Here is a 192,344-nt window from a genome sequence, read left to right as displayed (position 1 = left end):
AGGTGGGTCAATTTTAAATCGGCGTTAGTGGGTCATTTTTACATCGGCGCTGACATGAACTAAATCAGCTTGTAAATGGTGAGTTTAAACGTAGATTTAACAAGCGTTATTACCGCTATAGAACAAGCCCAACAGAAGTACAATGGTTGGTTGAGCCATTTCATGGGAAGGTTAAAAACAAGCTCTTCCACCAGCATTTGTTGAATATTAGTGGAAGCAAAAGAGCTGCTGACAAAAACAAGCAAACCTCAATTTACATTAGCCCTCTTAGATTCAACAATGACGATATTAGGTCAGTAGAAGAGTTGGAATCTGAGTACAAGATACAATCCAAAAGCGACCATGACCTTACCAGTGCAGGTCTTACAGAAGAAGTTAAAAGCATTACCTACAAGCTCTTGCCACTGGAATATTAAAGGCAGCCACTAAGCTCTAGGACTATCAGGTTTTTTCTTTTTGTCAGATAGTTTAACTTCTACACACCATGCAAAGGTCTTCACATTTAGCCATTCAATCAGCATGGAAGCTCTAGGCATAGATAATTAGCACCAAAGTTCAGCTTTGTGCTCCGAGCCGGCTTAGCCTTTGCACTCACGGAATAACCCTCGACACTGATTCTGCGTCTGCTATCGTTGAATGAAAACTGCTGTCAGAAGGAATCTATATGGCAAGGATAAAAAAACGCATTGTAGATGAGTTTTATGGTGATGTACCTAAACGGTTGGCTTCCGAGTTCAGGACTCATAACAAAAGTTTGAGTGAAATGATTGAATCTAGCCACGGGAGGCAGGTGTACTTAAAGTCTACTTTGCTAGGTGTCGCTCATGATAACGCCTCTGTGAGCGCTGAAATGACGTTTCTTATGGGTAGGTATCTAGAAGATAGAAATAACATTTTCATATCTGCGGATGTACTCCAAATAATCAAAAAAGCAAAGCTGGATAATATGCCAGACGCAAGGATTCAACTCCCATTCAAAACCTTTAAACTTAGGTTTCCAGTAGGCTCAGTGGTTGATTCAGCAATAGTTACACTATCCCGCGGAAGCCTAGAGAAGTACCTTAATGAGGGCGGGGTTTTGGACAATCAAGAGCCTCGAGTTGTAGTGTGTGCGTCAAAATCATCTGAAGTAATCTGCGGCTCCACACTCATGAACAACATTATGAACTTAGCTCAGGAAAGTGAATTTCATAATATAATTATAAAGTTTTGCGTTCTATACAGCACAGGCCAAATCACCATGGATGAAGGGCATCCATTACCAACCAAATACAGCAAACCCAAACAAGGTGGCAAAAGCTGGTCATTTGGATTCAATAAACAAGAGTTTGATACCGAGATTTTTGTTAGACCTCACTTTAGAAATCTACGTGACGCAAGGTACTACAAAAATCCACCTTATGACTCTTGGGATATTGGCAGTAGGTGGACGTTTGTTACTGGCTCAACAAAGAATGCAGCGAGCTACCAATCGTAAAGACAAGTAATGCTCTAATGGGTGTATTAGCCCACTCAATCAGAGTAACCAACACCCCCAAAGTTACTACTATACTGATTCAGTATTTTTGTTTCGCATTTTGTAGGTTAGCCCTTCCATTAGGAGGGGCTTTTTACGTCCGTATGATTTCAAACAAGCCCACATAGTGTGCTTTTATTAAGCATACATCCCAGTAGGATTGAAGTTTAATCCAACAGCATGAAACTCTTTAAGTAATCTAGTTTGCCAATCAAGCTCTGCGCCAATATAAACAACACCTTGAATGTCATTTTGTATTTCAACACCCTGCTTAACAATAGCGGCTACATTATCTCGCCCAAGCCTAGCAATGAAATATCCATGCTCGAAGACAACATTTTGACGTGCTCTACCCTTTAACTCTGTAGCATCCTTATGCCTACCAACATCACATGGTGTATAGAGAACAATGGCAAAGTCAGCATTACCATATTTTTCAATCTTCTCAATGATAGTGCTACTGCCACTTGCTTGGTCCATCAGAATCACTGGCTCTAAGCCAATCTTTCTAATGAAGTTTTCCACTTCAAGTCTAAGCACGTCATCATGACCATGAACAATAAAGACTCTTTGTTTTGTATTCATATTCAATGGTGCCTTTGGGGCTGGAGCTGGTGTCCAAGCTTGTTTTGTTTGTTGTGTTTCAACTGGCTCAGTAGGTAGCGCAAAAATACTCTCTAGCTGAGCTTGGCTTGGTTTAGCTACTGGAACTGGCTTACGCACTGGCTGAGCAAGTCTGGCACCAAGCTTTGCATCTGCATTATAAGTGCCGTTTACAAGTTCATTGCCTATTCTCAGGCAGTTAGTTCTAAGTTCATCATTATGGTTTTTATCACCATGAAAATGGGAGGTTCTGTAGTCATCATGGTGCTCTATCAAACCAAGTATAACTCTACCTACTAACTGGTCATCTGATAGCTCCCAGAAGCCTCTGAGCCTGTTGGCTTTTGAGCTAGACGAATACCCTTCACTATACTGTTGCTCGTCTATATCTATATCGAAATCGACAAAGAACTCGTAGAACGTCTTGTTTGAAAAATCGAGGACGTAACCACCTAGCATTTGAAAATACTTCTCTAAAGCACCCTTGTCTTTTCTGGATATGTTTGCCATAAAATCTCCTTATAACAATATTTTACCATAAGGTTAATAAGGTACTGAAAAGAATATTTAATCTCGTCATCAGGTCTGTAACTGACGCATCTAATAGAGGGTAATGACAGACTCGACAAGCAGAAAGGCAGGATGGTTACGTTGATTAATTTAATCGAGATAGCAATGAGTCAGAATGAAATAACTCTTCAGAAAGAAATTTAGTTAGTGATTAAGACAGCGAAGCTGTCTGCAAGCTCTGCTTGCATATGTATTACTTATACTTCACTAATTGAGTAGATATCTACACTGAACCATTCTGCTAGTATGGCACTAATGAAGTAGATGACATTCTGACTTAATAACATTGGTTCAGTTAAAAGAATGTGCTTTGCACATTCCAACAGTCTTTGCTGCGCAAAGCCTGAGCATTCTGTATTTTATGTTACTTACTCGCACTCCTTTATAGGTTCCTTAATAGAGGTGTGAGTTAGTAACGCTTTTCCTGCTTATAGATGCGCCAGTTACGTTAAGCTTCTTTCAAAACATTAAACTCAAAATCCTTTGGTACACGTTTCATTGCATTGGCTTTGTATAATCTAAGCATGTGTATTGGCTCATTGATATCAGGGGTAAATCCATTTGCTTTAACAAACTTGTCCACCAGCCTCTTAGCTTTTGGCTTTGTCGCATATTTCTCGACCAGTGATTTAATTACTGGGCATCCTTTTCCCTTATTGCCCTTATTGCCTTTAGCATTTTTATTGCCAAATCGAGCACCACCACCTTTATCCTCTTTGAGCATAACTGCTTGTGAAGCATCAATTACCGCATTAGGTAACTTCTTCATAAGCCAATTAGCAGCTCTCATATCAGGAACAAAGAACTTACATGGTCTATTGTCGTCTGGCACTCGAATAGCAGTTCTAGTCACAGCTTGATAAACCACATCCAGAACATTTTGATTCACATAAGCATCGGTTAGATAATTCTTGTCATAGCCAAGAGCCTCTGAACACTTTTCCATGAATGGAATTTGGTAAGGGTTTGGATTAGCAGAGTAGATAACAGCAGCTTCAGTCTTATGCCTATAGGCATTCAACCCATGTGCTTTTGTTGGGATTAACTCAAGAGGCTCTTTCAATGCTTTTTCACGCTCCTTGTTTGTTATGGTAATAATATTCTGCTCTGTATTTCTCTGAACAATATCGACCATCTCATCAAAGTTAGCTTCCAAAACCTCTCGACTGATGAAGTCACGGTCTGAATCAGCAAACACTACTAATGGACAAATTGTGACGTGATTAGACATTTCATTGCCACGTACACTGAATTCACTATCACAACTGACACCTGCTTGATAATCACATAGTTTTGTAAAGTACATGAAAGGCATTGTGTCTTTGACTGTTGCAGCCATTAAATGAATTTGCTCAAAGTTTTCAAACTTCTTTGGGTCTGTATAGTAAGCATAGTGAAAACCATACTTGTCTTTACCTTGTTGCTCTTCAATTGCAAACTCTGAAGACAAAGCAGCCTCAAGCATTTCAGCTTTATCATCTGACAGTTCAGAGCTACCTTGCTTGTGTTCACGTAGTCGCTTTTTAACTTGCTCTTCACTGCTCATGATAAGCCTGAGCATTGCAGCATCCTCCATGCTAGTCCAAATGCTTTTGAACTGAAGAACCTCAAGTGGTAGTTCATCAATAATTAGAGTTCTTTCACCAAAGAAATCAGCATAGCGAAGCAATGTAGCGTGTGTAGTCAGAATCACTCTAGCATCTGCCACTTCCTGAGAGTTATTAGCTAGATATTCAGCAATTGTTTGTCCTCTTGGTGGGGTTTCACCAGTGATTACAAAGCAGTTGTCTAGCTTCTGCTCAATCTCATAGATTAACTTCAGTGTTGGCGCTGCAAATACAACTCTACATTCACTATCAACGATAGCTTTTACCATGGAGTGGGTTTTACCTGAACCAGGTGGGTACTCATGAATGAATAATTTGTTTGTTTTCATTATCTTTCCTTAGATGTGCGCAATCGAACCTACTGAAGTAGATTTATCTGGAAAGTATTCGTATTGGGGAATTACTTAATGCTTTGAGGTGCCGATTGCCGTCGGTTTATAAAAATAGAGATGCTCACTACTCGGCAAAGTGAGTGAGCTAAGCATTAAGCTGATGCTAGTAAGCATCTCTATTTTTACATCTGTATTTAGTGCGGAAGTGCTAGAAAGTAAACAAGTAAACTTTCTGTTGTATGCACTATTTTAACGTGGATTTTGAGCGCAATAAACAAACTGAAATTTTACACATACAACCTTTGGCTTCACGAAAACCCTTGTTTGTGTCAAAATGCACCACCTGTATAAAAGCCCAGTAAAAGTAATGACCAATACCGCAGAGCAGCTAATGCAAAGACCGTCTGAAGTTCTTCAAATTCAAGTGGACACCATCCGAGAGACTGCCAATAAGCTTCTAGATGAAAGCACTAGAGGTCAAAAGGGCCAGTTCATGACGCCTAACGCTGTTGCAAGACTGCTAGCTCAGCAATTCACTAACCTTGATGGCAACCTTTCAATTCTAGATGCAGGTGCAGGTGTAGGCTCACTAACTACTGCCTTGATTGCTCGTAGTATTGATGAATTCGCACCAACGGCTATTAGCTCTCACACTTGGGAGTTAGAGCCAGTTCTTGTAGAAAACTTAGAGCACTCTCTAAACTTAAACCAAGAATTCTGCGCCTCTAATGATATTAGGCTTGAGCACAACATTAATAGCGTTGATTTTATTGAGCACGCTGTTCAGCTGCTTAATGCACGTCAAAATGGAGAGCAAACTCCTACCTTCAATAAGGCAATCTTAAACCCTCCATATCTTAAAGTTGCTAAGACTAGCGCTGAACGTAGATTACTAAGAAGCGTTGGAGTAGAGACTGGCAATTTATATTCCTGTTTTGTTGCTCTTGCTTTGATGCTATTGGAAGATGGTGGGGAGCTGGTGGCTATTACACCTCGCAGTTTCTGTAACGGTCCTTACTTCAACGACTTTCGCAGAGTGCTGCTAGACAATAATTCTCTCTGTAAACTTCATATATTTGAAAGTAGAACTCGCGCATTTAGAGGCGATAAAGTTCTTCAAGAGAATGTGATTTTCCATATCACAAAAGGTCAAGCTCAAGGTCAAGTTGAAATAACGTCAAGCACTTGTGCCGATGACCCTGCACCACATCTTCGTACTTCGGAATTTAATGAAGTAGTCTGCCCGACAAACCCAGATAGATTCATTCATATCGTTACTAATGACCTTCAAGCTCAAATAGCACAGCGCATTGGTGGTATGCCTTGCTCTCTAGAGGACCTCGGCATTAATGCCAGTACTGGTAAAGTAGTAGACTTCAGAACCAGACCCAACCTTAGAGAGCAGCCTGAAGAAGGCGCAGTGCCTTTAATATTCCCTGTTCATTTCACTGATGGCAACATTGAATGGCCGCAAGACAATATTAAAAAACCAAACGCATTAGCTCAAAATGAAGAGACAGAAAGACAGTTAGTACCAAACGGTCATTATGTATTAACCAAAAGGTTATCGGCCAAGGAAGAGCCGAGAAGAATCTCAGCGGCACTATATACGCCAGAAATCACAGATAGCGATATGGTTGGCTTTGAGAATAAAACAAATTACTTTCATAGCAATGGACAACCATTAGAAGAAACTTTTGCTAAAGGGCTATGCGCTTATCTAAACAGCACAATAGTAGACCAGTATTTTAGGCAATTTAACGGCCACACTCAGGTGAATGCTACTGACTTGCGAGTTCTGCGCTACCCTGATGCTGAATCACTAGTAAGATTAGGAGAAGCTGTTGAGGGGTACAATCAAAACCACATAGATGAGATTGTACAAATAATCATTGAAGGTTAACCTTTTTAGCTATCTAAAGAAGCACTAAAAAAGGCAGGGTAATTACCCTGCCTTTTTTTAAAAATCGAAAATATAGATTTTAGACTTCCAAATAGTCACATCACAACCATGACTTTCTTTCTGCCTAGTAGGCTGAACACGCCCAGTCTTTTCAATATACCCTTTATTTTTTGCAGAGCTCATCACAGGACCTAGCCATCTAGCTTCCATCGGCTTTTCTAACCCTGCATCCCAAATATCATCAGGCGTAAACTCCTCGTTTAACTCAGCGACTTTTTTAACAGTCTCATGAGCTTTTCTAAGCCAAGTTACTTTATCCATTTGTCACTCCTATAGCCTACTGTTTTATATGTATATTCCGAGATGCATCTTCCTGAATCCACATGTAGGTATCATCAGCAAGATTTTTTAGTTGGGATTGACGCTCAGCAGTCTTCTTCCATGTTGGGTATGTAGTGGTAAACCCAACTCCTGACTTCCCGTTGCGTTTAGCAAACTCAGTTAAACTAGACTTCTTATGGTTATCAACTTCCCCATCACTAGTAACTGCCTCGATAACCCAAAGCATATCTGTTTCTGGATGCCAAAGAAGAACATCAGGCATTGCATCATCCAATCGAATTGATAAGCCCGCTTTAGCTAGTACGCTTCGTTGTTCATCAGTAATACGGTCTCCGTCACCATCATCTATATACACCAATTCATAACCTTTAAGGAATCGCTTGGCGTAAACAGTATGGGAAGCTGTTATTAGAATGCTATGGGCGCTTTCAACACTTTTTTTAGCTTCTTCAGCTTGGTCAGCTTGAAACTTCAGCCGTTCTCTCAGTACATCCTCTTGAATCCAAGCCTCTGCCATGTCCTGCCATTCCCTTTCAGGTGCCTCAAGAATGGCTATGAATTCATTAGATAAGCGGTATGCTGAGTTTGGTGATTTAGCTTTAGGGTGACCAGGCAGGAATGTAGAGTCCTTGGAATTGAAATAAGCTTTTTCTATTGCGCCAATTTCCCACAATGGCTTTAACCAATAATCTCGACCTTCTCTATCCAGCTTATCTCTATTGCCACGCTGAAGAATACCAACATGAGTGCCAATATGAGCAGTTGTTGCGCCATCTCTGAATTGATAACCTTTGCTAGCTGCTTTCTTAAACCAATTTGGCTCAGTACTCATCAATGCAAACACACCCTCAATCATGTTGTTGGTGCACCTATCAACCTTGGTAAGAACTCTTCTTATTTTTTCGACTGTAACGCCGTTATAGTCACTTGGAAGAACATTCACACCATCAGAAACACACTTATTTCTACGTGCAATCGCATCATCAACAATACCCATAACATCCTCACAACAACTGTATATACATACATGCTACGAAAGAAATGGAATCTAATCCAGTAAAAATTGTAGAAATTTTAATCCTTACTTAATTTATGGGTAATGCGCTGGATTTATACTTGTATCTTGATGACATGAAGCTAGAGCATTTTTTGAAATTCACGCTCGGTAAGTCTGATTTGATGGTAGCTGAGTTATAACCCAGCAACCTCTTTGTTTTATACAGACGAGTAGCTAGACCTCTGTATCTTGCCAATCTTCAAGCTCATCAATACCACTGGTGAGCTTATCTAACTCTTCTTTAAACTTCTTGGTATTAGTTTCTTGAACAATTTCCCAATTACCAAAGCCGTGATACTGATTAACTACAAAGCTTTGATGATGGTTATTGCGTTGATTTACTTTGATACGCCATCTACTACTAGTCTTCTTATCCACCAGCCCTAGATAATGCAGTTCAATGCTATCAACTACACGTTTCAACATGGCATTTTGCTCAGCAGTATCTTCAATATCGAATACATTCTTATAGTTAAAGTCGATTGGTTTTTGCTCTTGTGCTTCATCCTCGACCTTAGCTTGCTGTAGCTTTTGCTCTAACTGGTTCATAGTCGTATAGAGATTAGTAAGAGCATCAACTTGACCTAGTTCTAACAACCTATCTTGTGTTTCTTTCAGTGTTTCAATCTGCTTCTGAATCTCACTTACCTTACTCACATGATGATGCACTGAATCAATATACGTCATATCTTTTAATGCTGTAGTTAGGATTACATCAGGCTCTCGAATCAATCTATTCTGGTCACATCGACCTTCCAAGGAAGCAATGCACCTTCTATAAATCATCTTCTTTTCTTTATACATAGAAGTGCGCTGAACCATGCCACCACCACATTTTCCACATTTCAAAATCTGGCTAAATGGCGTTTTAGTACTTCTACGCCCTCTATGTTTCTGAGTAGTTTGAACAGCATCGAAATCAGCTTTGGTAACGATAGGTGGTAGCTTATCCTCAACCACCTTATCCAAAGTCATCTTTCTAGCATTATCAGTGATGAAGTAAGCTTTTGCACCATAGATAGCATGGTTGGAACAAACCATTCGGATAGCACTGGCATTCCATTCTCCACCAGTAGCAGATTTGATTTTTTGGGCGTTTAAAAATCTTGCTGTAGCTTGATTGCTCTTGCCACTCTTCTTTAGCTCTATGATAAGTCGAACAGTATCAGCTTTCTCAGAATCTAAGATGATTTGGTCATTTTTTCTAATCAGCCAAAAAGGCAGCTTTCCAGTAAGTGTTTCATTGTCTCTACGCGCTTGGCGAGCAGCTCGAATCAACTCAGATTTTCGCAAACTTTCTTTATACGCTCGGTCTGCGTTAACCATCATAACGATGTTTTGACCCAAATCTTCAATGTTCGATGAGTCATAAACTGTACCGGAGTCAACTACAACTAGCTTTACACCCAAATCTATAACCATTTCTCGAATTAGGGACATTGTATCAAACCAACGTAATCGGCTTAATCTATCCCCGCTCTCCACCAGCACATAACTATCTCTAGCAATTTTTCCAATTTTGATAGTTTCTATAAGGTCGGCTAATCCAGGACGTTTGCCACCTTCTTTAAAAGCAGAAACACCAAGGTCTTCAAATGTTAAATCACTGAGTTCAATATCATGTGTTTTACACCATACTTTAGCTGCGTCTTCCTGACGTCTTACTGAATCACCTTGCTCTTGCTGTTTGCTACTAAATCGAATGTACAGATATGCTTTCATACGTCACCAACTAATCAGATTAAACATAGTATATCAGCACTTTCCAAACCGTAGAGACGAAAAAAGCGAGCCAAAAGCTCGCTTTTCAAGATATCTCTTTGTTTATTATAAAGAATAAACTTATTAGATTCGCCAAAGCACTTTCACCACATGCCAGCCAAACTTAGTCTTCACCAAGTGTGGTACTAATGTTTCGCCCGTGAAGCAAACCTTATCAAATTGAGGTACCATTTGGCCTTTACGGAACTCGCCTAAGTCGCCACCTTTTTTGCCTGATGGGCAAGTGGAATACTTTTTCGCAAGTGTTTGGAACTTAGCACCTTTCTTCAGCTGTTTGATAATATCTTCAGCTTGCTCTTTGTGTTTAACCAAAATGTGAAGTGCTGCCGCAGTTCTCGCCATGGGTTGCCTCGATCTTTATTCGACTATGGGATGATAAGTGGCGCTGAGTGTAATTCAAAATGAGATTCAAATCACGTTTACTTTTCGCGCAACTAAAGTTTTTCGAGCAACTGCCGCATTAACATTTGCTAGGAAAGTTTATAAAATCAATCTATTGGCAAATAGAGAAAGCAATATAATGAAAGCAACCATCAGTAAGGCAAATCAATCACAGGGCATGTTATTGTTTACCCTCAACATGCAAAAGCAGCGTTTTGCCATCGGTACACTCAAGGTACGTGAGATCGTTCCTTTCATGCCGACGACACAGATCCCTTACTCACACCAACATGTGGTAGGTACAGTGAGTATTCGCGGCCTGACTGTGCCCGTTATTGATATGGCAGCCGCTATCGGTTTTCGCCCTATTGCGCCAGAAGAGTACAACAACACTTACCTTGTTGTGACCGACTGTCTACGCACCGTCGTCGCTTTCATGGTACGAGAGATAGACAAAATCATAGAGTGTGATTGGAAATCGATTGAACCCGCACCAGAAAGTAGCGGCAAAAATGTGTTTGTCACTGGCGTGACACGTTTTAATGATCAAATCGTCCAATTGCTGGATGTCGAACTATTGCTATCTAAGATTTACCCACAATACGCCGATACCAAAATTCCTATGCTCACCGATGTGCAGAGGGAGCGAATTAAAGCACTCAACATCTTGCTGGTTGATGACTCTTCTATTGCCCGGAAGCAGCTTGGCGATGCACTTAACCAAATTAATATTCCGTTCGATATTTGCAAAGACGGCAACAGCGCGCTCACCTTTATGCGCAATAAAGCTGAGCAAAACGATGCTATCGACATTCTTGTGAGCGATATTGAAATGCCAGGGTTAGATGGCTATGAGTTAGCATTTGAAGTACAAAATGACCCCAAATTGGGACATGCATATCGCATACTGCATACGTCGTTATCTAGTGAAATGTGTACCGAACGTGCTCATCAGGTGGGTGCTCATGAAGCATTAGTGAAATTTAACGCGGGCGAACTGATTGAAGCGATGTTGCGCGGTGCTGAGCAGCTTACTGCTCACTAATCCTTTTTTTTTTGATACCGACGCCGCTTTCCCATTGCACTTTGCCATTAGAGAAATGCGGCGCCGTTGATCAACGTTTAACTAGTTAGCGTCGTAATTGTTGTTTGGGGCAAACGAGAAGCCCTGACCGCCAATAGATGCTTCATACATTAGACCGCCCTTGGTCATAGTAAACACCGCCATCCCATTAATGTAAGTCGCCTGACTTTGCTTATCGCCCGCTTGTGCTCCAGCACCAGTAGAACCCGCTTGCGCACTCGCGCCTAATGTCAGAGCCACAGCGGAAGCTTGCGCGCCAAATTCAAAGCTGCCGCTGGTGAATGCGTAGTAATCCGCCTTGCTCTCAAAGAAAATAATTTCGCTGTAAGCCTGGGCTCCAAGTTGCAATCCAATACTTAGCTGCGCCAATGTTGAATCGCCCACATGCATACCTTGTTGGTACACTTGCCCTTCACCATAGGAACCGCCAATACCGAAGCCGCCCTTGCCGACAGTCGGGAATACCGCGTAGCCGTAAGCGTTTTCAAAAAATGGTAAGGTTGCTGGGGCTTGTTTGAACTTATTGAGTGTCGCCTCATATTTGCTACTTGATTCAGCACCCTTTGAATTGCTGTCATGACTTGTATCTTGTGCTTTTTCCTCTGAGGTCGTTTCTTCTGCTGCAAATGCGTTAGGGGAGAGTGCCAAACAGGCGGCAAGAAAATAGGGTGTGGCCTTTACTAACATATGATTTCCTTGTTTAAGGTCGGTATTACGTCAAAGCTAAACTGAGTTTTTAGACGACATGCCTTGCGGTTAGTTCAACTCGGCACCACAAATTGAAGCCGCTCTTTTGCACCCAACAAGAATCAGCTCTACACTAAGCAATAGCCTAGACAATTCATAACATAATGAAAACTATGATAAAGAAGCTATTAGTCAATATCACCTGCATTCTGCTTGGCGTACCGCTGCTATTGGTGATCTTCTTTAAGTTCATAAACCCACCTATTTGGGGATGGAAGATTGCCCGTACTGTGTCACCACCGGAGGGTTACCCCGCTCAAGTCCATCAAACATGGACGCCACTAGAAAACATCTCATCGAATATGCCTAAAGCGGTGATAGCATCCGAAGACCAACGATTTCCCGATCACAACGGTATCGATGTTGTTGCACTGTGGAATGTCATATCTAACAGCGGTGCGGCAGGTCCGAGTCGTGGGGCAAGTACCATTACCCAACAAACGGCCAAAAACGTATTCCTGTTTCCGAGTCAAACGTATATCCGAAAAGCCTATGAACTGTATATCGCGCTACTGTTAGAAGTGATTTGGGGCAAGCAGCGCATTATGGAGGTGTATCTTAATGTCATTGAATTCGGCCCTGGGATCTATGGCGTGGAGGCCGCTAGTCAGCAATTTTTCAAAGTACCGTCTTCTCAATTAACCGCGATTCAGGCAGCACAGCTTGCTGTTGTACTGCCAAACCCTTATCGAATTCGCCCTACCCCTATGTCTGATTACGTGAACAAACGAACGCACTGGGTAGTAACGCAAATGAACAATTTAGGCCCGCTTTCGCTTTAATGGTTCAATGACAGGTTTGAGCAAAGACCACAAATCTCTGCGACATCGAAGCTCTGTGACATAGAAGCTCTGTAACCTAGAGGCTCACTGGCAAAGCTAGTTGTCTAAGGGTGTAACGCTGCGTCCAAAACGTCGAACCTGGCTCATCAGCAATACTACCGCCATTAGTAACGCAGACATTAGATAGAAACGTCCCAATGCCACCTGATTGGTCACCCAATACTCCACTAAAAATCCACCAAGCACGCCTGCAACAACCATTTGTATCGATCCTGAAAGTGCCGAAACCGAACCCGCCTGAGTCTTATGTGGGCCTAGTAACAGAGCAATAGAGATTGGAAACGACAATCCTTGAGCAATTGTCAACACAGTGAATGATAGCAGTAGATTGAATACGGTCATCTCTACCATTAGCAGCCAAAGCCCAGCCATTGCGGACAAGGCAATCGCTAGAAATAAGATCCAGCTGTTTGAAAAGTAACGGTTCAGAATATTGAGCGAGACACTTCCCATCATTAAGCCTGCCGATGGGATAATCATGATCGACCCATATTCCGCTGCAGTCAGACCCAGTTCGTGCTGCATTAAAAACGGAAACAGGCTGAGTGATACCACGGCAGTAAGGTAGCTGATCCAGTTATAGCTCGCACTTCCAATGACTTGAGGGTTTACAATCAATTTAGCGTACGTCTGCATGACTTGTTTAGGTTTAAAGGCACGCGGTGCATAAGGTAAGGTTTCTGGCAGGATAAACCAGCCCAAACTAAAGATTGCCACCAAGTACACCAACACAAAGACAAACACCGCTTCCCAATCTAAATGAAATGCGATCCAACCGCCAAACATTGGGGCAATAATAGGCATCACCGACGCCGTTACTGAGATGTAAGACAAAGCTTTGGTGAGCTGCTTTCCGTCATAACTATCACGCAGCACACTCCGCCCTAGCACCGAGGCACTGCCTGCACCTAAGCCTTGCAACAGCCTACCAAACTCAAGCACAGCGAAGTGATCACTGAAGACGATACACAGCAAGGTACCCAGCAAATAAACACCTTGCCCCAGAATGAAGACTGGGCGTCGGCCGATAGCATCTGACAAAGGCCCATAGAAGAGTTGTGACAGACCAAACCCGACCAAAAACAAGGTCACCAGCATTTGAACGTCGGCATGACCCACCGCAAGTGACTCACTAATGAGAGGCAGTGAAGGCAGATAAATACTGACACCAACTTGCCCCGTTGCAATGATCATCATCGCAAGCAGCATTGGTGTTTTATTGAATGATTTTGGCTTTGTTTTATTCATACACACATTCTATATTGCGTATGAATCATTGATAATACACCATAAAGGAAACAGAATACGTCCTGTTAGGAAATAATAAGAGGCTGAATATGGATTGGATTTCGTGTATCAACACTTACATTCGAGTAGTCGAAGAAGGAAGCTTCAACGGCGCAGCTCGCCGTCTCAATACCACCAGCTCAGCCATCAGCAAGCGGGTCCACTGGCTTGAAGAACGCATTGGGGTACAGCTTCTCAAACGCACTACTCGCTCAGTGACCCAAACCGAAGCGGGTGCCCTTTTCTACCAGCGCGCCAAGGACTCGCTTGACCGATTTCAGTCCATTATCGATGAAACTCGATCCGTCAATGAGACGCCAGCAGGACTTCTAAAAATCGGCGCAACCATTGCCGTTGGATCTAAATTCCTAGTTCAATATCTCAACGATTTTCTTATCCAATATCCAGACATTCGGATCCAGCTCACCACTACGGTTCCTGGTGCGATGCCTGACAGCAACCTGGATGTATTCATCAGCCGAGAGCTCGACACCCTCAATACTCTCAGTATTAAACAAACCCCACTGTTTGAGCAAAGAATTGGCTTTTACGCCGCCCCTTCCTACATTGCTAAGTTTGGTGAGCCACAAACGGTGGAATCACTCAAGCAGCACAACATTTTGATTTGGGGAGAGCGCCCGCAACGAGAATACAAAATTTCCAAGAACCAGCGCATCATGCTTTCTGGAAACTTTGCGACCACCAATCCAGAAGCGCTGTTTTACGCGGCCAAAAGCGGCATGGGTGTGCTCATTAGCAATGACATCATGATCAAAGAAGATGTCAAATCTGGCGCCTTGATTCGCGTACTGCCAGAGATCCAAGCCATGGACTCGACAGTCTACGCCTACTACCCCAAACTCGACTACGACCACACGCGAACCAAACTGTTTCTCGATTACATTAAAATGCGTCTCGCGCAATCGAACGAGGAGTCGTAATCCATTCCATCAAAGCGCTTCTAACAGACGTACCACACAGCATCGTTGCCCTAAAATGGTCACACTGCACGGGTGAAGTGCATCTTCACCTTGGTAAGGAATGACTCAATGCTATAGATCGCGACAAACAAACATGAGAAAAACCAGAGTACGTGCATCATGATCACGAACCATGCGTTTTTCCATTCAGATGCCGTAATTACAATAGCTTGCATACCAAAAAAGTAGATCATCACTCCTAGAATTAAAGCTAGGCTCAAAGAAATCACGGTAATAAGTGGAAACCATTTCGTCATGGGAACCTCCAAAAAGTTGAATTAAGTTACAAATGCTATGTGTAACCGAGCACAAATAGTGCCACTTTTTGTATGGGCATAGATGTGTTCAAATTTTTCGAACTAGATGCTCAAACAAACCGCCTTATACAACATCACCCCTGTGTCTAAACTGACCCCATAGATTGAGAAGCAGATGTTGCTTCTGATAGAGAGGATAACCCCATGTCGAATACACTTGTTTTAAAATCCAGCATTCTTGGCGACTATTCACAGTCTAATCAAATCATTGCACAAGCAATCGAAGGTAAGCCAAACGTAACAACACGCGATCTTGCTGCTGAGCCAGTGCCGGTTTTGGACATGGCAGTAGCAACAGCCCTTCGCAGCGCCGGTGACGATCTATCAGACGAGCTAAAACAGATCGTTGAACTGTCTGATTCATTGATTACTGAGCTTAAGCAGGCAGATACCGTCGTGATTGCTGCGCCAATGTATAACTTCATGATCCCAACGCAGCTTAAGAATTACTTCGATCTTATTGCTCGTGCAGGCGTCACCTTTAAATACACAGAGACAGGCCCTGTTGGTCTTATCGACAACAAAAAAGTCGTTGTTTTGACTACTCGCGGTGGCATTCACAAAGATACGCAAAGAGATAGCATGCATGATTACTTAGCGACGATTCTTGGCTTCTTGGGTATGACAGACGTAGAGTTTGTCTATGCGGAAGCGCTGAACATGGGTGATGAACCAGCGGCTGAAAATAGAGCCTCTGCATTGGAAGCGCTTAGCCAGTTGGTGTAACTCGCCTTTCAGGTTGCATCAAGCGTAGTTCGGAGAAGTGGTGGGTTGGCCTAGCGTCACTCACCACTTTTTGTTGACGGTAACAAATATCAAAGGGTAGCGGCTTTCTGTAGCTGCATTTTCCGTTTGAGATCACGAGCAAACTCTCGAAGCTGCCGCGCGTTATCAGCATACTGCTCATCGCCGCAAACTCTACCGTTATTGGTTATATCAGGGCTCGAATAAATCGACAGCAGTTCTGATTCGTAACTCATAATAGTACCTGCACCGCCGCACCGATAACCTCTCGCATAAGGTTTGAGCCTATCTTTGTTCATTTCCGAAGTATGCTGCTCTAACGTTTCATCAAGAACTTTGAACCATGAGCGATCGTCATGCCAAGCCCAAGAAAGATGGCCTAATTCATGCTCTAACGTGTATTCATCGGCATACTCAGACAGCATAAAGAATTGACTATTTTCATCCGGGTTGGTGGTACCAATAGTGTCATATTCAAAATAGCCATCCTCATCGGCGAGGATCACGCCATAAAACTGATTAGGAAGCCGTTCAATGTTGCGTACCTTTTCTTCACCAACGCGCTTCGTCAGTTGGCGTCTTATTTGGTCGATATCAAACAACGACGCCGAGATAAAATCGACGGTTTCTACCGTCGCCAATGTTCGCTTCATGGGAATGCACGAGTTTTTCATTATCACATTGCTTTTACGAACTGACTTATCTAACTCAGCGTTGACCTCTTCAAGGCCATATTTATCCACGACCGTTTTGGAAACAAAGAAGAAAATGGGAGTTTCGATCACCTCTTCCATCGTGCAGTCTGGGATCTTCATTCCTGGCACATCGACTTTGTAGAATAACGGGATCAAAGTAAGCGATAAGCAGCCAGCAATAATGGCGCTTTGAATTGAAATCAGTTTTTTCATCATTATGCACATCCATTGATATCACTCTATCCTACCCGACTGAGTACGATATGGCGTTTAAGCTTCGTGAAAACCCAAACTAGCTCATGATTTTACATTGATTTACTGATGCTGACGTAAGGTTACATTGCAAGGAGTAGAGTTAAAGCTCAACAGGAGCGTTATGATGAAAAACTCTATTTAATGGTGCTCACCCTCGTACTGGCTGTCACCTTGATATGGCTTCAAGCCGAACCCTCATTGTTTACTTATGAGACCTTTATGCCATGGCGCAGCGCTCTACTGCAACTGACCGGCATTCTATCCGTATTGCTATTAACGATAACCATGCTTCTCGCGATGAGGTTACCACTGTTTGAGTGGCTCACCCGCGGCTTGGATAAGTCTTATCGTTTGCATAAATGGACGGCCATTTATGGTGTCGTCATTGGTGCCATTCATTGGTTACTTGCCATCATCCCTAAACAGCTGGTGAGTGCAGGCTTTATGGAACGCCCACAACGTGGAGCGGGCATGCCGATCGACCCAGATTCGCTTTACGCAATCATTCAGCCACTTAGAAGCGGCGCAGAAAGCCTAGGAGAGTGGACGCTGTATCTGTTTATCGCCCTGACAGTGTTAGCGCTCCTTGTTCCAGTGAAGTACAAGCTATTTAAGTGGACACACAAGCTGATGGCATTCGCTTTTGTTGCGATTGGCTACCACTCTTTGGTACTACTCAAACACGCATATTGGGACAACTTAATCACACCCGTCACGGTAATCCTTGTTGTCGCTGGTATTATCTCGGCCGTTTGGAGTCTGGTCGGCAAGATAGGTCATCGCCGCAAGCACACAGGCGTAGTGACTAGTGTTGAATACAACAAAGAAAACCAGACAACCAGACAACCAAAGTTGTGGCTGAGCTTCCAAATTGGCGCGGGCACAAAGCGGGGCAGTTTGCTTTTCTTAAACTTGGCGATGAAGAACCTCATCCGTTCACTATTGCCTCGTACGACGACCATAGTCACCAAGTTAGCTTTCTTATCAAAGCACTTGGGGATTTTACTGCCGATATCCAAAACCGCGTGGCAGTAGGTCAGGCCGTGGAAGTAGAAGGTCCATATGGTCAATTCGATTTCGAGGATAACAAGAAACAAGTGTGGATAGCCGGAGTTATTGGTTGTGCAGCGTTTAAGGCCAGACTGGAGCAGTTAGCAAAACAACCAAGAGATCAAAAAGTGGTGTTTTATTACTGTACTCAAGCGCCGCCGCCGTTACTCATACAGGAAATGAAGCTAGCCGCACTAAGCGCAAACATAGAGTTTCACCTTATCGATAATAGGATTAAACCGTTCTTATCGATTGATCAAATCTTGCAGCAACACCCAGATCTGTCAGAACACAGTATCTGGTTTTGTGGGCCTGTTGGATTCAAAAATGCTCTAAAACGTCAATTGAAAGCACTCAACATGAAAACAACGGCTTTCCATGCCGAGCTGTTTAACTTTCGATAATGGTTAGCGAATCTAAAGCGGATATAAGAATACAAAAGACGCACACCGCGCCTTTTTGGTATCTCGTCTTTTCATCACGCCTAAAGCGAGCGAGTATCGGATATCTTTCCCGCTTTTTAATTTTCAGTGTTGTGATGCAGTATCGATATTGCTAATGTTATGAGAAATAACAAAAACAATGGGTTCCACGTGAACGCAGTACAATTTAACGACGTCAATAAGTGGTTTGGAGACTTTCAAGCTCTGAACTCTATCCAGTTAGAAGTCAAACAAGGCGAAATCGTCGTGATTTGCGGTCCTTCTGGCTCAGGTAAATCTACGTTGATCCGTTGTATCAACGGTTTAGAAGCCTACAACTCCGGTGATATCCAAGTACTTGGTCATGATGTGAACTCAAAGAGTATTCAACCCGGTCAAGTCGGCATGGTATTTCAACACTTCAACCTTTTCCCACACCTTACTGTGCTTGAAAACCTGACACTTTCGCCAATACGCACGCTTAAACTTTCAAAACAGCAAGCGGAATCTCGCGCTATGGAGATGCTTGAACGAGTGAAAATTGCTGAGCAAGCCGGGAAGTATCCTTCTCAACTTTCTGGCGGCCAGCAACAGCGCGTTGCCATTGCGCGCTCTCTGTGCATGAAACCCGATATTCTACTTTTCGACGAACCAACGTCAGCGCTCGATCCTGAGATGATCAGCGAAGTGCTCAACGTTATGGTTGAGCTGGCTGAAGAAGGCATGACCATGCTATGCGTCACCCACGAAATGGGCTTTGCCAAGCGAGTGGCACACAATGTAATTTTCATGGATGAAGGGCAAATTTTAGAATCGGCACCGCCGAGCCAAATATTCGACGCCCCGCAACACCCACGTACTAAGGCATTTTTGGACAAGATCTTAAATCACTGATGATATTCAAGATTATTAAGCCCGTACTATCAGCAATCCTACAAATCGCGCTGGTTGCGATCGCATTAGCTTGGCTACTTAACAATGGTGCTGAGGCCATGGGCTATCGCTGGCAATGGGAGCGAGTGCCGGACTATCTAGCATTCTATGAAGATGGTGAGTGGTGGCCAGCAGAGCTTTTAGAAGGCCTGATTGTCACCATCAAACTGAGCGCGTTGGCGTTACTGTTTACCTTACTGTTCGGCCTCATTACCGCGCTGTTAAAAACCTCTAATTCGGTAGTAGGCCGCGCTATCGCCCATTGCTATGTGGAAGGCATACGAAATACGCCACTATTGGTACAAATCTATCTTCTGTATTTTGTCTTTGGCCCCATCATCGGTTTAGACCGATTCTCCACTGCTGTATTTGCCTTAGCACTATTCCAAGGCGCCTACACGGCGGAAATTCTCCGAGCAGGCCTGAACAGCGTTCCAAAGGGTCAATTCGAAGCCTGTCGCTCTGTAGGTCTATCTCGTTTTTCTACCTACTATGATGTGATATTGCCGCAAGTGGTGCGACGCACACTACCGCCGCTGACCAACGAAGTCGTCTCGTTAATTAAAAACTCATCCATCGTCAGTGTGATGGCAATTTTCGACCTCACTACCGAGGGGCGTAACATCGTGGCTGAAACCGCGATGCCATTTGAAATTTGGTTTACTGTTGCCGCGATTTACCTCGTGTTAACGCTCACCCTGTCTGGTTTCTCTGCCTGGCTTGAATATCGTTTAAGTCAAGAGAAGCGGTCATAATTCTCTATGCTAACCATGATTTACTAACAAGGAGTCACCCCATGAAAAGGACACTCAAACATCTAGTAAAAGCAGCCAGTACCGTCGCAATTGGCCTTGCGGTCTCTTTTGGCGCCGCGGCCAGCGAGACACCTAACCTCGATAAAATCAACGAACGCGGTACATTGCGTGTTGGCATGTCAACGTTCGTGCCTTGGGCTATGCGTGACCAGCAAGGCGAACTTATTGGCTTTGAAATCGATGTAGCGAAACGACTCGCAGAAGATTCAGGTTGGAAAGTTGAGTTTGTTCCTACTGCGTGGGATGGCATCATCCCTGCTCTGCTTTCTCAAAAATTCGACGTTATTATCGGCGGTATGTCTGTCACGCCAGAGCGCTCAAAGAGCGTGTTGTTTACCACACCTTACTCACACTCAGGTGTTCAAGTAGCGGCAAGCAAAGCATTGGCTGGCGATTTTTCTAAGATTGAAGACTTTGACTCACGCCGCGTAAAAATCGCAGCTCGCCGCGGCGCCTTCACCGTGCAAGTGGCTCGTGAAACCTTCCCTAAAGCGAAAGTTCTACAGTTTGACGACGACGCACAAGCGTTCCAAGAAGTCCTTAACGGTAACGCCCACGCAGTGATTGCCTCTAGTCCGAAACCCGAACATGAAGCGGTTAAACATGCAGATGCGTTATTTATTCCGTTTAGCGAGCGTCTCTCTAAAGGAAACGAAGCGTTCGCTGTGCGTCTAGGTGAAGAAGACAAAAAAGCCTTCTTCGATAAGTGGATCCAAGCAAGAACCGATGATGGTTGGCTAAAAGAGCGCTATGAATACTGGTTCTCTACCCTAGATTGGCAAGACCAAATCGCTGGCGGACAATAATTACAATGAGCAATACCAACTCAATCAAATTGAATTCCGATAAGAAACACCCATCACCAGCAAAGCGATGGCGTCCTACCCTGCTCGATGGCGTATTACTGCTCGCGGTGGTGGGGCTTGTTGCCTGGCTGGCGTACCGTTCATCCATTGGAATCAACTATCACTGGCGCTGGAGTCAGGCGTTTGAGTTGGTGTTTAACCCGACCGCAAACGGAGGGTTGCCCTATTTTGTCCAAGGCATTATTGCCACACTGAGACTCAGCGTGTGGGGCATGCTGCTAGCCGTAACGTTAGGCACCTTACTTGGCCTAGCGAAACACTCAGCGTTGGCCGTGTTTAGCATCCCCGCTAATCTATTTATCCAGTTGGTTCGAAATATTCCACCCCTAGTGTTTATCTTCATTTTTTACTTTTTCATTTCGAATCAGTTGATCCCATTACTAGGGCTCAGTGATGTGCTTCGTGGCTATAGCGGTGAGATCTCGGGTTGGCAGGCGTTTTTGTTTGGACCTAGCTCATTATGGGAAAACCTACTTTCAGGCGTTATCTGTATCGGACTTCTGTCGTCGGCTTATGTGGCGGAAATCATTCGCGCAGGCCTGGCTTCTATCCCAAAAGGACAATGGGAGGCGGGTCAGTCGTTGGGCTTGTCGACCTGGCACCAATATAGAGATGTCATAGCGCCACAAGTGCTTACAGCGGTCGCTCCCGCACTGGCAGGACAAGCGATTTCTCTCGTTAAAGATACCTCTATCGTCTCGCTAATCTCTATACAGGAAATGACGTTTGTCGGTACAGAAATTGCTAACTCTTCAGGGCTTATATTTGAAATCTGGCTCATTGTTGGCTTGTGCTACTTCTTACTTTGCCTAGCGCTATCCCTGCTGTTTCGACGCCTTGAAAGCCAGCAGAGATAGGCTTTGCTAATTAACGGTAGATCGTTAATGATTAGACTGGCATGTAATGGTCAACAAGCAGTAGAACAAACAGCACCATCAAATGAATGATAGAGAACTTAAAGGTCTCCATTGCAGTTTTCTCTGTTGCGGCGACTTTAAGCTTCCACGCATAGTAGATAAACCCAGCACTCAAAAAGGTTGAACCAGCCAAATAGACCAATCCCGTCATCCCAACCAGAGCGGGCATCAAGCACACTAACGCCAATAGAATTGTGTACAGCAAGATAGACGTTTTCGTGTACTCCACCCCATGTGTTACTGGCAGCATTGGAATGTCAGCCTTGGCATAGTCGTCTTTTCGATGTATCGCTAGTGCCCAAAAATGTGGCGGAGTCCAGATGAAGATGATCATAACCAAAAGCCACGCATTGGCATGTAGTTCTCCCGTCACTGCCGTCCAGCCCAATAGCGGCGGCATGGCACCAGCAATCCCGGCAATAACGATATTTTGCGGCGTTGCACGTTTCAAATACAAGGTATACACCACCGCATAGCCAAGCAAACTTGCAAATGTTAACCAAGCCGTTAGCCAGTTTACGCCAAGTGCTAACACGGCAAAGCCTGCTATACCTATGCCACTGGCAAACGCCATTACCTTGCCAGCACTTAGGTCACCAGACGGTAAAGGGCGTTTGTGGGTACGCGCCATAATGGCGTCGATACGGCGATCAATCAGGTGGTTAAATGCGGCTGCCGAGCCCGCCATCAGCGCAATACCGATTAAACCCAGGATACTGGCTTGCACAGGCAGTGCTCCCGGCACCGCAAGGCACATCCCTACTAGGGCGGTTAGAATCATTAACGCAACCACTTTAGGCTTGGTTAACGTGAGATAAACGCGCCAGTTGATTGCGGGTTTGGAGGCTGAGCTCACCTCGCGATTGCTAATAATCGTCGTTTTACTCATAGAGAACTCTCCTTGTCTCCAGACACTTTGAGGGCAGCAACTTGGCTGTTGGCTTCAACAATGGTCAATGTTGGTTTTTCGATTCGCACATAGCGCGCGCTATGCAATACGTAGTTAGTGTGAATAAGCGATAGCAGTAAAAAGGCCGCGCCAAGATTGTGCAGTACAGCTACAGGCAGCGGAAGGTGGAATACAACGTTGCTAAGCCCTAACAGCAGTTGGAGTGTCAAAAGCGCGGCTAAGGTAACCCCCACTTTACGTATCGCTGGATGTGGATAGCGCCATAACCTAAATGCCAACAGACCGACCACAAGCGCAACGACAATCGCGCCGATTCGATGAGTCACGTGAATAGTCATCCTTGCAGGATACTCAAGCACACCAAATTCGTAGTCATCAAATCCGAAGTGAACCGGAGTAAAGGCGGTTTTGAAATCCAAGAACTGCGTCCAATTCCCTTCACAGATAGGCAATGCGGTACACACCACCGCAGCATAATTCGACGATGTCCATCCACCCAACATGATCTGCAACACCGTTACAAACAGCGCGACCAACGCGAGTATTTTCAGACGTGAACTAACCAGCGTCGGCAATGTTTGTGTTGCGGGCTTATCGACGACTTTAGGCTCAAATGCCTTGTCAGCGTTGCAGGCTTCATCGGCACTGTTAGCACGGCGAACCTCAACCTTTGGCCTTAACTTTAAGTAGGTGAAAAGCAGCAAAGAGAACATGGTAAAGCCACCGAGCAGGTGACCCATCACTACGATCGGCATGAGTTTGAGCGTCACGGTCCACATACCCAGTGCCGCTTGAAACACTATCACTAATGACAGAGAGATTGGCAGCGCGATGCCTAGTTCCCTTCGCTTCTTAGATAAACCAATAGTGGTGATCGCAAACACCATTAGCCCTAGGCCGCCCGCTAAATATCGATGAATCATCTCTAGCCACGCTTTGTTGGGCTCAACAGCTCTCTCTGGATACAGCGTGTTCGCGACTTCCACGGCTACCTTGGAGCTGGGCACGGTCAATTGTCCATAGCAGCCAGGCCAGTCCGGACAACCTAATCCCGCATCGGCCAATCGTGTATAAGCGCCCATGGCAATCACGATGACCGTAAACACCAATGAAGCTCTGACTAAGTTGATCAATCCCATAGCGACTCCTTGCTGTGACTATCGACTTACTGCATATCGATTTACTACCTATCTATTTGCAAACATTGCGCACCTTTCATGCGTCTAACCGACTCGTGATAACTTCAATAGCTTTCTGAGATCCGAAAGCAGCCCCTTACTGTGCGCAACTTGCTTATCTTCTGTAGTTGGTGGAAAGAACATCACCAGTTGACCTAGGGTATCGGCAATCAAATATCCCTGCTCCGGCACTACGTCGGCAAAAGCCGCATTGACCGTCACTACGCTGAGAGATTCAGGTAACTCCGGCAGCACTTGGTCTGGCATTACGTAGACCACAGGGGCGACTCGTTCTTTGTATTTACCTAAGGCTAAATAGGTTTGCCCCATGATATAGAGGCGGTTGATACACGCATCATTGCAATCCGCGGGTAACATAAAGCCGAGTTGCCAGCTCTTCGCTTGCAGTGGATTCACCACATCGAGAAACTCAAACGTCACTCTTGGCTCAACGAGCATGCCATGGTTAGTCACACCGGATTCATACCAATGATTACTCAAGATGGCCTTTGCAATAATGAAAGGCAGTGCAAAAAACACGATGAGCGCCATTAATGTTAGGCGACCGCGTCTCACTGAAGACGCAGTCGGCGTAGCGTCTGATGATACTGTTCTTGTTGTCTCTAATTTACTGCTCATCATCTAACCTCGTTTATTCGTCAGACTTGGTATGTTTTTCACGCTTTGAAGCCAACTTTCTCTTCGGCTGCAAATTTTTCTTTGGTTGAAAACAGCTACGCCAGAATGCGATTAAGACAACGACTGCAAACACCGCTGCCATAGTGAACCATTGAAATGAATAGCCGAAATGTTTGGCTGAATTCATTGATACCGGTTTCCAAGGGTGAGGGTAGGCCGTCAACGTATCCGTTGGTTGAACCACCCAAGCCGACAGCTCAGCACCCACAAGCTCACTAATCTGCGCTGTATTCAGGTGTTGGATTCGATATTGCTGTGTTGACGCTGAGTCAAAACGCTCGGTGTAAAGCTCTGATCCCAAGGGACTGTCCATTTTCTTGTATAAGCGCCCACTAAACGTCATCGGCTCCAATAAAGCAGAAAGGCTTGGCAGAGTTTGACGATCTAAACCGCCAGCCACAAAACCGAGTTCGACTAGATAGCTCTGCTGCGTTTTCTCAATGTCGCGCATCAGTTGCAGCACTAAGTAACCGACTTTGCCATCAAAGGTTTGGTTATCAAGAAAGAACAAAATCGGCTCAGGTGTTAAGTGAGCGCTCACTGGTACCGCAATCCAACGTTGATAGTTATGGTCACCGTGGTGAGCCAGCGGCAAGTCTAGAGAGGATAAAGCGACCGGAGGCTGCTCAGTTCGTAAGGCAAGCGACTGTTCTAAAGTCACTTTTTCATTGCCACGCTGCTTTTGCCACAGTCCTAATTTGACCAATGATGAAAACACAACCACAGTTAATACCAACCCCACCCAAAACTTAGTGGTTTGGTAAAAACGAACATGAGGAGTATCCATGTCACCCACACTGTTGTTTAAGATTGCTTTAGTACTGCTGTTACTCTTCATTATCTTTAACTTAGCGCTTGCCCTAATTCGAATGGTGCGCGACGACCCTTCTTCTGAAAAACCAATGAGTTATTATCTTGGCCGCCGTGTTCTGTTCTCCGCGATCGTCATTATTCTTCTCATCATCGCGCTTCAAAGTGGTTTTTTAACGCCTAACCCCCGACCTTATTAGTGAGTAATTACTACCCCAGCGCTTTTGGCAGCTGGGGCTCATGCCTTTACAATACGTAGACAAATACAAACAAACACAGCCATACCACATCCACGAAGTGCCAATACCAACTCCCCGCTTGGAAACCAAAATGATCTTTCGGTGTGAAATGGTCTTTTGCTATTCGGAACAGCAATACAATCAAGAACACGGTTCCGATAAACACGTGTAGTCCGTGAAAGCCGGTGAGCATGAAGAAGGTGTTGCCGTAGATACCGGACTGAAGTGTTAGCCCCATGTCTTGATAGGCATGAGCATACTCAACGGCTTGGAAATACAAGAAAAACACAGCAAGCACTATGGTTAGCTCAAGCCAAACGATGAGCGCTGTACGGTGGTTTTTCTCTAGGCTGACATGAGCCATATGAAGCGTGATAGAAGACAACAACAAAATCACGGTGTTTTGCAGTGGCAGACCTTGCCAAGGCATTGCTTGAGTTGTTGTCCCATCTGGCGTTAGTGTTAAAGGCCAAATCGCTTCAAAAGCTGGCCATAACACCTCATGAGTCATCACATTATTATCGGCACCAGCAAGCCACGGAACTGAAATCATTCGCGCGTAAAACAGAGCTCCAAAAAACGCGCCAAAGAACATCACCTCAGAGAAGATAAACCAGCTCATCCCTTGCTTGAATGAGCGTGAGAGTTGGTCTGAATAGAGTCCAGACATAGACTCAGAGATCACATTGCTCATCCATCCATAAAACATATAAATCAGCACCGCAACACCAAGCGCTAGCACAACGCCACCAATGACACTGCCTGCCCCACCGCTATCAAGATTTTGGACGGTTAGTCCCGCGCCGACGGCGACAAGAAACAGCGCCACAGCCCCAACAATGGGCCAACTACTCTGCGCCGGAACATAATAAGTTTGAGCTTTACTCATAGCTTATCTCCGATGTTGGAAATTCGAGTGCGCGACGACTGCTACTACCGACCTGTGCACGAGAGATCTCTAGAACGGCACCGTCGGTAGCGGCGCTGCTCGTGATGTTATACAAAGTGTAAGAAAGGGTCAGGGTGTGGATTGAATCTGGAATGTCAGGCTCAATGTAGAAGATCAGCGGCATTTCCGCCTTACCCTTACCTTCTAATGGTTGATGGTTAAAACAGAAACATTCAATTTTATTAAAATAGGTTGCCCCAGTGCCCGGAGACACTGACGGTACCGCCTGACCAATAAGTGATTGGTTAGATTGATTGTGCGCAAAGTAGGCTGTCTGAATCACTTCGCCCGGGTGAACATCTAACGACATTTTCTCTGGTTTAAAAGCCCAAGGCATGTCCGGATTAACGTGCGCCATAAACTCAACCCTTATAGTGCGAGTTATGTCCGCCCGCATACCTATGGGTTGTACCGCTGACTCGGTATTGGTTTTGCCATTAATGCCTAACGCTTCACACATAATGTCGTAAAGAGGCACCAAAGCGAAACCAAAACCAAACATCGCCACAACGGCCACGCCTAGCCACCCCACGAGTTTTCGGTTTGATTTTCTGGTTTCGCTATCCATAGCAACCTTCCTTTAGTCGATCTTAGGTGGTGTGGTGAAGGTATGGTGTGGAGCTGGGCTTGGTACTGTCCACTCTAAGCCTTCTGCGCGCTCCCAAGGTTTAGCCTCGGCTTTGTCGCCTCCTTTGATGCATTTAATCACCAACCAAAGGAAAATGAGCTGGGATAATCCAAACGCAAAGCCACCGATAGAGACAATTTGGTTCACGTCGGCAAACTGAATCGCGTAGTCCGGAATACGGCGCGGCATCCCCGCGAGACCCAAGAAGTGCATTGGGAAGAACAGCACATTAACCGAAATGACCGAACACCAGAAATGCCACAGACTTAGCTTGTGGTCATACATATTGCCGGTCCATTTCGGTAACCAGTAATAGGCCGCCGCCATAATCGAGAACACGGCGCCCGACACCAGTACATAGTGGAAGTGCGCGACCACGAAGTAGGTATCGTGGTACTGGAAGTCCGCTGGCACAATCGCCAACATAAGCCCTGAGAATCCGCCTATCGTGAACAGCACAATGAAGGCGATGGCAAACAACATGGGCGTTTCAAACGTGAGCGCACCGCGCCACATGGTCGCCACCCAGTTAAACACTTTCACCCCTGTCGGCACCGCTATCAGCATGGTGCAGTACATAAAGAACAGTTCCGCAAACACCGGCATGCCTGTGGTAAACATATGGTGTGCCCACACAAGGAACGACAGCAATGCGATACTACAGGTCGCGTAAACCATGGAATGGTAGCCAAATAGCTTTTTGCCGCTAAACGCCGGGACAATGGCAGAGATAATACCGAAGGATGGCAAAATCATGATGTACACTTCTGGGTGCCCAAAGAACCAGAAAATATGCTGGAACATCACAGGATCACCACCACCCGCCGCATCAAAGAAGCTGGTTCCAAAGTACTTATCCGTCAATACCATGGTCACCGCCCCCGCCAACACCGGCATGACGGCAATAAGTAGGAACGCAGTAATGAGCCAAGTCCAAACAAACAAAGGCATTTTCATCAGCGTCATGCCTGGCGCGCGCATGTTGAAAATAGTTACGATGACATTGATTGCCCCCATAATCGAGCTGATACCCATGATGTGTACCGAGAATACGAAAAGCGCGGTGCTGTCTGGGGCATAGGTTGTGGACAACGGTGCGTAGAAAGTCCAACCGAAGTTCGGACCACCACCGGGCATGAATAGTGACGCAATTAAGATCAGAAACGCGAACGGTAAGATCCAGAAACTTAAGTTATTCATTCGTGGCAAAGCCATATCTGGCGCGCCAATCATCAAAGGTACCATCCAGTTTGCCAATCCGGTAAATGCCGGCATAACCGCACCGAACACCATGATCAAACCATGAACTGTAGTCATTTGGTTGAAAAAATTTGGTTCAACCAATTGGAGACCTGGCTGGAACAGCTCAGCACGGATGACCATGGCCATCGCCCCGCCTGTCAGGAACATGATAAAGCTAAACCACAAATATAGGGTGCCGATGTCTTTGTGACTGGTGGAGTATACCCAGCGCTGCCAACCTGATGGCGCGTGATCATGATGATGATCGTCTTCGATGACTGCCGTGCTGTTTGCTCGGCTCATGTCCGCATCAGTCACCGCCGATGCTTTCACTTTTTCCATTGGATCCGTTTTCATCATAACTCCTTGGAGCTTGGCTCCGCTTCCTGAGTTTTGTAGCTGTTGATATCCGATGCCTGAACCACATCGCCGGTATTGTTACCCCAAGCATTGCGTTGGTAAGTAATCACTGCGGCGATTTCTTTATCGGTTAACTGATTGGCGAACGACTGCATGGCTGTCCCTGCCACACCATCAACGATTTTGCTAATGTGAGTATCAATAGGTCCCGACGTCGCCACTTCCGCCCCTGCAATCGCTGGGAAAGCGCCAGGCAATCCTTGACCGTTGGCCTGATGACACACTGCGCATCGGGAGGCATAGACGCGCTCGCCCGTGGTCAATAGCTCTTCAATCGATAACGTTGCATCCAATGCTTTGGCCGCTTCTGCTTTAGCGAGCGCCATCTCTTCTTTCTTACCTGTCAGCCAAACGTCGTAGTCATCTTGAGCCATGGCTTGAACCACTATCGGCATGAAGCCATGTGCTTTGCCGCAAAGCTCCGCACATTGACCACGATAGACACCGGGCTCATCGATTTTTGTCCACGCTTCGTTGATAAAGCCCGGAATAGTATCTTTTTTTACCGCAAAAGCCGGTACCCACCATGAGTGAATCACGTCATCGGAGGTCATTAAGAAACGGATCTTTTTACCGATTGGCACAACAAGCGGGTTATCGACTTCTAGAAGATAATGGGCACCTTTTTCTTCAACACCATCAATCTGCTGTTGCGACGTGGACATTAGTGAGAAGAATTCAACATCTTCGCCAAAGTAGGCGTAGTGCCATTTCCACTGTGAGCCAGTAATTTTGATGGTAATTTCTGATTGGGACGTATCTTCCATCGCAACCAAAGTCTTGGTTGCGGGAATCGCCATCAATATGAGGATAATGACGGGGATAACAGTCCAAACCACTTCCACCTTGGTGCTTTCGTGGAAGTTAGCGGCTACCGCGCCTTTGGACTTACGATGCTTGAAAATAGAGTAAAACATCACCCCAAATACAACTGCTGCGATGGCACAACAGATGTAGAAAATGAGCATATGTAGGTCATACACTTGGTTACTGATATCAGTAACCCCGCGAGTCAAATTATACTTGCTCGACTCCGCGAAGAGAGGTTGGCTGACGAGCGTAGTCGCCAAACCAGTTCCAGTGTGAACGGTCAGCAATCTCTTCAAAAGATTTCTCCTTTGCCTAGCCACGTCTATCCTGACGTGGTTCCCCTATGACTTGTACCAAGCACGTCTGAAAAGTGATCAAACTCTCCAGGATGGTACAAGTCCGTAATCAAAACCCAACAAGCTGTGATTCGACGACGATAAGCGAAGACCAACTAGGTTTTTCGACTCTTTCATGAGTCCAAAAAGTAAAGCCAAACTACACAAGTAAACGGTCAAAACTGCTCACTGACCACTTACTTATTGAGTCCGGTATCAGTTAAATACAACTAGAAACAATTTGTTATATTTTTGTTAACTAAATGCTAGTAACGGATTTCCAGATCCGCAAGAAGAAAAATAATCAGCGAATTTTTGTGAGGGAAGCGGAGACGACGAGGATGAAAATTTTGACAAATTGCGGTTTTGGATTCTACGTAATCCATAGATAAACTAGAGATAGAAAGCGATCTATCTCCAGTGGCGTTATTTTCCAACATGTGAAGCTCGTTGACGGTTAAGCAGCCACCCACTCAACTTCAATGATCGCTTTCCCTTGGTGCTTGATACGGCCAAGGAATCGGTCGCCAGCGACAATTTCGCCCACGCCTTGTGGTGTACCTGTCATGACGATGTCGCCGTCTTCAAGGTGGGTATAGGTGTTGAGCTCACTCAGAATAACGTCAGGTTTATAAAGCATCTGTGTTGTTGAGCCAAGCTGCATTCGCATGCTGTTGATAAACAGCTCAACTTCAAGATCATCGATATTCATATCGTCTAGCGGCACAAATCGGCTGAACTTTGCAGAATGATTAAACGCTTTGGCGCGTTCCCAAGGTAAGCCTTTTGATTTTAACGTCGACTGCAAACCACGCTTGGTTAGATCAAGTCCAAAGCCAACGGCATAGAGCTGTTTGTCGCGGACTAGAAAACAGATTTCTGCTTCATAATGCAGTGGTTCGTCAAGGAAAGAATGCAGATCGGTCGCTATGCTCGAGTTAGGTTTGTTGAACACCACCATATTTTCGGGAACTTCATTGCCTAGTTCACGGATATGCTCAACGTAGTTTCGGCCAACGCATAGAATTTTCGAGGGATAAAACGTTTCATCACCAACTACAACCGATTTCATTACTCTTCCTTGCCCCATTCCTTTGTAAACGAACTGGCCATTTTACCCGAAGTTAAGTGACGGACTGATGATTTAACAGAGAAAATATCAAACTTGAGGTCAAGATCTGCTTTTGCTCTAAGTGGAACCAAACAGGCTCAAACCCGCAAAAACAGTGATAAATGATGTGATGCCTTGCATTTTCATGCAAATTCAATGACCATTTGTATATTCAAATAAATGGATTTAGACATTGATGTCCCAAGAGCCGCTATATATTCAGATCAAACAGTATATTGAAGACCGAATAGACCAAGGCGTATGGTCGGTTGGTGAGCGAATTTCGACCGAAATGGAGCTTACAAAACAGTTTGCTGTGAGCCGCATGACCGTCAATAAGGCGATTCGCGATCTCGTCGGTGAAGGGAAACTCGAGCGTCGCCCTCGACTAGGTACTTTTGTAACAAGCCCAGCAGAAAAAGCCCAGTCGCCTCTTCTCGATACTCGCAACATCGCCAAAGAAGTGGCCGCTCGCGGTAAACAGTATTCCAGTGAGGTGGTTCGACATGAAGCAACCAAAGCGGATCAGCTGATTGCGACTAAGCTCGGTGTGATGCTTGGCAGTGCCGTCTACTACAGCGAAATTCTCCATAAAGAAAACGACAAGCCAATCCAACTAGAATGTCGCTGGGTTAACGCCAAATACGCACCTAAATACCACCGGCAGGATTTTACTCAAACCACACCCAACGAGTATTTAACCGCAAACTGCCCAATGACGGCCGTTGAGCATACCGTTGAGGCCATTACGTGTGGTGAACACATCGCCCGCTTACTTGAGATGGCCTCCACTGAGCCATGCCTGCTGTTGCACCGTCGAACCTGGAGTGAAGACAAGCTCATCAGTACCGCACTGTTGTATCATCCGGGTAGTCGATATCAGCTCAGTTCAAAAGTAGAATTATAACCTCTCTACTTTCATCTTTTAAAACGACCGTACTAATTGACGAGCCGTCTTGGATCGTCATTCTTGTACCAGCTAATCACGCTTTCCTATTTAAGTAACACGCACCTCCTCAGGTCTATCCTGATCACATTTCAACCACTCGCACTTGATCAATTGTATATATTCAACTATTTATTTGTATATACAATAAAACAGAGCGAAGTTATGAATCTGATCCTTACTAACGCCCGCCTCGTGACTATGGAGCCGGGCGCACTTGGTTATCTGCCCTCTAAGCCTTGCACTGTAGTCATTCGAGGTGGCTACGTTAAGGCGATCCTTAGCGACATCCACTCATTAGATACCCTACACCATGACATCACCGACGATGTGCCGACCTTGGATTGCAAAGGTAAAGTCGTCACTCCGGGATTAATTGACCCTCACACTCATTTGATCTTCGCAGGAAGTCGAGCTGAAGAATTTGAAAATCGTCTAAATGGCATGTCGTATGAAGCGATAGCTCAGAGTGGTGGCGGTATCAACAGTACGGTTAGAGCAACACGGGAAGCGACGATTGAAGAACTTGTTGAACTGGCTCTTCCAAGGCTTGATAGTCTTATTCGCAGTGGCTGCACGACTATCGAAGTTAAGTCAGGGTACGGGTTGACTCTCGATGATGAAGTGAAGATGCTGCTTGCAGCAAAAGCGCTGGAGAATCATCGCCGAGTCAATATCACCACAACCCTTCTTGCCGCACACACAGTACCGCCGGAGTATCGCGACCGCGCCGATGATTATATTGATTACGTCACAGAGACCATCATCCCTCATGTCGCAAAGCATCAACTCGCTGACGCTGTTGATGTTTTTTGTGAATCCGTCGGTTTCAATCTCCAGCAGACGAAACGTGTTTTTCTGGCTGCAAAACAAAACGGTCTCGCGATTAAAGGGCATACCGAACAGCTAAGTAACCTAGGTGGCAGTGCACTAGCGGCTGAGTTTAATGCGCTATCCGTTGATCATATCGAATACTTGGATGACGCCGGCGTCGATGCGTTATCCAACAGTGGAACAATCGCCACCTTATTGCCGGGCGCGTTCTATTTCTTGCGAGAAACAAAACAGCCGCCAATCGACAGTCTACGAGCGGCAAAGGTGCCCATGGCCATAGGTAGCGACCTTAATCCCGGAACCTCACCCTTTGCCAACCTGCAACTGACGATGAATATGGCTTGCACTTTATTCCGCCTAACACCAGAAGAAAGCCTGCGAGGCGTTACGTGCCATGCAGCACAGGCCATTGGTCAAGGCCGCAACATCGGTCAAATCAAACCCGGTTTTCGCGCCGATCTTGCTATTTGGGACATCGAGCACCCGAGCGAGCTTAGCTACCAATTCGGCATGAGTGGGCTGAGCAAGCGAATCATTGCGGGGAGCGTCGAAGATGTCCGCTAACAACCAACATCCTTTCAATTGGACTGGTCGTGACGACAGAGAAGACGGTGATAAACGCCATCGCGTGCATCATAAAGTGGTTCAACGTTCTCAAAGCCGCAGCCCACAGCTTCAACTCATGGGTTTTTGCACCGATGAAGGAGTAAAGCGAAACAAGGGACGAGTTGGTGCCAAGCAAGGGCCAGATGCCATTCGCACAGCACTTGCAAACCTCGCTTGGCACCAAGATAACGTCATCCTTGATGTAGGTGATGTTGTAGCCGAGTCCTATGACCTAGAACTTCATCAGAAACAGGCCGCAGAAACAATCACTAAACATCTGTCCAATGGACCAATGGTGGTGTTAGGTGGCGGTCATGAGATTGCTTGGTCTTCTTTTAAGGGACTATCCGACTTCGTCTCTCAATCCAGTGATAAACCAAATATCGGCATCATCAACTTCGATGCTCACTTCGATCTTCGAGAATATCAATCCAATGACAATGCACCAACGGACATCGACCTCAAACCCAGCTCAGGAACGCCATTTGCTCAAATCGCCGATCATTGCCATGCCACTGGGCAGCACTTCCATTATTTCTGCTTGGGTGTGAGCGAGACAAGCAACACTCAGGCTCTGTTTGATAAAGCCGATAGCTTGCGGGTTCAATACATCACAGATACCGAGCTGTTCGATAGTCCCATGCACGCGCATATTGCTCAGTTACAAAGCTTCGTCAATAAAGTCGACATCTTGTATTTCACTATCGACCTTGATGTTTTCAACGCCAGCTTAGCGCCCGGTGTGAGCGCACCTGCCTCATTTGGCATGAACCTAGAACAGTTCATTCCCATGCTCAACACCATCGTTGCCAGTGACAAGTTAATGCTTGCTGACATCGCAGAATATAACCCGAATTACGACATAGACAACCGCACCGCTAAACTCGCCGCAAGAGTGTGTTGGCAGATTTTGGTTGCCATGTCCAAACAGCTACCAAAAACCGATAACGAATAACATAAACACCCTCTGCCAGAAACCATGACCATTAACCATGACAAGGGCGCTATAAAAGAATAAAAGCTCCGAGCAAGGCAGAGTTCAAAAGGAAATGACAATGACTGATAAACAACCCTTACATTCAAATAACTCAAGACTCGACACCACTCGCTCCATCAAAGCGCCACGTGGTACCGAGCTCAACGCGAAATCTTGGCTCACTGAAGCACCGCTTCGCATGCTTATGAATAACTTGGATGATGAAGTGGCTGAACATCCGCAATCACTGGTGGTCTATGGTGGTATCGGGCGCGCAGCTCGTGACTGGGCTTGCTACGACAAAATTGTCGAAGTGCTAAAACGTCTTGAAGACGATCAAACCTTATTGGTTCAGTCTGGAAAACCCGTCGGTGTCTTCCCTACTCACAAAGATGCACCACGCGTGTTGATCGCCAACTCCAACCTTGTCCCTCATTGGGCAAACTGGGAGCACTTTAATGAGCTCGATAAACAAGGCCTGATGATGTACGGTCAAATGACCGCTGGCTCATGGATCTATATTGGTTCTCAGGGCATAGTGCAAGGCACTTACGAGACCTTTGTCGCCATCGCTAAACAACACTTTAAGGGCGACCCAGCGAATAAATGGATCCTAACAGGTGGCCTAGGCGGTATGGGCGGTGCGCAACCTCTTGCTGCGACCATGGCCGGTTTTTCTATGTTAGCGGTAGAATGTGATGAATCGCGTATCGACTACCGACTTAATACTCGCTATGTCGACACTAAAGCACACTCTCTGGATGAGGCGCTGTCCATCATCAAAAGTAGCGATAAACCGATCTCTGTCGGCCTGCTAGGTAATGCCGCTAATGTTTATGCTGAGCTTGTCGAAAGAGGCATCACGCCTGACGTCGTCACTGATCAAACTTCCGCTCACGATCCACTTAATGGATACCTGCCTCAAGGCTGGACGATGGATTTTGCCAAGCAGCAGCGCGAAAGTGATCCTGAAGCGGTCGTCAAAGCAGCAAAAGCGTCTATGGCAGTACAAGTTCAAGCCATCTTAGATATGCAGGAAAAAGGCGCGGTCGCCACTGACTATGGCAATAACATTCGCCAAATGGCACTAGAAGAAGGTGTTGAAAACGCGTTTGATTTCCCGGGTTTTGTTCCAGCTTATATTCGACCTTTATTCTGCGAAGGCGTGGGACCGTTCCGCTGGGCAGCGCTATCAGGCGATCCTGAGGATATCTACAAAACCGACCAAAAAGTGAAAGAGCTAATACCGGACAACCCTCATCTGCACAACTGGCTTGATATGGCACGCGAGCGCATTCAGTTCCAAGGACTGCCAGCACGAATTTGCTGGGTTGGCCTGAAAGATCGTGAACGTCTAGGCCAAGCCTTCAATGAAATGGTCAAAAATGGCGAGCTCAAAGCTCCTATTGTGATTGGACGTGACCACCTAGATTCAGGCTCTGTCGCGAGCCCGAACCGCGAAACTGAAGGCATGATGGATGGTTCTGATGCGGTATCCGACTGGCCATTGCTCAATGCACTACTGAACACCTCTGGCGGTGCGACTTGGGTCTCGCTACACCATGGTGGCGGTGTAGGTATGGGATTCTCCCAGCATAGCGGTATGGTGATTTGTTGTGATGGTACTGATGATGCCGCGCGCCGCATAGGCCGCGTTCTTCACAACGATCCTGCGACAGGTGTTATGCGTCATGCCGATGCCGGCTATGACATTGCCAAGCAATGCGCTCGCGAACAAGGCCTTGACCTGCCGATGATGGAAAGTAATGAATCTAACCATCAAGACAGCAGCCATGGATAAGGAGCAGAATATGTTGAAGTTAGAACTACTCCCAGGGCAGCTTACATTAGCTCAGTTACGTCAAATTAGTCGCTCGCCTCTGCATCTGTCATTGAGTCCTCTAGCACTGGATGACATTGAAGCCAGCACACAGATTGTTGAGCAAGTTATCGCCGAAGATCGCACCGTCTATGGCATCAATACGGGCTTTGGTTTGCTGGCCAACACTCGAATTGAGCCTGACGACCTTGAAGTGCTGCAAAAGAGTATCGTGCTGTCGCACGCCGCGGGTATTGGCAAGCTGATGAGTGATGAAACCGTCAGACTGATGATGGTGCTGAAGATCAACAGCCTAGCTCGTGGTTTCTCCGGTATTCGCCTTAAAGTCATTAATGCATTGATTGAATTGGTTAACTCACAGGTGTATCCGTGTGTCCCACAAAAAGGCTCCGTCGGTGCATCTGGGGATCTCGCCCCACTTGCCCACATGAGTACGATATTACTCGGTGAAGGTGAAGCGCGTCACAATGGCAAAATCATTAGCGGGCTCGAAGCACTGCAAATTGCCGGACTTGAGCCAATTACCCTCGCCCCTAAAGAAGGACTGGCGCTACTCAACGGCACCCAAGCTTCTACCGCCTTTGCTTTAGAAGGACTGTTCTTGGCTGAAGATTTGTTTGCGTCAGCCACATTGTGCGGCGCAATGTCAGTAGAGGCCGCGCTGGGTAGTCGTCGACCATTCGATCCGCGCATTCATCGCGTACGCGGTCATCGCTCACAAATGGACGCTGCCCACGCTTATCGTCACCTTCTTGGCAATAGCAGTGACATTGGCAACTCCCACCAAGGCTGCGAAAAGGTTCAAGATCCCTACTCGCTTCGCTGCCAACCACAAGTCATGGGAGCATGTTTACAGCAAATCCGCAATGCCGCTGATAGCCTGCAAGTGGAAGCTAACTCGGTATCAGACAACCCGTTAGTCTTTGCTGACGATGGCGATATCATCTCTGGTGGTAATTTCCATGCTGAGCCAGTCGCGATGGCGGCCGATGGTTTAGCACTGGCTATCGCAGAGATTGGTAGCTTGTCCGAGCGACGAATGGCGCTACTTATCGACAGTGCGCTAAGCAAACTACCGCCATTTTTGGTCGACAACGGCGGAGTAAACTCAGGCTTTATGATTGCTCAAGTTACCTCTGCCGCACTGGCGAGTGAGAACAAAACCTTGGCACACCCTGCTTCTGTAGATAGCTTGCCTACCTCGGCTAACCAAGAAGATCATGTGTCGATGGCGACGTTTGCTGCGAGAAGACTGAAAGACATGGCGGAGAATACCCGAGGGATCCTTGCTGTTGAGTATCTCGCAGCCGCGCAAGGGCTCGACTTTAGGGCACCACTGACCTCGGCTCCCCTTGTTGAGCAGGGTAAACAAATCCTACGAGAAGTGGTGCCATTTTATGATAAAGACCGCTACTTTGCTCCAGACATTGCTAAAGCTGACGAGATCATAAAGTTGTCGCTCCACAATGCGCTGATGCCAGCTAACTTACTGCCAAGTATCTAACAGTATCACACCACTAAATTCACTTGCCTAAATAACGTACTTAATTTGGGTAAGTGAATTTCTCACCCAATGATAAAATCAACATTAAATGCGACATTAGCTCAACATGTCAGAACATTCGTCCAAAAAATGTTATTTTGATGCAAATTACACTAATTTGTAGAAGTGCCTTCCAGAAACCACCAAAGCTAACGACTCACCAGTGTAATGTCCCTGAACGTGAAGGCTACCAAGTGATCTTAGCTTATTGGGATGTGGGTGATACTGCAGCGGCGTTTTACAACGTGATTGATGTGCAGTTTGAAGGCACCACGCCAGGCATTCCAGGCTGGACGCAAGCAGGTACAATCAACCCAACAATGGATCTGAAAGTGGGTGATTCGGTTTATACCCGTGTGTTTGATGCTAACGGTGAACTGCCAAACCTATCCACCAGCATTACCATTAGTTCAAACGAACAAGGTGCTGCTACCCAATGGTCGCATGCATTAGCAAGCGCCATTAACTCAAGCACGACGGATATCAAAGCCGGTCAAGCAGACAGCAGCGGCAACATCGCTCCAGTATTTGGTGCTAACACTATCTACGTGGCTGATAATAGCGGATTGGATCGCGTTGAAATTGGCTATGACATCGTAACGCCGCCTCCTGCATCAGGTGCTGACGTAACAGGACTTGAAACGCAATACGTTATTGGCACCACACCAACGGAACTTGCTCTAACTATTACGGCAGTCGGCCGAGTAGATGTTTCAATGAGTGTCTACAACCACGGCCAAGAAACACTTGCTGGCAGTGAGCTTGCGTTAAACGATGGTGATAGCAAAAATGTTGTCTTAGCTCTTTCTAAATCTGAGCCAGGTCATCACATGCTGGTTACCCGTGTTCGTGACGAAAAAGGCAACCTGCTTGATCAAACCACGCAAGATTTCATGCTCGTCGACCAAACTGCACCAACTGACTACGACTTTGTGTTCCCAACAGGTGTGGAAAGCTACACAGAAGGCACCAAAGTACTGGCAAGTGACGGCGCTATTTACCAATGTAAGCCGTTCCCACACTCTGGTTACTGCAAGCAGTGGTCTCCGGTAGCCACTCAATTTGAACCAGGTACTGGCAGTCACTGGGATTCAGCTTGGAATAAACTTAACTAACCATTTCTAGCGCTAAGGCTCCAACTTGTTTGGAGCCTTTTTATTTATGCGTTTACGATTACGCAGCCCTTCCCATTACAACCAAGATACAACCTAAACATTTCCATAACCTTCTGATATATTGAACTTGTTCGATTCATAAAAATGATGTCAGTTAATCAATAGTAAGGTGATAGAAATGGATCTTCGTCATCTGGTCGCGCTAGGCGGCCTTGCATGTGCGGTAACCTCCCCAACTCTAGCTGGTCAATTTCATATGGCCGGTGGCGCGTTTTTTTCCCAAGCAGATACCTCTATCGGTGTTACCAATCCGCAAACAGACACTCGTTTTGATTTAGATTTTGAGTCTGATTTGAGCCTAAAAGAGCGTTCGACCCTACCTTATCTTTTGGTCGGCTACGACTTTAATGAACGTCATGGTATTTTTTTGGATTGGCGCAGCCTACACCGTAAAGCGAGTAATGTCGCAGTTACCAAACCTTTCCAGATACCTGAGTCGGACAAAGAAGTGCAAGCAGGAGCGCGAATAGATTCAACCCTCAATATCGATATACTTCGCTTTGGCTACAACTATAAATTTTATGATGGTGAAGATTGGGATTGGAAAGCCTCTATTGGTCTTCACATCATGAATTTCAATGTCGGCTTTGGAGGCGAACTTGGTTACCGTATTGACCAAGATGACCCAACCCTCATCCCTGTCAAAGACGAAGAGTTCACCGATCTCACTGCACCGCTGCCCAATATTGGTTTAATCACTGACTATCGGATTACTGACAGTTGGCACTTATTAGGACACGCGCAAGTTTTTGCCCTTAGCATCGAGGATATCTCAGGTCTGCTTCTCGACTTAGGTGCTGGCATCGAATACAAGTTCACCGAAGATTTTGGTCTAGCCGCTACTTACAGCTATTACGAAATTAATGTTGACTACGGCCGTGAATTTGCCGATCTCGATGCCAAGTTTAAGTTCTATGGTCCAATGGCAACGCTGACCTACGCTTTTTAACTAAAAAACTTCTAGTTCAAGATCATAAAGATACAAAAAAGCCCATCATAATCCGATGGACTTTTTACCGTCTAAAGAGACTTACGCTTCAGCTGGTTGCTCGACAAGATCTTCAACCATCGCAATGGCAAGCGCCTCTGCAACTTTGATACCGTCAATACCAGCAGAAAGAATACCGCCTGCATAACCCGCACCTTCACCCGCTGGGTAGAAGCCTTTTAAGTTAACGCTTTGATAATCTTTACCACGCTTGATGCATATTGGTGAAGAAGTACGAGTTTCAACACCGGTCAATAGGCCATCTGCACCAGAGAAACCTTTGATCTTCTTATCGAATGCAGGGATTGCTTCACGAATGGCTTCAACAGCGAAATCCGGTAGCGCTTTCGACAAGTCAGTCAGCTTGATACCTGGAGTGAATGACGGCTCGACATCACCTAATGCACTTGGGTCGTTACCTTTTAGGAAGTCACCAATTTTCTGTGCTGGCGCATCGTAGTTTTCACCGCCAAGGATGTAAGCGTTGCTTTCTAGTTCACGTTGGAAGCGAATACCAGCTAGTGGGTCACCTGGGTAGTCTTGCTCTGGAGAGATGCCCACTACAATCGCACTGTTGGCATTGCGCTCGGCACGAGAATACTGGCTCATACCATTGGTCACCACGCGACCTTCTTCCGACGTCGCGGCAACAACAGTGCCACCTGGGCACATACAGAAGCTGTATACCGTGCGACCATTCTTACAGTGATGAACCAATTTGTAGTCAGCCGCTCCCAAGATTGGGTTACCTGCATTTGGACCAAAGCGCGCTTCATCAATCACTGACTGTTTGTGCTCAACACGGAAGCCAACAGAGAAAGGTTTCGCTTCCATGTACACGCCGCGGTCATGCAGCATTTCAAACGTATCACGAGCACTGTGGCCGACGGCTAGCACTACATAGCGAGTATTGATCTCTTCACCATTCGATAAAGTAAGACCCGTAATTTGGTCGTTTTCCATGTGAATGTCATCAACACGCGTACTAAAGCGGATCTCACCGCCAAGCTCTAGAATGGTTGCGCGCATCTTTTCAATCATGGTCACCAATTTAAAGGTACCAATATGAGGCTTACTCACATAAAGGATCTCTTCAGGTGCACCCGCAGCCACGAATTCTTCAATAACTTTACGGCCATAGTGTTTTGGATCTTTCACTTGGCTGTAGAGCTTACCGTCAGAGAACGTACCTGCGCCGCCTTCACCAAACTGCACGTTAGATTCCGGATTAAGTGTACGCTTACGCCAGAAACCAAAGGTATCTTTAGTACGCTCGCGAACCTCTTTGCCACGTTCAACAATAATTGGTTTAAAGCCCATTTGTGCCAAAATCAGTCCTGCAAACAAGCCACATGGACCAAAACCGATGACGACTGGTCGCTCAGTTTGGTTGACAGGTGCTTTTGCTACAAACTTGTACTCCATATCTGGAGTCACTTTGACGTGTGGGTCATCAGCAAACTTCTCTAGCAGAGCCGCTTCATTCTTCACTTCAACATCTAGGGTGTAGATGAGCAAGATGCGGGTTTTCTTTCGCGCGTCATAGCCACGCTTAAACACATTGAATGAGGTAACTTGGTCTGAAGAAATACCGAGTTTAATTAGGATGGCTTGAGAAATTTCGCCTTCCTCGTGATCAAGAGGAAGTTTGATTTCAGTTAAACGTATCATGGAGGGTCTCACGTCGTTGGTGTCTTAGCTTACAAACCCGTTCTTTAAACGAATAGCTTAAACGGATGGTTTAAACTTAAGGCTTGCTCGCTCACAATGGCGCGCATTTTACGTTAACTTGATTTGTCTGTCATACTTAATTGCGACTTAGACGGGTAACAAAGAGATCAAGTAGCGCCAAGATATTGAATTTTGCGCTCGGATCAGTATTATCGCCCCTCCACAAATTTGGCTAATAAGAGTTCACCATCATGGCATTTGTCGTTACCGATAACTGTATTCAATGTAAATATACCGACTGTGTCGCGGTATGCCCTGCTGACGCCTTTCACGAAGGCCCAAATTTCATGGTGATCAACCCAATCGAATGCATTGACTGTGGCCTATGCGTACCAGAATGTGACGCTCAAGCCATTTTCCAAGAAGATGAGCTCACCGATGACCAACATGTGTTTATCGAACTCAACGCAGAACTTTCTGAAGTGTGGCCAGTTCAAACTGAGGTCAAACCAGCAATGGATGAAGCAGAAAAGTGGAACGGCGTACCTAACAAGCTGGGTATGTTGGAGAAGTAATCGCTACTGCTGACTCCAAATACCGACTATAAAAAAGGCATCGCTCATCAATGAGTGACGCCTTTTTTTGAATCTATATTAGCTTCGTATACCAATCAACCGTGTTCGATCAACTGTGCTGACGACGATAGTTATCCATGATGATACCAGTCGCCATAGCAACATTTAACGATTCTGCGCCGCCGAACGCCGGAATAGTGATTTTATCCGAAACATATTGCTCAGCTTCGGCGCGCACACCGTGCGACTCACTGCCCATCAATAAGATGCCTTGCTGAGAAAAGTTTGTCGTATGAACGCTCTCCCCTTCTAAGAACGCTCCATATACCGGTATTTTTGCTTCGTTAAGATAACGAGGTAAGTCGAGTAACGTTACCTGTACACGACCAAAGCTGCCCATCGTCGCACGAATGGTTTTAGGGTTGTAAGGGTCCGCACAATCGGTACTGGCGACAATGTGTTTAATGCCGTACCAATCAGCAATACGAATAATCGTGCCCAAGTTGCCAGGATCTGAAACACCATCTAGAGCGATCATCATCCCTTTTGCTTCTGGTGCATCTGTCTGAGGGATCTCAACCACTGCAACCGCTGCATTGTTACTAACAAGCGAGCTCGCTTTTGTCAGTTCATCTAAGGTAGCTTCAATGCATTCATAAGCACGAAGCTCACTCGCATGCTTAGCTAAAAACTCTGCCGTGGCAAAGACTTGCTTTACGTTCAATGAAGTCGCGACAAGCTCAAGCACATTCTTTTCGCCTTCAACCAAAAATAGGCCGTGTGCTTTACGCTGTTTTTTCTGCCCAAGGGCTCTCAGCAGTTTTAGTTGGTTTTTTGAAATCATTGTCTTACCTCAGATAAAAGCGGGCGCATTATATACTTAATTGGCAAAACTATGCGAGCGGGAATACGAGTGCGGATGCGCGCAACGATACCAGAGACTATAGTCGTCATCTAAACCTATGCTTTTAACGTCATATTGCTGTTTTTCAATCAAACCAAGAAAAATCACACATCAATATCTGAACGCAAACGTTTATCTGGTTTGATAGAAAATAAATCAGCAATATATTTATTAGATTGGCTTTCATTAACCTTATGATTCATAGGCACTAATAAAAGCACACCTAAAAAACACCGCAACTTTTGAAGAATTCAGCGCTTGACTCTGTGATTTACATCACCATAATACGCGCCGTTTGCCTGAAATACAGGTAAACGTACGAAAAAACAGATTTAATGAATTGTGAGGTATCAGATGTCTGCGGATAACAACTACAGTTTAGGGCCAGTTCCGGCAACGGCCAGGAAGGGAGTCGCTTCATTAACCATGGTAATGCTTGGTTTGACTTTCTTCTCCGCAAGTATGTGGACCGGAGGCTCCCTCGGTACTGGACTTGCTTTCAATGATTTCTTCCTCGCTGTTCTCATCGGTAACCTCATCCTCGGTATTTACACTTCTTTCCTCGGTTACATCGGCGCTTCTACTGGTCTCTCCACTCACCTTCTTGCTCGTTTCTCTTTCGGTTCTAAAGGCTCTTGGCTTCCTTCTGTACTCCTTGGTGGCACTCAAGTCGGTTGGTTTGGTGTTGGCGTAGCTATGTTCGCGATCCCGGTACAAAAAGCGACGGGGATTGATACCAACATTCTAATTTTGGTAAGTGGCCTTCTAATGACGGCTACAGTTTACTTTGGCATCTCTGCTTTGATGGTGCTGTCGGCAGTCGCGGTTCCTGCAATTGCACTATTGGGTGGTTACTCAGTACTAACGGCGGTAGATAGTGCAGGTGGTGTTGCCGAACTACAAAAAATCCAACCCGCTGAACCGTTGGATTTCTCTGTTGCTCTTGCAATGGTAGTGGGCTCGTTTGTCAGTGCGGGTACGCTTACCGCTGACTTCGTGCGCTTCGGTAAAAAACCAATGGGCGCGGTATTCATTACCATGGTAGCGTTCTTTATTGGTAACTCGTTGATGTTCATCTTTGGCGCTGCTGGTGCATCGGTAACAGGTCAATCAGACATTTCTGAAGTGATGATCGCTCAAGGCCTGTTACTTCCGGCTATCATCGTACTGGGTCTGAACATCTGGACCACCAACGACAACGCGCTTTACGCTTCTGGCCTTGGTTTCTCAAACGTCACCGGTTTACCAAGTAAATACTTGTCGATGGCGAACGGTGTTGTAGGTACTTTGTGTGCACTTTGGCTATACAACAACTTTGTTGGTTGGCTTACGTTCCTATCTTTGGCTATTCCACCGATTGGCGGCGTGATCATCGCAGACTTCTTGATCAACCGTAAGCGTTACGCAAATTTTGAAACAGCAAAATTCCAAACGGTAAACTGGGCAGGTATCATTGCCGTCGCACTAGGCGTCGCTGCTGGTAACTTCTTACCAGGCGTTGTGCCACTGAATGCCGTACTGGGTGGCGCTCTAAGCTATCTTGTACTAAACCGTCTTCTTAATGCAAAAACCGCTCAGCTAGAAAACGCTGACGCTTAATTACTAGGAATTTGATGCCATGTCATCTTTGCTTATTCAGAACGCAACCATCAATGGTCAACAAGGCCAGTTCGACATTCTTATCGAAGAAGGTGTGTTCAAAGCGATTGAAACAGCAGGAACCACATCGTTCGCTGCTGAACGTGTGATTGACGCAACGGGCCAAATGGCAACTGCGCCATTTTGTGAGCCGCACATCCACCTCGACACCACGCAAACTGCGGGCGAACCGAGCTGGAACATTTCTGGTACGCTGTTTGAAGGTATCGAGCGCTGGGCTGAGCGCAAGGCTATGCTTTCTATTGAAGATGTAAAAACCCGTGCTAAACAAACATTGAAATGGCAAATTGCTCACGGCGTTCAACACGTGCGTACCCACGTCGATGTATCTGACCCAACGCTTACTGCGCTCAAAGCTATGGTTGAAGTGCGCGAAGAGATGAAGCAATGGGTAGACATCCAAATCGTGGCATTCCCGCAAGAGGGCATTTTGTCTTACCCAAATGGCAAAGAGCTACTTGAAGAAGCCGTAAAACTGGGTGCGGACGTCATTGGCGCTATCCCACACTTCGAGTTCACTCGTGAGTACGGTGTGGAATCTCTACACTACGTGTTTGAATTGGCGCGTAAGTACGACTGCTTGATTGATGTTCACTGTGACGAGATCGATGACGAGCAATCGCGCTTTGTAGAAACACTTGCAGCCTTGGCACACAAGTTCGACATGGGCGATCGCGTAACGGCGAGCCACACAACGGCAATGGGCTCGTACAATGGCGCCTACGCGTCACGACTGTTTAGATTGCTGAAAATGTCGGGCATTAGCTTTGTAGCGAACCCATTAGTGAACATTCACCTGCAAGGCCGCTTCGACGACTATCCAAAGCGTCGCGGCGTAACGCGCGTCAAAGAAATGCTAGCAGCTAACATCAATGTCTGTTTCGGCCACGACGATGTGTTTGACCCTTGGTACCCGCTAGGCACAGCGAATATGCTGCAAGTTCTGCATATGGGACTGCATGTTTGCCAAGTGATGGGATACGACCAAATCAACCAATCATTGGATATGATCAGCCACAACTCGGCTAAGGCACTAAACATTCATCACAACTATGGAATTGAAACTGGTAAGCCTGGCAGCCTGCTGTTGCTACCTGCAGCAAATGGCTTCGATGCCGTTCGCCGTCAAGTTCCAGTTGGCTACTCTATCCGCAAAGGTGAAGTCATTGCCCACACTAAACCGGCAGAAACCTCAATTCACCTAGACACTGAAGAAAGCGTCACATTCCAACGTTAACAGTCTTCAACTGCGAGGTTAGCCTCAAAACACAAGTGCAAGCAACAAAATCGTTTGCACTTTTTTTACGATTTAACAAGAAATTCATTTAAACCCTCGATAGGTGGTGGTACACTGCTCCTGCTCTGGTGTTCAGAGAGTTATTTAAAGTAAGAGTAAAAAGAGTACGATAAGTTTTGTCAGATGTTTCCCCCTTTGGGTATTTGTCATTCGTTTTATCCATTTACAGCTTGATTAAATAAACAGAACCACAAAGCGAGACCGCCGAAAGGCAAAAATTTTAATCTGAAAAGTAAGGGACATAATATGTCTAGCACAAATACTGGCACTGTAAAATGGTTTAACGAAGAGAAAGGCTACGGCTTCATCGCACAAGAGAACGGTCCAGACGTATTCGTTCACTTCCGCGCTATCTCTGGTGACGGTTTCAAAACTCTAAAAGAAGGCCAAGCGGTTTCTTTTGGTGTTGAGCAAGGCCAAAAAGGCCCACAAGCTGTTAACGTTATCCCAGCTTAATAACGCAGCTTCGTAAGAATGCTAAAAGGCCTCGAGAAATCGAGGCCTTTTTCTTTTCCGAACCAACACTTACTGTTAGACGAAGAATTGCTAGGCAACCGCTTTTAGAAAAAACCTAACGGACTCGTTGAGTAACTAACCAACAAGTTTTTGGTGTTTTGGTAATGACCCAGAGCCAACTTATGCGTTTCACGACCGATGCCTGATTTCTTATAGCCACCAAACGCAGCATGTGCTGGATAGGCGTGATAGCAGTTCACCCACACTCGGCCTGCCTGAATTTCTCTACCCATACGATACGCCAAGTTGCCATTTCGCGTCCAAACTCCAGCGCCCAAGCCGTAGTCTGTATCATTGGCAATCGCCAACGCTTCCGCCTCATCTTTGAATGTTGTAATCGCAATGACTGGCCCAAAAATCTCTTCTTGGAACACACGCATTTTGTTGTTACCGGCAAGCATGGTTGGCTGAATGTAATAACCTTGCTCTAAATCGCCCTCTTGCTTACTCATGTCTCCACCAATGATCACTTTCGCGCCCTCTTGGCGACCAATCTCAAGGTAGCTCATAATCTTATCAAACTGTTCTTGTGAAGCTTGAGCACCAACTTGCGTGGTGACATCGAGTGGGTTGCCTTGTTTGATGCCGCGAGAACGTTCTTCAAGCTTAGCAATGAACTTATCGTAAATAGACTCTTGCACTAACACGCGCGATGGACAGGTACACACCTCACCTTGGTTAAAGAACGCAAGCAAGGTGCCTTCAATACACTTATCCAAGTAATCGTCGTCATGATCGAAAATGTCTTCAAAATACACATTTGGAGATTTACCACCCAACTCGACTGTCGATGGAATCAAACTCTCTGCCGCACATTTCAAGATATGGTGACCAATTTCAGTAGAACCAGTGAAGGCTAATTTGTTGATACGATCACTCGTCGCCAAGGCCTGACCTGCTTCTGCGCCGTAACCGTTAACAATGTTCACCACACCTGGTGGTAGCAAGTGACCAATTTTCTCCATCAGCATCAAAATAGACGCTGGCGTTTGCTCTGCTGGTTTAAGAACCACACAGCAACCCGCTGCAAGTGCTGGTGCTAATTTCCATGCGGCCATGAGCATAGGGAAGTTCCAAGGGATGATTTGCCCAACAACACCAACAGGTTCAGGGAAGTGATAGCTCGCCGTTGTCGCATCAATATCGGCCGCTGTGCCCTCTTGTGCTCGGATACAACCCGCAAAATAGCGGAAGTGATCCACAGCTAAAGGAAGATCCGCAGCTAACGTTTCACGAACGGGTTTGCCATTCTCCCATGTCTCCGCAACAGCGAGCTCTTCAAGATTTTGCTCAATCGCATCGGCGATCTTAAGCAAAATATTAGCGCGCTGTTCAACACTGGTTTTCCCCCAAGCCTCTCTAGCAGCGTGTGCCGCATCCAACGCTAGATTAATGTCAGCTTCATTTGAACGAGGAACCTCACAAAACGGTTTGCCATTCACTGGTGACACGTTATCAAAATACTGACCATTTACCGGCGCTACCCACTCACCTCCGATGTAGTTTTCGTAACGGCTTTTGTAACTGACGACGGCGTTTTCTGTTCCTGGTTGAGCGTAAATCATGTTTATTCCTTTTTTCTATTTTTCAGACTGTTGGCAGCACTTTCGCAACAAGAAAAACGAGCTGTTGCAAAAACGTACAGTGATAAAGGCAACATTTACGCCAAGCCAAACACCTTAAATGTTATAATTATGTAAATTTATGATTAATATATTTTTATTGTACTGTCTTTGGGTGACACTGATTTAGACCGTCAAACCCACAGTGTCACAAGATGTCACAGTGTGTGACACCGCCTTGTTACAAGTTGGCACAGTAGTTTCTGGTCACTGCACAGTAGAAAGGACAGTCGGTCTTATCGGCAAGGAAACGGGAACACTCACATTCGGGAACGTTATGTTAGTTACACAGAGACAAAACAACAAAACCTGGTTAAAAGACTCTTGGCGACGCAGCGTGCAAGCAGGTTTAAGCAGTCGAAAACAACCTGATGACCGACGTATCGATGGCAAAGAGATCAAGTCACGTACAGAGCAACACGAGTCACTTCTCCAAGTGGTTGAGCAGCATGCCTACCCCTTGTTTTGTCAAATATTCTCCCGCACCGACAGCCGTCTGATCCTCGCCGATACTCAAGGCGCCATTATCAAAACATGGGGACAAAAACGCTTTCGCGAAAAACTCACCGAAATTGCACTCGACCAAGGGGTGGTTTGGGATGAAAAGCTCAAAGGTACCAATGCCATTGGTACTGCATTAATCGAAAAACGCCCTATTTCAGTCATCGGCGGCGAACATTTCATTCGTTACCACCAATTTATCAGTTGTACCGCCAGCCCCATTTTTGCTCCCGATGGCAGTTTGCTTGCCGTGCTTGATGTCACTAGCGAGTATCAAACTCATAACGATGCGACTCAAGTACTCATTCAATCTATGGTGCAGAAAGTCGAGAGTGAGCTACTCAATCACATTCCTGACGCCGCTCTGCGTATTCGTATCGGTCATGACCGATCTGTACTAGACAGCGGCTGGCAAGGTATTGTCGTCACTGATAAAAATGGCCAAGTACTGGCGCAAAACGCCATCGCATCAAGTGTTCTTGCCAATCAAATCCAACCGGGAGATGCCATCGATAGTGTCATCGGATCGCTGACCATGAACCAAATTAGCAAAACTGCTCAGTTTTACTATCAGGTTGAAGCGGTGCGCGGCAAAGCACAGATCCCATTAAACAGCACCGTAAGCTCTCTGAATAAACCGCGTCCGTGTCCACTTCACTTCGGAGACAGCAATATTGAGCAGTTATGGACACAAGCGACGAAAGTCATGGACAAGCGAATTAGCTTAATCATTGGCGGTGAGACTGGCTGCGGAAAAAATGAACTCGTTAAAGCACTGCATCGGCGAAGTGACTTGGCAGACAAGCCCCTTGTCTCTATCAACTGCGGTGCCCTACCCAAGGACTTAATTGAATCCGAACTGTTTGGTTACGCGCCCGGTGCCTTTACCGGGGCCAATAATAAAGGCTTTGACGGCAAGTTCCGCCAAGCCAATGGCGGCATACTGTTCCTAGATGAAATTGGCGATCTGCCATTGTCTGCGCAATCTCGTCTGTTACATGTTCTGCAAGATAAAGTGGTCTCTCCCGTTGGATCTCCGAAAACCTACCCTGTTGATGTTTACGTGATTGCCGCTACGCATGCTAACTTACAGCAACAAGTCGCCAGCGGCGAGTTTCGTGAAGATCTCTGGTATCGACTTGAAGGCTTAACCATTACCTTGCCACCAGCAAGAGAACGTGACGATCTAGAAGCACTTATCTGCCAACTATTTCACCGTGAAGCGCCAAAACAAACTCTCTCTCCTTCCCTTCTGGATGCCATGACCCACTATCAATGGCCTGGGAACATTCGAGAAATCGTCTCCGCGTGTCGTCTGCTTGCAGCACTCTGTGATGAAGAGATAATCACACCCACTTCTATCCCCACTAGCCTGCATCAAAAATGGTTTGCGTTACAAACAACGGATGACACCAACAAACAAAACTTGCGCTCGACACTGGATCAAACACTGATCGCGACCTTTAATAAAACCAAAGGTAACGTCAGCCAAACGTCACGAATACTCGGTATCAGTCGCAACACCATCTATCGAAAGCTGAAAAAACTCGGCTACAACCAACCGCAATCGTAATGACAAATATCTTTTGTTAGACATAAAGCGTGATTTATCCGTTAATGCGCACGAATCTTGAGTACGCGCTCCACAACAAAGAGTGCTCAAGATCCTGTTCGTGAGCATCATGGAAGATCATCACGGGGTTTGATTTTTCAGGTAAATGCTTCTTCTCAATCATCAAATCGAGCAACAATTCGAACCATATACCCTAATCAAGTATAGAGATGAGCGACAGCCTGAACACATGATAAGTGAGACATGCTGTGACAACGACTTCAAAACTTGACCGCGTGCGCGCGGACTACAACGTCCAATACTGGAGCCAGAATTTCTTCGGAATCAATGACGAAGGGGATGTCATTGTTTCTCCTCATAAAAATGGCCAGCACCAAGTACCACTCACCAAAATTGCTAAAGCTCTGGAAGATAAAGGGCTGACGCTACCGGCATTGGTACGCTTTCCACAAATCATTCATCAACGCGTTCATGGTATCTGTGATGCTTTCAACCAAGCTATTCAAGATTACGGCTACCAGAACCAATACTTGTTGGTCTACCCAATTAAAGTAAACCAACAAAAAGATGTGGTTGAGCAAATCCTGGAGAGCCAAGCGGAAGCGGAAACCAAACAGCTTGGTCTAGAAGCGGGTAGTAAACCAGAGTTGATGGCCGTCCTTGCAATGGCACAACGCGCCAGCTCTGTGATTGTTTGCAACGGCTACAAAGACCGTGAATATGTTCGTCTTGCGCTGATTGGCGAAAAGTTGGGTCATAAGGTTTTCATCGTACTCGAGAAGCTCTCTGAACTTGATATCGTACTAAAAGAAGCAGCTGCGCTTAACGTAAAACCGCGCGTGGGTCTACGCATTCGTCTCGCCTCTCAAGGTGCGGGCAAATGGCAATCAAGTGGTGGTGACAAATCTAAATTCGGTTTGTCTGCCTCTCAAGTACTGCAAGTTGTTGACCGCCTTAAAGCGCAAAATCAATTGGACATGCTACAACTTGTGCATTTCCATTTGGGCTCGCAAATGGCCAACATTCGCGATGTGCGAAATGGGGTAAACGAGGCAGCACGCTTCTACTGTGAACTTCGCAAGATGTCTGTGCCTATCTCCTATTTCGATGTAGGCGGTGGTCTAGCGGTCGATTATGACGGTACACGCAGTCAGTCGAGCAGTTCTATGAACTATGGACTTGCGGAGTATGCACGTAACATCGTGAGTACAGTTGGCGACGTCTGTGCACTCTATGAAGAAACCGCACCCGTTATTATTTCTGAGTCTGGTCGCTCGCTAACGGCGCACCACGCGGTACTGATCACCAATGTGATTGGCACAGAAAGCTATAATGTTCAGTCTGTTGACGCTCCAGCAGAAGAGGCTCACCCTCTGCTTCAGAATATGTGGCAAAACTGGCAGAGCCTAAAAGGTGGTACCGATGCTCGCGCTGTCATCGAGATTTACAACGATACACAGAGCGATCTAGCAGAAGCGCATACCTTGTTTGCATCTGGTGTGGTTGATTTGCATCAGCGTGCTTGGGTGGAACAGCTCAGCCTAAGTATTTATGGTGAATTGCATCGTCAAATGGACAACAAGAATCGCTTCCACAGACCGATTCTTGATGAGCTTAACGAGCGATTAGCGGACAAGTTCTTTGTGAACTTCTCTCTATTCCAGTCGATGCCAGACGCTTGGGGTATTGAACAGGTATTCCCAGTATTGCCACTATCGGGTCTCGGTGGTGAAGAGCAAACGCGCGCGATCATGCTGGATATTACCTGCGACTCTGATGGTACCGTTAAGCAATATGTTGATGGTCAAGGCATTGAATCTACCTTGCCAGTACCCGCATGGAACAAAGATGAACCCTACCTAATGGGCTTTTTCCTTGTTGGCGCGTATCAAGAGATCCTTGGTGACATGCACAACCTGTTCGGCGACACACACAGTGCCGTGGTTAACGTTACTGATGAAGGCGAGTTTGAGTTTACCGCCATCGACGTGGGTGACACTGTCGAAGATATGATGCGCTACGTTCATATTGACGTAGACGCGATTAAACAAAACTACAAAGAGCTTGTAGAGCGTCACATCGACATTGACGAACAAGCGCTTATTTTAGAAGAACTAGAGTACGGCTTAACTGGCTACACCTATTTAGAGGATTTTTAAATGAATGATTTGTTTACTAAAACTGATTATTCACTGTATTCGAACGCAATGACCTTTTTGCGTCGACCTTACGTGAAAAACCCAGTATCTGCGGATGCAGACGTGGTGGTTTTTGGTGTACCTCTAGACATAGCGACTTCCGGTCGCCCTGGCGCTCGCATGGGGCCAGACGCGATTCGCCGCGCTTCGGTTAACCTAGCTTGGGAAGGTAAGAAATTCCCATGGGATTTCAACGTATTCGACAAAACCAAAGTAATCGACTCTGGTGACCTAGTGTTTGATGCCGGTGATGCTGAAGACTTCACGTACCGTTTGGAAGCAGCGACTAGCGAGATTCTAAAAAACGGTAAAACCATGCTCGCGCTCGGTGGTGATCACTTCATCACTCTGCCTATTTTGCGCGCTTACGCTAAACATCATGGTGAGATGGCATTGATTCACTTCGATGCTCACACAGACACGTACGCAAACGGCAGTAACTACGACCACGGTACTATGTTTTACCATGCACCAAAAGAAGGTCTTATTTCTGCTAAGCACTCCGTGCAAATTGGCATTCGTACTGAATACAACTACGACGACCACGGCTTTAACGTAATCAACGCCATGCAAGCGAACGATCAAAGCGCAGAAGAAATTGTGGCTCAGATCCGCAGCATCATTGGTGATAAGCCCGTGTATATCACCTTTGATATTGACTGTTTAGATCCCGCGTTTGCTCCAGGCACGGGGACTCCGGTTTGTGGCGGCTTGAACTCGGACAAAGTTCTGAAAATTATCCGCGGCCTAGCAGGTATCAACGTCGTGGGTATGGATGTGGTAGAAGTGTCACCTCCTTACGACCAAAGCGATCTTACTGCACTAGCAGGAGCAACCATCGCACTTGAACTACTTTATGTATGGGCAAGTAAGGAAAACAAGGAATAGAAACTAACACAGTGGGGCATTCAGCCTCACTGCTTTTTAACACTGCGCCCTTGTTGATTCACCTTAAGCAAATTGATGTCAGCCTACAGTCGTCTTGCTCGTAAACTAGTGGTAAGCTCCACGGTTCTGTGGCTCGTGTGCCTTCTCTGTTATTGCATCAGGACTCCTACTGTATGTCTAAATCTGACCCTGCTAATGAAATCATCGATAACTTTGTGGCACCAAAATGTCAGACTAATGTAGAAATCCTCTATCAAGATGATGATGTTTTACTCATCAATAAACCGAGCGGGTTGTTAAGTTTATCCGGTAAAAATCCACTTAATTGGGATTCGGTGCACTATCGACTAGTAAATGGTCAAAGCGCAACCCAAACTCAAAATGAAACCCCTGCTTTTACAGAGGCAAAGTTACCACATCGGCTCGATTTTGGAACTTCAGGTGTCATGGTGGTCGGGCTCAATAGCGCAGCATCTAAATCTCTCAACCAACAGTTTCAAGCTCAAACTGTACAAAAGCGCTACCTCGCGATGCTAGCGGGATGGGTTGAAGCAGACAGCGGCCAAATATCCGCTCCGATAGCTAAAGATAAAGCTCTATTTCCTCGCGTCAAAATTTGCCACCATACAGGAAAACAAGCCCTCAGTGACTACCAGATCATTCGCCGCCTAGACAACCCACTCAGAACGTTAGTGCAATACTCTCCCATCACCGGTCGCACACATCAATTGCGGATCCATAGCCTTGAGTTCGGCCACCCTATTCTAGGATGCGATCTTTATAACAACCAGCAGCTAAATAACGGCTCACAGCGCTTAATGCTACATGCCAGCGACATTTACTTTAACCACCCATCCACTGGCGAGCGCATCCACGGTCATAGTCCTAATCCTTTTTAGATAAAGGTTCTTGCACCTAAAGCTTATCCTTCGCCTAAATATTGTCTCGATAGTCCTCAGTCAACAACGCATCAATATCTTGTGTTGATGTGCTGAAGTCATTGGCCAATTGACGAGTATAGGCATCATTTGCCGTCTCAGGCCAAGAATCAGGCCTCCACAATCCGCTACGAATAAACGCCTTACCACAGTGGAAGAAACACTCCTCTACCGACACTATGGTACATAACTGAGGCGGTTTACCTGTTCCTTCAAATTGCGCCAATAGTTGTGGGTCACAGCTTATTTCAGCCCTACCATTGATACGCAAGCATTCATTGGTATTAGGTATCACGATAGTTAACCCGATGGTGCCTGTCTGACAAATATTACCAAAGCCATAAGCCAGTTTATTACCAACGCTATCTGGAATTATCAAGGTACGTTCGTTCATCACTTTCACAAAACCTGGCTCCCCTCCTTTTGGCGAGCCATCACAATGATGATTGGCGTCCGTGGTACTTACCCAAACTAACGGAGACTGCTCAACAAACTCTTTGCTGAATGAGTCCAAATAATCTAACTTATGATCAAGCATGAAATCGATCGGTTGACCGATGATCTCTCGGACTTGTTCCAGACTAGTCACACGGTATTCGGGACGAACGGTAAAACCATCGAACAATGTTGGATTTTCAACCGCAGCCCCCGTGTATACCGCACCTAACTCATTACCTGAGCTGTCTAGGTAACGAGCTACAACATTCATGCCCTCAGCTTGAACCTGCCAAGTAGCTTCTGAACTTGAGAGTGCTGGAATAATTTTGACTGGACACAATGAGGTTTTGACTTTGATAGGCCAAGGCTGCAGTTCAAAAGATTGCGGCTCACACCCTGCAAGGTTATTAGCTAGTACCTGACTAGCTTTTACTAATGGCGCGAGATAGTTAAAGACCCTACCGCTAAATTGTGCACAATCGCCCAAGGCATACACATGTTCTGAAGAGGTCCTTAGATTGCTGTCTACCACAATGCCTTTGTCTACAGTTAAGCCGCAGTGCTTGGCGAGCTGTACATTGGGAGTCACACCAATGGCACATACCACCACATCCACCACCACCGTGGAGTTATCACTGAGAGTCACTTTTACACCATTGGTGTGGTGCTCAACTCGTTGAGCTACGCAGCCAAACTTAGGTTGAATGCCCGCTTGCTCGAACGCTTGCTGCAGAGCCAGTGATGCTTCCTTTGGCAGTAGAGAAGCCATTAGACGTGATTGCGGTTCAACCATTGTTACTTGTGCGCCAGAAAGGCTGAGTGTATTTGCCAACTCACAGCCGATTAAACCCCCACCCATAATCAGTACTCGCTGCCCTCTATTTAGCGATACGCGAAGCTTGGCATAATCTGTAAGATTATTGATGTTTACCACTCGATTAACAGCGTCTCCGGTGAGCGATGCTGATATGCTTTCACTACCCGTCGCCAATACCAATGATTGATAACTAAGCAGCTTGCCATCTGCCGTCACGGTTTGGGCAACCGGATCAATGTCTGTTACTGGACAGAAAATCTGCACATCGATACTGAGTTCATGAGCCATGCTCTCTGCACTTGCTGTCACTAACTGGTCGGCACTAAGGTTTTGAGCTATGCCGACAGAGAGTTTTGGTTTCTGATAGTAACGACCATCATCACCCGTCAGAAGTATTAAAGGAGTCGTCACGTCTTTTGTACGAAAGTCTCGAGCAAACTGATAACCCGCGTGACCAGAGCCAATAACAATCACAGGCGTTAAAGTGTGGTCCACGCTAGGCAATGGTTGTGCATTTGGAGCTTGCTTCTCCTTCATGGTAAACGCCGCTTTCCCTAATCCACAATCAGGGCAGAGCCAATCATCGGAAATCTCCTCCCAAGCTGTGCCAGCGGGAATACCATCGCTGGGTAGCCCCTTGCTTTCATCATAGATAAAACCACACGTTATGCATTCCCACACTCTACTGTTCATTGTTTCCTCAGAATCTAAAGACGATTAATAGTGAAATGATAGCAAAGGCTTCACAAATTAATGCATTCATTTAGAGTCATCATTTCTTGTAATACTAAGCAAACATTTACTTAATAATGCCGATTGTATAAACTATGCACAAAGTAATTAGCATTCATTTCCAATCAAATGGTACTTCATTGATATCTTCCTTCAGTAACCAACGAATGCATCCAAGCTCTAACCTAGTACGAAGTACTTTAGTTAAACACCTGATCGAGGTGTTAGAGCAAAATGAGATTGATGTAGCTTCTATCCTGACTCACCATCAACTAAGCGAAGTTCAGTTAAAGAAAGGTGGCTTTATGCTGCCTTTTTCAAAGTTCTGTCAGATTATCGAGGATGGAGTATCTCAATCTAGGTTAGAACATCTAGGCCTCATCTGTGGCTCCCAATACACCATGTTTGATTCTAGTGCCCTGACCTACCTGATGCTGTTTGCCCAAGACTTAAAACAGGCGTTTTACTCTTTGGTTCAGTACTGGCCTTTAGACGGCCCTTATCAAGGCAAGCTCCATTTAGGGGACATGAGTTATTTCGAATTTTTCAACGATGCTCGTTATAGTGACATCGCTAACCGCTACCACGCGGAAGAAATTTTTATCTGTATGTATCAAATCGGACAAGGAGGTTATCGGACGAATAACCTGTGTCGTCAGGTGTGCTTCACTTTTCCAGAACCAGAAAACATCGCACTGTATCAAGATATGTTTAACTGTGACGTATTGTTCAACCAACCGTACAACAGACTTTACTTTTCTGAGAACGCCATTGACTGGACGCTCGCAACTAGTAATCCAGAGCTATTCGCTGTGGCCAAAAAACAGTGTGACGAACAGCTATCCGCCATCCAAAACCAGCACAAAACAACGGGTGATATTTATCGCATTCTTTCTACTTCGGGAATGAATCAACCCAGTATTGAGCAAGTCGCCAAGCAATTTTTTGTGAGTACCGCGACCCTAAGAAGACGCCTCTCAGCCGAACACACTACCTACAAAGAGATAGTGAAAACGTTTCGAATTAACCAAGCCTGTCGCTACCTAAAGTCAACGGAGTTAAGCATTGAACAGATCGCACTTAACACCGGATATAGTAGTACTGCTAATTTTTGTAGAGCATTCAAGACAGAGCTGAAAGTTACACCTATGGCATACAGAGATACAAGCCTAGAGAAGCGCTAATGTTTGTTTGAATCGTAAACAAGCTAAACACTTACGCAAACTTCCCCTTATATTAACGGCTATCACGTCGATAAATGGAACCCAAAAGCGCAACCAGACAAACTAGTACTAACGGTAGATTGATAAGCCCTCCGGGTGCATCACCAAGTGTGACAACGGGTTTCCAGCTACCAACCACAAACCTTCCAGCATACTCTGCGATGGCGATAATAAACATCATTGGAACAAGGCTTTTATATCGAACAGCCACCAACAGATATATAAAGGCAAGTAACAGCTGTGAAAGCCCCCACAAAGCAAATATACCAACGATGGTTGACGCGGCACCCGAACTAAATGAGTCTAATGGAATGGTTGCAATACTTTGTGCGCCGCCATCAGCGGCCAATAAATGGTGCTGGCTACGCCATAACGTCATAGCAGTAAGGCAATAGAAGAAATATTGGCTCAGCTTTGCCCCTTGATAGTTGTTATCTATCACCTTAGGGAGTATAGATTTAAAGTCAAAATACATGATAAGTGATCCTTATTTGGTGTTTTCGGGTATCTGGTTCAACGTTTGTTCCAGTTTATTTACCCATCCTCTAAGTATGCTTTTAATTTCCTCTTCTGGCTCCAAGATATTATCTAGGCTTTTTTCACCCGCAGTGATGTCAATCGCAGAGAAGAGTGGCTCTTTAGTTTGACTATCAGAGATTAAGACTTCGATCCTCGCCGTCGTCACATTAGTGTGCTCCCCTGTCGTCAGCAAAGACGCATAAGAGATAGCGAGCCCTACTGGAAGCACTGAACTCGTAGTTGCAAGTATCGAATTCGGCGTAGCAACGTTGCTGAGCGCGAACTGGACGGTCAGGCCATTTTCTTTAGGAGAAGACGCCGGCGTTTTATAGTTGGCCAGCGTCGTTTGAGCTTCAAACTCAAGGTAGTTGGCAAAATCTCTCAACTCCTGTTCGGAAAACTCAGAGTCTTGAACCTCCAATCGTGTTGGCTCGATATAAAAATTGGAATACGTGGAGAACTTCTCTTTGAGTAATGTTTGATCAGAATACTCTGCCGGCAACCACACATATCGCCAAGAGTCTGTGTTTGTATTAACTTGATAAGTGAAATCATTGTGCTTAGAGCGTTCAGAAACAGCGCTGCACGCCGTGAGTGTCGCAATCAAGCCCATAATAATGAGTGTACGCATCCTACTTCCAATGTTTGATATTCAAAGAGCTTGCTACTCTAACGCAGTCAAACTATTGAGTGAGTTTGTAGAGAATGAATGGGTACTAAACCGGTATGAACTGTCCGCATTAGAACAAGTCATTGAGGGTTACCCCAATGCCAAGACGTGTCTGACTATGGTTATAATCGATTAAACTATCCCCATAACCATGAAATACTTTGATATAGCCACGCAACTTGCCATAAAGCGGGGTAGTCACATTGAGCGTCATCGCACCTTTGCCTGTCTTGACATTTCCTCGCCCGAAAATCGACACTTTGTACTTGTCGAGATCGTAACCCAATCCAATTTCACCATGACCAAAGTAATCTTCAATATCTGGGTTATCATCACCGCGAGCATCATTGATATCCGCTTTCGGATCTTCCGGTAGTCGATACCATGGGCGAATATAGGCCACGACTCGGTCACGTTCATAAGCGAGATTCAGATAGATACGATTCCACGAACGCGACTGAACGCCGGCACGACCATTGGATTGATGCTCAATACCTACCATCATTCCGGTATTGCCGCCTAAGGGATGCCAGTCAAGTGGCATCGCGTAGAACACCTCTGGCCGATAGTTAGTTTCTCGAAAAGGACTGGAAATATCTTTAGCATACACCTGCCACCAAGCCTCAAGCGTAAATGCTCCATAAATTTTATCCCCTGGTACGAAGAGTGAGTCAAACGTTAGAGGAAATTTCAAGCTTATTTGAAATTGCGTTTCGACGGTTTTGAGACCCTGATAAACTTCGCTCGAACTTTGGTTTTCAAGCGGGGTCAAACTCGACGTTGTATAAACTGGCAATATGTAGTTCATTCTATGAGGCGTAAGAACAAAGGCTCCACTTTCGGCCTCTCTTTCCTGATTCAAACGCTGACTGATCGCCCCTGATTGGGATTTATTTGGCGCTGCTATGGATGGCGTCGAGCCGGTTTCATTGCAATAGCGCCTAACCTCACCTAATGTTGTGTCATCGTCTAACAAATGGAATCGTTCAAGTTGGCAGTCTGCGGTCTTTCCGCCATGAGCGTTATTCGCAAGACTCAGGGCAAAAAGCGTAATCAAAGTCCGTTTCATGAGGAGCGTATCCTATTGATATTATTTTAATATCAAACTACCGCTCTCTTTACTTTAACGCGACAAACTAGGGCACCAACGGGCACAAAATGGGGGTCAATGGGTCATTTTCCCCCATTCCCCTCTAAATCAAGCACGTATCAGTACAACCCAGTTACTCGATGCGCGTCCAAATCATGGTTTTTTTGAAAAAACCTGCCTTAACTTCAACCTCTAAAGTATCTTCCATGACCTTAATATCAGCATCGTAATACTTAGCTTTTTTAAGTGCGTACAGCTTACCTTTATAGCCGTCAGGCTGTTTTACGATTGAAGATAGAATCTGCTGCCCTTTCATTTCTGGCTTCATAGGAGAGTGAGTCACAACGCCCAGCCACACTCCCGGCTCTACTTGGTTAAGCATAATTTCTGTGGATTTGTTTTCCGCCAACCACTTACCTTCAATCATTCCGGTGTTAGCGAAAGTCATCACCGACCAAGAAATAGAGATAAATAGCATTAAAAATTTCATTTATATCACCTTTAAACTCATCAAAAAGCATAGTTCATACCAACAGATACGATATATGACGACTTATCATAAAACGTGATGTTGGAATTACTTTGGCTATAACCGGCAAGAGAGATAAACGACCAGTCCTTCAGATTCAAAAATTGCTGGTACTTATATGCAAGGAATACGTTCATTGTATTGTCGGAACGATTCACCCCATCAAATAGCTGACTGCTGGTTTTATGGGTTCGATTTTCATACCCAAGCGTCAAAGCGAGAGAGTGCTTATTAAACTTCTGAAAGTAAGTCAATTCTGTACCCCACTGGTCGTAAGAGGCCGCTTCTCCATTAGCATCATTCTTAATATAAGTCACCGATGGCACTATGAAAGCCGTTCTGCTTAAAAACATTCGATAGCTTGGTTTTAGATATATCACGTTTGAATCGCGTTGCAGTTCACTGTCTGTCGTATCATTATCCAGAGTTTTAATGGCATAGGCACTATCTATCGAAAACTGAGAACCGGCTATATTCCTGAGCTGAAAACGATACGCGTAACCTGTTTCATCGGTTGTGGTTCTATCGCTACCAAGCTGATAGGGATTTGACCATTTTTCCTCTGGTATTAAGGTAGGAAGGAACGAAGCCTGAACAACCGTGCCTGATTGCAGCTCTTGCTTGTAAGCAAGTTCAATGACTACTTGCCCCACGGCAACATCCTCACGTGCGGTACCGAAATACACCTGCTTATCAAGATTCTGACCAAAGGTATAAGCTACATTACCTAACGGGAAAACAGTCGTCTTATTGCTACTGCTCGCCGCTTGATCAGTGCTTACTAATGACGGGTCATTGTCAGTATTCAGGTTCGACGTTTCTCCACTTACGCCTACATTGAATCCAATCTCGCCACTAAAACCTGATTGACTAGAGAGCTGAGCAAAAGCAGGGGCTGCGGTAAGGGCGACAACGGCGATGACGTAGTTGTTTTTCATTGGTAATGGTGTCCTTTTTAATCCATCAATTTAGGAAACCAATAATTTGGCTTCCTACTTTGGGCTACTCTAGCCTAACCTTATTTTTGGGTAAGCGTTCAGAGAATGAATGGGTATAAATCAGGTATGAAATGTCCATTCAAAGCATTCCATTAAGTGTCACCGCACCTTGTCAGTTTTGACATTTCCACTTCCCCTTAGTCCTTTCTCCAACTAAAAGTAGGATTAAACCTCTACTCGATATAAGACGCTATACAGTACAGGTACAAATATCAGCGTCAGCACAGTAGAGAAAATCAGACCCGCGACAATGGCAATCGCCATCGTCTGCCACATCGCTCCACCTGTAATCAGTAGCGGTATCATGCCCAGTACGGTCGTCAAAGTGGTGAGAAGAATAGGTTTCATTCGCCTCTTACCCGCTGCGATCAGTGCATCAATAGCACGCTTGCCAGAGGCAATCTCAATGTCCACTTGTTCTAGTAAAACGATGGCGTTGTTAATCACGATACCCGCCAGCGATATCACGCCTAAGAACGTCATGAAACCAAAGAAGCTATTACCAATAAGTAGACCTGCAACTACCCCAACAAACGCGATCGGAATCGTTGATAGGATGATGATGGGCTTTCTAAATGAGTTAAACTGCGCCACCAGCAAACCAATAATCACAAACAGCGCCAACGGTAAGTTCTCACTGATACTACCCGTCGACTTTTCCGACTTCTCAAATTCACCACCAAGCTCAAAAAACACGCCGCTTGGCCAATTTCTAGACTCTGCCTCTAGCCAAGGTAAAATCGCATTCAACCCTTCGCTTGCGGTATAGCCTGGCTCTAGCTGGGCGCCAATGGTGACGGATTTATAACTATTACGACGATAAATTTTGGCGTTTTGCCATACGATATCAACGTCAGCAATGTGCGCGAGAGTCACATCTCCCGCAGGAGTATAGATAGGCAGCGCCAAAATTTGCTCGACATTGAGTTCCTCTCGCTCTTCATTGGAGAGCACGATAGGAATACTCAAGATACCGTCACGAAACTCACTCAAGGTCTTACCCACCAAAGAGGTCTGCAAACTCAGCGCGATATCTCTGTTACTCACACCTGCGAGCGCCGCTTTTTGTTGATCAATGACAATACGAATCGTCTTGGTTTTTTGCCCCCAGTCATCACTGATGTCTTTAAGGCCATCAATGCTCGCGAGTTTCGCCTTGATTTCTTGAGTAATCGCAAACACCTTGTCCTGATCCAATCCATTTAATCGGATTTCAACCGGGTTTAAAATTGCCGCACCATTTTCGATAAGCCTTGTGGTGGCAATGGCATCTGGGTGATGCTCATTGACGTAAGACTCTATGCGTTGCATCAATTCTGGGTTATCACGATAGTCATGCGTGTTAATGATCCAGAATGAGTACTCTGGGCTCGACGTTCGAGAACTGTGCGGCAAAATATAACGTGGGCCACCATAACCAACGTATACAGACCAGTTTTTAATTCCTTGGTTTTTGATACCTAGCGTGTCGCTACCTTCATCATTCACATCGCTCACAGTGATGCTAGGTTTACCATCCGAAGCGTCCTTAGCTTTTAGGGTTAGTAAGTACTGCTCGATGTCAGCAACCATGGCTTGGTTGTGCTCAATGGAGGTGCCCATTGGCATCGTCACTTCCATCTTGAAAAAAGCTCGCTCCGATGGTGGGAAGAAGATATTCGGTAACCACTTCATCGCATGAAAAGCGAACACCGTAGCCACCAGCATCGCCACAACCGTCAACCAGCGAAAGCGGATAAGCTTTGTCAGTAGATTGGCATACCAAGCAAGTTGAGTAGGCGATTGTTGCTTCACCTGTTTGGTTGGTTTTAGAAGCAGCACACAAAGCAATGGGATCATCACCAAGCTTAATAGCCAAGAGGCCAATAACGTAATCGTCACGACCACAAACAGTGCTCCCGTATACTCACCCATGGTCGACTTTGCCAAGAAGATCGGCAAGAAAGCGGCGGACGTAGTTAAGGAAGACGTCAACAAAGGAAGCTTAAGCTCATTGGCGCTCTCAATCGCAGCCACTTTTTTACTCACCCCTTGGTTAATGCGAACTAATATGTTCTCTGACATCACAATGCCGTTATCGACCAACATACCGAGTGCAATAATCAGCGCGGCAAGAGAGATTTGGTCTAACCCTATCCCGATGTGAGACATCACTAAAATGGTCAGTAGCATGCTAACTGGCACCAACAACGAGACAATTAAACCTGTACGCCAGCCTAAGAAAATAAACATGACTAAGCCAACGACCGTCATCGACTGCACTAGACTCGATACAAATTGATTGACCTTGTCTTCTACTTCCTTAGGCGCAAAATTGACCTTGCTGATCTCAAGACCAATCGGTAACTGACGAGTGAACTGCTCTACATAAGCGTCGACTTGTTCGCCCAAACGCACATTATTACCGGTTTCAACCATTGCAATCGCAACGTTAACAGAAGGTTTTCCATTGAAATAAACGGGATTATTGATAGGAAACTCGTAACCAGATTCCAGGGTGACTAAACTGTCTAACCTTACCGTTTTACCGCTTGATGGTAGCGTCACTAAGGTACCTTTGACCTCATCGGGTGTGTTGTAGTTACCACTAGGTTCTATTGGCAAGCGTTCTTGCCCAAAGACGACACTCCCCCCACTCAAGACGATATTCTGTTTTGACAAAATATCCGCGAGCTGATTAGGCGTTAAATCATAGGCAGTCAGCGCATTAGCATCGAATTTGAGTTTGATTTGCTCTTGCTGCACACCATGAAGGTCAACCTTAGCCACATCGTCGAGTAAAAACAGCCCACTACGAAGATCTTCCGCCGTTTGCTTGAGCTCACGATAAGAAAAGCCTTCACCGTGAATCGCAAGAACAATGCCGTAGACATCGCCAAATTCATCGTTGACTACAGGCGCTCCAACCCCTTCAGGTAGCGTACTCGCAGCACGTTCGATCTTACGACGTAATTTATCCCAAATTGGCTGAAGGTCAGAGTAGTCCTCTTTGATAGCAACGGTGAGTATCGACACACCATTTTTCGATTGGCTTTTAACATAGTCCAGTTCAGCAAGCTCTAACACCGCTTTTTCAAGAGGATCGGTGACCAGATCTTCAACCCGTTTTGGACTGGCACCTGGAAACTGGGTGATGACCTGAGCATTTCGAATTGTAAAGCCAGGGTCGTACGCTTCTGGGATGGTGTTGTAGGCTTGGATACCCAAAAACGTCAACACCGCAATAATGAGCAGCGTGATACGGCTGTTGTTTAGAGAAAAGGCAGTCATCGACATTACTTCGCCTCCACTCTTACCTGTTGCCCGTCCTGAACTTGGCTCACTCCGGCAATCACGACGCGCTCGCCGTTCGATAGCCCTTCGACAATATTGATGCCCTGCTCACTGACGCCGTCAACGCGCACAATACGCTTCTCTAACACGTTGGTTGTTGGATGTACCACAAACACATAATGCTCGTCGCCATCGCTAAGCACAGTATGACTAGGTAGTACCATTCCATTGCTGAGACCAAACGCTTCGGCTTTCACTTTGACTGACGTCCCAGTAAACAATCGGCGCTCAGACGGTGGCTGCATCACTAAGGTAACGTGTAGCTGCTGGCTACTTTGCTGACTTACACTGAGCTCATCGACTTTGAGTGGGAATGACTGTGCGAACCCTTCTATCTCTGCACTGAGTTTAACGGCGTCGGCTGTTTGAGTTTGCACAAACTGTGATTGTGGCACCGTGATGGTGATTTTGTATTGTTCAACATCCTGCAACGTAAGGATTTTGGTCGACGAAGTGACTTTAGAGAAGTTATCAATATAACGATGACTCACCACACCAGAAAAAGGAGCAAGTAAAGAGGTGTACTCAACATCTTTTACACTTTGCTCAAAAGCGGCTTGGGCCGAAATATATTGCGACTCCAACGCATCTAAATTCGCTTGGCTGATTGCCTTTTTATTAATAAGTGACAGTGCTCGTTCGTACTCTGCTTTCGCTTGTTTTAAAGAGGCCTCTCTCGATTTTTTGTTAATCAGCTGTTGGCTACTATCTAGTTGCGCCAATAACTGCCCTTTTTCTACTTTTTGACCAGATTTGATAGGAAGGTCTGTTAACTCACCTTGGATTCGAAAGTTCATATCGATGGTTTTGTTCGCCTCGAGAATCCCAGTAAAGTACCTCACCTGTTGCTGTTGTTGATTTACAACCAACGTTTTCACCGGTTTGATTGGCGCAGAGGTGGCTTCCGGCACTTCATCTTTGCTACACCCAAATAGGCTTAGCGCGACTATCAAGGTAGTCAGTCCGTTTTTATAAGTTTGTGGCGTTCTCATTTCATTCAACCATTACAACGACATTTACGAGCCATAGTAATCGGCTGGGCTTATCGCAAAATGGTAAAATGTACGATTGGGTCTATTTCGGTCATGAGCGGGTCAACAGACAACGTCGTTTCACTTATACTGTCAGCACCTTATTCCTAGAGTGCCTATGTTGAAACCTCCAATCCTAAAGTCTTTGTTCTCAAAATCACTGTTATCCAAGTTGTCGTTCTCACGACAGGACTTGCTGTTGCTGGTCGTATGGCCACTCATCAACTCTGTGATTATCTACTCTTCACTGTACTACGTTATGATTGCGTTGGATGAGCCTCTGACCTTGAACATGGTCTTTCGTGCCCTCACAGGCATATTTTCAATATGCGCACTATTTTGGCTATTGCGACGACTATTTGATGCCAAATTTGGTGCTCTCTATCGCCACAAGCTGCCATATCAAATCTTGATCAACTTGGTTTTAGCTTCATTAGCTATCGCCTTTACCTCCGGCGGTCTCCCGGCGCCGCAGACTTTTGACACCGTAACCGTCTTTCAACTCGTCCGGCTAAAGCTGCTTACTCATTTGAACCTATTACTTCAAGTGACCATTTACACTATGGTCGTTCACAGTTGGCAGCTTAAACAAAAGGCGTTGGAGCTGGAGATGTCATTAAAAGAGTCTGAGATTTCTCTACTGCGCATTCAAACCAATCCGCACTTTCTGTTCAACACGCTAAACCTGCTACACAGCGAGATCCCAGAACGTCCCGAACTCGCTCAGGAGCTTATTTTCGAACTCAGTGACTTACTCAGAGGCACGATTGCAATCTCCGACAAGAAGCGAATATTACTCAGTGATGAGATAGAGCTGATTGAGCACTATTTAGCGATCCAAAAAGCTCGCTTTACCGAGCGATTGCATTTCTCCATAGATGTAAGTGAAGAGAGTCAAGCGCTGCAAGTCCCGCCAATGCTGATCATGCCATTGGTAGAAAACGTCATTAAGCATGCAATGAGTAAGACCATCAACCCCATTCATCTTGAAGTCAAAACCCGCTATGCAGATGGGGAGCTTTGCATAGCTGTTAGCAACAGTTGGCCAGAAACCACAACGCCTAAATTTGAAGCCGGCAGTGGTCACCGTAATATTGTTGACACCCTAAATTTAGAATACGACGACGCCAATTTTTCAATGGATTTTTCCAACGATACTAGCTGCGCACAAATCACCATTCGTCATGATTTTTAAGGAGAAACCTGTGTACCGAGTCTTATTAATAGATGATGAGCCCGCAGCGACTCAAGCTTTAGCACGTAGCCTTGCGGCATTTGAAGAGATTGACGTAGTTGGTAGCTACAACGATCCTCAAAAAGGGATTGAGGCAATTTGCCAGCAGACACCAGACATTGTGTTTATGGACATAGAAATGCCAGAACTGGATGGGTTTATGGTCGCCAAAGCAACGGAACATGTGCCTTATCACTTGGTTTATGTGACCGCGTATTCAGAGCATGCGCTAACGGCGTTTGAAACCAAAGTTGTGGACTATCTATTAAAACCCGTTCGCCAGACCAGACTTGAGCGCTGCCTCGAAAAGATTAAAGCCCTCCCACCTCTGGTATCTCCTGCTGTGGAACATGAAATTCTAGTCAATGATGGCAAGACAACCTATCGGCTCACCGAGAGTGATATCAGCTATATAGAGAGTATCGGCCGCTACCAACAAGTTAACCTAACAGCATCGGGACACAGAAAGTTTCAGCTACAGACGATAGTCACAGAAGAAACCATGACCAACTTTGAAAATGAGTTGAGCACAGAGCAATTTTTTCGGGTACATCGCAGTTTTATCATCAATGTGGGTTTGATAACCCAAGTCCAACGCGAGGCTAGAAATACTCTGCTGTCATTGAGTGGAGTGAGTCAGGCGATACCGGTCGCTAGAGCAAAGGTGGCTGTGGTGAATGAGTACTTGAAGTAATCGACTTTTAAACAACAAAAAGCCCAATACAATGATTGGGCTTTAACGTAACGCTTGAGTATTACCACATCAGATCATCTGGCACCACATATTGCGCGTATGGGTCATCCTCTTCAACGACTTCTTCTTTAACGTCGTTTTCGATAACTGTCTCTTGGTCACGCTCGGCGATTTTCTTCGCAACGATGGTTGGGATCACCGCGTAGCCTTCTTCTAGACGTGCAATAGACAACTGACCTTTACTTAGCTGGTCACGCACTTCTTGAGTAACATATAACGACTTAACCAAAGTACCATCAGTGAAGTTGTATTTAATGTCACCGTTGCCATGTTCAATAGTGTTAAGAGTAATCAGTTGCTTCACTTGAGCTTTGATTTCTTTGCTCAGTTTTTCTTCATCACGCTGCTTGTTCAACGCTTGATCGCGCTCTTTTTGTGCCGCTTTACTCTCTTCAACGGCCGCTTTTGCTTCACGCGCTTGAACACGTGATTTTTTCGAACCTTTCTTGGCTTTTTTCAGTTTTTTCTCGTTGACCAGACCCGCTTTTAGCATCTGCTCTTGAAGGCTTAGTTTCGACATTGAATGCAATCCTAATTTGTTCTCACAATTGTGGGCATGATCCCAAGAAAGCCCGACAAGAGCAAGCCCAAACAAAGAGAATATCGACGATTTAGCTCTCAAATACCCACCGAGAGACATCAACAGATGATGACTCTGAGATCACGCTTCGGAATGCTTGTTTTGAGAATGAGTTAGGTTTGAGCTATGTTGGCTATCACTCCCCATCTCATTGATTTTACCGATTATGCTGCTTGACCTATCACAGATTGCTTTACTGTTTATTGCTGGTGTCTTCGGCGGTGTACTCAATTCTGTGGCCGGTGGCGGCAGCTTTATTACCTTTCCGACGCTGCTGTTGGTCGGTATCCCGCCAATTGTCGCTAATGCAACCAACACGTTCGCAGCCTGTGCCGGTTATTTGAGTGGCACCTATGCATTTCGCCGAGAAGTGCTTAAGGACCGCAGTAATTTACTTAAAGTGGTGCTACTCAGTATCGCTGGAGGCATCAGTGGCAGCTACTTACTGATTATTGTGTCGGAGCAACAGTTTGTCAGCACAATACCTTGGCTATTACTGTTCGCCACCGTGCTGTTCATTTTTGGCGATCGCATCAATGCTCGACTGAAAGCGGTAAGTAGCCATCGTAACCTTGGTGGGTTAGTCGCGTTTGGATTAGCGCTGTTTTTGTTCCTTGTGGGTGTATTTGGTGGCTTTTTTAACGCTGGACTTGGAGTGATTGGCCTAAGCTACCTCGCGGTTGCTGGTTACAAAGACATTAATTTGATGAACGGCTTGAAACTCCTTATCTCAACCTGCGCGTCGGCGATTGCCATCGTGCTATTTGTATTTAATGGCCTCATCGATTGGTATTCAGGCATCGCTGTGATGCTCGGAACACTCACTGGCGGTTATGTTGCGGCTAACCTTTCACGACAGCTACCACAGATCTACGTGCGACGCTTTGTCACATTAAGCTCCATCGCTATTACCTGTTATTTCTTCTACGACACTTACTTATAACGCGCAACTATCGACAGAGCCTGCCACATCAGGCTCTGACCAAGTGATAACAAAGCCATGACCGAACAGTTAAACAAGCATCAAGTGGATATGTTACTGATAGCACCTACTCTTATTTGTATCCATGACACACCGTTTAGAGGCTTTTATGTCATTTCGTATCGCGTTGATCGCTACGCTTGTTTCGTGCTCGGTAACAGCGCAGCCTGATCCGTTTCCTACTGCACCAAACGACACCGGCAAGTCCTTTATGGTCAGTGCCACCAACCCTTATGTGACTAGCACGGGCTACTCCATTCTCAAACAAGGCGGTAACGCGATCGATGCGATGGTCGCTATGCAGTTTGTGATGTCAGTAGTAGAGCCTGATATGACCGGTATTGGCGGCGGCACCTTTGCTCTCTACTACGACAACAAAGCCAAATCCTTTACCGCGTACGATGGCCGTGATGAAGCGCCTTCCAGTTCGACGCCAGATATGTTTTTGAACGAGAACGGTAAAGCAATAAGTCGCGATGATATTCTAGGTCCTCGCTCCGTGGCGATTCCAGGTACGCTTAAGCTTCTTCAGCACACTCACCAAAAGCACGGCAAACTGGATTGGAAACAGCTTGTACAGCCAGCCATCGATTATGCTGAAAACGGCTACTCGATGAACAGCTACACCTATGACATCGTCGTGCGTGAGCAAACCAGGCTTATCCATGATCCAGAAATCAAAGCGCTTTACTGGGAGGGTGATACCATCCGCCCAACGGGCACTAACATGACCAATCCTAAAATGGCGACAACGCTTAAAGCCATCGCCGAACAAGGTGCTGATTACCTATACCAAGGAGAGCTTGCAAAGCACATTGTCGAAACGGTTAACGCTCGCCTCAAAAAAGACCAAGCGAAACTCTCTCTCACTGACTTTGCTAACTATCGCGTGAAGACGCGCGACATCGTTAAGTCGACCTACCGCGGCAATGACATTGTTTCATTCGGTTACCCCGCTTCTGGTGGTGTTTTGGTCTCCCAGTCACTCGACATGCTTGAAAAATACGATATCGCTTCAATGCCAATCACCACAGCAGAGCCTTGGCGACTGATGGTTGAAGCGATGCGCCTTGCCAAAGAAGACCGCATTGCCTACGCCGGTGACCCAAGCTATGTAGATACACCCGTTGAAGCCTTGCTCGATAAAGACTATATCGATGATCGCTTTGATATGATCCCAGAAAAAGGCGCGGGCGATAGCAAGAACATCAAGCCAGGGTTGCCCGAGGTAGCGACACCTGCTGCACACGAAGGCTTTGAAAGCCAAGATACTGGACACATTTCTATTGTCGATAGCGAGGGCAATGCCATTGCAATGACCAGTACCGTCGGTACGGGCATGGGCTCTGGCGTTATGGTAGATGGCGTGCTGCTGAATGCTCAAATGGCCAACTTCTCTTCGATTCCAAGCTTAAACGGTAAACCAGTACAAAACGCCATTGAAGCAGGCAAACGTCCACGCTCTGCCATTACCCCGCTGATGGTGTTCGATAAAAACGATAATCTGCGTCTCGTCGTTGGCAGCCCAGGTAGTTCGCAAATTCCGGGCTATGTGCTGAAAACCATTGTCGGTATTGTTGATTGGAACCTATCCGCTCAAGCTGCGATTGATCTGCCAAACATCCAATACGGCACCAAGATTGACCGCACTAAGCCATACAACCCGACTGGCCTATTAGTAGAGAAGCGCACCTTCGCCGAATCTATGGTGCCTAGCTTTGCTGAAATGGGCTACAAGGTTCACGTTATTCCTGTGGTCAGCGGCCTCAATGCCATTGAGGTTAAAGATGGTTTGTTGCATGGCGCGACGGATCGCCGTAGGGCGTCTACATCACTAGGGGATTAATATGGAGAGGCTAAAAGCGGGTGCTTTTAGCCTTTCTTGTATAGTGAGCAGATAAGTTGTTAGCGGCGTACATTATTGTGCAGATAAACTTAACGCCAACTGTGGTAAAGTGCACGCCGCTTCTCAACTAGAACAAGAAAGGTTAAGACCAACACTATGCCGTTTTCTCAATTCTCTCTAAGCCAAAAACTTGTGGCAGCACTGCCTGACAAATTTCGCTCTGCAACGGAAATTCAGTCACTCGCTATTCCTGCGATTTTGAATGAACAGGATGTATTGGCTATCGCTAAGACAGGAAGTGGTAAAACACTAGCATATGGCTTGCCTCTCTTAGAGCAGCTTCTAAAGGCACAATCTAAAGCTCTCATCCTTGTCCCCACTCGCGAGCTCGCTTCACAAGTTAATGAGACGCTATCGATGGCATCTCAAGGGACCCATCTCAATTCTATTTGCCTTGTCGGAGGCACAGATAAAGAGATGCAAAAAACCGAACTCGCCAAGAGCTATAACGTGATTGTTGCAACGCCAGGCCGTCTTCTCGAGCTACTCACTGACAACGCCCTAGAAGCAAACAACATCAGTAAACTGGTTCTTGATGAAGCCGATCGCCTACTAGAGATGGGATTTTGGACAGATGTTCAACGCATCATCGAGATGTTGCCAGCAAAGCGTCAAACACTGCTATTCTCTGCTACTTTCCCGGAGCTACTTGAAAACAAGGCCAAAGAACTGCTCTACTCTCCCGCGTTTATTGAAGTAAAGAAAGAGCAAGATGCAGAACAGGCAATAAAAGAGACGATCTATTTAGTCAATAAAGGCAGTAAAACCAAAGCGCTGATTGATCAAATCAGCCGTCACAACTGGCGTCAGGTTCTCGTCTTTATTGGAGCCAAAGATAACGCTGATGCGCTGTGTAAGAAGCTAAACAAAGCCGGGCTGCATGCTGCAGCTCTGCATGGCAACAAAGATCAGGCAGAGCGGGAAGCCACTCTCGAGCAATTCAAGCAGCAAAAAGTCAATGTACTGATCGCAACAGACATACTTGCGCGCGGTATCCATGTCGAGCAATTACCCGTAGTCATCAACTTTGAATTGCCGTCAAATGCCGAAACCTATGTACACCGCATCGGCCGCACGGCCAGAGCCGGGCAAAAAGGCATCGCAGTATCATTGATATGTCATGGCGAGACAGAGTATCTGACCGCAATTAGAAAAGTAACGCAACGTGAGCTTGCATTGCAGGAACTCGAAGGTTTTCCTGTCACTGATAAACCTTCTACTGGCGAGAGCAAGCGCGCCCCGCGTGATAAGCAAGCTAATCGCAGAACCAACAAGAAAAAGAGCATTAAGCAGTTTCAGGGTAGAACTAAGCGCTCTTAAATGGGTTTGGAGCGAAGGTGTGCCAGAGTTTAAGCTAGCAACCTTCTGGACTTTGGCCTCTTGTTTTAACGCGAATACCAGCTCACCGTTAATTCGTCATCTTCACAAAAGTGAGGATCTCCTAAAGCACTTAGCTAACTAAACAGTTACGTTAGTTACATTCAGAGCGCGCTGTACTGAGGTTCCCTTTTCCAAGGGAATAATGACGCTTTTGGGGAGCGTTGACGCTCGGCGTGGGGCAAGATGCCATTTTTAGAGCTTATCGAAAAATACCAATTAATCCACTTCACGCCACTCTAGGATTTCGTAACCTAGCCCTTTCGCATTGACTTTCTCAGGCTCTGTCATGGGTACCGAGTAGTCGCCAACCGGACAAGCTGACACTGCCACCAAAATGTCCATATCAGCAACAAATTCAACGTAGTCGCCTGGGTTGCTTTGGCTTGGCATGCTATCACCGCTGCCATCCATCTGAATGAAGCTTGGTTGGAATACCATGAAGTTATCATGGATGATATCTTGCTCGCCCATACCAAACTCAGCGACGGCCTGAATGCCATTGTCGTGACAGCTGTTATGCCCTTTAACGCCACTTAACATCTCCCACTGCGCTTGAGTACAGTGGCCGCCTAACGCGACGTGATTGTGAAAGTTCTCTGGCAGTGTTGGGGTCCCAGAGTGCTCCACCAGCATTGTTGCCATTGGTCGAACATTCGGCATACATGACCACAGTTGACTGTACTGTGCTAAGTACGCACCTTCATACAAGAACGTCGTGTGTCCCATAAAGTGCTCTGTGCGGTCATGCTGGTTGAACACCCAAACATCACCAATTTGCGGGCCATCAGATTGAATAATTCGAAACACTTGGCCTTTGTTTACTTTAAAGGCTTTGCCACTGTGACGCTCAATGTACCCTTTAGAGACAGAGTGCAATTGGTCACGTTTCTCTGTCATTTGAAGATATTGCTGAGCAACAGGTGTGCCCATTAGCATGCCACTTTGTTTCGTTACTGTATTAGTCATGATTCGCTCCTACCATTCAATTCGTTGACGATCTGTGAAGAAACCGGCTGTTGGTCCTTCTTCTGTCAGGGTTGCTAACCACACAGAGGTGTCCGCCCCCTCTCTCACGGTCTTAGGTCTTGCTTGCGAGTCGCCATAGTCTGGCAGGTCATCAAGGTTCATGTCTGTCTCTACCCAGCCCGGACAGCAGCTATTTACTTTTCCTGCAAACGGCTCCAAGGCTTTAGCGAACAACACCGTATTAGCGTTAACACCAATCTTACTCATTTGATAGGCCGAACAAATATCGTCTTTCAGCGGTGAGTCCATATCACTTAACTGCGCGAGCTGTGCCACCTGCGTCGAAAGGTTCACAATACGCGGTGCTGGCGATTTCTTGAGTAATGGAATCAATTTTTGAGTTAATAGGAACGGGCCAATTTGGTTAATTTCTAACACCTCACGAAGCATTTCTTCCTGAAGTTCATTAGGGCCAATGCCAAAATCTTTCAAAATAGCGGCGTTGTTGATGAGTGCATCTAAATGACCATAGGCTTCCTCAATGGTTTGATACACCGCTGAAAACGTATTTGTGTCAGCAAGGTTGAGCACAACCGACGTCACCTCGTAGCCCTGCTCTCTATATGTTTTTGCTTTTTCAGAGCAGTCTTGGATGTCTGCCATCACAACCGCGTAACCTTGCTCCATAAGTAGCTCACATGTCGCTAAGCCAATTCCTTGATAAGCGCCTGTAACCATTGCAACTTTCATAATTATCTCCTGTGGTCATCTCGATTTCTGTAGTCACTATACTTGACAAAAATCGAGTATAATTGTCCTTATAGCTCAAGATTACTTTTAGGTTGCCATGGATATTATCAGTGCGGTTGGGCCTCTCGTTGCCCCTTATGATTACAATCAAGACACGCTAAAAAACCTGCGGACGCTGTTCAGGCGATACCAAGAGGTAAACACAGTATCGATTAAAGTTGAGCAACTGCTTATCTCCCAACAGCGTGTCGATATTGCTACTCTCGTCGCGCTACAAAAGGAGTCCATCGAATCTTTGTGGCGAGCTGGGCATTACCATGCTGGCTTTGCTTTAGGAGAGTTGTTCTCGGTGGAAAGTTTTGGGCGTTTCAATATCGCTCTACAAAGCGCGCCAGACTTAGCCAGTGCCGTGCGCTTGATCTCGCTCTATGCACCGCAATTTGAGGCTATTCTTCAAATTAGATTCTGTGAAGACTCCGGAAGACTATATGTGGAGTTTGAAGATGAACGAAACACCGTCGCTTGGCAATTTGAAGATGCACTGATGGCTTGCTGGCAGCTTCTTACTCAGTTAACACAAACTCAGTTACAAGCAACCAGAGTGTGTTTACAAGCGCCTGAACAAGGTAATAGCCAAGGCCTCAACGACCTGTTTGGCACCAACATTGAGTATTGTGCCCCCTGTACTTACATCGAACTGCCGGCTTCAGATTGGTCAAGAGCTATGGGGGCATCATCTCCCATGATCACGACACTATTTAACTCTTGGTCTGAGCAAGAAGGTAATGATGAAAACCGTTTCCTAGCAGAGATTTACCACTCGATTTACGATCAAATCGCACAGCGCAGCACAGAAGTAACCTTACCTGAACTCGCCACACAGCATCACTGCAGTGTTGCAACGATGAAGCGACGCCTTGCTAAGTACAATAAAAGCCTAACGACGATGAAAGATGAGGTACACATGCTAGTGTGCTATCACTATGTGACAATGACGGCATTACCGTTAGCGACGGTTGCCGACTGGCTTGGTTTTAGCGACAGTGCAAACTTCTGCCGAGCTTGTAAGCGTTGGTTTTCCATGCCCCCTAGTCAACTTAGACATCTGAATACTAAGAAAAATATCCAGTAAATTAAAACAAAGGGTAGGTACTTTTCAGTAACCTACCCTACGTTATTGAGTTGCGTTAACTAACGATCACTCCCAACCATCGTTAGCTCAGCACTTATAAAACAGGCGCTGGTAATGCAGGAAGGCTAGATTCAATCGCTTTCGCAACCGCTAGCACCTCTTCATCTTTCCATGGGCGTCCAATAATTTGAATGCCAATCGGCAATCCATCTTCGCTCATTGCGACTGGAATGGTTGCAACCGGCCAACCTGTTAGGTTGTAGGCTTGCATCATCGATGAGTCCGCCGTGCCATCGGCTGAGTTGTGCTTAAATGCGACAACTGGCGCTACTGGTGCAATCAACACATCTGCATTTTCAAATACTTGAATCATTGAATTGCGCAGCTTCGCTAAGCGTGCATTGGCCTTTTGCGCGTCTTCAACGGTCGCATCAGTACCTAAAGACAACCAGCCTTTAAGCTCTTCACCCATTAACTCTGGGTTGTTGGCATTAACAAAGTTTCTTAAGTGCTCGCTGCCATCATATAAGAAGTGTTCCACCAGTATTTCACCACCAAATTGGACTTGCTCTGGTAGTTGGTGCGACGTCTCACAACCCGATTTTTTAAGCGCTTCCACAGCGTTATTAACCGCGTTTTTGTACATTTCTGGTACGGTGACCAAACCATCATCGGTATAGAAGCCGATGCGCAGTTCATTGACTTTTACATCGCTGCTAGCGGCCAAAGGAACGTCTTGTGCAAACGGGTCTTTCCAATCTGGACCGTTTAGCACTTCTAACAATAGCTCCAAATCATCCACACTTCGCGCCATTGGACCAGCATGGTTAAATTGAGAAAAAGCGTCGCCGTAGCTCGGGATGTGCCCTGTGGTTGGAATGCGGCCATGAGTCGGTTTTAAAGCACAAATACCACAAAAATGCGCTGGCAGACGTACACTACCACCAATGTCGCTACCAATATCAAATGGTATCATTCTTGCCGCAATGGCTGCCGCAGCGCCACCAGAGCTACCACCTGGCGTTCTAGTTAGGTCATAAGGGTTGTTGGTTCGACCATAAACAGGACTGTTACACTCGTCTGAAAGTGCGAGTTCAGGTGTATTCGACTTACCTAGCAAAATAGCGCCTGCCGCTTTTAGTCTTTTAACCAGCGTCGCATCTTGCTCTGGGACATTGTCTTTGAACATATTACTACCCGCAGTGGTAATAACCCCTTTAGTCTCAAACAAGTCTTTAAGTGTAAATGGAATACCGTGCAGTGGCCCTATCGCCTCACCGGCTTTCAAGGCTAAGTCCGCTTTTCTCGCTTGTGCAATCGCTTCTTGCTTTTGAATTTGGAACACCGCATTGAGCTTTGGATTTTGAGTTTCAATTTGAGTTAAACATGCCAATACGAGCTGCTCTGACGTCACTTCTTTAGCAAGTAGCTTGGCTCTCATCTCAGTGGCCGTCATGTTATGGATACTCTCGATACTCATTGTCTCTCCTGACTTAGTCGCAAATGAAGGAGAAGTCATAGTGGCTGCGGACAACGCCATGGCAGACTTTAGGAAGCTTCGACGATTCAGTGGCATGATTTTCCCCTTCAAAATAATATGATTAGCTCAACTATAGCGACTGCGATTGACAGAGGTAAGTATATGTAACGGTAACTTACCTCAATTCAATAATAGTTTTAACAAGCGATTTTATTGGGCTTTCTTACTAGAGGGAACATTCTGAATTATCAATAAGAGATCAAAAAAAGCCGAGCTTTCGCTCGGCTAGATATATCATCGCTTGGGAAGAGTGATGAGATATTCGGTTGTTCGCGGTCGATTAAACGATGCGTAGGCCACCTTGAGCAATCGCGAAGCGACGTGCACGAGTGAACGATAGTGCGTTAGTGATACCTTCGCCTGTTGGACCTGCGATTGTGAACGTAGACGTACCTTCTGCGTTGTAACCCACACCAGATAGTGTTGGACCATTGTGCGCGAAGATAGTGGTGTTGATGCGACCACCAAACTTAGTCACGTTTTCGATGTTACCAGAGTAGATACATGCAGAGTGCTTGTTACCACGCTCAGCCGCTACTGCACACTCGATTGCTTCGTCGATATCTTTACAGATAACCACTGGTAGTACTGGCATCATTTGCTCTACGTGTACTAGTGGGTGGTCGTTTTCTACCAACATTACTGCTAGACGAGTGTCTGATTTAACGCCGATAGACTTCAGGATTTCACCTGCATCTTGACCAACGAACTGTTTAACTGGGTGCCACACACGTGCAATGTCATGTGCAGTACATGGTTTTGCACCTTCAAATTCGTCTAGAGTTAGGATCTTGTCAGTCAGTTTTTCTGCTTCTTTCGCAGACATAACGTAAGCGCCAACTTCTTCTAGTTTGTCTAGGAATGCATCCGCTACTGCTTCTTCAACGAATACTTCTTTCTCACCGATACAAAGTAGGTTGTTATCGAATGAAGCACCGCCGTATACGCCAGCCGCTGCTAGGTCTAGGTTTGCAGAAGCGTCAACGATAACTGGTGGGTTACCAGCGCCTGCGCCTACACCTTTCTTACCAGATTGAAGGATAGCTTTAACTAGACCAGGACCACCTGTACCAACTAGCATGTTGATAAGTGGAGATTTAGCGATTTCGTTAAGAGTTTCTAGCGTTGGCTCTTTAACCATAGTCACTAGGTTTTCTGGACCACCTGCTTCAACGATAGTTTCGTTAAGAAGGTCAATCATCATTGCAGAAACAACTTTTGAAGATGGGTGAACGTTAAATGTCACCGCGTTACCACCCGCTAGCATTGAGATAGCGTTGTTAACGATAGTTTCTGTTGGGTTAGTTACTGGAGTAACTGCGCCAATCACACCGTAAGGTGCACGCTCGCCTAGAGAGATGCCGTTATCGCCAGACCATACTTGAGTTTCTAAGATCTCAGTGCCCGGAGTCTTAGCAGCCGTAAGTTGGTGCTTAGCAATCTTGTCTTCTACACGACCAAGTTTCGTCTCTTCACGAACCATTTTTGCGAAGTCTTCTGCACGCGCTAATACTGCACCGCGGATAGCAGTGATGATGGCTTCGCGACCTTCTTTAGTACAGTTAACATAGTACTCGTATTGAGCTTTGTGAGTTGCTTCAATCGCAGCGTCCACTGTCGCGAAAACACCTTTAGCGTTGTTGATATCAAAAGACATAGTGATTACCTCGTGAGATTTGGTGCTTTAAGAGCTGGGCATTGGTGCCAGCCTCAAGATGGTGATAATTTACCCCAAACATTCATCGAAACTATGTCACTCAGCGTCAACTAAGTTGACCAAGATACCTATTATTGACAAGTAAGTTACTTGACTGTTTCAAGCTGAAAATAAAACGCTACAAAGCACTACGCAAGATCAAGCTCTTAGCGCTAAAGCTCAAGATAATCAGGCTGTTGTACGGAGCTGTACGTGTTACTTAGACGAGACTATAAAGTAACGGTAACTCATCACTTATTCACCAGCGCTATGTATTAACTACTTGTTTGACATCTAGTTATAGGATGCAATTTCGATACGTGATTTGGGGTGAAATCACGGTTATCAATGCGAATGACTTCATCGCATTGCATAATTCAAAAAAGCCGAGCTTACGCTCGGCTAAAAGATCTCATCGCTTGGGAAGGGTCGATGATTTGTCTGCTTAAACTTCACCGTTCATTAGACGATGCGCAGACCACCTTGTGCGATCGCAAAACGACGTGCACGAGTGAACGAGTACGCGTTTGTGATACCTTCACCAGTTGGACCAGCGATTGTGAACGTTGAAGTACCTTCAGCGTTGTAACCTACACCAGATAGTGTTGGACCGTTGTGAGCAAAGATAGTTGTGTTGATAGCACGACCGAACTTAGTGACGTTCTCGATGTTACCAGAGTAGATACATGCAGAGTGCTTGTTACCACGCTCAGCAGCCACTGCGCGCTCGATAGCTTCGTCGATGTTCGCACAACGAACAACTGGAAGTACTGGCATCATTTGCTCTACGTGTACTAGTGGGTGATCGTTCTCAACAACCATAACCGCTAGACGAGTCTCAGACTCAACACCGATAGACTTAAGGATCTCACCAGCGTCTTGACCAACGTGTTGCTTAACTGGGTGCCATACGCGTGCGATTTCTTGTGCAGTACAAGGCTTAGCACCGTCGATTTCGTCCATAGTTAGGATTTGTGCAGTTAGCTTCTCAGCTTCTTCTGCAGAAAGAACGTAAGCGCCAGTTGCTTCTAGCTTAGCTAGGAACTCGTCTGCTACAGAATCTTCAACAAATACTTCTTTCTCACCGATACATAGTAGGTTGTTATCGAAAGATGCACCGCCGTAAACGCCAGCCGCAGCTAGGTCTAGGTTAGCAGAAGCGTCAACGATGACAGGTGGGTTACCAGCGCCAGCGCCTACACCTTTCTTACCAGATTGTAGGATTGCTTTAACTAGACCAGGACCACCAGTACCTACTAGCATGTTAACGAGTGGAGATTTAGCGATTTCGTTTAGTGTTTCTAGAGTTGGCTCTTTAACCATAGTAACTAGGTTAGCTGGGCCGCCTGCTTCAACGATAGTTTTGTTGATCATGTCGATCATCATCGCAGAAACTACTTTAGAAGATGGGTGAACGTTGAACGTTACCGCGTTACCAGACGCTAGCATAGAGATAGCGTTGTTAACGATAGTTTCAGTTGGGTTAGTAACAGGAGTAACCGCACCGATAACACCGTAAGGTGCACGCTCTTCTAGTGAGATACCGTTGTCGCCAGACCATACTTTAGTTTCTAGAACTTCAGTACCTGGAGTCTTAGCAGCAGTTAGCTGGTGCTTAGCGATCTTGTCTTCAACACGACCTAGGTTAGTTTCTTCACGAACCAACTTCGCGAAGTCTTCTGCTTTAGCTAGAACTGCACCACGGATAGCAGTAAGGATTGCTTCGCGGCCTTCTTTTGTAGACGTTGCATAGAACTCAACTTGTGCTTTATGAGTTGCTTCAATCGCAGCGTCCACTGTTGCGAATACACCTTTAGCTTTATTAATATCAAAAGACATAATGATTACCTCGTGAAGAATGAGTGTTCTGTATTAAGACAGAACGCTTGTTGTGCTTACTGTTTAATAACGGCGAGCTATATTTGCTTTATCACCGAATGAAGTGACTGACTCGCCGTCATCGAATGGCTATAAATTAGCCACAAGGCTTCAAATTGTAACGTCACTGAGAGTCAATATTATTGAACGACAACATCAAATAATGACGTTTTTTACCCATACCGTTACTTGACTTGTTGTAAACCCAACTCATTTACTCACAAAATGTTAACCAAGCTCACAAAACTACGTGCATGCCCGAATAGAACTGACCCACCAAGCGGCTTAAATGATACTGGAGTGTATCTGTAACCCCTAAGTAACTTACTTAGTTCGGCAATCTGATGTTAACGTATCATTCACAGTCAAAATATGTGACCAGCAATGCATTAGACGCCAGTGTAAGTTTTTTTGACTCTGGGTGACGTGTTGTTTTTTCAACCACCGACTACACTTTGTATCAACAAATCAAATCATGACTTTTCAACGATTTCGTGAGGAACGAATATGAAATATCAAGCGCGTTTAGAAGACTCAGTAAAGCAACTAAGTTCTGTACTAGAAGAGCAAAAGCAACTTCTTGCTGAACACAAAGCAAACCAAAACTACGCTGAGCGTCTACAAAACATCCTAACGCCAACTGACGAGCTAGCAACGAAAGGCGACGACCTATACATCGGCGGCTGCAAAGCTTCTGATCTGGTTGAGCAATACGGTAGCCCGCTATTTGTTCTTAGCGAAGACACACTGCGTGGTAACCTACGTCGCGTTAAAGCCGCATTCGGTTCAAACTGGCCAAAGCCTGTGAACGTAATGTTCGCTATCAAATCAAACACCAACTTCGCTGTTCGCGCTATTTGTAACGAAGAAGGCGTTGGTGGTGACTGTTTTGGCCCTGGCGAAGTTGAAGCAACTCGCATCGGCGGCGCAGATCCAAAGACTATCGCACTTAACGGTACAGTTAAGCCTGAGCTTGCTATCCGTAAAGCAATTGAGTACGGCTACGCAATTCACCTAGACTCTTTCGAAGAGATCGAAATCGTTGAACGTATCGCTCGCGAAGTGAAGCCAAAAGAAAAAGTACGCATCGCAGTACGTCTGAAAGTTATCCCAGAAGAGTTCTTCGATAACTTTGAACCAGATTGCTACCCATTCCCTGATTTCAAAGGCGCGATGAAGTGGATCAAATTCGGTCTTCTAAAAGAAGAAGCGAAGAAAATCGTTAACCGCGTTAAAGAAGTCGATGTATTCGAATTCTATGGTTTCCACACTCACCTAGGCCGCTTCTCTAAAGATCCAGCGGGTTGGGACGCGCTTTACCGTGAATACGCTCGCAACGTAATCGAGATCTCTCGTGAGTGTGGCGTTCAACCATTCCAAATCGACCTTGGCGGCGGTTGGCCACGTGAGCGTGAGCCAGAAGCACGTAGCGTTGAAAACCTAATGAACCCGAACACGATTGAAGACTACGCAAAAGTGGTTTGTGCGGGCATGCTAGAAGAGTTCAACAAAGAAGGCTTCGAGATCCCTCAACTATGGCTAGAGCCGGGTCGCTACATTGCGGGTAACATTGGTACACTGCTGACTTCTGTATATGTAGTGAAAGAAGACCAAGAGATGGACTACAGCTACACAATGGTTGATGCGTCTACTTACTTAGCGGTACTGGTCGAGTCTCAAGAGTCTAAGAACCCAGTTCTGCCAGCAACTAAGATGACACAGCCTCTTCAGCAGAAGACAACTGAGATCGCAGGCCCAATCTGTATCCCATCAATCTGGGAAAGCGGTGCACGTATGCCTGAGCTAGTGCCTAACGATATCCTAGCTATCATGGATGTGGGTCACTACGCAGAGTCTCAAGCGAGCCAGTTCAACTCTCTACCACGTCCAGCAACGGTACTCGTTAAAGGCGGTGAAGCTGAACTAATTAAGCGTGCGGAAACAGTTGAAGATGTATTCGCAACTCAGATTCTTCCAGAGCGTCTTCAGCAAAAGAAGAAAAAACCAGCAGCGAAGAAGCCAACAACTAAGCGTGCTGTAGCAAGAACGCCTAGCTACGCTAAGAACACTAAAAAAGCGGCATCTACAAAAGCATAATCAAACTCTGATTTCGCTAGTCAAAAGCTCCCATTGGGAGCTTTTGTTGTTTTAGGACTCCAGGACTTTTCGAAAAGTTAAATTTATCCTTGGCGCTACAGCTCGCTTAGTCTTCGGTATGGTGTGTTGCCAGTGATGCTGAGTTTCACCAGCCATGATCAGTAGAGAACCGGAAGCTAGGGTGAACTCCAACTTTTCACCGGTCAGTTTGTGCCTGAGCAAAAATCGCCGCTCACCACCAAAACTGAGTGAGGCAATCACTGGGTTAATGCCCAACTCGGGCTCATTGTCGCTATGCCAGCCATTAGAATCCTGGCCGTCACGATATAAATTGGCAAGTACCGTATTAAACCTATGCTGCGCGTACTGTTCACACAGAATTTTTAGCTCAGCGAGCTTGGGAGACCAGGTCTGAGCCTCTAACTCTACATTAGAGTAGCGATAACTGGCATCCCCATACCAAGCTTGAAGTCTCGGGATAGAATGTACTTTTCCAAACAAGCGAATGTTATCTTGTCGCCAATTAAGCGCGCTTTGTAACTCATTAAACACCACCTCAGCAGAGTCATGGTCAAACAGTTTTTCAATGTAAAGCAGACGACCATTTTCGATCTCCTGCCATTCATATTGATGTTCTTGCACGTTCTACCTCATTATGTCTGTCTTAAAACTTGAGTGCTTCACCATCCTCCGGAATCGATACTTTGCCAACTGAGCCATGAGCGTTCAAGAAAAAGAGTAGATACCGAGTCTTAATTGTCATCGAAACCGGCGTATTTTCGCCATTCAGGGATGTCGCGAGGGTCACCAAACTGGCGGAAGAATCGCACTGAACTCTGCCGCGCCTTACAATCAAACTCATTATTGATTTCAGGCTGTGATATACAGAACCTCAAAAATAATCGATGATGATAACAAAACGCCATCCCAATCGATCTAAAATTCCTCTCAGCTAGTGATTTTATAAATACAATAAATTGTGACCGGCTTTGATGTATTCCCTCTTTGGCAAAAACGAAAGTTGTGCGGTTGGACTCAATATTGACATCTAGGTCAATATTTTGACTCCTGGATTCTTGTTTTTGATTGCACTTTGATAATCGAAACCCTAGAATTTTGTGAACACGGTTCAAAATAAAACGCGTGTGACTCAAAGCGATTAATATAAAAATATCCAAGATAAAGCTTTGAGTGTAGGAAAGAAAACGTCAGGAATTATCAGGCAGTGACGCAACAGCAAAAATCCAATCCCCCATCACGAACGACGCAAACGCTCAATAGCACCGATGCTCTCGCCATGATAGAGCATGGTGGCGACGTGACATTGACGGTTAATACACCTGTCGGCACTTCCTTTCGCTGTGCGACCCAATTTATTGGTGCTCATTCTGAGCATCGTATTTTGCTGGAAACGCCTAAGATCGATGAAAGTGATCTCAAGTACTTCTTTCAGGAGGGGTTTTGGCTAACAGTAAGAGCGATTTCTCAACGTGGTGAAGGAGGAATTGTTCAATTCCGCGCACAACTTCTGAATATTGTTGAAGAGCCACTGCCCATTCTTATCCTGTCTATCCCGCAGTCAATGCAAGTGACCAACCTTAGGAAAGAACCAAGGTATGAAGTGAACCTTGAGGCGATGCTAAGCACCGGGCACAGTCAAACGCGCTGTGAGCTAAGAGATATGTCAAGAAGCGGCTGTCGATTTATTTTGCCTGCGCTTGGCAAGAGCTTGGTGGTTGGCCAAGAAGTGGCATTAAATGTCGCAGCAGGCACGCAAAAAGGGCGTTACTTCCCTCCGCTATCTGGACTTATCTGCAACCAGCAAAAATCCAGTCATTACACCGCTTACGGTATCAAATTTGATGAAAAAGGTGAGGCGAATGCCAAAGAGCTGCTGTCTCATCTTAAGTTTGATGGCACAAAGCTCAAACTTCGTGCTTAATCGATAGCACCCTAAGAGCGCAATTATAGAAACGTTTAAAAGCCAAGCATTCGCTTGGCTTTTAGTTACTTACGTAGTGCGTTGAGTCTCGCTTGGGCGATACCAAATATGGTATCAATGGGGTAACTGCCCTCTAGCGAAGCGGTGCCCGCCTCTTTGCCGGTAAACAGTTCAATAGCCTCGGTCACATGATCGATTGCCCAAATATGGAACTCATCTTTATCGACAGCCTTAACGATGTCTGCACGTAACATCAAGTTATGAGCGTTAGAGCGCGGAATGATGACCCCTTGCTCCGAGTTGCGACCCTTGATGGTACAAACATCGAAGAAGCCTTCGATCTTCTCGTTGACGCCGCCAATCGGCTGCGACTCACCAAACTGGTTCATTGAGCCGGTAATCGCAATATCTTGTCGGTTTGGTTGACCAGAGAACGCAGAAACCACCGCACAGAACTCCGCCATACTGGCGCTATCACCGTCGACTCCGCCGTAAGACTGCTCAAAAGTGATTGTTGTAGTAAGAGGCACTTTCGCCGTTTTACCAAACACCGATGAGAGATAAGCGGTCAGGATCATTACGCCTTTTGAGTGAATACTACCGCCGAGATCCACGCTTCGCTCAATATCAATCACATCGCCATCACCGTAAGACGTGGTGGCCGTGATTCGGTTTGGCGCGCCAAACATGTGATCGCTGGTCGTTAACACCGAAAGCGCATTCACTTGACCAATCGCTGAACCTTCAGTGTGGATTAACGTCGTGCCGTTCACGAAACCTTCCATCACACTGTCTTGCAATCGATTGACTCGCATCTGTTGATACTCTAAGGCTTGATCAACGTGCCCCATGCGGATCAGATTGGATTTCGCATTCCGCGCCACATAGTTCGACTCTCGTAGCAAATTGGCAATGTGCGCAGAGTGAAGCGACAGTTTGTTTTGATCGCCCGATAGACGCGAGCTGTGCTCAATGATGCGAGCAATGGCTTTGCGGTCACAATGCAGCATATTGTTGTCGTGAACGATGCTGGAAATGAAACGCGCGTAATGCAGCTCAGAGTCCGCTGTGCGCGGCATTTCATCTTCAAAATCAGCGGTGACTTTGAACAGCTCACTGAACTCTGGGTCGTAGTGTTGCAGTAGTTGATAAGTTCGGTAATCACCAAACAAAATGATTTTCACATCCAATGGAATAGGCTGTGGATCAAGTGATACTGTTCCGGTCAGCGTCACCTCTTTTTCAAGAGAGGTAAAGCTTAACTGACGTGCACGCAGCGCTCGTTTTAGACCATCCCAGACATAAGGTTGCTCTAACACCTTAATCGCATCCATCAGCAGCACGCCACCGTTCGCTCGATGTAAACTTCCTGAACGAATTAAAGAGAAATCTGTGAAGACTGTGCCTTTGTAGGTCGCGGTTTCAATGTAACCAAATAGAGAGTGATAGTTTGGGTTTTCCTCTACAATGATCGGAAAATCACTGCAAGACTGCTTCACAATCAAGTTCACTTTGTAGCGGCGTGGGAATTTTTTATCGAGGGAAGCGGTAGCGATCTCCCCCTGCTCATTCCCCTCCTCAAGGAAGATATCCACGTTCTCGCAAATATCCTGCTGAAGCGCGCTCAGGTACTTTTTGATCTCTGTGTAGCCGTTGTATTCTTTTTTCAGCTTTTTAATCAGGTGACTGATCACCCCAAGGGTCACTTCTTCATTGAGCTTTTGAATGTTATCGGTGAAGGTCTCTTCCCAATCGGTCAGCTCTCTCGCCATTCCACGCAGACTCACTTCAAGCTCATCAATGGTGGTACCAAAGCGTTCTTGCTCTTCTGGTGGCAGTTCAGAAAAGCTTTCATCGGTATGTAAGTCTTCACCATTTAGGGCGACAAACTGGTAATCCCCCTGCGGCGTAATAGTTAGGCTGATGCCCTTCTCTTTCGCTTCTTCGCTGAGCTTTTGCAATTCAACTTGCTGCTTGCGAGACAAGTCGTTTTTGAGTTTATCCGCTCGGCCAAAATAGAGCTCGTTGTCAAAAGCCATTGGAATGGCTTTCACAAGTTTCGAAATCAGCTTTTCAACATCTTTCTTCAGTTTCTCACCCATACCACATGGCAGCTTTAATACCTGAGGCGTACGAGTATCGGCAAAATTGGCCACATAACACCAATCATAGAGTGCTTGAGTATCGTGAGGATGGCGACTTAAGTAGCGCAATATCATAGTACGCTTACCTAGGCCATTTTGGCCTATCGCGTAAATGTTGTAACCCTTTTCCTTAATAGACATTGCGAACTCAACCGCTTTTTGAGCACGCTCTTGACCGACAATTTCATCAATCGGATCCAGTTCTTTGGTCGACTTGCATGGCAGCTTTTTCAGCTCTGCGGCATGGTATAGCTTGTTAGCTTCGAGTCTTTGAATCGCCATCACCAGCTCCTACTTTTTTCCCTTGTTGATTTCAGTTTAGCTGAATTGGCTTTACATTTTAGTGACTTACTAGGTAAATACGTTCAACTGGTGACTTTTTGCACAATCTCGCATTTCTCATCGCACGCCTCATCACGTTTGCTCTCATCTCGTTTACTAAGCCGATCAGTTTGGTTATGGTTAGTGCTGGACGTTTCAATTTCAAACCAATGTACTGAAGTAGATTGGCTTTGACACAAGGAGTGATATGGAAAAGATTGTTGCCGCCAGCAGAGTGCTACTTGCCATTGCTATTTTGGCTCTGGCTTGGTCTATCTATACTTTCACCCTCGAAGCCAAACAAGTCAGGGTCGAACTGCCCACCCTACTGACGCAAATCGACCAAACGGCGCAGCGCATTACGCCAGTGGTGGAAGAAGTACAAAAAATCCAAGCTATCATCCCAAGCATTCTTGAGCAGAGTGAGAAATACCAGCAAGCCATTCCAGAAGTGCTAGCAAGAGTTGACGATATTAACCGTCAAATCCCGGTTATTCTAAATGAAGTTCAATCCGTCACAGCAGCGATTCCTCCGATTCTTGAACAATCAAATCAATGGCATAGTTCTTTACCTAGCCTTCTAGAGCAAGTTGAACAAACCAATAAAACGATCAGAGCCACCAACCAGCAAATCGCTGCCACCAACAAACAAGTCCCTGCCATACTGGCCGAGAGTGAAGCACTGCGCGTCGCGATGCCAGAAGTGATTCGCCAAGCAGAATCTTTAGTAGAGCAAGCAGAACAAGCAGGACGTGAAGCCAGTAAAGGGGCGGTCACAGGAGTGATTGGCGGCATATTGTCATCGCCGTTTCAGCTTGTAGATTCGCTCACGTCACAAACCTTCGGGGTCGAAGATAAAAGCTTCTCCGACAAAGACCAACAACTCCACAAGCAAGCGGTAGAAAGCCTCCTCCGTAACCCAAGCGCTGGACAAACCATTCCATGGAAAAATACCAATAGTGGTAATTCAGGTACCGTAAGTATCCAATCAACGACTCAAAATGGCAGCTCTACCTGCTATAGCATTTTAAGCCGACTCACCATAGCGAAAGGAACTGACAAAGGCACTCACAGCATCGTCACAGAGCGTTGCGTGGTAAGCCAATAGCACTATGAAAATACACTATATTGAAGATAGCTCCGTATCCGAAGAGCTAAACCAAGGGCTGATCACTATCCTTAGTAGCTGCTTTACTAAGCCTAGTGATAGTCGTTTTAAAACCCAGCGCTTTTACAACGAGATGCCTCAGCATCGTTGGTATATAACCGGCGATCATGCTCATCATGTTATTGCTCATCTCGCCGTTCACGAGAAGACCATCACTGCAGCAGGAAAAACAATCCCAATTGCGGGTGTTGCCGAGGTTTGTGTCCACCCAGACTATCGCAATCAAGGCTTAGCGAAAGCCTTAATTGGGGAAGCCCACCGATGGATGGAGCAACAGCCGTTTCATTGCTCAGTGTTGTTTGGTCGTGACGAAGTCTACACCTCAAGTGGTTACAAACGAGTCACCAACCTTTCGCTGCTTCCCGATGAGCCTTTGGCTCAGCCTACCCCGGTTTCAGTGATGGTCAAAGCGCTGAACCAGCACAACTGGCCAAAGCGAACCGTACTACTTCCCGGTCTTACTTTCTGATGTTTTTCAAGCTGGCGGTGTAAACATAATTTGTTAGGTGCCGTCAGTGATCGATAGCGATACCTCACCGTAACAGACGTCTGCGAATACAAACAAACAAGGGATCGCAGATATGAAGACTTTACTAACACGTTCGTTTGCAGCAATAGCCGCGCTACTTCTATCCTTCTCAGCACTCGCTGATCATCATGGAATGAAAAAAGACATTGTTGATGTTGCCGCTGAAAACGGCTCTTTCACAACATTAGTGGCAGCAGTACAAGCAGCCGGACTGGTTGACACATTAAAAAGTGACGGCCCATTTACTGTGTTTGCACCTACCGATGACGCTTTCGCTAAACTGCCTGAAGGTACGGTCGAATCTCTGCTCAAACCAGAGAACAAAGATAAGCTGGTAGCGATTTTGACCTACCATGTAGTGCCAGGAAAAGTGATGGCGGCGGATGTGATGGGGCTTGATAAAGCAACGACAGTGCAAGGCTCAGACATCATGATTACCAAAAGTGACGGCAAAGTCATGGTCGACAACGCGACCGTCGTGGCGACTGACGTCAAAGCGAAAAACGGTGTGATTCATGTCATCGATACGGTCATGATGCCAAAATAAATACTAAGCAATTTTGACCCATTGCAGCTTGTCCCATTGCAGCATAGTAAGACCGGAGCCTGATGCTTCGGTCTTTACTATTTAAGGACTTCGTGGGTTAACGAGAAGGTAAATCGTCCAGCATAGCGCCAATTAAGTTCTTAAGCTCTTCACGCTCTTCTGAATCATTGATTCGGTTTTCAGTCGGACCCTGAGCTAAAGCTCGCCACCTTGGAAATGCGCCTACTGAATCAAACACTGCGATGTACAAGCTGCCCTTCTCACTTTTCTGACCGGTCGAGTCAAACTGCACCCCAGTCTTAATTTGGGTGCTAGCAAATATTTGCTCATCATCCATTGCCGTTTCCGTTGCAATACCAAAATCAAGGTGCATCGTCGCAGCATGACCATCTTGAACAGCAATATAGCCCTTGGATGTCAGCACTTCATCGATTTGCGATTTTATGACAGAAAGGTAATGTTCGGCATCAAAGTCTTCAGAAACTCTCGCCACAGGCAAATTAGCGCGCCACGAATAGGTCACCAACCCCGACTGTGGTAAAAAACCAAAGTCCCCGGTTTTAGCGACACCATAAGAAAAGTTAAGGGGGGCAGCCGGTTTGGTGGTCGTCGTACACCCCACCAAAGCCAAACTTGTGAGAACCAAGGTCATCACTGCATATTTCATAGACTGGAGCTCTATAGGCAGATGTTTCATAAACAAGTGTCCTGTGCGATTAAAGTCGGTTGCATAAAGACAATAATGCACGAAAAAACAACAAGTTCAAATTTAACTCATCGCTTGATGACTAACGATAGACAGCCCGATAGGCGATCCCTTCCAATCGGCGGCGTAGGTTCTGCGCTTGGCCTGATTGATGATCGTAGTTGGTGAGCACCTTATCGACAGAAAAGTCGTCACCATACAAGGCATTGTTCAACTTGTCGTCTAATGTCATGTTGAAGGTGTCTATGCTACCACCAAAGTAAAGTCCTTTGTTTTGCGATACCATCATAGCGCTAATGCCGTTGGTTCCACCGACAACTTTACCGCTGACACCATTTCCAATCGTCACGTCGGCTGTGCCGCCTATTTTGGTTGAACCAGACTGCAATTGCTCGACCACATCATCAGAAAGAATCACGCCCACACCGTTAATTTTTTGCGCGCCCGCTAATAAGCCAAACATCGCACTGCGGAATGTCACAAATACAGGCTCACTCCAGTGGTGTGCATCTCTGGTGAGCAAAATACCCTTGCCCCACTGCGCACCTAATAGAAGACCCGCCTGGCCTCCAGATGGAAAGATCACGATGGCTTTGGCAACGCCAGTGACATTCTTCACAGATTCCCAATGCGATAAAGAGTCGAACTCATCAAGGTTTTGCGCTGCTTTGTCTAAAATGGCGTTCGCTTGCTCAATCATTTCTCGGTCATCAGAATAAGCGTGACCACTAATAAGCAATAGGGACGCGAAACATGAACAAATCCAGTGCTTTGATTTTAGAAACATAATCAACCCATCCAAAAAATTAGCCTGTTAGCATAACAAAAAAAGGTGGTACCAAAGGCACCACCTATTCGGATATCCGGTAATTAGTTTTGAGTTCTACGTTACTTGCGACCCACACCCATCAACACTTTTTGCGGACCTTTCGCTGATTCAATTTCAAAAGCAATAGAGACATCGACTTTTTCGAATCCAGCATTGAGGAGTACTTGTTTAGCTCGTTTCTCCGTCATACCAAATCCTGCATCGTCACTTTCAACCGCCCAGTCCCAATGAACAAACATGCCGAACTCATCCAGCAAGGTGTAGATCACATTAACGGTATCTTGAAGATTATCAACAAACCCACAAACAGAAGACGCAACGACAAGATCAAACTGATTACGAAACGCAGGGTGTTGGGCAACAAGACCACGTGTTAGTAGGTCTACAACGGGCTCGACATTATCTAAGCCTTTTTTGTCTAGCTCTTCAATCATGGCTTCAGAGCCATCCAGCGCGACAATATCTTTGGTCGTTGGTGACATTAATTGGCTCAAAAGGCCAGTACCACAACCAAAATCTAAAACTGATTTACCTTTCAACGAGGTCATTTCTGAAAGCGCGTCATAGCATGACTGAGCAAAGACCGCCGTCGCCTCGTTATTTTCCCATGTCGCGGCGTACTCATCCCACTCGTTAGACATAGTTTACTCCATTGTTTTGCTAGTGCTGAACATTATACAAGCACTTCATTTTAATCCTTGATGACTAGGCATAGATTAAACCAGAACGCCAAGCAATTCCTAGTGTTATCTTCGTATTCTTTGGCACACGTGCTATGATTTTTGTTCCCTTGATTTACTGGCGTTTTGCGATCAATGTCTATCAATCTTTCTCAAATAGAAGCCTTCTGTGCCGTGGTTAGCGCAGGCTCCGTGTCCGAGGCGGCGCGAGTGCTGGACTGCAACCGAACGAAACTTAGCATGGCTATCAAAGCACTAGAGAAAGACCTCGACACCGTTCTTTTTCTCCGTACAGGTAATAATGTTACTTTGTCAGAAACAGGGAAGGCGATTTATAAAGACTGCGAGAACCTGCTTGTCACCTCGGCTCGCATTCGACAAACCTGTGCTCAAGTATCTGGCGACTTCGCCACCGAACTGCGCATTGCTCATGATGACAGCCTACCAGACCAAGTTTGGCAAGATCTTACATTGGAACTTAACCAGCGTTACCCGGCTCTATCACTCAACATTGTGCTGGCCTCATCTGGTGATTTGGCCGACATCGTTGAAAAGAAACAGGTCGATTTCGCCTTTGGTGTTGATTTTGAACGAGAGGATGACCCAAGGCTCACCTACCAACCTCTTGGAAAAATTCGCATGATGTCGGTGTGCCGAGCCGACCACAAGTTGTCGAAACTGCCCCGTGTCTCTGATGAAGTGTTACGTGATGAGATGCAAGTGTCGCTCGCGTATCTCAACTTGCGTGACAACCCTGAGCTACTGCCTTTCTCATTGAAGTACATTGGTTTTTCAAGCTTTGAATTCATGCTAAAAACCATCCTTTCCGAAGGTGCTTGGGGCGTTCTGCCCGAGCCACTTATCCGTCAGCTCCTACGTGAGCAAACGTTGTCTGTCATCAAACATACTTATGGTCTAACCCAAGAAGACTTCTGTATGTTGACCTCATCGGGTATGTCCGAACATCCCGCGATGACTTGGCTTGCCGACCAAGTCAGTGATTACTTGTTTACCTTCTAGACTCTCGTTCATTGAGGCAACGGACATCAGTGGGCGCCATTAATCCTGACAGCAAAAACCACACCCTAAGCCAATGATTTTAAAAACATTCATAATTTTCTCCATGCCCAATCCCGCTCAGCGATACAGTTAATGTTTGAATGTTAATCACCTCGGCGAAATAATGCCCTTAGTTCAAACAAAAGGTAAATCCCATGTCTTCGCTAACGCAACACAACGAATCATCAGTCTTGAGAGTATCAGCCATTATTGCTACTGGCTTCGCTGTCGCAGGCCTAGTGGTTGGAGTGTTGATGGGCTCGCTGGTCATCGCCTTTGACGGTGTTTATTCTCTAGTCAGCTTACTGTTAACTTTATTGTCACTGGCTGCTGCGCAGCAACTAAAAAATCCAAACAGTCAGGCCTCAAAATACGGCCGTCAAACTGTTGAATCTATGGTCATTGCTATTAAAGCCGCGGTCATCTTAGTGATTGTATTGGCATCGCTGTACTCTGCAGTCAGCTCGATGTTTACGGGAGGTCGCCCAGTCGACACCACAGTCGCCACGTTATTCGGACTATTTAATGTGATGGGTTGTGCCTATGCTTGGTGGTACATTGCTCGTAAAAACAAACAGATGAACGCTAATCTGATTGCAGCGGAAACCAAACAATGGCAAATGGACACGCTACTTAGCGTAGCGGTTATGGCAGGCTTTATCTCAGCATGGGCAATGGTACTCACCCCGTGGGCACACCTGAGTGTTTACGCGGATCCTATGATGATGATCCTGATGTCGGTGTATTTTATCAAAGTGCCTACACAAATGCTGATTGAGGCTTGTAAGTCACTGTCACGCGCCAACAATGTCACTTTGGCAAATAACTCATAAGCCATTGCCGCAAACATTAAACGTTTGCGGCTTCCTTCTGCGATGTAGGTTCGCGCGTTGCCCAAGCACACAACAACGAGCCTAACGTGACCAAGGCGACCCCTTTCCAAAACGACTGCGTCAACGCAACGGACAAATAGAGCGAAGAAAACACCGTAGAAAATACAGGCGTAAAATAGGAAAACGTTGCAATGAGCACCATGTTGCCGCCGATAATGGCTTGATTCCACAACGCATACCCAGCGCCCATGATAATACCAGCGAGCAGTAGCGTCGAAACTGAAGAGAACGTAAACACCATCTGACTTTCTTCACTCAATGCGTACTGTATCCACAGCGTGATCGAGGTCATCGCAAAAAACAGCACTATGGCATTTTTCCCGCCGCTCATCTTGGGGGTAATGTTGCAATACAGTGCCCAAATAAATGCCGCCGCAAATGCCATGGAATAGGTCAGCGGGTTCGTCGCCACATTATTTTTAACACCTTCGATAGAGAAAGACGCATCCCCCGAAATACACCAGACGACCCCAACAAAGGCCAGCACCACACTAGGGTAAACAAGAAGGTTTACTCGACGACCGCTCATCGCCACTGCGAGCAATACGGTTAGCGCCGGCCACAAGTAGTTAATCACCGCCATTTCCATCGCTTGCTGACGATCATTTGCCATCCCCAACGCAAGGGCAAGACAGATCTCATAACTGACAAACAGTCCACCACCAAGCAGCACGTAGCTAAGTCGATACTCGCCAATCTTTGGCCTACCCATCACCAACATCAGAGCTAGTGTACTCACGCTATACATTAACGCCGCGCCGCCAATCGGGCCAAATAACTCGGCAATATCCCTTGTTAGCGCAATCACACAGCTCCAAAGCAAAATGGCCATAATGCCAAACAAGGTATATTTATTGGTGCCTAAACCTGCCATCAGTACTCCTAATATCCGGCAACTAAAAACGAGCAAGATTCGTTATAAGTAATTGTTATGCAACCTAGTCGATTTCAATTAGGCTATACTTAATTGCTATGAAATTTATCAGTAAAAACGCCAGCGACCCAGTGCAAATTCTATGATGAACCGTTACACTCTCGCTGCATTTCTAGAACTCAATCGAATACCAGCACTTTAACTATGCCCAACATTTTGTCTATCAAAAATTTTTTCGCTCTCTTGCTCATCGTCACTTTGAGCGGATGTGTCTCTTCCAGCATTGACCCTAGCCGGTACGAAAAACAATCTTCCTACACCATCATCAATGATGAGCCAACCAAACTCGACTTGTATTTCGCAAGAGAAGTGGCCTCCCATTCTCTGATTGATGAAACCGGGTTTCACCCTCTGGATAAGGGTCACGATGCGCTACTCGCTCGGCTGGCGATCATCGAAACCGCTCAATCCAGCATTGACGTACAGTACTATATTTTCCGAGACGACGAAGCGGGAAACCTGATCGCGTGGCGACTATTCGAAGCCGCTGAGCGTGGCGTGCGCGTACGCCTTTTGCTCGACGACATGCAAAAATACGACGACAACGATCTGCTGCGCTTTAGTAGCCACCCCAATATCGAAGTGCGCATGTTCAACCCGCATCACCTTCGCTCTGCGCGCGGCATAGCAATGCTCAGTGACTTTGAGCGACTAAACCACAGAATGCACAATAAGTCGCTGACTGTAGATGGTGTCGTATCCATCATTGGCGGACGAAACGTTGGTAATGAATACTATTCCATTGAATCTACCGTAGAGTTTTCCGATCTAGATTTGATGATGGTGGGTAAAGCCGTGCGTCAAGTAAATCGCCAGTTCGACCTTTATTGGAACAGTGATTACAGTGTGCCAATCGAGTGGATTGCACCAAATCAAGATCTTCGCTATACCGATGCTGACGTCGAAGCTTGGGTCAACGAGCTCGGTCTTGAAGCGAAATTCTCTGGTGGTCAATATGATTTCGCTAAGCTCCCGCTCTACAACGATTTAGTCAATGGTACGGTCGAACTGTATTGGGGCATCGGTGATCTGCTCTATGATTTACCCAATAAACCGGACAGTAAGCAAAGTACCCTTATCGACAGCTTGAGCGTTGTGCTCGACGACTCGAAAACATCGCTCGTATTTATCTCACCCTACTTTGTGCCAACCGAGCAAGGCACCAAAGATCTCATTAATGCCGTTGAACAAGGTCTTGAAGTCATCATTATTACTAACTCACTGGCGTCGAATGATGTCTTTGCCGTGCACGGTTGGTACGCTAAATATCGTGAAGATTTGGTCAAAGGCGGTGTAGAACTGTGGGAAGTGAAGTCCAATGCTGAAATCAAAAAGAACTGGAGCTTAACAGGGAGCAGCCGCTCAAGTCTTCATACCAAAGCGATGGTCATTGATAAGCGTAAAGTGTTCGTTGGTTCAATGAACCTCGACCCTCGTTCAGCCCATCTTAATACCGAAATGGGCGTTGTTATCGAGCAACCTGAGTATGCAAATAAGGTCTATGACGCTATCGGCAAAGAAATCTCAAAGACCGCTTACGAGTTAAAAATAGTCGATGGGGACTTGATATGGTTTGACCACGCGACAGGGGAAACCTTGACGTCTGAGCCAGACGCCAGTATTTGGCGCCGCATGGGCGCTTGGTTCAGTGGTATCTTACCGATTGAGGAGCAGTTGTAACCTTACCCTCGCAAAGCGCTCTGAGGTAACAATACTTCAGAGCACTCAAGTCTAGCATCTTAAACATTGTCACCAAGTGCAGTAACCCGCTCGTCAAATACTCGAAAAACCTCATCTAGAGCGGCTGTCGCATCATCAAAATATTCAACTGCGGTAACGCTCGGGACAAGCACGAGCACTTTATTCTCTATAGTCCCGAGAAGCTTCTTAACGGTAGGAAAATCCGAATGACGTTGCGCGGTGACAAAACGGCGAATCGACTGGTGCAGATACTTCAATCGAATTCGCTCAACGCTACTGCACGTCGCTTTGGCCGCCACACCAGTACCGAGAGCTCTAGCCTGTCCGACACATTCAGCGACCCTCAATAAATCATTCCAAAGCAGTGCGATGGACTCGCCTTCTCTCTGTGGCAGCTCTGTCAAACGGTAATATTGGGCACACTCCTCCACTGATTCAAGCAACGAAGCCAGCAGTTGATTGTGAGTGGCAAGATTTTGCTCTGCCGACCACTGCTTAAACTGAACACGAACCCTTGGCCAGTTTTCTTCAACACTTCGCCAACTGCTAGTATTGCGGACACCCTCATCCAAGTGAGTCAGTGTCTGCAGATGATTATTAATGTCGCTTTGTAGCGTTGGAAGGCGAGATTGCAATTTGTCGTCTCCACACAGCACACCATTGGTGATTCCTCTGTGTTGTTGAATCGCCGCCAGAAGCTGTCTAAGTGTGGTTAAGTACTGCAATCCCGAGCGCTTTGCTTGCTGGCTCTTACTCAGCGCAAGTTTCCTTTTCCACACAAAAACAACCATGCTCAAACAGGCAAAAAGCATTACAACCGTTGCTTGAAGATTGGCCATTACAAACTCCATCATCATTCACTCCCTATGCAGTCAGCTTTTCAAGATGCTCAGCCACCTGAGCGTTGTCAGCGGCAGTCTCGGCGTTGTGTTTTGCCGTTAGCGCGACCTGCTCCATATTGCTCGATATTTCCTGAATGGCGATCGCTTGTTGTTCAGACGCGGCAGATACGCCAGCTACTTGATCGGTAATCGATGCCATGGATATGCCCATCTCCTCCAACGTGTTTTGAGCTACCTGAGCCTGCTCAGTGCAGCGCGCGTTACCTTCGCGAACTTGCTCTATCATCGTTGTTACATCACTCATACTCGCAGTTACCTGCTCGACATGAGAAGTAATGGCATTAGCGGACTCATGACTTCGCTTGGCGAGGCGGCCAACTTCTTCGGCAACCACACTGAACCCGCGACCATGTTCACCAGCTCGCGCCGCTTCAATCGCAGCGTTGAGAGCCAGTAGATTGGTTTGCTCGGCAATCTCGCGAATAAACTGGGACATCTCCGAGACCGTGGACAAATTGCTCTCAAGCGTGACTATGCTTTTCGCCGTAGAGCCCACTTGAGATTCCACTCTCTCAACACTACTTCGAACGCTCACAAGCGCCTGATTGCCCTGGCCACAAAGAACATTACCTTGCTCAATGGCCTGTAAGGTCTGCTCAATGCGATTAGATACATCTTCAATACTCTGTGAAATTTCCGTTGCCGCTGATGCAGAAGAAAGCGTCGACTCCGCCTGCATATCACTGTCCTTGGCCGCATCGGAGGCATTGCTTGCCAATTCTTGAGCGCAAAACGCCATTTCTGACCGCACCGCCTCCGCTTTACGCTGTTTTCGTAGCAGCAACTGATGAACATCATCAATAGCGCGGAAGCTTGAATAGAGCAGGCCAAATGATGGAGGCACGGAAGACACCTCACCAGACTTTAGCTGCTGAAAGTACTCATTGAGTACTCGTATTTCGCAATTCAATGTTAGCAGCATCAGCCATGCCATCGTCGTAATGAATAGCAATACCAAATACCCGGCTAACATGGCACCCAGCGCAAACAGCACCACCGAAGACAGCAGCACGAGTAGAATGAGCAAATTAAGCATGTTTAAAGGCGTTGTGCGCAAGATAAGCATCATCTTTCCCCTCCTTGGCTAAAGACCCACTTTCTTTATATCTATGATTGAATTGCAACTTTCATTCCAGGCAGAAGTTGAAAAACAAAATTATGTTGATACTGAGTACTGCTAAGGCTTGTATGAAAACCGGTGGTTGCACACTCAATACGCACAGCAGGTCTAATGAAGGGCATTGCACAGTGAAGGTGCAAAATATTGATAAAATTAGGAGCAAAAGAAAATGGCGACCCTAGGGTCGCCATTTACAAAGAAAGAACTCAGCGTCAAAGATTACGCTTTTTGTAGGTCTTTTGCTGGATAAGTTAGAGTCATGCCGTCTACTTCTACACGTACGTAAAAGCCGCCAGCGCTCAAACCAGTCACGACCATCTTACCTAGATCGATCCCTTTAGTTGCAACGACAACATCTTCAATAGCAAACATTTTAAACCCTTAATTGGAAATAAGATTAACAGCAATCTTTCGGGCGCTATTGAAGCAAAGTTGATTAACTATCACTAATCTGATTTTTTGTCGTTTGCATCAATTTTTGTTATCTAGCAGACATAAAAAACCACCGCAAAAAGCAGTGGTTTTTTAAATCAGTGCAGTAAGATTACAGCGATACAGAACCAAATGCTTGGTGCCATACCGTATGACGGTTTTCGCCGCCGTTTTCTTTCTTACGCTCTTCTGCTAGCCAGCAAAGTAGTTCCCAACCAAAGCCAGCCGCAATGATGCCGTCTTTATCTGTTGGGTCAGTATCTGGCGTGTACTCAGCTACGTCAGCACCAACAAGACGAACTTTACCCGATGCCTTCACTTTACGAATGATGTCGTAAACCTGAAGGTGTGTCAGACCGAATGGATCTGGGCTTGAGTTTGAACGACAGAACGCAGTATCTAGTGCATCTAGGTCGAATGTGAAGTATACAGGACCGCCATCGCCACAAAGTTCGATGATCTTGTCTGCTACTGCATCAACGCCTTGTTCGTAAACTTCGTTAGTCGTGAAGCCAGTAGTACCAAATGCGATGTGGTTGCCTTTAACAAGCGCCGTTTGACGACCACGCATACCAATTTGAACTGTGCGCTCTGGATCCGCTAGACCTTCAGAGTACAGTTTTGGTAACCAGTGACCTGACGTGTATGGGTAGTCAAAGTCAGCACGAGTAGATAGGTCATAGTGCGCATCGAAGTGGATAACGCGAAGAGGACCATATTTCTCACCTAGAGCACGCATTGTTGGGTATGGGATTGTGTGGTCACCACCAAATACTAGCGGTGTACAATCTTTTTCAACAACCATGTGGTGAAGAAGCTCAGTCAGCTGCTCAACTTCTGCTTTAAGCTCGAATTGGCCTAGGCTATCCCAGTTACCGTAGTCAGAAATACGACACCATTCGAATGGGATTTCACCGTTGTCACCAACCGTACCCATACCCATTTTACTTAGGTGGCGTAGACGCTGTGGAGCGAACTTGTGTGAAGAACCAGTAGGAGAACATTTTTCGATGCCCATACCGTAGATAACAACATCGGTGTTATCTAAATCTTGTGAGAATGGCGCTTGATAGAAACCTAGGTAATCTTTGTTGATGAAGCTCATTTGCTCGATACCCTTGCCGCCGCCTTGCTCTTTAACGCGAGCTAGGTATGCCGCAACTTCTGGGTCTAGGTTGTCTGCTGCAGAAACGTTTTCCCAGATGTGCTTATATTTCGCTACTTTTTCTGGGTCGATTGCAGGCCACTTTTTGATGTTAGACATGATATTGCCTCTCTACTTGGTTGATGGCTCAATATTAGCCGAACCATTTAGATGCAAACAGTAACAGTAGGTACACTTTACGTTATCTAAAACGTAAATTATTCAGATTACCTCATGGCAATTAAAGGCATTATCGATGATATAAAGTAATAAAAATGGGGACTACTTGAAAGCGCTAGTCTGTAACATTCGCTAAGTGTAATCTGGCATGCTCTAACGTCGCACGAAGAGAGTCATCAAGTATCATGACATCAAGTTGCTGAGCAGCGATGGCATTGATATCTGCCACGCTTTGTTTAGCCTCGTTCCAATACTGCCTAGCCGTTGTTTCTCGACCTGCAACCTGATAGATCAAAGCAAGTAGAGTAGTTTGCAGCACATTTCCTTCTACATAGAACAAATCCAGACTTTGCAGCGCGGCTTCATTGTCCTGTTGACGAATGGCGTTCAACGCTTGGCTTAGCTTGAGCCAGATTGGGAAATAATCATCCTTGCCCAACAGATTAGTTAAAATCTTGACCCCATAATCAAAATTACCCGATAAGCACACTAACCAACCCACTGCGCCAATCGTGTAGTGAGAGTTAGGATTAAGCTGAATAATACGCTCAGCACAGCCGCTGACTTTCTGCGGATTGTTTGTCAGCAAAGCCCACCAGGCTTGAGCCAACATCACTTCACCATCACGCGGGGCATAATCCAACGCTTTCGAAACCAACTTTTCACAGCGCTCAATTACCTCGTCGTAGTTCATCATGCCAAAGAGTAAGGCGTCACAATAAAGCTGAGCTAACGTAGCCAAGGTTCTCGCATCATTGGCGTATCGACCAGCGACCAACTGTTGATAGAGCGTGATCATATCTTGTAGGCGCTCCTGACTCATTTTGGTCAGGTACTCCAAATAATAGAGACGCGCTTGATAGTCGTTGAGTGAGACAAACTCTTGCTGCTTAACACGCTGAAATTCATGCATCGATATCACGCCATAGGAAGACGCCATTTTTGTCGCTATGCGTTGAATCACCGTAAGCTGGTCGCCAAGCATATCCTCGCTAGCCACAGACAAAACAAATCGCTCACTCCAAATTTGCAGACCGTGCTCTGTTTCATTCAGTGCGACAGTCACGCGCAGGGACTCACCGGCACGGCGCACTGATCCCGACACAACGTAGCGTGCACCTAGCTTGTCGCGAAACTCACTCAACGAAAGTGAGCCTCCCGCCATTTCTTTCACTCGTAACGATGAAATCACCGCGAGCTGCTCAAATAAACCCAATGCGTGACTGAGTTCTTCTTGCAGCGACAATGCTACTTCATCACAAATCAGGTCTTGCAAGGTCATCGCAAAAGGCTGAACCACAAGTGTAGGATAATTAATACTAGGGATAAGTGGCGAAGGCTCAGCGCTCTCTTTTACAGCAAACGCAGGCATGTAACTGCGCTTTGGCAGAGAAATGACGATAAGCTCGCTGTCGTTGTTGCTTTCATAAAAAGCCGCCAGCTGCTTGCGCAATTTCGTTGCCAGCATACGAACCATTGGATCGGAGGAAGGATTAAAGCTCGCTGGCTTTTCAAACAGATCTGTCGCGATTGAATATTGAGTAAGCTGACCACCTTGGTCTGCCAACGTTTGCTCCACAATGTAGCGTAAAAACGCCACCAGTTTGGGCGACGAATAGAACGGCGGGAAGACAACGATCTTCTCTAAAGTGCTCTGAATTTGCTGCTCCGTAATGGGCTTTGGCATGGGCATAGGCTCGTTGCTTAGCATAGTTACTCGAACTGAAGTGCTTTGTTTTTACTAGTTTATCACCTAGCGAGGTGTTTCCAAATCTAACTGTTTTTAATGCAGTATTTACCTATCACCAATTGAAGCAAACTGACGTTCAAAAAGGAGCCTATCGGCTCCCATATCGGTTTAGAAGCATTAACTATTAAAGTAAAGGCAGACCTTGCGCCCATCGACCTCACGAATATCAAACGGGATCTCGTAAATGGCTTCCATAGTCTCCTGCTGAACCACTTCATCGACTTTGCCGGATTTGATGACCTTACCTTTCTTCATCGCTACGATGTTGTCTGAGTAGCAAGACGCAAAGTTAATGTCGTGAATCACAATCACCACAGCCTTATTAAAATCGTGCGCGAGACGGCGAAGGGTGTGCATGATTTCGACTGAATGTTTGATATCAAGGTTGTTTAAAGGCTCATCCAAAAACACATAGTCGGTATCTTGTGCCACCACCATAGCGATGAACGCCATTTGACGCTGACCGCCACTGAGTTGGTCAAGGTACTTATTTTGGATCTCTTCAATCCCTAAATGACCGAGCGCCTGATCGATGATCTCATTGTCTTCTGCCGTTAGACGCCCACCAGAATGTGGAAAGCGACCAAAAGACACCAACTCACGAATGGTAAAACGCATGTTGATGTTATTGGATTGACGAAGCACGGCGAGGTGTTTTGCCAGCTCTTTAGTATCCCACTGAGCAAGCAGCTTATCGCCAATCACAACTTCACCCGCATCGCTCTCTGTCAGGCGACTTGCCATCGACAACAGCGTACTTTTGCCAGCACCGTTCGGGCCAATAATCGAAGTCACTTCTCCTTTCGGGAAAAGCGCATCTGCATCTTGTACAACGAAGGTTTTGCCGTACTTTTTACTTAGACCTGTTAACTTAATCACTGTTATACCTCTTAATTAATTCTGTTTCTTAGCAATAAGAACAGGAAGTAGGAGCCACCAACGAGATTGATGATCACGCTGATCGTCGTTTGGAACGCCAGTACTTTTTCAACAAACCACTGACCTGTAACCAGCAAAAATACCGCCAGTAAACTGCTCGCAATAATGAGAAAACGGTGCTGATAGTGCCTAAAGATTTCACGAGTTAAACTCACCGTGATCAAGCCAAAAAACAGCACAGGCCCCACCAAGGCTGTAGAAATCGCAATCATGATAGTGATGAGGATCATCACACGTTGAGTGAGTTGCTGAGTATTGACACCAAGGCTTGTCGCGTTGTCTGTCCCTAGCCAAAGCACATCCAGCTTTGGAGCGTAGTAGAACAGAATCGCTAAGCAGAGTGAGAGTGGGATCAGGCTCCAGTAGACCAGTTTGGCATTCACGTTATTAAAGCTCGCGAACATAGAGTTTTGAATACTCGCGAATTCATTGGGGTCGACCAACATGGTCAAAAAGCCAGTCACGCTGCTAAACAAACTGCCGCAGACAATACCAATCAACAATAGCGTGAAAACATTGCTGTCCTTACGCTTGAAGTAAAAATGAAACAGCAGCAGTGAGAAGCCAATCATGACACACGTAGAAAGCAAAAAGTTGCTCATCGCGTGAATCACCCAAAAACTGGTGCTGCCAAGAATGACCACCATCAGGACTTGCACCATCAGATACAAACTATCGAAGCCCAATATCGATGGCGTTAGGATGCGGTTGTTAGTGATGGTTTGAAACACCAAAGAAGACGCAGAGATCGCAACGGCGGCCAGCACAATTGCCAGTACCTTAGGAATACGGCGCGATAGGAAAAATTGGTAGTTGTCGGCCGTCAATCCCTGCCCCACAAACCAAGTGATAATCGCCACACATCCCGCGATGAGTAAGGAAATTTTCAGTGAATCACGCATTGCGCTTCTCTCTCAACACCAGATAAATAAACACTGCACCACCGAAAATACTGATGATCATCGAGATAGGCATTTCATAAGGGAAAATAATCAAGCGACCTAAAATGTCACAAGCAAGGACGAGAATGACGCCCCAGTAAGCTGTCCAAGGCAAGATCCGCTTCATGTTATCGCCCATAAACAGCGACACGATATTCGGCACGATAAGACCAAGGAATGGGATAACGCCAACGATCATCACGACTGTAGAGGAGCTAACTGCAACTAAAATTACGCCAATAAAGACAATCTTCTGATAGTCGAGGCCGATGTTCTTAGCGAAGCTTTCACCCACGCTCGCGGCACTGAACTGTCGAGCATAGAAATAGGCCAAAAGACATGCAGGTACTGCTAAATATAAGATCTCGTAGTTACCTTGCAGCACGCTGGCAAAATTAGCCACTGTCCACGAAGACATGGTTTGCACCAAGTCGTACTTGTAGGCAATGAAGGTAGTGAGCGCAGAAATCACGTTGCCATACATGATACCGATAAGCGGCACGAGAACTGCGTTCTTAAATTGCAGCCTTTGCAAGAAGCGCACGAATATCAACGTACCTGCAACGGCGAAAAAGAAGATGGCGCCCAAGTGTACCCATTGGCTAGCACCGCCAAGGAAAATTAGCCCAACAACGTAGCCAAGCAGCGCACAGTCAATAGTGCCCGTCGTCGATGGTGACGCAAAACGGTTCTGCACGATTTGCTGCATGATGAGACCTGCGACACTTAAACCAGCACCGGCAAGAATGATGGCAAGCAATCTAGGAACGCGGCTGACGACATAGATGGAGTAGGCATGCTCATCACCACGAAACAAGTCGGCTAGTGAAACAGAAGCAGCGCCAAGAACTAGAGAGCAGACGGCCAATACAATAAGCAGAGCAGTCGCCAAAATGGTTTTATGAATGGTCATTACAACGATGGGCTAAAAAGATACTTAACGAGAAAAGTCTCTGCTAATTAGCAGAGACTTTTAATGGAGAACAAATTAGTTCAATGCTTTGTCGATATCACTGATCATGGTTTGCGTTGCGGTTACACCGCCACCTGAGATATACCAAGCGTTTGGATCGATATAAACAATCTTGTTGTTTTTCGCCGCAGGCGTTGAATCCACTAACGGGTTGTTAAACAGCTCTTTCGCCTTACCTGCACTGCGGCCAATCGCTTGTTCGCGGTCTAGAATGAAGATCACTTCTGGCTGAGCATCGGCAACATATTCGAACGAAATAAGGTTACCGTGCGAGCCTTCAATTGGCGCTACGTTTGTGCTGTTAGACTCTGCAAAACCAAAATCATCAAATACAATTGAGAAACGGCTACCCTTGTTAAACATCGCGACGTTGCTGCCGTTGTTCATGAGCATTAGCGCATTTAGGTTTTGCTTCGCAACTTTAGATGATGCGCTGTCAAGTTGCTGCTGAGTTTCTGCAATAAGTGATTCCACTTCATCTTGTTTGTCAAACAGCTTACCCAGCATACGCCAGTTTGCTTGCGTGTCTTGCCAGTACTGACCGTTGTCAACATAGAACATGACGGTCGGTGCAATCTGGTTAAGATCATCGTAGACGCGAAGCATGCGATTTTCTGCGATGATGACATCAGGCTTTAAGGTAAAGATGGCTTCAAAATCCGGCTCACCTACAGAGCCTGTATTGCCTGTCGTTTGTTTGTAGTCAGCTAGATATTCTGGAAGTAGCGAATGAGGCGCGCCTACAGGTTTCACACCAATACGATCTAGTACGTCTAGACTACCATTGCCCAGCACAACGACACGCTTTGGTGTGCCATCAAACTCACTAGTGCCTTTAAAATGCTGAATAGTAACGGCACTGGCTTGAGCGGCCAAAGCTAGAGTTGCGGTAAGGGTTAGCGCCAAACGCTTGACGAAACCAAAGGACTGACTCATTCTGATTTCCTTATATTCTTTATGGTTATAGTTAACCTACTCATTATCACTCGCATTGAAATAGGAATCAATATCGTTTTCATAATCAATATTAATTTTATTGTCCTAGCTCAATTTTTCGCCCTTACCTCAATAACGATTGCCTGCTAGCTCTTATGAGCCACTACGCAGATCTCACCAATTATCCGTCAAATCACCGCTATTGTTTTTACTCCTGGGCGTTTTGTCATACTATGTCGAAAATCATCGACTTATAGACAGCGCGACACTATGACCACCAAAGCGAAATATTCCGATATCTACCAATCGATCAAGCAGCGCATTTTGAGTGGGCAATACTCCACAACACAAAAACTGCCTGGCGGTAGTGAGCTGGCCGCAGAGTTCGGCTGTAGTGAGCTGACGATAAAAAAGGCGCTGGATATATTGGTTACAGAGGGCTTGGTGGTTCGAAAACGAGGTTCTGGGTCGTTTGTTAAAAGACCGCTGGGGAACGCGAGCTACGCGCACTTACATGGCACCAAAGCCAATGTCCTCGCAAACGGTCAATCCGTTGAGACTAAAGTGCTCGAATTTCAGGTAGTGCCGGCCGATGAGCATATAGCCAAGCGCCTTAACTGTGATATAGAAGACATGCTCTATAACACCACCCGACTGCGCATTATTGATGGCGTCCCGTCTTCACTAGAAGAAACCTATATGCCAATCAGTATCATTTTAGGTCTAAAGCGTGAGCACGCAGAGGACTCCATCTATAGCTTCATCACCAATAAGCTTGGCCTAAAGATACACAGCTCAACGATGGAAATTACCGTGGTCAAAGCGAGTCAGTTTTACGCTAAAGAGTTTGGTATTTCTGAAGGAGAGCCTCTCGTCAACGTTGAGCAGGTGGTGTACCTCGATGACGGCGAAATTTTTGAGTACTCGAATGTGAAACATCGCTGGGAGAGCTATAAGTTCGCTACTAACTTCTTTAAAGTTTAACGCCCCTAGTCCTCCACATACACGCTGAAATAAGGCCTTATTTCAGCGTCGATAATCCTGATTTTAGCTAGCAAAATTTGCGCACGTTGACGATAAGTATTCTTTGTCGTCAAGGTCATTTTTTTTCGTTTTACTCACCTCCCTTAAAGCCTCATAGTCGCGGCGAAAACTTCATCAAATCTTACATTTTTTTGATTTCCCACGACTAGATTTGGAGGCACCGCGAGTGGAAAACACAACTGATTTCGCAGTAAAAACGGGCTTTAAAGTTCCTGTTATTGCGCTATCACTCTATGCTGTGGCATCAGGCTACCTAATGAGCTTGATCCCGTTGATGCTCAATCAATATGGCATAGATGCAAGCAACGCAAGTTGGCTCGCTAGTGTGTTTTATGCGGGTCTATTAGTTGGCGCTGTGATTATTGAACCAGCGGTAAAGCACGTCGGTCATCGCATCGCTTTTATTGCTTGCTTGGTGCTGTTTATTGCTACCATCGTTGTACTGCCGCTTGTCCCTATCGCTTGGGCATGGCTTGTAGCACGTTTTATTGCAGGTATTGCGGTAGCAGGCGTGTTCGTCATTGTCGAGTCATGGTTGCTCGTGGGTGATGAGTCAAGCCGCGCAAAACGCTTAGGCCTATACATGGGCTCACTATACGGTGGTTCTGCTTTGGGTCAGCTTGGCATCGGTTTCATTGGAATCGAAGGTAGCGTGCCGTTTGTGGTGATTCTATCTATGTTGAGTGCTGCGATTCTAGTGCTGATGTTTGTCCCTACTCAGCAGCCACAAAGTGCACACTCAGCAACACTGTCACTTAAACAAGTAGCGAAGCTGAATCATGCTGCGATCATTGGCTGTATCGTATCGGGTCTAACACTTGGCTCTATCTACGGTTTGATGCCTGTAGAGCTTACGCATCGTAATGTGTCACAAACCAACCTAAGCGCGTTAATGGCATTGGTCATCCTTGGTGGTATGGCGGTACAAACTATTGTCCCTGCATTGATTAAAGTGGCAGGACGTACACCGCTTATGGGCCCATTCTGCTTACTGGGTGTGTTTGGCGTGGGTTTAGTGATCTTGAGCGATGACTTGAGCGTACTTGCGATCAGCTTATTCTTGATTGGCATGGCCACTTTCGCGCTCTACCCAATCGCGATTAACCTTGGCTGTGACAAGCTTGATGAAAGCTTTATTGTGTCGGCGACACAAGTGATGCTTTTCTGCTACAGCATTGGCTCAGTAGCAGGGCCAGTAATTGCAGACTGGTTTATGAATGGCACACAAGGTTTGATGGCCTACTTGCTCGCCACTATGATGGCGACTGCGATCTATATGTTTATCGCAAGCATTCGCACCAAAAACCACTTGGTGGCGGGAGAATAGAAATAGAAAGGGTCACGATCGTGACCCTTTTTTATTGCACACATTTATCAGCAAACAGAGCATTCGGATATTTAACCTAGCTCAATGGTTCTATCGATAGCCAAACGTCCAACGAACCCTTCATCATGACTAACAAGGATCACTGTGCCTTGGTAGCCATTAATTGCTCCAATCAACTGCTGTTTAGCCTCCAAATCAAGATGGTTGTCGGGCTCATCCAGCAGCAAAATTGAAGAGTGTGATTGGTGTGAGGCGATCAACATCGCTAGCTTCATCTTCTCCCCACCGCTAAGCGCTGATACGCTTTGATGCACCGATTCACGTCGAAAACCAATACCAGCCAACAGCGTTCGTGCCTTGGTTATGTTCAAGGCCTAGATAGGCAGCAATCGAGCATTCAAGATCATCGAAAGGTGCCTCTTGGAAATAAACACCCACAGACTTTATGTCGCTTCCCCACTCAACACTGCCGCTTGTCGGTTGAGATTGCTTGGTCAATATTGAGGCTAAGTGGCTTTTGCCACGGCCATTTTTTCCCACTAGGGCGGTAACACCACATGGAATCGTGAACGAGAGATCGTTAAACAGATCTTGTCCGTCTGAAAAATGTTTTGATAGTGAAATAGCATGAATAGCAGTCATACATCCTCCTTGGCAGAGCATGAGACGCTTGGCAGCACAAACGACAATGTCGTGATAGGTAGAGATGTCTCGATCATTGACAATGCCCTGATCAGTAGACAAAAATATAGAACGAGCCAACGCCCACTAACTCTGCGATTTCAAAAGTTACTTGTATAAAACGTTCGAAATTGAGTTAGTTGTTCATGTAGGCGTGCGCTCCTAGGGAAGTGATGGGAAGGATTATACACAATTGAGCGAAAGTGGCAGCCTCAAAATCCGAGACTGCCAGCGAGATCGCAAAATACAGTGCTAGTACTCACTAACCAAGTAAACCATCTAGCGCCCGTGGCTCAGGTGCTCCTGGAAAAACTTGCGTCAAAGCAGTGTTATCTGCTCCCATATGCTGCTTTAACACGGCCTTAATCACCGTGCGAGTATCAGTGGTTGGCGCCAAATCGCGCCCTTGATAGCGCTGCGCTTCAGAGAGTCCGGGCCACTCCACAATAACGTCAGATTTGCTCAATGCACCACCAAGAACAAACATCGCATTGGCTGTGCCGTGATCGGTGCCTTTGGTACCGTTTTCCGCCACGGTGCGACCAAACTCACTGGCCGCGATGATAACAGTTGATGACCACTGCTCGCCCAGTGCCTCTTTGAGGGCTACAAGCCCTTTGTCCAGCTTGGTCAATTGACTGCTAAGTCTGCCTTTGACCGTACCTTGCGCAGAGTGCGTATCCCATCCCCCTAGCTCTAGTACCGCAATATTAGGGCCATTCGGCGTGCGCATGAAATCTCCAGCTTGACGCATTAAGCTTGCAAATTGTTTGCTTTGACTGCCGCCGGAGGTCATGGATTCAAGTTTCATCGCATCTTCAAAGTTGGCTGATAATACTTCATCATTTTGAAATAGCTCAGCGAGCAGATCCGCTTGCTGCTGTTTGGCTTTCAGTTTATGTGGAAACCAACTACTGACCTTCACATCGCCGCGGACAATGAGTGGCATACCTGCATCGATAGCAATCGCTTGTTGTGACGTTGCTTGAGAGTGTTGCGTTGCTAAATATCGATTCATCCAGCCAATGGGATCAAACGGGTCGGATGTGCCATTCTCTAACACTTTTTGACCATCAAAGTGAGAACGCTGCCGATAGTTTGTCGCACATGCATGAATGAAGGCAGCATGTCCTTGTTGATACCACTGATGAACGTTGACTAATGATGGATGTAAGCCAAAGCCTTTATCGAGGGGCTTGAGATCGGTTTTTGCCATCGCAATGTTGGGACGCAGCGCATAGTAGTCATCATCAAAAGTTGGCACCACAACGTTCAATCCATCCATAGCGCCACGCAGCGTTATCCAAACCAGTTTGTTTGGAGACTGAGTAGCAGCGAACGATAAGTTGGGTAGCAAACTAACCAGAGATGCCGCGCCAACGCCTTTAATAAAATCTCGTCTTGTCGTCATCGTCTTTACCTATATTGAAACTGCGGGCTCATCCAAAGCACAACAAGCTTGGAGGTAGGATCTTGCGCTTTATCAATCGCTGTAAGAACATGCTCATCAACTTCACTGCCATACAGCCTTTGAATCATCTGAATCAATTTGTCATCGACATTTTGTTGACTGCGCTCCATGTGCCTCACCACAAGTTTGGCGGTTTGATCCGCGACTTGCCAACGCTGCTTAAGCGCCGATGAAGAATTGTAATCCGCATCGCTGTCGGGCCAACCAGCGGGTGAACCTGACATAAAAGGCTGCTGCCCTAACAGTCTAAGGTGTTGAGTCATTTGCCTTGGATTCGGTTCAAAATCGGCACTGCGAAGCACAGCAAAATACCACTCCTGGGGAGTGCGAAAGCGGAGTTGCTCAGAAATGTTTTTTAGTGGTGAGTTAATTAATGTGAGGTATACAGGGATCAGCATCCCTTGATTGTCGAGCCAAACTTTAGATAGCTCATCGATTAAAGAAGCGTGTCCAGGACCATAAAAATGCTCCACCAGCTTGCGACACAAATGCCTGGCGGTATTTTCATGGTTCGCAAGGTCGCGCAAACAGGCGGCTGCTTGCTCCTCACCGGATTGGTCATAAACCTGCCCAAGTACATTGATAGCACCCGGCTCATGCATAGCCTCAACAAACTGATAGCCGGGACGCTCTGCTTTGAAGCTGACACTCCAACCCGTAAGGCCTTGTGCTAACTCAATCACATCGTTTTGCGAGTAACCGCCATCGACACCTAAAGTATGCAACTCTAAAATCTCTCGCGCGAGATTCTCATTCAGTCCTTTATTGCGTTTCTGTCCGGCTTTGGAGCCGGGACCAATCGAGCGATGATTGTCCAAATAGATCAGCATGGTTGGATGCTGACACACCGCAAGCAACATAGATGGAAAGTCGATACTCCATAGCTCACGTATCACCTCATTTTCGATACCAGCAGCAATAGGTCGAACGCGACGGTTATCCGCCGATACCGCAAAATGGTTGCTCCAAAATTGGATAAGGCGCTCTTGGAAACCGAGGGGAGTCGTTAAGATTTGTAGATTGCGAGCCGTGGCCAATGCTTGATAGCTTTCTTGGAAGAATGCATTGCTGGATTTGGTGAACAGCTTTTTCTCTTCTTCCGTCATAGACGCTTTACGACGGCGATTAAGATCTCCCATATGCGCAAGCAGCTCATCGGTGGTAGGCAAAGACGTAATTGCCTTGTTCACATAAGGCTGGGCCTTGAGTTGGTCATTGAGTGAAGGGGCGAGTTTTGCATCTCCCACCCTTGGGCCAAAACCAAAACGCTGAGAGACAATGTATTGTGCGGATTGTGATTTCTCCATGACAACCTCAATGAAGGGAGCTTACAAAAAGCATTGCACATTCGCGCCAAATTGCCCAATCACAAACAGCAAAAACAACAGCGGCGCTCAAAATTGAGCGCCGCTGTTGTTTCATCAATTAACGATTACGAACGTTTTGGCTGACGGTAAGTTTTACCCGCTGTTTTGTAAGTATCGCTTTGTTTGATTTCAAACATCACATCAAAGAACCATGCGACAAACTTAATCACGTCATCGCCTTCGTTCATGATGTGCTCAGCGTACTCTTGCTCTTCACCGTTGTCGTCTACGTCGTTAAACACGTGATAGATGCGCTCTTCACCATCCACTGTTGCCAGTGCGAACTGACCAGTAAGGCTTTCTGCTGCTTCTTTGACTTCTGGGTTTTCAGAGCTTTTCAGCTTGTTCAATGCGTCTGGGAGTGTTTTCAACTCACATAGCTGCATGACCAGCAGCTGAAATTCTAATTGTTGCATGCGTTATACCATCGTTATTTGGCGACCATAAATTGGCGATTATAAACTCGCCAGTTTGGTCTCTTGTTTCTCAAGCATGGCATCTAGTTCATCTCGACGCGCTATAAACTGCTTGAGCTCGTTTTTCGGGACAGAGTCTGCCATAGGAATGTTAGCTCGCATAGCATTTACTGGCCTACCACGAGAAATCAACTCGTAATGCAGATGTGGCCCCGTAACTCGACCCGTTGCGCCAGATAAACCGATTCGAGTTCCACGGGTCACTTTCTGCCCTTTCTTCACTAGGATTTTACTTAAGTGAAGATAACGTGTTTTGTATGGACCACCGTGATCAACCACAACATATTTACCCGCATATGGGTGGTTGCGAACCATGGCGACGACACCGTCACCAGTCGTATAAACATTGGTACCAGTGCGAACGCCAAAGTCCGTACCATTATGCGGAGAAACGCGCCCAGTCACCGGGTGACGACGATTTGGATTGAATCCCGAAGTAATGCGGTGGTTTTTCACTGGATAACGCATAAAGGCACGCTGCAAGCTGTCACCCTTGGCATCGTAGTACTGACCGTTACTATGCAGATACGCTGAATACATAGCACCACGGTTGAAGATCTTAATGGCTTGGATCTCCGAGTTCCCTGTAGACGTGCCATCAACAAACTGGCTATTTTTCACCACTTCAAAGCGATCCCCTGCACGCAAGTCACGCGTGAAGCTGATCTTATCTTTTAGTAAGGTCACGACTTGGTCGATTTCGCGTGGATTGAGGCCGAGTTTGTTCGCAGAGGCAGAAAAGCTGCCGTTAATGCTGCCAACCATGGCAACACTTTCCCAGTCGCCCGGAATCGAAATGTCTTTGAACTCGTAGCTTCCATCATCTAAACGAGCGTAGACGGCTTTTTCAGCCACGTTGCGGCTGACTTCAAGTTTGCTTAGTGTACCGGTCGCTTCGTTTTGCCAAAAGCGCAGTCTGTCACCCGGTCTTAAGGTGTCGAGTACAAGGAAGTTCAAATCGGTTTCCATTACAGACATCATGTCACTGTATGGAAAACCCAGTTGATCAAAGATCTGGCTGAGGCTATCGCCAGATTTTACTTTGTATGCGTATTTAGGGGGTAGTTCGGCTTTTGGCGGTTCTTCAGAAAGCACAGCAACGGCCGGAGAGTCATTGAGATTAAGCTCAATGGTACCTTTCATAGTTGAGTCAGGTAAGCTTTGAAGAAAAACAAACGCTGCCATGAAAGGCAGTCCAAAAGCGATGCTTGTTTTGAGTTTTCGCGACGGACGCTTAGCCGTGGTCGATCCGTCCGCTAGTTGATTCGATTGCACAATGGTTCCGATGCATGTCGTAAATTGAGGCAATAGAGTAATCGTTTCCTATTTTAAATGCACCCAAATGTCGGGAAAAGTAAGGTAAAACATGTGATGAGAGTGTAAAAAAGCGACGTTTGTCATCTATTCAACTTCGGCCATTTTTTAGTCATTACTTCCAAGGTTATCTAACTGCTTGAATTTACTTGAACAGTGTCGAATAGTGTCAAAATTGTGTTTTAACGGCCGATAAAGTGATGATTCAGGCCACTTCTATTATCGCCTTACAGCGGAATTGGTGGCATATCAATGCCTTTAATTACACTTTCTATTCATAACCATCCCCATATGATCACCTAGATATGATAGAATTGTCAGTTCAGGATTAGATGTAAAACGGATAATTTCATCATAAACCTCTGATTAAAAATAACTTTAATCGAAGGCATTTCGAATTCTAATCAGTAATTCATTAAACATGGAGTTGGTCTTTATATTCGTCAACGCGAATATGTAAACCTATAACTATGAGTTTCAAATCTCAAAAATACAGTATCGATTCAACCGATTATCAAGTCGGCCAAGACAACATCACCAAATGGGGCATGGATGTCCACAACACAGTATTTACCGCGTCAGCGGGTCTATCCATCCTCTTCATCGTCACTCTTCTTGTTCTTTCGCCAGCAGATGCTAAGGCAGCTATCGACGCGGTGAAAGCCGTCGTCCTCTCGAAGTTTGATTTTGTGTTTATGTGGGGAGCGAACATCCTACTGATATTCGCAGTACTCATTGCGTTTTCTCCACTTGGAAAAATTCGCTTAGGTGGCGATGACGCCACAACGGACTATTCAACTTTATCCTGGATCTCAATGCTGTTTGCAGCAGGTATGGGTATTGGCCTTATTTTCTGGGGTGTGGCAGAGCCAACGGCATTCTTTACCAACTGGTTCGGTACACCACTCAATGCAGAGCCTTTCACACCAGAAGGTCGTGAAGCCGCATTGGGAGCCACTGTATTCCACTGGGGCCTACACGCTTGGGCGATCTATGGCATGGCCGCACTGTCACTGGCCTATTTCGTGTATAACAAAGGCCTACCACTTTCTATGCGCTCGGTGTTCTACCCACTGCTGGGGGACAGAGTTTGGGGACGCATCGGTGATGTTATCGACGTGATGGCTGTACTGGTTATCCTATTTGGTCTTGCGACGTCTCTAGGACTAGGGGGCTCTCAAGCAGCCAGTGGTATCAGTCATGTGTTTGGCCTCGAAAACAGCCTAATGCTGCAGATTGCTATCATCCTTACCATCATGGGTCTGGCTATTGTTTCTGTGGTTCGTGGCATGGATGGCGGCGTTAAGGTCTTAAGTAACCTTAACATGATCATCGCCTTCATATTCCTTGGCTTTATGGGCGTTTTAAACTTCACCACAGTGTTCGATTCACTCACGACTTCACTGGTTGGCTACGTGAAAAACATCATTCCGCTAAGCCAAACGGCTGGCCGCGAAGATACGACATGGTTACATGGTTGGACTGTGTTCTACTGGGCTTGGTGGGTAGCGTATGCACCATTTTTCGGTATGTTTGTTGCTCGCATTTCAAAAGGTAGAACCATCCGTGAGTTCCTATTCTGCGTGTTGATCATTCCAACCCTGGTTACCACAGCTTGGATGTCTTTCTTTGGTGGTATCGCTATTCAGCAAATCATCGACAAAGTTGGCTTACTTGGCATGGAACAAGGGATCTCTGATGTATCACTCAGCCTGTTCTACATGCTTGATGCGTATCCTATCGGCAATATCCTTTCTATTATTGCGGTTGCATTGATTGTGGTGTTCTTCGTTACCACACTCGACTCTGGCTCTATTGTGGTTGATAGCATGACAGCAGGTGGCAAACTGGAGCTCCCGATCAAGCAGAAAGTGGTTTGGGCGGTGATCTCAGCGGTAATTGCGACAGTGATGCTGTGGATTGGCGGTACTCAGTCCATTCAAGCACTGCAATCCATTACGATTATTGCGGCGCTGCCGTTTACGGTTATTTTGATTTTAGGCTGTGTGAGCCTAGTCAAAGGCCTGTTAACCGAGGTTGATAAGCCTAAAGTCACTGACAAACAAGCGCAATAAGACCTTAGAAGCTAACTGTACAATTCGTTGGCAATGTAAAAAGGGGCTCACAGTATCACTGTGAGCCCCTTTTATTCATATCAGTTTGTATCGCTGTTGATTACCTAAATAAACCAAAGCGCGATGCAATTAAGCTTGTGCAGTATTCACGATACAATTGTCGGCACCAAAGCCGTTCGGTACATATTGATCCGCTTGCGCGTCGTTCACCCACTCACTTTCATTAACTAGGTAACGAAACTCAAACTGAGCGTCTCTTGGTAGTCGAGTTTTGTATTTAAACGACTTTGTCTTTGCGACTTTCTTCATTGGTACGGGTTGCCAATCAAGAAAATCCGCCATCAGTACAGCACTTTGCACATCGGTCGCATCCAACTCGAATGTGACTTCAACTTCATCTTTAGTTTTAAAAAAACGCTTATTAATCATTGCAAGCTCCATTTGTCTAAAATAACAACATCAAAACGCCATGTTATGTAATTAATGTCACATTCTCAAGCAGGCATTTGCAACCAATGATTTATCAAACCAATAAAAGTTCTTAAACCCATTATGAGATCACTCAACAAACGCTCTTGTACAACCGCTCCAGCTAAAGTCCTTCACTTCACAGATTAGACTATCTACTTCCGCTGGCACTTCAGCCATCGACTGCGCTTGACCGTGCTTGTTGAAGCGGAGCATCATGGTATCGTTACTACGTTGCAGTTCTATGATATCAATGCGATCTCCCGCTAGCTTGGCATCAGACAAAATCACTCGCTGGCGAGCCAAATCCCATTTGAACAGCCCCAGGTAATAGAAAACGCCAGAACCTTGATTACTGACAGCAAATGGAATCACCACAGCAGATAACGATTTATCGTTATAGACAGCCTGCTGATACGCATACAACAAATAGACGCTGCCGCGCTCCATGCCATCATCGTAGCTTCCTGCCGCAACTCGAGTATCTGGGTCAATGTCTGTCAGTAAGGAGAACGCGCTGGTCTCAGGCACTTGAATTGTCCAAGGGTTCGGTATTTGAAGACCCAATATTGCTTCAACAACAGGGTCTGCTTGTAAGTTTTGCTGCGAAGGGAATTTGGCAAGAATCTCCTCATCAGACAGGGAAAACCGATAGATACCCGCCACAATAACAACGGCGAGTAAACAAAGAGGGATCAACAGAATCAGGGGAATTGGGAGCTTCTTCCTAGGCATTGTTTTAATTCTCAATAGCTTATTCAATCATTACAGTTTAGCGCGTTCTTGAAAACGCCGAAAGCATCAATCCCCACTATACTTTGTGCATACTCATACCAACACTCACCATACATTCTATTGCGTATTATTGGTTGCTATAGAACCATATAGTGAATAATTACCCTTTAATGATGAATAGTATTGCCAGCATTCAAAAAAAAGAGTAATCTTGCGCTCAATGCACAAATATGGATGTTTAGTGAATAAATAGGCGCAGGACGTCGTCATTATTAACTAGTTGTAACACGAGAGAAAAATGCAAAATAGTGCTCAATCTGTGCCGCAAAGCGGCAAAAAAGGCAACTTCTGGATGTTCTTCATCCCGTCGTTAATCGGTCTATTCCTGTTTATGGCGCCCATCAGCTTCGATGGCGGCCTCACTATCCCAGTCGCGGTACTTGCTAAAGCACTACAAGCGGCTGTGGGTGACTTCATTGTTCCTTTGGTCACGGCAATCATCGCTGTAATGGCAGCAGCTTCCGTTTTATCACGCATTTTTAAGCCTGCTTTCATTACTAACAATGAATTTTTAAACGGTCTATTTAACCCAACACCAATGTGGCTTGCGGTTCGCGTTATCGGTGGTATGGCGGTACTAATGACCTACTTCCAAGTGGGTCCAGAAGCCATCTGGGAAGAAAACACTGGCGGTCTAGTATTGGAAGGCCTTCTGCCGACACTATTTGCCGTGTTCATTTTTGCTGGTCTTCTTCTGCCACTACTTTTGAACTTTGGCCTACTTGAGCTGTTTGGTGCGCTACTCAGCAAAATCATGCGCCCTGTGTTCAACTTACCGGGTCGCGGCGCTATCGACTGTATGGCTTCTTGGCTGGGTGACGGCAGCGTGGGTATCCTTTTAACGAGCAAGCAGTACGAAAGCAAATTCTACACCATGCGAGAAGCCGCAGTGATTGGTACGACATTCTCAGCGGTATCGATTACCTTTAGCTTGGTCGTCATTGCACAAGTTGAACTTGAGCACCTATTCTTACCTTTCTATGGCGCGATTTGTTTGGCGGGTATCGTAGCGGCAATCATTATCCCTCGTTTACCACCACTGCGTAACAAGAAAGACCTGTTTATCGATGGAACTAAACCATCAAAAGACGCAGAAGTAACACCAAAAGGCCACACAACCTTCTCTTGGGGTTTGGATCTAGCGCTACAACGTGCTGGTACAGTGACATCGGCTAAGTCTGTATTTGGTGAAGGCGTGAAGAACGCTGTCGACATGGTATTCGGCGTATTGCCTGTTGTAATGGGTCTGGGTACAGTCGCGCTTGTTATCGCGGAGTACACAACGGTGTTTGAGATTCTAGGCACGCCGTTTATTCCTTACCTAGAGTTGCTTGGCGTACCTGAAGCCGTAGCAGCTTCAAAAACCATGGTTGTTGGCTTTGCTGATATGTTCATTCCATCGATTCTAGCAGCATCAATTGATAACGAAATGACGCGTTTTGTGATTGCAGCTATGTCGGTAACTCAGCTTATCTACATGTCGGAAGTCGGTGCCCTGCTACTTGGTAGCCGCATCCCAGTGAATATTTTTGAGCTGTTCGCTATCTTTATTCTGCGTACGCTTATCACATTGCCTGTGATTGCTGGTGTCGCGCATTTGATCTTCTAAATCGCCAACCACTTTTTCTCTTGATGAGGCTCACCTTTTTAGGTGGGCCTTTTTTTTATTCCATAAAAACAAAATGATATGCCATTTGCTTTATATGAAAATCAATTATCATTTGCTCGGCTGTGAAGAACTCACAGCAATGCAGTGGCGTGCTCTTTGCAAAACTCCTGCAAGGAAGTACGTAAAGATAAGACTCATCGGATAATGAGTACTAATGCGAATGAATCGCAGGACATAATAATGAAAAACATCACTAAAGTGGCCGCCATCGTCTTGGCAGCAACCACTCCAACTATATCGAATGCAGCTAACAATATGATCGAAGCGCGCGGCGCCGCCATAGGTAACACTGGTGTAGCCTCAGCTGATTATTTAACGGCAGGCCTATACAATCCAGCGCTAACGGCTTCATACAAGGATAACGACGATGTCGGCCTTCTATTGCCTACCTTTGGCGCTAGCGGTCGCGATGCTGACGAAAGTATTTCTACGCTTGACGATCTACAATCGTTGATCGACGAGTACGAGAAAAACCCGTCAGGCGAACAAGCAAAGCTAATCGAAATCAACCGCCTACTTGATCAACTCGAAGGCAACAAGCCAACAACCGTAAGTGCCAACTTAGGTTTTGCGGTAGCGATTCCATCGAGCCTAGTATCTAGTAATCTCTACGCTCGTGGCTACGCAGAAGCGATTGCAGCGCCTTTAATTGAACCTAACCAAGGTGATACTCCTACAGATATTCAAAATCGCTACGAGAACTCTGAAGTTCAAATGCAAGCTTTTGCTAGTGCAGAGTTTGGCTTAGCACTAGGTAAGAACTTCACTCTAGCCAATCAAGACGTCTCGTTTGGTATCACACCTAAGTTCCAAAAGCTGCGTACGTACGCGCTCATCGCCAGCGTGCAAGACTTCGATGCTGACAATGCAGAAGATAGTATGGTGGAAAAGAGCGCTTTTAACTTCGATTTGGGCGCAGCGTAGCACTATAACAACTGGCGCCTTGGCCTATCGGTACGTGACCTCATTCAACAGGAGATTGATGTACAAACCTACGAAGGTACCAAGGTTGATACTTACAAGCTAAATCCAATGGCAACCATTGGTTCTGCATACAATGGCGAGTTCGTGACCGTTGCGGTCGACATTGAACTTACTAAGCAAGAGCGCTTTGCTAGCCTTAACGATGAAACTCAGTACCTACGTTTTGGTATCGAGGGCAATGCTTGGGACTGGGCACAGCTTCGCGCAGGTTATGAGATCGACATGCAAGACAACGCCGACAGTGCCATCACTGCAGGTATTGGTTTGAGTCCGTTTGATGTGGTAAGTCTTGATATTGCGGGCAACTACGCAGGTAGCAATCAATTGGGCGCATCTGCGAACTTAGCATTTATGTTTTAATTGCTAAGCAAATAGAAAAAACGGAGCGATGATCGCTCCGTTTATGTATTTGGCAGTTCTGTTCTAAACGGTTTGTCGATTAGAAGAAGTACTTGAAGCGTACACGAACGCCTGTGTCAGCGTTTTCTTCAAACACATCTTTAGTCACAGTTTGGTCATCAACCTTAGTATGGTAAGCACCTAGATAGATAGAGAAGTCATCAACTTCTAGAACGTCAGCAAATTCGTAAGATGCGTAAACTGTATCAACTTTCGCTTTACCTTCTGCGTAAGTCGTAATTTTCTTGTTTTCGTATTCGTTCGCTGCGTGAATGTAGCCAAGGCCAAAACCTTTGTATAGTGCGTTCACACCAACAGTCATGTTGTCTTCATCAACTGCATCCATGTAAGCGAAGTTCGCAATAAGGTTCCAGTCTGCTGTTGAGTAGTTTGCGGTCACGCCGTAACCTTTACGGTCAGAGATATCTACACCGTTTTCAGTAATAACTGCATCTTTAACTAGGTTTGCTTCCATGGAAGCTGCGATGCCGAAGTTACCTGCTTGATAGGCTACAACTGGACGCAGTAGCACAGAGTCTTTGTTGTTAACTACTTTTTCACCATGGTAAGTCACATCACCGTTGAACGCATTCTGACCAAACAGAACAGAACGGTCACCGATCATTGAAGATACTTCTAGGTAGACGTTACCAAAATTTTGGCTGTACATTAGCTGACCGTCTGAGCCACGACCACGACCTTCTTTCATTTGGTAGACGTACGCTGCGCCGTCCATGTAAAGGTCGTTAGCCGTATCACCTGAGTACTCAAGGAAAGTATCTTGACCTACAGGGAACATATCGAACGCTTCGAAACGACCCATACGCAGATTCCAGCCATCTTGTGCACCGAATGCGAACCATGCATCATCAAGGTTTACTTGACCATCGCTACCCATCAGAGGTTGCACGTTTACCTGAAATACGTGACCAGACTCAGTGTAACGCTCACCAGAAAACTCAAGTAGGATACGACCAGTTTGGTTGAACTCGTTAGAAGTTTCTGAAGAACCAGGAATAACCGAGCCGTTAGCATCACGCTTGTGGTTTTCGATGTTCTCAAAGTTGAAGTCAAACTCAACGTCACCACCGATAGAGAAGTTACCCGTCTCGTTATCTACGATGTTGATGCCAGCGTTTGCACCCATAGCAGTAGAAACCAAAACTGCAGCTAGCGATAGCTTGAATGTATTTTTCATTATTAACCCCAGGGATTGTAATTAACTATTTTTTTATATTTAAAAGCTTTCTGTTTGTAGCGAATGAGAAGGGATGAACCCAGCACCTCATTCACACGTCACATCAAACAAAAACTTGAAATCATTTATCGAATGAACGAGGGCAATTTTGGGCAAAATCATTCACACCATCAATCCTAATAAGTTAAAAATGCCTATCTAAATCACGTTTTTAGAAAAATATAAATATCACTATTAATCAATAACTTATATATAAATAAACATCCATTTACCTTTTAAAACATTTATTGATTCAATTTATATGAACTTTAATTGAATTAACGGTCTTACAGTGATGCCTGTCACAATTACAGATTAATAAAAGTATTAATTAGCTGTTTAAATTACAGACAAAAGATGTAGTAAGAATGTAACGCTTATTCGACATGTCTGAATGACTACGGGTAAGTAACAAGTTGTATAGATGTTCATCCACCAATAAGAACTCGCAACCACACCTCATGATGTAATCCTCTCGACCATGTCGTGGTCAGAGGAGGCGTATCAAACCGCAAATAAACTTGCTATTAGGCGCATATGGTCTAGGATAACAATATAAAAGTAATTGAGGAGTGAGTCGCATGAATCAAACGTTGGAGAAGGACATTGTTGACGCCATTCATCATTTAGATACTAACCAGCTTAGAGACGTCAAATTGTTTGTTGAACGCTTATCGAGCGAGAAACAGATTGAAGACTTGGTCACTGAAGAAGAGCTGGATATGCTCCTCAAAGTCAGCGCGAGTAAGCAGCGCTGTTAGACATAGTGTTTTACCGCTCTCCAAATTGTAGATAAAACAAAGGCCAGCAGTGCTGGCCTTTGTTTTTTGTGACAATGTCACAAATATAATACGTCGTAGATAACCTGAGTTTGGTTTGGTACGTTTAGCGCATAGAAAGTGATTGCCGTGCGTTTTAGTCCATACGACACAAACGTCTCCGGTTATGAATGTGAGCAGGGATACTCATCTTGCTTTTATAGTCCTTATTAGACAGCGTCTTTTGCAAGCAATCAAACGTCTTCGCCGCCAACTGTTGGCAATCTTGTTCGATAGAGTCGATTTTCAGTGGCAAGCAATCGAGAACGGAATAGTTATCAAAGGTGGCGAGTCGCAACGGCTGCCGAGCAGCTTCCGTCATAAGATCATGCTCATTTAAATACCTAAGTACACCTTCTAATAAAGAGTAGGATCCTGTAAACAGTGCTGCCGGAAGCCGACCTAGATGTTCAACACAGCTTCGCATCATCTCATAACCACTTTGAGGCTGATAATCTTGATTGAAGACGAGTTCAGGTTGCAACATCAGTCCAGCGTCTTCAACAGCGTCAACGAAGCCTTGATAACGCTCTCTGCTAGGAGACAAAGAGATCTGCCCGCCGATAAACGCACATTCAGACACATCTTTAACCAATGCAGACACAATAATTTTGGTAGAGTCATAGGCATCCGTCGTGATCTCACTATAGCGCTCAGACTCCAGCTCCCGGTCAAAAAATACTACAGGGGTATCTTTGATATGACTTTGATAATAGTCATCGCTATCTAAGCATGAGGCCACCATCATGCCATCGACTTGGCGTCCAACAAGATTCGCCACCGCCTTTTTCTCCTGCAAAGGGTCGTCATCGGTAGAAGCAATTAAAAGCTGATAACCCGCGTTTAAGCACAACTGTTCCAGTGCTTTCGCAATCGTAGCGAAACCCATATTGGTAAAGTCTGGAATCACCAAGCCAAACGTTTGAGTCTTTTTCGACTTGAGCGCTCTGGCATAAACACTGGGCGAATAGTTATGCTCCTCGACGACACGCAGCACGCGTGCCACCGTCTCTTTATTAATGCGGTGTTTTTCTGCATGCCCATTCAGCACAAAACTGACGGTCGATTTAGAGACCTCTGCCAATTGTGCGATATCGGCCAATTTTAGCTTTTTGCTCATCGCGTTCTACTTATGCTTCCTGCTTGTTGCGTCTTATTAAAGTGAAGATCTTCAGTGCGGATCGCGATCGTGCTTGAGATCACAATTTTTAGCGCCGCTATCGTGGTGTCTATTAAAACACATTCTCTTTGCTAAATCGATTTAGTAAACTAAAAACAAATCGAATAGTACAGGAAATTTGTTATGAGTAAGGTTTGGGTAACTGGCGATGCCGTTGTAGATTTGATTCCTGATACGGACACGACGTATCTAAAATGTCCCGGCGGCGCTCCTGCAAACGTCGCTGTTGCGATCGCTCGACTCGGTGGTGAGACCGGCTTTTTTGGTCGTGTTGGCCAAGATCCACTTGGTCGCTTCATGAAGCAAACACTTAGTGCAGAGAAAGTGAATACTGACTTTATGCTATTGGATGATGCCCAGCGCACGTCAACGGTTATCGTTGATCTTGATGAATCAGGCGAGCGCAGCTTCACCTTTATGGTTAAGCCTAGTGCCGACCAATTTATGCAAGTAAGCGACATTCCTGAGTTTAGCGCAGGCGAGTGGCTGCACGTTTGCTCTATCGCTCTTGCTAATGAGCCAAGCCGCAGCGCGACGCTAGAAGCGATGAAACGCATTAAGCAAGCAGGCGGCTTTGTCAGTTTCGATCCAAACCTTCGCGATGAAGTATGGGGCGACCAAAGCCTTATCAAGCCTGTGTGTCAGCAAGCAATTGCCCTGGCCGATGTGGTTAAGTTCTCAGACGATGAACTGATGTTCCTAACTGAAACCGACAACCTTGACGCCGGCATTGCAGCGCTTGGTAAATACAACAATACGCTTGTGCTCATTACTCAAGGTGCAAAAGGTGTATTGGTTATTCGTGACAATGAGCAACAGCTCATTGCCGGCACGCCAGTCAAGCCGGTTGATACCACAGGTGCAGGCGATGCTTTTGTGGGCGGCCTGCTAACTCGCTTATCTAAAACCGCAGATTGGATCAATGATGAAACAATCGTTGATGCAGTTCGCTGGGCAAACGGCTGCGGCGCTTTAGCGACAACGCAAAAAGGCGCGATGACCGCACTACCAAGTGAACAAGCCCTTTTCGATTACATTCAGTAATTTTATGCCCCTTGCTGCGGTAAGGGGCGACTTCTTGCCTGTTATACCCTACCCCTTCTCGACCAAGCGTTATCGTCACGATAAACAACCTAAATTGAAGCATGCTATCTATTTCTTTATAAAGCGCCCTCCCTGTTTCTAACAACGATGGTGCATCATGCAAACACTGATCGACAATCTGACCCAACATGGCTATTACATTTGGGATGACTTTCTCTCTGCCGAGCAAGTTTCAGCTCTCAAAGAGTGCTTACCTGAAGAGTGGAACAAAGCGCGTATTGGTCGTAATGATGATGTGATGCGTGAAAGTGCCATTCGCAGTGACAAGATCTGTTGGCTTTCACCTGATTTTGGCGATCCGGTAGGGCAATTTCTTAGCAAGATGGAAATCATTCGCCAAACCGCTAACCAACACTTTTTCTTGGGGCTATTTGAGTATGAAGCACATTTCGCCAAATATGAGAAAGGCGATTTCTACCAAAAGCATCTTGATTGCTTCCGTGGCAACGAGAACCGCCGCCTGACGACCGTGTTTTACATGAATGATGAGTGGACAGACGAAGACGGCGGCGACTTAGTGGTTTACGATCTTGATGACAATGAAATCACTCGCATCAAGCCTAAATCCGGCCGTTTGTTTGTGTTCTTCTCAGAAATGTTCCCTCACGAAGTTCTGCCTACACAACGCGAGCGCTTTAGTATCGCTGGTTGGTTTCGAATTAATGGTGTGAAAGACAACGTTCTTGATATTGCCCGCTAATATCGATAGCGACGACTAGATTAATAGGCCAGCGTCAATAGCTGGCTTTCATTAATCCGCGTTAGGCCGAACTGTAAACTCAAGGACTTTCGGCACACAAACATCAATGCAGCGCCCGCAACTAATACAGTCCTGACTCATCACTCGCTTATCACCCGACTTTAGTGGCTGTCTAAGTACATCCGGTTCAGGACAAACATGGTAACAATCCATACACTTGGTGCACGCTTCGCGGCGGGTTGCTTTGATACGAATCGGGCTCTTACGGCCAATAACGCCATAAGTTGCTCCCAGCGGACACAGATGACCACACCAGCCATGTTCAACCAGCACTAAGTCCAGTAAAAACACCAACGCAATAAGGATCCAACCGGCACCTATCCCAAATACCAATCCACGATGCAATGTCGCGACAGGATCCACCCAAGCCCAAAGCAGCGATCCCGATACCGCACTCCCTATCAAGATCACGGGGATCAACCAATAACGTATTGTTGGAGACCACTTAAAGCTGGTTTTGAGATTCAGCTTACGGCGCAGCCACGCCGCCATATCCGTGACAATATTTAATGGACACACCCAAGCACAAAACGCACGAGGCGCGAGCAACGCATAAAAAACCACAACGAGAGTGACACCAATTAAAGCATTCACCTCTGGCCAACGTCCGGTAGCCAAGGTTTGTAGAACCAATAGAGGGTCACTCAGCGGGACAGTACCTAACAGCATGCTAGACGACAAGTTGCCCTGTAAAATGCCCCACGTAGGCCCCATCATAAACAGACCAACGATGGAGAGCTGACACAACCTACGTAGAATCAGAAATCGATGAGAACGCCACCAGCCAAGTTCACGGATAGCGTCATTACCAGCATCTTTAGCGAGATTCTTAGCCATTATTTTCTCCCATCATTGATGCGGATATGTTCCGTTGGCGCAATTTCCGGTGTTTTAGGGAAGTTCCCGTCACGCAGCTCAACCTGCTCTTCCCAGCCAAGCTGATAATGATTCCCCATGTAACCCTTAGCAAGTTCAATCGGAACCACTTTGATAACAGGTACCTCAGTCACGCAGGCTTGCTCACATTTACCACAACCCGTGCAAGCATCAGAATGAACGGTAGGTATGAACATCGCATGATAACCGGTGCGCTGGTTACGGATTGGCTCAAGCGTGATCGCTTTGTCAATAAGAGGACAAACGCGATAACACACATCGCAGCGAAGCCCTTGCCAGTTGAGGCACTCCTCATGGTCAATCAGCACCGCAAGTCCCATACGCGAGTCATCAATATTGGTCAGTGCATGGTCTAATGCGCCACTTGGGCAAGCTACGACGCAGGGGATGTCCTCACACATTTCGCAAGGAATATCGCGAGCGGTAAAATATGGCGTTCCAGAAGCAACTGGGGAGAGCAATGTGGCGAGTTTCAGTGTGTCATAAGGACAAGCCTGAACACACAGGCCGCACCGTAAACACGCTTGGTCAAACTGATTGCCTTCCAATGCACCGGGCGGGCGAATAGGCACGCCACCACTGGTTTTGGCTTGTCCTTGTTTGGATTGAAGTCCTAATACGGTCGCGGCTGCGCCGACACCGACCGCGGTTCGAGCGGCGTCCCGAAGAAATCGACGTCGACTCTGTGAAGTTCTCTCTCGTGACATATACTCCGCCTTATCAGTGATGAATAAATGGCATAAGGCTACCCCATAAAATTAATGGGAATTCTGTCATTTGGAATAGTGCTTTATGGTTATACCCAAGCTCGCTTGATTTTAGTCAAGAAAGAACGGTTACTCAGATCACATTACGGCATTTTAGGCCCGCCTAGCGATCGCACCAACACAAAGTGACAGTGTCACTTTGTGGGGTAGCGCTGACATCCTACATCCAAGTATAGCGTATGCGGTATGACGGAAAGGTCGTTAAAAAAGGTGGAGTTTGCGCCTCGAAAAGACTCGAGACGCTTTAAGGGTATCGAAGAGGTTAAGCCGTTTTTACCGCTTTAGCGGCTGGCTTTGATGCTGCTTGGAGTGACTCTTTCGACGTATTAGACGGAGCTTTCACTTCTTTTCTGGCTTGATCTGTCAAAGTCACCACTTCTTTCTCTGGAAGCTCAGCCGTTTCTCCGAAGAACTTGCCACCCGGTTCGATGCTTAAATGATTGCTCCACACTTTACCCTTTACACGGCCATTCGCCAGAATTTGGATTTGCTCCGCGTGGCAGTCACCCTCGAGTATGCCGTTAACAATCAGTTGTTTCGCATATACTTCGCCTTTGACTCGACCGGACTCAGCCACCACCATGACACCCTCAATGTGCAACTGGCCTTCGACAATACCATCGACTTGTATGTCGTTTTCTAGTTTGAGTTTTCCGCTAATAACACAGCCTTTGGCGATGAGAGTTGAAGCTGCTGAGCGACTCTTTGTTCCACTGTTTTTACTAAAGATTCCCATCGTATTGCTCGCTCCTTTTTAAAGATATCTTCGAAATCGTTTACGCCCCACTCCACGAACGGCTTAGGGTCAAGTGCTCGCCCAACAAAGCGAACTTCATAATGCAAATGTGGACCCGATGACAGGCCACTGTTACCAGAAATGGCAATGAGCTCTCCCTTACGGACGAACTGTCCCGGGCGAACTTTAAAGCCCTTTAAGTGGGAGTATGAACTGGAGAAACCGAACGAATGCTGCAACCTAAGAAAGTTACCCGACCCTTTCTTACTGCGTCTTGTCACTTCAACCACGCCATCCGCTGGCGCGTAAATTTTTGTGCCAGTATTGACCACAAAGTCCATACCTCGGTGCATTTTTAGTTTGCCCGTCACCGGGTGCTTTCGCTTACCAAACTGTGACGAGATGCGCTCTTTACCCACCGGTGAACCACTTGGGATCTGGTTGAGCATCGTCATACGCACGTTAGAGTGAATCGCCGCTACATCAAGTCTTGAATCTAAGTCGATATTCTCTGGTGAGTCGGCTACGCCCAATACCTTTTCCAAATCTGCTAGGCGCTCTGACACTAGGCTAATTCGCTCTTCACGCTCAGAGAGATCTTGTTGCAATGTCTGCTTAAGATCTTGCAGGTTGGCCAACTCGTCCCCAAGCGTTTGTGATTCACTGGCAAGCTCCGCCTGCTTTAACTCCGCGTAATCCACCACCTGATACAAGTGCTGAATAAGTAGCACGGCCCCTAGCACTAACACCAGCCCGATCCCCGCCAAGCTCTTTAAGCTGCGACGCATCGATTTACTTAGCTGCCAGTGGGAGGAGCCATTAATCGTTGAAATTGAGATTGTGAGTTGATCTTTCATGATAGTGCAGTGTTCCATAACGCGGTGGCAGCCTTTGCCGTGTTCCTAATTGATAATCTACGAAATCCCTATATCAGGTACTAGTCAGAAGCGGCAAAAGAGTGTCAATACGTGATGTGGTTTCAGACAATTTAGAAAAAACTATATTACGTTTAACAACCAGTTAAAAACATCCGCAACAAATTCTTCTGCCTATGTCGTAGTAAAATTCACAATCGCTGGCGTTGTGATCATAATGGCAGTGTAGATTATCGAAAATACAATCAATATTCTGGACTCACGATATAGACACTGTTAACACGCTCGCTCTGCAGTATCGCATAGCAAGATAAGTACAAAATTAATCGAAAGAAATCTATCCAGTCACCGAATCGCTAAAAAGCGACTTGACTTCATAACTTGATGAAATTCAGCTAGAAAATAGCCAACACCCTTCTAATATTGATAGTAGATCTCCATAGAAGGGTTGGGTATGAAACGTTCACTGCTAATCATTATTCCACTAGTCTTAGCTCTCCTTGGCTGCCAAAACGATGACAACGGCAAGGCATTAGGCACACTGGAAAGAGATCGTATTTCTTTTTCTTCCACAGCTAATGAGATCATTCGTGAGCTCCCCGTAAGAGAGGGAACCCGTGTCAAAACTGGTGATGTACTTGTCCGCCTTGATACTAAACGCCAAGAAGCCGTGCTAGCGCATGCCATCGCCGAAGAGGCTAAAGCTAGCGCTTACTTACTGCGTCTAACCAATGGTGAAAGACCGGAAGACATTGCTGCCGCCAAAGCGCAAGTCGATATGGCAGAAGCAAAACTCACCGAAGCTCAGAAAAACTATTCCCGCGCCTCTGAGCTAGTACGAAAAAAACTCGCCAGCCAATCGCAAAAAGACCAAGCGGTCGCCAGCCGTGATACTGCCAGAGCCGAGTTAAACTCTGCCAATGAGGAATTTTCCAAACTCACCGCAGGCTCTAGACCCGAAGATATTACTCAAGCAGAAGCCGCGCTTGCCGCCGCTAAAGCCGATGTTGCTTTACAAACTCAACAGCTTGATGAGTTAACTATTACTGCCACTCGAGATGGCATCTTAGATAGCCTGCCGTATAACCTAGGCGAACGTGTTTCCGTTGGGGCGTTTGTTGCAGTGGTGCTCGCAGATCGTATCCCTTATGCCCGAGTCTATGTTCCTTCTTCTGTGCGCGTAAAGTTCGTTCCTGGACTGCAAGTTGATGTACACGTTGACGGTCTCGATGAGGTGTTAACTGGCAGCGTGCGCTGGGTGGCTGCCGACCCTTCGTTCACGCCTTACTATGCCCTCACAGAAGACGAACGCTCTCGACTTATGTATTTGGCCGAAATTGACCTTCCTGCAAGTGCAGAAAGCCTGCCGACTGGCGTCCCTGCTCAAGTCGACTTGCAAGGACTCAAATAGATGACAGACATTGCAGTAACAGCGACCAACTTGGTCAAAAAGTTTGGTGACTTTACCGCCATCAACGGAATTAACCTCTCTGTGCCTAAAGGCAGTATCTACGGGTTTTTAGGGCCAAACGGATGCGGTAAATCCACGACAATTCGCATGCTCACAGGTTTGCTAAAACCCACCGAAGGTGAGGTCAATGTGCTCGGCTTACAGATCCCCGAACAATCTGAAGCACTCAGGCTTAAAATTGGCTACATGACGCAAAAATTCTCTCTCTATGATGATTTGACCGTTCTTGAAAACCTTCAGTTCATAGGCCAGATATTTGGCTTAGATAGGGCTTTGCTGAAACAGCGAATCGCCGAGCAGATGACCATCTATGGGCTCACTAACCTCCAAAAGCAGCGAGTCGGCGGCATGAGCGGAGGACAAAAGCAGCGACTTTCTCTCGCTTGTGCCACCATGCATCGCCCCGAGTTGTTGTTTTTAGATGAGCCCACATCCGCCGTTGATCCTGAGAATCGTCGCGACTTTTGGGAACAGCTGTTTGATCTAAGTGATCAAGGCACCACGATACTGGTCACCACTCACTACATGGATGAAGCCGAGCGCTGTCATCGCTTAGCCATTATGGAATCCGGTGAGATGCGCGCCGATGGCGAACCAGAAACCCTAATGAACAACATGGGTGTCAACATCATTGAAGTAAAAGCCTCGAATCTTAGAGCGTTAAAAGAACGCCTCATTGCATGCCCAGAAGTACGCTCTGCCGCTCAGCTTGGTATTCGACTGCGTGTACTCATCTACCAGCAAGTTACCGATCCCATTAAGTGGCTCATTAACACATTTCCCGAGCTAGAAAATTGCGAACTCACACCAGCAAGAGCTAGCCTCGAAGATGTCTTTGTCTCTGTCACAGGAGAAGGCCGACAATGAAAAGTTTCACTCGTATGAGCGCCATTATGGTGAAAGAGATCCGCCAGCTTTCACGCGATCGCATCACCTTTGGCATGGTGATTATGATCCCACTCATTCAGCTTATTCTGTTTGGCTTTGCCATGAACACGGACGTCCGCAATATACCGGTTGCTATCGTGGATAAAAGTGAGTCAGCGCCTGGTCGGGTGATTGTAGAAGCCGTCAAAGTCACTCAAGTGGTGAATGTCAAAGCTCAATACGCCACCGTAAAGGAAGCAGAAACGGCGATTAGAGAAGGCGTCGTGCGCGCCGCATTAATATTACCAACCAACCTAACCCAGCGTATCACGCACCAAGAAACACTTGGGCAGTGGCTTGTGGATGGTTCTGATACCATGGTAAGTGCAGCCTTACTCTCACTGCAAACTATGCCGATAGCGGAGTTTGCTATCGCAGGGTATCAGCCCAACCAAACCAAAACTTTTGAAGCAACCTTGCTGTATAATCCCAGCCAGCGCTCTGCGGTCAACATCGTGCCTGGTCTGCTTGGGGTGATATTGACCATGACCATGATCCTGTTTACCAGCGCGGCCATCGTGCGCGAACGAGAGCGGGGCAACTTAGAGCTACTTATCACCACGCCGATCCATTCGCTTGAATTGATGATTGGCAAAATCGTGCCCTATATCTTCATCGGTCTTATCCAAATTTTCATTATTTTAGGCTTGGGCTACCTCATTTTCAGCGTTCCCATTAATGGGCAAATCAGCCAGATACTACTCGGTAGCTTACTGTTTATTGCCGCTAGCCTCACCTTAGGGCTGGTGATTTCAACCATCGCTCAGACCCAGCTACAAGCGATGCAAATGACCGTGTTTATTCTGCTTCCCTCCATTCTACTCTCTGGCTTTATGTTCCCCTACGAAGCCATGCCCACTGCCGCTCAGTGGATTGCAGAAGCTTTACCGGCCACTCACTTTATGCGCATGATTCGAGGGATTATTTTACGCGGTGCTGATTTAGCAGACGTATGGCGAGATACACTTTGGCTGGCTGGATTTACCTTCATCGGTATTGTTGTGGCTGCGCTAAGATTTAAGAAGAACTTGGACTAATGACTCTCAACAGAGCTAACGCAAGGAAGCGAGATGACAACAAGTAATCAAAGTGGAAAAGCTAACGGGAAAAAGTTTGACCTCAACTTGCTACGGGTCTTTGTCTCTACTTTCGAAACCCAATCGGTGACCAAGTCTGCTGAGCAATTAGATCTCACTCAATCATCGGTAAGCAATGCGCTAGCTCGACTAAAAGAATCAGTGGGAAGTGAACTGTTTACTCGCACAGGCCGAGGAATTAAACCCACCCGTTTTGCAGTAGAACTATACGAGCACGTTCAAGAGCACATCTTGGGTATCGACAAAGTGCTTGAGGGACTAGCAAATTTCGACCCAAATTCTAGCCGACGCCGTTTTGTTATCTATTGTCATGAAGCCGCATTGCTCCGGCTGCACAAGAATATGCATGCACTCGACAGTTACCCCAACATCAGTCTTGTGCTCAAAGAACTCCCTCCAAATGACGCACGCATATACGAAGACCTGCGGATGGAGAAGGTCGACTTAGTGATTGATGTCGCTCCGTCAGACCGCCGTGTGTTCCAGTCTAAACTCCTTCACAGTGACGGATTAGTTTGCATTACTAGCGCCGATCACCCGAGATTGGAAAACGGAAAGATGACCAAACAACACTACATGGATGAGAGCCACGTACTTCTCAATATCCGCCGTGATAACCTTACATTCGTAGAATGGTTGGTGAGCGACATACTTCCTCCCAGACGTATATTTAGCCAACATTCGTCACTACTGGGCATGCTACCTTCCGTATCGCAATCCCAAGCGTTGGCGGTTGTGCCGGAAACGCTGTTCCTTCAATACGGGGATATGTTTAAACTTCAATCGCACCCGTTTCCTTTTGAAACAAAAAACCTTCGACTCTTACATGGTGTGGCCAACTAAAATGGCGCGTAACTCAGCGCTCATTTGGTTGAGAGAGTTCCTGGAAGCTCAGCTCAAGAGCTCAAAATAGATTAAGGCCGTTTTTCAACGGCCTTTTGTAAGCGAATATCCAGAGACTTACTCCATCGTCGGCATCGAAAACGCGCCGCGGTGCTGTTCTAAACGAACACTAGCAGGCCAGCGACTGGTGACGGTTTTCATTTTGGTATAAAAACGAACGCCATCTTTGCCGTGAACATTGAGTGGGCCGAAGACTGAGCGTTTCCAACCACCAAAGCTATGGAACGCCATAGGTACCGGAATAGGTACATTGATGCCAACCATACCCGCTTGCACATCTTCGCTAAACTGGCGCGCTGTTTCACCATCGCGAGTGAAGATAGCGGTGCCGTTGCCAAACTCATGTTGGTTGATAAGCTCCAGGGCAGTGTCGTAATCACTAACCCGAACAACGGCCAAGACAGGTCCAAAAATTTCTTCTTGGTAAACGGTCATCTCTGGCGTCACGTTGTCGATAAGTGTTGGGCCGACAAAATAGCCCGTCTCATAACCAGACACTGAAAAGTCTCGACCATCTATCACAATGTTAGCCCCTTGCTCCTGTCCGCTCGCGATATAATCACAGATTTTCTGCTTATGCTGGGCGGAGATCACTGGCCCCATGTCGTTTTCTTGGCCTTCAACTAAGCCTGATCCCACACGCATCTGGGCGATCTTGGTTGTAAGCGCATCGACAAGTTTATCCGCGATATCATCTCCAACCGCGACAGCGACGGACAGCGCCATGCAGCGTTCACCCGCCGCTCCAAAAGCAGCACCCATTATCGCATTCACCGCCATATCAAGATCGGTATCAGGCATTAACACGCAGTGATTTTTAGCACCGCCCAAAGCTTGGCAGCGCTTGCCATGGGCTGAAGCCGTAGCATAGATGTACTCTGCTATTGGCGTTGATCCTACAAAGCTCACTGCATCTACCGCTGGCGAAGTAAGCAAGGTGTCTACCACCGTTTTATCACCGTTGATCACGTTGAACACGCCATCAGGCAACCCAGCTTCTTTTAAGAGCTGCGCAAGCAGAAGGGCTGTGGAAGGATCTTTTTCTGACGGTTTCAAAATAAATGTATTTCCCGTCGCTAAGGCTATTGGAAACATCCACATCGGCACCATAGCGGGAAAGTTAAACGGAGTAATGCCAACGCATACACCAACAGGCTGCATTAACGAGTGGCTATCTACGCCAGTACCCACGTTGGCTGAATGCTCCCCTTTTTGTAGGTGAGGAATACCGCACGCAAACTCAACCACCTCTAAGCCACGCGTTACCTCGCCTACCGCATCTGAATAGACTTTCCCGTGCTCCGTTGAAATCAATCGTGCTAGCTTATCCATATTGCTCTCAAGGAGAGACTTAAACTGAAACATCACTCTCGCTCGTTTCAAAGGGGAGGTTTTTGACCATGTGGAGAATGCTCGTTTGGCAACGTTGATAGCCTCATTTGCTTCTTGCGGCGTACTCAATACAACCTGTTTAATCTGTTCTCCAGTCGCAGGGTTGTAGACAGGCGCAAAGCGCTCACTGTCACTTGAAACGATTTGACCTGCGATATAGTTTTGAACGGTTTCCATATGTACTCCAAATTCTCTTTAAGTTAAGCCGTGTGCTTCCAAGCTGAAACGAGCGTGTGATAGCGTTGCTTGATTTCTGTTTTAAAGGCTTCATTAGTAATAAGTTCAGCTAACCACTGCTTAGATGCTTCGCCGAATATGGTTCGACCGACAGCAAATCCTTTGACCAGCGAACAGCCTTGAGCCTGAGCAAAACCGTCGATTAGTTCATCCTGAGGCGCATCTAATCCCAATAACACCACACCATGACAATGTGGGTCTTGATGATTAACCACCCGCTCCAACTGTTCCCACATCGGTGTCTTCAAAGGTGGCAGTTTCCACCAGTCTGGCTTGATACCGATGTCGTAGAGGCGCTGAATTGCGTCAATATAGTGGACTTGGTCTTGCGACAAAGATTTAGGAAGAATGACTTCAAGCAGCAATTCATGACCAAACTGACAGCACGCTTGATAGACCTCTGACAGCGTACTTTCTTGTTGAGTCTTTAAATCTTGCTCATCATCTGGGTGATAGAACACCAGACACTTTACAATGTGCTCTTGCGGCCACGTCGCAAGTTGCCCACCGATGTTGCCGTGCTCCAGTTCCAATGGCCTTGAACCCGGCTGTTCAATTGGTCGCCCTATCCACCACCCTTTGCCTGTCGCTTGGTTAAGTGCAGCTTGACCATAAGTGCTATCGCATAGCAGTCCAGCTTGCCCCTGCAGCTCGAGTTCGTTAACGGATTCTTGATAAGCTTCTAGAATCAATTGTTTCAGCACTGATACTCGGGATACATCAGTACCGAGGTCCTGCGCCATCTGCTCAAATTGACTTCGATGATCAAAGGCCAAAATACAGAGATCACCCCAAGACCTATCTCTTGTGGTAACTCGATGTAAATGGTTTAGCTTGGGGTCGAGATCAGGGCGAGGGACTGACTCTGCGCGAGATAAGTAATCATCCAGCTCCTCCTTACTTGGCATCGCCGGCGCGCAGCCATGACGGGAAACAACAAGGGCACCACACGAATTCGCGTAGTCACACGCTTGCTGCCAACCCTCATCATTGAGATATCCGCGCAATAATCCCGACATAAAAGCATCACCCGCGCCCAGTACATTAAGCACGTCAACTCGAACGCCAGTTGCGTTAATGGCGCCGTCAAGGTCGCTCGGAATTTGTGAGTCATAGACCGAACACCCTAAAGCGCCACGCTTACAAACAAGGGCTGCATCCGTTACTTTACGAACACCGTTGAGGGCTTGTAACGTATCAGTTGAACCACCAGCAATATGGAACTCTTCTTCAGTGCCAACGATCAAATCAAACAAACCGAGCACTTCCTGCATTTGCTCTGTCACTGCACCCGATTCGATAAAACGTGTTTCACCATCTCCCAAAGAGGTTAATCCCCACAATACCGGTCGATAATCGATGTCTAACGCGGTTCTTACTCCATGTTTTCGTGCATAGTGAAGTGCCGTTAGTACTGCGTCTCGGGTTTGCGGATTCGATAGGTGTGTCCCTGTAATCGCAAGGCAACGTGCAGAAGCAATGTAATCTTCATCGACATCTTCTGCGGTAATGGCCATATCGGCGCAGTTATCACGATAGAAAATCAGAGGGAAGGTCTCCTCGTCTTTAATACCGAGAATCACCATCGCTGTTAGCCGCTCTTTATCGGTAATAAGATAACTGGTATCGACCCCTAGTCTCTGTAGCTCTTCTCGAAGAAATCGCCCCATATGCTCATCACCTACTCGAGCTAGCATCGAAGACTTTAGGCCTTGCCTAGCCGTACCATAGGCAACGTTTCCCGAGGAACCGCCAAGATACTTAGCGAAACTGGTCATATCTTCAAGACGAGCACCGATTTGCTGACCATAGAAGTCAACGGCTACCCTACCCATACAGATCACATCAAACATCTTTTGCAGCTGCCTCATTACGTTATCTCCTCCAAGAATGGAATGAAACATTTATTTCATTTAATTATAAAGTGAAATTAGAATGAAAAACCGTGACCTGTGGCTACTTTTCATACTAACCTTCACATAAATGCCGACAAAAACGCCATTTTCGATAATTATTTTTCATATACCTTAATTCTTTTTTCAGTTAAACACGATCTTCAAGGCTCTTCTAATTACTTTTTTAAAACACCCATTTCAAAACATTAAAAACGAATAAAAACAAATACTTAACTGCCAAATTAAAAATAACCCCAAATTCCAAGTGAGATCAGAGTAACACTTTTAACAATTACGCCACATTTGCAGTGGTGATAATTTAAACATCGAATTATAGTTGACCACCAACAGGTTTTAGAAAATATTTTTCAAACTATTTTTGAGCTACTGTTCATTAAAAATCAGATCGAATACTGAATAAATGCTCTATAGATTTCATCAAATAACGAAATGAAACGTTCATATTTATCGACAGATAGGTGTGATGGATACCAAGGAGGCATTTATGCCAACGAAGAAACAAGGGATTACTATGTTGCTGGATAGATTGTTAATACTCGCGTCAAACACAAAAGCACTGCTTAAAGGAACACTATTAGTTCTTGGGCTTATTGTTCTTACCGCGTGTGGTCAAGAAGAGAAAAAAGAAGATGTAACTCGTATTGGTGTCGCCATTCCTAACTTTGACGATACTTTCTTGGTCTACATGAAAGATGCGATGGACACCTACGCGAAACAGTTTGACGGCAAAGTCGAACTTACTTTTGTTGACGCTAAGGAAGACGCTGCCAAACAGTTAGGGCAAGTCGAAAACTTCATCGTGCAACAAATGGACGCCATTATTTTGGTACCAGTCAATACAGATGCGACCCAACCACTGACTGACCGAATCATTAAAGCCGGTATTGAGTTAGTTTACCTCAACCGTCGCCCAGATTACCTGCCTGATAGTGTCTACTACGTGGGCTCAGAGGAGCTTAAGTTTGGTGAAACACAGGCTCAATACATTGTTGATTCTGTCGATGGTGGCAACGTCGCAATCCTAATGGGTATGCTGACGCATGAAGCAGCCATCATGCGTACCAAAGGTGTGGAAGACTTCCTATCAGACAACCCAAATTTCAACGTGGTTAGAAAGCAAACCGGTTTATGGCAGCGCTCACAAGGCATGACGGTAATGGAGAACTGGCTAAATTCAGGTGACAAATTGGATGTCATCGTAGCAAACAATGACGATATGGCACTTGGCGCGATTCAAGCACTGCGTGCCGCAGGCAAGCTTGACGATATCGTTGTAGTGGGTGTCGATGCAACACCTGATGGTTTGGTCGCAGTGAAAGATGGCGCATTGAGCGCGACAGTGTTCCAAGATGGTGGCAGCCAAGCGCGTGGAGCCATTGATGCAGCCGTCGATGCAGTTAACGGCAAACAACACCAACAAGTCACATGGATACCTGCAGAGCTTGTAACTCAAAGCAACCTCGAAGCGTTTAAAGCGAAGCAAGAAGGTTAACCACCCTCGCTCCGTATTCTCCCCCTCTAACGAATACGGAGCTTTTTTGGAGTAGTAATAGTATGAGCCAAGTCCTACTAGAAATGCGTGGTATCACCAAAACCTTTCCTGGTGTAAAAGCGCTCGACAACGTGCAGCTCACTTTAAAACAAGGCCGAGTAATGGCGTTGATGGGTGAAAATGGCGCGGGTAAATCGACATTAATGAAAGTGATGTTTGGTATCTATCAAAGAGACAGCGGTACCATTCGTTACAAAGGAGAGAACGTTGAATTTCAAGGAGCAAAAGCAGCCTTAGAAGCCGGAATTTCAATGATCCATCAGGAGCTTTCTCCAATTTTGCATCGCAGTATTGCCGAGAACATTTGGCTAGGAAGAGAACCTGTAAAAGGTCCATTACGCCTTATTGATCACGCAAAAATGTATCACGACACCACCGAGCTATTGAGTAAGTTGGATCTCAAACTGGATCCTAGAACTCCGATGAGCGAGCTCACCGTAGCGACCATGCAAATGGTGGAAATAGCCAAAGCTATCTCGTATCAATCAGAGATCATCATCATGGACGAACCCACTTCTGCCCTAACCGACAAAGAAGTGGATCACCTATTTGAAATCATTGAAATGCTCAAGTCTCGTGGCTGTGCCATCGTGTATATCAGCCACAAGATGGATGAGATTTTCAAAATCTGCGACGACATCACTGTCTTTCGTGATGGCTGCTTTGTGGGTGAACGCGAGGCCAAACTCACCAACAATGAAGAGTTAGTGCAGATGATGGTCGGCCGAGATCTCGGAGATGTCTTCCCACCAGCTACCGCAAAACCAGGCAAGACTCGACTAGAAGTTGAAAACCTCAGTGTTGAAGGTGCATTTAACAACATCAACTTTAAGCTGCACGAAGGTGAGATTTTAGGTATTGCCGGTCTTGTTGGTGCTGGGCGAACAGAATTAATCGAAACCCTGTTTGGCGTTCGACAAAAAGACACTGGGACTATCCGCATTAATGGGGATACGGTCGAAATCAACTCGCCGCAAGATGCGATAAGCCACAAGATGGCATTTTTAACCGAAGATCGACGTCACTCAGGGCTCTACCTTATGCTGGATATCTTCGCCAATACTTCTATCGCTCATTTGGACGCTTACCGAAACAAAGTCGTGAATGTTCTCGATGTCCGCAAGATGAAGCAAGACAGCCAAACACATTGCGAAAAGTTGAAAGTCAAAACGCCAGGTATGTACGAAATGATCGACAACCTCAGTGGAGGCAATCAACAAAAAGTGTTACTTGCTCGATGGATGCTCACGAAACCGGACATTCTATTCCTCGATGAACCGACGCGCGGAATCGATGTGGGTGCGAAATCAGAAATATACAAACTCATGCGCCTACTGACGGGCATGGGCAAAAGTTTGGTCATGATCTCCTCCGAACTCCCCGAAGTCATGGGCATGAGTGACCGCATCTTGGTGATGCACGAAGGCAAGCTAAAAGGCCATATCGAAGGGTCGGACGCCACACAACAGAAAATTATGTCGATGGCGCTCAATTGACCATAGGGCTTTTCTAACTTTAGAGCTCAATTGAACAAAGACCCCCCAACATTTTAAACCACCTCGAGTCTAGAAAATCCAGGCTTGTGGCTGAGTAGTAACTCAAGGAATGCAGTTATGATTGCTAAACTGATCAAAGCGACCTCCGCGGAAGGTCAAGCTCCAACCAATTTCAAACGAATGATTTCCAAGTATGCGATATACGTGGTGTTTGTCGTGATGTGTATTGTCATGTCCATCCTATCACCCGTATTCCTTTCGGTCGCTAACCTATTGAATGTGATGACACAAATGGCCAGTATCGGCCTTCTTGCACTGGGTGTGACCATCATCATTATTACCCGAGGCATTGATTTATCATCAGGATCCGTGCTGGCTGTTGCCGCGGTGGTCTCAGCCAGTATGGCGCAAACTATCGATTGGTCGATGCGTATGTATCCTGCCATGCCTGAGTTGCCGGTTATCGTCCCTATCATTGCGGCGCTGGCCGTCGGCGCCTTATGTGGCTATATTAACGGCGCACTGATTGCTTACACCGGTATCCCTCCATTCATTGCGACGCTGGGAATGATGATCGTCGCTCGCGGTGCAGCACTACTCTATTCTGATGGCCGCCCTGTCAGTAGCCTTATCGATTCTTACCAATGGATTGGCCAAGGTAGCGTTCTCGGTATTCCGGTACCTGTCATCATCTTCGCCGTCATGGCCTTTGTCTCCTATGTGCTTTTAAACTATACCCGATTTGGTAAGTACGCTTACGCTATTGGCGGTAATGAAACCGCAGCCTACGTTTCAGGTATCAACGTCAAGCGCTATAAAATCTTGGTTTACACCTACGCCGGTTTATTAGCAGGTATCTCAGCACTTATCTTGGCAGCGCGAATCAACTCTGGACAGCCTGGCCTCGGCATCATGTATGAGCTCGATGCTATCGCGGCAGCGACAGTCGGTGGGGTTTCTCACGCAGGCGGCATTGGTACTATTCAAGGTACGATTGTCGGCACCATGATCATGGGTGTGCTGCAAAATGGACTCGACCTACTCAACGTCTCTGCTTATTGGCAACAAGTCGTGAAGGGCTTAGTTATCATCTTTGCGGTCATGTTTGATATGAAACGTCACAAGAAGAGCAAATAACAGCCCCAATAATTCACTTTGAGTAGGGTACGAGGCGACTCTCTTGCCTTGAGTAGTTAGATACCTTGGATTTCTGGTTACCTTGGATACCTTAGAATCGTCGCACTCGGTTTGGCTCATCGCGCCTTTTAATAAGGCGCGTTTTTCGTTCTAGTGAGCCCTCCCTGTTTTGAAACAAATATTTCAAACCAAACGCAAATCAGGTATTTTATAAACACTAACTTTTAGTTTTGGCTTTCGGAGAACTCTATGATTTTGGCCGCGACATTAAGTGAATTACAAGAACAAATACGACTCGAGTATTCTGGGTTAAGTAAGCGTCTTCAACAAGTTGCGAAGTACGTGCTAGATAACCCCAATGATATCGCTTTGGAAACCGTCGCCGTCATCGCCCAGAAAGCCGAAGTCCCACCATCGACTTTGATTCGATTTGCCAGCGCTTTTGGGTTTAGCGGTTTCAATGAAATGAAACAGCTATTTCGCAATAAAATCGTCGAGGAAACGTCAAGCTATACGGATCGTGCTAGGATCCATAAACAGCTGCACACAGAACCGCTTACCCCAGAAAGTCCAAGGCAGATACTGCAAGAATTTGCTAACGCCAACTCACAAGCTATGAGTTTTCTTGCGACTCATACCTCTGAAGAAGATCTTAACAGCGCTATCGATATACTCGAGAGCTGCGACAACATTTATCTGATTGGTCTTAGACGCTCATTCAGTGTCGCCTCCTATTTCACATACGCCCTCAGACACTTGAACAAGCGGGCATTTTTAATCGATGGCCTTGGCGGCATGTATGAAGAACAATTGAGCATGATAGGCGCGAACGACGCGATTGTGGCAATAAGCTTCAGCCCCTACGCCAACGAGACTGTGGCACTGAGTGAAGTAGCGTCCAAAGCGGGTGCCAAGCAAATCGTCATTACCGATAGCCAAGTCAGCCCGCTGACCGCGTTTAGTGATGTGAGCTTTGTAATTAAAGAAGCCAAAGTCGACGCCTTTCGTTCGCAATCAGCCTCACTATGTTTGGTTCAAAGTCTCGCTGTTTCTATGGCGATAAATAGTAAACACAAATAAAAAAACAGCGCCCTATTTAGGCGCTGTTTTTTATTGTTCCTTTATCTTGTTGCTCAGTTAACTCATTGCATTGTTAACAGCCCACAACGAATATATCGAGTTATAGCACAACCGTTCGCTTGCTCTTCATCGATTCAATCGCCGCATCGGCAAGGCGCAGAGCAAACTCGCCATCTACGCCTGAGCAATTTGGCGCCCCCCCATTTAGCACATCAACAAAGTGCTGCCACTCAGCAATATAGGCCTCTTTGTAGCGCTCTAGGAAGAAATGAAGCGGCTTGGCGTTTTCCGCACCATGCTCAGATGTCTTACTCACTAAGTTCTCACGAACATTGTCAGCTTGCAGCATCCCTTTCTCACCGTGTAACTCAATACGCTGATCGTAACCATAGCCAGACTTACGGCTGTTGAGAATTGTCGCGATAGCGCCAGAGGCAAAGTTCAGCACAATCACACCGGTATCGATGTCACCGGCTTTTCCAATCTCAGGATCAATTTTACAACTGCCATGAGCCGTTACGGATATCGGATCTTCACCTAGAATGAACCTTGCCATATCAAGATCATGAATGCTCATGTCACGGAACATTCCACCAGAGACCTTGCTATATTCCGCCGGTGGCGGCTCAGGGTCACGAGACGTGATCGTCAACGTTGCGGGCTCACCCAACTCACCATCAACGACACGTTGTTTTAGACTGGCAAAATGAGGGTCAAAACGGCGGTTAAAACCGACAAGCAACGGCACTTGATATTGCTTCACAACCCCTAGGCAATCGCGTACTCGGCTGGAATCAAGATCAATAGGCTTTTCACAGAAAATGGTTTTACCGGCTTTGGCACCCAGTTCAATTAAATCGGCATGCGTATCCGTTGCCGAGCAAATACACACAGCATCCACATTAGGATCTACCATCGCTTCTTCAATCGATTGGCGCTGAGCATCATATTGATTACATAGCAAGTTGGCATTAACATCATAAGGGTCAATCACCGAATACAAATTGGTTTCAGGGTGGTTGGCAATGTTCACAGCGTGAACTTGCCCAATGCGCCCTGCTCCAAACAGCGCGATATTATACATTCTGTACTCCTTCCTTTGCTTGTCGTTAGTCAGGCTCATCGTTGAGTCTGACCAGAATAAACTATTCATGAGCGGCATTGCCTCAGTGGGGAGCCATACAACACTCATCGCCGTTACTTATAATCCTGTGAGTTAATCCATGCGTGTGCATCTTCCCAGCTAAACAGCCACTTGCGCTTAGGGCCTGCCATCACATTTAGGTAATAGCTGTCATACCCTGCCATCGTCGCCACCGGGTGGTACCCTTTTGGCACCATCACCACATCTTTGTCGTAAACCGCCATACACTCATCAAGTTCGCGGTCGTCGGTATACACGCGCTGCATGCAGAACCCTTGTTCTGGGTTTAATCGGTGGTAATAGGTTTCTTGCGCATCAATGTCTTGATCGTGCTTGTGGCTTGGGTATGAACTGGTGCAGCCTTGTTCGGTAAACACTTCAACCACCAGCAAGCTATCTGCCGGTTTGTTGTCTGGGAGAATATTGTGTACATACCTTTGATTTTGTCCCTTACCTCGATGTTCCGCTTCTACCTCTTGCGGTCTGATATATCGGCTTTCTAAAGTGCCTTCACTAGGCGCCTCACAAACAGCGAGTTCTAAATCTGTTTCAGCAATAATATGAACCGTTTGCTCAGCGGCAACATAGACTGAATATGGCTTAATAGGCTTCTGGTTCGCGTCTTTCTCGAATGGAGACATCCTCTCACCAATGTGACTAAATATCTGATCTTTAACTGTTACCGTTGCCCTTCCCGATACCAGCACCAAACATTTCTCTGTTGATGAGCGAGCAATAGTGAGTGTTTCATTCACTTTCAGCTCATGAACAGCGAACCCCACGTACTCCCATTTGGCACTCTTGGGTGTTATCGATTGAACAAGAGAGTCGGACTCAATTGGCGAATATTTAGAAAGAAGGTGAGACATAGGGGCTTCTCCGTGGCCTTAATTATTATTGAAATTTTTAATTCAATAATAATATTTTGAAAAAATTATTTCGTAAAACGCGCAACAAAGTCCACTCAATATGAGGGTTTTCTCACCGTCAAGTGGACTCAACCACGCCCCAAAGAAGTTAGAACAGCGCTTTCATACCCTGAAGCATCTTAGTAGCAACATCGTGATAATCCTGCTCCCACATTTGATCATTGAGATATTCACCAGAGTAGTAGCCGTCGTAGCCCGTTGATTGAATAGCATCGACCCATTCTTGAAGTGGGATATCACCGTGACCGATAAAGTGCCCACGCAGTTCTCTTTCATCAGGCCAAGCCGCTCCTAGCTCGGGACGAGCGCCGTCTGAAATGTGAACGTTGTAGATAAGCGCCGGGTCAATACTGGCGATCTGTTCCAGGCTAGCTCCGCGACATGCCCAGAAATGCCATGTATCGAGAACAAAGCCGAAATTATCACGCCCAACGGCATCTAGTAGGCGGTAGTAATCATCGAGTGATGCGATGGGTGTCCACGCCGCCCCTTCATACTGAAAACGAACACCGTGCTCTTTCCCAATATCCGCAATGGAGCGAATATTCTGTGCCGTCAGTTCAATGTTTTGATCTAACGTCAATCCATTCAGCGCTTCAAAAGCGTTCAGCTGGATAGTCGGCGCGCCAATTTTCTGCGCAAACTGGCACAACACTTCGGTATCTTTGAAAAGCTGAGCTTTTGACGCTTTATCTGTGACTTCGATGGCACCAATGATGTCGATCGCGGTGGGCTCTATATTGAATTGATCAAGACGCTGTTTGAACTGCTCTGCCGATAGGCCAGCTTTGATATAGCGCCAAAGTTTTTCGGTGTGGATTTCTAGCCCTTGATAGCCCGTCTCATGAGCAAGACGAATGTCTGAAATAATATTGCTGTGAAGCGAGCACATTCCATGTAAAGCAAAACGCATAGCGAATCTCCTTGAATTCAGGCAACAAGAAACCAAGCCTTGCTGCACTATTTGATACAAGGCTTGCGATTCAATTAAGTTGGGTAGTCATTAATTATGATTATTTCACTTCGCGGCACATCAAACTGACCGCCAGTGTTTGAGCAAGGTACATAGAGCTACTGAGCGAGCGGAACCCCATGACTTCACCTTCTTGTACCTCAAAGCAAACTTCCATCTTGCTGCCTTGAGGTGTCATTTGATTATCGGTGATAGCGATAATAGGAACATTCTTTTTGTGCGCTTGGTCGATAAGATCGCTGGTCTCTTGCGCGTACGGATTAAAAGTCACAGTAAACAACACGTCTTTCTCATTCATACGGCGTGTCATTGGTGACAACATGCCACCGTGATCATCGAGCAGTACCACGTTGTTGTCAGACTTCATTAACGCATACCAAAGGTAGAAAGCGACAGGATAAGCCCTACGCATACCTTGAATGTAGATGGTTTCAGCACCCTCAAGCATAGCAACGGCACGCTCTAACTTTTGTGGAGATACCATCACCTGAAGCTGCTCTAGCGCTTCTATATTAGCATCGCCAAAGTCTTGGAATATGGCCTGAGGAGAGTCATGCGGTACATCTTCCATCTCACGCGCTTTGCGAACACGCTCTTTATAGTCTCTAGGACGGTTTAAATACTGGTTTCTAAACAGTATTTGCATAGACGTAAAACCATCAAAGCCCATCGCATTAGAGAAACGACTTAAGGTCGACAACGGCACATTAGCCTGCTGAGCGATGGTTGCCATGGTTTCTACGGCGACCAGCATTGGCTGTTCCATGACAAAGTCGGCTACCTGCTGCAATCGGCTACTCAAGCCGTCATAACGCTTAACGATAAGTTCGCGCAGTGAATCTAAATCAGCAGGTTCTTTTACTTCTACATCCATAGTGATAACGCTCTCCTGTTCGAACGCAATAAATAGTCAACCGGTCCCCATCCAAAGTTAAGTTGGGGACTCTATTTTATGATAATAACTCAAAGTTGCGAATCGCTTCTTGCTTAACATAAGGCATCGCCTTTTGCATAAAGTAGATTCGATCAAATTTCTGCGGTTCATCATTCATATAACCGCGTAGATTGTGACCTAGAGCCTGACGTAAACAGGTGCCAATGTTGAACTTAGACACGCGGCTCTGTTTAAGTTTGAGCATATCCTCATCACGAATACCACTGGTTCCGTGTATCACAAGAGGGACTGTCACATGACTCGCAATTCGATCCAGACGCCCAAAATCAATCGTACACGTTGGCTCCGTTAGACGATGGATATTGCCAACCGAAATCGCCACACAATCAACACCACTTTCCTCTGCAAAGCGTGCCGCATCTTCCGGCTCAGTATAGATAGACTTAATATGGTCACGCCCTTCTTCATAAGGTACGGAGCCAATTTCGCCTTCCACCGATGCGCCCAGCGCATGGGCCACTTCGACCACTTTCTTAGTACGTGCGATATTCTCATCCAGTGTTAGCTGTGAGCCATCAAACATCACTGAACTGAAGCCCGCTTTAAGCGCTCTGAAGACAATGTCCTCTTCATAAGTATGGTCCAAGTGAAGGCACACAGGAACGCTACTTTGATGAGCAAGATTTAAGAACATGGCCGCAGCGGTCTCAACACCATAGAAATCAACAACATCTTTATTGCAAGCGAGAATGACGGCCTTGCCCACTTCTTCCGCTGCCTCTACAACAGCTCGCGCATCTTCGTAACCGAAAACATTGAAGCAAGGTACTGAGTAATCGGATGCTGCAGCGTCTGGTAATAAATCATTAAGATTAACTAGCATCATCGCCTCCTATTTGAATTTCGCAATCATATCTTTGATACCTGGAATGGTATTCACTTGATATTCATGATGAGGGTCAAAGTGTTGGATCAGAGATTTCTCTGTTTTACCGACAATAATGGTGAAGTAGTACATCTCGTAACCCGGTGCTGCCACACTCGGGTGATAACCTTTATCGATGGCGATAACGGAACCAGTTTTTACATGGTAAACCGGGCCGTGATCATCTTCATGTTCGTAAAGGAACTGTGCACCGAAACCGAAATCAGGATTGAAACGGAACTGATACACTTCTTCGTATAGCGTTTCACGGCTGCCATCTTCTTTTACGCGGTCTTCGTCATGTTTGTGTGGAGGAAAACCAGACCAACCACCTGCACCAACGGTAAACAGCTCGCTGACTAGCAAACGACCACGTTTTTCCGAGTTTGATTGACCAAGAACATGCTTGATTTTGCGATGTGTTTTGGTGTCATCAGAGCCGTATTGAACAATATCGACGTTCTCTTCACGCACGCAGAATGGTTCTAGAGACGCTTCAAACTTACCGCCTGCAATCATGATGTCAGCATTTTCGCTTACACACTCTATTTGCGCTGTATAGCCAAGTGGAACGTAAACCGCTTCTGGGTTACCTTCCCATACAGAAGCTCGCTTACCGATGTTGTCGAACACTTGCGTGTCTTCGCCGTTGGTCACCGATACGCTGCATGTGCCGCCTGCTAGTACAATAACAGATTCATAGCCTTCAACTTGATGAATGAAAGTGCCACCTTGAGTCAAGCAGACTTGGTTGAAGTAACACAAAGGGGTCACTTCGTCGTTAATACCTACAATGGGCTCATTTTTATTGTCGTAGGGTGGTATATGTTTACCCATATTCTTTCTCCTCACTGCTCTTTTCGTTGAGCGCAGTTTTAATTGCCTAAACTTGTTCACATATGAAAAAACCGGGCCACGATGGTGTGTATTTTCGCGAGTATCTGGAGTCGAAATACCGGCCCGGGAGACGAAAAGCTGTCTTCAAAATCGCATCAAATTGATGCCATCAAACACCTTGGTTTCTTGTCTCAATAAAATCAAAAAGTTGCTCTTTGGTTGGCATCGCTTCTGTGCAGCTATCGCCACTGACATTAATTGCCGCTGCTGCAGAGCCATTTCTCACGCCCTCTTGCAATGTGCCGCCGTTAACGAGCGTCCAAATCAGCCCCCCAGCAAACGAGTCGCCAGAACCAAATGGTTTGTTTACGTCTACTCGGAAGATACCTTGTTGGAATTTAGTACCATCACAGCAATAAACCTTAGAGCCAAACTCCCCCGCTTTGATGACAACAATTTGAGTGTTGTCACGCATAAAGCGCTCAGCAGTAGCGTCGTCATCTTTGTTGCCCGGTGCGATGACCGTTTCCATCATGTCGAACTCTTCGCGATTGCCAATCACAATGTCAGATAGGCTCGATGCGATGCCGTAGTAGATGGAAGCATCTGTGTCAGTGCGCCATGAATAAGGACGATAATCGACATCCAGAACGACCAGCGTGTTACTGCGGCGAGCGTGCTGCATAGCAAGAATGGTTGCTTCGCGGCTTGGACTCTCAGATAGTGCCGTTCCGGTGACTACCAACATCTTGGAGCTAGCGATATATTCCGGATCGATTTGCTCAGGTTTGATGGTGAGATCTGACGCGTTGTTGCGGTAAATAAGCACAGTGCAGTCGCTTGGTTTCATCTCTGTGAACGCCACTGACGTGCGAGAGCCAGAATCATCCGTCATCATGCCGTCAAGGTTTATCCCTTGCTCAGACATGTAACCTTTGACATAGCCACCGAAAGCATCATTGGCTACGCAACCAATAAAACCTACGTTGCCACCAAGCTTGCTCACAGCGACTGCAATATTAGCCGCAGAGCCACCAACAAACTTGTTAAAACCTGAAATGTCTGCCATATCGGTTTTGGATTCGCGGGCGTATAGATCCACACCCGCGCGCCCTAAAACGATGGCATCCAACGGTCTGTCTTGTTGAAATGCAATTTTAGTCATCGTCATTCCTATTAGTTGTAGCTAACCCAAGCGGCGTTTTGGTCTGCTGACTCAACGCACTTCTCACACAAACGTACGCCTTCAATACCGGCATCGATACCTGGGAACCAAATACCCGCCAACGCTTCCTGGTCATCACGATCAGCGGCATCAAATGCCATCGCAAAACGATGATATAGATTTGCCCAAGACTCAAAGTAGCCTTCAGCGTGACCGCCACCTACGCGGTTAGACGCAACACCTTCCGCATCTTGATACAGGTAACCCATACCGCGTTCTAGCACTCGAGGCGCCTCGCCTTGCACTTCGTAACGAAGTTGGTTTGGATACTCATCCCACCATTCGATCGACGCTTTTGAGCCGACAATACGGATCTTCTGTTGATGCATTGAGCCTGAGTTGACTGCAGATGCCCACAACGTACCCACTGCACCACCTTTGAACTTGATCATTACGTGCGCGTTATCTTCGAGTGGCGCACGAGATTCGATAAAGCTCTGACGCATACATGCCAAGCTGTCGACTTCTAAACCTGTCATGACCTCGTTGAGGTAGAAGGCGTGAGTACCGATATCACCTAGTACATAAGTTGGACCCGATACTTCAGGGCTTACACGCCACTTCAGACCCGGATCATTCTTTTCATATTCTTCGTTGTGGAAGCCGTGAGCGAACTGCATGTTGATAACACGAATTTCACCAAGGTCACCACGCTGAACCATTTCACGAGCCTGCTGAACCATTGGGAAGCCGGTATAGCCGTACATAACACCGATAACACAGTTGTTTTGTGCTGCGATAGTTTTAAGCTCTTCTGCTTCTTCTGTGGTAAAGGTAATTGGCTTCTCACACACCACATGAAGCTTGGCTTCCAGTGCGGCTTTACAGATTTCATAATGAGTGGAGTTTGGCGTTGCGATGGATACCGCTTGAATGCCATCTTCACGCTGCGCTTCTTGTGCAAACAATTCTTTATAGCTTGAATAACAGCGCTCTGGGTCTAGTCCAAGATTGACACCGAAATCGCGGCAGCGCTCAGCATCTAGGTCAAACGCACCAGCTACCAACTTAAACAAGCCATCACGCTGCGCTGCATTGCGGTGAGAGTAACCAATTTGACTACCACGACCACCACCTACCATTGCCCAACGAATTGGCTGCTCAAAATGACGCTCTTCATTAAACATGCTTGACTCCTTGTGTGGCTCCTAGTTTCTAGGAGCCGAGATTAAGTGTTAGAAAATTAAATAGAATTCGTAGCTAGACGCCGCGGCGCTGTGTGGCGCGACCTTCTTCCCAACTGGCGACTTTCTCTGCAACGTGGTCATTGCGAGTAACTTCAGGTAGACCGACTTCCCACCAACAATCGCACTTAGACCATGCTGCTGGTGATACTGGGTCAATGTCGACAACGATAACGTAAGTACGGTCAGCTTCTTTCGCGCGCTGGAATGCTGCATCAAACTCATCAACAGACGTTAGCTTCTCGCTGATTGCGCCTTGTGCTTCAGCGTGCTTCGCAAAGTCGACGCGAGCCACTTCGCCATCTGGACGGCGGCAGTCTTCAAGTAAGTTGTTGAATGAGTCGTTGCCCGTGTTGTTTTGCAGCTTGTTGATAACCGCAAAACCGCCGTTATCACACACCACAACAATCATCTTGTGACCCGTCAGTACTGATGAGTAAATGTCTGAGTTTTGAATCAGGTAGGAACCGTCACCCACAAGCACTACCACGTCGTTGTCTGGGTTTGCGACTTTCGCCCCCCAACCACCTGCAATTTCGTAGCCCATGCACGAGAAACCGAACTCAATATCAAATTTACCGATTTGGTAGTTTTGCCAGTTCATTGCTAACTCAGCAGGTAAGCCGCCTGCTGCTGTCAACACGGTATCTCCCGGTTGCATGGATTTGTTTAGCTTGCCAATTACCTCTGCGTATGACGAAAGTCCTGGTAGCAAGTCGCCCTCTTGAGGGTTGGTGCGGCGGTGAACTACAGCTTTCCACTCATCTGCCTGGGTTTTCGCAGTCTGTGCCCATGCGCTGTCGCCTTCCCAGTCACCTAGCAGTTTCGAAAGCTCAACCAAACCGCGTTTTGCATCACACTTAACTGGCAATGCGCGATGTTTGATTGCGTCGAAACGACCGACGTTGATAGTAATCAGTTTCATGTCTGGGTTTTTAAACACGCTCCACGAGCCAGTCGTGAAGTCTTGCAAACGCGTACCGATAGCAACCACAACATCAGCGTGCGCCGCCATATAATTTGCTGAATCCGAGCCAGTGACGCCGATAGGACCTGCGTTTAGCGGATTGTTTTGTAGCATCGTTGCTCGACCTGCGATGGTCTCAACGACAGGAATACTGTGCTGTTTCGCGAATGCCGCAAGCTCATCCGTTGCGAGCGAGTAATGAACGCCGCCACCAGAAACAATCAGCGGTTTTTCTGCTTTCATCAGTACTGCTTTTGCATCTTCAAGATCAGCAATTTCTGGCTCTGGACGACGAATGCGGTGTACTTTCTCTTCAAAGAAGACTTCTGGGAAGTCGTACGCGACGCCTTGAATGTCTTGAGGAAGACCAATGAATGCTGGGCCACATGTCTCTGGATCAAGCATGGTGTCGATCGCTTGCGGTAAAGAATGCATCAACTGTGTTGGTGAAATAATGCGATCCCAGTAACGTGTCAAAGGTTTAAATGCATCATTACAAGTGATCGATGGATCATAGAAGTTTTCTGGTTGCTGCAATACAGGATCAGGTAGTCGACTTACGTAAGCGTCACCTGCGATCAGCAGAACGGGCAGTCGGTTGGTGTGAGCAATACCTGCTGCTGTCACCATATTGGTCGCACCTGGGCCAATAGAGCTCGTCGCAATACCAATACGTCGGCGCTGGTTTGCTTTTGCATAAGCAATGGCAGCCGTCGCCATCGACTGTTCGTTTTGACCACGCCAAGTCGGGATTTTGTCTTCAATGTTCTTTAATTGCTGTCCAAAACACGTCACATTACCGTGACCAAATATGGCAAAAGCGGTGCCGAACAGTTGCTCTTTCTTTCCATCAATTTCAATCATTTGAGCAGCTAAGTATTGTGCAAGCGCTTCTGCGACAGTTAGGCGTACAGTTTTCATTCTCTTCCTCGGTAGTCTCAACGTTGTCCATTCCATGAGTAAGCTACGTTTTGCATCCCTAACCTCGTAGCTTTTATCATGGGGAGCGCTGCTCCCCATTATCCAGAGCTCTATTACAAGCCGTATTTTTCCGCGTAGCCCGTGATGTTCTCGTAAGCTGTTTTCGCGAACGTTAATGGGTGTGCTTTTGCAGGATCTTGCTCCGCTTCAACCAATAACCAGCCTTGGTAGTTGCGAGCTTTAAGCGCTGCAAATACATCGTCATAATCCACATCGCCCGTACCTGGCACTGTGAATACGCCGTCTAGTACTGCATTTAGGAAAGATTTATCCGCTTCGCGTGCCGCTTTCATTACATCTAAACGAAGATCTTTGAAATGCATGTGGCCGATACGGTGACCCCAACGCTCAATCATGGTTACTGGGTTACCACCACCATAGGTGATATGACCTGTATCTAAGGTTAGGAACACAGAATCACCTGTGAATTCCATCATTAGATTGATGTCGTCTTCTGTTTCACAGATAGTGCCAACGTGATGGTGGAAAGAGAGCTTGATGTCATGCTCGTTCAAGAGGTAATCCGCTACTTTCGTTAGCTTCTCGCAATACATCTTCCACTCATCCATAGATAGGATGACGCGTTGAGAAAGTGGAGTGTTGATGTCGCCATGAACGGTATTGCTCACTTCACCATAAACCATTGCTTTACAGCCAGCCGCCTTCAGAAGTTTGATGTGCTCTTGCATAGCAGCAATCTCTTCATCTGCTGTCATAGTCATTAGATTGCCGCTATACCAACCAGACGCCAACACAAGGCCATGCTCTTTTAACAGAGGTACTAATACTTCAGGCTCACGTGGGTACTTAGTGCCTAGCTCAGTGCCTGTGAATCCCGCTTCAGCCATTTCACTTAAACATGTTTCCAAAGGGATCTCGCCACCAAGCTCTGGCATATCATCGTTGGTCCAAGTCAGTGGGCTAATTCCATATTGCACGTTGCTCATTTTTATTCTCCGACAATGTTTAAAAGATTTTCCAAGTGACTCAAAGCTATCGCGGTGACTAAGTCATCGGGTTGGGAAGCTTTGAACATCTCCTGTTGTTTCACTGAGGACTACTTTAGCCAAAAAAAACGAAATTGAAAAATATTTTTCACGTCATCGATTGAGAATTTCAAAACAAACTAAAAATGGAAAAAACCTAAGTAGAACGCGGGTTTCAATCGTATTTGATCTAGATCTCACTTTTATTAAAGCAATAAAAATCAATGCCTTAAACAACTTGCAGGGTTTGAAAAAGATTTATCATAGTTTGATACAGGTAACATTTTTGGACAAAATGACAGTTTACCGGTAGTAGAAATCAAAAAGAGTCAATATGATTAAAACACCAGCAAAATGAAAAATTATTTTCAAACACACACAACTATAACATCTGCTGGACTTATAGAATGCCAATACTCGTACCCTACAAACCGAAGTATTGGGCTCACCTCAGCTAGCTCTTGTTCGATGGTAAAGGGACAGTTTTGAGGGAATCTCAATAAGGAAAAATCTAATGGAAGCTACATCCAAGGTAGAAGCTAGTAAACACAATCTTGCCTATATCATTCGTATCTGTTGTATTGCAGCGCTTGGCGGAATTCTCTTAGGCTATGACACCGCTGTAATATCTGGTGCGATTGGTCCGATTCGTGAGCACTTTGGGCTAAGTTCAGCCCAAACTGGCTGGGCAGTGTCCAGCGTGGTACTCGGTAGTATTATCGGTGCCGTCAGTGCCGGATGGGCCGCGCTAAAATATGGCCGACGCAATACCCTCTTTATAGCCGCCATCTTATTTATGATCTCCGCAGTGGGCTCAGCACTTGCTTCCACCTTCAGTGTTTACGTTATGCTACGTATCGTTGGTGGCATTGCCGTTGGCTTAGCCTGCGTAGTATCGCCGATGTACATGTCGGAAGTCGCTCCTAAGGATTTCCGTGGCCGTGCAGTGAGTATGTTCCAGCAGTCTGCTGTCATTGGTCAAACCGGGGTGTTTTACGTTAACTACCTAATCGCAAAAGGTATGTCTGAAGCTTGGTTGGTCGATTGGGGTTGGCGCTGGATGCTAGGTTCTGAAATTATCCCTGCCGCACTGTTCGCAGCTTTATTGTTCATCATTCCAGAGTCGCCACGCTGGTTAGTTCTCAAAGGTAAACTGACTGAAGCAAAAGCGACACTATCTCGCATCTCAAATCCACAGCACGCCGATCAGCTTATCCGTGAAATCCAAGATTCACTCACAGACAGCCGCAGTGCGAACAAAAATAAAGTCAGCCTACGCTCACCATTGCTGTTTGCTATTTTGGTTATCGGTACCTTTGTCGCTGCTGCTCAACAGTTAACGGGCATCAACGTCATCATGTACTACACACCAGAGATCCTAAAGCCGATCACGGGGTCTACTGAAAACGCTCTTTTCCAAACAACTTTCGTTGGTGTGGTCTTCATTCTAGGTAACGCACTGGGCATGTACCTTATTGACAAAGTAGGTCGTCTGCCGCTGATGAAGTACGGCACGTTTGGCTGTGCGCTCGGCATGTTTGTGGTCGGTTACGTGTTGTATCAACAAACTGAAGGCTATGCCGCTCTATTCGCTCTGTGTCTGTATGTAGTTTCTTACGCAACCTCTTGGGGCTGCGCATGCTGGACTATGATCTCTGAGATTTTCCCGAACAGCATTCGCTCTCGCGCTATGGCCATTGCCGTTGGTGCTCAGTGGTTCACGGGGTTCATCGTCACGCAATCATTCCCGATGCTAAACGACAATGCTTACTTACAAGAGAACTTTAACGGTGCATTTGCTTTCTGGCTATTCGCAATTCTTTCCATCATCTGTATGTATGTGGTCGTTCGCTATGTACCTGAAACAAAAGGTGTCAGTCTGGAGAAAATGGAAGAAGTAATGGCAGAGAAACTGGGTAAAAAACACACCCACTCTACTGACCAAGCTCATGTTTAACCATTAGTAATTTGCGTATTTGGGAGCGGGTTTCAACCGCTCCCATTTTTCGTTTTTACTCTCACGTTTTAGATCTCACGTTTGAAATCTCACATCGTCAAAGCAGTATTTTGAGCGCGAGAAAGACGGCATTAGGAGACTCACTATGCTCGATAAAATGGCTTTCTTCATCTACGTCATTCGTTCTGGTTCTATATCATCAGCGGCACGTCGCTGTAATATTTCGGTGTCCGCAGGCAGTCGTTGGCTACAAGAGCTAGAAAGCCACTTTGGAACGGCGTTGTGCTACCGTTCCAATCGTTTGTTAGAAGCCACCCACGCTGGCCAAACTCTATTTGAAGAGTTTTCTCCTCTTGTCGATAGCGCAGAACGTATCACTCGTAAACTCGAAGACTACCAATCCCACGAAAAAGGCCATATCGACATTGCCTGTACACCTGTCTACGCCAATCACTTCTTAATGGATAAACTACGCCATTACGCCAAAGATCATCCCGAGGTTACTTTCAATATAAATGTCACGCCTTGGGCACTGGATCATGCCAGTACCAGTGACCTAATGATCAGCGCCAATGCGAGTTATCAAGGCTACCGTGAAAAAGATTTATTGCTAGTAAAAAGAGAGCTAATGCAATGTCCTTTTGTCGTTGTGGCATCCCCTGATTACCTGCGTGAACACAGTGAACCTGAACACCCGAAAGATCTCCTTCGACATCCTTGTTTAGTGGCAACCACACTAACCGGGAGCAACGATTGGATCTTTAGGCGTCAGTCTGAAAACACACTTTTAAAAGTGCCCAAAACTATAGAGGTAAACGACAGTGACCTACTTCTCAAAGGCGCCGTCAACGGGATGGGTATCGCCTATTTGCCCGACTTTCTCGTTAAACAGGCGATAAATGAAGGTAAACTAAAACCACTTTTGCTTGATTACGAGACTAGCGTGTGGAGCCTCAACTTGTACTATCACTCACCGCAGTCAGCTTCGCCAACCGCGACAAATTTCAAAACGTACCTGCTAAGCAATGACCCAGAAACCAGCGATTAAACGAGGGCAATGACAGCATCAAAACAAAGTTTACTGCCCGACACGAAAAGGAACAGATAACAGAGCTGATAGATCCTCTCCTGACTGACACGATGCAGTAACATCACTCCAAGTTTGACACCCAGTGGTGCTAAAGGGATCAAAATGAGCGCGGTCAACAAGTTGGTGGCATCAAATTCCCCTAATGCTAAGTAAGGGATCACTTTTGCAAGATTAATAAGGCCAAACAACACCGCCATGGTGGCGATCAAAGTGACTTTTTCAAGCCTTAGCGGCAACAGATAGATACTCGCAGGCCCACCACCAGCATGAATGGCAGTACTGGAAAAACCGCTGAGAGCGCTCCAAAACCATGCAGATAGCGCACTCGGTTTGGTTTGTTTTTGCTCGCCATCCAGCCAATATTGAAGGCAAAACGCCAGAGACAGCAAACCAATGGTTAGCTTGAGGCCAGCTTCCGAGGTAATTCCCAAAAACAACCCCGCAAGCAGCACACCAAATAAGGCTCCCGGCAACATGCGTTTAATCACACCATAATCCGCACTTTTGTAGTGGTGGCGAACCGCAAAGATATCCATCACAATTAAAATAGGCAGCAAAATAGCGGCCGCTTGCGTCGGTGCGACCACCAGCGCCATCAGCGGCACAGCAATAATGCCTAAAGCCCCACCAAGGCCGCCCTTGCCGATACCATAGATAAGTACAGCAGGAACAGCCATGACATAGAAAAGTGGGTCTGTTACCACACTCACGATTAAACACCTATGGACGTTAAGTAGTGTCTGCTGCGCTGCAAATCATCCACAACACGGGTGAGTGCACGTTTATTGTGCTCATGCTCTACAACGAGCCAGCCTTGATAATCACTTTCTCTGAGCGACGAGAGTACGTGCGTCAATTTAATGTCTCCATCACCTAGCGGTGTCACCAAGCCCGTCGCATAGGCGTCAACCCAAGGCTTTTTATCACGAATCGCAAGCCTTAGTTTGTCCAGCGACACATCTTTAAGATGAACGTGCTCGATACGGCGACCATATTGCTTAATGATGCTCACTGGATCCATACCATCCAGGAAGGCATGCCCAATATCGATACACAAACCTAGCTTGTGGTTTGGAATCGCATACAACACATAATCAATTTCATCTTGAAAGCTGATGTAGCCACCGACACCTGGATGCAATAAACATCTCAAGCTGTATTTCTCAGCAACCTCGATGACTTGATTAAGCACATCGATTAACGCGTCTTTCTGCGTTTTATTAAGTCGAGGCGCCGTCGCGCTTTGACCGACTGAGGTATTGCGTTCAGGGTGATTACCTTCCATCAAAAGCAGCGTCCTAACACCTAGCTTACTTAGACGAATACAGGTTTTTTCTGTCTCGTCGAGAATATGGCTTAAGGCGTTTACATCACTAAACGGCAGCTGAAGTTTACCCGCGCAAATGGATAACCCGCGGGTTCGACATGCGCTGCTCAGTAGTGACTCATCGTCGGGGAAGTAGTCAGTTGGGCCAAGCTCTATCCCTTGATAGCCACAATCACTTGCTTCCATTAGCACCTTGCCCCAGCTTGGGTTTTCTGGATTGTGAGACTCTTCAATACCCCAGCAGCATGGGGCGCACGCGATTCGATTCTGCATAGCATCTTCTCCAAATGGTTGTGGCTCCAAGATAAGAGTTAACTCATAAAAAAGACGTGATCGGACGCCAACTTGGTCTTTGCAAATCTGCAAAGCGGCTTTGAATTCCTGCCTGTAACGCTCCGACTCATCAGCGATTTAGACTGTTGTTAAGCTTGAACATTTAGGAGACAGGCATGGAACGTGTTTTTATCGTGGCGGCAAAACGCACGCCAATTGGCAGCTTCAATGGTGCATTAAGTGCACTATCGGCATCGGAGCTTGGCGCGCACGCTATCCAAGCTGCGCTTGAACAAGCGGACATCGCGCCAGATATGATTGATGAAGTCATTGCAGGCAATGTACTTACCGCAGGAACCGGTATGGGGCCTGGAAGACAAGCGGCATTAAAAGCTGGGATACCGGACTCCGTGCCCGCGTACACGCTTAATATGATCTGCGGCAGCGGGATGAAGACCGTTATGGACGCCGCCAGCCACATTCGCGCAGGGGATGCAGAAGTGGTGGTCGCGTGTGGTATGGAAAGCATGTCAAACGCTGCATTTATCACTTCAGGACAGATCCGCCGTGGTCAGCGCATGGGTCATTTCCCCCTTGAAGACAGCATCATCAAAGATGGTCTTACGGATGCGTTTCATCAGTACCACATGGGGATCACCGCTGAAAACATCGCGAAAAAATTCAGCCTGTCGCGTGAAGAACAAGACGCTTTTGCCCTCAGTAGTCAGAACAAAGCGGTGAACGCCATTAAAAACGGAGACTTCGTCGACGAGATCGCCCCCGTTTCCATCGTCAATCGACGCCGTCAAACTGAGGTAAAACAAGACGAATACCCCAAAGCGGACTGCAGCTATGAGTCCTTACAAAATCTCCGTCCCGCTTTCGATCCAGAAGGTACGGTCACCGCAGGCAATGCCTCTGGTATCAATGACGGAGCCTCCGCCATCCTTCTTGCCTCAGAAAGCGCAGTCACGAGACTGAACCTAAAACCGCTAGCAGAAGTGATTGAATATGGACAAGGTGCACTCGCCCCTGAAGTGATGGGACTTGGCCCAGTCCCCGCCATTGCGAATACGCTAAACAAAGCGCATCTGTCGATTGACGATATTGACGTATTCGAGCTCAACGAGGCGTTTGCTGCGCAGGCACTTGGCGTTGTCCACTCACTTGCAGAGCAGCATAACATCGATGCGCCGTGGCTGCTTGAACGCAGCAATTTATCGGGAGGTGCGATTGCACTTGGACACCCAATTGGCGCCTCAGGCAACCGTATTCTCACCACCTTGGTGTATCAGCTTCACAGAACCCAGCAAGACCTTGGTTTAGCGTCACTATGCATAGGTGGCGGTATGGGTACAGCTGTCATTCTAAAACGTTGTAGCTAAGGAGTTTGAGATGAAAAAATCTGCAAATGCCGAGCAGCTTCGTCCTCTCTTTCGTGATGGTATGACCATCATGATCGGTGGTTTTATGGCAACTGGCGCGCCTGAATCCCTGATTGATCTACTCAACGAGTGGGACATTAAAGATATCACGTTGATTACTACTGACACCGCTTCACCCGGTCGTGGTACCAGTAAGCTCATCGCGCAAAAGCGTGTCAGCAAACTCTATGCGTCCCATATCGGTTTAAATCCAGAAACGGGCAATCAAATGAACGAAGGCACGCTTGATGTTGAGCTGGTGCCCCAAGGGACATTGGCTGAGCGAATTCGAAGCGGCGGGGCTGGCCTTGGGGGCGTACTCACGCCAACGGGTCTTGGCACTTTGGTCGCTGAAGGCAAGAAAGTGATTAACGTAGGTGGTAAAGACTACCTACTTGAAACGCCACTTAAGGCCGACATTGCCTTAATTCGTGGCTCAGTGGTCGACACTCGAGGCAATGTGTTTTATCGCAAGACAACACAAAACTTCAACCCTTTAATGGCGACCGCTGCTGACACTGTCATCGTGGAGCCGGAAAGCATTGTCAACCTAGGTGACATTGAGCCCGAGTCAGTACACACACCTAGCCTGTATGTGGATTATATTTTGACGGAGGATGCGTAATGACGACCCTACTGGATAAACACACCATTCGTCGCCGCATCGCATGGCGCGTCGCTCAAGAGATGCATGATGGCGATATCGTCAATCTTGGCATTGGTTTACCAACGCTTGTGGCCAACGAAGTCGACAAGGAGGTGGAAATCTTAATGCAAGCAGAAAACGGTTTGTTAGGAATCGATAATCTGGCCACCGAAGACAATGCAGATCCGGATCTCGTTAATGCTGGGGCGCAGCCTATTACTGCTATCCAAGGAAGCTGCTATTTCGATAGCGCAGAATCGTTTGCCATTATTCGTGGAGGACATGTTGATGCCACTGTCCTTGGCGCCTTACAGGTAGACGAAAACGGCAATCTCGCTAACTGGATCATTCCAGGAAAAATGGTACCAGGGATGGGTGGTGCAATGGATCTTGTGGTTGGCGCCAAAAAGGTCATTGTAGCGATGGAGCACACGGTGAAAGGAAAACCAAAGTTGCTACGTCAATGTTCACTGCCGCTGACCGCCGTTAATCAAGTTGACCTGATTGTCACCGAAATGGGCGTTATTGAAATCACTCCGAAGGGAATGCTACTGACTGAGCTTGCACCTGAATTTAGTATCCAACAAGTGCAAGCAGCAACAGAAGCTACGCTACAAATCAGTGAAAACCTGCGAGTGATGTCTCTGCCTGAATAAAGGACTCTTAAACACCTCATGAACGAAAAATGCCGCTCAACAAGAGCGGCATTTTATTAAGAACTGTTTGACTTTAATCTACAGCAAGCAGATTAGAAGTTGAACGTTACACCCACACGAACGCGGTTTTCAGTTTTCACTTCAGCGTTTTGACTTACGTAAGTCTTGTCTAGGATTTGGTAATCTAGGTAAGGTGCCCACGTGTCGAAACCAGTGTATTTAACTTGGAACGTGTGTTCCCATTTGCTGTCTGCACGAGAAAGATCGCTGTTGATCTTACCGCCGTTGTTTTGTGCGATGTAAGCTGGGTTATATTCTAGGTTGAAGTCTGAAACGTTGTAACCTACCCATGCGTCAACTTGGTTTGTGTTCTCAACACCATCAGTTGCCGCTTGGAAACGGTAACGTGCTGCAGTGTAGAAGTTACCTGTTGCGTAAGTCGCTTTTAGGTAAGGACGGTATTCTGAGTGGCTAGTACCGTTCCAGTAAACGAAACCAGGAGTTAGAGTTACGTTGTCGTTGATTGCGTAGTTGTAGTTTAGCTCGGTCTCGAACGCTGCTACTTTGTGGTCGTCTTGGCTAAACGCGCTATCGCCGTGGCCTTGAGTACCTTCTAGGTGAATTTCCCAATCTTCAGCAAAGCCCATGCCTGTGCGAACACGGCTTTCATAAGTTTTTGCTTCTGTGTTGTAAGCACCACGAACGTCAACGTAGTTTGCGCTTGCTGGAAGTGCAACTGCTGCAACTAGTGCCGCTGCCAATGTCATTTTAAAAGTTTTCATTAAAAGCTCCGTATAGAACAGGAATGCCATAAATGGCACGGATTTAATGTGCGAACGACAAGGCCACTGCCAAGCATCCTTGAAGGTCACACCGAAACTGAGCTCAGAATATTTTTTTGAACATTGTTTTTGTCATGGAAGTGTCAAAGGCAAACATTGAGTGACATCGATCACACCAACTTAGCCCACAAAGCCCCCCAAATGAACATTAAGGAAAGGTAAAAATAACAATAGTGAAACAGAAGTTCACATATGATTCATCAAAGTCATGTATGACAAATATAGAAATCAGAATTGATTGAAGGATGCTTTATTGTGAATAGTGAGTATCATAACTGGAGTAGCTGTATGAGTTTGCATTACCCCCGGCAACATCCTCAACATTTGAAGAGGCGACACTCTCAGTCTCGCTTGGCTTTGCCTCTGGCGAGACGTCAGTTTCTGATACACCCACTGCATCAGACTCGCGATCCAGCACAAGTCCAAACAGAGGTAAATCTCGTTTATAGAGTTTGTTAAGAGCGCGAATCAACGAGTGTTTCACGACCGGAGCAAACTGCAGTTTTTTCAAAACAGGCTTAGCAAGTGACTGCAGCCCAACAACCGAATCAACACCTAAAGTGCTTCCCACTGCATCACGAGCCGATTTAGCGGGCTCATAGCCCATGTACGCTGACATAAATAACCAAATATAGGCAATAGCTGCACCATTAGGCTTTACATCACGCCAAGCTTCGCCCGCAAAATACATCGCTTCGACATTGCCTTTTTCTGCGGCACGTTCAAGCCAGTAGCAAGCGCGCTGACTGTCTTGCTCAACGCCCACCCCATTTAAGAAGTTGAGCCCAAGCTTGGTCATGCCCTCTTCACTTTGTTTGTCCGCGGCTTTCTCAAACCACTGAGTCGATTGCTTTGGCGATGGTATTGGGTTCTCAGGAGAAATGCTCCAATCTCCCATAAACAGAATCGCTTCAAGGTTACCTTCTTCAGCCACCTCTTGAATTTTAGCGACGCCTCTTGGGATATTGCGCTCAACACCTTGACCAAATATTTGCGCTTTTGCAGCCTCAAACTTAGCGTGCACGTCACCTTCGGCACCAGCAATACATAATCGCCAATAATTAGCTTGCTCACGAAGGACTAGGTCTTCACGTTTTTTGTCACTGAGGCGCACGATGCCGTACATAGAAGTGATATTGTCGAGCTCCGCACCTTTGTGATACCAATATAGCGCTTCGTTAGGTTTGGTTCTCTCTGCCTCTTTAGCGAGATAAAGAATGGTCGGTACATGACCGGTTTCCGCCTTAAAGACGCGATCTTGCCTCTCTTGCTGGCGCGCTTTTTCCATCGCCCGACGATAAGCGGCCTCTCGCGCAAGACGCTCTTCCTCCATACGCTTCTTGCGCAGTGAAAGGGAAAACATCCAGACGAACACCAGCAACAGTGACAAGCTGGTAGCGCCAATAGCAATGGTAAGTGTCGACATAATTGAGTGGCTTTTGTGGTAACGGTTACTCTCTATAGTAACGGCTGATTGCGCCAACAATTAAGTGCGATTGTCGATCAACACCACGCTTTTACACTAATCGGTCAATTATTCTTCCTTTTTACTGAGAAGCAGACGCATTCACCGCTTTGTTGAACGCCTCGCGCGCACCTTCCACCCCAAGAGACTCTGCCTCTTCAAGTAAACTTACTGCTTTTTTTAGTTGGTTATTATCAACGGCATGGGTGATCGCTTGACGGTAAAACTCACTCGATTCTTGAGTCGCTTTTACCGGAATGACCTTGCTCTGAGTAACTTGTTCATCAGTTATTGTTGGATTGGCTTGTAGCTTACGACCATCAATAGCAATAATAACCTCACCTTGATCACTAAAAGGCACCTGAATATCTTTCACCTCAGGCAAATAGTTGCCCCTAGCTTTGGCATCAAGCTTTGCTGGGTGAGTTACCGTCACGCTGCGAGTCGTAGCTTCTGGCTTGGTGTACACCACCAACATGAGCTTAGAGGTTGTACTTGGCACAGCAAATGTGAAGTTTAGAGCTAAACGATTTCCCAAATGGAAACGTGCAGGCAGATAATCAAATTCATTCAAATCATATTGCTCAACCACGCTGCCATCATCACGGATAACGGCCACATAAGGAGCAAAAGCAGAAGAAGATATCAGGCTAGTGATTGTAATATCGAGCACCCCTGAAGTGATTGGCAGTGAGGCGACAGCAACCGGGCTCTCGACGCCGTCTATGACATAGCGCTGGCTATTCTCATCAATTCGAAACGTCTGTTCACTCGGTGCTTTCATTGCCAGCACGTTGAGGCTAGCGGGATCGAAAACCGTTGCCTGAGAGCGAAGCGGCGCTTGCTCGACAACGTCAGTGCTTTGACATCCAGCGAGTAACAAGCAGCTACTGATCAGGGTCGTCGATAGTTTGATCATGTTCGTCTCCAAAAAAGGACGAAGTCACCTTCGCCCTGCATCTATTAGGTTAATGAGTAAAACGTTAGAACCACGCTTCCACTTGTACGCCTACAAGAAATTCGTTTTTCTTTGATTTGTCCGCAAGCTGTGCGCTGTCCGAACGATCATTTAGGTAGGTGCCATATACGCGAATTTCAGGACGAGCAAAGAAGCCTTCACCCATAGAAAAAGCCTGCGCAACCGTCAACTTGCTGCCTTTTTTGTTACCGTAATTGCTGTAGTTTTCAACGTAAGTACCCGCTTCAAATACCGTACGCACTGTGTCAGTCCATTGGTACATTGGGCGAATTACTGCAGAGAACAAATCATGGTCAGTCTTAGCACGGTTCGTCGCTGAAATTGCCGCGTCTGTCGATCGTGCAGCAAGGAATTGGTGACCCATTTCCCACTTCTCACCTAGGCTAATCACACCCCAGTTCAATAGTCGAACACCTTGTGCATCGTTGTTCGCACCGTCGCGGCGATCGAAATTACCACCGTTACCAAGGTCGGCCATTTGTGCGCCGTACGCGCTGTTACCGTATTGCACAACCGTTTGGTTAAAGCCGGCTTCCATATTTTGGTGAAGAATAGCGGTAACCAATGCGCCATCATCTGCTTGTACGTTGGTATTACCTGAGGCAGTGCCTGTAGAGAAGTTGTACGCACCTGCAACCTCTAGTGTTGCATCTTCCCAAAGGTTAATGTTCGCTAGACGTACGTCAGCGATGTAACCTTTGACTTCATCTTCTTTGTATTTATCTTGCTGCTCCCAGCTACCTTCAACACCAGGGTTAGTACCAGGCTTTTGTACCCACTGTTTGCCATCAAGCGTTTTTTGCTTTGAGCTACTGTCTTCAACAAGCGCAAGCGACAGTTTTTGATTACCTACAGAGATGTTCTCGATACCACCACCAGTACCAGATGTGTTTAGGAAGTAGAAGTCCGTGATGTGTACGTCACGACGTTGGTAGTAACGCTTACCAGCCCATACTGTCGCTTCTTTGTCTGAACTGAACAGACCCGTCGCTTGTACATTGTATTGTGCAACGTTGAAGTCACCATCTTGCCAGCCATTTGTGCCGCTGTTGCCAGAAGCAATCATCGATTCCACGCGCCACGTTTGCTCACCCGTTTTTAGATCTTTACCAAAACCGAACTCTGAGTAGTTGTCGTTCTCGTTACCTAGACGACCCACTTTTTGCTTCTCGTAGTTGGCATCACCAGTTCCATTTGAGCTGAGCGCAGTGCCCGCACGAAAATAACCAAAATAATCCACAGCGAAAGACGGCGCAGCAACAAGTGCAGTAGAAACAGCTGCAGCGACTAAACATAATTTTTTCATTATTAACTCCGATTTTTATCGTTATATTTCTCAATCGACATTCAAAAAGGCAGCAGAATGTAAGATGTGATGAGAAAGTTGTCGGAGAGGAGAATAATGATGTCAATTTTGATGGAATAGAGGCTGTTATTGATAATAGTGGCAGTACTTCTAAGCACCTCCCCTTCTTCTTCAATAGTAATTGGCTACAGTTTTGGAACTTTTATTTTCACTTCGGAATGAAATTTGACGTTGAGCACGGAAAAGCATGAATGACGCTATTAAAAAATGACCAAAGTCACACTTTATTGGCAAATCAGCACTGAAGTAACAAATGCCAGCTATTTGAACAATGTCACTTTTTGAGGTTAATTGGATGTGAACCTGACGGCGGTATATTAGAGGAGAAAAATATAAACCCCGAAAACATTGAGGGATGAATTATCTCAAAGCATTTTCAGGGCTAATAATAACTATTTTGTGAATGTGCTATTTTGCATTAATTGCTTTAACAAAGATCTCTTGGGCACCTTCAATATTCAGTGCTTTGGCTTCATCTAGCAGGCTAAGTGCCTTTGGTATGTTGTCTTCTGCAACCGCTTTTTCTATTGCGGATTTGTAGTATTCTTCACTGGTTGCAGCAGATGGTATATATTCGTTTTCCGTCTGCTCGCGCTTCGTTACAACATTATTAGCATCAATTTTAACGGTCAAAGTACCATAGAGTGAATGCAGAATGACAGGATCAGCGATCTCTGGTGGTTGGTTGCTTCGAGCTTTCGCATATAGCTTGGCAGGATGAGTCACGGTGGAGCTACCCGCTATATCTTCTTTTGTTGAGTACACCAAGATATGCAGCGCTTTAGAATCATCAAAAGGGATTACCGTTACTTTTGCAGCATATTGGTCAGGATCTAAAACCTTCGCCTCTCTGTACTCAAATTCAGAAAATCGCTTTTCACCTAACACACGGCCTTTATCGTCAGTGACCTTAAATGAAGGCGCATACATACTACTTTCTTTAACTACTAAACTTGCTACCTCAACATCCAAGCTACCGCGATTTCCATCGACAGTAAATGTAGCAACAGGACTTGCTGTTCCATCCAGCAGCAAAATTTGAGAGTTTTTACCAAGCTCGGTCGTTACATTCGCTGGAAGATCCAGCTTTGTCCAACTCAAACGCTCAACCGATGTAGAAACCTGTTGAGAGGGCTCCACATCACTAGAAATAACTTGTGGTGCAGAGCACCCTGCTAGTGAGAAAGCCGCTACTAAGGGCAACCATTTATACTTCATAATTACTCTCCGAAAAAAGAGTACAGCCAGACTAGCTGGCTGTACATGATTAACGTGGTTAGCTATTGCGCTAGATTACCACCAAGCTTCAACTTGTACACCAACTTGCATTTGAGATTTGCTCTCGCCGCCGTTGAACTTATAGCTTCCATCTGTTTGACCGTCAGCATCTTGGTTTAAGTAAGACGCGTAAACACGTAGTTCAGGACGAGCCCAGAAACTTGAACCTGCTGACCATGCTTGGGCGATAGTAAACTTGCTGTTTGTTGTCTTAGAACCATCGTTATCATCTTGCGAGTAACCTGCTTCTAGGATTGTACGCATGTTGTCGTTCCACTTATACATTGGACGAACAACTGCAGAGTATGTAGTCCATTTGTCTTGGCCATCCCACATACCTTCACCAACACCGTAAACTAGCTGGTGACCAAACTCAACGTTCTGACCGACTTCTGATACACCCCAGTTGATCAGGCGGTAACCAGATGCGCCAGAGTTTGCTTCTGCGCCGTACCAGCTACCGTCACCATAGAACGCGAACGCTTTTGAGTAGCCTTCTGTACCGTATTGAACTACAGTTTTGTTGAAACCGCCGCTCAGACCTACAGTCAATTCAGCCGTACCCATGAAACCATTTTTTGCATCTTTAGCAGCTTGCGATGCTTGGTCAGTTTCATTTAATAGAGCTGCGTTACCAATTAACTCAAGTGATGCACCTTCCCATAAAGGAATACCAGCGTAACGAATGTCTAATGTATTAACATTTAGTGCACCGCCATCGTTTCCTGCGTCTGGAGTTTGACCAGTGCTTGGGTCACCATCTTGAACACCGTCGTTGCGATCGTTGCGAACCCAAGCTAGAGAAAGCTTACCAGGACCTGCTTCGATACCCTCAATACCGGCACCTGCACCTGAAATATTTAGGTAGTAGAAGTCACTGATGTGAATATCTTTACGTTGGTAGTAACGCTTACCAGCCCAAAGAGTTGCTTCCGGAGCAAAACCCAAGAACCCTTTTGCTTGAACGTTAAACTGACGTAATGCAAACTTTGCATCGTCGTTTTCAGTACTTTCCCAGTCGTTTGAACCGTTCGAAGTCATAGCAACCATAGAGTCAACATACATCGACTTACCGTTGTCGTTGTATACTTCTTTACCTAGGCCAATCTCACCGTAGATATCGCCTTCGTTACCGAGACGACCTACTTTGTTTTTCTCAAAAGTCGTTTGCTGACCACCGTGCTCACTAGCACCAACACCAGCACGCATGTAACCATGAAAATCTACATTCGCCATTGCTTGACCAGCAGCCAATACACCTACCACCGCAGCAGCAATTACACTTACTTTTTTCATTTAGAAAACTCCGTTTAACTTATTGTTATATTCAATTTCTTTGTTTCTAAAACGCTTCAGAGGCAGTACCGAAGTGTCTCAGACTTGAAATATCGGTTAGGGTCCCGAGTTGATTGAACAATTGCAGATTAACGAAGTCGTGTAATGGAAGCGTCCTCCACCCTATAGATAGTTAAGGGGGATGAGAAAGGAGTAGAAAAATAACCGTATGGCGTTTTTATAGGAAAGATCACAATTCAAGGGGGGAGTAGTATAGATAGGAGTAATGTTTTGACGCGCACAATATGCTTTACATCACTATTTTTAACTTTTAGGTAAGAAAACTGAAATTAAATTACATTTAAAATTCTGTGATCTTCGCTTGACCTAAAGTTTACAAAGCTATTAACTAGTGAAAGTAAGATTAATGTCATTCACGAACAAATAGAAAAAATCTCTATGACGCAACATCAATCTAGCCCTTATCCGCTGGGTGCAACACTGGATGAAGCCGGTTGTAACTTTGCTATTCATGCACCCGATTGTGAGGCTATTTATCTCGCTCTCTATGATGACAACAACAAACAAGAGTTGTTCCCACTTTTTAACAATTATGCCGGAATCAAGCATATTCACCTTAGCGGCATAAAAGCCGGGCAACGTTATGGTTTTGTCATAGAATCGTGCGAAGAACGTCAGTACATAGCTGATCCCTACGCAAAAGCATTAGACAAAGCACTGCATTATGTCCCACCGTTTTCAGCCGAAAAAAGTTTCGAACTGCCAACTTGCGTGGTCGTCGATGATACCTTTGACTGGCAACAAGTAACATCACCCAACATTCCTCGTGAAGAAATGGTGTTGTTTGAAACTCATGTCAAAGGGATTTCTAAGCTTAACTCGCAAGTACCGGCTTCAGAGCGTGGCACCTATCTTGGATTAGTCAGTGATGCCATGCTCGCTTTCTACAAAGAGCAAAACATCAATACTCTGCAGCTACTGCCGATTGCCGCTTGTATGCACGAGCCTCATCTTCTACAAATGGATAAGGTGAACTATTGGGGTTACAACCCTTATGTGTTTATGGCACCCGATCCACGCTATGCCCGCCAAGATGCAGTAGAAGAGCTCAAAACTACCATTCGTGAACTGCACAAAGCAGGTATCGAAGTGATTCTTGATGTGGTGTACAACCACACAGCTGAAGGTGGCGATCAAGGTCCGGTCTTTAACTTGAAAGCCTTAGACTCCAAGTTCTATCTTCGTCATGGCGAGTACTTCGCGAACTACACTGGTTGTGGCAACACCGTCGATCTCAACTACCAGCCTGCTCTTAACTTGGTCATGGATACACTTCGTTATTGGGTACAAGAGTTTAAAGTCGATGGGTTCCGCTTTGATTTAGCGGCCACATTAGGTCGAAACGGTGATCACTTTAATCGTGAGGCCGCCTTTTTCCGCGCAGTGGCTCAGGATCCTATCCTCAAAATGACCAAATTGATTGCCGAGCCTTGGGATATCGGGCCAAACGGCTATCAAGTCGGAAACTTCCCATTTGGTTGGAATGAATGTAATGACCGCTTGCGTGATATCACACGTAGCTTCTGGCGTGGCGATCAAGGTTACTTAAAAGAGTTCGCGACTCGTATCATGGGCTCCCGCGATTTGTATAGCGCTGCCAATTGGCCATATAAGCTGACCGTTAACTACATCACCTACCACGACGGGTTCACCATGCAAGATCTTGTCTCGTACAAGCATAAGCACAACGAAGCCAATGGTGAAAACAACCGTGACGGCCACGGTGACAATCGCTCAAACAACTATGGCGTAGAGGGCGATACGGACAACCCGGTTGTACTCGCTACGCGTGAGAAGCAAAAGCGCAATTTCATGGCGACTTTGCTGTTTTCGTTTGGTATCCCGCACATTCTTACCGCAGATGTGCTATCGCATACCCAGCAAGGCAACAACAACGCCTATTGCCAAGACAACGAAATAAGTTGGCTCAATTGGGAAACCAGTGAAGCTAAACAGCATTTCCAACAATGGCTTGCAGAGATGCTGGCTGCACGCCAAAAATATATGGTGCCGTTCATCCGCGCCTTTAGCGGTGAAAAGCGCAACGACAACCGCATTTTTTGGAGTCGCGTCGATGGAAAATTAATGAGCATGGAAGATTGGAACCGACTAAGCAGTGTCGCTCTGCACATCGGTATTGGTGAAGATGGAGACGAACTGGTCTACCTCATCAACCAAACCAAAGCTCCGGCTCGTTTCTCTCTGCCGAATGATCGTAATCAAGTTTGGAAAACCATCTGCGATACCCACATTTCAGATGCCGAAATCGGTCATGCCGAAGGTGAAATCTTGCAAGCGCCTATGTCGATGGCCATTTTGCATTACTCCGCTCAGTCTTAACTGACGACATCGCCACTAGACTGTTCGCTAATCACCCACAAAGAGCTCACTTATTGAGCTCTTTTTTCGTTTGAATTGATCTGAGTTATTGATAAACCAATTAAACCTTTAAAAGCTACCCATAATCAGTGATAGTAATGAGGTAGTGTTCAATTTGTTTTATATGTTATGTCGTTACCTAAGCTGTTGCTCCGCCTGTTTAAACCGCTCACTTTTGTGTTAATTGCGGTACTTATTTACCTGTCCTATCAGCACTATCTGCGCTCTCAATCGCTGGCTAAATCTCAATCTCAAGATAATGTAAAGGTAGCGACGGCCTTAATCTGGTCGCAAATCGAAGCGACTTTTGCAAAGGTAGATCTGTTGCAAGAGCAAGTCGGTACAGCTAACTTTGCACCTCTTGCCAACCAAATACTTGCCAACAGTTATTTGTACAAAAGCGTTGCGGTTTATGACCGGCAAGCGGATCAATACGCCAATTTTAATGATGACCGACTCACTGCAAACAGCAAAAATAATATTGAGTGGCATACTTTTGATGGATTTACCCGACAATACGCCGTCTCAACCTTGTATCAGAAATCCGATGGGTTTTGGGTATTTGCCATCAAGCAGGTTCAGTATCACAGCCCAATCGAAGTGTGGTTTGAAGTGGATGTCCAGCACACCACGCAATATCTATCGAACCTAAAAACACTGAATAGTGGCTATGTCTTTGTTATTGATAGTAGGACGGGGAAATTGGTATTTCATCCCAACCCAAACCGCATTGGTACCTCTTCGATTAGCTATCAAGGTGGTTTAAAAGAGCAGATTGATGCAGGGAGAACGCGTGGCAGCTATGACTACTTTTATAATGGTGAACTAAAGAAAAGTGTTTTCGATGCTCGAAACCCAATTGGTTGGGTCGTCATGTCCGGCACCAGTCAAACTGATATCCTGTTTACGTCTTACCAGATTTCTCTCACGGCCATCGTCGTTTTCGCGCTGCTGTTTTTAGTGATATCGGTTAACTACATCACTTTCCAGCTTAATCAAGGACTGTCTCAACTGACTCTAGCGACAAACATGGCTGCCTTTAAGCAAGACTTGAAACATATCTTTGATCGATTTACCTACCACGGTGGCGTCCAATTTTGCTTGTACGATGAAAAGGCAAACCAATTCAATACTATCGATTATCACGGCAATACCAAAGCCAGCTATCAACTCGACAAGTTGCCAGCGTATTTTAAGTCCCGTGGCATTAACTACCTTTACAGCAACGAGCACGATCCCCTCGCGAAGCAACTGCAGATAAGTGGACGACACTACGCCCTTCCACTCTATCACCACGATCGCTTGATAGGGGTCATTTATGTCAAAAGTGTTTTCTATGCTTTCGAAGGACTCATGCGCGCTATACGTGACTTTTCTGAAGTGGCGTTGGCGAACCTATTGCTAAGCAAACAAGTGGCAATGAATGACCCCCTCACTGATCTAGAAAACGAGCATCATATGCGCCAAGAACTGACGAAAGCGAGCGATAGTGAGTCACTATTTTATGCAGTGATCGATGTATGTGGCTTAACTGCGATCAATGACCGTTATGGCAGCGACATTGGTGATAAAGTGATCAAGCATGTTGCTAGCATTGTGAAAAGAAGCTTCCCTAAACCTCAATCGCGCTGCTTGGCACGCTCCAACAGTGGTCATTTTGGTTTGCTATTTGGCGCCAATGACTCACTAGATGCGCAAAAGCAACTCGAGTGGTTAAGGCAGCTTGTCGAAAAAAGCCCACTGGTTAATGTTCAAGATGACATCGTCAATACCGTCTCTATAGGAGCGACACCCATAGAGGGATCGGCGGATGGTACGCTCAGTCTCGGTCTTAAAAATCTTCAACAGGCAAAGCTTCAAGGGCGAAACTCTGTGTATCTGTATCCAAACGAACTTAGAGCTTAAATCCATCAACCACAAAAAACCTCGCCGTTCAGAAAGCGAGGTTTTTTGTTTATTCTGAGTCAATGACCTAAGCTTTACGCTTAAAAAACGCCAAGCATTTCACAAAGATATTTAGCCGCAGGACCCAAGCGTGTATTTGACTTCCAAAGGACATCTGCGGAGTTAAGCATCTCATAACGCTGGAACTCAGGCCTAAAGTCGATCAGGGTGCCCATGGCTTGCTTTTCGACGATGTAGTCTCTAGGCACGATTGCCCAACCAATACCCTGCTCCACCAGCTTAATCACATCCTCTTGATCATCGGCTTGCCAGATATCTTGTGAGAATGCGCCTTGAGCCTTGAGGACTTTGTTCTGCATCATACTGCGACAAACGATTTGTCTTTCACCAAGCAAGGTTTCATTGCTGACTTGCTGCATATCGGCAAAAATGGAATCTGGGCTGCAGATACACACCCACTCAATATTCGCAATGGAGATAAAGTCCACGCCTTCTGGCACGGCATCCGCCGCCAAGTTAAAGCCGAGTTCCACGTCATCATTGATAATAGCGTTAGTCAGATGGTGAGCACTCAAACGTGATACATCCACTTGAGTGAAAGGAAAACGCTGCGACATTTTCTCAATCGCCGAATCCAGCAAAGAGAATGGCAACAGCGGGTCAATGGCAATTTTCAGGGTATCTTCGACGCTGTCCACACTGGCTTTGGAGTAATTGCGGATCCGCTCAGCCTGACGCAACAACACTTTCGCTTGTGCCAACATGCGCTCACCTTGCGGGGTAAGCTTAGGATATTTTGTGCTTCTATCGAAAAGCGTAATGCCTAAATCGAGCTCAAGGTTATTCACTCCAATACTGACGGAGCTTTGACTCTTACCAAGATGCCTCGCGGCCGCAGAAAATGAACCTTGCTCTGCCGCAGCGACGAATGCCACCAGCTGTTCAATATTCAGCATACTCAACCCTTTGATTAATTAATTGATAAGCGTACCATCGTAAAACAATAGCACATAAATTGCACCTAGTTATAAGCATGGCAAATGACCACAAGCCACTCATTCGCAATGGTTATTTGTAAGTGCCAAATTGGTAGTTCAAGCGTGTTTAGAACGCTTCACCAAATCGAATATAGAAGCTAGTGTTACCCATTTTAGATACCGCAGCATCGACACCTACAGTAAATCGCTCTTTGGCATTAAGTAAATACCTGACACCAATACCTGCTGACGGGATCACTTCTGACTTAACTGAGTTTGCAAACTGGCGGTCTTCGTTGCGCACCACTGCGGCTCCAGCAAAAGCGACACCGCTCCACAAAGTAGAAAACTTGTGGCGATACTCCACTTCAGCTTGATAGACTGAGCTGCCTCGATACTTATTCCAGTCCGCACCACGTAAATCAGGCGTCACAAACTCATACTCCGGTGCATCACCCAGCATTTCCTTACCAATCACTCGATACGCTAAGACATCGTCACCAATTGGGAAATACTGGCTAACCTCAGCGTCTAAACGATGAAATGGCTTGCCGGTGCGTTTATCTTTTGAGTAGTGAAGTGTACTCAGATCGACATTGAGACCTTCTGTCGCCCCCATCATGTTATCTCTTGAGTCATAGGTCATAAGAAAACCAATGGCGTGGTTGCTGCCACTCATTTCTTGTTCAAATGCTTTCTTGATCGCAGGATCGGTTTTTTCGTTGAGCTCTGCATTGCCGCCACTCCACAGTCCTTGAACGCCGAAATACAAATCATCGACAATTTGCTTACGAACTTCACCATAGACAAAATTGGAATATGACGCGTATTGGGCGGCTTTCGGAAGCTGAGCACCGATACGCCCCGTGTATTTAAGGTTTAGACTGAAGTGTCCAGCATAAAAGCCCGCTCGCCACGCATCATAGGCAAACACGTGCTCGTGACCAATGATGGCCATACCACTGTCTGAATCTGTATATTGACCATAGAACATACTGGTCGATGGATTGGTCGCACCTTCTTCACGATCGTGGATGTACATCGCGTTTACGCCTAGGCCTACGCCTAGCGCATCATCGGTAATTGGAACAGGGAAAGCAGCAAATTTTCTATCGGGTAGCGCTTCTGATGTTTCTTCAGCCTTGGTTGGTTCTTCAGGATCGACTAGAGCTGATTTGGCTTGAGGCTTCTGCTGTTCGGTGGCAGGTGAGTCTTGTGCCATGGCAGGAGAAGCCGAGCACAGCGCAGCCAAGATCAAAGACAAAGGACGTTTTGACATCTTCAAATGAAATCTCTTTAAGTACAATAGGGTTGACTACAATCGCACTGAGATTCCATTCATTTAACCCATCTGCTGTACTGGGTCATTCAGTGCTCGTTGAGCGATTCTCGCTTGGGGGCGATGCTACTAGATTCAATTTTCATCGCCAAGCCAACCTATTCGATTTATATATAGTACTCATCAACAGCCAAGCAATTTAAATTGACGTTGCATTGTTCGGTTTCGTTAACAATTTTCATCGCCTCTTAGCTAGGTCACCTGTTGCATTTTAGAAAATATTGGTTTCCTTTATTTGGTTGAATTACTTTATATTCACAACATAAACAGAGAATTAGCGATTTTTATAAACTAACAACACAATAAAGCACCGAATAAACCAAACCAATGTCAGTTTTTAACGAAATTCAGCCAACCCGTGCATCACAAGATTGCAAAGTGTCGCTAACCTAGGCAAGCTAAACACCGAAATCTGAGCTAACCTCAACGTAAACAGCTTGAGTTCGCTTGAACACACCATGATTCACATATTCTGCTAGGGAAATAAAAATGAAAGCATCCAATCTGATTGCTGCTGCACTACTCGTCGGTTGTAGTAGCCTTGCGATGGCTGACGTGACCATCAAAATACCTGACAATGTTGATCTTCTTTCTGTCAATGCAGGCGACCCAACCACAAACTCAAGCGGATTTTTCTCATCTGGTGCAACAGCCACGCTACCCGATGGTGTCAATCAAATCGTGTTTAAATATGAACCTTTCTTTGATGTGAATCGAGATGAAAGAAAAGTGATTTCTAGCAAAGCCATCATTGCCCGCTTTGAAGCAACTGATGCTGAATTGACCCTCAATGTCCCAACGTATCGAGATGCACGCCAAGCGCAGAAAAACATCGATAACTTAGAGTGGTCACTCACTGATAAGAACGGCCAAGTTGTCTCTGTGGTTGAAGACAAACTTATCAAAGATGGTATGCAAATTGGTCGCGACTATAACCGTGAAGCTGATGACTACAACCGCAAAGGCGGTGTAGCTGCACTTACTCTGGCAACAACAGCGGCTGTCACGACAACGGCCACAACAGCTGCAGCAACGACCGCTGCACAGCCAACCACGCTACCTGCAACCGCTCCAGCCGCTGGTGACAACACGGCGGAAGAGATGCTGATATTCTGGTACAACAAAGCGGACGTAGAAACTAAAGCGCGCTTTAAAGACTACATTAGCAAAAACTAATCGCTCAAAAATTACCAAGCCGCTCCTATTGAGCGGCTTTTTCGATCTTAAGAGAACAATTATGAAAAACATCGTATTACTCGGTGATAGCCTCACGGCTGGCTGGGGTCTTGCTAAAGGTGAAAACTGGTCATGTCAATTAACGAGCGAGTACCCGAACTTTTCATTTACCAACTGTGGTGTACCCGGTGACACGACAACGGGAATGCTGTCTCGATTCAAATCACAAGTATTAGAAGCAAAACCTGACGTTGTTGTGTTATTTGGTGGATTGAACGATCTCAACTGGGGCATCGATATTAGCGTTGTGGCTAGCAATCTCAATAGCATGATTGCTCAGGCTCAGCACCATGGTATAAAACCTATCCTTGTTGTCACCAGTGCCATAGACCCAGTAGGCGCGCTTCCGATGTTTGGCAACCAGCCAAGCAACGTAGAACGTTTAAGACAGTCTGTAGAGACATTGAGTAACGTGCACAGCAAAAAACTTAAAATGATGTACGGTCATGGGGAGACAGGCATTGAGATCGTCGATGCCTACCAAGCGTTTGAAACCTATGCCCAGCAAAATGGGTACAGCGATTTGTATCAAAACGACGGGATCCACCTCTCCAAATTGGGAGCCGAGATCATCTTTGATAAGCTCAATTGCTTAGTTGCAAAAATTTAGTGACTCAAACTCACAACAACGCCCCTACTCCATCGGAATAGGGGCGTTTTCATTGGAAGTGCTCAACTAAGGCTAACATTCAACTGAAACTAGCTAGGCCCAGAACGTCACCGCAATCAGGGTCAAGGCACCAATACAGGCAATGTTGAGCAGAATACCAATTCGCATCATTTCTTGCTGCTTAATATGACCTGAAGCAAACACAATTGCGTTAGGTGGTGTAGCAACAGGCAACATGAAGGCACATGACGCCGCAACAGCGATAAGCACCGACAAGATCACTGGAGACATACCAAAGGCTTCGGCAACGCTGGCAAAGACAGGAATAAGCAGCGCAGCACTGGCCGTATTACTTGCAAACTCTGTTAGGAAGACAACGAAAGCAACAATCACCAAGATAATAAACAGCATACTAAACTGAGAAATCAGTTCGCTGAGCTCATTCGCCAAGAACACACTCGTCCCTGTCGCTTTCAGCACATTGCTTAAACAGATACCGCCACCAAATAACAGTAATACACCCCAGTCAGCGGTTTTCTCAATGTCCTTCCAATGAACCACGCGGGCAAAGTTAACGGCGACAATCGCACACAATGCCACAATAGTATCGAACTTCGCATAGCCACCTAACATGGCGTTGATTGGCTTACTAAAGATCCAGAAGAACACGGTCAAAGCGAAAATCAGTAAAGTAACGATTTTACCTTTGTCCCAATTTACAGGCTCATGACTGATTTCAAATTCACCGTCGAGTTTTGGTTTAAGTACAAAAAACAGCACAGCCAATGCAATCGGTAACAGGATAAACGCAGTCGGCAAGCCAAATGCCATCCAATCCGTGAATGTCATACCAATCTCGGCCGCAGCAATCGCATTTGGAGGGCTGCCGACCATCGTCGCGATACCACCGATACTGGCGCTGTAGGCAATACCAAGCAATACGAACACATAAGTGTTGTGACCACTTTCTTCATTCACTTTACTCAGCACACCAAGCACAAGAGGTAACATCATAGCTGCGGTTGCGGTATTACTGATCCACATCGACAGCAATGCAGTCACGCCGAAAAGCATAAACACGGCGACACTCATACGCCCTTTAGCCAAGACCAGCACTTTGTCGGCAACCACTTTGTCTAACCCTTGCCTATGCATAGCGGCAGCTAAAGCAAACCCACCAAGAAACAAGAAAATTATCGAGTTAGCAAAGTTGTTCAGCGCCGTTTGAGTATCAAAAACATTGAACAATACCGCGATGACAGGCACCAGAACTGCCGTGACTGTCACGTGCAAGGCTTCGGTAAGCCAAAGCACCGCGATAAAGGTCAATATACTGATGCCAAGTACGACATTTGATTCAAAAGGTAGAGTCGTATAGAGCACGTAAAACAGAACAATATCAGCAAGAATGATTAAGCTATTACGGTTAAAAAACCATTCTCGGGTATTGGAGGGTAAGGGGACACTATCGTTTCTATTCATTATTATGGCTTCCTTTAATCAATGGGCGGCTGCTCCCTTGAGGGGCTAGCTCAAGAAGAGCGCCCTAGAAACCACAAACATCACTAAGCAACTGAAAGTAGGCAAACTACCGTGGGTTTTAACTCGATGTAGTAATTGTGTATTGAGATAAAAGCCCAACACTCAGTATGGACGTAAGTGGAACCAAACTATGATCCCACATACCCAACCATTTACATAATGCAAATACATCAATTCGTTAACCACATCAACATTGTGGATACATAAACATAACTTTGATCAAATCGTTGAAGATGATGACGTTAGCATGTCAAACGCCGCCTTCGCTTCATCACTGTGCATGACTCGACCGTGTCCCTGTCCCTGTGTTGTGATAAGCGTGACCAGCGGCATTTCCTGTGCGGCTTTTTGGGACACTGAGAATTTGGTAAATCGGTCTTTTTCATCATGTACGATGATCGTTGGTGTACTGCGGCGACCTAGCTTGTTGTATGGGTCAATCGAGGTGATTGGGTAGTGATATTGGGATTGAATATCATCAACGACCGCCTCAAATAGTCGCATCGAATACCCTGAACGCGCGACACTACCAAACAGGTTATCAAGATAATCAAGCACAGGAGCAATAAGCAGAAGTGGCTTGTCTTGAAGTTTGGCATGCTTACATTCAATCGCAGCTGCCGTCCCCATACTATGTCCGACTAGACCTGCTACGTCCTCTTCACTATCGAGGAGCCCTTCTAAGCCACCAACGAAGGCTGGGATGTGCCCGTATGCACCTTCACTTTGTCCGTGAGCAGGATGATCATACGCAAGAGCCGTATAGCCTTTGCTGGCAATATGTTCCATAAGCGGAAAAAATTGGCTCGCGGTACCTGACCAGCCATGGGTAAGTAACCAAACCGGTCCTGTGCCTAAGCGATAGGTCTTGAGCACACCCTCTGAGGTACTCACTTCCGAGATAATTAAACCTTTCGGCTCTGCATTCTTCGGTTTTGAACGAACTGGTGTTAGAAGCAATTTCTTCGCGGTACGTTTTGCATGGTTTGGCGCAAGTTTATGGTGAGCTCGAGTGGTCAGGTTCACCATTTTTTTCTTAAAACTGAATTTCTTCGATGTATTGAAGTAGATTTTATCACTCATGACTGACTGTCCTTTTTATCCTCGTCATCCTCGGATAGTTTTATTATTGAGCATACATTAGAACGACCGTGCTTTTTTAAGTTGGCGTTTTACTCTGCCGTTCCATATAAAAGAGTTATTGAGATATCGACCAAGATTGCATGGAAGTGTCTACACTGGTCCAAAATCGCTGACTGCTCTCTTGCTCGCCCACCAGCGAGTAGAAAACGTGAGCACTTAGGTAATGCCCATAGAGCTCAAACGCAGCTTGTTGTGGATCGAGTGTCGAACTGAATTCACCGCTATCGATACCCTTTTGTATTTGTATCGTCAAATAATGGATCCAACGGTGGATCGCTTTCCTCAGTGCTTGCTGAAGTTCGTCTTGCTGGCTATCTCGCCACGCATCGATAAACATGCAACTGCCTTGGAATGAATGATTCCAGCTCATCCAATTGTCGATAAGGTGCTTGAGTTTTTGCCTCGCCATCTCATGATTCTGCTCACGTACTGGAGAGACCACCCTAGCTTGAAACGTTGTATCCGCGTGCTCGACAACCGCAACCTGCAGATTGACTTTGGAGTTAAAGTGAGCGAACAGACCACTCTTCGACATATTGCATTGCTTAGCTAGCTCACCTATGGTGAGACTTTCTAGCCCATCTCTGCTCGCTATTTCAAATGCCTTCATCAAAATATGATCTTTTGTTAGCCGACCTTTACCCATAACCACCATCATAGATTTCTTCTCTATGGTATCAATTTAGCACGGTCGTTCTATTTTGCAATGTGCGTTTATTTGCATGACAAGGTATGAAATAATCATCCAGTTACTATCCCCTAACAATATGGAAGCAAATCATGGATCTATTGATGGAACAGTTGTTGTTTTCGCTTTCTATTACCGGTCCTATTTGTTTGCTGATTATTCTCGGCGTCGTCTTCAAACGTATTGGACTTATCAACGATAATTTTATTGAGGTGGCATCTAAACTCGTCTTTAAAGTCACACTCCCTACTATGCTGTTTTTGAGCATAGTGACGTCAGAACACGATTTTTCCTCAGCCAAACAATTTCTCACCTTTGGCGTCATTGCTAGTGTCTCATTCTTCTTATTCAGTTACCTCTCTGTCGGTACTTTATTCAAGAGATCCGCTGACCGAGGTGTGATTATTCAAGGCGCATTTAGAGCCAATACTGGCATCATAGGTATCGCTTACGTTGCCAACGCCTACGGTGAGCGAGGCATTGCGCTGGCGGCTTTGTATGTTGCAATAACGACCTTTATCTATAATGTTCAAGCCGTTATATGTTTAACCCCCAAAGGGGCTGAGTCAGGCACATCTGCGGGCAGAATCATGCTCACCACACTCACCAAAAACCCGTTGATCATTGCGATTTTGTCGGGATTAGTTGTTTACCTGCTATCAATTCCTGTTCCGACTATCGTTGTGGATGCGGGCAACTACTTCGCCACGATGACACTGCCACTCGCGCTCCTCTGTACAGGCGGCTCGTTAGACCTAAGCTCTATGAAGAAAGAGCAAGCTCCTACTTGGATTGCGAGTGGCTATAAGCTGGTACTGGCGCCACTTACTATTACACTCGCCGCTTTCTTAGTCGGATTTCGTGGTATTGAATTAGGGATCCTGTTCTTTATGAATGCCTCCCCTGTTGCTGCTGCTAGCTATGTGATGGCGCGTTCAATGGGCGGCAATTCGATACTTGCTGCCAATATCATCGCATTGACCACTGTGCTATCTACCGTAACTTGTACTCTCGGTATTCTGGTACTTTCTCTGTATCAGTTGATCTAGTCTCTCAGCAAACTCTTATATAAAAGCATCACAGACCAGTGCTAGCCTAACCTCGGCTAGCGCTATTTTTATATCCCAGTACAATGATTATATGCCTGAAAAAGCTCGAATGAGCCTTTGGAGAATAGAATGAATAAACAACAAATCGTCAGTGCCCTAAACAAAGTCCGCGAACAAAAACCGCTGGTAGTGAATATCACTAACTTCGTGGTCATGAATAACACCGCCAACGCATTATTAGCCGTTGGCGCCTCACCAATCATGTCTCACTCAAAGCAAGAAATGGCTGAGATGATGTCGTTTGCTGGTGCACTCGTGATTAATATTGGGACTCTCGACAGCGTATGGCGCCCGGGAATGTTCTTTGCCGTTGAGCAAGCCAATGAGAACAACAAGCCCGTGATTCTAGACCCTGTGGGCTGCGGCGCGACCAAACTGCGCACCTCGACGGCTCGCCAGCTGGCTGAACTTGCAGATAATCTTATTATTCGTGGTAACGCGTCCGAAATCATCGCGATGGCAGGTGAGAAATCGCAGAACAAAGGCGTTGATGCACTCGATGCCAGCGAAGCCGCGCTAAGTGCAGCTCGTGCCTTAGTCGACGGCTATGCTTGCAGCGTCGTTGTCTCTGGTGAAACCGACTACATCGTCACCAAAGAAAGTACTGTCGCCCTAAACAATGGTCATGAGATGATGCCATACGTAACAGGCATGGGATGCTCACTCTCTGCCGTTACTGGCGCATTTGCCGCAATTGGTGAGAAAAGTGGTGTTGCAGCAGCGACGATATTTAGTATCGCCGGCGAAATCGCTGCTGAAAAATCGCAAGGACCCGGCTCTTTGCAAATGAACCTCCTTGATAGTCTTTACCAGATTACTGCACAGGACATTGAATCTCGCCTTAACCTTCGCGAGTGCTAACAGAGATCATGACACCGAATCCTTACCGACTCTATTTAGTAACGGATGAGAACCAAGACATAGACACACTCCTTCAAGTGGTGAAACAAGCCGTTGAGGGAGGCGTCACCATGGTTCAGCTTCGAGAAAAACACCATGATATTCGCACCTTCATCAGCAAAGCCAATGCCGTGAAGCAAGTGTTAGCAGGCACCGGAGTTCCACTCATTATCAACGATCGAGTGGACGTAGCATTAGCGGTTGAAGCTGAGGGGGTTCACTTAGGTCAAACGGATATGCCGGTCGCTCTAGCACGCAAGCTTATTGGCGATGATCGTATTTTAGGCTTGTCTATCGAGAGTGAAGCTCAGCTGGAAGAAGCGAAATCGCTACCCATCGATTACATCGGGCTCAGTGCCATTTTCGCTACCCCAACTAAGACCAACACCCAGACGCATTGGGGCCTTAATGGCTTGATTGAAGCTCTAAAGAAAACAGCGCTGCCGGTCGTTGCCATTGGCGGTATCAATGAAGCAAACCTCACTGATGTTGCGTCAACAGGTGTTCACGGAGTCGCCATTGTTTCTGCTATCACTCACGCAGCGTCACCTAAAGATGCAGCCAGTAAACTACTCAATCTGATGGAAGCGGGTTCGTAACCACAGTTTAAATAGTTTCCTGCAAACTCATTTACGATAAGCAAAGAAAAAGTAAGACGACTATGCACGATAAACTTTCCACCTCAGCCCTCGCAAAGCAGAGGCAACTCGAACCTAAAGCGCTTTTTAATGAGCTAAAACAGGTTGGGTACATCATTTGGCATGATTCAAATTGGTTATTAACCGATTTGGGTGCGCGCTTTGGTGGCGAGTACAGAGAAAGTGACAAGTATGGTCGTTTTATTGTTTGGCCTAGCAAACTGGTGTTGGATGAATCACTTAAAAGCGACAAATTGCTGACAGCAACGCAGCTCGGAGAGCGCTTTGACCTTCCAGCGAAGAAGATCAACTTGCTGCTCAGTGAACTTGGCTGGATCCAACGACAAGAGTCCGACTGGGTTGTAACCATGCAGGGGTTGAGAGCTGGTGCTCAGCAACGTCGTGACAAACAAAGCACCACTCAATTTGCGGTATGGCATCCTGCTGTAGCTCGTAACCATAGGCTCAAGCAGAGTGTACTTGAATTTAAAGGTGCGGATGCAGAATCGCACTCCACAGAGAAATCTTTCTCAAGTTTTCGACAGAAATTCGCCGCGAAACACAGAACGCTCGATGGGCATTATGTCCAGTCCAAAGGCGAATTGCTCATTGATAATTGGTTATATATGGCGGGCGTCGTTCACGCTTATCAAAGACAACTGCCCATTGAGCAAGATGTCGTGAGCGATTTCTATCTTCCTCAAGGCAAACTTTATCTGCAATACTGGGGCTCTGATAACGGACCAATTGACTCAAAAACCATTGAATCAACGCGCGCACTATACGAAGAGCATGACCTGCCCCTCATAGAAGTGTTCCCAGAAGATATCGACAACCTAGACAGTGTTTTGCCTAAAAAACTCAAGCCGTTTGGTATTAGCGCCTACTAGAGACCGCTTATGAGTCACTAGGCTAAAAATAACACAAACAAGCTTGGTGACTATGCTGCCCCGCAATCATATAGGGCGTTGACGCAAGTACTGTGCTCACGGCTTCGGTATCAGATGATGGCGATGTTTTAGCAACTTGCTGGGTCTCGTTTGTGGACAGCTTGGTTGACGTCGAGCGAATAAAAGCGTCTTTATAGGTTTGTGTCGAACGCAGTTTCGCAAGCTCTTGTTTAGCCAAGTTTGCAGGTACATACCTCAAACTACCCGACTTTACAAAGCCACACTGAATCCAAAAAGATTGGTCCGCTTCGTCAGGTTGAGTATTCCCCCACAAACCTTCGCCAATTGGGCACTCACTCTCAAGAACTGGAAATGGCAGCTGTGATTTGTTTGCGCTATCGCAGACAAATACATCCTTTGATGCTTGGGCACTTGCTGTTACCGACACAAACAGAACGACTAACAGCGCAAATGCGCTTGACGCTATTTTCCACATAAATCCTCCTTGACCAGAGTGAATAGTATGCGGTGCTGGACACTTCCTTTTGAAGCTTGCTTAACACCTTCTATTTAGATTAGGCGCTAATCAAGCCATGTCAAAAGATGGAACCATTAACAAAAAATAGCCGTACGCGATGTAGCAGATTCGAGTCAGCTCACAACGAAGATGTTGAAATACCATTAAAATAACGTATCGCAATTGTTAGCGCCTGATTTTTTAGCTTTTGAAGGATCAAAACATGAAGAAAATAAGTCGGTGGCCGACCCTTTTACTATCCCTTTTTTTCGCCACCTCTAGTTTCGCTTCCTCTGGGGCATCACACGATGCTTTTAACTTTACCCAATCCACCGTGGGCTACGCCTCATTACTGATTTTTGGTATCGCCTACACACTCGTCATGATGGAGGAGTATTTAAAACTCAGAAAATCAAAACCTGTCCTACTTGCTGCCGGTCTTATCTGGATACTCATTGGCTTTGTTTACAAAGACATGGGACAAATTGAGGTCGCTAAGTCCGCACTAGAACACAACCTGCTTGAGTACGCCGAGCTCTTATTGTTTCTACTAGTCGCCATGACCTATATATCAGCCATGGAAGAGCGGAGACTTTTCGATGCTCTGCAATCTTGGATGGTGGGTAAAGGCTTTGATTTCCGCTCGCTATTCTGGATAACCGGGATACTTTCGTTCTTTATCTCTCCCATTGCCGATAACCTAACCACAGCACTATTGATGTGCGCCGTCGTTATGAAGGTAGGTGGCAGCAACCTTAAGTTCGTTAACATTGCCTGTATCAACATTGTTGTCGCGGCTAACGCTGGCGGTGCATTTAGTCCATTTGGAGATATTACTACCTTGATGGTTTGGCAGGCAGGTCATGTAGCATTCTCTGAGTTTATGCCACTGTTTGTGCCTTCGGTCGTTAACTACTTAGTACCTGCTGTCATCATGTCGTTCTTTGTGCCCAAGACAAAACCTGATGCTGTTCATACGCACGTTGAACTGAAACGGGGAGCGTTTAGGATTGTTGGGCTGTTTATTCTCACCATCGCGACCGCCGTAGCATTCCATGCAGTGCTTCATTTTCCGCCAGTAATGGGAATGATGATGGGCTTGGCCTACCTCCAGTTCTTTGGTTTTTTCCTTCGCAAAACCTTACCAAAGTCTATCGCTAAGAAGAAAGCAATCGCCATTGCCAACAATGATGAAGCGGCACTGAAAGCACTTGGTTCTATCGTTCCATTTGATGTATTCAGACGTGTATCTCACGCAGAGTGGGACACACTGCTGTTCTTCTATGGGGTAGTCATGTGTGTTGGTGGTTTAAGCTTGCTCGGTTATCTCAGCGTCGTCTCAGAGATCATGTATACCCAATGGGATCCTATCTGGGCGAATGTGATGGTGGGTATTCTGTCTGCTATCGTCGATAACATCCCGGTCATGTTTGCAGTATTGACTATGAGCCCAGAGCTCTCGATGGGGAACTGGTTGTTAGTCACCCTTACCGCTGGGGTTGGTGGTAGCCTGCTCTCTGTTGGCAGTGCAGCCGGCGTTGCTTTAATGGGGGCGGCACACGGCAAATACACCTTTTTTGGCCACTTAAAGTGGATGCCTGTTATCGCCATTGGTTATGCCGCTAGTATCTTTGTCCACCTTTCAATGAATGGCAGCTTATTCTAACCACCATTTATGACTGGTATGTCTCATAGAAACACTTAAACCCCTTCTTAGTTACTATATATAACTGCAGAGGGGTTTATTTTTGCCTGAAAACCCAAATAGGGCCAATGAGAAGAAATTGGATATCATCGAAAAACGAGGGCTTTTTGCCTTCGATTTTGTGTCCAACGAATTGCATTATCCATAGCACGACAAACAAGCCTATCGACAGGTTGAGAATCGATACACCAAACCTATCCGCAAACGTGATTACGGCTAAGCAAGCTAACGTAAACAGCAACATTTGAATAAACACCGAGCGAGATAACCTAAAGTAGAAAAACATCACAGGGAGCATAACCAGCCAAACCCAGTTAATGGCGATACCGGCAAGAGATACATGAGGAATGCACCATATGAGTCCCACGATCGATAAATAGATACCGGGAACGGCAACTTTGTGTATTTTTCTGTTGGTGCGGTTCTGGTGGCTTTCTCCGTATGCATCTAACCATTGCTGTAACGACTTCATTCTACTTCCTTGTTGTTTTCTATTGGTGTTAAAACTCTAGACTACAATCTGTCACTCTTCCTTTCCCATAAAACTATTAACAACTGCTAAAGGTATTGTTCAACCCAATCGTAGCCTCTCTTAACTAAAGCCTACATCCTTCGCACCTCAACTGGCCATTGATATTCACTTTATGCATATCAGCAATTAAAAATCATAATTTCAAAATATAATATTAACGCCCTACTATAGCCACAGACCCAAGGAATGAAGTCGACACCCTGCTTGAGCTTAATCACTGCAAGCACTTCAAACTTGAAATAAGGCTATCTAAGATGAAAAAACTGACTATTTTGGCAACGATTACCGCTTCTCTATTTGCAACCACGACCATGGCACATGACCTTGGTGACCACTTACCGAAGAAGGGGCAACCAACCGCTTTGCAGCTTGAAAATGGTGGCACAACCAACGTCAGCAAAGACAACTTCATCGCTGCGGAATCAGATAAGTACTTCTTCGAGCAACAAGAGAAATCTGGCATCAACCACTTCACCCACGATCGACAACTGTTGACGATGGAGACACAAACCGTGGTTAGACAGAACCGAGACACACTGTATTCAAAGTCAATTTGGGACACAAAAGGTGGTGTGACTTTTGAACTGCCAATCCTAGACAGCTATCAGGCACTTCAAGTGATTGATGAACAGCATCGTACTGTTGCTGTACTTTATGCATCGGAGGGACAAAACAAGGTGACGATCACGCCTGATATGCTGTCTTCAGGACAACACGTTTGGGTCATTGCGCGAACTCAAGTTGCATCCAATAGTCCAGCCGACATTAAAGAGGGCAACCTTAAGCAAGATATGATCAAAGGCACAGCGTCGTCAGCTGAGCTCTATACACCTAAAGGGTTTGATCAGTTTGCTAGAGAGGAGGTTCGCCTAGCACTAGAAGCAAATGTGCTGCAATTGGATTTTACCAAGGCAATGGGCGCTCCTGATGGCAAGACACTGAAACCAGAGCAGCACCTAGCCCCACGTAAGGTAGATCAGTTCCATGCACTAGGTTTGACATCTATGGGCTTCGGTGGGCTACCAAGTGAACATGCCTACTACAAAGTACTGCTAGCGGAAGACCGCTCTGGCCAGTGTCAGACTATGAACTTTGACGCGCCACCACTTGGTCAGAACGGTTTCTTCTCCATCACGACCTATGGTTCAGATGCGTATGTTCATACTGAAGAATTCGCGCTATCGAGTCGTAAAGATGAGTTGAAGGCTAACAAAGACGGCTCTTACACCGTAAACTTCAACTGTGGCGAGCAGGCAATCAACAATATTGATGTAGAAGAAGGTTGGACAGGTATCCTTCGCATGTACAAACCAAACTCAGACAAGCAAATTGTTAGCTATGCGAAAGGAGTAGAACAACCACACGGTTAATCTCGCTTAGCATCCACCCGCCTACCAAGAGAGCTCACTCAACAAATGTTGGGCTTTTTTGATTTACAATGTAAAGACTGACTATATCTGCGTTGAAGTAGGATTACAGCCACTAGAAAACAACCTATCATTCAATAAGCTATCTTTAAATTAACTTTCTTGCAGTGCAGGCACTTGGTTTGTCGCACAAATATTAGATCAGGAGAACTAGATGTTAGAACAAAACAACACGCAACTAATGATCATAGATGTGCAGGGAAAACTTGCGCAGCTGATGCACGACAAAGAGACACTGTTTAGCAACCTCAATACGCTCACTAAAGCCGCAAATCTAATGGCGCTCCCTATTATCTGGGTCGAGCAGATCCCCGATAAACTCGGACCGACGATTGAAGAAATCAGCCGAGAGCTCGGCCATCAAACTCCGATTGCAAAAGACGTGTTTAGTGCTTGGGGAGAAGCGAATGTACGTGAGGCAACAAACGCGAGCGACAGAAAACAGGTTTTACTCGTGGGTATTGAAGCGCATATCTGTGTTCATCAGACTGCCTGTGATCTATTGCAAGCAGGTTATGAGGTACACCTAGTTACGGATGCAGTCTCCTCTCGAAACCAAACTAACAAAGATCTAGCGCTGAAGCGCTTAGCTCAAGAGGGTGCTGTGCTCACCTCCACTGAAATGGCACTTTTCGAATTGCAGAAGGTTGCTCGAGGAGAGCAGTTTAAATCACTGTTGAAGCTCATTAAGTAGTGACATTCAGTAGTGAATAGTAAAGCTGACTCAACGCCTTAGTTTTCTCCGGTATCGCCTCTAATGGGGCGTTACCAAACCCTAGTACTACTGACCCAAACTCTCGCTGTTTTTCTACTGGTTCGTAGAATCGCATCGGTCTCACCACCATACCTGCGTCCTGCGCTTTCTGCGACAGCTCAACTTCATTAACGCCACTTTGCCACTCAACCGTTACATGCAAACCCGCCCCTTGCGATACCACTTGCCAATCGCCTCCGAAGGACTCTCGAATACTATGTCTTATTAAGCGGTATTTCTGTTCATACAATCGGCGCATCTTACGAATATGCCTTACCAAAGCCCCCTCGCTAATAAAATCCGCTAAAGCCGCTTGAACGAGAGCGGGCGTATCTCCAGACAGCGCATCTTTTATTTCCAAACACAATTTAACCATGTGGGGAGGAACGACCATATAGCCAATGCGCAGAGAGTTAAACATCACTTTGCTCATCGAGCCTATGTAGATCATTTTGTCCGCATTGCCGCTCTCGGCAGCTAAGCCTTGCATACTTCGAAATGGACGACTATCAAACTGAAATTCGCTGTCATAGTCATCTTCAATGATCCATGATTGATTGGTCTGCGCCCATTCAATAAGCTGCAAGCGTTGCTCCGTTTGAATAGAACAGCCCATTGGATATTGGTTACTTGGTGTTAAGTAAATACCTGTGGAATCACTGTTAAGTACCCGTTGGATATCGAGCCCCTTGTTTGCCTTAACGTCAACATAGTCATAGTCGATATTGAAGGTATCCAACACCTTAACGACCTGCCGATAGCCGGGAAACTCCACCCAAAAACCTCGATGAGGTTTGAGTCTTTGGGTTGCTAATAGTGCTATTGCAATGGACTGCTGAGCGCCCGACGTAACGATGATTTGATTCGGGTGGCAGACAACACTTCGACTTCCTGTTAGGTAGCGATGGAGTGCTTCCCTTAGCGTCACTAGCCCCTGTAAATCTTGGTTTCCAAGTAACGCACTACGACTGCTATGACGTTGCAACAACCGATTCCAAGCGCTCATTGGAAATGAGGCAAGTTCAGCAACCCCAGGCGCAAATAACCCATTGTTGGGCGTATTGTCGTCTCCGGACTCCGAAGGTGGCACTACCTGCTCCATTGTCAGGTATTGCTCTGGGAGCGACACTGCAACATAGAAACCACTGTTTGGTTTCGCAATTAAATACCCCTCCGCAACAAGCTGCTCGTAGGTTTGAATCACAGTGTTACGACTGAGCTTAAGCTGACTAGCCAACGTGCGAGTAGAAGGTAGCTTTACACCGGAAGCCCAGAACCCTTTCAAGATACGTGTTCGTATTTGCTCAAAAAGGATTTGCTGAAGTGTTGTACCGCTAGAGGTCATAGACGATAGCTCTAACGTCAACTCACTGGAATCAATAGCACTCAAACTGGATCCACCATTTATCTTATTCTGGACCTAAACAGAGTACCAAAATATTCTTAATCTGGCTGTAAAGGAATAAGGAGGAGAAACTGTATGCTTTCACAAACACAACGAGCGCAAATCAAAAAAGGGGCTCACAAAGCCGTGCTAGAGGAGCAAGCTCTTTACGATATTATCGATGAATCACTTATCGCGCACATAGCCATAAACCAAGACAACAGTCCGATAATCATTCCGATGCTGGCTTGGCGTATAGATGACAGAATTTACGTTCACGGAGCGAAAAACAGCCGTCTCATTCGAGCGCTAAAATCTGGTCAGAAAACGTGTCTCACCTTTACATTATTTGACGGTTGGGTGTTAGCGAGGTCAGCGTTTCACCACAGTGCTCACTATCGAAGTGCCGTTGTGTTTGGGCAATTTGAGACCATTGATGACAACCAAGAAAAAGATCGAGTACTAAACTTCTTTATCGAGCACATTGCCCCGGGTAGAACCGAGCAAGTGAGACTAAGTAACCAGAAAGAGCTGACTGCCACAGAAGTGCTCGCTATTGAACTCAACGAAGCTTCTGTGAAAATTGGACGCCACGGCGTCAATGACGACAAAGAAGATCTTGATATCCCTGTTTGGGCTGGCATTCTACCTTATCGGACAGTTGTTGGGCCGCTAGAGCCATGTGATGACCTAGCGGAATGTATCGACACTCCAGACTACTCGAAGGCGTATGGGAAAAGGTGGCACACCGAACAAAAGGCAAAGTAATGGGTCGCTTTTCTCGAACATTTTTTACTTACACCTTAAAAGAGATAACGTAAGTTGCTAGGAGTAACACAGAACCTTTGGCAAAACACTGTGGAGATTGAAGACATTGACCTCGCGCAATCTCCTCAATGGCAGCAAGTGTACACTCAGCTTAGCGCACCATAATGAATTTATGACACAGTACAAATTGTTGCAAAATTCTCATTGTTGCACGTTAAATTATTGACTCTGGACACATCAGTAAAACAGATAAATGTTAATGTGTTCGGGTTCCAATTACATTGCAGAGCCATCGATAAAATATGCAGCAAGCTTTTAAAAAAACAGAAAAAATTGCGAGCTTCGAGTTAGCTCGAGTCATCGCTTTATTGGCTATAATCTCTATCCACTGTCAGTTGTTTATGGACTATGGCTACATCGGTGATGAGCCATGGTTGAACTTTATCACCAACCAAGCAGCACGATTTGCTGTGCCGCTATTTTTCCTTATTGCCGGTTATCTCATCTATCCAAAGCTGAATAAGGCTCCCTACAAAACGGCGAAGGAGTACTGCACGCCGTTAATGGTCATTTGGCTAGTTTGGAGCATCATCCACCTTCTACTACCCTTTAATTTGGGCGTCGTCGCGGAGCATGGCTATTTAGCGGAGCGACAAGGATACTGGCGGTACCTAATGGAATCGCCGCTGAACTCTTTATTTGAAGGTGGATTGGTTCATCTATGGTTTATTCCATCTCTAGCAATAGCAGTGTTTATGATTGCTTGGTTTGTCGACAATAGATGCCGTAAGCTGATCATTCCTTTTGCCGTCATTATTTATGTCTACGGACTTATCGCTGGAAGCTATGGGGTAATTACCGAAGTAGCGACGCCAATCTTTACTAGAAATGGCCCTTTCTTTAGCTTCTTGATGGTCGCCATTGGATTTGAAGCCCGTCGCAATGAATGGTCTATGTCTGCAACAAGTGCCCTGCTACTTGCTACTGTGGGTATGCTGCTTCACTTTGCTGAGGCTTATTATCTGCACGGTTATGGTCAAGTATTCCACTTGAATGATTTTCTTTTGGGTACAGCGATTTGGGCAACTGGCTTATTCTTTTTCTTGCTAGCCAAACCACAGCTCGGCAATCAGCCAGTATGGCTAAAGCTCGGGCAGTGGGTACTGCCTATCTATGTGGTTCATCTGTTGGTCGTCATTTATATGAATAACTTAGTTGCCATACTCAAGCTAGAAAAGGTCCCAACCGACCTACTCATTTTCTTTGGTACCTTAATTGGATCGGTCATCTTGATGGTTATCATAGAAAAGAGCCCGATTTCGTTTACAAAGCTGCGCCGTATTAAACCGAAAGGTAAATTGATAGCTAACTGTTCATCTGCAAAATAATCCCAAGCCAACTCAACACCAAGTTACTTGTAGAGAGGCGTGATACCTGATAGAAAGGTGCCGATTAAAAGCATCAGGTATCACCATGAATAACGCCTCTTCACTAGAACAACTCCTTAACTCTCGCCGCTCGGTTCGCAAATACGATGCTGAAGCGGCATTTGACCATCATGCCGTACAGCGAGCACTTGAACACGCAACGCTTAGCCCTAACAGCAGTAACATGCAAATGTGGGCGTTTCATCGTGTCATCAGTGAAGATAAACGCCAGAAACTTGCCGACATTTGTATGGGACAAAATGCGGCGAAGACCGCTAATGAACTGGTCGTAGTGACCGTTACTCCAAACAAATGGAAGCAGCGCGCAGCTATGAACGCCGACATCGTTCGAGCAAACTTTGCTGATCGTGAAGATGAAACATCAAAGCGTGCATTTAAGTACTACGACAAGTTAATCCCCATGGTCTATAACAATGACGCATGGGGCATTCGAGGTATGGTAAGAAAGCTCTATAGTTTCTGGTTAGGGCGCAATAAACCTATGGTGCGCGAAGTCAGCAAGCAAGATGTGCGCGTGTGTCTTCACAAGAGCGCAGCACTGGCGTCTATGACTTTTATGCTTTCTATGCGAGAACAAGGCTATGACACATGCCCTATGGAAGGGTTTGATTCTAAGCGAGCAAAAGCATTGCTCGGTATTTCTGACAACGATGAGATTACGATGATCATCAGCTGCGGCGTGCGAACTGGAGAAGGCATCTACGGTGAGCGTCATCGTGTGCCCAATGAAGAGGTCATCATTTCCCACTAATTCCTAAAAAGAGACCTCATCAGGTCTCTTTTTAATAGCCACAAGCTATCAATACTATCCTTACAATCGATTACCCCGCCCTATAGAAACACCATATACTGAACCCAACAAAACAAGATTTCACTCTTCCTAGAGGACAGTATTATGACAAACACTAACTTAATCGGCCTTGATAAAAACGCATCTCAATCAATCGCAGTTGAGCTAAACCAGTTACTCGCGAACTACCAAGTGTTGTACATGAACACTCGCGGTTACCACTGGAACATTAAAGGCGAACAGTTCTTTGAACTTCATGTGAAATTTGAAGAAATTTACACCGACCTTCAGACCAAGATTGATGAACTAGCGGAGCGTATTTTGACCATTGGTCATACGCCAGATCACTCGTTTAGCCGCTATCTTGAACAAAGCCAAATCGAAGAGCACCAAAACGCCTTCCGAGGCAAAGAATGTGTAACCGGATTAGTAAACGGCTTCTCAGTGCTGATTCATCGTCAACGCGAGATCCTAGAGCAAGCATCACAAACCAATGATGAAGGTACTGCTGCATTAATGGGTGATTACATTCGAGAGCAAGAGAAATTGCTGTGGATGTTAAATGCATATCTAAACTAAAACGAATATAAGCCATAGGGTAATAACGTACCCTATGGCTTCTGACAGACGGAT

At 46.1% G+C, this 192,344-nt stretch carries 170 protein-coding genes and 4 pseudogenes (1 of these 174 only partly in view); 80 read left to right on the top strand and 94 right to left on the bottom strand.

The genetic code is table 11. The features are described 5' to 3' along the window. Nucleotides 1-664 precede the first annotated feature (664 nt). Nucleotides 665-1,477, top strand: a complete 813-nt coding sequence (locus ACJB0T_RS06035; RefSeq protein WP_479292702.1) for a hypothetical protein — start codon at nt 665-667, stop codon at nt 1,475-1,477. 177 nt (nt 1,478-1,654) lie between these two features. On the opposite strand, the gene ACJB0T_RS06030 is transcribed toward ACJB0T_RS06035, so the two are convergent. Both ACJB0T_RS06030 and ACJB0T_RS06025 read right to left on the bottom strand, forming a co-directional pair. Continuing rightward, nucleotides 1,655-2,629 carry a TIR domain-containing protein gene (locus ACJB0T_RS06030; protein ID WP_479292700.1) on the bottom strand — a complete coding sequence of 325 codons (975 nt, stop codon included), beginning with the start codon at nt 2,627-2,629 and terminating at the stop codon, nt 1,655-1,657. Nucleotides 2,630-3,137: 508 nt separating this feature from the next. Further along, nucleotides 3,138-4,625 (bottom strand): DEAD/DEAH box helicase family protein, encoded by a 1,488-nt coding sequence (locus ACJB0T_RS06025; RefSeq protein WP_479292698.1) that lies wholly within the window; start codon nt 4,623-4,625, stop codon nt 3,138-3,140. 370 nt (nt 4,626-4,995) lie between these two features. Between ACJB0T_RS06025 and ACJB0T_RS06020 the strand changes: the two genes are divergently transcribed. After that, nucleotides 4,996-6,531 carry an Eco57I restriction-modification methylase domain-containing protein gene (locus ACJB0T_RS06020; RefSeq protein WP_495292914.1) on the top strand — a complete coding sequence of 512 codons (1,536 nt, stop codon included), beginning with the start codon at nt 4,996-4,998 and terminating at the stop codon, nt 6,529-6,531. A 57-nt stretch (nt 6,532-6,588) separates the two neighbouring features. Here ACJB0T_RS06020 and ACJB0T_RS06015 read toward each other — a convergent pair whose 3' ends face one another. From ACJB0T_RS06015 to ACJB0T_RS06000, 4 genes are all read right to left on the bottom strand, one after another. After that, nucleotides 6,589-6,852: a hypothetical protein gene (locus ACJB0T_RS06015; RefSeq protein ID WP_479292694.1), complete on the bottom strand. Its 264-nt coding sequence runs from the start codon at nt 6,850-6,852 to the stop codon at nt 6,589-6,591. A 16-nt stretch (nt 6,853-6,868) separates the two neighbouring features. Beyond that, nucleotides 6,869-7,870 (bottom strand): BsuBI/PstI family type II restriction endonuclease, encoded by a 1,002-nt coding sequence (locus ACJB0T_RS06010; RefSeq protein ID WP_479292692.1) that lies wholly within the window; start codon nt 7,868-7,870, stop codon nt 6,869-6,871. A 234-nt stretch (nt 7,871-8,104) separates the two neighbouring features. After that, on the bottom strand, nt 8,105-9,652 hold the full coding sequence (locus ACJB0T_RS06005) for a recombinase family protein (protein ID WP_479292690.1): 1,548 nt from the start codon (nt 9,650-9,652) through the stop codon (nt 8,105-8,107). A gap of 123 nt (nt 9,653-9,775) precedes the next feature. Continuing rightward, nucleotides 9,776-10,054, bottom strand: coding sequence for a peptidylprolyl isomerase (locus tag ACJB0T_RS06000; protein WP_479292688.1), 279 nt, complete (start codon nt 10,052-10,054; stop codon nt 9,776-9,778). A 178-nt stretch (nt 10,055-10,232) separates the two neighbouring features. Here ACJB0T_RS06000 and ACJB0T_RS05995 point away from each other — a divergent pair, with 178 nt between their 5' ends. Then, nucleotides 10,233-11,138, top strand: a complete 906-nt coding sequence (locus ACJB0T_RS05995; protein WP_479292686.1) for a chemotaxis protein — start codon at nt 10,233-10,235, stop codon at nt 11,136-11,138. Nucleotides 11,139-11,219: 81 nt separating this feature from the next. Here the strand turns inward: ACJB0T_RS05995 and ACJB0T_RS05990 are convergent, their stop codons facing one another. Next, nucleotides 11,220-11,864 (bottom strand): lipid-binding SYLF domain-containing protein, encoded by a 645-nt coding sequence (locus ACJB0T_RS05990; RefSeq protein ID WP_353498937.1) that lies wholly within the window; start codon nt 11,862-11,864, stop codon nt 11,220-11,222. Nucleotides 11,865-12,028: 164 nt separating this feature from the next. Between ACJB0T_RS05990 and mtgA the strand changes: the two genes are divergently transcribed. Beyond that, complete coding sequence (gene mtgA, locus ACJB0T_RS05985) at nt 12,029-12,706, top strand: monofunctional biosynthetic peptidoglycan transglycosylase (RefSeq protein WP_418642526.1); 678 nt, start codon at nt 12,029-12,031, stop codon at nt 12,704-12,706. 96 nt (nt 12,707-12,802) lie between these two features. Here mtgA and ACJB0T_RS05980 read toward each other — a convergent pair whose 3' ends face one another. After that, complete coding sequence (locus tag ACJB0T_RS05980) at nt 12,803-14,014, bottom strand: multidrug effflux MFS transporter (RefSeq protein WP_418642527.1); 1,212 nt, start codon at nt 14,012-14,014, stop codon at nt 12,803-12,805. A gap of 89 nt (nt 14,015-14,103) precedes the next feature. Between ACJB0T_RS05980 and ACJB0T_RS05975 the strand changes: the two genes are divergently transcribed. Next, on the top strand, nt 14,104-14,994 hold the full coding sequence (locus ACJB0T_RS05975) for a LysR family transcriptional regulator (RefSeq protein WP_353498934.1): 891 nt from the start codon (nt 14,104-14,106) through the stop codon (nt 14,992-14,994). 59 nt (nt 14,995-15,053) lie between these two features. Here the strand turns inward: ACJB0T_RS05975 and ACJB0T_RS05970 are convergent, their stop codons facing one another. Beyond that, nucleotides 15,054-15,290, bottom strand: a complete 237-nt coding sequence (locus tag ACJB0T_RS05970; RefSeq protein WP_353498933.1) for a hypothetical protein — start codon at nt 15,288-15,290, stop codon at nt 15,054-15,056. A 204-nt stretch (nt 15,291-15,494) separates the two neighbouring features. Here ACJB0T_RS05970 and ACJB0T_RS05965 point away from each other — a divergent pair, with 204 nt between their 5' ends. Further along, nucleotides 15,495-16,076, top strand: coding sequence for an FMN-dependent NADH-azoreductase (locus ACJB0T_RS05965; RefSeq protein WP_418642528.1), 582 nt, complete (start codon nt 15,495-15,497; stop codon nt 16,074-16,076). Nucleotides 16,077-16,165: 89 nt separating this feature from the next. On the opposite strand, the gene ACJB0T_RS05960 is transcribed toward ACJB0T_RS05965, so the two are convergent. After that, nucleotides 16,166-17,005: a hypothetical protein gene (locus ACJB0T_RS05960; protein WP_479292682.1), complete on the bottom strand. Its 840-nt coding sequence runs from the start codon at nt 17,003-17,005 to the stop codon at nt 16,166-16,168. 180 nt (nt 17,006-17,185) lie between these two features. Here ACJB0T_RS05960 and ACJB0T_RS05955 point away from each other — a divergent pair. The 7 genes and pseudogenes from ACJB0T_RS05955 to ACJB0T_RS05925 form a co-directional block, all read left to right on the top strand. Beyond that, nucleotides 17,186-17,635 (top strand): annotated as a pseudogene (locus ACJB0T_RS05955) (ferric reductase-like transmembrane domain-containing protein); the annotation flags it as partial. Nucleotides 17,636-17,898: 263 nt separating this feature from the next. Then, nucleotides 17,899-18,060, top strand: a pseudogene (locus ACJB0T_RS05950) (ferredoxin reductase family protein); the annotation flags it as partial. Between the two features lie 27 nt (nt 18,061-18,087). Continuing rightward, the gene (locus ACJB0T_RS05945; protein WP_479294599.1) at nt 18,088-18,498 is read left to right on the top strand and encodes a ferredoxin reductase domain-containing protein; all 411 of its coding nucleotides are present in this window, start codon (nt 18,088-18,090) and stop codon (nt 18,496-18,498) included. 159 nt (nt 18,499-18,657) lie between these two features. Beyond that, nucleotides 18,658-19,410: an amino acid ABC transporter ATP-binding protein gene (locus tag ACJB0T_RS05940; RefSeq protein WP_479292679.1), complete on the top strand. Its 753-nt coding sequence runs from the start codon at nt 18,658-18,660 to the stop codon at nt 19,408-19,410. Further along, nucleotides 19,410-20,204, top strand: a complete 795-nt coding sequence (locus ACJB0T_RS05935) for an amino acid ABC transporter permease (protein ID WP_479292677.1) — start codon at nt 19,410-19,412, stop codon at nt 20,202-20,204. Before ACJB0T_RS05940 ends, ACJB0T_RS05935 begins: the two co-directional genes overlap by 1 nt. A gap of 41 nt (nt 20,205-20,245) precedes the next feature. Beyond that, complete coding sequence (locus tag ACJB0T_RS05930; protein WP_479292675.1) at nt 20,246-21,070, top strand: transporter substrate-binding domain-containing protein; 825 nt, start codon at nt 20,246-20,248, stop codon at nt 21,068-21,070. Between the two features lie 5 nt (nt 21,071-21,075). After that, on the top strand, nt 21,076-21,987 hold the full coding sequence (locus ACJB0T_RS05925; protein ID WP_479292673.1) for an amino acid ABC transporter permease: 912 nt from the start codon (nt 21,076-21,078) through the stop codon (nt 21,985-21,987). A gap of 31 nt (nt 21,988-22,018) precedes the next feature. Here ACJB0T_RS05925 and cyoE read toward each other — a convergent pair whose 3' ends face one another. From cyoE to ACJB0T_RS05905, 4 genes are all read right to left on the bottom strand, one after another. Beyond that, on the bottom strand, nt 22,019-22,936 hold the full coding sequence (gene cyoE, locus ACJB0T_RS05920) for a heme o synthase (RefSeq protein ID WP_479292672.1): 918 nt from the start codon (nt 22,934-22,936) through the stop codon (nt 22,019-22,021). After that, on the bottom strand, nt 22,933-24,096 hold the full coding sequence (locus ACJB0T_RS05915) for a COX15/CtaA family protein (protein ID WP_479292670.1): 1,164 nt from the start codon (nt 24,094-24,096) through the stop codon (nt 22,933-22,935). Before ACJB0T_RS05915 ends, cyoE begins: the two co-directional genes overlap by 4 nt. 84 nt (nt 24,097-24,180) lie before the next feature. Next, complete coding sequence (locus ACJB0T_RS05910) at nt 24,181-24,777, bottom strand: redox-active disulfide-containing membrane protein (RefSeq protein ID WP_479292668.1); 597 nt, start codon at nt 24,775-24,777, stop codon at nt 24,181-24,183. A 10-nt stretch (nt 24,778-24,787) separates the two neighbouring features. Further along, entirely contained in the window at nt 24,788-25,621 is an 834-nt protein-coding gene (locus tag ACJB0T_RS05905; RefSeq protein WP_479292667.1) for an SURF1 family protein, read from the bottom strand. On the opposite strand from ACJB0T_RS05905, the gene ACJB0T_RS05900 reads away from it, so the two are divergent. Next, nucleotides 25,620-25,844: a DUF2909 family protein gene (locus ACJB0T_RS05900; RefSeq protein ID WP_042501704.1), complete on the top strand. Its 225-nt coding sequence runs from the start codon at nt 25,620-25,622 to the stop codon at nt 25,842-25,844. The genes ACJB0T_RS05905 and ACJB0T_RS05900 overlap by 2 nt on opposite strands. A gap of 46 nt (nt 25,845-25,890) precedes the next feature. Here ACJB0T_RS05900 and ACJB0T_RS05895 read toward each other — a convergent pair whose 3' ends face one another. From ACJB0T_RS05895 to ACJB0T_RS05875, 5 genes are all read right to left on the bottom strand, one after another. Next, the gene (locus ACJB0T_RS05895) at nt 25,891-26,772 is read right to left on the bottom strand and encodes a cytochrome c oxidase subunit 3 (protein WP_479292665.1); all 882 of its coding nucleotides are present in this window, start codon (nt 26,770-26,772) and stop codon (nt 25,891-25,893) included. After that, a complete protein-coding gene (locus ACJB0T_RS05890; RefSeq protein WP_112463082.1) occupies nt 26,765-27,400 on the bottom strand; it encodes a cytochrome c oxidase assembly protein in 636 nt (211 codons plus the stop codon). The genes ACJB0T_RS05895 and ACJB0T_RS05890 overlap by 8 nt, the downstream gene beginning before the upstream one ends. A 12-nt stretch (nt 27,401-27,412) precedes the next feature. After that, nucleotides 27,413-29,059 (bottom strand): cytochrome c oxidase subunit I, encoded by a 1,647-nt coding sequence (gene ctaD / locus ACJB0T_RS05885; RefSeq protein ID WP_479292663.1) that lies wholly within the window; start codon nt 29,057-29,059, stop codon nt 27,413-27,415. Next, nucleotides 29,059-30,228, bottom strand: a complete 1,170-nt coding sequence (coxB, locus tag ACJB0T_RS05880; protein ID WP_479292661.1) for a cytochrome c oxidase subunit II — start codon at nt 30,226-30,228, stop codon at nt 29,059-29,061. The genes ctaD and coxB overlap by 1 nt, the downstream gene beginning before the upstream one ends. Nucleotides 30,229-30,724: 496 nt before the next feature. Then, nucleotides 30,725-31,339, bottom strand: a complete 615-nt coding sequence (locus tag ACJB0T_RS05875; protein WP_479292659.1) for a fumarylacetoacetate hydrolase family protein — start codon at nt 31,337-31,339, stop codon at nt 30,725-30,727. A 235-nt stretch (nt 31,340-31,574) separates the two neighbouring features. Here ACJB0T_RS05875 and hutC point away from each other — a divergent pair, with 235 nt between their 5' ends. The 7 genes from hutC to ACJB0T_RS05840 all read left to right on the top strand — a co-directional run bounded on the left by hutC (nt 31,575) and on the right by ACJB0T_RS05840 (nt 40,247). Further along, on the top strand, nt 31,575-32,285 hold the full coding sequence (hutC, locus tag ACJB0T_RS05870; protein ID WP_479292658.1) for a histidine utilization transcriptional repressor HutC: 711 nt from the start codon (nt 31,575-31,577) through the stop codon (nt 32,283-32,285). Nucleotides 32,286-32,489: 204 nt separating this feature from the next. Beyond that, entirely contained in the window at nt 32,490-33,722 is a 1,233-nt protein-coding gene (hutI, locus tag ACJB0T_RS05865) for an imidazolonepropionase (protein ID WP_479292656.1), read from the top strand. Continuing rightward, the gene (hutG, locus tag ACJB0T_RS05860) at nt 33,712-34,719 is read left to right on the top strand and encodes a formimidoylglutamase (RefSeq protein WP_479292655.1); all 1,008 of its coding nucleotides are present in this window, start codon (nt 33,712-33,714) and stop codon (nt 34,717-34,719) included. The genes hutI and hutG overlap by 11 nt, the downstream gene beginning before the upstream one ends. 100 nt (nt 34,720-34,819) lie before the next feature. Beyond that, nucleotides 34,820-36,541, top strand: coding sequence for a urocanate hydratase (gene hutU / locus ACJB0T_RS05855; RefSeq protein WP_479292653.1), 1,722 nt, complete (start codon nt 34,820-34,822; stop codon nt 36,539-36,541). Nucleotides 36,542-36,551: 10 nt separating this feature from the next. Next, nucleotides 36,552-38,084 (top strand): histidine ammonia-lyase, encoded by a 1,533-nt coding sequence (gene hutH / locus ACJB0T_RS05850; protein ID WP_479292651.1) that lies wholly within the window; start codon nt 36,552-36,554, stop codon nt 38,082-38,084. Nucleotides 38,085-38,224: 140 nt separating this feature from the next. Beyond that, nucleotides 38,225-39,238 carry a lytic polysaccharide monooxygenase gene (locus ACJB0T_RS05845; protein ID WP_479292649.1) on the top strand — a complete coding sequence of 338 codons (1,014 nt, stop codon included), beginning with the start codon at nt 38,225-38,227 and terminating at the stop codon, nt 39,236-39,238. Nucleotides 39,239-39,416: 178 nt separating this feature from the next. Further along, on the top strand, nt 39,417-40,247 hold the full coding sequence (locus ACJB0T_RS05840; protein WP_479292648.1) for a DUF481 domain-containing protein: 831 nt from the start codon (nt 39,417-39,419) through the stop codon (nt 40,245-40,247). Nucleotides 40,248-40,328: 81 nt separating this feature from the next. Here the strand turns inward: ACJB0T_RS05840 and ACJB0T_RS05835 are convergent, their stop codons facing one another. Then, a complete protein-coding gene (locus ACJB0T_RS05835) occupies nt 40,329-41,957 on the bottom strand; it encodes an NAD(P)/FAD-dependent oxidoreductase (RefSeq protein ID WP_479292646.1) in 1,629 nt (542 codons plus the stop codon). Nucleotides 41,958-42,208: 251 nt separating this feature from the next. Here ACJB0T_RS05835 and fdxA point away from each other — a divergent pair, with 251 nt between their 5' ends. Next, nucleotides 42,209-42,532 (top strand): ferredoxin FdxA, encoded by a 324-nt coding sequence (fdxA, locus tag ACJB0T_RS05830; RefSeq protein WP_042501725.1) that lies wholly within the window; start codon nt 42,209-42,211, stop codon nt 42,530-42,532. A 109-nt stretch (nt 42,533-42,641) separates the two neighbouring features. Here the strand turns inward: fdxA and ACJB0T_RS05825 are convergent, their stop codons facing one another. Further along, on the bottom strand, nt 42,642-43,376 hold the full coding sequence (locus ACJB0T_RS05825; protein WP_479292644.1) for an RNA methyltransferase: 735 nt from the start codon (nt 43,374-43,376) through the stop codon (nt 42,642-42,644). Between the two features lie 414 nt (nt 43,377-43,790). Here ACJB0T_RS05825 and codB point away from each other — a divergent pair, with 414 nt between their 5' ends. From codB to ACJB0T_RS05810, 3 genes are all read left to right on the top strand, one after another. After that, entirely contained in the window at nt 43,791-45,035 is a 1,245-nt protein-coding gene (codB, locus tag ACJB0T_RS05820) for a cytosine permease (RefSeq protein ID WP_479292643.1), read from the top strand. A 19-nt stretch (nt 45,036-45,054) separates the two neighbouring features. Beyond that, the gene (locus ACJB0T_RS05815; RefSeq protein ID WP_479292642.1) at nt 45,055-46,332 is read left to right on the top strand and encodes a cytosine deaminase; all 1,278 of its coding nucleotides are present in this window, start codon (nt 45,055-45,057) and stop codon (nt 46,330-46,332) included. Between the two features lie 306 nt (nt 46,333-46,638). Beyond that, the gene (locus ACJB0T_RS05810; RefSeq protein ID WP_479292640.1) at nt 46,639-46,848 is read left to right on the top strand and encodes a cold-shock protein; all 210 of its coding nucleotides are present in this window, start codon (nt 46,639-46,641) and stop codon (nt 46,846-46,848) included. 104 nt (nt 46,849-46,952) lie between these two features. Here ACJB0T_RS05810 and exaC read toward each other — a convergent pair whose 3' ends face one another. Then, entirely contained in the window at nt 46,953-48,473 is a 1,521-nt protein-coding gene (exaC, locus tag ACJB0T_RS05805; protein WP_479292638.1) for an acetaldehyde dehydrogenase ExaC, read from the bottom strand. Nucleotides 48,474-48,807: 334 nt separating this feature from the next. Here exaC and ACJB0T_RS05800 point away from each other — a divergent pair, with 334 nt between their 5' ends. The 4 genes from ACJB0T_RS05800 to ACJB0T_RS05785 all read left to right on the top strand — a co-directional run bounded on the left by ACJB0T_RS05800 (nt 48,808) and on the right by ACJB0T_RS05785 (nt 54,589). Then, entirely contained in the window at nt 48,808-50,604 is a 1,797-nt protein-coding gene (locus tag ACJB0T_RS05800; RefSeq protein ID WP_479292636.1) for a sigma-54-dependent Fis family transcriptional regulator, read from the top strand. Nucleotides 50,605-50,852: 248 nt separating this feature from the next. Further along, nucleotides 50,853-52,763 carry an arginine decarboxylase gene (gene speA / locus ACJB0T_RS05795; RefSeq protein WP_479292635.1) on the top strand — a complete coding sequence of 637 codons (1,911 nt, stop codon included), beginning with the start codon at nt 50,853-50,855 and terminating at the stop codon, nt 52,761-52,763. After that, entirely contained in the window at nt 52,764-53,690 is a 927-nt protein-coding gene (gene speB / locus ACJB0T_RS05790) for an agmatinase (RefSeq protein ID WP_479292634.1), read from the top strand. A gap of 173 nt (nt 53,691-53,863) precedes the next feature. Beyond that, nucleotides 53,864-54,589 carry an RluA family pseudouridine synthase gene (locus ACJB0T_RS05785; protein ID WP_479292633.1) on the top strand — a complete coding sequence of 242 codons (726 nt, stop codon included), beginning with the start codon at nt 53,864-53,866 and terminating at the stop codon, nt 54,587-54,589. Nucleotides 54,590-54,623: 34 nt separating this feature from the next. Here ACJB0T_RS05785 and ACJB0T_RS05780 read toward each other — a convergent pair whose 3' ends face one another. Next, nucleotides 54,624-56,576 (bottom strand): MSMEG_1061 family FMN-dependent PPOX-type flavoprotein, encoded by a 1,953-nt coding sequence (locus ACJB0T_RS05780; protein WP_479292632.1) that lies wholly within the window; start codon nt 56,574-56,576, stop codon nt 54,624-54,626. A gap of 134 nt (nt 56,577-56,710) precedes the next feature. Between ACJB0T_RS05780 and ACJB0T_RS05775 the strand changes: the two genes are divergently transcribed. Next, entirely contained in the window at nt 56,711-57,799 is a 1,089-nt protein-coding gene (locus ACJB0T_RS05775; RefSeq protein WP_479292630.1) for a helix-turn-helix transcriptional regulator, read from the top strand. Between the two features lie 52 nt (nt 57,800-57,851). Here ACJB0T_RS05775 and ACJB0T_RS05770 read toward each other — a convergent pair whose 3' ends face one another. The 7 genes from ACJB0T_RS05770 to ACJB0T_RS05740 all read right to left on the bottom strand — a co-directional run bounded on the left by ACJB0T_RS05770 (nt 57,852) and on the right by ACJB0T_RS05740 (nt 65,969). After that, nucleotides 57,852-58,313 carry a hypothetical protein gene (locus tag ACJB0T_RS05770; protein ID WP_479292628.1) on the bottom strand — a complete coding sequence of 154 codons (462 nt, stop codon included), beginning with the start codon at nt 58,311-58,313 and terminating at the stop codon, nt 57,852-57,854. A 12-nt stretch (nt 58,314-58,325) separates the two neighbouring features. Next, a complete protein-coding gene (locus ACJB0T_RS05765; protein WP_479292627.1) occupies nt 58,326-58,988 on the bottom strand; it encodes a DUF3313 family protein in 663 nt (220 codons plus the stop codon). A gap of 109 nt (nt 58,989-59,097) precedes the next feature. Next, on the bottom strand, nt 59,098-60,096 hold the full coding sequence (locus ACJB0T_RS05760; protein WP_479292626.1) for a phospholipase A: 999 nt from the start codon (nt 60,094-60,096) through the stop codon (nt 59,098-59,100). A gap of 154 nt (nt 60,097-60,250) precedes the next feature. Next, nucleotides 60,251-60,607: a DUF2147 domain-containing protein gene (locus ACJB0T_RS05755; RefSeq protein ID WP_479292624.1), complete on the bottom strand. Its 357-nt coding sequence runs from the start codon at nt 60,605-60,607 to the stop codon at nt 60,251-60,253. A 20-nt stretch (nt 60,608-60,627) separates the two neighbouring features. Beyond that, nucleotides 60,628-61,584, bottom strand: coding sequence for a DUF2860 domain-containing protein (locus tag ACJB0T_RS05750; RefSeq protein ID WP_479292622.1), 957 nt, complete (start codon nt 61,582-61,584; stop codon nt 60,628-60,630). 225 nt (nt 61,585-61,809) lie between these two features. Continuing rightward, the gene (locus ACJB0T_RS05745; protein WP_479292620.1) at nt 61,810-64,920 is read right to left on the bottom strand and encodes an efflux RND transporter permease subunit; all 3,111 of its coding nucleotides are present in this window, start codon (nt 64,918-64,920) and stop codon (nt 61,810-61,812) included. Continuing rightward, complete coding sequence (locus ACJB0T_RS05740; protein WP_479292618.1) at nt 64,920-65,969, bottom strand: efflux RND transporter periplasmic adaptor subunit; 1,050 nt, start codon at nt 65,967-65,969, stop codon at nt 64,920-64,922. Before ACJB0T_RS05740 ends, ACJB0T_RS05745 begins: the two co-directional genes overlap by 1 nt. 157 nt (nt 65,970-66,126) lie before the next feature. Between ACJB0T_RS05740 and ACJB0T_RS05735 the strand changes: the two genes are divergently transcribed. Continuing rightward, a complete protein-coding gene (locus ACJB0T_RS05735) occupies nt 66,127-67,203 on the top strand; it encodes a sensor histidine kinase (RefSeq protein ID WP_479292616.1) in 1,077 nt (358 codons plus the stop codon). 10 nt (nt 67,204-67,213) lie between these two features. Then, nucleotides 67,214-67,936, top strand: a complete 723-nt coding sequence (locus ACJB0T_RS05730; RefSeq protein WP_479292614.1) for a LytR/AlgR family response regulator transcription factor — start codon at nt 67,214-67,216, stop codon at nt 67,934-67,936. Nucleotides 67,937-67,997: 61 nt separating this feature from the next. Here ACJB0T_RS05730 and ACJB0T_RS05725 read toward each other — a convergent pair whose 3' ends face one another. After that, the gene (locus ACJB0T_RS05725; protein WP_479292611.1) at nt 67,998-68,516 is read right to left on the bottom strand and encodes a DUF2058 domain-containing protein; all 519 of its coding nucleotides are present in this window, start codon (nt 68,514-68,516) and stop codon (nt 67,998-68,000) included. A 226-nt stretch (nt 68,517-68,742) separates the two neighbouring features. Here ACJB0T_RS05725 and ACJB0T_RS05720 point away from each other — a divergent pair, with 226 nt between their 5' ends. From ACJB0T_RS05720 to ACJB0T_RS05710, 3 genes are all read left to right on the top strand, one after another. After that, nucleotides 68,743-69,519: a sulfite exporter TauE/SafE family protein gene (locus ACJB0T_RS05720; RefSeq protein ID WP_479292609.1), complete on the top strand. Its 777-nt coding sequence runs from the start codon at nt 68,743-68,745 to the stop codon at nt 69,517-69,519. 148 nt (nt 69,520-69,667) lie between these two features. Continuing rightward, nucleotides 69,668-71,404: a gamma-glutamyltransferase gene (ggt, locus tag ACJB0T_RS05715; protein WP_479292606.1), complete on the top strand. Its 1,737-nt coding sequence runs from the start codon at nt 69,668-69,670 to the stop codon at nt 71,402-71,404. A 156-nt stretch (nt 71,405-71,560) separates the two neighbouring features. Next, nucleotides 71,561-72,784 carry a DEAD/DEAH box helicase gene (locus tag ACJB0T_RS05710; RefSeq protein ID WP_479292605.1) on the top strand — a complete coding sequence of 408 codons (1,224 nt, stop codon included), beginning with the start codon at nt 71,561-71,563 and terminating at the stop codon, nt 72,782-72,784. A 276-nt stretch (nt 72,785-73,060) separates the two neighbouring features. On the opposite strand, the gene ACJB0T_RS05705 is transcribed toward ACJB0T_RS05710, so the two are convergent. Both ACJB0T_RS05705 and ACJB0T_RS05700 read right to left on the bottom strand, forming a co-directional pair. Then, nucleotides 73,061-73,810: a DUF1989 domain-containing protein gene (locus ACJB0T_RS05705; protein WP_479292603.1), complete on the bottom strand. Its 750-nt coding sequence runs from the start codon at nt 73,808-73,810 to the stop codon at nt 73,061-73,063. A gap of 9 nt (nt 73,811-73,819) precedes the next feature. Further along, on the bottom strand, nt 73,820-74,560 hold the full coding sequence (locus ACJB0T_RS05700; protein ID WP_479292602.1) for an SDR family NAD(P)-dependent oxidoreductase: 741 nt from the start codon (nt 74,558-74,560) through the stop codon (nt 73,820-73,822). Nucleotides 74,561-74,657: 97 nt separating this feature from the next. Here ACJB0T_RS05700 and ACJB0T_RS05695 point away from each other — a divergent pair, with 97 nt between their 5' ends. Beyond that, complete coding sequence (locus tag ACJB0T_RS05695; protein WP_479292601.1) at nt 74,658-75,692, top strand: AraC family transcriptional regulator; 1,035 nt, start codon at nt 74,658-74,660, stop codon at nt 75,690-75,692. A gap of 94 nt (nt 75,693-75,786) precedes the next feature. Here the strand turns inward: ACJB0T_RS05695 and ACJB0T_RS05690 are convergent, their stop codons facing one another. The 3 genes from ACJB0T_RS05690 to ACJB0T_RS05680 all read right to left on the bottom strand — a co-directional run bounded on the left by ACJB0T_RS05690 (nt 75,787) and on the right by ACJB0T_RS05680 (nt 80,767). Next, nucleotides 75,787-77,268, bottom strand: coding sequence for an amidase (locus ACJB0T_RS05690; protein WP_479292599.1), 1,482 nt, complete (start codon nt 77,266-77,268; stop codon nt 75,787-75,789). Between the two features lie 244 nt (nt 77,269-77,512). Further along, nucleotides 77,513-78,889, bottom strand: coding sequence for an aldehyde dehydrogenase EutE (locus tag ACJB0T_RS05685; protein ID WP_479292597.1), 1,377 nt, complete (start codon nt 78,887-78,889; stop codon nt 77,513-77,515). Between the two features lie 501 nt (nt 78,890-79,390). After that, nucleotides 79,391-80,767: an aldehyde dehydrogenase gene (locus ACJB0T_RS05680; protein WP_479292595.1), complete on the bottom strand. Its 1,377-nt coding sequence runs from the start codon at nt 80,765-80,767 to the stop codon at nt 79,391-79,393. Between the two features lie 546 nt (nt 80,768-81,313). Here ACJB0T_RS05680 and ACJB0T_RS05675 point away from each other — a divergent pair. After that, the gene (locus tag ACJB0T_RS05675) at nt 81,314-82,903 is read left to right on the top strand and encodes a diaminopimelate decarboxylase family protein (protein WP_479292593.1); all 1,590 of its coding nucleotides are present in this window, start codon (nt 81,314-81,316) and stop codon (nt 82,901-82,903) included. Between the two features lie 51 nt (nt 82,904-82,954). Here the strand turns inward: ACJB0T_RS05675 and ACJB0T_RS05670 are convergent, their stop codons facing one another. After that, a complete protein-coding gene (locus ACJB0T_RS05670) occupies nt 82,955-83,545 on the bottom strand; it encodes an alpha-ketoglutarate-dependent dioxygenase AlkB family protein (RefSeq protein WP_479292591.1) in 591 nt (196 codons plus the stop codon). Between the two features lie 655 nt (nt 83,546-84,200). On the opposite strand from ACJB0T_RS05670, the gene ACJB0T_RS05665 reads away from it, so the two are divergent. Continuing rightward, nucleotides 84,201-84,845, top strand: coding sequence for a PilZ domain-containing protein (locus ACJB0T_RS05665; protein WP_479294521.1), 645 nt, complete (start codon nt 84,201-84,203; stop codon nt 84,843-84,845). Nucleotides 84,846-84,910: 65 nt separating this feature from the next. Here ACJB0T_RS05665 and ACJB0T_RS05660 read toward each other — a convergent pair whose 3' ends face one another. Continuing rightward, the gene (locus ACJB0T_RS05660; RefSeq protein ID WP_479292589.1) at nt 84,911-87,271 is read right to left on the bottom strand and encodes a Lon protease family protein; all 2,361 of its coding nucleotides are present in this window, start codon (nt 87,269-87,271) and stop codon (nt 84,911-84,913) included. Between the two features lie 247 nt (nt 87,272-87,518). On the opposite strand from ACJB0T_RS05660, the gene ACJB0T_RS05655 reads away from it, so the two are divergent. From ACJB0T_RS05655 to ACJB0T_RS05645, 3 genes are all read left to right on the top strand, one after another. After that, nucleotides 87,519-88,418 (top strand): hypothetical protein, encoded by a 900-nt coding sequence (locus ACJB0T_RS05655; RefSeq protein WP_479292587.1) that lies wholly within the window; start codon nt 87,519-87,521, stop codon nt 88,416-88,418. A gap of 4 nt (nt 88,419-88,422) precedes the next feature. After that, nucleotides 88,423-88,947 (top strand): GNAT family N-acetyltransferase, encoded by a 525-nt coding sequence (locus tag ACJB0T_RS05650; RefSeq protein WP_479292585.1) that lies wholly within the window; start codon nt 88,423-88,425, stop codon nt 88,945-88,947. Between the two features lie 112 nt (nt 88,948-89,059). Then, nucleotides 89,060-89,554 carry a fasciclin domain-containing protein gene (locus ACJB0T_RS05645; protein WP_479292583.1) on the top strand — a complete coding sequence of 165 codons (495 nt, stop codon included), beginning with the start codon at nt 89,060-89,062 and terminating at the stop codon, nt 89,552-89,554. Nucleotides 89,555-89,651: 97 nt separating this feature from the next. On the opposite strand, the gene ACJB0T_RS05640 is transcribed toward ACJB0T_RS05645, so the two are convergent. The 3 genes from ACJB0T_RS05640 to ACJB0T_RS05630 all read right to left on the bottom strand — a co-directional run bounded on the left by ACJB0T_RS05640 (nt 89,652) and on the right by ACJB0T_RS05630 (nt 91,730). Then, entirely contained in the window at nt 89,652-90,251 is a 600-nt protein-coding gene (locus ACJB0T_RS05640; protein WP_479292581.1) for a hypothetical protein, read from the bottom strand. A gap of 91 nt (nt 90,252-90,342) precedes the next feature. After that, on the bottom strand, nt 90,343-91,047 hold the full coding sequence (locus ACJB0T_RS05635) for a lipid-binding SYLF domain-containing protein (RefSeq protein ID WP_479292579.1): 705 nt from the start codon (nt 91,045-91,047) through the stop codon (nt 90,343-90,345). Nucleotides 91,048-91,148: 101 nt separating this feature from the next. Then, the gene (locus ACJB0T_RS05630; RefSeq protein WP_479292577.1) at nt 91,149-91,730 is read right to left on the bottom strand and encodes a class I SAM-dependent DNA methyltransferase; all 582 of its coding nucleotides are present in this window, start codon (nt 91,728-91,730) and stop codon (nt 91,149-91,151) included. 180 nt (nt 91,731-91,910) lie between these two features. Here ACJB0T_RS05630 and ACJB0T_RS05625 point away from each other — a divergent pair, with 180 nt between their 5' ends. Both ACJB0T_RS05625 and ACJB0T_RS05620 read left to right on the top strand, forming a co-directional pair. Further along, the gene (locus tag ACJB0T_RS05625; RefSeq protein WP_479294520.1) at nt 91,911-92,789 is read left to right on the top strand and encodes a LysR family transcriptional regulator; all 879 of its coding nucleotides are present in this window, start codon (nt 91,911-91,913) and stop codon (nt 92,787-92,789) included. A gap of 194 nt (nt 92,790-92,983) precedes the next feature. Further along, a pseudogene (locus ACJB0T_RS05620) lies at nt 92,984-93,622 on the top strand (cation efflux transmembrane domain-containing protein); the annotation flags it as partial. Nucleotides 93,623-93,677: 55 nt separating this feature from the next. Here ACJB0T_RS05620 and yddG read toward each other — a convergent pair. After that, nucleotides 93,678-94,595: an aromatic amino acid DMT transporter YddG gene (gene yddG, locus ACJB0T_RS05615; protein WP_479292574.1), complete on the bottom strand. Its 918-nt coding sequence runs from the start codon at nt 94,593-94,595 to the stop codon at nt 93,678-93,680. Nucleotides 94,596-94,799: 204 nt separating this feature from the next. Here yddG and ACJB0T_RS05610 point away from each other — a divergent pair, with 204 nt between their 5' ends. Beyond that, nucleotides 94,800-96,335 (top strand): phospholipase D family protein, encoded by a 1,536-nt coding sequence (locus ACJB0T_RS05610; RefSeq protein WP_479292572.1) that lies wholly within the window; start codon nt 94,800-94,802, stop codon nt 96,333-96,335. A gap of 59 nt (nt 96,336-96,394) precedes the next feature. On the opposite strand, the gene ACJB0T_RS05605 is transcribed toward ACJB0T_RS05610, so the two are convergent. The 9 genes from ACJB0T_RS05605 to ACJB0T_RS05565 all read right to left on the bottom strand — a co-directional run bounded on the left by ACJB0T_RS05605 (nt 96,395) and on the right by ACJB0T_RS05565 (nt 105,673). Beyond that, nucleotides 96,395-97,195, bottom strand: coding sequence for a nitrate- and nitrite sensing domain-containing protein (locus tag ACJB0T_RS05605; RefSeq protein WP_479292570.1), 801 nt, complete (start codon nt 97,193-97,195; stop codon nt 96,395-96,397). A 25-nt stretch (nt 97,196-97,220) separates the two neighbouring features. Beyond that, on the bottom strand, nt 97,221-98,327 hold the full coding sequence (locus tag ACJB0T_RS05600) for a methyl-accepting chemotaxis protein (RefSeq protein WP_479292568.1): 1,107 nt from the start codon (nt 98,325-98,327) through the stop codon (nt 97,221-97,223). A 270-nt stretch (nt 98,328-98,597) separates the two neighbouring features. Further along, on the bottom strand, nt 98,598-98,750 hold the full coding sequence (locus ACJB0T_RS05595; protein ID WP_479292566.1) for a hypothetical protein: 153 nt from the start codon (nt 98,748-98,750) through the stop codon (nt 98,598-98,600). A 172-nt stretch (nt 98,751-98,922) separates the two neighbouring features. Next, nucleotides 98,923-100,074, bottom strand: coding sequence for an arginase family protein (locus tag ACJB0T_RS05590; RefSeq protein WP_042502628.1), 1,152 nt, complete (start codon nt 100,072-100,074; stop codon nt 98,923-98,925). A 175-nt stretch (nt 100,075-100,249) separates the two neighbouring features. Beyond that, nucleotides 100,250-101,821, bottom strand: coding sequence for a tetratricopeptide repeat protein (locus ACJB0T_RS05585; protein WP_479292564.1), 1,572 nt, complete (start codon nt 101,819-101,821; stop codon nt 100,250-100,252). A 180-nt stretch (nt 101,822-102,001) separates the two neighbouring features. After that, the gene (locus ACJB0T_RS05580; protein ID WP_353498852.1) at nt 102,002-102,763 is read right to left on the bottom strand and encodes an iron ABC transporter ATP-binding protein; all 762 of its coding nucleotides are present in this window, start codon (nt 102,761-102,763) and stop codon (nt 102,002-102,004) included. An 11-nt stretch (nt 102,764-102,774) separates the two neighbouring features. Continuing rightward, nucleotides 102,775-103,725, bottom strand: coding sequence for an iron chelate uptake ABC transporter family permease subunit (locus ACJB0T_RS05575; RefSeq protein WP_479292561.1), 951 nt, complete (start codon nt 103,723-103,725; stop codon nt 102,775-102,777). Next, nucleotides 103,718-104,677 (bottom strand): ABC transporter permease, encoded by a 960-nt coding sequence (locus ACJB0T_RS05570; RefSeq protein ID WP_418642569.1) that lies wholly within the window; start codon nt 104,675-104,677, stop codon nt 103,718-103,720. The genes ACJB0T_RS05575 and ACJB0T_RS05570 overlap by 8 nt, the downstream gene beginning before the upstream one ends. Nucleotides 104,678-104,752: 75 nt before the next feature. Continuing rightward, nucleotides 104,753-105,673 carry a siderophore ABC transporter substrate-binding protein gene (locus ACJB0T_RS05565; RefSeq protein ID WP_479292559.1) on the bottom strand — a complete coding sequence of 307 codons (921 nt, stop codon included), beginning with the start codon at nt 105,671-105,673 and terminating at the stop codon, nt 104,753-104,755. A gap of 270 nt (nt 105,674-105,943) precedes the next feature. Here ACJB0T_RS05565 and ACJB0T_RS05560 point away from each other — a divergent pair, with 270 nt between their 5' ends. Both ACJB0T_RS05560 and ACJB0T_RS05555 read left to right on the top strand, forming a co-directional pair. Further along, entirely contained in the window at nt 105,944-106,657 is a 714-nt protein-coding gene (locus ACJB0T_RS05560; protein ID WP_479292557.1) for a GntR family transcriptional regulator, read from the top strand. A 226-nt stretch (nt 106,658-106,883) separates the two neighbouring features. After that, nucleotides 106,884-108,044, top strand: coding sequence for an MFS transporter (locus ACJB0T_RS05555; RefSeq protein WP_479292555.1), 1,161 nt, complete (start codon nt 106,884-106,886; stop codon nt 108,042-108,044). Nucleotides 108,045-108,115: 71 nt separating this feature from the next. On the opposite strand, the gene ACJB0T_RS05550 is transcribed toward ACJB0T_RS05555, so the two are convergent. The 6 genes from ACJB0T_RS05550 to ACJB0T_RS05525 form a co-directional block, all read right to left on the bottom strand. Continuing rightward, nucleotides 108,116-108,358: an AAA family ATPase gene (locus ACJB0T_RS05550; RefSeq protein ID WP_479292553.1), complete on the bottom strand. Its 243-nt coding sequence runs from the start codon at nt 108,356-108,358 to the stop codon at nt 108,116-108,118. A gap of 4 nt (nt 108,359-108,362) precedes the next feature. Beyond that, nucleotides 108,363-108,686 carry an ATP-binding cassette domain-containing protein gene (locus ACJB0T_RS05545; protein ID WP_479292550.1) on the bottom strand — a complete coding sequence of 108 codons (324 nt, stop codon included), beginning with the start codon at nt 108,684-108,686 and terminating at the stop codon, nt 108,363-108,365. A 301-nt stretch (nt 108,687-108,987) separates the two neighbouring features. Next, on the bottom strand, nt 108,988-110,136 hold the full coding sequence (locus ACJB0T_RS05540; protein ID WP_479292548.1) for a DUF1501 domain-containing protein: 1,149 nt from the start codon (nt 110,134-110,136) through the stop codon (nt 108,988-108,990). A 5-nt stretch (nt 110,137-110,141) separates the two neighbouring features. Beyond that, nucleotides 110,142-111,503 (bottom strand): DUF1800 domain-containing protein, encoded by a 1,362-nt coding sequence (locus ACJB0T_RS05535; protein WP_479292546.1) that lies wholly within the window; start codon nt 111,501-111,503, stop codon nt 110,142-110,144. 125 nt (nt 111,504-111,628) lie between these two features. Beyond that, the gene (locus tag ACJB0T_RS05530) at nt 111,629-111,979 is read right to left on the bottom strand and encodes a hypothetical protein (protein WP_479292543.1); all 351 of its coding nucleotides are present in this window, start codon (nt 111,977-111,979) and stop codon (nt 111,629-111,631) included. Between the two features lie 39 nt (nt 111,980-112,018). Beyond that, nucleotides 112,019-113,224, bottom strand: a complete 1,206-nt coding sequence (locus ACJB0T_RS05525) for a peptidoglycan DD-metalloendopeptidase family protein (protein ID WP_479294518.1) — start codon at nt 113,222-113,224, stop codon at nt 112,019-112,021. Nucleotides 113,225-113,823: 599 nt separating this feature from the next. Here ACJB0T_RS05525 and ACJB0T_RS05520 point away from each other — a divergent pair. Beyond that, on the top strand, nt 113,824-115,428 hold the full coding sequence (locus ACJB0T_RS05520) for a BCCT family transporter (RefSeq protein WP_479292541.1): 1,605 nt from the start codon (nt 113,824-113,826) through the stop codon (nt 115,426-115,428). Nucleotides 115,429-115,557: 129 nt separating this feature from the next. Here ACJB0T_RS05520 and ACJB0T_RS05515 read toward each other — a convergent pair whose 3' ends face one another. Further along, on the bottom strand, nt 115,558-115,857 hold the full coding sequence (locus ACJB0T_RS05515; protein WP_479292539.1) for an isoamylase early set domain-containing protein: 300 nt from the start codon (nt 115,855-115,857) through the stop codon (nt 115,558-115,560). Between the two features lie 129 nt (nt 115,858-115,986). Beyond that, nucleotides 115,987-116,631 carry a hypothetical protein gene (locus ACJB0T_RS05510; RefSeq protein ID WP_479292537.1) on the bottom strand — a complete coding sequence of 215 codons (645 nt, stop codon included), beginning with the start codon at nt 116,629-116,631 and terminating at the stop codon, nt 115,987-115,989. 298 nt (nt 116,632-116,929) lie between these two features. On the opposite strand from ACJB0T_RS05510, the gene ACJB0T_RS05505 reads away from it, so the two are divergent. Together ACJB0T_RS05505 and ACJB0T_RS05500 are read left to right on the top strand one after the other, a co-directional pair. After that, entirely contained in the window at nt 116,930-118,300 is a 1,371-nt protein-coding gene (locus tag ACJB0T_RS05505; protein WP_479292535.1) for a YjiH family protein, read from the top strand. 240 nt (nt 118,301-118,540) lie between these two features. Beyond that, nucleotides 118,541-119,704: pseudogene (locus ACJB0T_RS05500) on the top strand (conjugal transfer protein TraF). 79 nt (nt 119,705-119,783) lie between these two features. On the opposite strand, the gene ACJB0T_RS05495 reads toward ACJB0T_RS05500, so the two are convergent. Then, nucleotides 119,784-120,941 carry a carbohydrate porin gene (locus ACJB0T_RS05495; RefSeq protein WP_479292533.1) on the bottom strand — a complete coding sequence of 386 codons (1,158 nt, stop codon included), beginning with the start codon at nt 120,939-120,941 and terminating at the stop codon, nt 119,784-119,786. A 620-nt stretch (nt 120,942-121,561) separates the two neighbouring features. On the opposite strand from ACJB0T_RS05495, the gene ACJB0T_RS05490 reads away from it, so the two are divergent. After that, nucleotides 121,562-121,741, top strand: a complete 180-nt coding sequence (locus ACJB0T_RS05490) for a hypothetical protein (RefSeq protein WP_479292532.1) — start codon at nt 121,562-121,564, stop codon at nt 121,739-121,741. Nucleotides 121,742-121,895: 154 nt separating this feature from the next. Here ACJB0T_RS05490 and ACJB0T_RS05485 read toward each other — a convergent pair whose 3' ends face one another. Beyond that, nucleotides 121,896-122,918 carry a LacI family DNA-binding transcriptional regulator gene (locus ACJB0T_RS05485; protein ID WP_479292530.1) on the bottom strand — a complete coding sequence of 341 codons (1,023 nt, stop codon included), beginning with the start codon at nt 122,916-122,918 and terminating at the stop codon, nt 121,896-121,898. Nucleotides 122,919-123,101: 183 nt separating this feature from the next. Between ACJB0T_RS05485 and cscK the strand changes: the two genes are divergently transcribed. Continuing rightward, nucleotides 123,102-124,022: a fructokinase gene (cscK, locus tag ACJB0T_RS05480; protein ID WP_479292528.1), complete on the top strand. Its 921-nt coding sequence runs from the start codon at nt 123,102-123,104 to the stop codon at nt 124,020-124,022. A gap of 157 nt (nt 124,023-124,179) precedes the next feature. Next, nucleotides 124,180-124,782, top strand: coding sequence for a 2OG-Fe(II) oxygenase (locus ACJB0T_RS05475; RefSeq protein WP_479292526.1), 603 nt, complete (start codon nt 124,180-124,182; stop codon nt 124,780-124,782). A gap of 51 nt (nt 124,783-124,833) precedes the next feature. Here ACJB0T_RS05475 and napH read toward each other — a convergent pair whose 3' ends face one another. The 4 genes from napH to ACJB0T_RS05455 all read right to left on the bottom strand — a co-directional run bounded on the left by napH (nt 124,834) and on the right by ACJB0T_RS05455 (nt 128,099). Then, the gene (gene napH, locus ACJB0T_RS05470; RefSeq protein WP_479292524.1) at nt 124,834-125,679 is read right to left on the bottom strand and encodes a quinol dehydrogenase ferredoxin subunit NapH; all 846 of its coding nucleotides are present in this window, start codon (nt 125,677-125,679) and stop codon (nt 124,834-124,836) included. Beyond that, a complete protein-coding gene (gene napG / locus ACJB0T_RS05465; RefSeq protein ID WP_479292522.1) occupies nt 125,679-126,446 on the bottom strand; it encodes a ferredoxin-type protein NapG in 768 nt (255 codons plus the stop codon). Before napG ends, napH begins: the two co-directional genes overlap by 1 nt. Nucleotides 126,447-126,768: 322 nt before the next feature. Next, the gene (locus ACJB0T_RS05460) at nt 126,769-127,242 is read right to left on the bottom strand and encodes a bactofilin family protein (protein WP_479292520.1); all 474 of its coding nucleotides are present in this window, start codon (nt 127,240-127,242) and stop codon (nt 126,769-126,771) included. Continuing rightward, the gene (locus ACJB0T_RS05455) at nt 127,146-128,099 is read right to left on the bottom strand and encodes a M23 family metallopeptidase (protein WP_479292518.1); all 954 of its coding nucleotides are present in this window, start codon (nt 128,097-128,099) and stop codon (nt 127,146-127,148) included. Before ACJB0T_RS05455 ends, ACJB0T_RS05460 begins: the two co-directional genes overlap by 97 nt. Before the next feature lie 472 nt (nt 128,100-128,571). Between ACJB0T_RS05455 and ACJB0T_RS05450 the strand changes: the two genes are divergently transcribed. Genes ACJB0T_RS05450 through ACJB0T_RS05435 form a run of 4 tightly spaced genes read left to right on the top strand, consistent with a single transcriptional unit; the run spans nt 128,572 to nt 132,455 of the window. Next, complete coding sequence (locus tag ACJB0T_RS05450) at nt 128,572-129,528, top strand: HlyD family secretion protein (RefSeq protein WP_418642590.1); 957 nt, start codon at nt 128,572-128,574, stop codon at nt 129,526-129,528. After that, a complete protein-coding gene (locus ACJB0T_RS05445) occupies nt 129,529-130,455 on the top strand; it encodes an ABC transporter ATP-binding protein (RefSeq protein ID WP_479292515.1) in 927 nt (308 codons plus the stop codon). Next, the gene (locus ACJB0T_RS05440) at nt 130,452-131,552 is read left to right on the top strand and encodes an ABC transporter permease (protein WP_353498819.1); all 1,101 of its coding nucleotides are present in this window, start codon (nt 130,452-130,454) and stop codon (nt 131,550-131,552) included. Before ACJB0T_RS05445 ends, ACJB0T_RS05440 begins: the two co-directional genes overlap by 4 nt. A 33-nt stretch (nt 131,553-131,585) precedes the next feature. Next, on the top strand, nt 131,586-132,455 hold the full coding sequence (locus ACJB0T_RS05435) for a LysR family transcriptional regulator (protein ID WP_479292513.1): 870 nt from the start codon (nt 131,586-131,588) through the stop codon (nt 132,453-132,455). A gap of 117 nt (nt 132,456-132,572) precedes the next feature. Here the strand turns inward: ACJB0T_RS05435 and ACJB0T_RS05430 are convergent, their stop codons facing one another. Continuing rightward, complete coding sequence (locus tag ACJB0T_RS05430; protein ID WP_418642592.1) at nt 132,573-134,084, bottom strand: CoA-acylating methylmalonate-semialdehyde dehydrogenase; 1,512 nt, start codon at nt 134,082-134,084, stop codon at nt 132,573-132,575. 23 nt (nt 134,085-134,107) lie between these two features. Next, nucleotides 134,108-136,015, bottom strand: a complete 1,908-nt coding sequence (locus tag ACJB0T_RS05425; protein ID WP_479292511.1) for a bifunctional 5-dehydro-2-deoxygluconokinase/5-dehydro-2-deoxyphosphogluconate aldolase — start codon at nt 136,013-136,015, stop codon at nt 134,108-134,110. 529 nt (nt 136,016-136,544) lie between these two features. On the opposite strand from ACJB0T_RS05425, the gene ACJB0T_RS05420 reads away from it, so the two are divergent. The 4 genes from ACJB0T_RS05420 (at nt 136,545) to ACJB0T_RS05405 (ending at nt 141,325) form a co-directional block, all read left to right on the top strand. Then, nucleotides 136,545-137,552, top strand: a complete 1,008-nt coding sequence (locus ACJB0T_RS05420; protein WP_479292509.1) for a sugar ABC transporter substrate-binding protein — start codon at nt 136,545-136,547, stop codon at nt 137,550-137,552. Between the two features lie 62 nt (nt 137,553-137,614). Further along, the gene (locus ACJB0T_RS05415; protein ID WP_418642595.1) at nt 137,615-139,108 is read left to right on the top strand and encodes a sugar ABC transporter ATP-binding protein; all 1,494 of its coding nucleotides are present in this window, start codon (nt 137,615-137,617) and stop codon (nt 139,106-139,108) included. Between the two features lie 117 nt (nt 139,109-139,225). Next, nucleotides 139,226-140,245 (top strand): ABC transporter permease, encoded by a 1,020-nt coding sequence (locus ACJB0T_RS05410; RefSeq protein ID WP_418642596.1) that lies wholly within the window; start codon nt 139,226-139,228, stop codon nt 140,243-140,245. A 249-nt stretch (nt 140,246-140,494) separates the two neighbouring features. Next, nucleotides 140,495-141,325 carry a MurR/RpiR family transcriptional regulator gene (locus ACJB0T_RS05405; protein WP_479292507.1) on the top strand — a complete coding sequence of 277 codons (831 nt, stop codon included), beginning with the start codon at nt 140,495-140,497 and terminating at the stop codon, nt 141,323-141,325. Between the two features lie 100 nt (nt 141,326-141,425). On the opposite strand, the gene iolG is transcribed toward ACJB0T_RS05405, so the two are convergent. The 10 genes from iolG to iolE form a co-directional block, all read right to left on the bottom strand. Further along, entirely contained in the window at nt 141,426-142,409 is a 984-nt protein-coding gene (gene iolG, locus ACJB0T_RS05400; RefSeq protein WP_479292506.1) for an inositol 2-dehydrogenase, read from the bottom strand. Nucleotides 142,410-142,522: 113 nt separating this feature from the next. Continuing rightward, on the bottom strand, nt 142,523-143,338 hold the full coding sequence (iolB, locus tag ACJB0T_RS05395) for a 5-deoxy-glucuronate isomerase (protein WP_479292505.1): 816 nt from the start codon (nt 143,336-143,338) through the stop codon (nt 142,523-142,525). A gap of 148 nt (nt 143,339-143,486) precedes the next feature. After that, complete coding sequence (locus ACJB0T_RS05390; protein WP_479292504.1) at nt 143,487-144,311, bottom strand: sugar phosphate isomerase/epimerase family protein; 825 nt, start codon at nt 144,309-144,311, stop codon at nt 143,487-143,489. A gap of 100 nt (nt 144,312-144,411) precedes the next feature. Next, nucleotides 144,412-145,245, bottom strand: a complete 834-nt coding sequence (locus ACJB0T_RS05385) for a MurR/RpiR family transcriptional regulator (RefSeq protein ID WP_479292503.1) — start codon at nt 145,243-145,245, stop codon at nt 144,412-144,414. 76 nt (nt 145,246-145,321) lie between these two features. Then, a complete protein-coding gene (locus ACJB0T_RS05380; RefSeq protein ID WP_112460628.1) occupies nt 145,322-146,149 on the bottom strand; it encodes a class II fructose-bisphosphate aldolase in 828 nt (275 codons plus the stop codon). A gap of 9 nt (nt 146,150-146,158) precedes the next feature. Continuing rightward, the gene (locus tag ACJB0T_RS05375) at nt 146,159-147,028 is read right to left on the bottom strand and encodes a 5-deoxy-glucuronate isomerase (RefSeq protein WP_418642602.1); all 870 of its coding nucleotides are present in this window, start codon (nt 147,026-147,028) and stop codon (nt 146,159-146,161) included. Between the two features lie 169 nt (nt 147,029-147,197). Next, nucleotides 147,198-148,193 carry a 5-dehydro-2-deoxygluconokinase gene (iolC, locus tag ACJB0T_RS05370; RefSeq protein WP_418642603.1) on the bottom strand — a complete coding sequence of 332 codons (996 nt, stop codon included), beginning with the start codon at nt 148,191-148,193 and terminating at the stop codon, nt 147,198-147,200. An 11-nt stretch (nt 148,194-148,204) separates the two neighbouring features. Next, a complete protein-coding gene (locus ACJB0T_RS05365) occupies nt 148,205-149,380 on the bottom strand; it encodes a Gfo/Idh/MocA family protein (protein ID WP_319556039.1) in 1,176 nt (391 codons plus the stop codon). A gap of 73 nt (nt 149,381-149,453) precedes the next feature. After that, a complete protein-coding gene (gene iolD, locus ACJB0T_RS05360; RefSeq protein WP_418642604.1) occupies nt 149,454-151,325 on the bottom strand; it encodes a 3D-(3,5/4)-trihydroxycyclohexane-1,2-dione acylhydrolase (decyclizing) in 1,872 nt (623 codons plus the stop codon). 113 nt (nt 151,326-151,438) lie between these two features. Beyond that, on the bottom strand, nt 151,439-152,332 hold the full coding sequence (gene iolE, locus ACJB0T_RS05355; RefSeq protein ID WP_418642605.1) for a myo-inosose-2 dehydratase: 894 nt from the start codon (nt 152,330-152,332) through the stop codon (nt 151,439-151,441). A 553-nt stretch (nt 152,333-152,885) separates the two neighbouring features. Between iolE and ACJB0T_RS05350 the strand changes: the two genes are divergently transcribed. Both ACJB0T_RS05350 and ACJB0T_RS05345 read left to right on the top strand, forming a co-directional pair. Continuing rightward, nucleotides 152,886-154,328 (top strand): sugar porter family MFS transporter, encoded by a 1,443-nt coding sequence (locus ACJB0T_RS05350; protein WP_446647120.1) that lies wholly within the window; start codon nt 152,886-152,888, stop codon nt 154,326-154,328. 145 nt (nt 154,329-154,473) lie between these two features. Beyond that, nucleotides 154,474-155,376, top strand: a complete 903-nt coding sequence (locus ACJB0T_RS05345; RefSeq protein WP_479292500.1) for a LysR family transcriptional regulator — start codon at nt 154,474-154,476, stop codon at nt 155,374-155,376. Here the strand turns inward: ACJB0T_RS05345 and ACJB0T_RS05340 are convergent. Next, nucleotides 155,373-156,122, bottom strand: a complete 750-nt coding sequence (locus tag ACJB0T_RS05340; RefSeq protein WP_418643017.1) for a sulfite exporter TauE/SafE family protein — start codon at nt 156,120-156,122, stop codon at nt 155,373-155,375. The two genes, ACJB0T_RS05345 and ACJB0T_RS05340, sit on opposite strands and share 4 nt — an antisense overlap. Before the next feature lie 8 nt (nt 156,123-156,130). Then, complete coding sequence (locus tag ACJB0T_RS05335; RefSeq protein ID WP_479292498.1) at nt 156,131-157,018, bottom strand: sugar phosphate isomerase/epimerase family protein; 888 nt, start codon at nt 157,016-157,018, stop codon at nt 156,131-156,133. A 176-nt stretch (nt 157,019-157,194) separates the two neighbouring features. Between ACJB0T_RS05335 and ACJB0T_RS05330 the strand changes: the two genes are divergently transcribed. Genes ACJB0T_RS05330 through ACJB0T_RS05320 form a run of 3 tightly spaced genes read left to right on the top strand, consistent with a single transcriptional unit; the run spans nt 157,195 to nt 159,744 of the window. Beyond that, nucleotides 157,195-158,403, top strand: a complete 1,209-nt coding sequence (locus ACJB0T_RS05330) for an acetyl-CoA C-acetyltransferase (protein ID WP_479292497.1) — start codon at nt 157,195-157,197, stop codon at nt 158,401-158,403. Nucleotides 158,404-158,413: 10 nt separating this feature from the next. Further along, entirely contained in the window at nt 158,414-159,067 is a 654-nt protein-coding gene (locus ACJB0T_RS05325; RefSeq protein WP_446647123.1) for a CoA transferase subunit A, read from the top strand. Then, a complete protein-coding gene (locus ACJB0T_RS05320) occupies nt 159,067-159,744 on the top strand; it encodes a 3-oxoacid CoA-transferase subunit B (protein WP_418642611.1) in 678 nt (225 codons plus the stop codon). The genes ACJB0T_RS05325 and ACJB0T_RS05320 overlap by 1 nt, the downstream gene beginning before the upstream one ends. Nucleotides 159,745-159,836: 92 nt before the next feature. On the opposite strand, the gene ACJB0T_RS05315 is transcribed toward ACJB0T_RS05320, so the two are convergent. The 6 genes from ACJB0T_RS05315 to ACJB0T_RS05290 form a co-directional block, all read right to left on the bottom strand. Further along, entirely contained in the window at nt 159,837-160,526 is a 690-nt protein-coding gene (locus ACJB0T_RS05315; RefSeq protein ID WP_162631331.1) for an oligogalacturonate-specific porin KdgM family protein, read from the bottom strand. Between the two features lie 310 nt (nt 160,527-160,836). After that, nucleotides 160,837-162,012: a tetratricopeptide repeat protein gene (locus ACJB0T_RS05310; protein WP_479292495.1), complete on the bottom strand. Its 1,176-nt coding sequence runs from the start codon at nt 162,010-162,012 to the stop codon at nt 160,837-160,839. 121 nt (nt 162,013-162,133) lie between these two features. Then, nucleotides 162,134-162,970: a MalM family protein gene (locus ACJB0T_RS05305; RefSeq protein ID WP_479292493.1), complete on the bottom strand. Its 837-nt coding sequence runs from the start codon at nt 162,968-162,970 to the stop codon at nt 162,134-162,136. Nucleotides 162,971-163,034: 64 nt separating this feature from the next. Next, nucleotides 163,035-164,336: a maltoporin LamB gene (gene lamB / locus ACJB0T_RS05300; protein ID WP_353498815.1), complete on the bottom strand. Its 1,302-nt coding sequence runs from the start codon at nt 164,334-164,336 to the stop codon at nt 163,035-163,037. A 468-nt stretch (nt 164,337-164,804) separates the two neighbouring features. After that, complete coding sequence (locus ACJB0T_RS05295) at nt 164,805-165,614, bottom strand: MalM family protein (RefSeq protein WP_479292491.1); 810 nt, start codon at nt 165,612-165,614, stop codon at nt 164,805-164,807. Between the two features lie 75 nt (nt 165,615-165,689). Beyond that, complete coding sequence (locus tag ACJB0T_RS05290) at nt 165,690-166,970, bottom strand: maltoporin (protein WP_446647128.1); 1,281 nt, start codon at nt 166,968-166,970, stop codon at nt 165,690-165,692. 438 nt (nt 166,971-167,408) lie between these two features. Here ACJB0T_RS05290 and glgX point away from each other — a divergent pair, with 438 nt between their 5' ends. Both glgX and ACJB0T_RS05280 read left to right on the top strand, forming a co-directional pair. Then, the gene (gene glgX, locus ACJB0T_RS05285; protein WP_479292489.1) at nt 167,409-169,370 is read left to right on the top strand and encodes a glycogen debranching protein GlgX; all 1,962 of its coding nucleotides are present in this window, start codon (nt 167,409-167,411) and stop codon (nt 169,368-169,370) included. Between the two features lie 168 nt (nt 169,371-169,538). Next, on the top strand, nt 169,539-171,314 hold the full coding sequence (locus ACJB0T_RS05280) for a sensor domain-containing diguanylate cyclase (protein ID WP_479292487.1): 1,776 nt from the start codon (nt 169,539-169,541) through the stop codon (nt 171,312-171,314). An 80-nt stretch (nt 171,315-171,394) separates the two neighbouring features. Here the strand turns inward: ACJB0T_RS05280 and ACJB0T_RS05275 are convergent, their stop codons facing one another. Both ACJB0T_RS05275 and ACJB0T_RS05270 read right to left on the bottom strand, forming a co-directional pair. Next, nucleotides 171,395-172,270 carry a LysR family transcriptional regulator gene (locus ACJB0T_RS05275; protein ID WP_479292485.1) on the bottom strand — a complete coding sequence of 292 codons (876 nt, stop codon included), beginning with the start codon at nt 172,268-172,270 and terminating at the stop codon, nt 171,395-171,397. A gap of 148 nt (nt 172,271-172,418) precedes the next feature. Continuing rightward, the gene (locus ACJB0T_RS05270; protein WP_479292483.1) at nt 172,419-173,576 is read right to left on the bottom strand and encodes a BamA/TamA family outer membrane protein; all 1,158 of its coding nucleotides are present in this window, start codon (nt 173,574-173,576) and stop codon (nt 172,419-172,421) included. A 543-nt stretch (nt 173,577-174,119) separates the two neighbouring features. Here ACJB0T_RS05270 and ACJB0T_RS05265 point away from each other — a divergent pair. Further along, nucleotides 174,120-174,806 carry a DUF2057 family protein gene (locus ACJB0T_RS05265; protein ID WP_479292481.1) on the top strand — a complete coding sequence of 229 codons (687 nt, stop codon included), beginning with the start codon at nt 174,120-174,122 and terminating at the stop codon, nt 174,804-174,806. A gap of 61 nt (nt 174,807-174,867) precedes the next feature. Next, nucleotides 174,868-175,476, top strand: a complete 609-nt coding sequence (locus tag ACJB0T_RS05260; protein WP_479292479.1) for a GDSL-type esterase/lipase family protein — start codon at nt 174,868-174,870, stop codon at nt 175,474-175,476. 93 nt (nt 175,477-175,569) lie between these two features. Here ACJB0T_RS05260 and ACJB0T_RS05255 read toward each other — a convergent pair whose 3' ends face one another. The 3 genes from ACJB0T_RS05255 to ACJB0T_RS05245 form a co-directional block, all read right to left on the bottom strand. Beyond that, complete coding sequence (locus ACJB0T_RS05255) at nt 175,570-176,958, bottom strand: SLC13 family permease (RefSeq protein ID WP_479292477.1); 1,389 nt, start codon at nt 176,956-176,958, stop codon at nt 175,570-175,572. 279 nt (nt 176,959-177,237) lie between these two features. Next, nucleotides 177,238-178,101, bottom strand: a complete 864-nt coding sequence (locus ACJB0T_RS05250) for an alpha/beta fold hydrolase (RefSeq protein WP_479292475.1) — start codon at nt 178,099-178,101, stop codon at nt 177,238-177,240. A 115-nt stretch (nt 178,102-178,216) separates the two neighbouring features. Continuing rightward, on the bottom strand, nt 178,217-178,807 hold the full coding sequence (locus ACJB0T_RS05245) for a TetR/AcrR family transcriptional regulator (RefSeq protein ID WP_479294516.1): 591 nt from the start codon (nt 178,805-178,807) through the stop codon (nt 178,217-178,219). A 134-nt stretch (nt 178,808-178,941) separates the two neighbouring features. Between ACJB0T_RS05245 and ACJB0T_RS05240 the strand changes: the two genes are divergently transcribed. The 4 genes from ACJB0T_RS05240 (at nt 178,942) to ACJB0T_RS05225 (ending at nt 182,386) form a co-directional block, all read left to right on the top strand. Next, on the top strand, nt 178,942-179,898 hold the full coding sequence (locus tag ACJB0T_RS05240) for an AEC family transporter (RefSeq protein ID WP_479292473.1): 957 nt from the start codon (nt 178,942-178,944) through the stop codon (nt 179,896-179,898). 129 nt (nt 179,899-180,027) lie between these two features. Continuing rightward, on the top strand, nt 180,028-180,819 hold the full coding sequence (gene thiM, locus ACJB0T_RS05235; RefSeq protein WP_479292471.1) for a hydroxyethylthiazole kinase: 792 nt from the start codon (nt 180,028-180,030) through the stop codon (nt 180,817-180,819). Between the two features lie 8 nt (nt 180,820-180,827). Then, a complete protein-coding gene (gene thiE / locus ACJB0T_RS05230; protein WP_479292470.1) occupies nt 180,828-181,457 on the top strand; it encodes a thiamine phosphate synthase in 630 nt (209 codons plus the stop codon). A 62-nt stretch (nt 181,458-181,519) separates the two neighbouring features. Next, the gene (locus ACJB0T_RS05225) at nt 181,520-182,386 is read left to right on the top strand and encodes a glycerol kinase (RefSeq protein ID WP_479292468.1); all 867 of its coding nucleotides are present in this window, start codon (nt 181,520-181,522) and stop codon (nt 182,384-182,386) included. A 22-nt stretch (nt 182,387-182,408) separates the two neighbouring features. Here the strand turns inward: ACJB0T_RS05225 and ACJB0T_RS05220 are convergent, their stop codons facing one another. Then, complete coding sequence (locus tag ACJB0T_RS05220) at nt 182,409-182,882, bottom strand: hypothetical protein (RefSeq protein WP_479292467.1); 474 nt, start codon at nt 182,880-182,882, stop codon at nt 182,409-182,411. Between the two features lie 244 nt (nt 182,883-183,126). Here ACJB0T_RS05220 and nhaD point away from each other — a divergent pair, with 244 nt between their 5' ends. Further along, nucleotides 183,127-184,569, top strand: a complete 1,443-nt coding sequence (gene nhaD / locus ACJB0T_RS05215; RefSeq protein ID WP_479292466.1) for a sodium:proton antiporter NhaD — start codon at nt 183,127-183,129, stop codon at nt 184,567-184,569. Nucleotides 184,570-184,645: 76 nt separating this feature from the next. Here nhaD and ACJB0T_RS05210 read toward each other — a convergent pair whose 3' ends face one another. After that, entirely contained in the window at nt 184,646-185,080 is a 435-nt protein-coding gene (locus ACJB0T_RS05210) for an Mpo1 family 2-hydroxy fatty acid dioxygenase (RefSeq protein WP_479292465.1), read from the bottom strand. Nucleotides 185,081-185,394: 314 nt separating this feature from the next. On the opposite strand from ACJB0T_RS05210, the gene ACJB0T_RS05205 reads away from it, so the two are divergent. Together ACJB0T_RS05205 and ACJB0T_RS05200 are read left to right on the top strand one after the other, a co-directional pair. Further along, entirely contained in the window at nt 185,395-186,510 is a 1,116-nt protein-coding gene (locus ACJB0T_RS05205; RefSeq protein WP_479292463.1) for a DUF1254 domain-containing protein, read from the top strand. Between the two features lie 211 nt (nt 186,511-186,721). Continuing rightward, nucleotides 186,722-187,261 carry a hydrolase gene (locus ACJB0T_RS05200; protein ID WP_479292462.1) on the top strand — a complete coding sequence of 180 codons (540 nt, stop codon included), beginning with the start codon at nt 186,722-186,724 and terminating at the stop codon, nt 187,259-187,261. Here the strand turns inward: ACJB0T_RS05200 and pdxR are convergent. Beyond that, a complete protein-coding gene (gene pdxR / locus ACJB0T_RS05195; RefSeq protein WP_479292461.1) occupies nt 187,254-188,711 on the bottom strand; it encodes a MocR-like pyridoxine biosynthesis transcription factor PdxR in 1,458 nt (485 codons plus the stop codon). The genes ACJB0T_RS05200 and pdxR overlap by 8 nt on opposite strands. 90 nt (nt 188,712-188,801) lie before the next feature. On the opposite strand from pdxR, the gene ACJB0T_RS05190 reads away from it, so the two are divergent. From ACJB0T_RS05190 to ACJB0T_RS05175, 4 genes are all read left to right on the top strand, one after another. After that, nucleotides 188,802-189,473 (top strand): pyridoxamine 5'-phosphate oxidase family protein, encoded by a 672-nt coding sequence (locus tag ACJB0T_RS05190; RefSeq protein ID WP_479292459.1) that lies wholly within the window; start codon nt 188,802-188,804, stop codon nt 189,471-189,473. Between the two features lie 302 nt (nt 189,474-189,775). Then, nucleotides 189,776-190,861 carry an acyltransferase gene (locus ACJB0T_RS05185; RefSeq protein ID WP_479292457.1) on the top strand — a complete coding sequence of 362 codons (1,086 nt, stop codon included), beginning with the start codon at nt 189,776-189,778 and terminating at the stop codon, nt 190,859-190,861. Between the two features lie 85 nt (nt 190,862-190,946). After that, nucleotides 190,947-191,672 (top strand): nitroreductase family protein, encoded by a 726-nt coding sequence (locus ACJB0T_RS05180; RefSeq protein WP_479292455.1) that lies wholly within the window; start codon nt 190,947-190,949, stop codon nt 191,670-191,672. Nucleotides 191,673-191,816: 144 nt separating this feature from the next. After that, entirely contained in the window at nt 191,817-192,290 is a 474-nt protein-coding gene (locus tag ACJB0T_RS05175) for a Dps family protein (protein ID WP_479292453.1), read from the top strand. Here ACJB0T_RS05175 and ACJB0T_RS05170 read toward each other — a convergent pair. Further along, on the bottom strand, nt 192,282-192,344 hold the 3' portion of the coding sequence (locus ACJB0T_RS05170; protein WP_479292451.1) for a hypothetical protein. The gene runs 651 nt beyond the window's last position; 63 of the gene's 714 nt are visible here — the last part of the coding sequence; the start codon falls outside the window, past its right edge; the stop codon is at nt 192,282-192,284. The two genes, ACJB0T_RS05175 and ACJB0T_RS05170, sit on opposite strands and share 9 nt — an antisense overlap.

The sequence above is a fragment of the Vibrio sp. CB1-5 genome (genome assembly GCF_059412285.1).
The sequence above is the reverse complement of the archived record's forward strand: the minus strand, read 5'-3'. Positions and strand labels throughout refer to the sequence as shown.

Excerpts from the sequence above, each read along its gene's own strand:
- hutC (WP_479292658.1), top strand. The coding sequence starts at position 31,575 with ATGTCCCAAGAGCCGCTATATATTCAGATCAAACAGTATATTGAAGAC.
- ACJB0T_RS05365 (WP_319556039.1), bottom strand. The coding sequence starts at position 149,380 with ATGTTTAATGAAGAGCGTCATTTTGAGCAGCCAATTCGTTGGGCAATG.
- ACJB0T_RS05295 (WP_479292491.1), bottom strand. The coding sequence starts at position 165,614 with ATGAAGTATAAATGGTTGCCCTTAGTAGCGGCTTTCTCACTAGCAGGG.
- ACJB0T_RS05640 (WP_479292581.1), bottom strand. The coding sequence starts at position 90,251 with ATGAAACATCTGCCTATAGAGCTCCAGTCTATGAAATATGCAGTGATG.
- ACJB0T_RS05815 (WP_479292642.1), top strand. The coding sequence starts at position 45,055 with ATGTCATCTTTGCTTATTCAGAACGCAACCATCAATGGTCAACAAGGC.
- ACJB0T_RS05210 (WP_479292465.1), bottom strand. The coding sequence starts at position 185,080 with ATGAAGTCGTTACAGCAATGGTTAGATGCATACGGAGAAAGCCACCAG.
- ACJB0T_RS05335 (WP_479292498.1), bottom strand. The coding sequence starts at position 157,018 with ATGCAGAATCGAATCGCGTGCGCCCCATGCTGCTGGGGTATTGAAGAG.
- ACJB0T_RS05390 (WP_479292504.1), bottom strand. The coding sequence starts at position 144,311 with ATGCGTTTTGCTTTACATGGAATGTGCTCGCTTCACAGCAATATTATT.
- ACJB0T_RS05740 (WP_479292618.1), bottom strand. The coding sequence starts at position 65,969 with ATGAGAACGCCACAAACTTATAAAAACGGACTGACTACCTTGATAGTC.
- ACJB0T_RS05785 (WP_479292633.1), top strand. The coding sequence starts at position 53,864 with ATGTCTAAATCTGACCCTGCTAATGAAATCATCGATAACTTTGTGGCA.
- iolC (WP_418642603.1), bottom strand. The coding sequence starts at position 148,193 with ATGACTAAAATTGCATTTCAACAAGACAGACCGTTGGATGCCATCGTT.
- ACJB0T_RS05770 (WP_479292628.1), bottom strand. The coding sequence starts at position 58,313 with ATGTATTTTGACTTTAAATCTATACTCCCTAAGGTGATAGATAACAAC.
- ACJB0T_RS05675 (WP_479292593.1), top strand. The coding sequence starts at position 81,314 with ATGAAATATCAAGCGCGTTTAGAAGACTCAGTAAAGCAACTAAGTTCT.
- ACJB0T_RS05605 (WP_479292570.1), bottom strand. The coding sequence starts at position 97,195 with ATGGCCAATCTTCAAGCAACGGTTGTAATGCTTTTTGCCTGTTTGAGC.
- ACJB0T_RS06035 (WP_479292702.1), top strand. The coding sequence starts at position 665 with ATGGCAAGGATAAAAAAACGCATTGTAGATGAGTTTTATGGTGATGTA.
- ACJB0T_RS05595 (WP_479292566.1), bottom strand. The coding sequence starts at position 98,750 with ATGTTTGCTATTGAAGATGTTGTCGTTGCAACTAAAGGGATCGATCTA.
- thiM (WP_479292471.1), top strand. The coding sequence starts at position 180,028 with ATGAATAAACAACAAATCGTCAGTGCCCTAAACAAAGTCCGCGAACAA.
- napG (WP_479292522.1), bottom strand. The coding sequence starts at position 126,446 with ATGTCACGAGAGAGAACTTCACAGAGTCGACGTCGATTTCTTCGGGAC.
- ACJB0T_RS05845 (WP_479292649.1), top strand. The coding sequence starts at position 38,225 with ATGCAAATTACACTAATTTGTAGAAGTGCCTTCCAGAAACCACCAAAG.
- ACJB0T_RS05575 (WP_479292561.1), bottom strand. The coding sequence starts at position 103,725 with ATGCGTGATTCACTGAAAATTTCCTTACTCATCGCGGGATGTGTGGCG.
- ACJB0T_RS05700 (WP_479292602.1), bottom strand. The coding sequence starts at position 74,560 with ATGAAAGTTGCAATGGTTACAGGCGCTTATCAAGGAATTGGCTTAGCG.
- ACJB0T_RS06010 (WP_479292692.1), bottom strand. The coding sequence starts at position 7,870 with ATGGGTATTGTTGATGATGCGATTGCACGTAGAAATAAGTGTGTTTCT.
- ACJB0T_RS05320 (WP_418642611.1), top strand. The coding sequence starts at position 159,067 with ATGACGACCCTACTGGATAAACACACCATTCGTCGCCGCATCGCATGG.
- hutU (WP_479292653.1), top strand. The coding sequence starts at position 34,820 with ATGACTGATAAACAACCCTTACATTCAAATAACTCAAGACTCGACACC.
- ACJB0T_RS05800 (WP_479292636.1), top strand. The coding sequence starts at position 48,808 with ATGTTAGTTACACAGAGACAAAACAACAAAACCTGGTTAAAAGACTCT.
- ACJB0T_RS05760 (WP_479292626.1), bottom strand. The coding sequence starts at position 60,096 with ATGAAACGGACTTTGATTACGCTTTTTGCCCTGAGTCTTGCGAATAAC.
- codB (WP_479292643.1), top strand. The coding sequence starts at position 43,791 with ATGTCTGCGGATAACAACTACAGTTTAGGGCCAGTTCCGGCAACGGCC.
- ACJB0T_RS05680 (WP_479292595.1), bottom strand. The coding sequence starts at position 80,767 with ATGTCTTTTGATATTAATAAAGCTAAAGGTGTATTCGCAACAGTGGAC.
- ACJB0T_RS05750 (WP_479292622.1), bottom strand. The coding sequence starts at position 61,584 with ATGAAAAACAACTACGTCATCGCCGTTGTCGCCCTTACCGCAGCCCCT.
- ACJB0T_RS06025 (WP_479292698.1), bottom strand. The coding sequence starts at position 4,625 with ATGAAAACAAACAAATTATTCATTCATGAGTACCCACCTGGTTCAGGT.
- ACJB0T_RS05505 (WP_479292535.1), top strand. The coding sequence starts at position 116,930 with ATGCAAAATAGTGCTCAATCTGTGCCGCAAAGCGGCAAAAAAGGCAAC.
- speB (WP_479292634.1), top strand. The coding sequence starts at position 52,764 with ATGAATGATTTGTTTACTAAAACTGATTATTCACTGTATTCGAACGCA.
- ACJB0T_RS05875 (WP_479292659.1), bottom strand. The coding sequence starts at position 31,339 with ATGAAATCGGTTGTAGTTGGTGATGAAACGTTTTATCCCTCGAAAATT.
- mtgA (WP_418642526.1), top strand. The coding sequence starts at position 12,029 with ATGAAAACTATGATAAAGAAGCTATTAGTCAATATCACCTGCATTCTG.
- iolG (WP_479292506.1), bottom strand. The coding sequence starts at position 142,409 with ATGTATAATATCGCGCTGTTTGGAGCAGGGCGCATTGGGCAAGTTCAC.
- ACJB0T_RS05600 (WP_479292568.1), bottom strand. The coding sequence starts at position 98,327 with ATGATGCTTATCTTGCGCACAACGCCTTTAAACATGCTTAATTTGCTC.
- ACJB0T_RS05890 (WP_112463082.1), bottom strand. The coding sequence starts at position 27,400 with ATGGATAGCGAAACCAGAAAATCAAACCGAAAACTCGTGGGGTGGCTA.
- ACJB0T_RS05970 (WP_353498933.1), bottom strand. The coding sequence starts at position 15,290 with ATGACGAAATGGTTTCCACTTATTACCGTGATTTCTTTGAGCCTAGCT.
- ACJB0T_RS05305 (WP_479292493.1), bottom strand. The coding sequence starts at position 162,970 with ATGATCAAACTATCGACGACCCTGATCAGTAGCTGCTTGTTACTCGCT.
- ACJB0T_RS05420 (WP_479292509.1), top strand. The coding sequence starts at position 136,545 with ATGCCAACGAAGAAACAAGGGATTACTATGTTGCTGGATAGATTGTTA.
- ACJB0T_RS05610 (WP_479292572.1), top strand. The coding sequence starts at position 94,800 with ATGCCCAACATTTTGTCTATCAAAAATTTTTTCGCTCTCTTGCTCATC.
- napH (WP_479292524.1), bottom strand. The coding sequence starts at position 125,679 with ATGGCTAAGAATCTCGCTAAAGATGCTGGTAATGACGCTATCCGTGAA.
- ACJB0T_RS05930 (WP_479292675.1), top strand. The coding sequence starts at position 20,246 with ATGAAAAGGACACTCAAACATCTAGTAAAAGCAGCCAGTACCGTCGCA.
- ACJB0T_RS05995 (WP_479292686.1), top strand. The coding sequence starts at position 10,233 with ATGAAAGCAACCATCAGTAAGGCAAATCAATCACAGGGCATGTTATTG.
- ACJB0T_RS05345 (WP_479292500.1), top strand. The coding sequence starts at position 154,474 with ATGCTCGATAAAATGGCTTTCTTCATCTACGTCATTCGTTCTGGTTCT.
- ACJB0T_RS05545 (WP_479292550.1), bottom strand. The coding sequence starts at position 108,686 with ATGACTGCTATTCATGCTATTTCACTATCAAAACATTTTTCAGACGGA.
- ACJB0T_RS05310 (WP_479292495.1), bottom strand. The coding sequence starts at position 162,012 with ATGTCGACACTTACCATTGCTATTGGCGCTACCAGCTTGTCACTGTTG.
- ACJB0T_RS05485 (WP_479292530.1), bottom strand. The coding sequence starts at position 122,918 with ATGAGCAAAAAGCTAAAATTGGCCGATATCGCACAATTGGCAGAGGTC.
- ACJB0T_RS06020 (WP_495292914.1), top strand. The coding sequence starts at position 4,996 with ATGACCAATACCGCAGAGCAGCTAATGCAAAGACCGTCTGAAGTTCTT.
- ACJB0T_RS05455 (WP_479292518.1), bottom strand. The coding sequence starts at position 128,099 with ATGAAAGATCAACTCACAATCTCAATTTCAACGATTAATGGCTCCTCC.
- ACJB0T_RS05910 (WP_479292668.1), bottom strand. The coding sequence starts at position 24,777 with ATGATGAGCAGTAAATTAGAGACAACAAGAACAGTATCATCAGACGCT.
- ctaD (WP_479292663.1), bottom strand. The coding sequence starts at position 29,059 with ATGAAAACGGATCCAATGGAAAAAGTGAAAGCATCGGCGGTGACTGAT.
- ACJB0T_RS05635 (WP_479292579.1), bottom strand. The coding sequence starts at position 91,047 with ATGTTTCTAAAATCAAAGCACTGGATTTGTTCATGTTTCGCGTCCCTA.
- ACJB0T_RS05330 (WP_479292497.1), top strand. The coding sequence starts at position 157,195 with ATGGAACGTGTTTTTATCGTGGCGGCAAAACGCACGCCAATTGGCAGC.
- ACJB0T_RS05720 (WP_479292609.1), top strand. The coding sequence starts at position 68,743 with ATGCTGCTTGACCTATCACAGATTGCTTTACTGTTTATTGCTGGTGTC.
- thiE (WP_479292470.1), top strand. The coding sequence starts at position 180,828 with ATGACACCGAATCCTTACCGACTCTATTTAGTAACGGATGAGAACCAA.
- ACJB0T_RS05900 (WP_042501704.1), top strand. The coding sequence starts at position 25,620 with ATGTCACCCACACTGTTGTTTAAGATTGCTTTAGTACTGCTGTTACTC.
- ACJB0T_RS05935 (WP_479292677.1), top strand. The coding sequence starts at position 19,410 with ATGATATTCAAGATTATTAAGCCCGTACTATCAGCAATCCTACAAATC.
- ACJB0T_RS05260 (WP_479292479.1), top strand. The coding sequence starts at position 174,868 with ATGAAAAACATCGTATTACTCGGTGATAGCCTCACGGCTGGCTGGGGT.
- ACJB0T_RS05185 (WP_479292457.1), top strand. The coding sequence starts at position 189,776 with ATGCAGCAAGCTTTTAAAAAAACAGAAAAAATTGCGAGCTTCGAGTTA.
- ACJB0T_RS05530 (WP_479292543.1), bottom strand. The coding sequence starts at position 111,979 with ATGCAACAATTAGAATTTCAGCTGCTGGTCATGCAGCTATGTGAGTTG.
- ACJB0T_RS05245 (WP_479294516.1), bottom strand. The coding sequence starts at position 178,807 with ATGGGTAAAGGTCGGCTAACAAAAGATCATATTTTGATGAAGGCATTT.
- ACJB0T_RS05415 (WP_418642595.1), top strand. The coding sequence starts at position 137,615 with ATGAGCCAAGTCCTACTAGAAATGCGTGGTATCACCAAAACCTTTCCT.
- ACJB0T_RS06005 (WP_479292690.1), bottom strand. The coding sequence starts at position 9,652 with ATGAAAGCATATCTGTACATTCGATTTAGTAGCAAACAGCAAGAGCAA.
- ACJB0T_RS05780 (WP_479292632.1), bottom strand. The coding sequence starts at position 56,576 with ATGAACAGTAGAGTGTGGGAATGCATAACGTGTGGTTTTATCTATGAT.
- ACJB0T_RS05460 (WP_479292520.1), bottom strand. The coding sequence starts at position 127,242 with ATGGGAATCTTTAGTAAAAACAGTGGAACAAAGAGTCGCTCAGCAGCT.
- ACJB0T_RS05255 (WP_479292477.1), bottom strand. The coding sequence starts at position 176,958 with ATGAATAGAAACGATAGTGTCCCCTTACCCTCCAATACCCGAGAATGG.
- ACJB0T_RS05685 (WP_479292597.1), bottom strand. The coding sequence starts at position 78,889 with ATGTCTTTTGATATCAACAACGCTAAAGGTGTTTTCGCGACAGTGGAC.
- ACJB0T_RS05280 (WP_479292487.1), top strand. The coding sequence starts at position 169,539 with ATGTCGTTACCTAAGCTGTTGCTCCGCCTGTTTAAACCGCTCACTTTT.
- ACJB0T_RS05665 (WP_479294521.1), top strand. The coding sequence starts at position 84,201 with ATGATAGAGCATGGTGGCGACGTGACATTGACGGTTAATACACCTGTC.
- ACJB0T_RS05220 (WP_479292467.1), bottom strand. The coding sequence starts at position 182,882 with ATGTGGAAAATAGCGTCAAGCGCATTTGCGCTGTTAGTCGTTCTGTTT.
- ACJB0T_RS05490 (WP_479292532.1), top strand. The coding sequence starts at position 121,562 with ATGAATCAAACGTTGGAGAAGGACATTGTTGACGCCATTCATCATTTA.
- ACJB0T_RS05265 (WP_479292481.1), top strand. The coding sequence starts at position 174,120 with ATGAAAGCATCCAATCTGATTGCTGCTGCACTACTCGTCGGTTGTAGT.
- ACJB0T_RS05980 (WP_418642527.1), bottom strand. The coding sequence starts at position 14,014 with ATGAATAAAACAAAGCCAAAATCATTCAATAAAACACCAATGCTGCTT.
- hutI (WP_479292656.1), top strand. The coding sequence starts at position 32,490 with ATGAATCTGATCCTTACTAACGCCCGCCTCGTGACTATGGAGCCGGGC.
- ACJB0T_RS05525 (WP_479294518.1), bottom strand. The coding sequence starts at position 113,224 with ATGGCAGCGTTTGTTTTTCTTCAAAGCTTACCTGACTCAACTATGAAA.
- cscK (WP_479292528.1), top strand. The coding sequence starts at position 123,102 with ATGAGTAAGGTTTGGGTAACTGGCGATGCCGTTGTAGATTTGATTCCT.
- ACJB0T_RS05240 (WP_479292473.1), top strand. The coding sequence starts at position 178,942 with ATGGATCTATTGATGGAACAGTTGTTGTTTTCGCTTTCTATTACCGGT.
- ACJB0T_RS05585 (WP_479292564.1), bottom strand. The coding sequence starts at position 101,821 with ATGCCAAAGCCCATTACGGAGCAGCAAATTCAGAGCACTTTAGAGAAG.
- ACJB0T_RS06015 (WP_479292694.1), bottom strand. The coding sequence starts at position 6,852 with ATGGATAAAGTAACTTGGCTTAGAAAAGCTCATGAGACTGTTAAAAAA.
- fdxA (WP_042501725.1), top strand. The coding sequence starts at position 42,209 with ATGGCATTTGTCGTTACCGATAACTGTATTCAATGTAAATATACCGAC.
- ACJB0T_RS05205 (WP_479292463.1), top strand. The coding sequence starts at position 185,395 with ATGAAAAAACTGACTATTTTGGCAACGATTACCGCTTCTCTATTTGCA.
- ACJB0T_RS05410 (WP_418642596.1), top strand. The coding sequence starts at position 139,226 with ATGATTGCTAAACTGATCAAAGCGACCTCCGCGGAAGGTCAAGCTCCA.
- ACJB0T_RS05570 (WP_418642569.1), bottom strand. The coding sequence starts at position 104,677 with ATGACCATTCATAAAACCATTTTGGCGACTGCTCTGCTTATTGTATTG.
- yddG (WP_479292574.1), bottom strand. The coding sequence starts at position 94,595 with ATGGCAGGTTTAGGCACCAATAAATATACCTTGTTTGGCATTATGGCC.
- ACJB0T_RS05755 (WP_479292624.1), bottom strand. The coding sequence starts at position 60,607 with ATGAAATTTTTAATGCTATTTATCTCTATTTCTTGGTCGGTGATGACT.
- ACJB0T_RS05380 (WP_112460628.1), bottom strand. The coding sequence starts at position 146,149 with ATGCTAGTTAATCTTAATGATTTATTACCAGACGCTGCAGCATCCGAT.
- iolD (WP_418642604.1), bottom strand. The coding sequence starts at position 151,325 with ATGAAAACTGTACGCCTAACTGTCGCAGAAGCGCTTGCACAATACTTA.
- ACJB0T_RS05200 (WP_479292462.1), top strand. The coding sequence starts at position 186,722 with ATGTTAGAACAAAACAACACGCAACTAATGATCATAGATGTGCAGGGA.
- ACJB0T_RS06000 (WP_479292688.1), bottom strand. The coding sequence starts at position 10,054 with ATGGCGAGAACTGCGGCAGCACTTCACATTTTGGTTAAACACAAAGAG.
- cyoE (WP_479292672.1), bottom strand. The coding sequence starts at position 22,936 with ATGAGTAAAACGACGATTATTAGCAATCGCGAGGTGAGCTCAGCCTCC.
- ACJB0T_RS05765 (WP_479292627.1), bottom strand. The coding sequence starts at position 58,988 with ATGCGTACACTCATTATTATGGGCTTGATTGCGACACTCACGGCGTGC.
- ACJB0T_RS05495 (WP_479292533.1), bottom strand. The coding sequence starts at position 120,941 with ATGAAAAATACATTCAAGCTATCGCTAGCTGCAGTTTTGGTTTCTACT.
- ACJB0T_RS05725 (WP_479292611.1), bottom strand. The coding sequence starts at position 68,516 with ATGTCGAAACTAAGCCTTCAAGAGCAGATGCTAAAAGCGGGTCTGGTC.
- ACJB0T_RS05325 (WP_446647123.1), top strand. The coding sequence starts at position 158,414 with ATGAAAAAATCTGCAAATGCCGAGCAGCTTCGTCCTCTCTTTCGTGAT.
- ACJB0T_RS05275 (WP_479292485.1), bottom strand. The coding sequence starts at position 172,270 with ATGCTGAATATTGAACAGCTGGTGGCATTCGTCGCTGCGGCAGAGCAA.
- ACJB0T_RS05510 (WP_479292537.1), bottom strand. The coding sequence starts at position 116,631 with ATGCCTAGGAAGAAGCTCCCAATTCCCCTGATTCTGTTGATCCCTCTT.
- hutG (WP_479292655.1), top strand. The coding sequence starts at position 33,712 with ATGTCCGCTAACAACCAACATCCTTTCAATTGGACTGGTCGTGACGAC.
- ACJB0T_RS05960 (WP_479292682.1), bottom strand. The coding sequence starts at position 17,005 with ATGATGAAAAAACTGATTTCAATTCAAAGCGCCATTATTGCTGGCTGC.
- ACJB0T_RS05590 (WP_042502628.1), bottom strand. The coding sequence starts at position 100,074 with ATGTCTAACATCAAAAAGTGGCCTGCAATCGACCCAGAAAAAGTAGCG.
- ACJB0T_RS05775 (WP_479292630.1), top strand. The coding sequence starts at position 56,711 with ATGCACAAAGTAATTAGCATTCATTTCCAATCAAATGGTACTTCATTG.
- ACJB0T_RS05705 (WP_479292603.1), bottom strand. The coding sequence starts at position 73,810 with ATGACTAATACAGTAACGAAACAAAGTGGCATGCTAATGGGCACACCT.
- ACJB0T_RS05290 (WP_446647128.1), bottom strand. The coding sequence starts at position 166,970 with ATGAAAAAAGTAAGTGTAATTGCTGCTGCGGTGGTAGGTGTATTGGCT.
- ACJB0T_RS05175 (WP_479292453.1), top strand. The coding sequence starts at position 191,817 with ATGACAAACACTAACTTAATCGGCCTTGATAAAAACGCATCTCAATCA.
- ACJB0T_RS05810 (WP_479292640.1), top strand. The coding sequence starts at position 46,639 with ATGTCTAGCACAAATACTGGCACTGTAAAATGGTTTAACGAAGAGAAA.
- ACJB0T_RS05965 (WP_418642528.1), top strand. The coding sequence starts at position 15,495 with ATGTCGAATACACTTGTTTTAAAATCCAGCATTCTTGGCGACTATTCA.
- ACJB0T_RS05925 (WP_479292673.1), top strand. The coding sequence starts at position 21,076 with ATGAGCAATACCAACTCAATCAAATTGAATTCCGATAAGAAACACCCA.
- ACJB0T_RS05940 (WP_479292679.1), top strand. The coding sequence starts at position 18,658 with ATGAGAAATAACAAAAACAATGGGTTCCACGTGAACGCAGTACAATTT.
- ACJB0T_RS05915 (WP_479292670.1), bottom strand. The coding sequence starts at position 24,096 with ATGGGATTGATCAACTTAGTCAGAGCTTCATTGGTGTTTACGGTCATC.
- ACJB0T_RS05315 (WP_162631331.1), bottom strand. The coding sequence starts at position 160,526 with ATGAAAACTTTTAAAATGACATTGGCAGCGGCACTAGTTGCAGCAGTT.
- ACJB0T_RS05660 (WP_479292589.1), bottom strand. The coding sequence starts at position 87,271 with ATGGCGATTCAAAGACTCGAAGCTAACAAGCTATACCATGCCGCAGAG.
- ACJB0T_RS05375 (WP_418642602.1), bottom strand. The coding sequence starts at position 147,028 with ATGGGTAAACATATACCACCCTACGACAATAAAAATGAGCCCATTGTA.
- iolB (WP_479292505.1), bottom strand. The coding sequence starts at position 143,338 with ATGTCTCACCTTCTTTCTAAATATTCGCCAATTGAGTCCGACTCTCTT.
- ACJB0T_RS05520 (WP_479292541.1), top strand. The coding sequence starts at position 113,824 with ATGAGTTTCAAATCTCAAAAATACAGTATCGATTCAACCGATTATCAA.
- ACJB0T_RS05905 (WP_479292667.1), bottom strand. The coding sequence starts at position 25,621 with ATGGATACTCCTCATGTTCGTTTTTACCAAACCACTAAGTTTTGGGTG.
- ACJB0T_RS05425 (WP_479292511.1), bottom strand. The coding sequence starts at position 136,015 with ATGAGGCAGCTGCAAAAGATGTTTGATGTGATCTGTATGGGTAGGGTA.
- ACJB0T_RS05630 (WP_479292577.1), bottom strand. The coding sequence starts at position 91,730 with ATGTCTAACGAGTGGGATGAGTACGCCGCGACATGGGAAAATAACGAG.
- ACJB0T_RS05975 (WP_353498934.1), top strand. The coding sequence starts at position 14,104 with ATGGATTGGATTTCGTGTATCAACACTTACATTCGAGTAGTCGAAGAA.
- ACJB0T_RS06030 (WP_479292700.1), bottom strand. The coding sequence starts at position 2,629 with ATGGCAAACATATCCAGAAAAGACAAGGGTGCTTTAGAGAAGTATTTT.
- ACJB0T_RS05535 (WP_479292546.1), bottom strand. The coding sequence starts at position 111,503 with ATGGAGAAATCACAATCCGCACAATACATTGTCTCTCAGCGTTTTGGT.
- ACJB0T_RS05430 (WP_418642592.1), bottom strand. The coding sequence starts at position 134,084 with ATGGAAACCGTTCAAAACTATATCGCAGGTCAAATCGTTTCAAGTGAC.
- ggt (WP_479292606.1), top strand. The coding sequence starts at position 69,668 with ATGTCATTTCGTATCGCGTTGATCGCTACGCTTGTTTCGTGCTCGGTA.
- ACJB0T_RS05450 (WP_418642590.1), top strand. The coding sequence starts at position 128,572 with ATGAAACGTTCACTGCTAATCATTATTCCACTAGTCTTAGCTCTCCTT.
- ACJB0T_RS05840 (WP_479292648.1), top strand. The coding sequence starts at position 39,417 with ATGGATCTTCGTCATCTGGTCGCGCTAGGCGGCCTTGCATGTGCGGTA.
- ACJB0T_RS05445 (WP_479292515.1), top strand. The coding sequence starts at position 129,529 with ATGACAGACATTGCAGTAACAGCGACCAACTTGGTCAAAAAGTTTGGT.
- ACJB0T_RS05540 (WP_479292548.1), bottom strand. The coding sequence starts at position 110,136 with ATGACGACAAGACGAGATTTTATTAAAGGCGTTGGCGCGGCATCTCTG.
- exaC (WP_479292638.1), bottom strand. The coding sequence starts at position 48,473 with ATGATTTACGCTCAACCAGGAACAGAAAACGCCGTCGTCAGTTACAAA.
- ACJB0T_RS05655 (WP_479292587.1), top strand. The coding sequence starts at position 87,519 with ATGGAAAAGATTGTTGCCGCCAGCAGAGTGCTACTTGCCATTGCTATT.
- ACJB0T_RS05515 (WP_479292539.1), bottom strand. The coding sequence starts at position 115,857 with ATGATTAATAAGCGTTTTTTTAAAACTAAAGATGAAGTTGAAGTCACA.
- ACJB0T_RS05825 (WP_479292644.1), bottom strand. The coding sequence starts at position 43,376 with ATGATTTCAAAAAACCAACTAAAACTGCTGAGAGCCCTTGGGCAGAAA.
- ACJB0T_RS05745 (WP_479292620.1), bottom strand. The coding sequence starts at position 64,920 with ATGTCGATGACTGCCTTTTCTCTAAACAACAGCCGTATCACGCTGCTC.
- glgX (WP_479292489.1), top strand. The coding sequence starts at position 167,409 with ATGACGCAACATCAATCTAGCCCTTATCCGCTGGGTGCAACACTGGAT.
- ACJB0T_RS05225 (WP_479292468.1), top strand. The coding sequence starts at position 181,520 with ATGCACGATAAACTTTCCACCTCAGCCCTCGCAAAGCAGAGGCAACTC.
- ACJB0T_RS05250 (WP_479292475.1), bottom strand. The coding sequence starts at position 178,101 with ATGAGTGATAAAATCTACTTCAATACATCGAAGAAATTCAGTTTTAAG.
- ACJB0T_RS05710 (WP_479292605.1), top strand. The coding sequence starts at position 71,561 with ATGCCGTTTTCTCAATTCTCTCTAAGCCAAAAACTTGTGGCAGCACTG.
- ACJB0T_RS05735 (WP_479292616.1), top strand. The coding sequence starts at position 66,127 with ATGTTGAAACCTCCAATCCTAAAGTCTTTGTTCTCAAAATCACTGTTA.
- ACJB0T_RS05180 (WP_479292455.1), top strand. The coding sequence starts at position 190,947 with ATGAATAACGCCTCTTCACTAGAACAACTCCTTAACTCTCGCCGCTCG.
- ACJB0T_RS05645 (WP_479292583.1), top strand. The coding sequence starts at position 89,060 with ATGAAGACTTTACTAACACGTTCGTTTGCAGCAATAGCCGCGCTACTT.
- nhaD (WP_479292466.1), top strand. The coding sequence starts at position 183,127 with ATGAAGAAAATAAGTCGGTGGCCGACCCTTTTACTATCCCTTTTTTTC.
- ACJB0T_RS05405 (WP_479292507.1), top strand. The coding sequence starts at position 140,495 with ATGATTTTGGCCGCGACATTAAGTGAATTACAAGAACAAATACGACTC.
- ACJB0T_RS05895 (WP_479292665.1), bottom strand. The coding sequence starts at position 26,772 with ATGAGTAAAGCTCAAACTTATTATGTTCCGGCGCAGAGTAGTTGGCCC.
- ACJB0T_RS05475 (WP_479292526.1), top strand. The coding sequence starts at position 124,180 with ATGCAAACACTGATCGACAATCTGACCCAACATGGCTATTACATTTGG.
- ACJB0T_RS05695 (WP_479292601.1), top strand. The coding sequence starts at position 74,658 with ATGGATATTATCAGTGCGGTTGGGCCTCTCGTTGCCCCTTATGATTAC.
- ACJB0T_RS05990 (WP_353498937.1), bottom strand. The coding sequence starts at position 11,864 with ATGTTAGTAAAGGCCACACCCTATTTTCTTGCCGCCTGTTTGGCACTC.
- hutH (WP_479292651.1), top strand. The coding sequence starts at position 36,552 with ATGTTGAAGTTAGAACTACTCCCAGGGCAGCTTACATTAGCTCAGTTA.
- ACJB0T_RS05190 (WP_479292459.1), top strand. The coding sequence starts at position 188,802 with ATGCTTTCACAAACACAACGAGCGCAAATCAAAAAAGGGGCTCACAAA.
- ACJB0T_RS05560 (WP_479292557.1), top strand. The coding sequence starts at position 105,944 with ATGACCACCAAAGCGAAATATTCCGATATCTACCAATCGATCAAGCAG.
- ACJB0T_RS05435 (WP_479292513.1), top strand. The coding sequence starts at position 131,586 with ATGACAACAAGTAATCAAAGTGGAAAAGCTAACGGGAAAAAGTTTGAC.
- ACJB0T_RS05650 (WP_479292585.1), top strand. The coding sequence starts at position 88,423 with ATGAAAATACACTATATTGAAGATAGCTCCGTATCCGAAGAGCTAAAC.
- ACJB0T_RS05350 (WP_446647120.1), top strand. The coding sequence starts at position 152,886 with ATGGAAGCTACATCCAAGGTAGAAGCTAGTAAACACAATCTTGCCTAT.
- iolE (WP_418642605.1), bottom strand. The coding sequence starts at position 152,332 with ATGAGCAACGTGCAATATGGAATTAGCCCACTGACTTGGACCAACGAT.
- ACJB0T_RS05690 (WP_479292599.1), bottom strand. The coding sequence starts at position 77,268 with ATGCCACTGAATCGTCGAAGCTTCCTAAAGTCTGCCATGGCGTTGTCC.
- ACJB0T_RS05440 (WP_353498819.1), top strand. The coding sequence starts at position 130,452 with ATGAAAAGTTTCACTCGTATGAGCGCCATTATGGTGAAAGAGATCCGC.
- ACJB0T_RS05385 (WP_479292503.1), bottom strand. The coding sequence starts at position 145,245 with ATGGATGTAGAAGTAAAAGAACCTGCTGATTTAGATTCACTGCGCGAA.
- ACJB0T_RS05835 (WP_479292646.1), bottom strand. The coding sequence starts at position 41,957 with ATGATACGTTTAACTGAAATCAAACTTCCTCTTGATCACGAGGAAGGC.
- ACJB0T_RS05565 (WP_479292559.1), bottom strand. The coding sequence starts at position 105,673 with ATGAGTCAGTCCTTTGGTTTCGTCAAGCGTTTGGCGCTAACCCTTACC.
- lamB (WP_353498815.1), bottom strand. The coding sequence starts at position 164,336 with ATGAAAAAATTATGTTTAGTCGCTGCAGCTGTTTCTACTGCACTTGTT.